This window comes from Mesorhizobium sp. M1217, assembly GCF_040318275.1.
Classification (GTDB): domain Bacteria; phylum Pseudomonadota; class Alphaproteobacteria; order Rhizobiales; family Rhizobiaceae; genus Mesorhizobium.
In genome coordinates this window covers 54,034-281,102 of sequence record NZ_JAMYMA010000001.1, presented here as the reverse complement: position 1 = coordinate 281,102, position 227,069 = coordinate 54,034, and the positions used below count along the sequence as shown (strand labels likewise).

Annotated in this window: 220 protein-coding genes, 2 tRNA genes and 5 pseudogenes (1 of these 227 running past the window's edge); 117 read left to right on the top strand and 110 right to left on the bottom strand. The window is 60.8% G+C overall.

Features of this window, described 5'->3' with window-relative positions:
• The 6 genes from NKH37_RS01480 to glyA all read left to right on the top strand — a co-directional run.
• On the top strand, positions 1–796 hold the 3' portion of the coding sequence (locus NKH37_RS01480; protein ID WP_353004430.1) for an ABC transporter permease. It extends 137 nt beyond the left edge of the window; only the last 796 of its 933 coding nucleotides appear in the window; its start codon lies off the left edge, out of view; the stop codon is at positions 794–796.
• Between the two features lie 66 nt (positions 797–862).
• Positions 863–2,116: an aminomethyl transferase family protein gene (locus NKH37_RS01475; protein ID WP_353004432.1), complete on the top strand. Its 1,254-nt coding sequence runs from the start codon at positions 863–865 to the stop codon at positions 2,114–2,116.
• Positions 2,117–2,218: 102 nt separating this feature from the next.
• Positions 2,219–3,121: a methylenetetrahydrofolate reductase gene (locus tag NKH37_RS01470; RefSeq protein ID WP_353004434.1), complete on the top strand. Its 903-nt coding sequence runs from the start codon at positions 2,219–2,221 to the stop codon at positions 3,119–3,121.
• Entirely contained in the window at positions 3,118–4,320 is a 1,203-nt protein-coding gene (locus NKH37_RS01465; protein ID WP_353004436.1) for an aminotransferase class V-fold PLP-dependent enzyme, read from the top strand. The genes NKH37_RS01470 and NKH37_RS01465 overlap by 4 nt, the downstream gene beginning before the upstream one ends.
• A gap of 10 nt (positions 4,321–4,330) precedes the next feature.
• On the top strand, positions 4,331–5,290 hold the full coding sequence (locus tag NKH37_RS01460) for a 2-hydroxyacid dehydrogenase (protein WP_353004437.1): 960 nt from the start codon (positions 4,331–4,333) through the stop codon (positions 5,288–5,290).
• A gap of 57 nt (positions 5,291–5,347) precedes the next feature.
• Positions 5,348–6,619 (top strand): serine hydroxymethyltransferase, encoded by a 1,272-nt coding sequence (gene glyA / locus NKH37_RS01455; RefSeq protein ID WP_353004438.1) that lies wholly within the window; start codon positions 5,348–5,350, stop codon positions 6,617–6,619.
• Between the two features lie 92 nt (positions 6,620–6,711).
• Here glyA and NKH37_RS01450 read toward each other — a convergent pair whose 3' ends face one another.
• From NKH37_RS01450 to NKH37_RS01430, 5 genes are all read right to left on the bottom strand, one after another.
• Positions 6,712–7,632 carry an ABC transporter permease gene (locus NKH37_RS01450; protein WP_353004659.1) on the bottom strand — a complete coding sequence of 307 codons (921 nt, stop codon included), beginning with the start codon at positions 7,630–7,632 and terminating at the stop codon, positions 6,712–6,714.
• Entirely contained in the window at positions 7,632–8,723 is a 1,092-nt protein-coding gene (locus NKH37_RS01445; protein ID WP_353004440.1) for an ABC transporter permease, read from the bottom strand. The genes NKH37_RS01450 and NKH37_RS01445 overlap by 1 nt, the downstream gene beginning before the upstream one ends.
• Positions 8,707–10,254 (bottom strand): ABC transporter ATP-binding protein, encoded by a 1,548-nt coding sequence (locus tag NKH37_RS01440; RefSeq protein ID WP_353004442.1) that lies wholly within the window; start codon positions 10,252–10,254, stop codon positions 8,707–8,709. The genes NKH37_RS01445 and NKH37_RS01440 overlap by 17 nt, the downstream gene beginning before the upstream one ends.
• 96 nt (positions 10,255–10,350) lie before the next feature.
• On the bottom strand, positions 10,351–11,436 hold the full coding sequence (locus NKH37_RS01435) for a BMP family ABC transporter substrate-binding protein (protein WP_353004443.1): 1,086 nt from the start codon (positions 11,434–11,436) through the stop codon (positions 10,351–10,353).
• Positions 11,437–11,498: 62 nt separating this feature from the next.
• A complete protein-coding gene (locus NKH37_RS01430) occupies positions 11,499–12,221 on the bottom strand; it encodes a GntR family transcriptional regulator (protein ID WP_502895861.1) in 723 nt (240 codons plus the stop codon).
• Positions 12,222–12,490: 269 nt separating this feature from the next.
• Here NKH37_RS01430 and NKH37_RS01425 point away from each other — a divergent pair, with 269 nt between their 5' ends.
• The 14 genes from NKH37_RS01425 (at position 12,491) to NKH37_RS01355 (ending at position 28,487) form a co-directional block, all read left to right on the top strand.
• Entirely contained in the window at positions 12,491–13,357 is an 867-nt protein-coding gene (locus tag NKH37_RS01425) for an aromatic ring-hydroxylating dioxygenase subunit alpha (protein WP_353004445.1), read from the top strand.
• Between the two features lie 27 nt (positions 13,358–13,384).
• Positions 13,385–14,281, top strand: coding sequence for an aromatic ring-hydroxylating dioxygenase subunit alpha (locus NKH37_RS01420; RefSeq protein WP_352860529.1), 897 nt, complete (start codon positions 13,385–13,387; stop codon positions 14,279–14,281).
• A gap of 21 nt (positions 14,282–14,302) precedes the next feature.
• A complete protein-coding gene (locus tag NKH37_RS01415; protein ID WP_353040754.1) occupies positions 14,303–16,069 on the top strand; it encodes a Rieske 2Fe-2S domain-containing protein in 1,767 nt (588 codons plus the stop codon).
• Positions 16,070–16,078: 9 nt separating this feature from the next.
• Positions 16,079–16,726 (top strand): glutathione S-transferase family protein, encoded by a 648-nt coding sequence (locus NKH37_RS01410; RefSeq protein WP_353004449.1) that lies wholly within the window; start codon positions 16,079–16,081, stop codon positions 16,724–16,726.
• A 55-nt stretch (positions 16,727–16,781) separates the two neighbouring features.
• Positions 16,782–17,909 carry an S-(hydroxymethyl)glutathione dehydrogenase/class III alcohol dehydrogenase gene (locus tag NKH37_RS01405; protein ID WP_353004451.1) on the top strand — a complete coding sequence of 376 codons (1,128 nt, stop codon included), beginning with the start codon at positions 16,782–16,784 and terminating at the stop codon, positions 17,907–17,909.
• A 198-nt stretch (positions 17,910–18,107) separates the two neighbouring features.
• On the top strand, positions 18,108–18,953 hold the full coding sequence (gene fghA, locus NKH37_RS01400; protein WP_353040752.1) for an S-formylglutathione hydrolase: 846 nt from the start codon (positions 18,108–18,110) through the stop codon (positions 18,951–18,953).
• Between the two features lie 980 nt (positions 18,954–19,933).
• Positions 19,934–21,004: an ABC transporter substrate-binding protein gene (locus NKH37_RS01390; protein ID WP_353040750.1), complete on the top strand. Its 1,071-nt coding sequence runs from the start codon at positions 19,934–19,936 to the stop codon at positions 21,002–21,004.
• A 5-nt stretch (positions 21,005–21,009) separates the two neighbouring features.
• Positions 21,010–21,792: an ABC transporter ATP-binding protein gene (locus NKH37_RS01385; protein WP_353004459.1), complete on the top strand. Its 783-nt coding sequence runs from the start codon at positions 21,010–21,012 to the stop codon at positions 21,790–21,792.
• Positions 21,789–22,538: an ABC transporter permease gene (locus tag NKH37_RS01380; protein ID WP_353004462.1), complete on the top strand. Its 750-nt coding sequence runs from the start codon at positions 21,789–21,791 to the stop codon at positions 22,536–22,538. The genes NKH37_RS01385 and NKH37_RS01380 overlap by 4 nt, the downstream gene beginning before the upstream one ends.
• Positions 22,539–22,569: 31 nt before the next feature.
• Positions 22,570–23,400 carry a nucleoside phosphorylase gene (locus NKH37_RS01375; protein ID WP_353004463.1) on the top strand — a complete coding sequence of 277 codons (831 nt, stop codon included), beginning with the start codon at positions 22,570–22,572 and terminating at the stop codon, positions 23,398–23,400.
• Positions 23,401–23,465: 65 nt separating this feature from the next.
• The gene (locus NKH37_RS01370; protein WP_353004466.1) at positions 23,466–24,500 is read left to right on the top strand and encodes a s-methyl-5-thioribose-1-phosphate isomerase; all 1,035 of its coding nucleotides are present in this window, start codon (positions 23,466–23,468) and stop codon (positions 24,498–24,500) included.
• Positions 24,500–26,017 (top strand): amidohydrolase family protein, encoded by a 1,518-nt coding sequence (locus NKH37_RS01365; RefSeq protein WP_353004468.1) that lies wholly within the window; start codon positions 24,500–24,502, stop codon positions 26,015–26,017. The genes NKH37_RS01370 and NKH37_RS01365 overlap by 1 nt, the downstream gene beginning before the upstream one ends.
• 82 nt (positions 26,018–26,099) lie before the next feature.
• Positions 26,100–26,732: a class II aldolase/adducin family protein gene (locus NKH37_RS01360; RefSeq protein ID WP_352850874.1), complete on the top strand. Its 633-nt coding sequence runs from the start codon at positions 26,100–26,102 to the stop codon at positions 26,730–26,732.
• A 45-nt stretch (positions 26,733–26,777) separates the two neighbouring features.
• The gene (locus NKH37_RS01355; protein ID WP_353004472.1) at positions 26,778–28,487 is read left to right on the top strand and encodes an IlvD/Edd family dehydratase; all 1,710 of its coding nucleotides are present in this window, start codon (positions 26,778–26,780) and stop codon (positions 28,485–28,487) included.
• Between the two features lie 62 nt (positions 28,488–28,549).
• On the opposite strand, the gene NKH37_RS01350 is transcribed toward NKH37_RS01355, so the two are convergent.
• The 4 genes from NKH37_RS01350 to mntR all read right to left on the bottom strand — a co-directional run bounded on the left by NKH37_RS01350 (position 28,550) and on the right by mntR (position 34,065).
• On the bottom strand, positions 28,550–30,031 hold the full coding sequence (locus NKH37_RS01350; protein ID WP_353004473.1) for an aminotransferase-like domain-containing protein: 1,482 nt from the start codon (positions 30,029–30,031) through the stop codon (positions 28,550–28,552).
• Positions 30,032–31,009: 978 nt separating this feature from the next.
• On the bottom strand, positions 31,010–32,197 hold the full coding sequence (locus NKH37_RS01345; RefSeq protein WP_353004474.1) for a ZIP family metal transporter: 1,188 nt from the start codon (positions 32,195–32,197) through the stop codon (positions 31,010–31,012).
• On the bottom strand, positions 32,194–33,327 hold the full coding sequence (locus NKH37_RS01340) for a multicopper oxidase domain-containing protein (RefSeq protein WP_353004475.1): 1,134 nt from the start codon (positions 33,325–33,327) through the stop codon (positions 32,194–32,196). The genes NKH37_RS01345 and NKH37_RS01340 overlap by 4 nt, the downstream gene beginning before the upstream one ends.
• A 207-nt stretch (positions 33,328–33,534) precedes the next feature.
• Entirely contained in the window at positions 33,535–34,065 is a 531-nt protein-coding gene (gene mntR / locus NKH37_RS01335; RefSeq protein ID WP_353004476.1) for a manganese-binding transcriptional regulator MntR, read from the bottom strand.
• Positions 34,066–34,273: 208 nt separating this feature from the next.
• Between mntR and NKH37_RS01330 the strand changes: the two are divergent.
• The 4 genes and pseudogenes from NKH37_RS01330 to NKH37_RS01315 form a co-directional block, all read left to right on the top strand.
• Positions 34,274–34,461, top strand: a pseudogene (locus NKH37_RS01330) (transcriptional regulator); the annotation flags it as partial.
• A 506-nt stretch (positions 34,462–34,967) separates the two neighbouring features.
• Positions 34,968–35,708 (top strand): cytochrome c biogenesis CcdA family protein, encoded by a 741-nt coding sequence (locus NKH37_RS01325; RefSeq protein ID WP_353004479.1) that lies wholly within the window; start codon positions 34,968–34,970, stop codon positions 35,706–35,708.
• Positions 35,705–36,136 (top strand): disulfide bond formation protein B, encoded by a 432-nt coding sequence (locus NKH37_RS01320; RefSeq protein WP_353004481.1) that lies wholly within the window; start codon positions 35,705–35,707, stop codon positions 36,134–36,136. Before NKH37_RS01325 ends, NKH37_RS01320 begins: the two co-directional genes overlap by 4 nt.
• Positions 36,133–36,789, top strand: a complete 657-nt coding sequence (locus NKH37_RS01315) for a DsbA family protein (protein WP_353004483.1) — start codon at positions 36,133–36,135, stop codon at positions 36,787–36,789. Before NKH37_RS01320 ends, NKH37_RS01315 begins: the two co-directional genes overlap by 4 nt.
• Before the next feature lie 4 nt (positions 36,790–36,793).
• On the opposite strand, the gene NKH37_RS01310 is transcribed toward NKH37_RS01315, so the two are convergent.
• The 5 genes from NKH37_RS01310 to NKH37_RS01290 form a co-directional block, all read right to left on the bottom strand.
• Positions 36,794–37,855: a flavin-containing monooxygenase gene (locus tag NKH37_RS01310; protein ID WP_353004484.1), complete on the bottom strand. Its 1,062-nt coding sequence runs from the start codon at positions 37,853–37,855 to the stop codon at positions 36,794–36,796.
• On the bottom strand, positions 37,848–38,459 hold the full coding sequence (locus tag NKH37_RS01305) for an SCO family protein (protein ID WP_353004485.1): 612 nt from the start codon (positions 38,457–38,459) through the stop codon (positions 37,848–37,850). Before NKH37_RS01305 ends, NKH37_RS01310 begins: the two co-directional genes overlap by 8 nt.
• Entirely contained in the window at positions 38,456–38,947 is a 492-nt protein-coding gene (locus tag NKH37_RS01300) for a copper chaperone PCu(A)C (RefSeq protein WP_353004487.1), read from the bottom strand. The genes NKH37_RS01305 and NKH37_RS01300 overlap by 4 nt, the downstream gene beginning before the upstream one ends.
• A 16-nt stretch (positions 38,948–38,963) precedes the next feature.
• Positions 38,964–41,093, bottom strand: coding sequence for a heavy metal translocating P-type ATPase (locus tag NKH37_RS01295; RefSeq protein ID WP_353004489.1), 2,130 nt, complete (start codon positions 41,091–41,093; stop codon positions 38,964–38,966).
• A gap of 66 nt (positions 41,094–41,159) precedes the next feature.
• On the bottom strand, positions 41,160–41,627 hold the full coding sequence (locus NKH37_RS01290; RefSeq protein ID WP_353004491.1) for a hypothetical protein: 468 nt from the start codon (positions 41,625–41,627) through the stop codon (positions 41,160–41,162).
• Between the two features lie 161 nt (positions 41,628–41,788).
• Here NKH37_RS01290 and NKH37_RS01285 point away from each other — a divergent pair, with 161 nt between their 5' ends.
• A complete protein-coding gene (locus NKH37_RS01285) occupies positions 41,789–42,193 on the top strand; it encodes a MerR family transcriptional regulator (protein WP_353004493.1) in 405 nt (134 codons plus the stop codon).
• A 163-nt stretch (positions 42,194–42,356) separates the two neighbouring features.
• Here NKH37_RS01285 and NKH37_RS01275 read toward each other — a convergent pair.
• Positions 42,357–42,640 (bottom strand): annotated as a pseudogene (locus NKH37_RS01275) (pyocin activator PrtN family protein).
• A 389-nt stretch (positions 42,641–43,029) separates the two neighbouring features.
• On the opposite strand from NKH37_RS01275, the gene NKH37_RS01270 reads away from it, so the two are divergent.
• Positions 43,030–43,167, top strand: coding sequence for a hypothetical protein (locus NKH37_RS01270; RefSeq protein WP_353004495.1), 138 nt, complete (start codon positions 43,030–43,032; stop codon positions 43,165–43,167).
• Between the two features lie 106 nt (positions 43,168–43,273).
• On the opposite strand, the gene NKH37_RS01265 is transcribed toward NKH37_RS01270, so the two are convergent.
• The 6 genes from NKH37_RS01265 to NKH37_RS01240 form a co-directional block, all read right to left on the bottom strand.
• Positions 43,274–44,239 (bottom strand): quinone oxidoreductase family protein, encoded by a 966-nt coding sequence (locus NKH37_RS01265; protein ID WP_353004497.1) that lies wholly within the window; start codon positions 44,237–44,239, stop codon positions 43,274–43,276.
• Positions 44,236–45,012: an alpha/beta fold hydrolase gene (locus NKH37_RS01260; protein WP_353004498.1), complete on the bottom strand. Its 777-nt coding sequence runs from the start codon at positions 45,010–45,012 to the stop codon at positions 44,236–44,238. The genes NKH37_RS01265 and NKH37_RS01260 overlap by 4 nt, the downstream gene beginning before the upstream one ends.
• A 112-nt stretch (positions 45,013–45,124) precedes the next feature.
• Entirely contained in the window at positions 45,125–45,577 is a 453-nt protein-coding gene (locus NKH37_RS01255; protein WP_353004662.1) for a cytochrome P460 family protein, read from the bottom strand.
• A gap of 82 nt (positions 45,578–45,659) precedes the next feature.
• Positions 45,660–46,718, bottom strand: a complete 1,059-nt coding sequence (locus NKH37_RS01250; protein WP_353004499.1) for an alpha/beta fold hydrolase — start codon at positions 46,716–46,718, stop codon at positions 45,660–45,662.
• Between the two features lie 59 nt (positions 46,719–46,777).
• Complete coding sequence (locus NKH37_RS01245) at positions 46,778–47,194, bottom strand: organic hydroperoxide resistance protein (protein WP_352860449.1); 417 nt, start codon at positions 47,192–47,194, stop codon at positions 46,778–46,780.
• Between the two features lie 32 nt (positions 47,195–47,226).
• A complete protein-coding gene (locus NKH37_RS01240) occupies positions 47,227–48,501 on the bottom strand; it encodes an epoxide hydrolase family protein (RefSeq protein WP_353004500.1) in 1,275 nt (424 codons plus the stop codon).
• A gap of 200 nt (positions 48,502–48,701) precedes the next feature.
• On the opposite strand from NKH37_RS01240, the gene NKH37_RS01235 reads away from it, so the two are divergent.
• From NKH37_RS01235 to NKH37_RS01220, 4 genes and pseudogenes are all read left to right on the top strand, one after another.
• Entirely contained in the window at positions 48,702–51,551 is a 2,850-nt protein-coding gene (locus NKH37_RS01235; protein ID WP_353004502.1) for an ATP-binding protein, read from the top strand.
• Positions 51,552–51,623: 72 nt separating this feature from the next.
• Complete coding sequence (locus NKH37_RS01230) at positions 51,624–53,060, top strand: MFS transporter (protein ID WP_353004503.1); 1,437 nt, start codon at positions 51,624–51,626, stop codon at positions 53,058–53,060.
• 285 nt (positions 53,061–53,345) lie between these two features.
• Complete coding sequence (locus tag NKH37_RS01225) at positions 53,346–56,159, top strand: ATP-binding protein (protein WP_353040748.1); 2,814 nt, start codon at positions 53,346–53,348, stop codon at positions 56,157–56,159.
• A gap of 229 nt (positions 56,160–56,388) precedes the next feature.
• Positions 56,389–56,715, top strand: a pseudogene (locus tag NKH37_RS01220) (hypothetical protein).
• 173 nt (positions 56,716–56,888) lie between these two features.
• Here the strand turns inward: NKH37_RS01220 and NKH37_RS01215 are convergent.
• Positions 56,889–57,845 (bottom strand): AEC family transporter, encoded by a 957-nt coding sequence (locus NKH37_RS01215; RefSeq protein WP_353004505.1) that lies wholly within the window; start codon positions 57,843–57,845, stop codon positions 56,889–56,891.
• Between the two features lie 671 nt (positions 57,846–58,516).
• On the opposite strand from NKH37_RS01215, the gene NKH37_RS01210 reads away from it, so the two are divergent.
• The 12 genes from NKH37_RS01210 (at position 58,517) to NKH37_RS01155 (ending at position 70,833) form a co-directional block, all read left to right on the top strand.
• Entirely contained in the window at positions 58,517–59,302 is a 786-nt protein-coding gene (locus NKH37_RS01210; RefSeq protein ID WP_352647728.1) for an alpha/beta hydrolase, read from the top strand.
• A 66-nt stretch (positions 59,303–59,368) separates the two neighbouring features.
• Positions 59,369–61,039 carry a malonate decarboxylase subunit alpha gene (gene mdcA / locus NKH37_RS01205; protein ID WP_353004507.1) on the top strand — a complete coding sequence of 557 codons (1,671 nt, stop codon included), beginning with the start codon at positions 59,369–59,371 and terminating at the stop codon, positions 61,037–61,039.
• A gap of 11 nt (positions 61,040–61,050) precedes the next feature.
• Entirely contained in the window at positions 61,051–61,368 is a 318-nt protein-coding gene (gene mdcC, locus NKH37_RS01200; protein ID WP_353004509.1) for a malonate decarboxylase acyl carrier protein, read from the top strand.
• Complete coding sequence (locus NKH37_RS01195) at positions 61,361–62,290, top strand: biotin-independent malonate decarboxylase subunit beta (RefSeq protein ID WP_353004512.1); 930 nt, start codon at positions 61,361–61,363, stop codon at positions 62,288–62,290. Before mdcC ends, NKH37_RS01195 begins: the two co-directional genes overlap by 8 nt.
• The gene (locus NKH37_RS01190; protein ID WP_353004514.1) at positions 62,277–63,008 is read left to right on the top strand and encodes a biotin-independent malonate decarboxylase subunit gamma; all 732 of its coding nucleotides are present in this window, start codon (positions 62,277–62,279) and stop codon (positions 63,006–63,008) included. Before NKH37_RS01195 ends, NKH37_RS01190 begins: the two co-directional genes overlap by 14 nt.
• Positions 62,992–63,678: a malonate decarboxylase holo-[acyl-carrier-protein] synthase gene (gene mdcG, locus NKH37_RS01185; RefSeq protein WP_353040746.1), complete on the top strand. Its 687-nt coding sequence runs from the start codon at positions 62,992–62,994 to the stop codon at positions 63,676–63,678. Before NKH37_RS01190 ends, mdcG begins: the two co-directional genes overlap by 17 nt.
• Complete coding sequence (mdcB, locus tag NKH37_RS01180; RefSeq protein WP_353004516.1) at positions 63,654–64,550, top strand: triphosphoribosyl-dephospho-CoA synthase MdcB; 897 nt, start codon at positions 63,654–63,656, stop codon at positions 64,548–64,550. The genes mdcG and mdcB overlap by 25 nt, the downstream gene beginning before the upstream one ends.
• A complete protein-coding gene (locus NKH37_RS01175; RefSeq protein ID WP_353004517.1) occupies positions 64,547–65,479 on the top strand; it encodes an acyltransferase domain-containing protein in 933 nt (310 codons plus the stop codon). The genes mdcB and NKH37_RS01175 overlap by 4 nt, the downstream gene beginning before the upstream one ends.
• 49 nt (positions 65,480–65,528) lie before the next feature.
• A complete protein-coding gene (locus NKH37_RS01170) occupies positions 65,529–65,954 on the top strand; it encodes an organic hydroperoxide resistance protein (protein WP_353004518.1) in 426 nt (141 codons plus the stop codon).
• A gap of 576 nt (positions 65,955–66,530) precedes the next feature.
• On the top strand, positions 66,531–66,824 hold the full coding sequence (locus tag NKH37_RS01165) for a hypothetical protein (RefSeq protein ID WP_353004520.1): 294 nt from the start codon (positions 66,531–66,533) through the stop codon (positions 66,822–66,824).
• Between the two features lie 264 nt (positions 66,825–67,088).
• On the top strand, positions 67,089–67,784 hold the full coding sequence (locus tag NKH37_RS01160; protein ID WP_353040744.1) for a helix-turn-helix transcriptional regulator: 696 nt from the start codon (positions 67,089–67,091) through the stop codon (positions 67,782–67,784).
• A 148-nt stretch (positions 67,785–67,932) separates the two neighbouring features.
• The gene (locus NKH37_RS01155) at positions 67,933–70,833 is read left to right on the top strand and encodes an ATP-binding protein (RefSeq protein WP_353004523.1); all 2,901 of its coding nucleotides are present in this window, start codon (positions 67,933–67,935) and stop codon (positions 70,831–70,833) included.
• Positions 70,834–70,973: 140 nt separating this feature from the next.
• On the opposite strand, the gene NKH37_RS01150 is transcribed toward NKH37_RS01155, so the two are convergent.
• Entirely contained in the window at positions 70,974–71,738 is a 765-nt protein-coding gene (locus tag NKH37_RS01150) for an SDR family NAD(P)-dependent oxidoreductase (RefSeq protein WP_502895857.1), read from the bottom strand.
• 234 nt (positions 71,739–71,972) lie between these two features.
• Here NKH37_RS01150 and NKH37_RS01145 point away from each other — a divergent pair, with 234 nt between their 5' ends.
• The gene (locus NKH37_RS01145; RefSeq protein WP_353004526.1) at positions 71,973–72,719 is read left to right on the top strand and encodes an SDR family oxidoreductase; all 747 of its coding nucleotides are present in this window, start codon (positions 71,973–71,975) and stop codon (positions 72,717–72,719) included.
• A gap of 225 nt (positions 72,720–72,944) precedes the next feature.
• Entirely contained in the window at positions 72,945–73,727 is a 783-nt protein-coding gene (locus NKH37_RS01140; RefSeq protein WP_353004528.1) for a helix-turn-helix domain-containing protein, read from the top strand.
• 65 nt (positions 73,728–73,792) lie between these two features.
• On the opposite strand, the gene NKH37_RS01135 is transcribed toward NKH37_RS01140, so the two are convergent.
• A complete protein-coding gene (locus NKH37_RS01135; protein ID WP_353004530.1) occupies positions 73,793–73,978 on the bottom strand; it encodes a hypothetical protein in 186 nt (61 codons plus the stop codon).
• Positions 73,979–74,411: 433 nt separating this feature from the next.
• Here NKH37_RS01135 and NKH37_RS01130 point away from each other — a divergent pair, with 433 nt between their 5' ends.
• Positions 74,412–74,687, top strand: a complete 276-nt coding sequence (locus NKH37_RS01130; RefSeq protein WP_353004532.1) for a hypothetical protein — start codon at positions 74,412–74,414, stop codon at positions 74,685–74,687.
• Positions 74,688–74,884: 197 nt separating this feature from the next.
• Here the strand turns inward: NKH37_RS01130 and NKH37_RS01125 are convergent, their stop codons facing one another.
• On the bottom strand, positions 74,885–75,403 hold the full coding sequence (locus NKH37_RS01125; RefSeq protein WP_353004534.1) for a Dps family protein: 519 nt from the start codon (positions 75,401–75,403) through the stop codon (positions 74,885–74,887).
• Positions 75,404–75,629: 226 nt separating this feature from the next.
• Between NKH37_RS01125 and NKH37_RS01120 the strand changes: the two genes are divergently transcribed.
• From NKH37_RS01120 to NKH37_RS01085, 8 genes are all read left to right on the top strand, one after another.
• Positions 75,630–76,379 (top strand): sensor histidine kinase, encoded by a 750-nt coding sequence (locus NKH37_RS01120; RefSeq protein ID WP_353004536.1) that lies wholly within the window; start codon positions 75,630–75,632, stop codon positions 76,377–76,379.
• Positions 76,380–76,661: 282 nt separating this feature from the next.
• Positions 76,662–78,446 (top strand): PAS domain-containing sensor histidine kinase, encoded by a 1,785-nt coding sequence (locus tag NKH37_RS01115; protein WP_353040742.1) that lies wholly within the window; start codon positions 76,662–76,664, stop codon positions 78,444–78,446.
• 23 nt (positions 78,447–78,469) lie between these two features.
• Positions 78,470–79,108, top strand: a complete 639-nt coding sequence (locus NKH37_RS01110; RefSeq protein WP_353004539.1) for a response regulator transcription factor — start codon at positions 78,470–78,472, stop codon at positions 79,106–79,108.
• A 106-nt stretch (positions 79,109–79,214) separates the two neighbouring features.
• The gene (locus NKH37_RS01105; RefSeq protein ID WP_353004540.1) at positions 79,215–79,580 is read left to right on the top strand and encodes a response regulator transcription factor; all 366 of its coding nucleotides are present in this window, start codon (positions 79,215–79,217) and stop codon (positions 79,578–79,580) included.
• Between the two features lie 323 nt (positions 79,581–79,903).
• The gene (locus NKH37_RS01100) at positions 79,904–80,779 is read left to right on the top strand and encodes an alpha/beta fold hydrolase (protein ID WP_502895862.1); all 876 of its coding nucleotides are present in this window, start codon (positions 79,904–79,906) and stop codon (positions 80,777–80,779) included.
• A 100-nt stretch (positions 80,780–80,879) separates the two neighbouring features.
• Positions 80,880–81,932: a cupin domain-containing protein gene (locus tag NKH37_RS01095; RefSeq protein WP_353004544.1), complete on the top strand. Its 1,053-nt coding sequence runs from the start codon at positions 80,880–80,882 to the stop codon at positions 81,930–81,932.
• An 82-nt stretch (positions 81,933–82,014) separates the two neighbouring features.
• On the top strand, positions 82,015–83,139 hold the full coding sequence (locus tag NKH37_RS01090; RefSeq protein WP_353040740.1) for an HlyD family secretion protein: 1,125 nt from the start codon (positions 82,015–82,017) through the stop codon (positions 83,137–83,139).
• A 12-nt stretch (positions 83,140–83,151) separates the two neighbouring features.
• On the top strand, positions 83,152–84,738 hold the full coding sequence (locus NKH37_RS01085; protein ID WP_502895858.1) for a DHA2 family efflux MFS transporter permease subunit: 1,587 nt from the start codon (positions 83,152–83,154) through the stop codon (positions 84,736–84,738).
• 1,617 nt (positions 84,739–86,355) lie between these two features.
• Here the strand turns inward: NKH37_RS01085 and NKH37_RS01080 are convergent.
• Positions 86,356–86,619: a pyocin activator PrtN family protein gene (locus tag NKH37_RS01080; RefSeq protein ID WP_352844032.1), complete on the bottom strand. Its 264-nt coding sequence runs from the start codon at positions 86,617–86,619 to the stop codon at positions 86,356–86,358.
• A 315-nt stretch (positions 86,620–86,934) separates the two neighbouring features.
• Here NKH37_RS01080 and NKH37_RS01075 point away from each other — a divergent pair.
• Positions 86,935–87,177 (top strand): annotated as a pseudogene (locus NKH37_RS01075) (integrase core domain-containing protein); the annotation flags it as partial.
• Between the two features lie 208 nt (positions 87,178–87,385).
• On the opposite strand, the gene NKH37_RS01070 reads toward NKH37_RS01075, so the two are convergent.
• The 9 genes from NKH37_RS01070 to NKH37_RS01030 all read right to left on the bottom strand — a co-directional run bounded on the left by NKH37_RS01070 (position 87,386) and on the right by NKH37_RS01030 (position 91,709).
• Complete coding sequence (locus tag NKH37_RS01070; RefSeq protein WP_353004547.1) at positions 87,386–88,057, bottom strand: hypothetical protein; 672 nt, start codon at positions 88,055–88,057, stop codon at positions 87,386–87,388.
• Between the two features lie 8 nt (positions 88,058–88,065).
• Complete coding sequence (locus NKH37_RS01065) at positions 88,066–88,812, bottom strand: CbtA family protein (protein WP_353004549.1); 747 nt, start codon at positions 88,810–88,812, stop codon at positions 88,066–88,068.
• A gap of 15 nt (positions 88,813–88,827) precedes the next feature.
• A complete protein-coding gene (locus NKH37_RS01060; protein WP_353004551.1) occupies positions 88,828–89,037 on the bottom strand; it encodes a CbtB domain-containing protein in 210 nt (69 codons plus the stop codon).
• Positions 89,038–89,128: 91 nt separating this feature from the next.
• The gene (locus tag NKH37_RS01055; RefSeq protein WP_352861943.1) at positions 89,129–89,584 is read right to left on the bottom strand and encodes a nitrile hydratase accessory protein; all 456 of its coding nucleotides are present in this window, start codon (positions 89,582–89,584) and stop codon (positions 89,129–89,131) included.
• 46 nt (positions 89,585–89,630) lie between these two features.
• On the bottom strand, positions 89,631–89,984 hold the full coding sequence (locus tag NKH37_RS01050; RefSeq protein ID WP_352815281.1) for an SH3-like domain-containing protein: 354 nt from the start codon (positions 89,982–89,984) through the stop codon (positions 89,631–89,633).
• Positions 89,981–90,295 (bottom strand): hypothetical protein, encoded by a 315-nt coding sequence (locus NKH37_RS01045; protein WP_352861940.1) that lies wholly within the window; start codon positions 90,293–90,295, stop codon positions 89,981–89,983. Before NKH37_RS01045 ends, NKH37_RS01050 begins: the two co-directional genes overlap by 4 nt.
• Positions 90,296–90,318: 23 nt before the next feature.
• Positions 90,319–90,933 carry a nitrile hydratase subunit alpha gene (gene nthA, locus NKH37_RS01040; RefSeq protein WP_353004668.1) on the bottom strand — a complete coding sequence of 205 codons (615 nt, stop codon included), beginning with the start codon at positions 90,931–90,933 and terminating at the stop codon, positions 90,319–90,321.
• A gap of 66 nt (positions 90,934–90,999) precedes the next feature.
• Positions 91,000–91,530, bottom strand: a complete 531-nt coding sequence (locus NKH37_RS01035; protein WP_353004552.1) for a DUF1097 domain-containing protein — start codon at positions 91,528–91,530, stop codon at positions 91,000–91,002.
• Positions 91,531–91,532: 2 nt separating this feature from the next.
• Positions 91,533–91,709, bottom strand: coding sequence for a hypothetical protein (locus tag NKH37_RS01030; RefSeq protein ID WP_352844020.1), 177 nt, complete (start codon positions 91,707–91,709; stop codon positions 91,533–91,535).
• A gap of 271 nt (positions 91,710–91,980) precedes the next feature.
• On the opposite strand from NKH37_RS01030, the gene NKH37_RS01025 reads away from it, so the two are divergent.
• The 4 genes from NKH37_RS01025 to NKH37_RS01010 all read left to right on the top strand — a co-directional run bounded on the left by NKH37_RS01025 (position 91,981) and on the right by NKH37_RS01010 (position 95,583).
• Entirely contained in the window at positions 91,981–93,180 is a 1,200-nt protein-coding gene (locus tag NKH37_RS01025) for a transporter substrate-binding domain-containing protein (protein ID WP_352615940.1), read from the top strand.
• Positions 93,177–93,791 carry an ANTAR domain-containing response regulator gene (locus NKH37_RS01020; protein ID WP_353004553.1) on the top strand — a complete coding sequence of 205 codons (615 nt, stop codon included), beginning with the start codon at positions 93,177–93,179 and terminating at the stop codon, positions 93,789–93,791. Before NKH37_RS01025 ends, NKH37_RS01020 begins: the two co-directional genes overlap by 4 nt.
• Positions 93,792–93,896: 105 nt before the next feature.
• Entirely contained in the window at positions 93,897–94,919 is a 1,023-nt protein-coding gene (locus NKH37_RS01015; RefSeq protein ID WP_353004554.1) for an acetamidase/formamidase family protein, read from the top strand.
• Positions 94,920–95,001: 82 nt separating this feature from the next.
• Positions 95,002–95,583 carry a histidine phosphatase family protein gene (locus NKH37_RS01010; protein WP_353004555.1) on the top strand — a complete coding sequence of 194 codons (582 nt, stop codon included), beginning with the start codon at positions 95,002–95,004 and terminating at the stop codon, positions 95,581–95,583.
• A 294-nt stretch (positions 95,584–95,877) separates the two neighbouring features.
• Here the strand turns inward: NKH37_RS01010 and NKH37_RS01005 are convergent, their stop codons facing one another.
• A complete protein-coding gene (locus tag NKH37_RS01005; RefSeq protein WP_353004557.1) occupies positions 95,878–96,771 on the bottom strand; it encodes an AraC family transcriptional regulator in 894 nt (297 codons plus the stop codon).
• A gap of 159 nt (positions 96,772–96,930) precedes the next feature.
• Between NKH37_RS01005 and NKH37_RS01000 the strand changes: the two genes are divergently transcribed.
• From NKH37_RS01000 to NKH37_RS00985, 4 genes are all read left to right on the top strand, one after another.
• The gene (locus NKH37_RS01000) at positions 96,931–97,470 is read left to right on the top strand and encodes an aldehyde dehydrogenase family protein (protein WP_353040738.1); all 540 of its coding nucleotides are present in this window, start codon (positions 96,931–96,933) and stop codon (positions 97,468–97,470) included.
• A gap of 108 nt (positions 97,471–97,578) precedes the next feature.
• On the top strand, positions 97,579–98,940 hold the full coding sequence (locus NKH37_RS00995) for a class-II fumarase/aspartase family protein (protein WP_353004561.1): 1,362 nt from the start codon (positions 97,579–97,581) through the stop codon (positions 98,938–98,940).
• Positions 98,941–99,410: 470 nt separating this feature from the next.
• Positions 99,411–100,166 carry an SDR family oxidoreductase gene (locus tag NKH37_RS00990; protein WP_353004563.1) on the top strand — a complete coding sequence of 252 codons (756 nt, stop codon included), beginning with the start codon at positions 99,411–99,413 and terminating at the stop codon, positions 100,164–100,166.
• A gap of 210 nt (positions 100,167–100,376) precedes the next feature.
• Positions 100,377–101,147, top strand: a complete 771-nt coding sequence (locus tag NKH37_RS00985; protein ID WP_353004565.1) for a type 1 glutamine amidotransferase domain-containing protein — start codon at positions 100,377–100,379, stop codon at positions 101,145–101,147.
• A gap of 445 nt (positions 101,148–101,592) precedes the next feature.
• Here NKH37_RS00985 and NKH37_RS00980 read toward each other — a convergent pair whose 3' ends face one another.
• Together NKH37_RS00980 and NKH37_RS00975 are read right to left on the bottom strand one after the other, a co-directional pair.
• Positions 101,593–103,017: an NAD-dependent succinate-semialdehyde dehydrogenase gene (locus NKH37_RS00980; protein WP_353004567.1), complete on the bottom strand. Its 1,425-nt coding sequence runs from the start codon at positions 103,015–103,017 to the stop codon at positions 101,593–101,595.
• Positions 103,018–103,031: 14 nt separating this feature from the next.
• Complete coding sequence (locus tag NKH37_RS00975) at positions 103,032–104,483, bottom strand: lyase family protein (protein WP_353004569.1); 1,452 nt, start codon at positions 104,481–104,483, stop codon at positions 103,032–103,034.
• Between the two features lie 68 nt (positions 104,484–104,551).
• Here NKH37_RS00975 and NKH37_RS00970 point away from each other — a divergent pair, with 68 nt between their 5' ends.
• The 8 genes from NKH37_RS00970 (at position 104,552) to NKH37_RS00935 (ending at position 113,488) form a co-directional block, all read left to right on the top strand.
• Entirely contained in the window at positions 104,552–105,352 is an 801-nt protein-coding gene (locus NKH37_RS00970; RefSeq protein ID WP_353040736.1) for a GntR family transcriptional regulator, read from the top strand.
• 358 nt (positions 105,353–105,710) lie between these two features.
• The gene (locus NKH37_RS00965) at positions 105,711–106,451 is read left to right on the top strand and encodes an ABC transporter ATP-binding protein (protein WP_353004571.1); all 741 of its coding nucleotides are present in this window, start codon (positions 105,711–105,713) and stop codon (positions 106,449–106,451) included.
• Positions 106,451–107,365 (top strand): branched-chain amino acid ABC transporter permease, encoded by a 915-nt coding sequence (locus NKH37_RS00960; protein WP_353004572.1) that lies wholly within the window; start codon positions 106,451–106,453, stop codon positions 107,363–107,365. The genes NKH37_RS00965 and NKH37_RS00960 overlap by 1 nt, the downstream gene beginning before the upstream one ends.
• 2 nt (positions 107,366–107,367) lie before the next feature.
• Complete coding sequence (locus NKH37_RS00955; protein ID WP_352615904.1) at positions 107,368–108,396, top strand: branched-chain amino acid ABC transporter permease; 1,029 nt, start codon at positions 107,368–107,370, stop codon at positions 108,394–108,396.
• 29 nt (positions 108,397–108,425) lie between these two features.
• The gene (locus NKH37_RS00950; RefSeq protein WP_353004574.1) at positions 108,426–109,592 is read left to right on the top strand and encodes an ABC transporter substrate-binding protein; all 1,167 of its coding nucleotides are present in this window, start codon (positions 108,426–108,428) and stop codon (positions 109,590–109,592) included.
• 19 nt (positions 109,593–109,611) lie between these two features.
• Positions 109,612–110,325: an ABC transporter ATP-binding protein gene (locus NKH37_RS00945; RefSeq protein WP_353004576.1), complete on the top strand. Its 714-nt coding sequence runs from the start codon at positions 109,612–109,614 to the stop codon at positions 110,323–110,325.
• A gap of 73 nt (positions 110,326–110,398) precedes the next feature.
• Positions 110,399–111,184, top strand: coding sequence for a glucose 1-dehydrogenase (locus NKH37_RS00940; RefSeq protein ID WP_353004578.1), 786 nt, complete (start codon positions 110,399–110,401; stop codon positions 111,182–111,184).
• 1,146 nt (positions 111,185–112,330) lie between these two features.
• Positions 112,331–113,488 (top strand): alpha-hydroxy acid oxidase, encoded by a 1,158-nt coding sequence (locus NKH37_RS00935; protein ID WP_353004579.1) that lies wholly within the window; start codon positions 112,331–112,333, stop codon positions 113,486–113,488.
• Positions 113,489–113,623: 135 nt separating this feature from the next.
• Here NKH37_RS00935 and NKH37_RS00930 read toward each other — a convergent pair whose 3' ends face one another.
• The 10 genes from NKH37_RS00930 to NKH37_RS00885 form a co-directional block, all read right to left on the bottom strand.
• Positions 113,624–114,997 (bottom strand): FAD-binding oxidoreductase, encoded by a 1,374-nt coding sequence (locus NKH37_RS00930; protein ID WP_353004580.1) that lies wholly within the window; start codon positions 114,995–114,997, stop codon positions 113,624–113,626.
• Positions 114,994–116,640 (bottom strand): 5-guanidino-2-oxopentanoate decarboxylase, encoded by a 1,647-nt coding sequence (locus NKH37_RS00925; protein ID WP_353004582.1) that lies wholly within the window; start codon positions 116,638–116,640, stop codon positions 114,994–114,996. Before NKH37_RS00925 ends, NKH37_RS00930 begins: the two co-directional genes overlap by 4 nt.
• A gap of 1 nt (position 116,641) precedes the next feature.
• Entirely contained in the window at positions 116,642–117,838 is a 1,197-nt protein-coding gene (locus NKH37_RS00920; protein ID WP_353004583.1) for a M20 family metallopeptidase, read from the bottom strand.
• 116 nt (positions 117,839–117,954) lie between these two features.
• On the bottom strand, positions 117,955–118,629 hold the full coding sequence (locus NKH37_RS00915; protein ID WP_353004585.1) for a GntR family transcriptional regulator: 675 nt from the start codon (positions 118,627–118,629) through the stop codon (positions 117,955–117,957).
• Positions 118,630–118,800: 171 nt separating this feature from the next.
• Positions 118,801–120,090, bottom strand: a complete 1,290-nt coding sequence (locus NKH37_RS00910; protein WP_353004586.1) for a class-III pyridoxal-phosphate-dependent aminotransferase — start codon at positions 120,088–120,090, stop codon at positions 118,801–118,803.
• A gap of 21 nt (positions 120,091–120,111) precedes the next feature.
• Positions 120,112–120,486 (bottom strand): nuclear transport factor 2 family protein, encoded by a 375-nt coding sequence (locus NKH37_RS00905; RefSeq protein ID WP_353004587.1) that lies wholly within the window; start codon positions 120,484–120,486, stop codon positions 120,112–120,114.
• A gap of 35 nt (positions 120,487–120,521) precedes the next feature.
• Positions 120,522–121,484: an agmatinase gene (locus NKH37_RS00900; RefSeq protein ID WP_353004589.1), complete on the bottom strand. Its 963-nt coding sequence runs from the start codon at positions 121,482–121,484 to the stop codon at positions 120,522–120,524.
• Between the two features lie 57 nt (positions 121,485–121,541).
• Entirely contained in the window at positions 121,542–122,297 is a 756-nt protein-coding gene (locus NKH37_RS00895) for an ABC transporter ATP-binding protein (protein ID WP_353004590.1), read from the bottom strand.
• An 8-nt stretch (positions 122,298–122,305) separates the two neighbouring features.
• Entirely contained in the window at positions 122,306–123,040 is a 735-nt protein-coding gene (locus NKH37_RS00890; protein WP_353004592.1) for an ABC transporter permease, read from the bottom strand.
• A 145-nt stretch (positions 123,041–123,185) separates the two neighbouring features.
• Positions 123,186–124,154, bottom strand: a complete 969-nt coding sequence (locus tag NKH37_RS00885) for an aliphatic sulfonate ABC transporter substrate-binding protein (protein WP_353004594.1) — start codon at positions 124,152–124,154, stop codon at positions 123,186–123,188.
• Positions 124,155–124,337: 183 nt separating this feature from the next.
• Here NKH37_RS00885 and NKH37_RS00880 point away from each other — a divergent pair, with 183 nt between their 5' ends.
• Positions 124,338–125,258 (top strand): LysR family transcriptional regulator, encoded by a 921-nt coding sequence (locus tag NKH37_RS00880; protein ID WP_353004595.1) that lies wholly within the window; start codon positions 124,338–124,340, stop codon positions 125,256–125,258.
• Between the two features lie 18 nt (positions 125,259–125,276).
• On the opposite strand, the gene argE is transcribed toward NKH37_RS00880, so the two are convergent.
• Positions 125,277–126,434, bottom strand: a complete 1,158-nt coding sequence (gene argE / locus NKH37_RS00875) for an acetylornithine deacetylase (RefSeq protein WP_353004596.1) — start codon at positions 126,432–126,434, stop codon at positions 125,277–125,279.
• A gap of 420 nt (positions 126,435–126,854) precedes the next feature.
• Between argE and NKH37_RS00870 the strand changes: the two genes are divergently transcribed.
• The 4 genes from NKH37_RS00870 (at position 126,855) to NKH37_RS00855 (ending at position 129,849) form a co-directional block, all read left to right on the top strand.
• Entirely contained in the window at positions 126,855–127,538 is a 684-nt protein-coding gene (locus NKH37_RS00870) for an ABC transporter permease (protein WP_353004599.1), read from the top strand.
• Complete coding sequence (locus NKH37_RS00865) at positions 127,535–128,221, top strand: ABC transporter permease (protein WP_353004600.1); 687 nt, start codon at positions 127,535–127,537, stop codon at positions 128,219–128,221. Before NKH37_RS00870 ends, NKH37_RS00865 begins: the two co-directional genes overlap by 4 nt.
• Before the next feature lie 69 nt (positions 128,222–128,290).
• Complete coding sequence (locus NKH37_RS00860; protein ID WP_353004602.1) at positions 128,291–129,073, top strand: transporter substrate-binding domain-containing protein; 783 nt, start codon at positions 128,291–128,293, stop codon at positions 129,071–129,073.
• A 17-nt stretch (positions 129,074–129,090) separates the two neighbouring features.
• Positions 129,091–129,849, top strand: a complete 759-nt coding sequence (locus NKH37_RS00855) for an amino acid ABC transporter ATP-binding protein (RefSeq protein ID WP_353004604.1) — start codon at positions 129,091–129,093, stop codon at positions 129,847–129,849.
• Positions 129,850–130,009: 160 nt separating this feature from the next.
• On the opposite strand, the gene NKH37_RS00850 is transcribed toward NKH37_RS00855, so the two are convergent.
• Entirely contained in the window at positions 130,010–130,237 is a 228-nt protein-coding gene (locus NKH37_RS00850) for a hypothetical protein (protein WP_353004672.1), read from the bottom strand.
• 10 nt (positions 130,238–130,247) lie between these two features.
• On the opposite strand from NKH37_RS00850, the gene NKH37_RS00845 reads away from it, so the two are divergent.
• The 4 genes from NKH37_RS00845 to dusA all read left to right on the top strand — a co-directional run bounded on the left by NKH37_RS00845 (position 130,248) and on the right by dusA (position 136,150).
• The gene (locus tag NKH37_RS00845; RefSeq protein ID WP_353004606.1) at positions 130,248–131,723 is read left to right on the top strand and encodes an NAD-dependent succinate-semialdehyde dehydrogenase; all 1,476 of its coding nucleotides are present in this window, start codon (positions 130,248–130,250) and stop codon (positions 131,721–131,723) included.
• A gap of 380 nt (positions 131,724–132,103) precedes the next feature.
• Positions 132,104–133,618, top strand: a complete 1,515-nt coding sequence (locus NKH37_RS00840; RefSeq protein WP_353004607.1) for an aldehyde dehydrogenase family protein — start codon at positions 132,104–132,106, stop codon at positions 133,616–133,618.
• Between the two features lie 39 nt (positions 133,619–133,657).
• Positions 133,658–134,872, top strand: coding sequence for a pyridoxal phosphate-dependent aminotransferase (locus NKH37_RS00835; protein WP_353004609.1), 1,215 nt, complete (start codon positions 133,658–133,660; stop codon positions 134,870–134,872).
• Positions 134,873–135,136: 264 nt separating this feature from the next.
• On the top strand, positions 135,137–136,150 hold the full coding sequence (gene dusA / locus NKH37_RS00830; RefSeq protein WP_353004610.1) for a tRNA dihydrouridine(20/20a) synthase DusA: 1,014 nt from the start codon (positions 135,137–135,139) through the stop codon (positions 136,148–136,150).
• A 9-nt stretch (positions 136,151–136,159) separates the two neighbouring features.
• On the opposite strand, the gene NKH37_RS00825 is transcribed toward dusA, so the two are convergent.
• Together NKH37_RS00825 and NKH37_RS00820 are read right to left on the bottom strand one after the other, a co-directional pair.
• Positions 136,160–136,864 carry a TIGR02281 family clan AA aspartic protease gene (locus NKH37_RS00825; RefSeq protein WP_353004612.1) on the bottom strand — a complete coding sequence of 235 codons (705 nt, stop codon included), beginning with the start codon at positions 136,862–136,864 and terminating at the stop codon, positions 136,160–136,162.
• A gap of 13 nt (positions 136,865–136,877) precedes the next feature.
• Complete coding sequence (locus tag NKH37_RS00820; protein ID WP_031193575.1) at positions 136,878–137,111, bottom strand: DUF1289 domain-containing protein; 234 nt, start codon at positions 137,109–137,111, stop codon at positions 136,878–136,880.
• 174 nt (positions 137,112–137,285) lie between these two features.
• Here NKH37_RS00820 and NKH37_RS00815 point away from each other — a divergent pair, with 174 nt between their 5' ends.
• Positions 137,286–138,284: a nicotinate-nucleotide--dimethylbenzimidazole phosphoribosyltransferase gene (locus NKH37_RS00815; protein ID WP_352482679.1), complete on the top strand. Its 999-nt coding sequence runs from the start codon at positions 137,286–137,288 to the stop codon at positions 138,282–138,284.
• A 4-nt stretch (positions 138,285–138,288) separates the two neighbouring features.
• Here NKH37_RS00815 and NKH37_RS00810 read toward each other — a convergent pair whose 3' ends face one another.
• On the bottom strand, positions 138,289–139,803 hold the full coding sequence (locus NKH37_RS00810) for a sensor histidine kinase (protein WP_353004614.1): 1,515 nt from the start codon (positions 139,801–139,803) through the stop codon (positions 138,289–138,291).
• A gap of 75 nt (positions 139,804–139,878) precedes the next feature.
• Between NKH37_RS00810 and NKH37_RS00805 the strand changes: the two genes are divergently transcribed.
• The 4 genes and pseudogenes from NKH37_RS00805 (at position 139,879) to NKH37_RS00790 (ending at position 142,480) form a co-directional block, all read left to right on the top strand.
• A complete protein-coding gene (locus NKH37_RS00805) occupies positions 139,879–140,502 on the top strand; it encodes a thermonuclease family protein (protein ID WP_353004616.1) in 624 nt (207 codons plus the stop codon).
• 40 nt (positions 140,503–140,542) lie between these two features.
• A complete protein-coding gene (locus NKH37_RS00800) occupies positions 140,543–141,154 on the top strand; it encodes a glutathione S-transferase (protein ID WP_353040733.1) in 612 nt (203 codons plus the stop codon).
• A pseudogene (locus NKH37_RS00795) lies at positions 141,094–141,785 on the top strand (uracil-DNA glycosylase family protein). The gene NKH37_RS00800 and the pseudogene NKH37_RS00795 overlap by 61 nt, the downstream one beginning before the upstream one ends.
• 203 nt (positions 141,786–141,988) lie before the next feature.
• Positions 141,989–142,480, top strand: a complete 492-nt coding sequence (locus NKH37_RS00790; protein ID WP_006333679.1) for an Lrp/AsnC family transcriptional regulator — start codon at positions 141,989–141,991, stop codon at positions 142,478–142,480.
• An 11-nt stretch (positions 142,481–142,491) separates the two neighbouring features.
• On the opposite strand, the gene NKH37_RS00785 is transcribed toward NKH37_RS00790, so the two are convergent.
• The 11 genes from NKH37_RS00785 to NKH37_RS00735 all read right to left on the bottom strand — a co-directional run bounded on the left by NKH37_RS00785 (position 142,492) and on the right by NKH37_RS00735 (position 150,563).
• Positions 142,492–143,064: a DUF3299 domain-containing protein gene (locus NKH37_RS00785; protein ID WP_352587239.1), complete on the bottom strand. Its 573-nt coding sequence runs from the start codon at positions 143,062–143,064 to the stop codon at positions 142,492–142,494.
• Between the two features lie 62 nt (positions 143,065–143,126).
• A complete protein-coding gene (locus tag NKH37_RS00780; protein ID WP_353004619.1) occupies positions 143,127–143,510 on the bottom strand; it encodes a GNAT family N-acetyltransferase in 384 nt (127 codons plus the stop codon).
• Positions 143,511–143,665: 155 nt separating this feature from the next.
• Entirely contained in the window at positions 143,666–144,370 is a 705-nt protein-coding gene (locus NKH37_RS00775) for a DNA alkylation repair protein (RefSeq protein WP_352494635.1), read from the bottom strand.
• Positions 144,371–144,379: 9 nt separating this feature from the next.
• Positions 144,380–145,249, bottom strand: coding sequence for an NAD(P)-dependent oxidoreductase (locus NKH37_RS00770; RefSeq protein ID WP_353004622.1), 870 nt, complete (start codon positions 145,247–145,249; stop codon positions 144,380–144,382).
• A gap of 64 nt (positions 145,250–145,313) precedes the next feature.
• Positions 145,314–146,141, bottom strand: a complete 828-nt coding sequence (locus tag NKH37_RS00765; RefSeq protein ID WP_023717639.1) for an ABC transporter permease — start codon at positions 146,139–146,141, stop codon at positions 145,314–145,316.
• Positions 146,138–146,851 carry an ABC transporter permease gene (locus tag NKH37_RS00760; protein ID WP_353004624.1) on the bottom strand — a complete coding sequence of 238 codons (714 nt, stop codon included), beginning with the start codon at positions 146,849–146,851 and terminating at the stop codon, positions 146,138–146,140. Before NKH37_RS00760 ends, NKH37_RS00765 begins: the two co-directional genes overlap by 4 nt.
• A 118-nt stretch (positions 146,852–146,969) precedes the next feature.
• Entirely contained in the window at positions 146,970–147,752 is a 783-nt protein-coding gene (locus NKH37_RS00755) for an ABC transporter substrate-binding protein (RefSeq protein WP_292653573.1), read from the bottom strand.
• Positions 147,753–147,964: 212 nt separating this feature from the next.
• Complete coding sequence (gene mobB / locus NKH37_RS00750; protein WP_353004627.1) at positions 147,965–148,474, bottom strand: molybdopterin-guanine dinucleotide biosynthesis protein B; 510 nt, start codon at positions 148,472–148,474, stop codon at positions 147,965–147,967.
• A complete protein-coding gene (mobA, locus tag NKH37_RS00745) occupies positions 148,471–149,100 on the bottom strand; it encodes a molybdenum cofactor guanylyltransferase MobA (RefSeq protein ID WP_023717635.1) in 630 nt (209 codons plus the stop codon). Before mobA ends, mobB begins: the two co-directional genes overlap by 4 nt.
• Positions 149,101–149,164: 64 nt before the next feature.
• Positions 149,165–150,085, bottom strand: a complete 921-nt coding sequence (locus NKH37_RS00740; protein ID WP_023717634.1) for a DMT family transporter — start codon at positions 150,083–150,085, stop codon at positions 149,165–149,167.
• Positions 150,086–150,206: 121 nt separating this feature from the next.
• On the bottom strand, positions 150,207–150,563 hold the full coding sequence (locus tag NKH37_RS00735) for a hypothetical protein (RefSeq protein WP_023717633.1): 357 nt from the start codon (positions 150,561–150,563) through the stop codon (positions 150,207–150,209).
• A gap of 260 nt (positions 150,564–150,823) precedes the next feature.
• On the opposite strand from NKH37_RS00735, the gene NKH37_RS00730 reads away from it, so the two are divergent.
• Positions 150,824–151,486 carry a DUF1579 family protein gene (locus NKH37_RS00730; RefSeq protein ID WP_031193573.1) on the top strand — a complete coding sequence of 221 codons (663 nt, stop codon included), beginning with the start codon at positions 150,824–150,826 and terminating at the stop codon, positions 151,484–151,486.
• Between the two features lie 51 nt (positions 151,487–151,537).
• Here the strand turns inward: NKH37_RS00730 and NKH37_RS00725 are convergent, their stop codons facing one another.
• Both NKH37_RS00725 and moaA read right to left on the bottom strand, forming a co-directional pair.
• Entirely contained in the window at positions 151,538–151,960 is a 423-nt protein-coding gene (locus tag NKH37_RS00725) for a hypothetical protein (protein ID WP_352547224.1), read from the bottom strand.
• A 109-nt stretch (positions 151,961–152,069) separates the two neighbouring features.
• On the bottom strand, positions 152,070–153,065 hold the full coding sequence (gene moaA / locus NKH37_RS00720) for a GTP 3',8-cyclase MoaA (RefSeq protein WP_352855971.1): 996 nt from the start codon (positions 153,063–153,065) through the stop codon (positions 152,070–152,072).
• Between the two features lie 198 nt (positions 153,066–153,263).
• Between moaA and NKH37_RS00715 the strand changes: the two genes are divergently transcribed.
• Positions 153,264–153,617, top strand: coding sequence for a gamma-butyrobetaine hydroxylase family protein (locus NKH37_RS00715; RefSeq protein ID WP_023717628.1), 354 nt, complete (start codon positions 153,264–153,266; stop codon positions 153,615–153,617).
• A gap of 22 nt (positions 153,618–153,639) precedes the next feature.
• Here the strand turns inward: NKH37_RS00715 and NKH37_RS00710 are convergent, their stop codons facing one another.
• Positions 153,640–154,068, bottom strand: a complete 429-nt coding sequence (locus tag NKH37_RS00710) for a nuclear transport factor 2 family protein (protein ID WP_031193571.1) — start codon at positions 154,066–154,068, stop codon at positions 153,640–153,642.
• 148 nt (positions 154,069–154,216) lie between these two features.
• On the opposite strand from NKH37_RS00710, the gene NKH37_RS00705 reads away from it, so the two are divergent.
• Positions 154,217–154,828: a pyridoxamine 5'-phosphate oxidase family protein gene (locus tag NKH37_RS00705; RefSeq protein ID WP_023717626.1), complete on the top strand. Its 612-nt coding sequence runs from the start codon at positions 154,217–154,219 to the stop codon at positions 154,826–154,828.
• A gap of 44 nt (positions 154,829–154,872) precedes the next feature.
• Here NKH37_RS00705 and NKH37_RS00700 read toward each other — a convergent pair whose 3' ends face one another.
• Complete coding sequence (locus tag NKH37_RS00700; RefSeq protein WP_023717625.1) at positions 154,873–155,325, bottom strand: MarR family winged helix-turn-helix transcriptional regulator; 453 nt, start codon at positions 155,323–155,325, stop codon at positions 154,873–154,875.
• Positions 155,326–155,372: 47 nt separating this feature from the next.
• On the opposite strand from NKH37_RS00700, the gene NKH37_RS00695 reads away from it, so the two are divergent.
• Positions 155,373–156,281 carry an alpha/beta hydrolase gene (locus NKH37_RS00695; protein ID WP_353004630.1) on the top strand — a complete coding sequence of 303 codons (909 nt, stop codon included), beginning with the start codon at positions 155,373–155,375 and terminating at the stop codon, positions 156,279–156,281.
• Between the two features lie 35 nt (positions 156,282–156,316).
• On the opposite strand, the gene NKH37_RS00690 is transcribed toward NKH37_RS00695, so the two are convergent.
• Positions 156,317–156,931 carry a TetR/AcrR family transcriptional regulator gene (locus tag NKH37_RS00690; RefSeq protein WP_352640837.1) on the bottom strand — a complete coding sequence of 205 codons (615 nt, stop codon included), beginning with the start codon at positions 156,929–156,931 and terminating at the stop codon, positions 156,317–156,319.
• Positions 156,932–157,029: 98 nt separating this feature from the next.
• Between NKH37_RS00690 and NKH37_RS00685 the strand changes: the two genes are divergently transcribed.
• Positions 157,030–157,776 carry a 3-oxoacyl-ACP reductase family protein gene (locus NKH37_RS00685; RefSeq protein WP_353004632.1) on the top strand — a complete coding sequence of 249 codons (747 nt, stop codon included), beginning with the start codon at positions 157,030–157,032 and terminating at the stop codon, positions 157,774–157,776.
• Between the two features lie 221 nt (positions 157,777–157,997).
• Positions 157,998–159,899 carry a L,D-transpeptidase family protein gene (locus NKH37_RS00680; protein ID WP_023717621.1) on the top strand — a complete coding sequence of 634 codons (1,902 nt, stop codon included), beginning with the start codon at positions 157,998–158,000 and terminating at the stop codon, positions 159,897–159,899.
• Positions 159,900–159,910: 11 nt separating this feature from the next.
• On the opposite strand, the gene NKH37_RS00675 is transcribed toward NKH37_RS00680, so the two are convergent.
• The gene (locus NKH37_RS00675) at positions 159,911–160,387 is read right to left on the bottom strand and encodes a hypothetical protein (RefSeq protein WP_353004670.1); all 477 of its coding nucleotides are present in this window, start codon (positions 160,385–160,387) and stop codon (positions 159,911–159,913) included.
• A 127-nt stretch (positions 160,388–160,514) separates the two neighbouring features.
• Positions 160,515–160,766, bottom strand: a complete 252-nt coding sequence (locus NKH37_RS00670; protein WP_023717619.1) for a PepSY domain-containing protein — start codon at positions 160,764–160,766, stop codon at positions 160,515–160,517.
• Positions 160,767–161,024: 258 nt separating this feature from the next.
• Here NKH37_RS00670 and NKH37_RS00665 point away from each other — a divergent pair, with 258 nt between their 5' ends.
• A complete protein-coding gene (locus NKH37_RS00665) occupies positions 161,025–161,237 on the top strand; it encodes a hypothetical protein (protein WP_023717618.1) in 213 nt (70 codons plus the stop codon).
• 92 nt (positions 161,238–161,329) lie between these two features.
• On the opposite strand, the gene NKH37_RS00660 is transcribed toward NKH37_RS00665, so the two are convergent.
• The 3 genes from NKH37_RS00660 to NKH37_RS00650 form a co-directional block, all read right to left on the bottom strand.
• Positions 161,330–161,755: a hypothetical protein gene (locus NKH37_RS00660; RefSeq protein WP_353004634.1), complete on the bottom strand. Its 426-nt coding sequence runs from the start codon at positions 161,753–161,755 to the stop codon at positions 161,330–161,332.
• Positions 161,756–161,859: 104 nt separating this feature from the next.
• Positions 161,860–161,934: transfer RNA gene (locus NKH37_RS00655), tRNA-Val, on the bottom strand.
• 102 nt (positions 161,935–162,036) lie between these two features.
• Complete coding sequence (locus NKH37_RS00650; RefSeq protein WP_352847916.1) at positions 162,037–162,720, bottom strand: phosphoglycolate phosphatase; 684 nt, start codon at positions 162,718–162,720, stop codon at positions 162,037–162,039.
• A gap of 144 nt (positions 162,721–162,864) precedes the next feature.
• Here NKH37_RS00650 and rpiA point away from each other — a divergent pair, with 144 nt between their 5' ends.
• From rpiA to gor, 3 genes are all read left to right on the top strand, one after another.
• Positions 162,865–163,596: a ribose-5-phosphate isomerase RpiA gene (gene rpiA, locus NKH37_RS00645; RefSeq protein WP_023717615.1), complete on the top strand. Its 732-nt coding sequence runs from the start codon at positions 162,865–162,867 to the stop codon at positions 163,594–163,596.
• Positions 163,583–164,161, top strand: coding sequence for a DUF2059 domain-containing protein (locus NKH37_RS00640; protein WP_352494650.1), 579 nt, complete (start codon positions 163,583–163,585; stop codon positions 164,159–164,161). The genes rpiA and NKH37_RS00640 overlap by 14 nt, the downstream gene beginning before the upstream one ends.
• Before the next feature lie 118 nt (positions 164,162–164,279).
• Positions 164,280–165,668, top strand: coding sequence for a glutathione-disulfide reductase (gene gor / locus NKH37_RS00635; protein ID WP_352790013.1), 1,389 nt, complete (start codon positions 164,280–164,282; stop codon positions 165,666–165,668).
• 57 nt (positions 165,669–165,725) lie between these two features.
• On the opposite strand, the gene mgtE is transcribed toward gor, so the two are convergent.
• Together mgtE and NKH37_RS00625 are read right to left on the bottom strand one after the other, a co-directional pair.
• Entirely contained in the window at positions 165,726–167,090 is a 1,365-nt protein-coding gene (gene mgtE / locus NKH37_RS00630; RefSeq protein WP_353004636.1) for a magnesium transporter, read from the bottom strand.
• Between the two features lie 272 nt (positions 167,091–167,362).
• Positions 167,363–169,252: an ABC transporter ATP-binding protein/permease gene (locus NKH37_RS00625; protein WP_023717611.1), complete on the bottom strand. Its 1,890-nt coding sequence runs from the start codon at positions 169,250–169,252 to the stop codon at positions 167,363–167,365.
• A gap of 634 nt (positions 169,253–169,886) precedes the next feature.
• On the opposite strand from NKH37_RS00625, the gene NKH37_RS00620 reads away from it, so the two are divergent.
• On the top strand, positions 169,887–170,321 hold the full coding sequence (locus NKH37_RS00620) for a hypothetical protein (RefSeq protein WP_353004638.1): 435 nt from the start codon (positions 169,887–169,889) through the stop codon (positions 170,319–170,321).
• A gap of 6 nt (positions 170,322–170,327) precedes the next feature.
• On the opposite strand, the gene NKH37_RS00615 is transcribed toward NKH37_RS00620, so the two are convergent.
• Positions 170,328–171,005: a DsbA family oxidoreductase gene (locus NKH37_RS00615; RefSeq protein ID WP_353004640.1), complete on the bottom strand. Its 678-nt coding sequence runs from the start codon at positions 171,003–171,005 to the stop codon at positions 170,328–170,330.
• Positions 171,006–171,028: 23 nt separating this feature from the next.
• Positions 171,029–172,849, bottom strand: a complete 1,821-nt coding sequence (locus NKH37_RS00610) for an extracellular solute-binding protein (RefSeq protein WP_353040731.1) — start codon at positions 172,847–172,849, stop codon at positions 171,029–171,031.
• 230 nt (positions 172,850–173,079) lie between these two features.
• Between NKH37_RS00610 and NKH37_RS00605 the strand changes: the two genes are divergently transcribed.
• On the top strand, positions 173,080–173,709 hold the full coding sequence (locus tag NKH37_RS00605) for an invasion associated locus B family protein (protein ID WP_023717607.1): 630 nt from the start codon (positions 173,080–173,082) through the stop codon (positions 173,707–173,709).
• Positions 173,710–173,840: 131 nt separating this feature from the next.
• On the opposite strand, the gene hspQ is transcribed toward NKH37_RS00605, so the two are convergent.
• Together hspQ and NKH37_RS00595 are read right to left on the bottom strand one after the other, a co-directional pair.
• On the bottom strand, positions 173,841–174,164 hold the full coding sequence (gene hspQ / locus NKH37_RS00600; protein WP_352482577.1) for a heat shock protein HspQ: 324 nt from the start codon (positions 174,162–174,164) through the stop codon (positions 173,841–173,843).
• Between the two features lie 220 nt (positions 174,165–174,384).
• The gene (locus NKH37_RS00595) at positions 174,385–175,596 is read right to left on the bottom strand and encodes a UbiH/UbiF family hydroxylase (RefSeq protein ID WP_352716667.1); all 1,212 of its coding nucleotides are present in this window, start codon (positions 175,594–175,596) and stop codon (positions 174,385–174,387) included.
• A 61-nt stretch (positions 175,597–175,657) separates the two neighbouring features.
• On the opposite strand from NKH37_RS00595, the gene NKH37_RS00590 reads away from it, so the two are divergent.
• The 8 genes from NKH37_RS00590 (at position 175,658) to NKH37_RS00555 (ending at position 183,921) form a co-directional block, all read left to right on the top strand.
• A complete protein-coding gene (locus NKH37_RS00590) occupies positions 175,658–176,596 on the top strand; it encodes a DUF2182 domain-containing protein (RefSeq protein ID WP_352587504.1) in 939 nt (312 codons plus the stop codon).
• Between the two features lie 13 nt (positions 176,597–176,609).
• Entirely contained in the window at positions 176,610–177,224 is a 615-nt protein-coding gene (locus tag NKH37_RS00585) for a DUF1326 domain-containing protein (protein ID WP_353040729.1), read from the top strand.
• Positions 177,221–178,036, top strand: coding sequence for a phosphatidylcholine synthase (gene pcsA / locus NKH37_RS00580; protein WP_023717602.1), 816 nt, complete (start codon positions 177,221–177,223; stop codon positions 178,034–178,036). The genes NKH37_RS00585 and pcsA overlap by 4 nt, the downstream gene beginning before the upstream one ends.
• An 18-nt stretch (positions 178,037–178,054) precedes the next feature.
• Complete coding sequence (locus NKH37_RS00575) at positions 178,055–179,032, top strand: quinone oxidoreductase family protein (protein WP_353040727.1); 978 nt, start codon at positions 178,055–178,057, stop codon at positions 179,030–179,032.
• 179 nt (positions 179,033–179,211) lie between these two features.
• The gene (locus NKH37_RS00570) at positions 179,212–180,777 is read left to right on the top strand and encodes an ABC transporter ATP-binding protein (RefSeq protein ID WP_352482570.1); all 1,566 of its coding nucleotides are present in this window, start codon (positions 179,212–179,214) and stop codon (positions 180,775–180,777) included.
• The gene (locus NKH37_RS00565) at positions 180,774–181,886 is read left to right on the top strand and encodes an ABC transporter permease (protein ID WP_353006122.1); all 1,113 of its coding nucleotides are present in this window, start codon (positions 180,774–180,776) and stop codon (positions 181,884–181,886) included. The genes NKH37_RS00570 and NKH37_RS00565 overlap by 4 nt, the downstream gene beginning before the upstream one ends.
• Positions 181,886–182,806, top strand: a complete 921-nt coding sequence (locus tag NKH37_RS00560; protein ID WP_031193566.1) for an ABC transporter permease — start codon at positions 181,886–181,888, stop codon at positions 182,804–182,806. The genes NKH37_RS00565 and NKH37_RS00560 overlap by 1 nt, the downstream gene beginning before the upstream one ends.
• Before the next feature lie 47 nt (positions 182,807–182,853).
• Positions 182,854–183,921: a BMP family ABC transporter substrate-binding protein gene (locus NKH37_RS00555; RefSeq protein ID WP_023717597.1), complete on the top strand. Its 1,068-nt coding sequence runs from the start codon at positions 182,854–182,856 to the stop codon at positions 183,919–183,921.
• 66 nt (positions 183,922–183,987) lie between these two features.
• Here NKH37_RS00555 and rimO read toward each other — a convergent pair whose 3' ends face one another.
• From rimO to NKH37_RS00535, 4 genes are all read right to left on the bottom strand, one after another.
• The gene (gene rimO, locus NKH37_RS00550) at positions 183,988–185,301 is read right to left on the bottom strand and encodes a 30S ribosomal protein S12 methylthiotransferase RimO (RefSeq protein WP_353006123.1); all 1,314 of its coding nucleotides are present in this window, start codon (positions 185,299–185,301) and stop codon (positions 183,988–183,990) included.
• 146 nt (positions 185,302–185,447) lie between these two features.
• On the bottom strand, positions 185,448–186,107 hold the full coding sequence (locus tag NKH37_RS00545) for a TerC family protein (RefSeq protein ID WP_023717595.1): 660 nt from the start codon (positions 186,105–186,107) through the stop codon (positions 185,448–185,450).
• A 193-nt stretch (positions 186,108–186,300) separates the two neighbouring features.
• Positions 186,301–186,708 (bottom strand): DUF930 domain-containing protein, encoded by a 408-nt coding sequence (locus NKH37_RS00540; RefSeq protein WP_352482561.1) that lies wholly within the window; start codon positions 186,706–186,708, stop codon positions 186,301–186,303.
• Between the two features lie 90 nt (positions 186,709–186,798).
• A tRNA-Ser gene (locus NKH37_RS00535) sits at positions 186,799–186,888 on the bottom strand.
• Positions 186,889–187,335: 447 nt separating this feature from the next.
• Between NKH37_RS00535 and NKH37_RS00530 the strand changes: the two genes are divergently transcribed.
• The 9 genes from NKH37_RS00530 (at position 187,336) to NKH37_RS00490 (ending at position 196,743) form a co-directional block, all read left to right on the top strand.
• Positions 187,336–188,082 carry a hypothetical protein gene (locus tag NKH37_RS00530; RefSeq protein ID WP_245278523.1) on the top strand — a complete coding sequence of 249 codons (747 nt, stop codon included), beginning with the start codon at positions 187,336–187,338 and terminating at the stop codon, positions 188,080–188,082.
• A gap of 275 nt (positions 188,083–188,357) precedes the next feature.
• Positions 188,358–189,575 (top strand): septal ring lytic transglycosylase RlpA family protein, encoded by a 1,218-nt coding sequence (locus NKH37_RS00525; protein WP_353040725.1) that lies wholly within the window; start codon positions 188,358–188,360, stop codon positions 189,573–189,575.
• Positions 189,576–189,707: 132 nt separating this feature from the next.
• Positions 189,708–190,838, top strand: coding sequence for a D-alanyl-D-alanine carboxypeptidase family protein (locus tag NKH37_RS00520; protein ID WP_036244342.1), 1,131 nt, complete (start codon positions 189,708–189,710; stop codon positions 190,836–190,838).
• Between the two features lie 64 nt (positions 190,839–190,902).
• Positions 190,903–191,577 carry a dTMP kinase gene (tmk, locus tag NKH37_RS00515; RefSeq protein ID WP_352482558.1) on the top strand — a complete coding sequence of 225 codons (675 nt, stop codon included), beginning with the start codon at positions 190,903–190,905 and terminating at the stop codon, positions 191,575–191,577.
• Positions 191,574–192,629, top strand: coding sequence for a DNA polymerase III subunit delta' (locus NKH37_RS00510; protein ID WP_352547214.1), 1,056 nt, complete (start codon positions 191,574–191,576; stop codon positions 192,627–192,629). The genes tmk and NKH37_RS00510 overlap by 4 nt, the downstream gene beginning before the upstream one ends.
• A gap of 120 nt (positions 192,630–192,749) precedes the next feature.
• Entirely contained in the window at positions 192,750–194,336 is a 1,587-nt protein-coding gene (gene metG / locus NKH37_RS00505; protein WP_352482677.1) for a methionine--tRNA ligase, read from the top strand.
• Positions 194,336–195,130: a TatD family hydrolase gene (locus tag NKH37_RS00500; protein WP_352789984.1), complete on the top strand. Its 795-nt coding sequence runs from the start codon at positions 194,336–194,338 to the stop codon at positions 195,128–195,130. The genes metG and NKH37_RS00500 overlap by 1 nt, the downstream gene beginning before the upstream one ends.
• Before the next feature lie 3 nt (positions 195,131–195,133).
• Positions 195,134–195,952 (top strand): MBL fold metallo-hydrolase, encoded by an 819-nt coding sequence (locus tag NKH37_RS00495; protein WP_023717587.1) that lies wholly within the window; start codon positions 195,134–195,136, stop codon positions 195,950–195,952.
• 206 nt (positions 195,953–196,158) lie between these two features.
• The gene (locus NKH37_RS00490) at positions 196,159–196,743 is read left to right on the top strand and encodes a hypothetical protein (protein ID WP_352587524.1); all 585 of its coding nucleotides are present in this window, start codon (positions 196,159–196,161) and stop codon (positions 196,741–196,743) included.
• 90 nt (positions 196,744–196,833) lie between these two features.
• On the opposite strand, the gene NKH37_RS00485 is transcribed toward NKH37_RS00490, so the two are convergent.
• The 4 genes from NKH37_RS00485 to NKH37_RS00470 are packed head-to-tail and all read right to left on the bottom strand — an operon-like array spanning position 196,834 to position 199,458.
• Positions 196,834–197,388: a DUF2076 domain-containing protein gene (locus tag NKH37_RS00485; RefSeq protein WP_352789979.1), complete on the bottom strand. Its 555-nt coding sequence runs from the start codon at positions 197,386–197,388 to the stop codon at positions 196,834–196,836.
• A gap of 31 nt (positions 197,389–197,419) precedes the next feature.
• Positions 197,420–198,127, bottom strand: a complete 708-nt coding sequence (locus NKH37_RS00480) for a Bax inhibitor-1/YccA family protein (protein ID WP_023717585.1) — start codon at positions 198,125–198,127, stop codon at positions 197,420–197,422.
• A 27-nt stretch (positions 198,128–198,154) separates the two neighbouring features.
• Positions 198,155–198,928 (bottom strand): anti-sigma factor family protein, encoded by a 774-nt coding sequence (locus NKH37_RS00475; protein WP_023717584.1) that lies wholly within the window; start codon positions 198,926–198,928, stop codon positions 198,155–198,157.
• Complete coding sequence (locus NKH37_RS00470) at positions 198,925–199,458, bottom strand: sigma-70 family RNA polymerase sigma factor (protein ID WP_023717583.1); 534 nt, start codon at positions 199,456–199,458, stop codon at positions 198,925–198,927. Before NKH37_RS00470 ends, NKH37_RS00475 begins: the two co-directional genes overlap by 4 nt.
• A gap of 215 nt (positions 199,459–199,673) precedes the next feature.
• Between NKH37_RS00470 and NKH37_RS00465 the strand changes: the two genes are divergently transcribed.
• A complete protein-coding gene (locus tag NKH37_RS00465) occupies positions 199,674–200,858 on the top strand; it encodes an amino acid aminotransferase (protein WP_353006124.1) in 1,185 nt (394 codons plus the stop codon).
• Positions 200,859–200,993: 135 nt separating this feature from the next.
• Positions 200,994–201,818, top strand: a complete 825-nt coding sequence (mazG, locus tag NKH37_RS00460; protein ID WP_352496547.1) for a nucleoside triphosphate pyrophosphohydrolase — start codon at positions 200,994–200,996, stop codon at positions 201,816–201,818.
• A gap of 5 nt (positions 201,819–201,823) precedes the next feature.
• Here the strand turns inward: mazG and hflX are convergent, their stop codons facing one another.
• From hflX to dusB, 8 genes are all read right to left on the bottom strand, one after another.
• Entirely contained in the window at positions 201,824–203,215 is a 1,392-nt protein-coding gene (gene hflX / locus NKH37_RS00455) for a GTPase HflX (protein WP_353006125.1), read from the bottom strand.
• A complete protein-coding gene (gene hfq, locus NKH37_RS00450; protein ID WP_006202172.1) occupies positions 203,216–203,461 on the bottom strand; it encodes an RNA chaperone Hfq in 246 nt (81 codons plus the stop codon).
• Positions 203,462–203,606: 145 nt separating this feature from the next.
• Positions 203,607–204,470: a D-amino-acid transaminase gene (locus tag NKH37_RS00445; RefSeq protein ID WP_023717579.1), complete on the bottom strand. Its 864-nt coding sequence runs from the start codon at positions 204,468–204,470 to the stop codon at positions 203,607–203,609.
• A gap of 188 nt (positions 204,471–204,658) precedes the next feature.
• On the bottom strand, positions 204,659–206,020 hold the full coding sequence (gene ntrX / locus NKH37_RS00440; RefSeq protein ID WP_352482545.1) for a nitrogen assimilation response regulator NtrX: 1,362 nt from the start codon (positions 206,018–206,020) through the stop codon (positions 204,659–204,661).
• On the bottom strand, positions 206,010–208,295 hold the full coding sequence (locus tag NKH37_RS00435) for a sensor histidine kinase NtrY-like (RefSeq protein ID WP_353040723.1): 2,286 nt from the start codon (positions 208,293–208,295) through the stop codon (positions 206,010–206,012). The genes ntrX and NKH37_RS00435 overlap by 11 nt, the downstream gene beginning before the upstream one ends.
• A 127-nt stretch (positions 208,296–208,422) precedes the next feature.
• On the bottom strand, positions 208,423–209,883 hold the full coding sequence (ntrC, locus tag NKH37_RS00430) for a nitrogen regulation protein NR(I) (protein WP_023717576.1): 1,461 nt from the start codon (positions 209,881–209,883) through the stop codon (positions 208,423–208,425).
• Complete coding sequence (locus NKH37_RS00425) at positions 209,880–211,019, bottom strand: two-component system sensor histidine kinase NtrB (protein ID WP_352587536.1); 1,140 nt, start codon at positions 211,017–211,019, stop codon at positions 209,880–209,882. The genes ntrC and NKH37_RS00425 overlap by 4 nt, the downstream gene beginning before the upstream one ends.
• Positions 211,016–212,041, bottom strand: a complete 1,026-nt coding sequence (dusB, locus tag NKH37_RS00420; protein WP_353006127.1) for a tRNA dihydrouridine synthase DusB — start codon at positions 212,039–212,041, stop codon at positions 211,016–211,018. The genes NKH37_RS00425 and dusB overlap by 4 nt, the downstream gene beginning before the upstream one ends.
• A gap of 181 nt (positions 212,042–212,222) precedes the next feature.
• Here dusB and NKH37_RS00415 point away from each other — a divergent pair, with 181 nt between their 5' ends.
• Both NKH37_RS00415 and NKH37_RS00410 read left to right on the top strand, forming a co-directional pair.
• Positions 212,223–213,443, top strand: coding sequence for a bifunctional 2-C-methyl-D-erythritol 4-phosphate cytidylyltransferase/2-C-methyl-D-erythritol 2,4-cyclodiphosphate synthase (locus tag NKH37_RS00415; protein WP_023717573.1), 1,221 nt, complete (start codon positions 212,223–212,225; stop codon positions 213,441–213,443).
• Positions 213,440–213,949, top strand: coding sequence for a CinA family protein (locus NKH37_RS00410; protein WP_352496543.1), 510 nt, complete (start codon positions 213,440–213,442; stop codon positions 213,947–213,949). The genes NKH37_RS00415 and NKH37_RS00410 overlap by 4 nt, the downstream gene beginning before the upstream one ends.
• Here NKH37_RS00410 and NKH37_RS00405 read toward each other — a convergent pair.
• The 14 genes from NKH37_RS00405 to NKH37_RS00340 all read right to left on the bottom strand — a co-directional run bounded on the left by NKH37_RS00405 (position 213,925) and on the right by NKH37_RS00340 (position 226,832).
• A complete protein-coding gene (locus NKH37_RS00405; RefSeq protein ID WP_023717571.1) occupies positions 213,925–214,386 on the bottom strand; it encodes a type II toxin-antitoxin system RatA family toxin in 462 nt (153 codons plus the stop codon). The two genes, NKH37_RS00410 and NKH37_RS00405, sit on opposite strands and share 25 nt — an antisense overlap.
• 12 nt (positions 214,387–214,398) lie before the next feature.
• Positions 214,399–215,364: a lipoyl synthase gene (gene lipA, locus NKH37_RS00400; protein WP_023717570.1), complete on the bottom strand. Its 966-nt coding sequence runs from the start codon at positions 215,362–215,364 to the stop codon at positions 214,399–214,401.
• 134 nt (positions 215,365–215,498) lie between these two features.
• A complete protein-coding gene (locus NKH37_RS00395) occupies positions 215,499–215,756 on the bottom strand; it encodes a GlsB/YeaQ/YmgE family stress response membrane protein (RefSeq protein WP_023717568.1) in 258 nt (85 codons plus the stop codon).
• Positions 215,757–215,851: 95 nt separating this feature from the next.
• Positions 215,852–217,297 carry a dihydrolipoyl dehydrogenase gene (lpdA, locus tag NKH37_RS00390; protein WP_352496542.1) on the bottom strand — a complete coding sequence of 482 codons (1,446 nt, stop codon included), beginning with the start codon at positions 217,295–217,297 and terminating at the stop codon, positions 215,852–215,854.
• Between the two features lie 12 nt (positions 217,298–217,309).
• Positions 217,310–217,948, bottom strand: coding sequence for an SGNH/GDSL hydrolase family protein (locus NKH37_RS00385; RefSeq protein WP_352858553.1), 639 nt, complete (start codon positions 217,946–217,948; stop codon positions 217,310–217,312).
• On the bottom strand, positions 217,945–218,364 hold the full coding sequence (locus NKH37_RS00380; RefSeq protein ID WP_023717565.1) for a hypothetical protein: 420 nt from the start codon (positions 218,362–218,364) through the stop codon (positions 217,945–217,947). The genes NKH37_RS00385 and NKH37_RS00380 overlap by 4 nt, the downstream gene beginning before the upstream one ends.
• A 17-nt stretch (positions 218,365–218,381) precedes the next feature.
• Positions 218,382–219,797 carry a pyruvate dehydrogenase complex dihydrolipoamide acetyltransferase gene (locus NKH37_RS00375; protein ID WP_023717564.1) on the bottom strand — a complete coding sequence of 472 codons (1,416 nt, stop codon included), beginning with the start codon at positions 219,795–219,797 and terminating at the stop codon, positions 218,382–218,384.
• An 18-nt stretch (positions 219,798–219,815) separates the two neighbouring features.
• The gene (locus NKH37_RS00370) at positions 219,816–221,255 is read right to left on the bottom strand and encodes a pyruvate dehydrogenase complex E1 component subunit beta (RefSeq protein ID WP_353006128.1); all 1,440 of its coding nucleotides are present in this window, start codon (positions 221,253–221,255) and stop codon (positions 219,816–219,818) included.
• Positions 221,256–221,270: 15 nt separating this feature from the next.
• Positions 221,271–222,311 carry a pyruvate dehydrogenase (acetyl-transferring) E1 component subunit alpha gene (pdhA, locus tag NKH37_RS00365; protein WP_502895946.1) on the bottom strand — a complete coding sequence of 347 codons (1,041 nt, stop codon included), beginning with the start codon at positions 222,309–222,311 and terminating at the stop codon, positions 221,271–221,273.
• A 171-nt stretch (positions 222,312–222,482) separates the two neighbouring features.
• Positions 222,483–222,803, bottom strand: a complete 321-nt coding sequence (locus tag NKH37_RS00360; RefSeq protein ID WP_023717561.1) for an FtsB family cell division protein — start codon at positions 222,801–222,803, stop codon at positions 222,483–222,485.
• A 134-nt stretch (positions 222,804–222,937) separates the two neighbouring features.
• Positions 222,938–224,212 carry a phosphopyruvate hydratase gene (eno, locus tag NKH37_RS00355; protein ID WP_023717560.1) on the bottom strand — a complete coding sequence of 425 codons (1,275 nt, stop codon included), beginning with the start codon at positions 224,210–224,212 and terminating at the stop codon, positions 222,938–222,940.
• A 399-nt stretch (positions 224,213–224,611) separates the two neighbouring features.
• On the bottom strand, positions 224,612–224,977 hold the full coding sequence (locus NKH37_RS00350) for a PRC-barrel domain-containing protein (protein WP_023717559.1): 366 nt from the start codon (positions 224,975–224,977) through the stop codon (positions 224,612–224,614).
• A gap of 122 nt (positions 224,978–225,099) precedes the next feature.
• Positions 225,100–225,951 (bottom strand): 3-deoxy-8-phosphooctulonate synthase, encoded by an 852-nt coding sequence (kdsA, locus tag NKH37_RS00345; protein ID WP_352587543.1) that lies wholly within the window; start codon positions 225,949–225,951, stop codon positions 225,100–225,102.
• Entirely contained in the window at positions 225,948–226,832 is an 885-nt protein-coding gene (locus NKH37_RS00340; RefSeq protein WP_023717557.1) for a VOC family protein, read from the bottom strand. Before NKH37_RS00340 ends, kdsA begins: the two co-directional genes overlap by 4 nt.
• Between the last annotated feature and the right edge of the window lie 237 nt (positions 226,833–227,069).

Sequence of the window (227,069 nt, the reverse complement as noted above, 5' to 3'; positions counted from 1 at the left end):
CACGATGTTGATGGGGGCGTTCACCGCCTACATCGCGGCGACGTGGACGGGGTCGCTCTGGCTTGCGGTCCTTGCCGCAATCTTCGCCGGCGCCCTTATGGGCCTGATCATCGCCTTCATGACCGCGACTTTGCGTGTAGACCATTTCATCGCGGGCCTCGGATTGAACCTCCTTGCCAGCGGTCTGACCCTCTATTGGTTTCAGAGCTACGTCCAGGGACGGGCGCAGCCCAAGTTTGCAAGCTTTCAGGATATCGCAGTCCCCTTTCTCTCCGACATCCCCTTTCTAGGGCCAATATTGTTTTCACAGCGCTTGCTGACCTATGTCGCGTTCCTCGCCGTGCCCACGGTTTGGTTCCTACTCTACCGCAGTCGTTATGGGCTGGAACTGCGCTGCCTGGGCGAAAACCCCAAGGCCCTCGACGTCAAGGGTCTCAGTGTGACTGCCCGCCAGTTCGCGGCCGTGATGGCCGGCAGCGCCATGACGGGGCTTGGCGGCGGCTTCCTTATGCTCGGTCTTTCCGACCGCTTCGTTGCTGATTTCACGGCCGGCCGAGGTTGGATCATCGTGGTGGCGCTGATTGCCGGCAATTGGAAACCGAAGGGTGTGCTGATTGCGGTCACGGCTTTCGCCTTCCTGGATTCGCTTGCCATGCACCTGCAGGTGCTTGGCACACCAGTCCCGCGTCAGTTGTTGCTAGCGCTGCCATACCTCGCATCGGTCGTGCTTCTGATGGGCGTACGCTTCCGTAGTAGCCAGCCAGCCCAACTCGGCGTGCCATACAAAAGAAGCTAGCTCAACAATTTTGAATTCTGATTTCCCACCCCCCAAAAACATGGGCCAAGAACGAGGGACCAGACGATGCTGAACATTGCCGAGACTACAGAAGCTCGAGCTGACGAAACCGCCGCTCGCGGGACACCGTTCCATGCGGCGACCAGCAGCGAGATGAGAACGCCCTGGTGGTTTGCCTGGGACAAATACATCGTTCCTGATGTCTACACGAGCATGCCTCGCGAGCTCGCCGCCATCCGCAACGCGGTCGCCATGATAGACATGTCGCCTATTGCGAAAATGGAGGTGCGTGGACCCGACGCCCATGAGCTGATCGACCGGTTGATGACCCGCGATATGCGCCGGCTTGAAGTCAATCAAGTCATGTACACTCCGTGGTGCAATCACGATGGTCTCATCGTCGGCGACGGTCTTGTCTTTAGACTGGCGGCCGACAGGTTCATGATATCGGGCGGAAGCAGCCACGCATGGTTCGCCAGCAACGCCGACGGACTGCAGGTCGAGATTCGCAGTGCTTCGGACGACTACGGCATTCTTTCGTTGCAGGGGCCAAAATCGTTTGACCTTATGGGGGCCGCGACCGGCCAGGATTGGTCCGGTCTGAAATTCTCGCAGATCGGTCGAGCCAATGTGGCCGGTGTTGATGTCTTCGTCGCGCGGCAAGGTTTCACCGGTGAGCGTGGCTTCGAACTCTGGGTTCCAAAAAATGGCGGGGTGGCGGTCTGGCGGCATTTGCAAACCGCCGGTCAGCTACTCGGCGTCGTTTGCGCGGGCGAATACGCAGTCGAAGTGGCACGGATCGAAGCAGGCCTGATCTTGATATCGTCCGACTACGATGCCGCAGATGTCGACCAGGCCACGGCGCGCGTCGATGCCGCAGACGACCGCCACATCACGCCATTCGAGGCTGGTCTCGGGCGTCTGGTCAATCTTGACAGTGACTTCGTCGGTCGTGACGCATTAAAGGCGGCGAATGCCTCGGACGAGCCAAAGCGGTGCTTTGTCGGCCTTCGCTACGATGCGGGAGAACTGTTGAGGATTGCCGCCGAAAAGAGTGCCTGCGGGACAGCTTTGTCGCGCGTCTTTTGGGGCTCGATGCGAGCATTCAAGGACGGCGAGCTGGTCGGCCGCGCATCGAGCCTTGCCTATAGCGCGACACTTCGGCAGGCGATCAGCTTCGGTTTCGTTCCAGAACGGCTTTCATCGGCCGGCTCGACCATTGAGGTCGAGCTGACAGACGATGAGGGAGCCGTGCTCGACATGGTGAGGGCCACGATCGTTCCCCTTCCTTTCGTGGAAATCAAACGATCCAAGGCCTGAAGGCGGTTCGCACCTGCAAGCCGCAGGCATTCGCCCCGACAATAGAAGCATTTTCAATTTCGCCGGCCGCACGGCTGCCGCATAGGAATCAAGGAGTCCAAAGTGCCTGAACGCAAACTCTGCGCGGCGCCTGAGCCGGCAGCCTCAGCCGGCTTAGTCCGACGAGATATCTCGATAGAACTTGCTCCCGCGCAGGTGGCCGGGTTCAGGCCCATTGCCTCCTCTTTTCCGTACGGGTCGAGAGTTTTTCTCACGCATCTCGAAGGCAAGCCTATAGCCCTGCAGGTCGAGGCTGCTAAGCAGTTGCTGGAGGCCGGCTTCATCCCGGTGCCGCATATCGGTGCAAGGCATTTCGCCACCGAGCGGGATTTCCGGGACCTCGTTTTGGCACATAGCCGCAATGGGGTCAGCGAAGCGCTCCTTGTCGGCGGCAATCCGCTTCTCGCGAGAGGGCCGCTCGACAATGCTGCCGCACTACTTTCCCATCCGGTGCTTGCCGACAGCACGATCCGGACCGCTTTCATCGGCGGATACCCGGAAGGCCATCCGGTGATCCCCGCAAATGCGTTGACCGCCGCGCTGGCACAGAAGATCGCGATTTGCGGGGAACGTGGTTTACGGCCGCGGCTGGTTTCGCAATTCGCCTTCGATGGCGGTGCGATCGGCATTTGGACAGCAGAAATCCAGCGCAATTATCCGGACCTGCCGATCCATATCGGACTTGCTGGCGTCACCTCGCTCGCCAAGCTCATCAAATTCGGCATGCTGTGCGGGGTCGGACCTTCGCTCGCAATGTTGCGGCGCTCCGCTGCGGGCCTTTTCAACATACTAGCCGACAAGAATCCGGGCGATGTTATCCACGCCATCGAGGCGCATCGACCCTCGGGATCGTTCCACCTGCATTTCTATCCCTTCGGCGGCTGGGAAAAGACGCTTGCCTGGGTTGCGGAACATCAGATGAGCACAGCCGTGCACCCCACCCACCACATAGGAGAAAGTCGATGAGAAACGGAAACGCACATCTGTTCGTGCCAGGCCCCACCAACATTCCCGACGCCGTCCGTCGCGCGATGAACGTGCCGATGCAGGATATGCGGGCCCCCGACTTTCCGGAGCTGACGCTTCCCCTGATCGCGGATTTGAAGAAAGTCTTCAAAACCGCAAGCGCGTCGATCTTCATGTTCCCGGGTTCGGGCACCGGCGCCTGGGAGGCTGCGATCACCAACACCCTGAATGCCGGTGACAAGGTTCTGATGTCGCGCTTCGGACAATTCTCGCATCTCTGGGTCGACATGGCTCAACGCCTCGGCCTCGACCTCGAAGTCATCGATGTCGAATGGGGCGAGGGCGCCCCAATTGACGCGTACGCCGCTCACTTGGAGCGTGACAAGCACGGCGCGATCAAGGCGGTCTTCGTAACGCACAACGAAACCGCGACCGGGGTGACTTCGGATGTGGCGGGCGTGCGCCGTGCCCTTGACGCTGCCGGCCACCATGCGCTGCTCTTCGTCGACGGTGTTAGCTCGATAGCTTCGATCGATTTCCGCATGGACGAATGGGGCATCGATCTCGCCGTCACCGGATCGCAGAAAGGCCTAATGCTGCCTGCCGGTCTCGGCATCCTGGCGGTCAGCGCCAAGGCCATGGAAGCGCATAAGGGCTCGCGCATGCCGCGCTGCTATTTCAGCTTCGAGGACATGGGCGCAGCCAGCAAGACGGGTTATTTTCCTTATACACCGCCGACCCAGCTGCTTCTCGGCATGCGCGCCTCGCTCGACCTGTTGTTTGCCGAGGGCCTGGAGAACGTCTTCACGCGCCATACGCGCCTGGCTGAAGGCGTCAGGCGTGGTGTTCGCGCGTGGGGGCTGAATTTATGTGCTGCCGAAGAAAAGTGGTGGTCGGATACAGTCTCGGCAATCGTGGTTCCGGCCGACGTCGACGCCAGAGCTGTGATCGCCAACGGCTATTCCAGATATCGCACGTCATTTGGTACTGGCCTTAGCCGGCTGGCGGGAAAGGTTTTCCGCATCGGGCATCTCGGCGACCTCAACGAAGTGATGTGTCTGGCTGCTCTGGCCTCCGCGGAAATGTCGTTGCGCGATGCCGGGGCAAAGATCGAGAGCGGCTCGGGTGTCGCGGCGGCACAGGAATGGTATCGCCAGCAGGTCGCTTCCTCCCCAGCGACCGCCACCCGAGCCGCATAGGGGAAAACCGATGAGCAAGCCAAAAGTGATCCTCACCCGCCGCTGGCCGCGCGAGGTGGAAGCAAAGCTGGCAAGCCGGTTCGACGCGACGTTCAACGAAAGCGACCGGCCTCTCAACCGAAATGGGTTGAGGCTCGCGTTGGAGCAGGCGGACGCTGTTCTGCCAACGGTTTCCGACCGGCTCGACGCCGACCTGTTTGCCGGCGGATCGAGAGCGAAGATTCTCGGCAATTTCGGTGTCGGCTTCAATCACATCGACATCGAAGCGGCGAAAGCCGCGGGGATTGCCGTCACCAACACGCCCGGCGTTTTGACCGACGCGACCGCCGACCTTGCACTTACCCTGCTTTTGATGTGTGCCCGCCGCGCCGGTGAGGGCGAGCGCGAATTGCGTGCCGGCAAATGGTCCGGATGGCGGCCCACGCATCTGTGTGGCACGCATGTCACCGGCAAGACCATAGGCATTATCGGCATGGGCCGCATTGGCCAGGCCGTGGCGCGGCGTTGTCACTTCGGCTTCGGCATGAAGGTGATCTACCACGACGATTTCGCGGGCGATGTGCAGGATTTTCCGGCGCTCCGCATATCCAAGGTCGATCAGGTTTTTGAAGAGGCGGATTTCGTTTCGCTGCACTGCCCAGGCGGCGGCCAAAACATTCACCTGGTCAATGAGCGTCGTCTCGGCCTGATGATGAGATCGGCCATCCTGATCAACACCGCGCGCGGCGACGTGGTTGATGAGGCCGCGCTCATAGCCGCGCTTGAAGACGGACAGATTGCTGGAGCTGGTCTGGATGTGTTCGAGCATGAGCCGAACGTGCCGCGAGCGCTGCGCGAACGGGAGAACGTCGTGTTGCTGCCGCATCTCGGCAGCGCCACTTCGGAAACCCGCGTGGCGATGGGCATGAAGGTGATCGAGAACCTGACCGCCTTTTTCGAGGGACGCCGTCCACCCGACCTAGTTTCCTGACGCAACGCCCGAACGCAAAACTGAGATCGTCGTCCGAGCGGCGGCAGAGGAGATACCATGTCTGATTTTTTCGAAAGAAGCCTCGAGGGCGACCAGCAGATCCTAAAGGCCATTCGTCTTGAACAGCACCGACAGCAATCCGAGATCGAGCTGATCGCGTCGGAGAACATCGTTTCGCCGGCCGTGCTTGCGGCGCAAGGATCGGTGATGACCAACAAATATGCTGAAGGTTACCCGGGCCGCCGCTACTATGGCGGCTGCGAGTACGTGGATCTGGTGGAAGCGGCGGCGATCGAGCGCGCGATGCAGCTCTTCGGTGCCGGCTATGCGAATGTGCAACCTCACTCCGGGGCACAGGCCAATGGTGCCGTTATGATGGCGGTGCTGAAGCCCGGCGACACCTTGATGGGTTTGTCGCTGTCGGCAGGCGGGCATCTGACCCATGGCGCTAAGCCCACGCTCTCCGGCAAATGGTTCGACGCGGTCCAGTACGGCGTCAGGCAGGAGACCAGCCTGATCGACTACGATGAGGTCCAGGCAAAGGCGCTCGAGCACCGGCCGAAGCTGATTATTGCGGGCGGCTCGGCCTATCCGCGCACGATCGATTTTACCCGATTCCGTGAAATCGCGGATTCAGTCGGCGCGCTGCTGATGGTCGATATGGCGCATTTTGCCGGCTTGGTCGCCGGCGGTGTTCATCCCAATCCGGTAGAGCTTGCCGATGTCGTAACCACGACGACGCACAAGACGCTGCGTGGCCCACGCGGCGGCATGATCCTGACCAACAATCCGGATCTTGCCAAGAAGCTGAATTCGGCGGTGTTCCCCGGCCTGCAGGGCGGTCCGTTGATGCATGTTATTGCTGCCAAGGCCGTCGCCTTGGGTGAAGCCTTGGAGGACGGGTTCAAGACCTATGCTCGGCAGATGGTGGCGAATGCCAGAATGCTGGCCGCAACGCTGGGCGAGCGCGGGTTCGACATTGTCTCCGGCGGAACCGATACGCATTTGCTGCTGGTCGACCTGCGCGGCAAGGGCCTGTCCGGCAAGGACGCGGAGGAGGCGTTGGGCAGGGCAGGACTGACCTGCAATAAGAACGGCATTCCCTTCGATCCGGCGCCGCCTGCCGTCACCTCCGGCATCCGTCTCGGCACGCCGGCCGCCACGACGCGAGGTTTCGGAGAAGGCGAGTTCGCCCGTGTCGGCAATCTCATAGCCGATGTCCTTGACTCGGTCGGAACGCAATCGGGCGCCGAACAGGAGAAGGCAGCTCGGCAGTCGGTCGAGGAGCTTTGCGAGGCATTCCCGATCTACGAGGCCAAGCATCGTTGACCCATCTTTGCTCTGCTCGGACGTTGCCGGCCTGCGCTCGCGCACCCATCCTGTGGCGCTCGGCATTCCCTACAACAAGGAATACTTCCCGGTCAGCTGGCCGGGCGGAAGGGCTTTGCCAGCGATGCCGGGAAATGCAGCGCCAGCATCTGCCGGTTTCGCGAGATCAGCACCAGCACGATGATGGTGGCCAGATAGGGCAGGGCAGAGAGGAGCTCGGACGGCAACTCCAGTCCGAGCGCCTGCCCCTGCAGCTGTAGGATCGTCATGCCGCCGAACAGCCAGGCGCCAAGCAGGATGCGCAGCGGCCGCCAGGTGGCGAACACGACCAGCGCCAGCGCGATCCAGCCCTTGCCGGCGGTCATGTTCTCGACCCAGAGCGGCGTGTAGGCGACCGACAAATAGGCGCCCGCCAGGCCGGCCATCGCCCCGCCGAACAGCACGGCCATGTATCTGATCCTGATCACCGGATAGCCGATCGCATGCGACGTCTGCGGTGACTCCCCGATCGTGCGCAGAACCAGGCCAGCCTTGGTGCGGTAGAGAAACCAGCTAATGGCTGCGAACATCGCAAGAGCCAGATAGACCATCGGGTCGAAGCGGAAGAGCAGCGGACCGATCAGCGGCAGTTCAGACAGGATGGGGATGTTGACGCCATGCAGCGCCTCGATCGGTTCGCTCCCGAAGCCGCGCCCGAGGAAGGCGGACACGCCGGAACCGAAGATCGCCAGCGCCAGTCCGGCCGCATACTGATTGGTGAGGAAGGTCAGCGCAAGAACCCCGAACAGGAGCGAGGCGGCGGCTCCCGCCAGCGCGCCGGCAAGGATAGCGACAGGCATCGAATAGCCCGCTGTGACGGCGCCAAAAGCCAATGCCGCACCCATCAGCATCATGCCTTCAATACCAAGGTTGAGAACGCCGGACTTCTCGACCACGAGCTCGCCGAGGGCCGCGAATATCAGCGGCGTGGCGGCGATGATAGTGCCGGTAAAGATAGCGATGAACAGATCCATCATGCAGTCTCCAGCGCATGCGTGTCTCGGGCCGGCCGTACCAGACGAACGCGATAGAAAATGAAGAAGTCGGCGGCGAGCAGGAAGAACAGAAGGATGCCCTGGAAGATGCGCGTCAGTGCCGAGGGCAGGCCCAGCGTCATCTGCACGCCTTCGCCGCCGAGGAAAAGCAGCGACATCAACAACCCGCCGAGAACGATGCCAAACGCATGCAACCGTCCGATGAAGGCGACGATGATGGCCGCGAATCCGTAGCCGGGCGAAATCTGCGGCGAGAGCTGGCCGAGCGGCCCGGCGGCCTCCGCCATGCCGGCGATGCCGGCAGCCGCACCTCCCGCCAGCAGTCCGATCCAGACGGCGGCGGATTCTCGAAAGCCGGCATAGCGGGCGGCAAGCGGTGCTGCGCCACTCACCGACATCTTGTAGCCAAGGAAGCTGCGGTCGGTGAACAGCCACATCACGAGCACGGCAACGACGGTGATAAAGATCGAAGGGTTGAGCCGGTAGGCGGGGTCGAAGGATTCGAACAGGGCGGCTGTCGGCAGAAGCGCTGTCTGCGGATAATTGAAACCGGCCGGATCACGCCACGGCCCATGCACGAGATAGGACAGGAACAGAGTGGCGATATAGGTCATCATCAGCGTGACCAGGATCTCGTTGGTGTTCATGCGGGCGCGCAGGAAGGCTGGAATTGCGCCCCACGCCATGCCGGCGCCCATGCCGGCAACGAACATCAACGGCAACAGCAGCAGGCTGTCGGGGTTCGGCCAGAAGAGGCCGACGCCACTCGCCGCAATCGCGCCCATGGTGAATTGGCCCTCGGCGCCGATGTTCCAGACATTGGCGCGGAAGCCGACCGCTAGCCCGCAGGCGATGAGGATTAGTGGTGACGCCTTCAGCAGCCATTCCGACAGCCCGTTCATTGAACTGAGGGGCTCGACGAAGAAGGCGTAGAGCGTCGGCAGCGGATCGTGTCCGAGCGAGGCAAAGAAGATCGAGCCGACGACCAGCGTCAATGCCGACGCCAGAATCGGTGCCGCGACACGCATCGCAGCCGAAGGCTCCGGCCGTTGTTCAATCCTGAAGCGCAACGTCGCCCCTCCCACTTGCCATTTCGTCCTTGCTCATCGTTCGGCCGGTCATCAGCAGTCCGATCTCCTCGCGATCGGTCGTCTTGCGTATGAGCGGTGGTGACACCCGGCCTTTGCAGATCACCAGAAGCCGGTCGCAAATCTCGAACAGTTCGTCGAGTTCTTCGGAGACCACGAGCACCGCCGCACCGGCGCGGCTGAGATCGACGATAGTCTGGCGGATGAAGGCGCTGGCACCGACGTCGACGCCCCAGGTCGGCTGGGAAACAAGCAGCAGCTTCGGCTCGAGCGCGATTTCGCGTCCGACGATGAATTTCTGCAAATTGCCGCCCGACAGGCTCTGTGCCGTCGAACCCGGACCGTTGGCTTTGACCTTGAATCTGTCGATGATGGCGGCTGCGAAAGCGCTGGCCCTGCGCCGGTCGACCAGGCCTTTACGGACGGTGCCGCACCGATGGGCGGTCAACACCGTGTTTTCCCACAGTGTATGCGAGGGTACGGCGCCACGCCCGAGCCGTTCCTCGGGAACGAAGGCGAGACCGAGCTTGCGGCGCTCGTCGGCACGAAGGCGAGCCGCAGGAGTACCGCAAATCACGATCGCGTCATTGTTGTGATGGGTGCGCTCGCCGCTGAGCAGGGCGATAAGCTCCGCCTGGCCGTTTCCGGACACTCCCGCCAGGCCGACGATTTCCCCGCCATGAACCTTGAAGGAAACATCCTTCAGATCCACGCCGAAATGATCTCTTGCCTTGACCGAAAGGTTATTTACCTCGAGCACTGGCTTCTGGCTTGGGGTCGGCGGGCTGACATGCATTTCGGGCAGCTTCGAGCCGACCATCATGCGGGCGAGCTCGAGCGACGTCGTCTCCTTCGGCCGAGCGGTGCCAGTGACCTTGCCGTTGCGCAGCACGGTTGCGGTGTCGCAGAGCTCCTGCACCTCGTCGAGCTTGTGGCTGATATAGACGATGCTGCAGCCCTCGGCGGCGAGCTGCCGCAGCGTCTCGAACAGCTTGACCACGGCCTGTGGCGTCAAAACCGATGTCGGCTCGTCGAGGATCAGAAGCTTGGGCGCCTGCAGCAGGCAGCGCACGATCTCCACGCGCTGGCGCTCGCCGACCGAGAGGTCATGCACCTGGCGATGGGGATCGATCGGCATGCCGTATCGAAGCGAAAGCTCGCGGATCTTCTCGGCGAGGGAGGGCAAGTGGAAGGCGCTGCTTGCCGAAAGCGCGATGTTTTCGACGACCGAAACGGATTCGAACAGCGCGAAATGCTGGTAGACCATCTCAATGCCGAGCGCGCGCGACGTCGCCGGATTATGCGCGGCGATAAGCTTGCCGTCGCAATAGATCTCGCCGGAATCGGCCTGCGCGGCGCCGTAGATGATCTTCATCAGCGTCGACTTGCCGGCGCCGTTCTCGCCTAGCACGGCATGGATCTCGCCGGGCTGGATCGAAAGCGAGACGTCGTCATTGGCGACGACGCCGGGATAGCGCTTCGAGACGTTGCGCAATTCTAATCGCGGATGCATGGCGGTCCTGCCGTGGCGTGAAGCGAGGTTGGACGGGAATCAGGCAGGGAGGCGCCGAAGCGGCGGCTTCGGCACCTTCCTGGGTCTTGCAGAGGATCAGCTCAACCTGCCGATCATTCCCTTGACGAACCAGTTAATGCCGCGAATGCCGTCGTCGGCGAGAACCGAACCGGCGGCAACCTTGACGTTGCCGTCCTGGTCTTTCAGTTCGCCGGCATAGGGGTGCACCTTGCCGCTGCCGACATCGGCTTCGAGCTGCTTGAGCTTGGCCTTCGTATCGGCCGGCATGCCGTCATTGTAGGGCGCCATCTTCACCACACCGGCGGCCAGTCCATCCCAGCGCACTTCAGGTTTCCAGGTGCCGGCGGCGACAGCCTTGGCCGCGCCGACATAGTCGCTGGTCCAGTCGAGGACAAACGAAGTCAGCTGTTTGCCCGACGCGAACTTCGCCATATCGCTGGCATAGCCGATCGACCAAGCGCCGCCTTCGCCAGCGACCTGCACGCCGGTCGCTGTTCCGGTTGTCGAGCATATTACGTCACAACCTTGTGAAAGCAGCGTCTTGGCGGCTTCCTTTTCCTTGCCGGGATCGAACCAGGAATTGAGGAAGATGGCGTTGCAGGTGGCATTGGCGTTAACGCTCTGCGCGCCGAGCAGCAGCGCGTTGGCCATGCCAACTACGTCCGGGATAGGAAAGCCGCCAATAAAACCGATCCTGCCTGCCTTCGACATATAGCCGGCGGCAGCTCCCGCCACGAAGGTGCCTTCGTGATATTTGGCTTCGAATGTGCCGAGATTGGCTAAGTGCATGATGCCGGAACAATGTTCGAATGCCACCTGGGGGAAGCGGGGCGCCACTTTTTGCATCGGCGTTCCATGCGAAAAACTTGTACCGAAGATCAGCTTGTTGCCGGCGCTGGCGAGCTCTCGGAAGATACGCTCGGCGTCCTGCGGCATGAAGATGTTGTCTATCACCGTTAGGGCGACCATGTCGCCAAACTGAGCCTTTAGCGCATCGACGGCGAGCGAATGTTGCTTTGTCCAGCCAATTTCAGCTTCGGTATCTACGTAGACGACTCCAATCTTCAACGGCTCGTTCGCAAAAGAAATTTTGGCAAAAGTACTAACGCCTAGTGCGGCGCCGGTGTATTTCAGAACCTGCCTCCTGTCTATTTCAAACATTTCAGCGCTTCCCCTTGTTTTGGCTTGCTAGTCGATCGTTGCTTGCTCTGGTCTCACCGAAGTCATTTGCGCGTGTGAACGTGCTGCCGCAATTGTGTGACCACAATATTTCTGTCAGGCGTTGAGTCAGAAAGCTTGGCGGTTGCCTCGCCCTCTCTCGCAAGATAGGGTCGGAGAGCTTCTGGCAGACTCAATTCAGGAAACACCTGCCGGTCCATAACGTAGCCCCGAATCACAGCCCTATAGTGCGCATCGGTCAATTCCATGGCCTGCTTGAGGCGTCCCTTTTCCAGCAAGTCGACCAAACGCGAGTGATCGTCCAACAGATTGCAATAGTCCCAGTCAGCTGTGACCAACGAACGTATCAACGTCGTTCGCCGCACAAGTTGGGCGTGCATCTCCTGCATGACTCTGTTTCTACTCAGGCGGAGAACCAGCGTATGAAATTCCTGACCTAGTACGTCTGCCAAGGCATGATTGCCATCGACTGTCGCTTGACGCTGCCGCTCGATCTGTTGGCGAAGCTCCGCCCAGCCGGCGGGCCCAAGGCGCTCGCTCAGCTGGGCAGCCACACCCTGTTCGATCAAACTTAGGGCATCGTAGATCTCTAGTGCGTCCTGCATTGACGGGCGGGCGACGAAGGCACCCCGGTTACGCTCCATATGGACGAGGTCATCGTCGCTCAGCCTGATCAATGCCTGCCGTACAACAATGCGGCTGCACTGGAAGATTTCTGCAAGTTCACGCTCACCAAGCTTACATCCCGGTACCAGACGATGGTCCATAATCGCTCGGATCAAAATGTCCGCAATCTTGTGTGACTGGCTTGGCACGTCAGCCTCTCCTGTATGTCATGCACTTTGTGTGCGGATACTTGCCAGAAACCAACAGCCGCACTTCATTTCCACGCGAAGGAGTCGACGGTTCCATGGCAATCTGGCTACAAACTTTAGTATGACTGGCAAAAAAAAAAATTCAATATGGGTTGCAAAAAAAAGAAATTGGTATCCAATGTTGTGAGAGTTGGTTGTCGATACGCTCTGAAGTGGGACTGATGGAGGTGGTCGTCATGGTCGGTGATTTTGGACTTCGCAACGACTGGCACGTGGTGGCAGACCAGGCAAACCTGCTTGGCGTAGACCAGTTCGATACGCGCCTTTTAGGCGCGGACATCACCGTGCGTCGGCAAGCGCGAGACGGCTTTGAGGTGGTCCGCAACGATACCGGCGAACCGGTGCACTCCACGCAGCGGTACGGCTACATATGGGCGTGCCTCGGAACACCGGAGCGAGAGATCCTGTTCATCCCAGAGGCGACTGAACCAGATCGACATCTCGTTACTGCGGGCTCGATCGCTGTGAGGGTATCAGGACTACGCGCGGTCGAAAATTTTCTGGACATGGCCCATTTTCCATTTTTGCATACCGGATGGTTGGGGGAAGAGCCCCACACCGAAGTAACACCCTATAAAGTCGAACTTACGGCAGAAGATGAACTAGTCGCGACGGAATGCAAATTCTTTCAGCCTGTGTCTTTCCCAACCGCTAAAGGTGGATTCATTGTCGAATACACCTACAAAGTATTCCGCCCTTACACGGTGGCGCTTTATAAAACTAATTCGGTAGTCACGCATCGTCGCGACGTTATTGTTCTTTTTGTTCAACCGGTAGATGAAGAGAACTGCGTCGCCCATCCCTTCCTCTGCTACGTCAAGGAAGGTGTCGACGTGGCTACCGTCCGAGCCTTCACACAGCTGATTTTCGGGCAGGATAAGCCGATCCTTGAAAATCAGGTTCCCAAGCGCCTGCCTCTCGATCCCCGCGCCGAGACGCCGATCCGTGCCGATGCCGTGTCGGTTTCATACCGCCGGTGGCTTCGCGACCGGTCGATTACATACGGCGCCATTCCCGCGAACGCCTAACGGCGCATTTCATACAGGAAGATGAGAATGTCCTTATCAAGATGTTCAGATCGGGCGATCCTCGATCTCTGGCACCCTATCGGCGCCATCGCCGAATTTTTGCCTGGGGGTGTTCAGGACACTGTATTGCTCGAGGAGCGTCTGAAGTTCGAGGTCGGGTCCGACGGTCAAGCGGTGGTCTGGCGTTTTCGGCCTGATCTGCTACGTGCCAACCAGGTTTCGCCTGCCGATAGGCTTCCTGCGAGAAGTGCCTATGGCTATGTCTGGACTTCGCTCGGATCTCCGCCTCCGAACCTATTCTCCATCCCAGAATATGCTGAGCCTGACCGGCGCAATATGAACGCTGCAACAGTTGGCGTTCATGTCTCGGCGCCTCGCGCAATCGAGAACTTTTTGGATATGGGGCACTTTCCGTATGTCCACACCGACATCCTCGGCGCGGAACCCCACACCGAGGTCAAAGAATATGACGTGGAGGTCTCGATTGAGCGCGACGAGATCCTTGCTACGCGTTGTCGCTTTTACCAGCCTATGGCCTCTACTGCTTCCTCTGGTGGCGCGGATGTCGAATATATTTATCGCGTGCCGCATCCTTATTGCTCAGTTCTGTATAAATCGAGCCCAATCGACATGAGCCGGCTAGATGTGATTGCGGTTTTCATGCAAGCGACGGATCAGGAGCATGTACGTGCACACATGCTCATGAGCGTCCTCGACAACAACAATGAGGACAAAATCATCAAGCGGTTCCAGCAGACGATATTCGGCCAGGACAAGCCGATCCTCGAGAACCAGGTGCCAAAGCGCCTGCCGCTGGACCCGCGCGCTGAAACACCGATCCGGGCCGACAAGTCGGCCATCGCCTATCGGCGTTGGCTTAGCCAAAAGGGCGTGACCTACGGCGTCATCCCGGTCGCGGCCTGACAAGATTTTTGGAGACGACGAATGTTGCAAGAAGCCAGGAACCGGTGGCATCCGATTGCCGCTGCCCATGATTTGCCCCACCGCCACGTTTTCCATGGCCAGTTGCTTGGCCGGGAATTTGCTGTCTGGCGCGCCGATGACGGGTACGTCAACATCTGGGAGAACCGCTGCCTGCACCGCGGCGTAAGGCTGTCGATCGGTGTCAATGACGGGCGTGAACTGAAGTGCCAGTACCATGGCTGGCGCTATTCGAACCGCACCGCCGGCTGTACCTATATTCCGGCGCATCCCGCCGATGCACCGGCCCGCACCATCACCAACCGCACCTTTCCGGCCGTGGAGCGTTATGGGCTTGTCTGGTCCTCGGAGGAGCCGCAAGGGGAAGTTCCAGATGTAACTTGGCTGTCGGAGGAACAGTTGCTTGCCTTGCGCGGCATTCCGGTCAATGCGCCTGCCGACAAGGTCGTGGAAACGCTGAAGGCCTATCGTTTCCAACCCAGTGGGGCCGTCGAGGGTGACAGTGCCGAGATCGTCGTGGAAGCCGTGCAGGATTTTGCCGTGGCGCTGCGCTCCCGTGACGGTAGCGAGGAAACGCATGGCGTCTTCTTCGTTCAACCCGTCGATTCCAACCGCTCGGTCATTCGCGGCGTGCTCGACGGGGAAATCAAGGGAGCGACGCGCATCGCCATTCTGCGCCATCACAACGAGCGGCTTGCCAAGTTGCGCGATGCGGTGGAGCGCGAGGCGGCAAAGTCGATCGCGCCTGCGCCGCTCGAGCCCATCTACGAACGAGTGTCGGCCGAACTCGCCGAGATGCCGGAGTTGACGTCGCATGGTCGCAAGGCGGCGCTGCGCGTCACCGTGGCACGGAAATGGCAGACCGCCGATGGGATCGCCGGATTCGAACTTCGCCCGATCAAGGGCATCCTGCCGACGTTCCAGCCTGGGGCGCATATCGACGTTCACATGCCCAATGGCGAGGTCCGGCAATATTCGATCACCAACGGTCCCGGCGAAACCGATGGTTTCACCATCGGCGTCAAACTTGAAAGGGATTCGAAGGGCGGCTCGAAATGCATGCACGAGACCGTGCGTGAAGGCGATGTGCTGGCGATTTCAGAGCCACGCAACAACTTCCCGCTGCGCCGCGATGCGATCAAGACGCTGTTCGTTGCCGGCGGCATCGGCATCACACCGCTGCTGGCCATGGCGCAGGCGCTGAAGAACCAGGATTTGACGCATGAGCTTCACTACTTCGCGCAAGGGCAAGAGCATCTTGCTTTCGCCGATCGGCTGAAGCGGCTCGGCGATGCGCTGAAGCCGCATCTCGGGCTCTCACCCGATCAGACGGGCGCCGAGCTTCGCCAGATCCTCACTGGCTACCGGGACGGCATGCATCTCTACATCTGCGGTCCCGGTCCGATGCTGGAGGCCGCGCGCAAGATCGCGGCGGAGCAGGGTTGGCTCGACAGTGCTGTGCATTTCGAGTATTTCAAGAACACCAACAAGATCGACGACAGTTCGAGCTTCGAGGTGGCGCTGGCGCGGTCCTGTGTCACTCTCCATGTGCCGGCCGGAAAGACCATCCTGCAGGTCATGCGCGAGAGCGGTATCGACGTGCCATCCTCCTGCGAGCAAGGCGCCTGCGGCACGTGCATTGCCACCGTGATTGAAGGTGAGCCGGACCATCAGGACGTTTATCTCAACGACGACGAGCGCAAGTCCGGCACGAAGATAATGACCTGCGTCTCGCGCGCCAAGTCGGCGCGCCTCGTTCTGGATATCTAGGAGCCGCCAATGATCTCGCTTTATGACTACGAACTGTCTGGCAACTGCTACAAATTGCGGCTCCTGATGAGCTTCCTCGGCGTCGACTACAAGACGGTGCCGATCGACTTCTATCCCGGCCGCGAGCACAAGTCAGAGGCGTTCCTGAAGCTCAACCCGCTCGGCCAGTTGCCGGTCATCGACGACGACGGGATGATCCTGCGCGATGCCCAGGCCATCCTCGTCTATCTCGCGTCGAAATACGATCCGTCGGGCAAATGGTATCCGAGGGACAACCCGGCGCTTCTCGGCGAGATCAGCCAGTGGTTGGCTTTCGCCGACGGCATCACCTCGACGGCGTCCGCCGCCCGCCTGCACGATGCGCTGTTCTACGACTTCGACATCGACGCCGCCCGCGCAGGCGCGCACAGGCTGTTCCGCATACTCGACGAGCATCTCTGGTTCGGCGAACAGGAAGGCCGCGAGTGGATCTGCTCAGGCGCGCATCCGACGATCGCCGATATCGCGTGCTTTCCCTATATCATGCTGTCGGAGGACGGGGGCATTCCGCGTCAGGATTATCCCGCGATCCGTCGCTGGTGCGATCGCGTAAAGCGCATCAAAGGTTTCACCGTGATGTCGGGCGTGTTCCCTGCCGGACCGGCCAAGGCAGCCTGAGCCCTTCAAGATAATCCAGCCGGGTGTGGACCGGCGAGACATTGGGAGTGAACGAATGAAAACGCGTGCAGCGGTTGCTGTTGGTGCGGGAAAGCCGCTCGAGATCATGGAGGTGGACCTCGAGGGTCCGCGCGAGGGAGAGGTGCTGGTCGAGATCAAGGCGACCGGCATCTGCCACACCGACGAATTCACGCTGTCCGGCGCCGATCCCGAGGGCCTGTTTCCGGCGATCCTCGGCCATGAGGGCGCCGGCGTCGTCGTCGATATCGGCAAGGGTGTCACCTCGCTCAAGAAGGGCGACCACGTCATCCCGCTCTATACGCCGGAATGCCGGCAGTGCCCGTCCTGCCTGTCGCGCAAGACCAACCTGTGCACGGCGATCCGCGCCACGCAGGGCCAGGGCCTGATGCCGGACGGCACCTCGCGCTTCTCGATCGGCAAGGACAAGATCTTCCACTATATGGGCTGCTCGACCTTCTCGAACTTCACCGTGCTGCCGGAGATCGCGCTGGCCAAGGTCAATCCCGACGCGCCCTTCGACAAGATATGCTACATCGGCTGCGGCGTCACCACCGGCATTGGTGCTGTCATCAACACCGCCAAGGTCGAGCAAGGCGCGACCGCCGTCGTCTTTGGCCTCGGCGGCATCGGCCTCAACGTCATCCAGGGCTTGAAGCTTGCCGGCGCCGATATGATCATCGGTGTCGACCTCAACAACGACAAGAAGGAATGGGGCGAGAAATTCGGCATGACGCATTTCGTCAATCCAAAGGAGATCGACGGCGATGTCGTGCCCCACCTCGTCAACATGACCAAGCGTGGTGCCGACCAGATCGGCGGCGCCGACTACACGTTCGACTGCACCGGCAGCACCAAGGTGATGCGCCAGGCGCTCGAAGCCTCGCATCGTGGCTGGGGCAAGTCGGTCGTCATCGGCGTCGCCGGCGCTGGCCAGGAGATCTCGACGCGGCCGTTCCAGTTGGTCACCGGCCGCACTTGGATGGGCACCGCCTTCGGTGGTGCGCGCGGCCGCACCGATGTGCCAAAAATCGTCGACTGGTACATGGACGGCAAGATCCAGATCGATCCGATGATCACCCACACGCTGAAGCTCGAGGACATCAACAAGGGCTTTGATCTGATGCATGAGGGCAAGTCGATCAGGAGTGTGGTGGTTTACTGATCGCTTGTAGCCATACGCCGTGCTGAAGGCCTGTGTTCCCAAAATACTCTGCCTCCTCAGCATTGGCGTAAGACCGGCGGCGCAACTAGGCATTCCGGAATGCTCGCGTCGCCGGTCGATCAAATCTGGGTTGCATGGGATGCCCGATGCCTTGGACACCGGCCGTGCTGCCGTGTTGCAGTGCCGGAGAGGAGGTACATGTCACAGTCTTTGAAAATCATCTCCACTGCTAAGTCATATGGCGGCATCCAGGGCGTCTATTCCCACGTATCCGAGGTCTGCGCCTGCGACATGACCTTCGCCGTCTTCGTGCCGCCCCAGGCCAAGGACGGCCGAGTGCCGGTTCTGTGGTACCTGTCGGGATTGACCTGCACGCATGCCAACGTCATGGACAAGGGCGAGTATCGCCGTCTGGCCGCCGAGCTCGGTCTGGCCATCGTTTGCCCCGACACCAGCCCGCGCGGCGCGGATGTTCCCGACGAGAAGGACAATTGGCAGTTCGGCTACGGCGCTGGCTTCTATGTCGACGCGACCGAGCAGCCCTATGCGAAGAACTATCGGATGTATTCCTACGTCGTCCACGAATTGCCGGCACTTGTCGCTGCCAATTTTCCGGTCGATATGTCTTGCCAGTCGATCTTCGGCCATTCGATGGGCGGCCATGGCGCGCTGACGATCGCGCTAAAGAACCCCGACCGGTTCAAGAGCTGTTCGGCATTCGCGCCGATCGTGCAACCCACGACGGCCGGCTGGTCGCGTCTGGCCTTCGAGAACTATCTCGGACCTGACGAGAAAAACTGGCGCGCCTATGACGCGACGCTTCTGATCGAGGACGATAAGCGCTTCCGGGAGTTCCTCGTCGACCAGGGCAGTGCTGACGAGTTCCTACAAGATGGTCTTTGTCCGTGGTTGCTAGAAGAAGCCTGCAAGAAGGCGGGCATCTCGCTCACATTGCGCATGCGCGAGGGCTACGACCATTCCTACAATTTCATCTCCACCTTCATGGACGATCATCTGAGGTGGCATGCCAAACGGTGTTCATGAAGACCAGAGGTCAGGATGACACAACCAGGATCCTGCGCCAGCGAATGTCAGGCACGGCTATGGTGCGTGGCGCTACTTACAGACAATCAGAATCGTATCCTGTTGACCCGGCGGGGAAAGGGCGCCGATACGGCTCGCTGGGGTCTCCCAAGTGGGCCAGTCGGGCGGATGGAGCCGGCCGTTCTGGCCATTGTCAGGGTACTTCATCAAACGCTTGGCCTATTGGTCTGGCCACACCGTATAGTGGCGGTTTCAGACGAAATAGATCAAGTCACCAACGTGAGCAGGTTTTCCGTTGTCTATTCTGCGACGATTGTCTCCGGAAAGCCGAAGATAATCGACGCAAGGGTAATGTGCGAATTTGGTTGGTTCAGCCGATCGGCCCTACCGACGCCGCTCACAGCGGCAACCGTCGACGCCTTAGAAAGCAGGAACTGTATCCAAACCGACGCTTTATCTCGCACTGAAGATGGTGATCAGTAGTGACACATTGTGTGGCCATCGCCGTTGAGCGCATAGGCTATTCAGGCGGCAAAGTTGGCCACGGATAGAATGCCGTTTCGAGCTATCTTGAGTTCCTCACTGCAAATCCTATGCGCTTTGATTGGCCGCAATGTCAAAGCTGACATTCCCCTCTCGGCCCATTTTCAGTCGTCGCGATCGCAGGAAGGCGTGAAATCGGCGTCGCATTGGGGGGGAAGGGAAGGGCGCATTTCTTCCGCCATAACGCCCCCGGAGGACAACTCGCTACTTTTGCTTTCTATCAACCGTCGCGCCCCTTGGGGTTCCTGTGAGGGGCGGGCCGGCATCGCCACGGCCGATCAACTCGCGATGCGCTCGCGCAGAGACCGGGACTTCCAGCCTTCGTATAATGCCTTCAGATTCAGGGCCGTCTGATTGCTTGCTGGTTCCGAACTGATTCAGAACTGGTTCTTATCGAAGGCCGAGCGGGCGCGTAACAGCATGTGCAACGAAAAAACTTGCCAAAAGGGGAACTGGTAATGACAACAGATTATCAAGCGCCATTTGCAGCATTTAAACTGGACAGACGCACCTTCTTGAAGGCGGCGGCGTTGACTGCCGGTGGGGGCGCGGTGGTTTCGTTTGGCCCTGCCCATGCGGATGACGTCACTCCTCTCAGGATTCAATACGACTGGCTGATTGGAAACGGCCAGCTTGGCGACATCGTCGCGCAGCAGAAGGGCTTCTTCAGGGATGAGGGGCTGGAGGTTACCTTCGGCCCGGGAGGGCCCAATGCCCAGACCGTCCCGCCGGTTCTTGCCGGACAGGCGCAGCTCGGCCAGCTTTCGTCCACCGCCCAGTTCTTTACGGCTTTCGAGGCCGGTCGGCCGCTGATGCTTTTCGCCTGCGGCTTCCGCTACTCGCCCTATGCCTACGTCTCTCTCCCGGCCAAGCCGATCAGGACGCCGCAGGATTTCATCGGCAAGACGGTCGCGATCAATCCGAACGGCCGTTACCTGCTCGATCTGATCATGGCCAAGAACGGCCTCGACCGTTCCAAGGTCAACGTCGTGACCATGGGCGCGGACATGACGCCGCTTGTCGCCGGTCAGGTCGACGCGGTCACGGGCTTCCTCACCAACACCAAGGCACTGTCGATTCTTGGGCCTGACATCGTGACGCTGCTACCGGCCAAGACGGGTGTGCCGAACTACGCGAATGCGTATTTCACCGCTGCCGATGCATTTGAACCCCAGAAGCAGAACCTGGCAAAGTTCCTGCGCGCCGTCGCAAGAGGCTGGGGCTGGGCGTTCGAGAACCGCCGCGCCGCGGTGGACATCTTGTGCGACGCGTATCCGGCGATCGATCGGGAGATCGAGTACAAGACCGTCGACCTGATCATGTCGCTCGCCTTTGACGAAATGACAAAGGAGAAAGGCTGGGGTTGGCATGAGCGCGAAAAGCTCTCGACCCAGATCGATCTATTCAAGGAGATCGGGAAGTTCCCTGGCAAAGTCCCCGTCGTCGATGACTGCGTCACATGGGAAATCCTCGAGATGACGGCGGACATCCGTCCCAAGCTGGGTTGATCTTTATGAGCTCTCAGCTTGCCATCAAGGTCGCCGACCTCTCCATGTCCTTTGGAGCGGTCGTCGCCTTCGAGAACATCGAGCTCGATATCGCGACAGGGCGATTCGTGGTCCTTATCGGACCGTCCGGTTGTGGCAAGTCGACCCTGCTGCGCAACATCGCCGATTTGTTGGAAAGCAGCTCGGGCGACATCGAGGTGTTCGGTTCAAGCCCGGGCGCATCCCGTCGCCATCGGCGCTTCTCCTTCGTCTTTCAGGAGGCGACTCTGCTGCCCTGGCGTACCGCGCTGCAGAATGTCGCGCTGCCATTGCAGGTGGGCGGATGGCCGCGCCTCAATCGGGAAAGCCGCGACCCCATGCAATTGCTGGAACTCGTCGGCTTGAAGGGACGTGAGGATGCTTATCCCTGGCAATTGTCGGGCGGACAGAAACAACGTGTCGCCATCGCCAGAGCCCTGGTCACGCAGCCGGACATTCTGCTGATGGATGAGCCGTTCGGTGCACTCGACGAGATCACCCGGGACACTTTGAACGACGAACTGCTGAAGATATGGCATCAGACGGGAACTACGATCATCTTTGTCACCCACAGCCTCTCCGAGGCCGCTTTCCTCGGCCAAACAATCGTCGTGATGGGCGCCCACCCCGGGCGGATCGTGAAGGAGATCAGGCTCGACGCGAAGAAGCCGGCCAATTCGATCGATCGCAAATCCTCCGCTTTTTTCGAGATCACCGCAGACCTGCGGACCGTTCTGGAACAGGCTCATGGGCACGGAGAGCGGCCATGAGGAACGGTTTAGTGTGGCTTTGGCCACTGATCGGGTTCGCGTCGCTGATCGCGTTGTGGCAGGCCGTCATCCTCGGCTTTGGGGTTCGTCCGTTCATAGCGCCGGACCCTCTCACCGTCGGGAGGGCGATCTGGAACTACCGATGGCTGCTGTGGGACAATCTCCGGCCGACGGCGGCTGAAGCCATCGGCGGCTTTTGCATCGGCAACAGCATCGGCTTCCTGCTCGCGACCTTGTTCGTTCACAGCCAGCGGATCAGGAGCATCTATTTCCCGATTGTCGTCCTGTTCAACACCATTCCGATCATCGCCCTGTCACCGGTGCTGATCCTGATCTTCGGCCTGACGATGACTTCTAAGATCGCCATCGCAGCAATCATCTGCATGTTCCCTACACTGGTGAACACGCTGAGGGGGCTGGAGTCCGTGTCGCATTCGGAAATGGAGCTGATGAAGATCCTGTCAGCCACTCGGCGTGAAGTCTTCCTTAGGCTTCGCCTGCCGCGGTCGATGCCGTTTGTTTTCACAGCGCTCAAGATCGCCGCAACCAGCAGCGTGATCGGTGCAATTGTCAGTGAATGGGTCGGCGCCGAACGAGGCATCGGCATGCTCATCATCCAGTCGACTTTCGATTACAGGACCGAACTTCTCTACGCGTCGATCGCCGCTTCATCGGCTCTCGCCCTGTCGATGTTCGGCCTGGTCACATTGCTTGAGCGCTACATCGTCAGATGGCGCGCCAACTAAAACAACAGATGTCGCCGAAAGGTATTGGAAAATGACCGACGAGAATGTGAAGACAGCAACCGCCAACAGCGGCGACCGGCGACGCATCAACGCGCTCAGCGAGATCGATCTGCCGCGCTATGTGCTGTTGCCCGGCGACCCGGACCGGGTGGACCTGATGGCCGGGCAGTGGGACGAGGCGAGGTTGATCGACCTGCCGCGGGGATATCGGGCCGCCTCCGGCACCTACAAGGGCGCGCGCATTGGCGCCGTCTCGACCATGGTGGGCGCGCCGTCGCTCGACTCCATCTTCGCTGACCTGGCACAACTGGGGGTCGATACATTCATCCGCGTCGGCACCTGCGGCACGCTGAAGGAGGATATCGCGACCGGCTCGCTGATCATCAATGATGCGTCGGTGCGGCTTGACGGCACGTCGCATTTCTACGTGCGCAACGAGTTTCCGGCTGCAGCTTCCTTCGAAGTCACCTTCTCGCTCGTCGACGCGGCCGTTGCCAACGGCGAGCCTTATCGAGTCGGAACCGGTTGCACGAGCGGCTCCTTTTTCGCCGGACAGGGCCGTCCTGCATTCAACGGTTACATCTCGCTCGAAGGCGAGCGTATCTTCGAGGAGATGAAGCGCGCCGGCATTCTGAATTTCGAGATGGAGACGGCGGCGCTGCTGACGTTGTCGCGGCTGTACGGCTTCCGGGCCGGCTCGGTCTGCTCCGTCATCGCAAACCGCATCACGGGCGTCTGGGGCGAGAGCGGCGGAGTGGCGCGGGCCTGCCAGGTCGCGGCGGATGCCGTCAAACGGTTGACGGAGTGGGATCGCAAGGCGAGACAGGCCGGACACGCGAACATAACGTCACTCGACTTCTAGTGCGATAATCCGCTCGGCGGATCCGCCGGGCAAGCACCTAAAACAATGATGGATGGGAGATGGTGATGGTTGATCCAGTCACTATGCCGACGCTTATTGCTAAAAGCATTCTGCTTGAGGAGGGAATGGTGCGCATCCTCGACCGACGCATCTTTCCGTTGAAGACGGAATATGTCGATTGCCGCGACTTCGAAGACGTCGCCGTCGCTATCGAGCAGATGGTCACCCAAAGCAGCGGACCGTTCTTTGCCGCGAGCGCCGGCTTCGTGCTTGCGGCCCGGCGGGCGGAAGTGCTCCTCACGGTGAACGAGCGTTTGGAACTGCTCTCGCGCGCTGCCGAACGTTTGCTGAGGACGCGACCCACGAACAACAACATCAGAGATGTGATCACGTCTCTCCTGGCGGAAGCACGCGCGGTTGCCGGGGAGGAAAAGCTTGGCGAACGCGTCGAGGCGATGGCCCGGCAGGCTTGGGCGAGGCAGCACGAACACAGCCGCAACCTTGGCGAAAATGCCGCAAAACTGATCGAGGACGGAGACACGATCCTGACGCACTGCTGGGGTGAATCGGGGATCATCGACGCGCTGGCGTCAGCCGTTCGCGCCGGCAAGCGGATCAAGGTGATCTGCACCGAGACCCGCCCCTACTTGCAGGGATCACGGCTGACCGCCCACAGCGTGGCGGAAATGGGCATCGAGGCAACGGTGATAACCGACAGCATGGCCGCCCATGCGATGGACCGCGGTATGGTCAACAAGTTGATGACTGCCGCCGATCGCGTCACCCTTTCGGGCCATGTGATCAACAAGGTCGGCACGCTCCAGCTCGCGATCGCCGCCAACAATTTTGACATCCCTTTCGTGGCGATGGTTCGGTTCCCGGACGCCAAGGCGTCCACGCCGAACGACGTTCGAATGGAGGAACGCGACGGGGAAGAGGTCCTGCACTGCCTGGGCATGCGCACGGCGACGCCGCTGGCCAGGGGCTGGTATCCGGCATTCGACGTGACCCCGCCCAGGCTGGTTTCGGCAATCGCGACTGCCGCAGGCGTTTTCGCCCCGACGATGATCCGCAACCATTTTGCAGAACCGGCGGCCTAATGGCAGGCGATCGGACAATTTGCCTGAAGGGCGGGCATGTGTGGCCGGGCGGTCACGCAGGCCTGGCGGAAGGCGGTATTCTGATCCGCGGACGCCGGATCATCTCTGTCCTGTCGCCGGCGGAAGCGGAAGCAGCCGCGATCGGTGCCGACGAGGTTATTGACGTATCCGGCATGGTGCTAATGCCGCCGTTTTTCGATTGCCATGTGCATTCGAACTCGACGCTCCTCAGAGGCACCGAGAACTCGCTGCCGCTGGAACTGTGGTCCTACTACGCGATCAACTATGGCCGGGAATTCACCGACGAAGCGGTACGCGTCGCGGCTCAACTGACCAATGTCGAAATGATCCGCAACGGCATCGGCGGCTACATCGACCACTTTCCGCAAACGCACCGGGCGGAATCGGCCCTGTCGGCGCATATCGAGTCCGGCCTGCGCATCGGGTTCGCGCCATTCTTCGCCGATATGTGGGATGAAGATATTCTCGACATACCGTTCGACCGGAAAGTTGTCGAGAAGATCGCGCCGCTAGCACCGAAGCGGCTCGAAGACATCTGGGCCGCCTATGTAGGGCTTGACGCCGAAATACGGCTCAAGGGTGACGGACGCGTGACGCTGCTTGCGGGCCCGAACTCCCCGCAGCGTTGCTCGCCGGCGCTCTGGACCTTGTGGCGAGACCTTCAGGACAGACTTGGGCTGGGTAGCCATACGCATCTGCTGGAAACCTTCCCCCAGGCGCAGGCCGCGCGAAAGCGTTGGCCGCAGGGTTTGATCCGGGCGTTGGCGGATGCCGGACTGCTTCACAGCAGGCTATCCGTCGGGCACGCCATCTGGCTCGAACCCGGCGAGTGCGAATTCCTCGCCTCGGCCGGGGTGACGGTTTCCTACAACCCGCTCAGCAACGGCATGCTTGGCTCCGGACGGAAGCGTGTCCGGGAGGATCTGGACGCAGGTCTAAACCTAGCGCTAGGCACGGATTGCTCCAACACCGGTGGCAGGCACGACCTCTTCGAGGTCATGCGCCACATGCTGATCTCGTCACGCGATCCGGGCACGGACTTCGACCGATGGCTTGCCCCGGTCGACGTCTTCAATGCCGCCACCACAGCCGGGGCGCGGGCGCTTGGCGGCTCGCAACCCACAGGTCTGCTTACTGCGAATTCCGCTGCCGACATTCTGGTGCTCGATCTGGAGGCCGCCGGAATGGCGGCCTCGTCGAAGAGCCTGAACTCCATTGTCGTCCACGCCGACCCACGCAACGTCCATTCACTCATGGTCGACGGCCGCTGGTTGCTGCGCAACGGGAAGATCACGACTCTCAATGAGAGTTCGGTGCTCGCTGACGCAAGGCGGCTGGCCGAGGACCTGCGCTCAGCTGCGGCAGAGCGCCGCGACGAGATTGCGAGCCTGCATGCCCCGTACGCCGCATGGCAACGAGGGGCATTCCCCGACCATCGATGTCCGGCATGCGGTCGAGGATCGGGGACCGACGCTTATCGATGCGGCTCGTCCTAGCCCATCCTGATCGCGAATTCATTCCAGCGGCATGGCGACGTCCGAGAGGTCGCCAGACGCCAACAACGAGCAGGAGCCGAAAATGTCCACTGAAGCTGCGAAGCGCGAAGAACTCGCCCGGGTCTATCGCGAGATGGATAGCGTCGGACTTATCTTTCTGGCAGCGGGCAATATTAGCGTCAGGTATCATGATTCTATGATCATCTCGCCGACCGGAGCCTCGGCAGCCTCGATCACGCCGGAGGCGTTTGTGCTTTCGGGCTTTGATGGACATTGCGCGGCCGGCATGCGCCCTTCCAGCGAATGGTCGATGCATGCCGCGATCTACAAAGCCTATCCGGAGGCGGACGCGGTGGTGCACACCCATTCGGACCATTGCGTTGCAATGGCGTGCACCGGGCAGGCGCTTCCGCCGTTCCACTACATGATCGCCGCTTTTGGCGGCAACGATGTGCGGTGCACACCCTATGTCACCTACGGGTCGCCGCAACTGGGCGAGGCGGCCGTGGAGGCCCTGGAACGCAGGACCGCATGTCTGCTCGGTAACCATGGCATGATCAGCCACGGCACATCGCTTCGGAAAGCGTTCAACGCCGCGCTGCGCCTGGAAATTCTTTGCCGCCAGTTCATCCAGACCCGGCAGGCGGGCAACGTGGTGATGCTGGGCCAAAGCGAACTCGACATCGCGATCGAACGGTACAAGAGCTATGGATGACGAGGGCGCGCCGCCCGATTAATCCAGTTGGAGGAATGCAGTCTCATGGCTGAGAAGCCGATCGGCATGAAGCGCGGGCTGGCTCACTACGGCGACGCGGGGTTCTCTCTCTTTCTGCGCAAGGCGTTCATCAAGGCGATGGGCTATTCCGACAGCGCGCTCGAGCGTCCGATCATCGGGATCACCAACACGTTTTCCGGCTACAACGCCTGCCACCGCTCGGTGCCGGACATGATCGAGGCGATCAAGCGCGGCGTCATGCTGGCTGGCGGTCTGCCGATCGAGTTTCCGATCGTGTCGATGCATGAGGCGTTTTCGCATCCGACCAGCATGTTCCTGCGCAATCTGATGGCGATGGACGCGGAGGAAATGATCCGCGCGCAGCCGATGGACGCCGTCGTGTTGATCGGCGGTTGCGACAAGACCGTTCCCGCACTCCTCATGGGCGCGGCAAGCGCCGATGTGCCAGCCATCCTGACCGTCACTGGCCCGATGATCACCGCCAGCCACAAGGGCGAGCGGCTTGGCGCCTGCACAGACTGCCGGCGCTTCTGGGGCCAGCACCGCGCCGGCGTGATCGATGCGAGCGAAATCGAGGAGATCGGCGACAAGCTGGCTCCCGGCCCCGGCACATGCATGGTCATGGGCACCGCCAGCACGATGGCGCTTGTCGCCGAGGCGCTCGGCATGATGCTGCCAGGCGGCGCTGCCATTCCCGCCGTCCATGCGGACCGGCTGCGCCACGCAGAGAGCACGGGCGAACGCGCTGTCGCGCTCGCGTCCGAACGGCTGCTGCCGTCTCAGATCATGACCCGACGGTCGATGACGAACGCCCTGCGCGTGCTGCAGGCGGTGGGCGGATCGACGAATGGCGTGATTCATCTGGCGGCTATCGCGGGACGGCTTGGCTTCGATCTCGACCTTGCCGAACTGGATCGGCTTGGCGTTGAAACGCCCGTTCTGGTGGACCTGAAGCCATCGGGCCAGCACTACATGGAGGATCTGTTCAAGGCAGGGGGACTGACTGCGATCCTGCGTGAAATCGAGCTTCTGATCGACAAGGAGTGCCTCACGGTCACGGGTCGAAGCCTCGGTGAGAACCTTGCCGCTCAACCCCAAGGCTGGCCGAATGACATCGTGCGTCCGATGAGAAACCCGATCCACAACGGGGGCGGGATACGTGTCCTGCGCGGCAACCTTGCACCCAACGGAGCGATTATAAAACAGGCGGCCGCGAGCCCGGCCCTGCTGAAACATTCGGGCCGGGCCGTGGTTTTCACCTCGCTCGAGGACATGGCCGCCCGAATCGATTCTGCCGATCTCGACGTCAAGGCGGACGATGTTCTCGTGTTGCAGAACGCCGGCCCAAAGGGCGCTCCCGGCATGCCGGAAGCCGGCTACATTCCCATTCCGCGCAAACTGGCCTCGTGCGGCGTGAAGGACATGGTGCGGATTTCGGACGCGCGCATGAGCGGCACCGCGTTCGGCGCCATCGTCCTGCACGTCTCGCCGGAAGCGGCGGTGGGAGGCCCTCTGGCGCTGGTGCGGGACGGCGACAATATCGAACTCGATGTCGAGCGCGGGGTCTTGGCCTTGCTCGTCGACGACGAACTGCTCCGGCAGCGCCGCGCCGAGTGGAACCCGCCAGCACACGTGGCTTCACGGCGAGGTTATGCAAGACTGTATTTCGAGCAGGTTCTTCAAGCCGAGGACGGTTGTGATTTCAATTTCCTGCGAGCGAAGCCGAAATTCTGAACGCAGGGCAGGGGCGTTCGTCGGTCACGCCGGCACATCACCTATTGCAGAATGCGTGACGGTCAGATCGCTTGCGCTATCTTGGCGATCCCGGAATCGATCTTGTTCTCCGGGACTTGCGACACTGCCATTCGCAGATAGTTGTTCCTTGGCCCATCCAGAAAGAACCGCGCGCCGGACTCGATCAGAATTCCACGCGCCGCCATCTCCCGGCAAAGTTCTCCGGCGTCTACCGAGGATGGGAACTCGGCCCAGAAAGACGCCGCCCCCTCATGATGTCGCAGGGTCACATAAGGAAGGTGGCGCTTCACCGACGCGAAAAAGATACTCGTTCGGCTTGCCAGCGTTTGCGACACGCGCCGAATATAAGAATGGTAGTAGCCACGGTCGATGAACATCGCGAGCGCTCTCTGAATGTTTCCGGGCGGATGGCGATGAACAAGCCGACGAATCGACCGAAGCTCCCTGATCACGACCGGCGCGGCGACGACGAAGCCAAGGCGAAGACCGGGAGCGACTGCTTTCGAGAGGCTGCCAATGTGAATAACCCGCCCCTCTCTATCGAGACTTTTGAGCGAGGGTGTCATCTTGCCGTAGCTGAGGAGTTCGGTCTCGTAGGTATCCTCTACGATGATCATGTCCCGTCGTTTCGCCAGATTGATTACTTTTTCCCGGCGTTCCAATGACATGACCGCTGTGGTCGGGCACTGATGCCCGGGCATCATGAAAGCCACATCACATTGCTTCAGTTCTGGCGAGAGACACACCCCTTCCTCATCGACCGGCAGACACACGCGGCCCGCTGAGGTTGCCGACACCATCTCGCTGACGTCCGGCAGTCCTGGGTTTTCAACGCCGATTGTAACACCCGGCTTGCTGAGGAGCTGAGCGACAAGATAGCGTCCTTCCTGTCCCCCCAATGTTACCAATATATCTTCCGGTTCGGCCCATATGCCGTGGTTGGGTAAAACGTGCCTTCTTAGGCTTTCTACGAGTTCGGCATCATCGCGATCGAACATGTCCCGGCCCCACTGCGCTATTTCTGACAGGCCCGATGCGCTGCGCTCGCACTGACGCCAGTGGAACGTGGGAAATGTGCTGAGATCGAATTGGCCATACTTGAAATTATGGGTGACCAGGGTTTTCGGAGCTTCCTCCGAACCACCGTTCGGATCGGGACGGCAAAGGCCGAGCCGCGCATTCCAGTCGAACGCATCCGACCCAGCCCCTGCCGGCACTGGGGCCGACTTCAGCGTGATCGTCGGGGCGACGAATACGCCGGAGCGATCCTTCGAAATGAGGTAACCTTGCTCGATGAGGGTAGTGATGGCGGAAATTGCCGTATTGCGACCGACGCCAAGATGCTCTGCGATTGCGCGGCTTGAGGGAACGCGAACCCCCTCCGGAATCTGTTTGCTATCTATCGCGTCGATAAACGACGCGACAAGTTGCATAGCCAGCGAACCCTTTGATCGCCTTGGTTGCGTGAGGAGATGTTCCCACACAAGCGTCGGGTCGCTTTTTCGCACGCTGTTGATGCCCAAGTGCGGCCTCGCTGATTTGCGACACTGGTTCCGTATTCAATAAAACTTGGTTCTTAGACGAAACGGGAGTGCCGGTCTATCTGTTCAGGATTGAAGTGGAGTCGCGCGTGATTGGATTAGTCGGACCATGCGGGCCATAGCGAACGTGACACCGCGCCTTCGTGTGACCGATTGCAACGATTTCGAGCGTCGCCCTCCAGAGGCGGACGCCAGGTTTCGAATCGCGGCGGGCACCGACACTCTTTAAGGCGCGCCTAGTATTGTGTCATGGGCAGAAAAGGGGTGTTGAGTGACATTGAATGGTTACGCTTTAAAAAATAGAATGAAATGGGGCACATATCATAGAGGCCGGCAATGTCAGTTTGTCCAATCTCGGTGTGGTTTAAAAACTGTATATAAATGATTGAAAAATATATGAATTTTGCCATTGCACCTATGATGGACTGGACGGACGTAGCGAAAGCAGCGTATATTCAAAAACTTAGCGGAATCAATTCCCCTAAGTTGTACTGTCGTTGTACTCGGATGGGGTAGCATCCTGTCGGTCATCTAGGGATTGCGGAACTCCAAGCGCAACGAAGCCACGGGAGCGCTGGCTACTTTGGAAGGCGCGTACTTCAGACAGTGCGATTTCGCGCCGCTGGAGGTAGGAAGCGAAGTCCTGGAGATGAACGCCTTTCCGAGCGCCCGGTGATCTTGCTTATGCAAATTGCAAGCCGGCCTCCGTGACGGGCTTACCTCCTGTCATACCGGTCTGGTCGACGCCGGACGCGATCGGCCTGGTCGTGCCCAATATGCCTTACGGCTCGCCGGCATGGCGAAGCTGGCCCGAATGCAGACCCCTATGATGTGCTACTGCTTCTGCGTAATGGCACGACGTCCGTTTACGCCAGCTATCCTGAATTTCATTCATGTAGGCATTGCGGTGATGTCATGCGATTGGCGCTCCGTTTGCGCCGCGCAGCGCCTACGCTGCGGTCAGACCTTCACCAGAGCGGCCGTCGCGTACATGAAGGCGACACCAGCCGCCAGGCCGCCCATGACCGGCGGCGTGAAGAAGGCATCGAGGCCCTTCTGGTTGCTGCGCATCAGATAGGCGCCGACCTCGACGATGACCTGCAGGATCGCGCCGGCGCCGATGGCGAGCGCAAGCGCCGACCATTGCGGCGCATAGGCGAGGCTGCCGAGCCACATGCCGAGAACGGCTGGCCCGCCGGCGAGCAAGGTCAGGCCGACGAACGTCCACAGCGGCGGCCGCTCCTTCAAGATCGGCGCGGCAATGCCAATGCCTTCGGTGACGTTGTGCAAGGTGAAGCCGAGCACCAGGAAAGTCCCGAGGCTTGCCGAGCCGGCGGCGAAGGCGGCGCCGATGGCAAGACCTTCGCCAAGATTGTGAAGGCCGATGCCGAGCGCGATATAGGTGGCCAACGCCAGCCCTGTCGGCGTGCCGCGCCGCCGGCCGATCGCCATCAGAACAAGAAAGCTGGCCAGGCCCGCCAGCACCACCATGACCGGTCCCTGGAATACAGCGGCTGCGGTTCCGACAAGGTCGAAGGATTCTTCGATCGTATCGACCAGCAGAAAGGCGAGAAGTCCGATGGTGAGCGCCAGCAGGAAGTTCATACCGCTTCGCCCGACACCGCGCAGCGCCGGGTAGAACAAGAGGCCAATTGCGACGGGCAGCATGCCGACGATGACGCCGACCAAACCCTGCAGCTTGAGCTGCCCCGCAGTGACGGTCGGCGTCGGAACGGCAACCGCGATCTCATGTTCGAAGGTCACCCCCGTATTGGTTACGACGTTGACTCTGTGTGTTTCGCCCAGAATCCACGGGAAAGGCAGGTTGATCCACGCCGTGGAGGCGCGCACGATCTCCCCCGGCGGGTCTTGGGTGAATTGCCAGTAGGCGCCGTCGACCTGAACTTGGGCGATTTTCATTGGTTCGGAACCGCCGGCCCGCACAAGCAGGTGAAGACCGGACGTGTCGAGCACGGTACGCTCGAACGTCAGCTTCTCGACAGGCGGCGCGCCATTTGAAAATCCTTGCATCGGATTGACGGCGATGATCCATGCCACCGCAATGGCGAGCGCTGCAAGAGGCAGGCCGATCCATAGCCAATGGGTGCGCGACCTTGCCGGCGAACCGGCTGCAACGATCTTGCTCATGCCAGCGCCTCGATGACGTCGAACATGCCCATCCAGCCGAGCTCGGTGAACTCGCTTTGATGCGCGTGGAACATGTAGAGGCCCGGTTCGTGCTCGGCGTAGGTGAATTCCAGGATGCCGCGCTGGCCCTGGCACTGCATGATGAGATCGACCGTTTTCAAGGTCGGCGTCAGCGTCGTGCCCTGATCGAAATAGTCGAAGAAATTTCCGTGCAGATGAAACGAGTTGATGAGATCAAATTCCAACACATTGACCAGATAGATGCGCACCGGCTTGCCTCGCACGATGCGGATCGGCGTCTTCGCATAGGCATGGGCGATGGTGTTGGCGGCGTAGAATTCGTTCTCCTCGTCGAAATTGGTGTCGAACCCGTTCATGACCATCACCAGTTCCTGCCAGCCAGCATTCTCGGGCGTATCGAGAAGCCGTGACCTGGCGACCTCCGCATGGTCCGGATGGCGATCCGGGTCCGGATCGATGACAAAGGCACCGTACATGCCTTTGTGGATGTGCCTTTTCAGCGGCAAGGCATGACAATGATAGAGATGGCAGCCAAACGGCCTGGCGTCGAATTCGTAGACGAACGCGCCACCCGGATCGACCAGCCCGGCGCCGGGAATTCCATCCATGCGGGCGGCATGGATGCCGTGGAAATGCATGGAGTGCGGATGCGAGCCGTCGTTCTGGAAGACGACGCGAATGCGCTCGCCTTCCTTGGCGCGTAGCGCCGGACCAGGCACGCGGCCGTTATATGTCCACGCCGGGAAGGTCACGCCGGGCGCAATCTCGATCGTCTTGTCCTCGGCCGTTATCTCGAACGTTCGCAGCGTCCGCCCGTCGGGCAGAACCGAGACCGTTCCCCGCTCCCAGTCCGTCAGCATCGCCGTCGGGTCAAAACCGTTGGCGGCGTTGTCCACCTCGCCGACGGTGACCATCGCGCCATGCGCATTCATGTGTTGTGGTGCAGCGTCGGCGGGGACCATCGCCGCCATGTCGTGACCAGCATGCGGGGCGGATTGGCCAAGCGCGCTCCGGGCCGCGATCGCCGTGCCGCCTACAGCGGCAAGACCTCCCGTAAGGATGGAACGTCGGCTTATTCGATCGCGCAACCATACACCGACATCGACCATCCCAAATTGTCCCGTAAATGCCGCTCGTTCGCCCAAGAATAGCGTTAGCTGTTAAATATAGCAACGGCTTAGTTTGTCAGGAACGTTGGGCTTTTGTGGCATGCTCCGAAGGGTGCCGGCTCAAGCCCGCGCATCCTTCACGATGCCGGCATCCGCGCTAAGCGTTTGCACGCAGATGTGTTCGATGTGGTGTAGCTGTCGATGTTATCAATTGCCGTCGCATGCGTTTCCTCCACTCTTAGGTGCAAGTGCGATCTGGAGCGGTCGCCGGCACGCGGCCGCTCCAACTATGAACGCCCGAAATGCCTCGAGCGTCTCAGCGCTGACGTGATGTTCGATTCCTTCAGCGTCAACCCGCGCCGTATTTGGACTTATCCCAAGGGCGCAAAGGAAGGCTTCGACAACCTGGTGACGTTCACGGCTCAATCGCGCCATTTTAATGCCTTCGTCCGTCAAGAACACGCCTCGGTAGCGTCGCTGCTGTATAAGCCCGTTGCAGGCCAGCCTTTTGAGCATCCCAGCCACAGTAGGTTGGGCGACGCCTAGCCTTCTCGCGATCTCGACCTGACGCGCTTCGCCATCAAGATCGATAAGATCCGCGATCAATTCGACATAGTCCTGCATGAGTTCGGTTCGCCGATTGTTGCGTACCTGGCGAAACCTCTCGACCTGAGCGTCGGCGTCCCTGACAACGTCCGAACGATTGTCCTCGTTTGGTCGCTCGGGGGTCGGGATCATTTCTTCTCCGATAAGGTCTCGGAATGTAACGAAAATATTATAGGCCTAGCGATGGGTTATGTCTCTGTTTGGGCCCTCGTGGAACTCTTGTCGACAGTTGCAGCAAGTTTGCCGCGGTAGACATGTAACCCTCGCTAGGCTGGACTGCCGTAGACAAGCTGGCTCACCATGGGCATCGTGCCGTCGCTGCTGGGCGATGGCGATGGCCACCTATGTGCAGTTGGCCGCTGCGCTTGCCAAACTCGACGGCTGGAGGAAGCGAGGGCTGCCGCTGCACGGGTGCTCGAACTTCATCCAACCTTTCGCTACAACCGGCAGTTTGGGCGCGTGAACTGCGCCCCAGCGCTCGCGGAAGCTCTTGGCTATGCGCTGCGGGCTGCTGGGCTGCCAGAGTAGCGCGACGCTGTCTTTCGGCACTGATCGAAAAGTGGACCTGCAAACACCCCCGCGAACTGTACACGACGTGTTCGGCTTAGCTGACGATGCTTTTTGTCCGTAATGGGCCGGTGTCGGCTACTGGGATCAGACAGCCGTTTGCTGAGAGTCAGCGCTGACCACTCACTAAGGGCCATCCGAGCTTATGACCCTACGGCGGATATGCTGAAGCGTGATTGCCGGTCATCGCCAGGATGATGACGAAGGTCGTCATTGGCGGACAACGTCATCGCGCTGATGCTGGGGCTACGGCACGGCACGCATGATCGCCCACGAGCCGCTCTATCACGCGCTGTCGCGGGTCTTCCGTGGCCACAACCTTGCAATTAGCGCGCCCTTTCTCGACGAGACAAGGGCCCCGTTCGTCTGCTCGAAAGTGAAAACGCGATCGACTACCGGGGCGAATGACGTTCCGACTCGATTTGGGTTGACCCTGCAGTGGGTTCAGGGTGCACATTGTTTGCCGCATGGACTTCGATATTTCGAACATCGGCATAGTGACGGCGGTCGCGGCGGGGGCGGTTTCGTTCCTGTCGCCCTGCGTGCTGCCGCTTGTGCCGGGCTATGTCTCCTTCATCGCAGGCAACTCGAGCGGCGCACGCGACGGGACCACCTCTGTCGATAAGCTCGGTGTGGCGTTGCTCAGCCTCTGCTTTATCCTCGGCTTCTCGACGGTGTTTGTAGCGCTCGGCGCCAGCGCCACAGCGCTGAGCCGGCTACTTCGCGCCTACAGCTATGAAGCGGGCATCGTCGGCGGAGTGGTGGTCATCCTGTTCGGCGTGTTCACGACCGGACTGCTGCGGCTTCCCTGGCTGGAGCGTGATGTCCGCTATCATGGCGGCATGTCTGGCGGCGGACCGTTGGGCGCTTATCTGCTGGGCCTCGCCTTCGCCTTCGGCTGGACGCCCTGCATCGGGCCGATCCTCGGCGCGATCCTGACGGTAAGCGCGGTGTCGGCAACCGCGACCGACGGCATAGTGCTGCTTTCGCTCTACTCGCTCGGGCTTGGCATCCCGTTTCTCCTGGCAGCGATCTTCACCAAGGCGCTGATGGGAAGCCTGCCGCGCATGCGCCGCGCCGGCCGAGTGCTACAGATTGCGGCGGGAGCCATCATGATCCTGATGGGTGTGGCGATGGCGACCGGCCAGATGACGTGGTTCGCCTTCTGGCTGCTCGAACGGTTTCCTGCCTTCGGGAGCATAGGATGATCGACAAGCCCGATGATCGCTCATGGCCAATGCTGTTGGCGGCCTTCGCGGTCGCGCTCGCGGCGAGCCTTACGGTGCTCTTTGTCGGCGAGGTGATGGGCCAGGTCCCGTGCAATCTCTGCTGGTTCCAGCGGGCATTCATGTTCCCGCTGGCGATCATCCTGGCGATCGCGTCCTACCGATCTGACGCCGGTGCATGGGTCTATGCAACGCCGCTCGCCGTCGGCGGATGGCTGGTCGCCGGCTTCCACACGCTGCTCTATGCCGGAATCATTCCGGAGGCGATCGAACCCTGCGGTGTCGGGCCGTCTTGTTCGAGCGCCGACATGACCATCCTCGGAGGGTGGCCCCTCCCGGCTTTGTCGGTTCTCGCATTCACCGCCATCATCGCCTGCCTGCTTCTCGCACGACGGAGATCCACATCATGAACCGCCGCGTCATCATTATCGGGACCGTCGCCCTCGCTGCCGCGGCATTTGCCGCCGCCGCGGCCTACTATCCGAGGAACACGGACGGGACAGCGCCGCAGGACGAGAGCAATCTCGTCCGCACCCATTCGCCCGTGATCGGCCCGGCCGACGCTCCGGTAACGATCGTCGAGTTCCTCGATCCCTCCTGCGAGGCGTGTCGGGCGTTCTATCCCATCGTGAAGCAGATCATGGGCGCCTTCCCAAACGAAACAAAACTTGTGATCCGCTATGCGTCGCTGCACGAAGGCTCGGACGAAGCCATTCGTATCCTCGAAGCCGCGCGCCTGCAGGACAAGTTCGAGCCGGTGCTGGAGAAGCTGTTCTTTGAACAGCCGCAATGGGCGGTCCATGGCGCCCCGGACCTGGAGAAGGCATGGACCTTCGCCGGCGAAGCCGGTCTTGATGTCGCCAAGGCGCGCGAGGATGCGAAAGCGCCGGCGATAACGGCCGTGCTTGGACAGGACATGGCCGACATGAAGGCGATCAATTTGCAGGGCACGCCGACTTTCTTCGTCAACGGCAAGCCGCTTCCCTCCTTTGGGCCTCAGCAGCTCAACGATCTCGTGGCGGCGGAAGTGACGGCCGCGCGGGTAGCTGCGCCGAGCCAGTGAACGGTTAGGACGACCTTGTTAGGGATATACGCTGCACGATTGCTGCTGCATCGTCGCCGGCTCCCATGACGAGTGCCGAAGCACGACTGCGCTGCCACGAGCGACCGACGAAGAACAAGCCCGACACCGGCGAGACGCCGTCCGCGTACAGGATCTTATTATCGGCATCCTTCGCCTCCGGAACTCGAAGCCAGTTGAAGTCGTCGCGGTAGCCGATCGCCCAGACGACCGCATCGACCTCGATGCGGGTTCCATCGGCGAGCGCCGCGATTCGTCCTTCCGCCCCGACCAGACGAGGTACGATGCAGACACTCGCCGCTCGAAGTGCGGGCAGGCTTCGGCCGCGATCCGGAAAAGGATCGGCGCGGCGCATGATGCGACCCGGCAAGCTGCCGGATCGCGCCCGCATCAGCCCCAGCTTCTTGAGCCACCACCAGACGCTTCGGCCGAGTATGCGCTCGGGAAAAAGCCGGCGCGGCTTGCCCACCGCAAGAAAGGTGTCGTTTGTCGCGGCAAGCTCCGCGGAAATGTCACGGCCCGACGCGCCGTCGCCGACGACCAGAACGCGGCCAGGCGGAGTACTTTGCGGATTCCGATAGCTCTCGGGATCGAACTGGACGACCGACGCGTCGAACCCGGCCGCGATCGCCGGGCGCGTGGGATTTTGGAAGCCCCCCGTGGCAACGACGACCGAACGGGATCGTGCCGTGCTGCCGTCGGACAGCATCGCAAGGAAGTCACCGCCGTCCCTGGTCAACTCGACCACGCGCACGCTGGTGGCGACCGGGAGCCGCCATCGGGCAGCATAGTCTTGCAGGTAGTCGGCGAATTCCTCGCGCGACGGATAACCATCCGGATCGTCGGCGAGCGGCAAGCCGGGAAGCGCGCTGAAGGCGCGAGGCGTGAACAGCGTCAAGGATTCGTATCGCTTGCGCCAACTGTCGCCGACCCGTGTCGACTGCTCGATGATGTAGAAATCCAGACTCCTGCGTTTTAGGTGATAGCCGGTTGCGAGGCCCGCCTGGCCGGCGCCGATCACAAGAACGTCGAGCCGGCCATCAGCCACCGACCAGCCTCTTCAGTTTCGCCAGCACCGTCTCGCGCGGCTCGTGCATGTCGAGCGTGCCCGCGAAACGCCCCTCGGCGTTCATCAGGATCACGCCCGCTGTGTGGTCCATCGTGTAGCCGCCACCGTCGGTCGGCACCTTGCGGTAGTAGGCGGCGAACGCCTTCACCGTGGCATCGGTTTCTGCCTGGTCGCCGCGAAGCGCGATGATGCGTGGGTCGAAGGCGGTCATGTATTCGGCAAGCACTGCCTGCGTATCGCGTTCCGGATCGACGGTAATGAACAGAGGCGTGAAGCGGTCGGCCGCCCGACCGAGTGCCGCCATCAGGTCGGTGAGCTCATAGAGCGTCGTGGGGCAGATGTCCGGGCAGTGGGTGAAGCCAAAGAAGACGAGATAAGGCTTGCCCGCCAGCTTCGCATTGTCGACCGACTCACCCTTGTGCGAGGTAAGGCTGAAGGGATCGCCGACGCGAGCGCTTCCCGTCGCGGTGCCCTCAGGCGCAGAACCAGTGTCCGGCAAAAGACCGCTGAATGCGATCAGTACGCCAGCCAGCACGGCGACCGCGGCCCAGGTGGCGATCCTGAACATCTTCACGCCGCTCACTTGGTATTGCCGTGTCCGGAATGGTCCTCGGTCGCGGCCACGCCCGTTTTCCTCTGGACAACGAAATCGACCTCGATCGCCCCGGCGTTTTCGAAGACGAGCGTGGCCGGGAATTTTTCACCGTCCTTCAACTGCCTGTCCGGCCCGATGAACATAATGTGCAGTTTCTCGACTTCGAAATCGACGGTCGCGCCTGGTTCGACCGCCAGCCCACCCTCAATGGGACGCATGCTGGCAACGCCGTTCTCGACGAGTGAACGATGGATTTCGGCGCGCTCGGCGATGGGCGACATCACCCGAACGAGACGGTCGGCCTCGGAACCACTGTTGGTCAGCGTCATATAACCGCTGGCCACGGGTGCGGAGGGCGGCGTCGGCCGCGACCACAGATGATTGATCTCGATCGGGCCGACCATGAAGTCGTGCGCCGAAGCCGCCCCGATAAGGGTGATGAATGCGGCGAGCGCCGCGGCAAGTCTCGTATGCAATGCTACTTCCCTCCGGTTATTTCGACGGCCGGTAAGCCAACAGGCGAAGCGCGTTCGCAGTGACGAGCACGGTCGCCCCCGTGTCGGCGAGGATGGCCATCCAGAGTGTGGTCACGCCGAACAGCGTGGTTGCGAGGAAAACGGCCTTGAGCGCGAGCGCGAGGGCGATGTTCTGCCAGATGTTGCCTAGCGTCGCCTGCGAGAGCTCCACGAGATCGGCAACGCCTTCCACCCGGTCGCGCAGCAGCGCAGCGTCGGCGGTTTCCAGCGCGACGTCCGTTCCACCTCCCATGGCGATGCCGACCGAGGCGGCGGCGAGCGCGGGCGCGTCGTTTATGCCGTCGCCAACCATGGCGATCGGGCCTGCCTCCTTTAGCCTGCCGATTTCGGCAAGCTTGGCGTCGGGCAGAAGTTCGCCCCTGGCTTCAAGGCCGAGGCCGGCGGCGATGGCGTTCGCCGTGCGCTGGTTGTCACCCGATAGCATCAGGACGTTCACGCCGCGTTCTTTCAGCCGACGCACGCCTTCCGCCGCATCGTCCCGCGGTTCGTCGCGCAGCGCGATCAGTCCTTCGATCTTCTTGCCGGCCATCAAGACGACGACTGTTTTGCCTTCGCTCTCAAGCGCGAGAATTCGGTCGCGCACGTCAGCGGGAATTTCGGTCTCTTCCGCTGCATGGCGCGGCGAGCCGACCGAGGCGAAGCCGGATTTGAGCCGCGCGGTGACTGCCTTGCCCGGCACGGCGATACCGCCGCCGAAGGCAGCAGGAAGCTCCAACGCGCGTTCCTTCGCCGCTTCGACGATCGCTATGCCGAGCGGATGGCTGACATTCCGCTCAACAGCGGCGGCCCTGGCGAGCACATCGTCCTCGGAGCCCAACAGTGCGACCACGTCGGTCACCTTCGGATGGCCGCGTGTCAGCGTGCCCGTCTTGTCGAAGGCGACGGTGACGACCTTGCCGAGCGTTTCGAGTGCTGCGCCGCCTTTTATGAGCAGGCCCTGACGTGCCCCCGCGGCAAGACCCGACGCAATCGCTGCCGGAGTCGAAATAACGAGGGCGCATGGGCAGGCGATGAGCAACGTCGCGAGGCCGCGGTAAATCCATGTCATCCAGTCGCCGCCGAAGGCGAGCGGCGGCACGACGATGATTAGCGCCGCGACGGCCATGGTGCCCGGCGTGTACCAGCGCGAGAAGCGGTCGATCATCCGCGCGGTCGGTGCCTTCGATTCCTGCGCCTCCTCGACCATGTGGATGATGCGCGCGATGGTATTGTCTGCGGCGACGTGGGTGATCCTGACGCGCAGTTCGCCATTTGCGTTGATCGATCCGGCAAAGACCTTGGCGCCGGCTTCCTTGAGGACCGGCACGGACTCGCCCGTGACGGGTGCTTCGTTTACTTCCGAGGAGCCGTCCTCGACGACGCCGTCGGAGGGAATCTTGTCGCCGGGACGGACGAGGACCCGGTCGTCTATGGCGAGCGCCTCGACGGAAACGCTTTCTGTCTGCCCGTTGCCGGTCACCCTGAGTGCCATTCGCGGCACGAGGTCGATCAGGGCCTCGATGCCAGCGCGCGCGCGCCCGGCCGCGACGGTTTCCAGAAGCTCGCCGACGGCAAACAGGAAGATGACGACGGCGGCCTCTTCAGCCTCCGCGATCGCCACCGCCCCGAGAGCGGCGACTGACATTAGCGTTTCGATGGTGAAGGGCGAGCCCGCCAGCGCTCCGGCAACGGCGCGGCGCGCGAAGGGCACGATGCTGATGAGCGCCGCGGTCGCGTAGAGCGATGTATCCCATTCGGGCAGGAAGAAGCTCGCGACGAAGGCCGCAGCGAACAGCGCCCCGGTCATGAACACCAGCCGGGCCTTCGTTCCCCGCCACCATGGCTCCCGGACGCGCTTTGTGGGCAGCGCTGTCCTGGCTTCCGGCGCGGAGCCGGCGGGCTGGTAGCCCAGCGCCCTGATCTTCTCCTCGATCGTGCGCTGCGAGGTCCTGTCCGGATCGACGTTCAGCGCAAGCGTTCCCGCCGAATAGCTGACATTGATGTCGTTAACGCCCGGCAGGCGCTTCATCGCGGTCTCGATCTTCAGCGCGCAGGCCGCGCAGTCCATGCCTTCGATCTGCAGTTTGAGCGGGCTTGCAGCAGCCATCGTGTCACCTCGATTCTTCGCTGTGACATCATACCTAGTCCCTGTAGTCACTATAGGGTCAAGGGCTCATTTCGCCGGCTTGATCGCAGCGGCAAATGTCATCCGATAAAGACCCCAACAGGCGGCAGGGGCGAGCGGCACGACACTTACCGTGCCTGGGAAGTAGCCGTAGAGTCGACTCACGAACAGCGGGAATAGGAAATGCGCCAGCTCGATTTCGCCCATAGAGGTGAAGAAGGTCCAGGCGAGATAGTAACCGAACGAGTAGCGTCGCGGCATCAACAGCGGGACCTGGAGCCACCCGGCGGCGAGCGTAGAGCAGTACGGCGAGCTGGCTTCTGGAACAGGAACGCCAGTGAGCTGCGACAGAGCCGGGAAGAAGTCGATTTCGCGCTCTTCGATCTTGTGCAGCACGAAGAAGCCGAGCGTGATGAAATAGGGTACGCGGATGTCGGCAAAGGCCGACCGCTGCGGCATCGCCAGCCAGATGAAGAGGCCGCCCACGAAGCCAAGAGTGAACAGTCCCGCTGCCACTACACCGAGCAGGACATATCCGAGACGACGATCGCGACGGTGTAGAGGGTCGCGAAGGCGATCATGTGATTGCGCTTGCGCATCGCATTCCTGTCTCGACAGCCATGCCTTTGCGGCTTAGAGGCAAGGATTACTGTCTGTAGCGACTACAGGGTCAAATCATGAATGCGCGCGCACTGACCATCGGCCACTTGGCCCGCGAGACCGGCACCAAGGTGGAAACGGTTCGCTTCTACGAGAAGTCCGGGCTTCTGCCAGCCCCGGCGCGAACCGAGGGTAACTATCGGTCCTATGACAGAGCGCATCTTAACCGCCTGAGCTTCATCCGACGAGCACGCGACCTTGGGTTCTCCCTGGACCAGATCCGCGCCCTGCTGACACTCTCCGACGACCGGCACCAATCCTGCGCGGCAGTCGACGCGATCGCCAAGGAGCATCGCGCTGAGGTCGAGCGCAAGGTTCGCGACTTGGCGGCGCTCAAACTAGAGCTTGACCGCATGATTGACCAGTGCGGCTGCGGCGTGGTGGCCGATTGCCGGATTATCGAGTCCTTGTCGCCGGGGTAGAGATAACGGGGGTAGAGATCATCGTCGCCGCAGTAAAATCTGGCCTGATCGCGGGAACGGCACACCCGTTCGACAAAGCCGAGACCAGAGCCTTCATCGAGCACGACTTCGAGTCCTCGGCGGCTATCTCAGCGCCACCAACTACAGCCGTCAAGGCTGCACGCTACATCTGCATTTTCCAACCGCCCATCTGGGAAAACTCTCTTTGGGCCACCTGTCTGCGCCTATCAATGTAGTCTGCCAAATCCTGCAAAAGATGGACACCCTTGGCATATTTCTGACTTGTTTCTATTCGCATGAGCGGCAGGGCAATGTCGCCTGAACTGAGCTTGCGAAGATATTTCAGGAGCGTTAGTGCGAAAAGTAATCGCGACGAACCTCATCCAGCGGAATGACGGCCTTACCATCGTATTGTGCCATGAGCAGAAAAGCGGTGTTGAGTGACATTGATGGTTACGCTTTGAAAAATAGAATGAAATGAGTAACATATCATAGAGGCCGGCAATGTCAGTCTGTCCAATCTCAACGTGGTTTAAAAACTGTCTATAAATGATTGAAAAATATAGGAAATTCGCCATTGCACCTATGATGGATTGGACGGATGTCGCGAAAAGCAACGTCTATTCAAAAACTTGAGGGGCGTCACCTCCTCGAAGTTGTACTGCTGTCGTACTCGTCAACAGCGCTTGGGCACAAATGGGTCGCGTTTCAGAGTGCGTGACTATCAGGATTTGAACCTGTGAACTTCAGGGGGTGAGTTTTCGAGCCGGAATGCTGGTGCACTGGCGCCTAAGTATCTCCCGTTTCCGCTTACGCTTACGCCTACAGGGTCTTCCGTGCCTACTTGCGCGGAGAACCTGGGGGACGGGTTGATCGCCGTCTTCGAGCTCACCAATCATCCCGAAATCGACTGTGTCGAGACCATAGAGGCGGTCCTGACGGCCTATGACGCGCTGATTGCTGGTCAGCCATGACGAGACGTTTCCTTGCGAATGTCGGCGCGCCAACCGGCGGAATGATCTCGGAAACTTTGCCTATTGACGCCTCGCGAAAACCGTATCGTGAGGAAGACCGGATGGCTCAGGGAATGAGCAGAAGCTTTCCCGTGGTGCCACGGCTTTCCATATCGGCATGTGCGCATGCTGCTTCGGCGAGCGGGTAAACGCCGCCGATCCGGATCTTCAGATCGCCGCTGGCGATCCAGTCGAATAGTTGTCCGGTGCGGGCGCGAAGCAGTGCCGGCGTGTGGATATGATCGAAGAACCTTGCGTAGCCGATCTTGATGCTTTTCGGCAGGCTCATGATGTCCAGCGGTCCGGGACCGCCCAGCACCGGGCCGTACCAGCAGAAGGTGCCGGAGCGACGCAGGGAGTCGAGCGAAGCCTGAAAGGTCTTCGGGCCGGAACCGTCGAAGACGACGTGGACGCCTTCACCGGACATTCGAACGACTTCCTCGGCGAATCGCCCCTCAGTGTCCACGATCACATGGTCTGCTCCGGCCTCTCTTGCCACGGCGGTTTTGTTTGCGGACGAGACGCGGCCGATCACGTGCCCGCCCCTCAGCTTTATGATCTGGGTGAGCAGCAATCCGACGCCGCCCGCCGCCGCATGGACCAGCGCCACGTCGCCGGGCTGGACGGGATAGAAGTCGGTGGCGAAGTGGCTGGCAGTCAGCCCCTGCATCATCACGGACGCGGCCGTGCGATCATCGATCCCGTCCGGAATCGGCACGAGCGCATCCGCCGGTACCATCGCCCGATCTGTGTAGCTTCCAGGCGCGTACACCCAGGCAACCCGTTGTCCGGGCCGGAAATGCTCGACTCCATCGCCGACGGCGAGTACCCGCCCGGCACCCTCTACGCCCAGAACCTTGGGATTGGGCGTTTCCGTCCAGGCCATGCCCTGGCGGACGCCGATGTCCATGAAGTTCACGCCCGCCGCGGCGACCTCGACCAGAACTTGTCCGCTCGCGGGCGCAGTTTCGGGGCGCTCGACGATTTCGAGCGCATCAGGTCCCCCGGTGCGGTTCATGACGACGGCTTTCATCGCGATATCTCCCTGGCGGCATTCTCGATCAGCCGCGCTACGGGCCCAGGATTCGACACCATCACCACATGCGAAGCACCCTTAATCGCGATCGTTTCGCGGGCGTGAGCCCGTCCAGCCATGTAGGCAGATGCTCGCGGCGGGATGTTCTTGTCCGCGTCGCCGTAGATGAACCAGCTTGGAATGCTCTTCCAAGCAGCCTTGGCCTGGGCTTCGTTGAGGGCGGCTTCCGCGATTGGCCGCTGCGTTGCGGCCATCAGTCTGGCTTGCGCTTCGGGAGCGTCGGCGGCAAACTGATCGTGGAACTTGTCCTGCTGAATGTAGAGATCCTTTCCACCGCCTGACAGCGCGACAGGAGGAGCGAGTGTCGGACCCAGCGTGCTGCCTGGAAACTTTCCTGCAAGTTGCGCAGCGGTTTCACCCGCCTCCGGCGCAAATGCGGCGACATAGACCAGCGCCTTCACATTGGCATGACCATCGGCAGCGTCGCTGATCACCGACCCGCCATAGGAATGGCCGACGAGAACGACCGGGCTTTTTATCGAGGAAAGCACGCCGGCGACATAGTCTCCGTCGCTTCTGACGCCTCGCAGCGGATTGGCTGCCGCCACGACGGAAAAGCCGTCCTTTTCAAGAATCTCAACGACACCGTTCCAACTCGAAGAGTCGGCGAAGGCACCGTGAACCAGGACGATGGTGGGTTTGTCAGGCTGCGCTTGGGCGTTACCGAGCGTGGCCGCGATAATTGCGAGGCCTGCGAGCAAGATTTTCATTGGAACATCCTTTCGTTGTGGGGTGCGGTCTTCACCGCGTCGAGCGCAGGTGAGGGGCGGGGATGCCGCCAACTCGCCCTCGTGCCCTGCGTTTCTCTGCGTGGGAACCGAGTTACGGCGCGTAGCGGGTAAAGACGTAGTCGTGTCCCTGGACACGCGCCTCGTGGCAGGCGAAGCATGTTTCGTCCTGCGCTTCGTCGACTGGCTTGCCATTAATGAACCGGCCAAAACCCCAGCCGCCGCTCGACGCGTATTTCTTCGAATCCTTGACCATGACCTGCACCGTTGTGGCCGCGCCAGGAACCGAAGCGGGTTCGAACTCGGCCGACTGCATGCGCTTCCAAGCGAGCTTGACCAGGACGGAACCGTCCGGGAACGGCAGCGTGCTATTTCGATAGGCATCCATTGCGACTGTATTTCCCACGACAGCGCGAAGCTCGTTCAGCGGATCGCCTTCCAGGGCTGGCGCGATGAGCTCCCACCTGCGGTAACCGTCCGGGATCGTCACGCCATAGATCGGCGAGGCTTCTGTGTTGTTCTGAGCTCGAACGATGTCGATCTCCATGCAGCCGATAGCGAGAGCGATCGACACGGTGATGACGGCTGCAATTACAAGATTGCGTCTCATGCGCTCGCTCCGTCCGCACTCAGAACTTGTCGACGTCGATGACGGCCTTTGCGAACGCCTCGGGCGCTTCCTGCGGCAGGTCGTGCCCGATGCCGCCCGTGATCAGCCGATGCTCGTATTTGCCGGAGAATTTTTTCGCATAGGCCGTGGGAACGGGATGTGGGGCGCCGTTCGCGTCGCCCTCCAGCGTGATCGTTGGCACATCGATCACCGGGCCTTTGGCGAGCTTTTCCTCTAGCTCGTCATAGCGGCGCTCGCCTTCTGCAAGGCCGAGCCGCCAACGGTAGTTGTGGATAACGATATCGACGTGGTCGGGATTCCGGAACGCGGCGGCGCTTCTGGCGAAGGTCGCGTCGTCGAAGTTCCAGTGCGGCGAGGCGAGTTTCCAGATCAGCCTGGCGAAGTCATCCGTGTATTTCGCATAGCCGGCGCGGCCGCGGTCTGTCGAGAAGTAGAATTGATACCACCATTGCAGTTCGGCCTGCGGCGGCAACGGCGCCTTGTTGGCCGTCTGGCTGCCGATCAGATAGCCGCTGACCGACACCATGGCCGTGCAGCGCTCGGGCCAGAGCGCGGCAAGGATATTTGCCGTCCGTGCGCCCCAGTCGTAGCCGGCGACGATCGCCTTTTCGACGCCCAGGGCATCCATTAGGTCGATGATATCGACCGCCAGCGCGGCCTGCTGCCCGTTGCGAAGCGTGGCATCCGACAGGAACCGCGTCGTTCCGTGGCCGCGCAGATAAGGGATGATTACCCGATAGCCGGCTCCCGCAAGCAGTGGCGCGACATCGACATAACTGTAGATGTCGTATGGCCAGCCATGCAGCAGTATGACGGGAGGCCCATCCGCTGGGCCATCCTCGGCATATCCGACGTTCAGCAGACCAGCATGGATCTGCTTTAGCGGCGCGAACGCGGTGCGCGATCCGGTTGCGCTGACTACAGCGGTCTGCTCTCCGTCCTGAGCATTCGAGCTTCGGACCGCCCCTAGCTGAGCTAGAGCGACGGTAGCCGCAGCGATGCCGAACAGGCGCCGGCGGTGATGGTCTATGACTTCCGGAAACTTGATTGCGTTCATGGGAGTATTGCCTTTGCTTACGGGGCAGTCTCGGCAGCGCGATTGCCAAGACCGAGGGACTAGATCAGGTTCATTTCGACTTCGATGTTGCCGCGCGTGGCCTTCGAGTAGGGACAGGTCTGATTAGCGGCATCGACGACCGCCCGGGCGTCGTTGCGATCCATCCCTGGCAGGCTCACATTGAGCCGGGCGCTGAGAAAGAAGGCGCCGTCGTTGCTGTTGAGATCGACCTCCGCATCGATCGCAAGATCCGCAGGCAACACGATGTTCATCTTGCGCGCGGCGATCGCCATCGCGCCCTCGAAACATGCCGACCAACCGGCAGCAAAAAGCTGCTCGGGATTGGTGCCGCTGCCCGCGCCGCCGGGCGTCGAGAGCCTGATGTCCAGCCTGCCGTCGGAACTGCGCGAGCCACCCTCCCGGCCGCCCGTTGTGCGCACCTTCGCTGTGTAGAGTCGTTTTGCTTGTTTAGTCATCGCATGCATCCTGTATGAAATTGGATCTACGATCAGCGCAGCGATCTGAAAGCTGCACGGACCTCCTTTGTGAAGATCTCCGGCTGTTCCCAGGCCGCGAAATGCCCGCCGCTCTTGGCCTCATGGAAATAGATGAGGTTGTGGTAGCAGCGCTCGGCCCAGCTTCGCGGCGCGCAGTAGATTTCGCCGGGGAAAACCGTCACGGCGACCGGAAGATTGGCGATTTCCACGGCATTGAAATTGTTGGAATGGTCTTCCCAGTAGATCCGCGCCGCGGAGGTTCCGGAGGTGGTGAGCCAGTAAAGCGAGATGTCGTCGAGCATCTCGTCCTTGGTCAGAACCCGCTCGGGCTCCCCGCCGCTATAGGTCCACTGCGCGAGCTTTTCGTAGATCCATGCGGCCAGGCCGACCGGCGAATCCACTAGGGAGTAGCCGATGGTCTGCGGCCGCGTGACCATCATGGCGGCATAGCCGGAACTGTCCTTGTAGAAGGTGTCGAGCGCATCGAACGCCGCTCTTTCCGTCTCGGTGAGATGGCCGGGGGCTGGTCCGCCGGCTGTGAGGATCGCCGCGATCTCTTTCGGAACGGTGCCTGGCATGTTGACGTGTATGCCAATGAGCGCAGGCACCTTCTGCAGCGCCATGCGATGAGAAATGACGGAACCGCAGTCGCCGCCCTGTGAGACGTAGCGGTCGTAACCCAGCCGCCCCATCAGCACGCCCCAGGCACGGCCGATATGGTCTGAGCCCCAGCCGGTCTCCGTCGGCTTCCCGGAAAAGCCGAAGCCGGGGATTGACGGCACGATGAGATGGAAGGCGTCCCCGGCAGCGCCGCCATGGGCTGTGGGATCGGTCAGCGGCCCGATGACCTTCATGAATTCTAGGATCGAGCCGGGCCAACCATGCGTCATGATCATCGGCATCGCATTCTCATGGCGGGACCGGACGTGGATGAAGTGGATAGCAACGCCGTCGATTTCGGTGACGAACATAGGCAGAGCGTTGAGCTTCGCCTCGACCTTCCGCCAGTCGTAATCGGTCGTCCAATAGTGAAGGAGATTCTGGAGCTTTGCGAGTTGCACGCCCTGCGACTGATCCGTGACGGTTTCCCGCAGGGGCCAGCGCGTCGTTGCCAGACGTCGATGAAGATCGACGATTGCCTCTTCCGGAATGTCGACGCGAAAGGGATGGACAGCTTCGCTGTCTACGCTCGCGCGCGCCATTGCTGGAAGCAGGCTCAAGGCGCCTGTGGCCGCTGATGCGGCAAGCAGGCTTCGCCGCGTGAGCGATGGCGATGATGCGGGCATGGTGGTTCTCCTTGTCCTGTCGGCAGAAAGGTTCTTGCTGCTTTCGACACATAGAAGGAGATCGCCCGAGGTGCCCGTTATGCATTATGATGCAACGTTAGCGCTCGTCGGCGAATGCAGGCTTGCAGCGAAGCCCCCAATTTTGTTCTTCTCATGGGTGGAGTGGTCGCCTGCATGAGCCGGGCCGCGAAGGGAGTCTCATGATAGGGCCTGCAAGCGACACGATATCGTTTGGTCCGTTTACGCTTACCGTCCGCGAACGGCTGCTCTTGCGGCAAGGCACCACCGTCGATCTGGGCGGGCGCGCTTTCGATATCCTGGCGACGTTGGCTGCCCGCGCCAACGAGGTGATCAGCAAGAAGGATTTGTTGGCGCACGTCTGGCCCGACGTCACCGTCGAGGAGGGCAGTCTGCGGTTTCACATGGCCAATCTCAGAAAGGCGTTGGGCGACGGCAAAGACGGCGCGCGCTACATCGCTACCTTGAAGGGCCGGGGCTATTGCTTCGTGGCGCCGGTCTCGCGATCGGCCGGGCGGGACGATGCGCGAAGCGAGGCCGCCGCCAGCTACCCGCAGGCCAACCTCCCGAGCCGACTGGCCCGCATGGTTGGGCGAACCGACGACACGGCCGCGCTCTCCGCGGCTTTGGCTGCCGCGCGCTTCGTCACGATCGTCGGCACGGGTGGGGTCGGCAAGACCACCGTTGCGGTGGCGGCCGGGCATCTCCTGGTCGATGCGTTCGCTGGCGCCGTGCATTTCGTCGATCTTGGCGCGCTGAATGATCCCAAGCTGGTTGCGCCGACCGTAGCCTCGATGCTGGGGCTGTCACTTCAGTCCGACGACGCCACGTCCGCTCTCATCACATACCTGGCTGACAAGAGAACCCTCCTGATCCTGGACACCTGCGAGCATGTCATCGACGCGGCGGCAGACCTGGCCGCCCGCATATTCGCTTCCGCGGGGAAGGCCCACATCCTGGCGACGAGCCGGGAGGCTCTCCAGGTCGAAGGCGAGCACGTCTATAAGCTCGCGTCGCTTGCTTGCCCGCCGAACGATTTGGAACCCACCGCGGCAGTTGCGCAGGCGTTCCCTGCGACCGAGCTGTTCTTGGAGCGCGCAGCGGCGAGCGGTGCTCGTCTTGACCTCGACGATTCGGATGCCGGGGTCGTGGCGCACATCTGTCGGAAGCTCGATGGCGTGCCGCTCGCCATCGAACTGGCAGCAGGACGGGTTGGGAGCTATGGCCTGCAGAAGACTGCGATGCTTCTCGACGAGCGCCTGGCCCTCATGTGGCCGGGTCAACGTACTGCACCGCCGCGTCAGAAAAACCTTCAGGCTACTTTGGACTGGAGCTTCGGGCTGCTGTCGGAGTTCGAGCGCCTGGTGCTTCGCCGGCTTGCCGTGTTCGTTGGGCATTTTTCGATTGAGGCGGCGTTGGCAATAGTGACGAGCCCCACCGTCGACGAGGCGCTGGTATTTGGCGCCATCGACAGTCTCGTGGCGAAGTCGATGGTCGCAGCAAGGCCGGCTGGGGCTACAATGCGCTACCGGCTGCTCGATACGACGCGGGCGCATGTCCTCCAGTTCGATTCTCAGGATGCCGAACTCACGGATTTGGCCTCCCGGCACGCGACTTATTGTCTGCGATGGCTGGAGGAGACGGGGGCTGAGTGGCCAACCTTGTCAAGCGCAGCGCAACGGTCACTTCACCTTGCCGGCCTAGCCAATGTGCGTGCGGCTCTGGAATGGTGCTTCGGACCCAACGGGGATGCTCGGCTTGGCATTCGCCTTGCCGCCGCCGCCGCTCCTGTCTTCCTGTCGATGTCCTTGCTCACCGAATGCCATCGGTGGACGGCTCAAGCGGTTCTTGCGCTCGACGACACCACACGCGGAGGACGAGACGAGATGCTCCTTCAGGCAGCCCTCGGTGTCTCTCTGATGTTCACGCGCGGGGGAAGGGACGCAGCGCATATGGCGCTGAACAGAAGCTTCTCCATTGCCGAGGAGCGTGGCGATGCGCTCGATCAGATTCAGGTTCTCGGGCCATTGCAGATGTTCCATTTGCGTACAGGTGATTTCAGGACGGCTCTCACCTACGCGGAACGCTGTTTCGCCGTTGCCGACGCGCTGGAGGATTCCGTCTCCACGTCATTGGCGCATTCGTTGATGGGAATTTCGCTACACCTCAATGGAGAATTCGGGCGCGCACAGACCGCGCTCCAAGCCGCATTGCGATACGGGCCGCGCTCTGGCCGGACTACGACCAACTATCTCGGCTTCGACGGGAGAGTCCTCGCCGGCGCGATCCTGGCAAGGACGCTTTGGCTGCAAGGCCATCCGGATCGGGCCGTGGAACGCGCGCTGCTTACAATCAAGGACGCAGAGATCCTGAACCATCCGCTGACGCTGTCGATCGCTCTTGTCTGGGCCGTTTCCGTGTTCCTTTGGGTCGGCGATCTCGACCGCGCTGACGAGCATATAGACCGTCTCTTCTTGCGTGCGGAACCCCACTCTCTCGGACCGTATCTGGCGCTAGGACGAGGCTTTAAGGGAGAACTGGCCATTCGTCGAGGCGATGCGGAGAGGGGAATCCAGAGCCTGCAACGCAGTCTCGCGGAGCTCCACGTAGCACCCTACGAACTGCTCACCACCCCGCTCAACGTCGCGCTCGTTCAAGGCCTTGCCGCCACGGGCCGGCTTACAGAGGCCCTCGCACTGCTCGACGACACGATCCTGTCGGTCGAGGCAAACGGAGATCTCTGCTATATGCCGGAATTGCTGCGCGTGAAGGGCAGCCTTGTTTTGGCGTCAGTGCAGTCTGGCACCAACGAGGCTGAGACCTACTTTAGGCGGTCACTCGAAATGAGCCAAGGTCAGGGCGCGTGGGGGTGGGAGCTGCGCGCCGCGATCGACCTGGCTACCCTTCTGATCGATCGCAGAGAACACGAAACCGCCCGAGCGCATCTCCGGCCGCGGTTCGAGCGCTTCGTTGAGGGTTTGGATACTGCTGATCTGAAGTCAGCTGCACGTCTGCTCGCAACGCAGAGTTAGTTTGGTTCCGCAATATGCGACAACGGCAAAAGCCCGTGCCGGGCCGCGACGTCATCTTACACCGAGCAGCTCGTGACCGTCGAGTACGCAGCGCGTCTGACTGCCGACCTGCCCGAACACCTCGATACCTCGGCTTGCGATTCATTTGCCACAGGTTGCTTTTTGCGCGAGGGTTTAAGGATGGGCGAGGGTGCCGTGGGGAACACTCTATTGGACGATGACAGGCCTAATACGGTGCAGAATATTTCTACGGCTGCCAGTTGGTACACGGTCATCGTTCTGTGCCTTGCCTTGCTGATTTCCTTCACCGACCGACTTGTAATCAATCTCGTGGTCGATCCTATCCGAGCAGATCTGATTTTGACGGACTTTGAGGTCAGTCTGCTGCAGGGCGCCGGATTTGCCGTGATCTTCGCGCTGGCAGGTTTACCGTGCGGCCGGCTCGCCGATTGGGCTAACCGCCGCAATGTAATCATGACCGGCATTGCGCTCTGGTGTGTAGCGACGTTTGCCTGCGGGTTGGCTGGCGACTTCTGGAGCTTTTTTGCCGCGAGGGTCGCGGTGGGACTCGGCGAGGCGGCGCTGGTCCCGGCAGCTTCGGCGCTGATCTTCGATAGCTTTTCTTCCCGTCGGCGGGGCATTGCGCTCGGTATATTTTCGCTCGGCGCCACGTTCGGCACAGGCGTCGCGATGTTCGTTGGGGGTGTAGTGCTGGCTTTCGCCTCGCTTGAGCCGATTGCGTTGATCGGGCCGCTGGCGCCGTGGCGGCAGATGTTCGTGCTGGTTGGGATGCCGGGTCTGTTGCTGCTGCCGCTGCTTCTGCTCATCCGCGAGCCGCAGCGGCGGCACCTCTCGGGTCTGCTGCCACTCGGGGGGGTGCTCCGCCAACTGGGTGCCGACAACGGCGCAGTGCTCAGGTTGTGTCTGAGCAAAGGGGCGCTCGGGATTGGCAACTACGCTTTCCTCTCCTGGTTGCCGACACTCCTGCAGCGCACGCATGGTATGACCCCACTTGAGGCGGGCGGCCTTATCGCGTTGTCGATCACGACCAGCGGGGTCGTTGCATCGCTTGCCGGCGGCGCGCTCTCGGACTGGATCGTGCGGCGCTGGGGCCTGGCAGCCCGCATCGTCCCGCTTCTTGGATGCTGCACCTTGGCGATCGCAGGAGCCTCAACGACGTTTTTCGCCGCTACTGAGCAGCAGATGACGCTCTCCTTCGCCATCTGGGCCTTTGGTTCGATAAGCGGCTATGTGATTGGGCACGTCGTCATGCAGGAAAACGTGCCGAACGAGATGCGCGCCACAACGATTGCGCTTTCTCTCACCATTACGGCGCTGCTCGGCATCGGGCTCGGGCCGACGCTCGTGCCATTGGTGGCCGAACATGTCTTCGGCGGCGAGGCGAACATGCAACCGGCCATGGCGACGGTGAGCCTGGGCGCGGCGCTGCTTTCCTTTGTCGTGATCTGGCCTTCGGTACGCAAAGGGTTGAGAGCGATGGGTGGGTAGGCCAGCGCCGGTTTGTGGAATTGCAGATCATTCTGCCGCCTCCGATTTCATGAGCGCGCGAGCCCGCAGGAGGCTGCCGGTCCAGAACCCCCTCCAGCAGCTTGCGGCGGTGTTCAGTCCATTCGGAGCCTCATTGAGTCCGGCTGCTTTCCATGGCATCGTTTATTGGATTTCGGCTAACCCGTTTATTCAACATAGCCAGGGAGGGACGCTTCCGGCGGCCTATGCTAAACGATCTTGCCAAGCTTTAACCGCGCGTCTGGTTCGCGTTCATCGGGCGCCATTGTGTCGTTCGGCAGCTTCCGCTTGGATATTGCCCGCCGGCTGCTGTTGCGGAATGGCGAGCCGGTGCGGATCGGATCCCGTGCGCTGGATCTCTTGATCGCCCTGGTAGAGCGTGCCGGCGACATTGTCAGCCGGCACGAGTTGCTTGATCTCGTATGGCAAGGCGTAGTCGTCGATGAAGCGGGCGTCAGGGTCCACATGGCAGCGCTGCGCCGGGCCCTTGAGGACGGCCAGGACGGAGCGCGATATATCGTCAATGTCGCGGGCCGCGGCTACAGCTTTGTCGCCCCGATTGTGCGAGACGACATGGATGCGGCGCCCCCGGCGGTACCGGCTCAAGCGCCCAGGTCGCTTGGTCATGCGCCGCCTCCGCCCCGTTCGCTCATTGGCCGCGAGGCCGTTATCGACAGCTTGAGCGAACTCCTTCTGGAGCGCCGTTTTGTCAGCATTGTCGGATCGGCAGGCATTGGCAAAACGACGGTAGCGGCCGCGATCGCGTTGCGAATGCAATCAGAATTCGCAGATGACAACATTGCCTTTGTCGACCTTGGAGCGGTCTCGGAAACCGGCGTGGTGCCAGGAGCCGTCATCTCGGCGTTGGGGTGTAAACTCGAAGGCACCGACCTTGTCGAAGAGCTTCTATCCTACGTCCGCGACAAGCGCATGCTGGTTGTCTTCGACAACTGCGAGCACCTGATCGATGCGACGGCTTTCCTGGCGGAGCAGCTCGTTCGTGGTGCCCCAGGTCTGCATCTGCTGGCGACCTCTCGGGAATCGTTGCGTGCCGAGGGAGAGACCGTTCACCTGCTGAGCCCCCTTCCGGTTCCCGACAACGAGTTTCCGACCGCAGCGGAGGCGTTGTCGACGGCAGCGGTGCAGGTCTTCATGGATCGGGCGATCGCGAGTGGATTTGAAGGCGGACTGAACGACATCGACGCGCCGGTGGTAGGCGAGATATGTCGGCGGACCGATGGCATTGCGCTGGCGATTGAGATGGCTGGCAGCCGCGTCGGCGCCTATGGCATCCGCGGCGTGGCAGACTTGCTTGCGAGTAATGTGGAACTGCATTTGCCTGGCCGGCGAAACGCCGCTCCCCGGCATCAAACGCTCGAAACGATGCTCGACTGGAGCTTCAATCTGCTCACCGAGAACGAGCAGATCGTCCTGGCCCGCCTTTCCGCTTTTGTAGGCTTTTTTACGATGGACGCCGCGCGTTCAATTTCGGGTGACCACGACAGGGCGGCGGTGGCGCCGACGGTGGGGAGCCTGGTTGATAAAAGCCTGGTTTGGGTGCATCCGGTAGACAATGCTGTCTTTTACCGTCTTCCTCACACGACGCGTGCCTATGCGGCCAACAAGCTCAGGGAAATCGGAGACCCTGAGCAGATTTCCCGGCGCCACGCCCGCTATTTCGCGGATCTGTTCAAGGCGGTTGCGCTCAAGCCAGGCTTATACGCCAACATAGAGCGTCATGCGCTGCATATCGGCAATGTGCGCAAGGCGCTGGAATGGAGTTTTTCCGACAAGGAATCTTATGCGATCGGCATCGAACTTGCCGCGGATTCATCTCCGTTGTTTATTGGTCTCTGGCTGCTCGCCGAATGCCGCCATTGGTCCCATCTGGCGCTGGGCATAATTGAAGGTCACAGCCGCGGATCCCAGCAGGAGGTGCGCCTGCAAGAAGCCCTGGCGATCTCATCAATGCATACACAAGGCAATCCGCAAGAAGTTCGTAACGCCATCGAACGCGGACTGGATCTTTCCCAGGCGGATGAAAGTGGGGTGCCGCAGATTCGTCTACTAGCCGGTCTCAGCGTCTTCTTGAGCAGGCTCGGTGATTTCGACGGTGGTTTGGACGCAGCCAGACGATGCATGGTTCTTGCAACGCGCAATGGATCGCTTGCGGAAAAAGTAATTTCTGAGTGGATGGTCGGCACCGCCTACCATCTCGCCGGCGACCAGGCAGCGGCCGTTGAGCACTGTCGACGCGGTTTCAAGCTCGAAGCCACTGTTGGGCGTGTCGACGTCAATATCTTCGGATATGATCATCATCTGCGCGCCGAAATCGCGCTGGCACGCTGCCTATGGCTCCGGGGCTTCCCCAAGACCGCCAACGGGATGGCGCTCAGGCTCATGGACGAAGCAGAGGGGTCTAGTCTCCCGGGTAATTACAGCATTGCCGCCGTTGCCTCTATTCCTATCCTGCTTTGGGGTGGCGATACGCAGAATTCACGAGAGCACATCGAGCGGGTGATTGCTCATACTGAGAAACATTCTTTGAGGAGCACCGCGGCTGCGGCATGGGCGCTGAAAGGAGAATGGCTCCTGATGACGGGAGAGGCTGCGGCTGCCGTAGACGTGCTGCGACAAGCCCTCCGCATACTTCACCTAGACCCATTTCGCCTGGTCATTCCCCCAGCGTCCCGCGCCTTGGCGGCGGCACTCGTCCATTGTGGCGAACATGACGAAGCTCGTGCATCCATCGCCGAGGCGATTTCTTCGGCCGAAGAAATGGGCCAAAGGCTGTGGGTACCTTCTCTTTACCGGACGCAAGCCGAGATTGCCATCAAAGCGCCTTGCCCGGATATCGATGCAGCGGAAACGGCCTTGCGAAGATCCATCAAGCTTGCGACAGCTCAGGCTGCCATCGGTTGGCAATTGAAAGCCGCCGTTCCATTGGCCCGGCTGTTGATAGACAGCGAACGCAGCGCGGAGGCATTCGGCATTCTGCAACCGATCTTCGAGGAATTTTCGGAGAGAACCGGCACAAGGGATCTCGTGGATGCCGAACGCATTCTGGCATCTCTGAAATAGTTGAAAATTACCCCAGTTCGACGGCTTGCAAATCGGTCTCGAGGTCAAGGTGGCGCGACAAATCGCCTGAAGACCCCAGCCCAAGCCGGCGATCGTTTACACCGAGCTTTGAGCAGGGATTAGAGGGGTGGTGGTGCGCAGTGACTTGGGCCGCCCAGGAGTCTAGGCTGGCACGACTTCTGCCAGCAGGAAGACCGCCGCATGCCCCCGCTATCTTGCCGTCTACACCATGAAGCCCGAAGACCTTGCTCGCTTTCGGACCTGCCTAAGCCAGAGCAGGATGCGATTGATGCCGTCGGCTTGCAACAGTGGGCGGACTGGGAGGAGAGAAATGCCGCGTTCTTCCCTGATCGCGGCGGTATGGTCGGCAGGACGACGCGCGTTACAAAGGACGGCATCGCCGACGCCGTGAACCCTTTCTGCGGCTACATTGTCATCGAGGCCGATACCATCAAGGCTGCCGCGCGCCTGTTCGAGAACCACCCGCATTTCTCCATCTTTCCCGGGAGACGGCGTAGATATCATGCCCTTCCTCACCGACCCCGCGCCGACTTGAACATCCGCTAATCGCGTGCTGGTGCCAGAAGCCATCTGACAGCTATCGGCAGCTGACCGTCGCGCTGTCGGGCGGCGGACCGTCGCAAGGATGAAAATAGCCGCCTGCAGACAGCGCAGGATCGAACATTTGACCGCAGGCGCGATGGTAGGGCGAAGAGAGATGCAGATCGCCTAAAGCGGAAAAAGCAATGCTATGACTGTTGTCAGCGTGACGATGCTGAAAAGAGTGCTCGCTATGACCATCGAGCCGGTTGCCGCTGAGTCTAGGCGATAGTCCACGGCAAAGAGAATGCCGAAGAAACCCGACGGCATAGCGGAAATCAGAATGGCTATCTTCGCCGTCTCGGTCGATATCGGCAACGTAAACACGACCACGGCAGTCAAGATGGGTCGGCCGATATCGCCAAGCCCTGTTGCAGCAACGACGCTCCAATTCAAGCGAAACGGTTGCGACGAGAGAATGAGACCTGTCAGGAACAGCGCCACACCTGGGGCGGCAACTCCGACGAGCATAAGGCTCGCCTTGGCGAGGGAAGGTAGCTCCAATCCGGCGAGGGAATACAGAATGCCGACTGCGGGAGCCAGAACGACGGGTTTCGTCACTGAGCGGAGGAATGCCTTCCGAACCCGTCTTGCGGGGCCAGTCGCGATTTCTTCCTTCGGTTTCCTGGAATTCAGTTCGACGAAAATCAAAGACATGGGGCTGACGATGATCGAGCCAGCGGCAAGCGCGACAGCGATGGGGACTGTGCCATCTGGTCCTATAACGGCAGCCGCTATGGGAAGGCCAACGCCGGCCAAATTCGGGAAAGATACAGTCAGGGCCTGAAGGGCCGCGTCCGCCTTCGAAACGTCCGAGGAAGCACGGACAAAAAAATACCATGCAAGATGAATGAGCAGCATCACGAAGCCGAGTGTCAGGAAAAGTGGCACTTGCTCGAGCATCTCGCTTCGCGGTGCGGATGCGGTCGCCACGAACAGCGAGGCAGGCAGCGCAAAGTTCATCACGAGAGCATTGAGGCCGTCTACATGATGGTTTTCAACGATGCGGAGCCTACCGGCGCCGTATCCAACAAGAATCACGAAAAAGATCGGGACGAGTGCCGGAAGGATTGTATTGGCCGTCATGTCGGAGGCTTCCTGCAGATACAATTCGCCTCGTGGGTATCGCCCAGGATGCTCCACACGCGTTTTGCACTTTTTATGATGTGTCGGACCGACAGATCCAGCTCAGCCTCAGCCGAGCTTGCAACCGCATTTCCCAACCGGATTGCTTCGGCTTGGAAAAGGATGGCAGTGAGGGCATCCGCTATCTGTGATCGCGCGCAGTGTGGGGCGGCCTGCGCGCCACAGTGCCAGTCGTGGGTTCCGCCGTTTGGCCCGGATCCGCGACTGACACTGTCGACATTAAGTAAAGCGCTGTTCGGCGACCGCATTTGGGTGAGTCCTCAGCGTCACGGCGATATCGGTTCGTCATCAGAAGCTCAGGCTTGCACAGGCTCGCGCTTGCCGCGCGTAAATTGTTGGAAAGTGTTGTTGAGGGCCGATGGCAGAGCGCTTGGCCAATGCGTCTCTCGGTGCCGGGCGGAGACGGATTAGATCGTCGGCGAGCCTCGACGATTCTGATAGGTGAACCGACGATCCAAAGGGCGCAGTTTCTGCTGTGGAGTGCTGAGCGAGCCTTCCGATTGTTGGCTTGCGATTATTTACCCATCTTAACGCGCGCTCCGTTCATATGCATGCCAGCATCTGGCCGTTCACGATTTTCTGAACGTCAACCCAACCGCCGAGGTGCTGCCATGCCATTTCGCCGTATCTGTTCCGCCGCCTTACTTGCGTCTTCTCTTGCCCTGATCGCCCCCGCTGCGGCGATGGCCGAGCCCATCAAGAACATTGTCCTGGTGCATGGTGCCTGGGTCGATGGGTCCGGCTGGAAATCGATCTATGACATTCTGGTGAAGAAGGGTTTCCGTGTATCGATGGTCCAAGAGCCCGAAACGTCGTTCCAGGATGACGTCGCCGCCGCAAAGCGCGTGCTCGACATGCAGGAAGGTTCGGCCATCCTCGTCGGCCACTCCTACGGTGGCTCGATCGTCACCGAGGCGGGTGTTCATCCGAAGGTGGCCGGCCTCGTCTATGTTGCCGCCCACGCACCAGACGTCGGCGAGGACGAGGGCGAACTCGGCAAGAAGATGCCGAGCGTGCTGGCCAAGACCGAAGGGGCGATCAAAGCGACACCGGACGGCTATACCTATCTGGAGCCGGAACTGTTCCCGAAGCTGTTCGCCCCTGACCTCCCTCGTGAACAAGCCGAGTTCGCTGCCCGCTCGCAGGTGCTGGCCAAGGCCGAGGTGTTCAACACGCCGCTGACTGCGGCTGCCTGGAAGACCAAGCCGAGTTGGGGCATCGTCGCCGGCAACGACCAGATCATCAATCCCGACCTCGAACGCTTCTACTATGAACGCGCGAAGGCGCCTTTCATCGTCATCGAAGGCGCCAGCCATTCGGTCTACGAATCCCATCCAGAGCGCGTTGCCGATGTGATCGTCGAGGCCGCTCGGAAAGTCGGAGAGAAGACGAACTGAACGCAGACACAAGCCGTCGCACAGCGCCAGCATGCGACGGCTTCTTTCAGTGCACGAGGTCCGTCCATGACTGTCCTTTCGAACATCTCGTCGACCAGAATCTGGGACGCATCACGTCGGTCACGCGAGCAGCGCATTGCCGCGGCCAGCGCCTATGCCCGTGGCAAGCAGGTCGCACCCGGGGATACGACGAAGCTGCTGGAGGCGGTGATACGGCCGGGCGACCGGGTGTGCCTCGAGGGCGACAATCAGAAGCAGGCGGACTTCCTTGCCGCCCGGCTCGCGGAAGTCGACCCCTCGGTGGTGAAGGACCTGCACATCGTGCAGTCCGGCGTGGTGCTGGCCGAGCATCTCGACCTGTTCGAGGCCGGCATCGCGAAGCGGCTCGACTTCTCCTATTCCGGCCCGCAGGGCACGGCGATCGCAAGAGCGCTCAAGGCCGGGAAGATCGAACTCGGCGCCGTTCACACCTATCTCGAGCTGTTCTCGCGCTATTTCATCGATCTCACCCCGCATGTCGCGCTCACCGTGGCGCGCTGCGCGGATCGCGACGGCAATCTCTATATGGGCCCGAACACCGAGGACTCGCCCGTTGTCATTGAGGCGACCGCCTTCAAGCAGGGAATCGTCATCGCGCAGGTGAACCAGCTGGTCGACAAGGTGCCGCGCGTCGACGTGCCGGGCGACCGGGTCGATTTCGTGGTGGTGACGCCCGAGGCCTTCTATGTCGAGCCGCTGTTCACCCGCGACCCGGCACAGATCACCGAAACGCAAATCCTCGGCGCCATGCTGGCGATCAAGGGCATCTACGCGCCCTATGGCGTGAAGCGGCTGAACCATGGCATCGGCTTCAACACCGCCGCTATCGAGCTGATCCTGCCAACCTATGCCGAGCGGCTTGGGCTTAAAGGCAAGATCGCCACGCACTTCGCCCTCAACCCGCACCCCACCCTCATCCCCGCCATAGAGTCGGGCTGGGTCGAACAGGTGCACAGCTTCGGCTCGGAAGTCGGCATGGACGACTATATGAAGGCGCGGCCGGACATCTTCTTCATTGGCCGCGATGGTTCGATGGCGTCCAACCGCATGTACTGCCAGTCGGCCGGGCTTTACGCGACCGACTTGTTCATCGGCTCAACTCTGCAGATCGATCTTCAGGGCAACTCCTCGACCTTCACCCGCGACCGCATCGCCGGCTTCGGCGGAGCGCCCAACATGGGCTCGGACCCGCATGGACGGCGCCATGCCAGCGAGGCCTGGTTGAAGGCGGGCCGTGAAGCAGTCGGGGAGGCGACGAGCCTGCCGCGCGGGCGAAAGCTGGTGGTGCAGATCGTCGAGACCTTCGGCGAAAAGCTCGACCCCACCTTCGTTGAGAGCCTCGACAGTGTCGAACTGGCCAAGTCGCTCGATCTCGCGCTTCCACCGGTGATGATCTATGGCGATGACGTCAGCCACATCGTTACGGAGGAGGGCATCGCCAACCTTCTGCTCTGCCGCACAGCATATGAGCGCGAGCAGGCGATCCGCGGCGTCGCCGGCTATACCGATGTCGGCCGTGCCCGCGACCGCAAGGCCGTGGAGGATCTGCGGACCCGCAAGGTGATCCAGCGGCCGGAAGACCTTGGCATCGATCCGCTCGAGGCCAACAAGAGCCTACTCGCCGCGCGCTCTATCAAGGAGCTCATGCACTGGTCGGGCAATCTCTACGATCCGCCGGCCAAGTTCCGCAATTGGTGAGGAGGCGGCACATGGAAATCCTCAAAGTCCACCACAGAACCCGCAGTCCAGCCGCTGGCACCATCGGCAGCGCTCTCGTCGGCGTCGTCGCCTCCGGCAATCTCGAAGTGCTGCTGGAACGCACGCTTGCCGATACTGAATGCACCGTCGAAATCGCCACCCCGGTGCGCGGCTATGACGATGTCTGGAAGGCCGTCGTCGCCGACTTTGTCGAGCGCGCCTCGCCGGGCGGCCTGCGCATCTCCATCAATGACAGCGGCGCCCGGCCCGACACGGTGATGCTGCGGCTGTTGCAGGGCGTGCGGACCATGGAGGCTGGCCATGACTGACTCGAGGCATCCCTCTGCCGATACCGCAAGCTGGTTCCTCTCGACCGCGCGCGAGCGTCTCGCGGGGCTGCTCGATCCGGGCAGCTTCACGGAGTTCCTGCCGCCGACGGAGCGCGCGCAGAGCCCCCATCTCGCCTTGTTCGACCTGCCCGCCGCCTTCGATGACGGCATGGTTGTCGGGCGCGGCCGGCTCGGGAGACGTGCGGTTCTTGTCGCGGCACAGGAAGGCCAGTTCATGGGCGGCACCTTCGCCGAGGTGAGCGGGGCCAAACTCGTCGGCCTGCTACGCGCCGCACGAGACGATGCGAAGCTGCCGCGCATCGTCCTCTTGCTGCTCGACAGCGGCGGAGTGCGATTACAGGAAGCCAATGCCGGCGAGCTAGCAGTGGCGGAGGTGATGCGCGCCATCCTCGAGGCGCGCGGCTCCGGCGTGACTGTCATCGCCCTCGTCGGCGGGAGAGCGGGCGCCTTCGGCGGCGCGGGCCTCACCGCCGCCACCTGCTCGCGGATCGCCATTTCGGAACAGGGGCGCACCGGCGTGTCTGGCCCGGAGGTCATCGAAACCAACAAAGGCGTCGAGGAATTCGACTCGCAGGACAAAGCGCTGGTTTGGAGCGTGACCGGAGGACGCAATCGCCGCCTGCTCGGGGGCGCCGACGCCTATGCCGGGGACACTGTGGCGGGCTTCCGCGACGCCGTGCTCGCGTCGATCGACCGAGCGCCGCCTTTCGATCTCGCGACCCTGCGCGCCGAGCAACGACGGCTCGCCGACCGGATAGAGCGCCTTGCCGCGTGCAACTCCGCGGTCGAGATGTGGGTAGCGCTCGGCATTGCCGAACCGCAATCCATCCGGAACTTGGATGACGCGGCCTTCGCGGAGATCGTCAAAGGCCTGAGAGGAGTTGCTCATGACGCTCGATGAGATCCTCTCAAGTCTCTTCCCCAAGGGCCACGACATCGATCCCCGGTCCGATCATCTGATTCTCGGCACGGGAAAGCGGGCCAATGGTGGCACGGTCGCGGTGGTCGGCATCGCCGACGGCGAGGCATTGGGAATCGAGGGTGTGCTGCCGCTGGCCCGACGCGTGCTCGACATTGTCGCGACCGGCGGCAAGGCACCGATCCTCGTCATCGTCGACACACAGGGCCAACTCATGTCCCGCCGCGACGAGATGCTCGGCCTCAACGAGTATCTCGCCCACCTGGCGAAATGCCTGCTGCTGGCGAGCCGGAGCGGCCATGCCACCGTCGGGCTGAATTACGGTAAGGCCGTCGCCGGCGCGTTCCTCGCTACTGCGCTAGCCACCGACATCCTTGTCGCGCTGCCAGACGCCGAGCCGGCGGTGATGGACCTGCCCTCCATGGTGCGCGTGACCAAGCTGCCGGAGGACAAGCTGAAAGAGCTGTCGCAAACCACCCCGGTTTTCGCACCCGGCCTTGCCTTTATGAGCGCCGTCGGCGCAGTGGCACAGGTTTGGGATCCCGCGAAGCCGCTCGCCGATCAGTTCGAGGCGACGCTAGCGGCTGTCTCCGCGTGCGATAAGCGAGACGTGCTCGGCGCCGAACGTGGAGGGCGCGCTGTCGCCGCGCAGATCGCGCGGCGCGTGGCACACCAAGCGTCCGATGACGACTATGTCTAGCCATGCCTATCGCCGCCACGATCTGCTGCTCGTAGAGCCAGGGGCGTGGAGGGAGATGCTCCTCGCTGCCGGCAGCCTCGACCGTCTGGCCGATGAGCCCCGGCTGTTGGTCGAAGGCTGGGCCGAACGCGGCTTGCCGGTGATCGTGCGGCGGGGCGCCGCGGGTGACGACGAGAGCGCGATCGCCATCGGCCTCCCGCTGCCCCCCACACTCGGCAAGCTGAGGCTGGGCTTTTTCATCCCTCCCAAGCACATAGCGGCAAGTGTCGCGGCGCACTCCGTGGCCGAGGCAGCGCGGTCGGCCCCCGCGCACCTGTGCCCACAGCTGGAAGCTGCGGCGGCTCTCGCGATGCGGCTGGGGTTGCAGCCGGTCGTCTTCGGCGCGCTGCTTTGGCAGCATCTGACAGGGCTCGCCTATCTGCGGGCCGGCTCGGACATCGACCTCATCTGGCCGGTATCTCGCCGAGAAGACCTGGACGAGCTGCTCGACGGTCTCGCCGCGCTCGACGACGCCGGCCCGGCCCGACTCGACGGCGAGATCGTCGTCAGCACGGGCGAAGGCGCGAATTGGCGCGAACTGCGCAACGCACTCACGCGCCCCGGCGGCACAGTCCTGGTCAAATCGATGCACGGAGCGGAGCTCAGATGCGCACGACATCTCTTCGTGTGACCGCGAGTTTCCCGAAGCGCGTGCCGGCGCACGGGCGGGCATCGCTCGCACCTGTCGACGCCGAACGGTTCGGCGGTATGGCGGCAGACGCGCTGCTCGCCGAACTCGACACCTGGCCGAAGCCCGGCCTCGTCAGCCCGCTCGACAACGGCAGCCATGACGACATGGACTATGGCACCTTCCTGAGCAGCATAAACGTCATTCGCCCCTTCTATGCCGAGCTTGCCGCAGCCGGCGGGGCGGACGCCGATATGGCGGAGTTGCGGCGAATAGGTGCGCTCGCAGAAGACGCCATGCTCGCTGCCACCGGAGGGGTGAACACCCATCGCGGCGCAATCTTCGCGCTGGGCCTGCTCTGCGCGGCAGCCGGTGCGGCATGCGCCGAGCGACTCCGTCTTTCGGCAAAGCGGCTGACGCGGATAGTCGGAGAGCGCTGGGGTCGAGAAATCACGCGCGGCCCGATCCCGCTGAACAGCCACGGCAGCGGCGCGCTGCGGCGCTTTGGCGCCGGCGGTGCGCGCGCGGAGGCGGCTGCCGGCTTTCCGCACGCGCGGACCATCGGCCTTCCGGCGCTGCTGGCCGGACGAGTGCTTACTGGCGACGAAGGGACGGCGCGGGTGCATGCCTTTTTTGCATTGCTAGCGGCGATGGAGGACACCAACCTGCTCCACCGCGGCGGCACGGAAGGGCTGCGGGACGCACGTCGCGCGGCATGCGATTTCCTTTTTGCCGGAGGCGTCGGCCGGACGGACTGGCTTGCCCATGCCATGGCCGTGCACCGGGCATTTGTGGCCCGGCGCCTCAGCCCGGGCGGATCGGCCGATCTGCTGGCCGTAACGATCTTCCTCGATCATGTCGAGAATACGCCGTGAGCGGCATCGCGATATTGTGCTCGGGACAGGGTAAACAGAGCGCGGCCATGTTCGATCTCGTCGCCTCTGAGCCGGCGGCGGCGCCCGTCTTCGCGCTCGCCGCCGGGGCGCTTGGCGGCCGCGATCCGCGCGACCTCGCCCACCACGGCGGCGACATCATTCACCGCAACGACGTTGCGCAGGTGCTTTGCTGCGCGGCGGCGCTCGCCGTATGGGCGGCGGTCGGCTCGTCAGCTCCACGCCCGCTCACAATCGCCGGCTACAGTGCCGGCGAAGTGCCGGCCTGGTCGGTCGCCGGCGTGATGGACGCATCGAGCGCCTTCGACGTCGTGGCGTGCCGCGCCGCCCTCATGGACGAGGCTACGCACGAGCCTTCCGGACTTGCCGCCATTATCGGCTTGCCGCGCGATGTGGTCGACGGAATTTGTCGCGCCCATGGGCTCGACGTCGCCATCGTCAACGGTCCGCTGCACCTCATCGTCGGCGGACGCGCGGCGGGCCTCCGGCTGGCGCTCGCGGACGCCACGGCGCGTGGCGCCACCCGCGCGACGGTGCTGCCGATCCACGTCGCATCCCACACACCGGCTCTCAAAGCCGTGAGCGAGCGGCTCGGCAGGCTGGTGAGCGAAACCGTCACGGACGTCCGTTTGCCGAGCGATGTCCGACTGGTCAGCGGTATCGACGGGGTGCCTGTTCGCAGCGTCGCCGATGGTCTCGTCAAGCTCGCGGCTCAGGTCTCGACAGCCATCGATTGGACGGCCTGCATGGATGCTTGTCGCGCCTCCCGTCCCGCCCGCGTGCTCGAACTCGGACCTGGCAACGCGCTGTCGCGGATGATGACCGAGTTCGAGCCCGACATACCAGCGCGCAGCGCCGCCGATTTCCGCTCCGTAGCTGGCCTGCGCCGGTGGATGGAAGTGGCGTCCTAAACATCCGGCACAAATGCGGGACCGAACCACTCATGAAGGGAGATAACGCATGACTATTCTCTACTCGACCAAGGTAACCGCAACGGGCGGCCGCAAGGGAACGATCCGCAGCGAGGACGGCATTCTCAATCTCAAGCTTGCCATCCCCAAGGAACTGGGTGGCATGGACGGCGCCACCAATCCCGAACAGCTCTTTGCCGGCGGTTATGCGGCGTGTTTTGAAAACGCGCTGTTGCGCGTTGCTCGGCAGTCGGGGCATCGCTTCGCCGACGGCGACGTGATCGTCGTCGCTGAAATCGGCCTCAGCCGCAACGAAGCCGATGCCTTCGTGCTGCACGCTTCTCTCGCCGTCACCGTCTCCGGCGTCGATCAAACGACAGCCGAGGAGCTGGTGAGAAATGCCGACGCCATTTGCCCCTATTCCAATGCTGTGCGAGGAAACGTCGATGTCGCGAAGGCAGTGGTTGCTATATGACGGTCGGCCAGGAACAATGATGATGGCGTTCGGCATGTTGCAGGTCAGACCGACTTTCGGAATTTCTCCGGGCCCGAATGTCAGTTGCTTTTACCGCAAGCCAAATGGCCTAAACCCTATACGAGGGGTGCTGGCGAATGAGGATCTGCGGGGTGGGACGACCGCCAATCATATGGTCGGAGGCTTTGTGAACGACGCCGCGGTGGAGTTGCCGCGCGGGCATCTGGATTCGCCGGCGGCACCGATGCGGTTGGATTGGCCTTAATCCAAGTTGGTAAGCGGTTCTACACGTCGCCGTTGCACGAACTTGATAAGGCCGCTTCTAGATGGCATCGTTTCTCGTAGTCTTGGTTTGTGCAATTCGTGGTGTCCCAATAGGCAAGACATTCTCACCGGAAATCAGACGAGCAGAGGCCCCGCCTACGGCGCGCATCTGGCCGAATGCTTTGGCTTGCCAGCGGTACCCGCTCATGTTCATCACACGCTGCAGCGCGGCATGCTGGCAGTCTCTGAGTTGAAATCCCGAGTGCCCCCGGCGGACCCAAACCCGTCTCTCGGCTATAAGAAGCCTATCAGGTGATCATGCAGTTCAAGAATATCCGGCGGGAGCTCTGGCTAAACAGCCCGTTCACCTCGAGCGATGCCCTCCGTGCCGGGGAAACCTACGGCCGGGCCTTCAAGAGCTCCACGGGCGTTGCGCCGCATCAGTGGCAACTCGGTCGTCGCATGAAGCGGGCGCAGGCGCTGCTGACCGGCTCGTCGCTTTCGATCGCGGAAAGTCGCTCTCGAATGTGGGTTTTCGAGCCAGCCATTTCGCCACCGCCTTTAAGGAAAATATCGGCGCAAGCCCTGGGCGTTGGCGTCAGTTAGACCTTGGGGGACGGAGTTCGAAAATTGACTCAGACAACTAGAGGCCGCGCCTACGGTTCGCAATTAGGCGAACGCCTCGGTTTGCCGGAGCCTCTCAGTCACGTCTATCACACGTTGAATCGAGGTACGCTCGCTATCACGGAATTGCAATCCCGAGCGCCACCGCAGGATCCAACCCCGTCTTTCGGCTATGACGACGCCTATCAGGTAATCGTTAACCTCAAGCATATGCGGCTGGATCTTTGGTTGAACGATAGGTCCCCCTTGAGTGAGACCATGCATGCGGGAAAAACCTACCTTACCGATCTAAGACGGGAGCCGCGGGTCCTTATACAGGATCCTTTCCACACCGTGAATTTCTACGTGCCGATTACGACCCTGAAGGCGTATGCCGAGCAGAACGACATGCCGATCTTCACAGAGTTTCCTCAATCTCCCACTGCTGGTCAGGACGATCCGGTGATGCGTCAACTTGCCGAGGCGGCGGCGGCAGCATTTGCCCATCGCCACCAGGCGAGCGGACTCTTGCTCGACTCGATCCTCGATGCCGTCTGCGCCAATGTGCTCGGACGGTATGGTACCTCGAATAGCACGGCATCAGTCCGGTTCCATGGTCTGGCACCTTGGCAGGAGCGCCGCGCGAAGGAACTCATGGACGAGCGCCTGGACGTGTCAATGACGGAACTGGCCGAGGAATGCGGTCTTTCCACCGCCCATTTCGGTCGGGCCTTCAAGCGCTCCACCGGTATTGCGCCGCATCAGTGGCAACTCGGCCGTCGTATGAAGCGGGCGCAGGCGCTGCTGACGGGCTCATCGCTTCCGATCGCGGAAATCGCTCTCAAGTGCGGATTTTCGAGCCAAAGCCATTTCGCCACCGCCTTCAAAGAGAATATCGGCGTCAGCGCCGGGCACTGGCGCCGGTCGACAGCTACCGGGATTAGCGGCCTGGATACTGACTGAACGGCCAACTCGGCCAATGACGATCCCTTCGAAGCCCTCCGGCACGAGAAGGCGTCATACTTTCGCAAACTGCATCAAGTTATCGGAAGACAGGTCTGCCGTTCCGTCCAACATGCTCGTCAAACTGTAGGCGCAGAAGCGGGGAGCGATGACAGGTCAAGCGATCGCCCGGACGGACAAGGTCTTGCTTGTCCCGCCGCATGTCGAAGTTAGCGCGCACGCTCCGATATCGTTCGGCAGCTTTCGCCTGGATCGGGCGCAGCGGCTACTCCTGCAGGATGGCGAGCCTGTTCGGATCGGCTCGCGCGCCCTTGATTTGCTGATTGCCCTTATTGACCGTGCCGGCGACATCGTCAGCAGGCATGAGTTGCTGGAACTCGTATGGCGAAACGTTGTCGTCGACGAGGCGGGGGTGAGGGTCCACATGGCTTCGCTTCGCCGGGCTCTAGGTGACGGGCGAGATGGGGCACGATACATCGTGAATATCGCCGGCAGGGGCTATAGTTTTGTCGCTCCAATAGCACCCGACGAACCGGATCCGCAGCCGCCTCCACCGGCGGCGTCTTTGGCACCCCGATCCACAGGCCGTGTGCCACCGCCACCTCGTTCGCTGATCGGCCGGGAAGCCGTCATCACCAGCCTGAGCGAACTCCTTTTGGCGCGCCGTTTCATCAGCATCGTCGGATCGGGAGGCATCGGCAAGACGACAGTGGCTGCGGCCATTGTCCAGAGGCTGCAAAGTGCATTCGACGACACGAACGTGATATTTGTCGATTTCGGCGCCATGACCGAGGGCCGCCTGGTTCCCGGGGCCGTTATCGCGGCGGTCGGCTGTGCAATTGGAGGCGCGGATCCAGTCACCGAACTGGTGACCTTCCTCGCGGACAAACGCGTGCTGATCATCTTCGACAGTTGCGAACATTTGGTCGATCCGACGTCGCTCTTGGCCGGCGAGCTCTTTCAGCGCTCGCCAGGCGTGCATCTGCTGGTAACTTCCCGTGAATCGCTGCGTGTCGATGGAGAGACCGTCCATCTCTTGAGCCCTCTGGCCTATCCGGCCGACGAGTTTCCGACAGCGCCCGAGGCGCTGGCGACACCGGCGGTGCAACTCTTCATGGATCGGGCAGCGTACAGCGGGTTCCACGGAGAGTTAACTGACAGCGATGCGCCCGTCGTCGGTGAGATCTGCCGCCGCACCGATGGCATCGCGCTTGCAATCGAATTGGCAGCCAGTCGAGTCGGAACTTACGGCATCCGCGGCGTCGCCAATCTTCTGGCCGGCAATGCGAAATTGCGCTTGGCCGGCCGGCGCAATGTCGTTCCACGACACCAGACGCTCGAAGCGATGCTCGACTGGAGCTTCGAGCTGCTTGCAGAACTCGAGCAGCGGGTCCTCTCCCGCCTCTCCGTCTTCGTCGGACTCTTCTCGATAGAAGCGGCGTGCTCCGTTGCTGGCTCGGCCGGGGATGACGGTAAGGCGACAATGGTGTCGATAGCAAGCCTCGTCGACAAATCCATGGTCTGGGTCCAGCCGGTAGGTAAGGTCGTTTTCTATCGCCTTGCCGATGTGACCCGCGCATATGCAGCGACGAAATTGCAGGAGGTCGAAGAGCTTGAACCTATTTCCCGGCGCCACGCTCGTTACTTCGCCAGCCTGCTCAAGGGGGTTGCGCTCGAACATGGCGCCTATGCCGATATGCGACCATATGCACCACACATCAGCAATGTCCGAAAGGCACTCGAGTGGAGCTTTTCAGACCCGGAATCGCATGCTGTAGCGGTCGAACTGGCAGCCGATGCTGTACCTCTGTTTCTCGGGCTTTGGCTACTTTCCGAAGGTCGGCATTGGTCGCGTTTCGCATTGAGCGCGAGCGATGAAATCAAAGAACTCCCTCGGCGCGAATTGCGACTGCCGGAGGCACCGGCAGATTCTGCCCAGAACACACAAAACGATGCGCAGGAATTTCCTGACGCTATCGAGCCGGGACCGAATCTATTAGAGGCTGACGGCGGCGAAATGACGCGATTTCGTCTTTTGGCTGGTCTTAATAGCTTCCTGACGACGCTCGGTGACTTCGAAGGTGGGTTGGCTGCTGCAAAGAGGTGCGGCATCATCGCAGAGCGGATCGGAGCGCTCAGCGACCGAGTCATTGCCGAGTGGATGCTCGCCGCAGCCTACCACCTCGGAGGCGACCAGGCCGCCGCCATGACACATTGCGAGCGCGGCTTCGCGCTTGAGGCCGAGATCGGCCACCCGGAGTTCCGTCTATTCGGCTACGATCATCATTTGCGTGCCGAACTTGCTTTGTCCCGCATCCTTTGGCTCAGGGGATATCCCGCGCGTGCTTGCAGGCTGGTCCTGGAAGCCATGGAGGGCGCCGCGCTGTCGTCCCTGCACAGTAACTACAGCATGGCCGCTGCTAACGGCGTCGCGGTTCTGCTCTGGAGCGGCAATAGCCGGGAGTCGGGCACCCACATCGACCGCTTGATAGCGCATGTAGAGACACATCCCTTCAAGTTAAACGCAGCTGCTGCCTTGGCGTTGAAAGGAGAATGGCTCGTGATGGTTGGAGAACCTCTGGCAGGCATCGCCGCACTGCAAGAAGCGCTCAAGATGCTTAACCGGGAGCAGTTTCAAATGGTTGTGCCAGGCGCAGCCAGGGCTTTGGCCGACGGGCTCGCTCAAAGCGGCCAGTATCGCGAGGCGCAAACGATGATCGATGAGGTTACTTCTTCCGCGGAACGAATGGGGCAAAAATTCTGGCTGCCCGATCTGTATCGGACAAAAGGTGAGATCAACCTGAAAGCACCTTCCCCTGATGTCGAGGCGGCCGAGCAGGCTTTCCTCGTGTCTATCAAGCTTGCGGGAGAACAGGGAGCCATCGGCTGGGAACTAAAAGCTGCGATTCCGTTGGCGCGCCTATTAATAGGCCGGGAACGCGCCGCCGACGCAATCGCGCTACTCACCCCGATCTATGAGGCGCATTCGGAGAGAACCGGCACCACTGATCTCGCGGATGCCAAGAGCCTACTGGAATCTTTGCGATGATCGTCCCCGATCCGGCGCGGCGCACAAGGCCGGATCGAGAAGCGGAAGTTAAGGACGCCGGCTCCTAATGCCGGTCGACTGACAGTAGAGAAGCATTTCAAACGATGGTAAGGCGTGGCGCCCGCCATCGATGACGGCGGCTAGATCGCCAAACCGCCGGATACCTCGATGACCTGCGCGGTGACCCAGCGATTGTCGTCGGAGAGCAGCGAAGCGATCATCGGCCCGACATCGTCGGGAACTCCTGCTCGGCCGAATGCTGTCATTCCGGCGACCTGCTTGTTGAGTTCCGGGTTGTCACGAACCATGCCTCCGCTGAAATCCGTCTGGATCGACCCCGGCGCTACTGCGTTCACGGCGATACGGCGCGAACCGAGTTCCTTGGCCTGATAGCGGGTGAGAACCTCGATGGCTCCCTTGAGCGCACCATATGGGGCGCTGCCGGGAATGATGATGCGTGCGAGGCCGCTCGAAAGGTTCACGATCCGCCCACCATCGTTAATCAGCGGCAACAGTTTTTGGGTGAGAAAGAACACACCTTTGAAGTTCACCCGATAGAGCGTGTCCAGTTCGTCCTCGGTCGTCTTCGCCACTGAATTGTGATGCGAAATGCCGGCGTTGTTGACGAGATAGTCAAAGCGTTGGGCGTCAAGCCTCACCAGCGTGTCGCGAACTTTCTCTGCGAAGGCATCGAAGGTCGACGCTTGTCCGACGTCGAGCTGCAAGGCGATGGCCTTGCGTCCGATCGCGGCAACCTCTGCCGCTACAGCTTCCGCTTCAGCCCGGGCCGAATTGTAGGTGAAGATGCTGTCAACACCGCGGTGCGCGAGGCTGACCACTGTGTTGCGGCCAAGACCGCGGCTTCCTCCTGTTACAAGCGCAATTTTGTTTTCAGGTTGCATCATTCGCCTCCACAATCGAGAGCCGGATCCGTTCCAGCGTTTTGCCCTGCGAGCCTAATTTCGATGGTTATGGCGGCGCCAGTAAATATTTGAAAAAAATGGCAAAGAAGAGAGTGATTTGCCAAATAATCAACCTTTATAACGACGAAGAGATTTCAGTATTTTTCAATATATACATTTTGGATTGATACAAAAACTGTACATATATTCGCATTTGGCAGCAACGGGAGAAACACCATGAGCCTGCAGGAAAAAGTCGCGCTGGTAACCGGCTCGGGTCGCGGCATCGGTCGCGCAATTGCGGAACGCTACGCCGCGCGCGGCGCAAGAGTTGTGGTAAATTACGCGAACAACAGCGCACTGGCCGAGGACGCCGTCGCAAAAATTGTGAGCTCGGGAGGCAAGGCCATTGCCGTCCAGGCGGATGTCGCCCGCGTCGATGACATTAAACACCTGTTCGATACAGTGCTGGACACCTATGGGCGGCTCGACATCGTCGTCGCCAACGCGGGTATCGAGCTGGTCGCCCAATCCGTCATCGACTTCACCGAGGCAGACTTCGATCGGCTATTCGCGGTAAACGCCAAAGGCGCTTTCTTTACGCTTCAGCAGGCTGCGCGCCACGTCGCCGACAACGGCAGGATCATCTACATAGGCACGAGCAATACAGCGTTCCCCCTGCCTGGCCGCGCACTGTACGGTGGGAGTAAGATCGCAGCTCAGTTTCTCGTCCAGGTGCTGGCCAAGGAGCTCGGCCACCGCGGCGTCGCGGTTAACTCGATCTTGCCGACCGCCATCGAGGGAGCCGGCGTTTTCACAGACGGCGTGCGTTCTGAAGTCCGTGAGTTCGTGAAGTCATTCCGGCCGATGCAACGGATGGGTACCGTCGAGGACGTCGCAGACGCTGCCGAATACCTGGCCGGTGATTTGTCGGGTTTCGTCAGCGGTCAACATCTAATGGTTAGCGGCGGCGGACCGGCGTGAACTGAGAATCTGCAGTTGGCGTCTGAGTGGTCGATTAAGCTCGGGTTGTCCGCGATCTTATGAGCCACCGCAAGGTGGCGCAGCGACTCCGATATACCGCTCGTTGAATCCAGCATTCGCAAAACGCGCTTTACAGCCTTTTGCAACGTTAAACTGGCGCCTTGATCGATACGGGTCGATGCTGAGGCCTGAATACAGATAGCAACAACTCCGCAGAAAGTGTGGATGATGTACAGGCTAGGCGAAACTGCGCGATATTTCGAGCACGAGTTAAGGCAGCCGCTTGTTTCGGCACCGCCCGCTCCGGCCAGCCTCCTTGCAACCGATCAAAAGGCATCCGGCCTGGCAAGTCATTTTGCGCACATCCGGGCGAGCAGGAGTGTTGGCGTGCACGTTGGCGATTCTGCGGTGAGAATAAAGCTGCCCTTCATGGACGTCGTGCTCTCACTATCCGCATGTGCCTCCAATGGGGCAATGGACGTCCAAGAGTTCGCCATGCCCGCGACCTCGGATGCCATTTCGGCCGACCCGGTTTTGCAGCAGCTACTCGAGCAGTTCCGCCGCTCCGAGAGCGACGATGAGGATGGGCTTTATTCTGATGCCATCCGGCTTGCTCTCGCCGCCCGATGGCTTCGTCTGCGTTCGAACGGGCAGAACCAGCCTGTCGATGGACTGCAGCAGTGGCGGTTACAGCGCGTGACGGCCTACATCGACCAGCACATTAACGAGGCCATCTCGCTTGCCGACTTGGCTCAAACCGCTGGCCTTAGCCGAATGTACTTTGCCGCGCAGTTTCGTGCAGCGACGGGCCTGCGTCCTCACGACTATATCTTGCGGCGGCGAATCGAGCGAGCCAAGGAACTGCTTCTACAAAACGAAAAGTCCCTGGTCGACGTCGCTCTAGACGTTGGGTTTCAAACGCAAGCCCATTTCACGACTGTCTTCAAGCGCCTGGAGGGAACGACGCCGGGCCGTTGGCGGGTTGCAAACTATCAGCCCGTTCAATAGGCGCGTAGTATCCGCAGGATAATTGGGCTCCGATTTGGAAACACCAGGAGCAGAGAAACTGACGATCAGGTTGCGCACTTGAGGCTCAGCCAGGCGCGATCAAGCTGCCCGACAACCGAACTATTTGAGATCGGCGATGTCAGCATGCGATCAGGCGCGCGCAAGCGTCCTTCGTGCTCTTCCAGGAAGAACTTCGTCGTCGCGATGCAGCTCGCGTGCTTTCCAGATGGTTCATTGAACCGAAATTCCATGCAGTTCACACCATTCGGCCAAGCGTCCCGCAATGGCTCTCATTGGTGAGCGAGGGGTTGCGGATCCTTACAACGACTATTAGCGGAGAACTCGCGCCGTTGAATCTGGCGCAGTCCTTCGGGCGATGCCTCGATGATCGGGACGGCGCCGTGAGGACGCCCCCGGTTGATTTCGGGCGACTGCGCATGGCGCTGGATTCTTATCGTCCCCAGGGCCAGCGCACATGTCAGCCGGGTCAGTCGTTGAGATTAATCCGATGATGCCGCAATAGGCCTCGTGTGATCGCTGGACGCAACGAGGATTCGACAGTCATCCAGACAGACAAAAACCGATGCCTACAGGAAATACGTTGGCCTGATCGATGTATATTTTAAAGGTGTGCCAACGTGGTTGTCGTTGGGGATATCACTTAACTCAGAAGGAAAATGTCCAATGAACATCAAAGCTATCTGTCTCGGCGTAACATTTGCTCTTTCCATTTCTAGTGGTCAGGCGTCGGCCGGCGCACTGGATGAGCCGGACACCATGGAACCATTCTTCACCGATTCCAGCATGAAAACGATGAAGCCCATGGAGGAATTCAAGGCCGTCTTCTTTGCCATGCCGGCTGAAAAGCAGGCGCAAATGAAGGATGAATGCGCACGTCAAGTTCAGCAGCCGTACACGGACTTCTGCGCGAATGTAAACACGCTCGGAGGTCACAACTAAGACAGCGTTCGAGCCACCGGAATAAGGCTGCGGCGTAGAAAATCGGTAAAAATCGCCGTACAGCGAACAAATGCAACGAGATGGGGAGCCATCTCGTTGCTAACTGAGGTTGAAGACGGCGACTGTTTCGATGATCCTTTGGGGGTCGCTGGCGGCTGGAGGGCGGGTTACGTCCCGCATACGGGAAGGTGTCGCGCTTACGGCGCGGTCCGCGTCGTCTCGTAAAGAAACCAGCTTCGGCGTTCGGTCTCGTCGATCCAGACTTCTAGGAGGCTCGTCGAGGCGACGTCGTTAAAGGTTTCGCATACGGCATGCGCTGCCCGGAGGAACCCAGTCAGCCTGCGGTTGTCGTCGGCAAGCTCTGCCAGCATGTCCTGCGGCGTCACATAGTCGGCGTCGTTGTCGAGCAGCCGCTGGATGCGGGCAATGTGTCCGATCGACCGCAATGTCGTGCCGCCGACCTTGCGGGCGCGCTCGGCCAGGGCGTCAGTCATTGCGAAGATCTGATCGCTCTGCTCGTCAAGCATGATGTGATAGTCGCGAAAATGTGGCCCCGACAGGTGCCAATGGAAATTCTTGGTCTTGAGGTAGAGCGCAAACGTATCTGCGAGCACGCCGGTCAGTGCGGCGGCGATAGCGGTCGTTGCCTGTGCCCCGAGATCGGTGGGCGAATGCAATGCGGCTGCGTTGCGGGTTTGGAGCAGAATGTCCTGCATGGGTCTCTCCTTACATTGCGTACAGGGCCGGCGCCGCCGGCTTCCGTATCGACGTGATGCAGTAAATAATACTAGCCACCTGCAGCCACAGATATCGGTACAGGGTTTATGTGGTTCATACTTGAGGATGACAGTCTCGGCCGTCACCAACCCAACGTATGATTTTCGTAGCAGTCATCTCGACATAGCGTGCCTTGCCAAATGCAGGACAGGGCGGAGGAACGGTGTGTCTAAGGCAGGTGCAGACGATGCAACAGCGCTGGCCAACATGTCGCTTCTCGCGATGTCCAGGATCATGGCGGTTGCAGGCCATGACCTGAAGCAACCCCTCCACGTGGCCATGCTGTCGATGGCGCGTGCAGTCGATGAAGGTGTGCCGGCAGCTGCCGCCTATCGGCTGCGCGTTGCACTCGACGCGATGATGCGTCTGAACAGCGAACTCAGCGACATAGCCCGGCTGTCGCAGATGGACGGCGCATTGCAGCCAAACCACAGGGTGGTGCGGGTGGCTGATATTCTGTCACGAGTCGATCGAGACTGGCGGTTTTACGCGGAGGCGTGCGGGATCGATCTGCAGGTGTGCTCGTCCGATCTCCTCGTGGAAACCGATCCGGACATGCTGCACACCGTAATGCGGAACTTTATCGGCAACGCATTGAAATACAGCGGGCCAGGTGGCCATGTCCGCGTAGACTGCCGGCTCCAGCACGATCGGCTCAACATTGATGTGGAGGACGACGGCTGTGGCATTTCGGCTTCGCGGTTCGAAAGCATCTTCAACGCGTTTGACCGGGGCGACCAAGCCGGCCGAACCGAAGGTCTCGGCCTTGGCCTGACGATCGTGCGTCAGACCGCAGACTTGCTGCGTCACCAAGTCACTGTGCGGTCGGTCGAGAATAAGGGCTCGATCTTTTCGATCGAGCTGCCCCGTCACCTTCCGGACACCTGCGAGCTCGACCGTACGGAAACGATCTAAGGAGATGCGGACCCTACTCTTCATTCGCGATCGCATTCTTCAACAGGCAGAATCCATGCGTAATCCTCACTGGATATTTCGTCTGGTTTCCGGCAATGCCATTGACTTGGGGTGCACAAGTGCATGGCGTTTTTCTTGCGCTCCGGTTCACTGTATGGCTCCGGCAAATCAGCGCTCCCGAGGCGACACATGAGCACCACCGCGTACCGCCTGGCCGCCGCCTTGCTGGCGCTGTGCATCTTCCTGTTCGACGTGCTGTCGCCGCTCGAAGGAGCGGTCGCGGTGCTTTACGTGCTGGTGGTGCTCATTGCGGCCCGAACCTCGTGGCGAAAAGATCTGTTCGCCGCTGCCGCCGGCGCCATCGTTCTGACGCTTGTTGCCTATGCCATTTCCCATGGCTTAGAGAATTACGGATCTCCGGCGCTGCGTGCGATCGTCAGCATCGCGGCAATTGCCATCGCCACGATGCTCGCCTTGCAGAACCAGTCCGCCACGGCGACCTTGGCAGCGCAAGCCCGATTGCTGAACCTGTCGCACGACATGATCTTCGTGCGTGACATTGAGGGCGTGATCGACTTCTGGAACGATGCCGCCGAGCAGGTATACGGCTGGTCGGCCGCAGAAGCCTTCGGCCGCGTCGCAGACGAGCTGCTTCGCACAAAATATCCGGCGGAACGCGCGACGGTTGAGGCCGAGCTCTTCCAGAACGGGCGATGGGAAGGGGTGCTCGAGCAGGAGACGCGATCCGGCGCTCGCCTCGTCCTGGACAGTCGTTGGGCGGTGCAGCGGGGCCGGTTCGGGAAGCCCATGGGCGTGCTCGAAATCCATACTGACATAACGGAGCGCCAGGCTGCCCATGCCGCGCTGGTCAAGAGCGAGCGCCGCTATCGCCGTATGTTCGATTCAAGCCGGATCGGTGTCCTCGAGGAAGATTGGAGCGCGGTCAGAAGGGAACTTGCAAGCATCCAGGAGAAAGGGATTCCGGTTTCCGACTATCTCGCGGGCAATCCGGATTTCGTCGCCCGAGCCCGGCGGCTCATCAGGATCGTCGACGTCAATCCAACTCTCTTGTCCATGGTTTTCGTGGAAGATCCCAAGCAGTTTCTGACCACTGTGGACGATGTCCTGAGCATTACCGACAGGACCTTCGTCGGTGCGCTGGCTGCCTTCGCGCGCGACGATGCGTTCTACGAGGGCGAGACTGAGATGGTCGGCAGCGATGGTGAGTTCATACCCGTGCTTTTTGCCATAACCTTTCCAGCCTCGGCGGACGACGGCGACAATGTTCTCATATACGTGGTGGACATCACCGAGCGCAGACACGCGCAGGATGCGATCCAGCAGGCGCAGGCGGAACTCGCGCATGCCGCCCGGGTCGCCACCCTTGGCGAATTGACCGCATCGATCGCGCATGAGGTCAGCCAGCCGCTGATGGCAATTGTTACGAACGGCGAGGCGGGGATGCGCTGGCTCCGGCGCGATCCGCCTAACCTCGAGGAAGTCGAAACGGCCCTCGGACGCACGGTCGCGGAGGGACGCAGGGCAAGCGGCATCGTCAAGCGCATCAGTGCCTTCCTGAAGAAGGCGCCGTCACACCGTGGCGAACTCGTCCTTTCGGCGCTGGTCGAGGACGCTACGGCGCTTGTCCAGCGTGAGCTTGCGAGAGCCAATGTTCAGCTGCAGGTCGATATTCAGGCCGGCATTCCGAATGTGCGCGGCGACCGCATTCAACTGCAGCAGGTCCTGGTAAATCTCATGATCAACGCCGCGCACGCAATGTCTGCGCAGACGAGACCGCGGCTGCTTTTCATCGGTGTTGTGCAGAACTCCTCGAAGAGCATTGAGATTACTGTACGGGATACCGGACCAGGGGTATCGGAGGAGCATCTGCAACGGGTCTTCGAACCATTCTTCTCGACCAAGCAAGATGGCATGGGCATGGGTCTTGCGATATGCAGGACGACGGTCGAGGCCCATGGCGGACAGCTGGCGATCGAAACCCAGCACGGCGTGGGCGCGACCTTTCGAGCGACGCTTCCGGTGACTGAAGGACGCGCGGCAGGATAACCGGTACGATCAGGGCGATTTGGATGAAAGCTGGTTCGACCCCCGCAGAACTTCCGCCGTTCGTCGCCATCGTGGACGACGACCCGGGCGTGCGCGACGCGCTCGACAGCCTGTTCCGCTCGGTGGGAATGACGACCCGTACGTTCGGCAGCGCGGCGGAAATGCTTCAGGCCGATCTGCCGCAATCGTCAGGCTGCCTGATCCTGGATGTCCGGCTGCCCGGACTGAGTGGACTGGACTTCCAGGTGCAACTCGCGAGGCATGGTATCGATCTCCCCGTCGTGTTCATGACTGGACACGGCGATATTCCCATGACCGTGCGCGCCATGAAGGCGGGCGCGATCGACTTTTTGTCGAAGCCGTTCCGCGACCAGGACATGCTCGACGCCGTTACCAGCGCGGTCGAGCGCGATCGCCTGAGACGGATTGAGCGCGCCGCGGCGGACGGCCTGCGTGCCGACTATGACACGCTCACCCAGCGCGAGCGCGAGGTGATGGGCCATGTCGTTGCTGGGCTGATGAACAAGCAGGTTGCGGGTGTGATCGGCCTGTCGGAGATCACGGTCAAGATCCACCGAGGCAATGTCATGCGCAAGATGGGCGTCCGAACGCTTGCCGATCTCGTTCGCAAGGCCGAGGCGTTGGGCATCTCCGGGCGTTGACGGCGGCAAACCTCCGTATGATTTCCTTTCGGCACAATCTCCCCCATTTAGACGTGGAGCCTCGCATTGGAGATATCCTGCCGTGAGCAGACCGGCACCTTTCACCATGTCCAAGATACCCGCGATTGCGATCGTCGATGACGACGAGGGAGTCCGAAGCGCTCTCACCAGCCTGCTCAGGTCCCTGGGCTACGAAGTCCTCAGCTATGCCTCGGCGCTGGAATTCCTCGACGACGACGGGGCCGGCGATCCTGGCTGTATGATAACCGACATTCAAATGCCCGGCATGACCGGCGACGAACTCCAAGCGGAACTGATCGCACGAGGCCGGGTGTTTCCGATGATCTTCATGACCGCTTTCCCGACCGAGGCGACGCGCGCCCGCGTAATGGCAGCTGGCGCTCTCGCCTATCTGGACAAGCCGGCCGATGGCGATGCAATCGCGCGCTTCACCGAACGCGCCTTCTCATAATTCGTCTCGGACTAGGCGGCGGCGCGAGCCGCCGCTTAGGCAAGCCTTGGACTGGCAGGATCCCGCAAGGCAGGTCGCATTGCGGCCTGAGATATACGCCAGGGATGCTGTTTCAAACCTTGGTATAAGCCGCCGAACCAAGCGTACGATTTTCCCGCGCCGCGCCTCTCCTTAGCTTCCCTCCTAAACAAGCACACCAACTGGAAGCAGCTACGAACGCAGGCATGCTCGAACCAGCGTTTCGGCTGAACCGTCGCGAACTGGTCGCGGGGGCCGCATGGATGACAATCGCGGCACTGCTTCCGGCCGTCGCATCGGCACAAATGACACCTCGGCTTTCGAAAGGAGAATTCGACATGGGCAGCGGTTACATCGCCACCAAGGACGGCCCTCGGATTTTCTACAAGGACTGGGGTGACAAGGGTGCCCAGCCCATCGTGTTCCATCACGGCTGGCCGCTCAGCTCCGACGACTGGCATGCGCAGATGCTGTTCTTCCTTGCGAACGGTTATCGCGTCGTCGCGCACGATCGTCGCGGCCACGGCCGATCGACTCAGGTCGATACCGGAAACGACATGGACCACTACGCCGCCGATGCCTCGGCCGTCGCCGAGCATCTCGACCTCAGGAACGCGGTCCATATCGGCCATTCAACCGGCGGCGGCGAGGTGGCGCGCTATGTCGCCAAATTCGGCGAACCGCAGGGACGCGTCGCCAAGGCGGTGCTCGTCAGCTCCGTTCCTCCGCTCATGCTCAAGACCAAGGACAACCCCAGCGGTACGCCGATCGAGGTCTTCGACGGCTTTCGCAAGGCGCTCGCAGCCAACCGGGCGCAGTTCTATGTCGACGTGGCGTCAGGTCCCTTCTACGGCTTCAATCGGCCGGGCGCTAAGGTTTCACAGGGCATCATCGACAACTGGTGGCGTCAGGGCATGATCGGTGGTGCGCTGGCGCATTACGAAGGCATCAAGGCCTTCTCCGAAACCGACCAGGCAGACGACTTGAAGGCGATCACCGTGCCGACCCTCATCCTGCAGGGCGACGATGACCAGGTCGTGCCGTACAAGGACGCCTCGCTGCTCCAAGCCAAGCTGATCAAGAACAGCACGTTAAAGATCTATCCCGGCTTCCCGCACGGAATGTTGACCACCCATGCCGACGTGATCAACGCGGACCTGCTCGCCTTCATCAGAAGCTGAGTCGAGGGCGGGACGGATGCAATCATCCAAGCGTCCGTCCCGCGACAACGCGTTGCGCCGCTTCCGTTACACAGCAACACGGCGATCGGGGGAACCAACCATGAGTACTGCCAAGCAGAAATCCCAACATGTCGCATCTCTCGCGCAGCAGACGCCGCGTTTCGAAAGTCCCGAGGGCTCTGTCAGCCACGTGGATTCCAGCGATCTGCCGGTCCTGCGCCGGCTTTCGATCCGACGTCTGCTTCTCGGCGTGCAAGGGGTGCGCGAGCCCCATTGGCATGCCAATGCCCATGAACTCGGATACTGCCTGCACGGCGAGGCGCTTGTCACAATCGCCGGCAGTCATGCGCAGCGCGAAAGCTTCATCGTCGCCGCCGGCGAGATGTTCTTCGTCCCCTCCGGCGCCATGCACAGCATCGAGAACATCGGCGAGCACGCCGTGGAATTCATTTTGGCCTTTTCACATGAAAAACCCGAGGACTTCGGCATGAAAGCCGCCTTCGGTGTGATGTCAGATGCGGTGCTCGGCAATACCTACGATCTGGCTTCTGCCGCGTTTTCCAGCTTCGGCCGATCTGTGAGAGCTAGCGAAATCCTCAGCATTCCCCGTGAGGCAAGCGTCGAGGACCAGGACCGCCACCTAAACGCCTATAAATACAGCATTGAGGCGACGCCGCCGCAGATCGATTTTCCGGCCGGCACTGTACGCACCGCCAAGGCTGCCCTCTGGCCGATCCTGCGCGACATCGCGATGTATTCGGTGACCATCACCCAAGAGGGAATGCGCGAACCCCACTGGCATCCGGAAACGGCCGAGTTGGGCTACATCGCATCGGGCACGGCTCGCATGACCGTCCTCGATCCCGACGGAAGCACCGACACCTATATCATCAGGCCTGGCGATACCTATTTCGTCCCGCGCGCCTATCCCCATCACATCGAGAATGTCGGCGAGGAGACGGTTCATCTCCTTATCTTCTTCGACCAGGCTTCGCCTGCCGACGTCGGCTACAGATCGCTGATCAACGTGTTTCCCAGGAGCCAGATCGCCGCGGATTTCGGAATGAAGAGATCTGAGTTGCCGGACTTTCCCTTCACCGAGATCGACCCGCTGCTGGTGCCCCGCTGCAATCCAATAGATCCGGTGCCTTGAAATTTTAACGCGCCCGCAGGCGAGCTTGGAGATTGCCTTGGAGAACAGGAACCATCGGGCAAGAAACCCTACGGAGGGATCAATGAATGTCGTCATTCATCCCGCAAGCTTGAAAGCAGATGCTTCGAGCCCCGCCACTTTGCCGTCGGAAAAGCCGAGCATGTCGCCCGTGCGTCTCGTGTTGTTCGGCGTCGCCGTGGTCGCGGCGCTCGGCGTTGGGGCAGGGCTCGGCTGGGAATACTGGACCGTCTGGAGCTTCGAGGAAACGACAGACGACGCCTATGTTCAGGCTGACATCGTCGCCATCGCGCCACAGGTTGCAGGATATCTTGCGAGCGTCGCTGTTTCCGATAACCAGCATGTCAAAGCTGGCGATATCCTGGCGACGATTGATCCTCGCGACTATCAGGCAGCCGTCGACCAGGCCAAGGCCAACGTTGCCGGAGCCGAAGCCACCATCGAGAGCATTGAGGCGCAACTCGGAGAACAGCAGGCCCTGATCGAGGAGGCGAGTGCCACGCTCGATGCCGACCGGGCGACCGAGACCTATGCCGGGCAGAACAACAAGCGCTTCGGTACGCTCGCTGGCACCGGATATGGCTCGGTGCAGAATGCCGAGCAGGCGGCCTCCCAGATAGCTACGGCCTCGGCGGTGGTCGCCAAGGACAAGGCAGCGCTCGACGCCGCGCATGCTCAGGTCGGCACGCTCACTGCGCAGCTCGCAGGCGCCAGAGCCACGTTGCAACACAGCAAGGCCGTGCAGGCACAGGCCGAATTGAACCTTGGTTATACAGTGTTGCGGGCGCCTGCCGACGGGGTGGTCGGAATGCGTGAGCTGAGGGTGGGCCTTTACGTGCAACCTGGAACGCAGCTGCTCGCGGTCGTGCCGCTCGCAAACATCTATATTGTCGCCAACTACGAGGAGACACAGCTTGCCAACGTGAAGCCGGGCCAGCCCGTAAGGGTCGACGTCGATACATTCGCGGGCACTCCGGTGCGCGGCACCGTCGACAGCATTGCGCCAGCGAGCGGACAGGAATTCGCGCTGCTGCCACCCGACAACGCGACAGGCAATTTCACCAAGATCGTGCAGCGCATCCCGGTGCGGATTGCGATCGACCGGACCGATCCGCTGGCTGGACGCCTCCTGCCCGGCATGTCGGTCACCACCACGATCGATGTTCGACAGACCCAGCGGGCGAAATAACCGGAGGATGGTATGGCTGGGTCGGATCAGGCAGACGCGTTACGAGTGGTGATGCCGAAAGAGCGTGACGCCAGCTTCCGCGAATGGGTATCCGTTTTTGGTTGCATGGTCGGCGCGCTGATAGCCGTCCTCGACATCCAGATTACCAACTCGTCGCTGCCCGAGATCGAAGGTGGCATCGGCACCGGTTCCGACAACGGAACCTGGATATCGACCGCCTATCTGATCGGCGAGATCATCATGATCCCGCTGACCGACTATTTCAGTCGCGTCTTCACCGTTCGCCGCTTCCTGCTGACGAGCGTATGGCTTTTCCTCGCCTTTTCCGTCGCCTGCGCCTTCGCGACGAACCTGCCGCAGATGATCGTCCTGCGCGGCATGCAGGGGTTCTGGGGCGGCGTGATGATCCCCATGGCGTTCGCGCGCGTCCTTACGACGTTGCCGAAGCGCCAGCAGCCGGTCGGCCTTGCCGCGTTTGCGCTGACGGCGACATTCGGACCATCGATCGGGCCGACCATCGGCGGCTACCTGACTGACAACTACGGCTGGCAGTACATCTTCTTCATCAACCTTGTTCCAGGCGCCTTGATGCTGGCGCTGCTCTATCCGACGCTCGAGAACCAAAAGATGAGTCTCGGCCTGCTGAAGCACGGCGACTGGTGGGGTATAGCCTTCATGAGCGTCGGCCTTGCCTGCCTGCAGACCGTCCTCGACGAAGGCAACCAGGAAGGCTGGTTCGGCTCCCCATTCATCGTCAGGCTGTCGATCATCGCCGCGGTGGCGCTTGCGATCTTCGTCGCAATTGAGCTGAAAGGCCGTAATCCCGCAGTCCAGCTAAGGCTCCTCGCGCACCGCAATTTCGCACTTGGCACGCTTGCCAATATCGGGCTCGGTATTGCGCTGTTTGGTTCGGTCTATGTGCTTCCCGCCTATTTGCAACAGGTGCAGGGCTACAACGCCGAGCAGGTCGGCTTCGTGCTCGCCTGGGCAGGCCTGCCGCAGCTTCTGATCATCCCTTTCGTTCCTCGGCTGCAGAAGCATTTCGACGCGCGCGCGATTGTCTGCACCGGGCTCGTGATCTTCTCAGTCAGTTGCATCATGAATGCCCATCTCAGCGCGGACAGCGGTGCGGATCAGTTCATGTCGTCCAACATAGTTCGCTCGCTTGGCCAGGCGATCGTGCTTGCCCCGCTAGCGGGCATTGCTGTGATCGGCATCCCGAAGGAGATGTCAGGCGCGGCGTCGGGCGTCTTCAACATGATGCGGAGTTTGGGCGGTGCGATCGGCACTGCGGCGCTCGCTACAGTCATCACCAAACGCGAACAATATCATTCAAACATCATCGGCCAGTCCGTCACGGCTTATGACGCTACCGTTGAGCAATTCCTCGCAGCAGCGCAACATAGGTTCCTGCAGCAAGGAACGGGCGATCCTGCCCTTGCCCGTCATCAGGCCGAGGCTCTGCTGGGCAGCCTGGTCGAGCAGCAATCGCTTGTCATGGCCTTTTCGGACACATTTCTCGTGCTGGGCTGCATTTTGCTCGCAGCGGCGGTAGCGGTGGTCTTCACGCGCACCCGCGAAACACTCAACTCAACCTGACGATCGTGCAACTCCGAATATTCCCGACGCGTGAAGCAGGCGGGGCGGATACGGGCCTTGTCGACACCTTCGGCAATTGGGCGTCCATGCACGTACCGCGTTTGCCGCATGCCTTTGGCGCGCTTGTGGCGACCTACCGGCTTAGCTCATGCACCGCCACCTCGTTGAGCAATTGCGCCTGCGTCCGCAGTGCCATGAACGGGCCGCGTGAACATGAATTCCCAATGGGGCGAGGGGCTCTGGTCTTTGAGCTGCACGAGTCGAGCGATCTTGGGATCGTCGATCAGGGCGATCCGCCCTAGCGTTGCGATCAGATCAACGATCTGGGCGAGATTGGCATCGTGACATTGCGTCGAGAGTACGAAACCCGGCGCGCCGAGGTCCAGGACTTCGATCGGTGGTGGTCGATGACGTGATGCGCGAGCCGCGTCATCATTCGAGTGTCTCGGGACGCGAAACCGTCGCTGTCGCAGTGTCTATGGCCGGCGCAATGTCCTGTTCATGAACACCGAAGAGTTAGAAAAGCGAGGCTTCCAGGCCGATGATTGCGTCGATCCCGTGTCCGTCTCCGGTGAGGGCTTGAACCGCGTGATGCGTCAACTGCCGGCTGGTGCCTTATGGATCTCCCTGCAGGTAGCTGCGCAGCCTACTACCCGAGGTCAATCCGCTTGTGCCTCTCGATGCGCATGACCCGATGAGCTTCCCGCCGTCCAACAAAGGCATGCTAATCCGCATCATTCCTGCGCAGGCCGGCGCGAAAGCAGCCTGATCTTTGAAGCCGTCTCGTTGACGATTCCAGGCCGTCAGAGGTACCTCCTTATGCGCTTGCACCAGTGCTAAACGTGACGCCGTAATCTCACCCTGCAATATTGAAATGGCAGCGGTGTTCTCAAAAGACATGGGCGGCTCCTACGGCGAGTATCGCGGCAGCCCAGGCATCGGCATGGTCCACGCCGGAGAGCCCCAGCGCATTTGCCGTCCATCCCCAACGGCAAGAGCGATCCACGCAGGAGCGAATCGCATTCCCCTCCCAATGCGAGTCTCCATCCGACGTATGCGATCGGCCGATGCCTGAGCTACCGCTTCCTATAACGGGTTGCGGCCTTGCCTTGAAACCAGGCAAGCTAGCCCGAAAAGAGCGTCTTCCATGCAGCTGATCTCGCGTCAAATCTCCTCGCCCCAGGAACCGTCGGGCTCTCGCGCTTGAATCGGCGGCGCCGGCGGCCAGGTTCCGCAATCCCGGACGCGACGACCGAAGGCGCAATCAACGCAATTCAGGCCGCTCTAAGATCCAGGTCCCAAGAACCCCGGTTTCCGTCCTTTCACCCGGGCGCAGTCATGGAGAGTCTCGAACATGACGACATCGAGCGCGCTCGAGTTCCTTAAGGGGTCGTCCCGAATGTGGCGCTCATAATCCCGGCGCCGAAAACCAACATATATTCAACAACTAAGAGGTATCAATTCCTCTAAGTTGTACTGTTGTTGTACTCGTACCGGAGCGCTTGGGCGAAAAGCGGGCGCTTTTCGGGGAAGGGGCACGAATGGGCGACGGGAGGTAGCATCCTGTCGGTGATCTGGGGATTGCTGAGCTCCAAGCGCAAAGAGGCCACGGGCGCGCTAGCTACGTCGGAAGGCGCGCACTTCAGATAATGCGATTTCACGCCGCTTATCGAGGTATGAAGCTAGGTCTTGGAGATGAACGCCTTTGGCACTCTTCTGGCTTCTTTCTGCTCTGGTTAGCGGAAGCTCAATTTCTCCAATGCTCACTTTGCGTAAGAACTTGGTGAGCGTCAGGTGAGAAAAATAATCCTTGCACACGGTCTCAGCGGGGACAATCACGCGTCCCTCATATTGCGCCATGAGTAGGAAGAGGGTGTTCAATTTCTTCGCTCGCCGCCAGCCATCCGAGGATAGTCAACGGGGTTGCAGCGAAGTTCAATTGGAGCAATCGACGCCAAACGGATAGGGCGGCCGTCCAAAGCGTGTGCAAGGAAAGTACGGCGTGCAAGTTCGCAGTGAAAAATGTGATTTGTGCGGAGTGACGCCGCAGCATTCTGGTATGGATAACTCATAACCTGAAGGTTGTACGTTCTAAACCTAACCCCGCAAACAAAATCACGCCGCTAACTCAATGAGTTGCGGCATTTTGTTTCCTGAAGCGGTTATCCAGGTTCCTACCCCGACTTCCGCCGCGGCCCCTCCGTCGGCAGCGTCGGCGACAGCTACGACAACGCTCTCGCCGAGACGATCAACGGTCTCTACAAGCTGAGGTCATTCACCGCCGCGGACCGTGGCGCAGCTTCGAGGCCGTCGAGTTCGCGACGCTGACCTGGGTCGACTGGTTCAACAATCGCCGGCTGGCCCATCGGCAACATCCCGCCGGCAGAAGCCGAGGAACGCTACTACGCCATGCTAGAAGAGCCGGCCATGGCTGCATGACTCAAACCAAATAGCCTCCGGCAAACCCGGGGCGGTTCACCCGGTGGCGGTTGCTATCGTGGTGTATTTCACGTCTACGGGCACGGTCTTTCTCCTTTGGAAATGTTGCCATTTGGGTAATGGCGAGTGCGAAGCGGACAAGACTTCGCGTTGGCCGGCGGAGAGCCCTCGACCAGCGTCGTGTCATTCGTTCTTCAGGTTTCGGTGTTCAGACGTCCCCGGGAATGGGATTCCAGTCTGTTCCCCCAACCCGTCGCCTCAAGGTGCGCGTTGGGAACAGGACGGCAAGAAGGCCTGCCATCGTCGCTACAAAGGCAATTCCTACCGCAATCAGGCTGGGCAGGTGGAAGGGAATGTCCCGCCAGTCCGGAATGACCAGCGAGGCCGTATTGAAGGTCTCGCCGCTGAACTGACACATGACGAACGACGCGCGGTTCCGCACCATGTCTGCGTCGATCCGTGATATCAGCGCCTCGACGGCCGGTTTATCTGCCGACATCTCGCGCAGATGCGTCAGCGCTGCCTGCATCGCTGACAGATAGGCATGGCTGCATTCATTGAAGGGACTTGTCTCATCTCCAATGCTGCCGGGCATCAGCCCCCAAAGACAGGCGGCATACTGCAGGTTGGCGAAGTTCAACAGCCTGCGAAACGTTTCGTCCGTGCGGTTTTGTTTGGCTGCCAGGTCGAGAATTTCGCTGCGATGGTCCGCGATCACGGCCATCTGGCCGTGTGTCAATGCGGGTATTTGTAGACCGGAGCTGCTCAGGTCCGATTTCTGCCCATGCGCCTGCGCCGATCCCGCCATTATCGAGAGCAGCGAAAGACAGAACCACCATGACGCGGCGCGCGTAGACATCCGGATGCTGTGCGCCGTCATGGAATGGCCTAGCGAGCAGCTACGCTCTTCACAGGACGACTGTCGCGACGATCGACCATCCTGCGTTCAGCGACCGCCCCGAACAGCACGCCGATCGCAGTCCACAGAACCATCTGGATACCGAGTGAAGCAAGGCCGAAATTCCACAATACAGCCGCAGAAAACTGCTCGGGCACTTCGTTGATCGGCGGCAGCGCATATTCGGCAATCGCCATCACGACGAGATAGGCAGCTACCGCCGCTATCCAGGAAGTCCAAATCCCGTATTGCGACGCTAGGCGTTTGGCGAGACCGATCGAGGCGACCGCCGCCAACAACGACACCGTCAGCAGCACAAAGAAGAGCTGGGTGCGCGCCTGGATCGTTTCGGGATCACCCACCGCCGGTGGGTTGGCCGGATACTTGAACTGAGGCACCAGTATGATCGTGACGAATCCGGCCAGCGCGATCAGCGCCGCCGTGCCGCGCGGCCCAAAGCCGCTGACCCTTCCCTGGACATAGGAGAAGACCAGCGCGAAAAGGCCGCCAATGGACGCGCCATAGACGAGAATGCCGGTCAGCAGGCCTATGCCGGCCTGGGTGGAGCGACTGACGAGTTCGGGCTCCGGCGCCTCGCCCGCGGCCTGCGCCTGCTGTTCCTCGAAGGCGATCGCGTGATCCACCTGCGGCTCGCCGAACACACGGGCGAAAGCGAAGGCCAGCAGGCCGGCCATGATCCCGACCAGCATGCCGCGCAGCAAAAGACTGCCAACCATTATGTTGATCCTTTGTTAGTGGCAGGGAAAGCCGAGCAGATGGCGGCCGTCGTGGACGAATTCGTGGACATACATGCCACGCATCAGCGACGTCGCGCCTTCTTCGGCGCCGATGAAATAAATCGCCAGCAACAGCATCAGGCCGCCAAAGACGGCCCAGAGCAGAAGTTCGCGAAGCGGGATAGGCGCCGGAAGGGCAACCGGCCTAAGAGCGATTTCGGACATGGACGTTCTCCTTAAAAGTTTTCAATGGATCGACTTGGTGAAGATCTTCGCCGTCATTTTGCGATTGCGGCGCTATTCCCGGCTTGGTGGTTCACGCGAGCCGGGTCGCCGGCGCGCGACAACCGTGATCGTCGTCATGGGCATGGTCGTGATGATGATGGTGGTGGTGATGATGCGAATGACCATGACCATCCAGGCTAAGCGGTTCGCCAAAGCCGCGATGCTCGTCGGCATGACGCCATTGTTCCTTGCGCGCCATCAGCTCATCGAAGCTTGACAGCTTCTTGTCGGTCACCAATTTCTCAAGCGCGGCAAGCCATTGATGATAGTAGATCCCATTATGGTCTTCCGGATCGAGGCCATAGGTTTTGCCGAGTTCGATTTCCGCGCTGATGTAGTTCACCCACTCACGCCATTGGAAGTGGCCATTGTTGTGAAGTTGGAGCACGATCCCGAAGGCGGTGAGCTGCCAAGGCTCGGCAAACAGTGGTCCGGCTTCATTGCGCGGAAGACCGGGAAGCTGATCGAGACTGCTATTCTGGTTCATGGGAAAATCCTAACGAAGCCGAGGCGGTGAGCAGTTGGGCGGAGCGCTAGTCGGCGCCCTCGAGGTAGTCATCCCAGGCGTCGACATACATCCGGTCCCGCGGATGGCCGGCATCGCCCCACAACTCGCGAGCCGTGAACACCACCGTGTAGACGTGCTGCGGCTTGGGTCCCTGGCGGTGGGCGCTCGTATCGGGGAAAACGAACACGCCGTGATCGAAAGTGACGGTACCGACCTTGCCCCTGATGTAGGCCGGCAGGCGGTTGTGCGCGACCTGGTTCAGGTTGACGACCGTAACCTTGTCTCCGGCCTTGAACTTCGGTGCGACCTCGACATCGACGCGCGCTGGATCTCCGGTGGCCAAAACCGTAGGCACCATATCGGTGGTGAGCATGTTCATGCTGCTTTTCCTTTCATGAGCTGGGCGTGGCGGGCATCGACTTCCTCGCGGGTGACGATGCCTGCATCGATGCAGTTCTGTTCCACGGTGCAGAGCCACTTTTCGTAGTAGCTCGACATCAGGTAGTGGCGCGGATCCATCCGCTCGATCGGATGCCGGAACTGGTCGACGTTGTAGATGCCCGCCGCAAAGCAGGCGATCATCATCGACAGCATCCGCCCTTCCCATTCCTCATGGAAATACGGCTCGTCTTGTTCAACCAGCACCGGGCCGAAGCCGTGCTTGCCGCCGACATCATGAATTCCATTCATGGTCTTGATCCTTTTGCCAGAGGCTAGTGCGAGGGGGATTGTGCGACGCCGGTTCCGATCATGGAATCCCGGGTGACGAGAGCTGCCAGTTCCTGTTCGGCTAGGTTTTCAGTGCCGGAAGGGCGCATCGGAAGCACCAGATAGCGAAGCTCGGCGGTGCTGTCCCAAACACGCACCTCGACGTCGTCGGCGATTTCGAGGCCGAATTCCTTCAGGACACTTCGCGGTTCGATAACGACCCTGGCCCGGTAAGGCGCCGACTTGAACCAGATGGGAGGCAAACCAAGCGTCGGCCAAGGATAACAGGAGCAGAGCGTGCACACGACGACGTTGTGCACCGTGGGAGTGTTCTCCAGGGCGACCATGTTCTCGCCCTGCACTCCGATATAGCCGAGGCTTTTGATGGCGGCAGTGCCATCTTCCAGCAGCCAGCTCCTGTATTTGGGATCGGTCCAGGCCTTGGCGACGACTTTCGCGCCGTTCTTCGGACCCATCTGCGTCTCGAAGGTCTCGATGATCAAATCAAGCGCGGCGGGATCGATGGCCTTCTTCTCGGCCAGAAGCGACTCCAGCGCTTTTACACGCAGACCCACCTCGGGGATGAGTACGTTGGCGTGGGAATGGTTATCGGTTGTCATGACTTGCCTCATTGATGTTATCTGAAATAACTTGGAGCGCGGACGGCCGAACATACCGACCAGCGATCAGGCGACGGCCAGGGTCGGTTTGGTCAACGCACCGGCGAGCTTGGCCGAAGCGAACCCGAGCAGAGCGCCTGCCACCATCGAAACCGGGACAACGACCAGCGAGTTGTCGAAGGACGCCGAAAGCAGCTTCGGCAGGGCGAGCCGGTCGGGAGTCTGCAGCAGGAACGCAAACGTACAGGCATAGCCGAACGTTGTGCCCGGAACGGAGGCCAGGGCGGGAATCTGTGATGCGAGGATGTAGATCACGACCGTGATGAACACCACCGTGGCAGACCATATCTGAGGCCCAACCAGATCGCCGATGGGCAGGCCGAGGATCATGACCGCGCCGAGCCAGCCCATGAAACAGCCGAAGATGTTCGAGATGATCGTGCTCTTGAGCGCAGCATTATCGCCGCCTGATTGGAAGAAGCAGGCCCACGCGACGAATGCCGCCCAGACCAGGACCGTGCCGATCGAGAGAAATGCCCAAGTGCAGATTGCACCAAGGATGCCTACGCTTAGAGCTGTGGCGGTGACAGGTTTCATTGTCAGATTCCCCATTGTCTTTTTTCAGAACTAAAAAGGCCCGCCACCGTCGCCGGTGAGCGGGCCTCATCGCCATAAGCTCGCATTTTCACGAGCTTTATCTGATCATGCTGCGCCTCTTTTTGGGCGCTCGCTTTTTTGTTCCTATTTAGCGTCGCTGAGGAGTTTTCCTTTGTCAACCATTATTCATGAGAAACTCGTAAAATTTGCAAAATCAGCAAATAGCCTAATTTTTACGAAACAAACCAGACGCTTAACCTATCTGCGCAACGCCTCGACCAGTCAGGGGAAATAGAATTTGACATTCTTGCCGAGATGACGGACGATTTAATCGAACATGCCGGCTAGCCGGTTTGAACTGAAAATTGAGGGATCGGGACGATCCTTCGCGGCAACGAAGCCCTGACGCCTTCCAAGGCCTCAGGGCTTATTTTTTGGGACTGAGCTACCTTGGGTGAAAAAGCGAAAATCCCGATCGGCGTGCTTTTTTCCACGACAGGGCCCTACGCCACCGTGGGCGAGGCGATGCTCAATGGAACGCTGCTCGCTGTCGAGGAAGTCAACGGATCGCCGGACTTCGATTTCGAACTGGCACCACTTGTTCGAAACCCTGGAGGGGAAACGGCCGATTACGCTTCAATCTGCCGGGATCTGATCATCAATTCCGGTGTTGCGCACATCGTCGGCTGCTACACCTCTTCCAGCCGCAAGGCGATCGTGCCCGTCGTTGAGAAATATGACGCACTGCTTTGGTACCCATCGCACTACGAAGGCTTCGAAAGCAGCGACAATGTCGTCTATCTCGGCGCATCGCCGAACCAGCACATAGTACCTTTGGCCCAGTACATGGCCTCAAGGTTCGGCGCTCGCGTCTATTGTTGCGGGTCTGACTATATCTGGCCGTGGGAAAGCAACCGCGTCATGCGCGAAATCGTCGAGAATTTCGGCGGCGAGGTGCTCGCGGAGCGCTACCTGGCTGTCGGATCGATCGAGGTCACCGGGCTAGTAGAGGAAATCCGTCAGTTGCGGCCCGATTTCGTGTTCAACACGCTTATCGGCGAATCCAGCTACGCATTCCTGCGTGCTTTTCGCGAAGCGGGACTAGGCACCCAATCTCCAGGCGACGTCTCCATTCCTATTGCCAGTTGCACACTCTCCGAACCGGAACTTCGCACGATCGGCGATCCCGCAGCGCTCGGCCACATCACCTCGAGTGTCTATTTCCAGTCGCTAGACAATCCGCAAAATCACGCCTTTGTCGAAAATTACAGAACGCGTTTCGGCCAGCAAAAGGTGACCTCGGCAGACGCCGAAGCTTCGTACAATTCCGTTCACATGCTTGCACTCGCGCTCCGGTCTGCAGCCTCGACGAAAGCATCCGACATACTCGCCGTGCTCGGCGACTGTGTTTACGATGCACCGCAGGGACGGATCCGCATCGACACGGAAAACAACCATTGTTACCTGACGCCGCGCATCGGCGTATCGGGCGCCGGCGCGGAATTCACCATCATCGCGGCCGCGCAAAAGCCGATCAAGCCCGATCCGTTTCTCGCTTCCCTGAAAGGGGCGGCTTTCATGCTGGATTCTCGCGACCAGGATCAGCCACCAGGTGACCGACAGCAGCTGAGGCTGAGGGTCGTGTCGTGAGCAAGCAAGTGATCCCTAATTTCAGCAACAAACAGGCGCTGATCATCCACAGGGAGGATAACAACGTTGATGCCCTGCTGAGCCAGCTCCGCAGGTTCAACATCGAAGCGGTATGCCAATGGCCGCCGCGGGCCAAGGATTTTGGGCCCGTCGACATTGTGTTCTTCGACGTCGACAACGGGTTCGACGGCATGTTCCCGTGGTCCCAGGCTCCGATCCCGCTTATCGCGATCATAGGATCAGAGACACCCGGTCGCCTGGCTTGGGCTATAAGCCAGAATCCGAGCGCCTATCTCACTACGCCCATAGGTTCGAAAGGTGTGTTTCAGGCGCTTGTCACGGCCTTCCACAACCATACCGACCGTGCCGACCTTCAGCGCGAAGTCGCCGATCTGCGCGAGCGGCTGCGATGCCGACCGCTGGTGGTCCACACGATCCTGCGCGTCATGAGTGTGTTGGGCATCGATGACGACGCAGCATTTCACCTGATTAGGGATGAGAGTATGCGCCGGCGCATTTCGGTCGAAGCATGCTGCCAGGAACTCGAAGCACAAGCAGACAGCTTTTTGTCGACAATTCCGGAACTCAGCAGATCCGTCGCCCGCAAATAAGCGCTGCGGCTGAGCCTCGATATCGAAATTGAATACGCACAGCGCCGTGCGAACGCTAGCGAACGCTGCGCTCGCGCGGCCTTTTATTTTTTGGAGGAAACAAGTATGAACAAGTTCGATGTCGCAATCCCTTTCACGCATCGATGGGTCGCGGACTCGATCATGGCGACGCGCGGGGTTGGTCGTGGTTCGGCTCGCCAAACGCATCATCTGACAGAGGAACGACAAGGGACCTTCCACTATACAATGGGCCCCTACTCGGAGCCCGTCCTTAAGATTTCACCCGGCGACAGGATCGTCGTCGAAACCCGGGATGCATTCGAGGGCGCCATTCAGCACGAAACCGACAAGCCTTCGCAACTCCTGCGAATGCCGTTTCTCAATCCTCAGAACGGACCGATCATAGTCGAAGGGGCGGAGAAGGGCGACACCGTTGCGGTCTATATCGAGTCGATGGCCCCGCGCGGCCAGAACCCGCGCGGCACATGTTGCATGATCGAGGAATTCGGCGGACTGACCGGTACGACCTATACCGCCATGCTCAACGAGCCGCTGCCCGAGGTGGTTCGCAAGATCAACCTCGACGAAGAAAACGTCTACTGGAGCGACCGGGTCACGCTTCCTTACAAGCCGCATATCGGGACACTGAGCTGCTCGCCAGAGATCGATTCCATCAATTCGCTGACGCCTGACAACCATGGCGGCAACATGGACCTGCCGGACATGGGACCTGGCAGCGTGACCTACCTGCCCGTCCGCTCGCCCGGCGCGCGCGTGTTTATAGGTGATGCGCATGCCTGCCAGGGCGACGGCGAAGTTTGCGGTGTGGCGGTCGAGTATTCGGCGACCGTCACCATCCGTGTTGACTTGATCAAGGGCTGGACAATCGATTGGCCTCGGCTCGAGACCGCCGATCTCATTATGGCGATCGGCAGTGCCAGACCCCTTGAGGATGCAACACGCATCGCTTACCGCGAATTGATCCGCTGGATGGTCGCGGAGTTCGGTTTCGACAAGTGGGACGCATACATGCTGCTCAGCCAATGCGGCATAGTGCGACTGGGAAACTTCGTGGACCCGAAATATTCCGTCGCGGCGGCGGTGAGGAAGACGATCATTAACAGGTAGGCTGTCGCCGCAGGCTTTCACCGCGAGAGATAGGTAGCATCGAACCGAAAAGGCAGACTCTGACAGCATGAGAGCGACACGCTTGACGCTTGTTTGCAGCGGTATCACGCATCAAATGCGCAGCGCTGGATTTCCCCTCGACGAGCCACTGGAAAGGCGCTCGATCGAGCTGGCGCTCGCTCTTGGACAGCATCTTTCAAAGACAGATCGCGTGTTTGTGGCTCCATCGCTGCGCGCCCGGGAGACAGCCCAGCTACTAGGGCTTCGTGCAACGGTGATCGACAGCCTGCGAGACCAGAACTACGGCTTTTGGGAAGGCAAGACGTTAGAAAAGATTGAGGCAGAGCAGCCTGGGGCACTTGCCGCATTTCGAACTGATCCTGCCTATGTTCCTGGAGGCGGTGAATCACTGACTCAAGTTGCCAGCCGAACGGCAGGATTCCTGGATGCAATGCGGTCGGCAGGTGGACACCTGATAGCGGTCACCCACCCAGTGGTGGTGCGGACCGCCATGATCCATATATTGGCAGCGCCTCTGACGTCGTGCTGGCAAATCGACGTCCCTCCACTTTCTATGACTAGTTTCTATTCGGATGGCACGCGTTGGACTCTCCGCGCTTGTGGTGCGAAGCGACGTGCTGCTGGTAAAGATCCACCAGACTGAATGGCGGAAATTCGCACCAACTGCCACGCCGAGAGGCGACATTGCTCGCGCACCCGAGGAGGTGGTTGAGGAGAATCGCGAGCGCTTATCCATCGCCGAGGCGCTGTCAAAAACTCACTCTGAGTGAAGGTTGGTTGGCGTTGTAGATTTGCCATGGCAGTGCAAACTGGAAATAAAATCCTGAGCTTGTGGCCGCTTTGTCCCTCGGTGGCTGGATGTTGGGCATGTCGAGCCTCTACGCCATACGCTGGCGATCGCGGCGCCCATCGATCCAGCTGCCATGCGAGATGCGAACTATGCGGCATTTTGGATCCGCGCCTTAACAGCTTTGATGTCGCGAGCCGGCGGCAGTCCGAACATCCGGGCATACTCGCGCGTGAACTGAGGGATGCTTTCGTATCCCACCGCATAGGCGGCGTTACTAATCATCTCGCCATTCGCCAACATCATCCGGCGCGCCTCGATCAGCCTGACCTGTTTCTGGAATTGGAGCGGTGTGAGCGATGTGATGGCGCGGAAGTGCTCATGAAAAGACGACGCACTCATGCCCGCTGCTCCAGCAAGACATTCAACCCTGAGCGGCGTGGCGAAATTCGCACGAATAAGCCCGACGGCGCGCGCCACTCGCTGTGCATGGCTTCCCGCCACGCCGAGGCTGCGGATCGCTCCGCCATGCCGACCTGACAGCAGCCAGAAATGCAACTCTCGGATCAACTGGGTCTGCAGGACCGGCAGTGACGCCGGCCTGTCGAGAAGACGCACTAGACGCAGCGCAGCGTCTGCAACTTCGCTCTCCATAGGATCGATGCGGACGGGCGTGTTCGCGGCATAGGGGGCGGAGCCGATCTCGACGACCAGGCCTTCAATCACCGCGGGATCGAGATCGAAGACGAGCGAGAGGTAGGGCTTGCTGATGTTGGCGCGTGTGATCTGGCTGACAGTAGGCACGTCTGCGGTAATCAGGAGGGATTCTCCGGCGCCGAAATCGAATGTCCGGCTGCCCATAGTCACCCGCTTGCTGCCCTGCAGCACCAGGGCGACCAGCGGTTTGTAGATCGCGTAATGCAGGGCAGTCGGCGTGGTTTCGCGAATGAGGGTCAATCCCCGGACAGGCGTCTGGGCAATGCCGTTATTATCTGCATGTGCCTCAGTGTAGCGGCGGACGGTGTCGAGCAAGGTTTGGGTCATTTGGGAGTTTTAATTCACAATTTTCGGGGCCGCAACACCAGTGTAGGAATAGGCAAGAACTTACTAGTTTCGGGCAATGCCGCTGCCGTTTCAGCCGAATATGGAAACGACGCTAATTGGCGATTCGCCACGTCGCCATTAGAAACGAAGGTGTCTGCTATGAACCATGATTTTCAGCTTCTGATCAACGGGAGCAGCCGTGCTGGCTCGACTGGACAAAGCCAGCCTGTTGTGAACCCCGCAACGGGGGAGAGCATCGGCCGGGTTGCGGCCAATGCCCGTCGTCTCGAGGCCGTCGCGCGGCTCGTTGACGACGCGCGTGCGCGGGGCGCGGCGGTTCTCGTCGGTGGCCAGCGTATCGGCAACCAGGGATTCTTCTACGCACCGACCGTGATTGTTGATTTGGCGGACGATGCGGCGATGCTGCATGAAGAGCCTTTCGGTCCGCTCGCACCGATCATCGCGTTCAGCAACGAGAAGAGCATGTTGGAGAAGGCCAACGGTCTAGAGTTCGGCCTTGCGTCCTACATTGTTACGAATGATGTTCACCGGCAGCAACGGTTTGCCGATGCGCTGGAGTACGGCGTTGTCGGGGTGAACGGCCCCCCTGACGCACCGGCTCGAGGCCCCGTTGGGAGGCTGGAAGGAAAGCGGTATCGACACCGAAGGAGGGATCGAGATCCTAGATCCCTACCATAGAACCAAGCATGTCAGTCTTCACTGACGTAGTGAACGAGCGGCAGGTCAGGTCGCAGGGACTGGCGTGCCGTTGACCGGCATTTGCCCACACATTCGAGAGTTCCCACAATGAACCCCCTTTCCTTTGTCGATTCACCCTTCTCCGGTGCCGGCTTCGTGCCGGTTGACATGCGCGCGATCTTCGGGTCGGAGGCCTACCTCAGGCGTTGCGTCGAGGTCGAGGTCGCATTGGCCCTGGCCGAGGCGAGCCTTGGCATAATTCCTGATGCGGCGGCTAAGGGCATCGCGGCAACCGCGGAAACATATCGGTTCGATATGGACCGGCTGATCCGTGAGACTGACATCGTCGGCTATCCCATTCTTCCAATGGTCGAACAACTGGCGGATGCCGCCGGGGAGGCGGGGCGGCACCTGCACTGGGGTGCGACCACGCAGGACATCATGGATACGGCGACTGTGCTGCAGGTCCGGGATGCAATCGACGTGATCGAGCGACGCCTCGAAGAGACGATAGAGGCGCTGTGGGTTTTGGCGAAGCTCCACCGCGATACGCCGATGGCCGGGCGTACCCATCTCCAGCATGCCCTGCCGATAACGTTTGGATATAAGGCGGCGGTCTGGCTTTCGGCGCTTCAGCGTCATCGCGAGCGCATCGACCAGATGAAGCCGCGCATTCTAGTGGTCGAGTTTTCGGGTGCGTCTGGTACGTTGGCCTCGCTTGACGACAAGGGCCTGCAGGTGCAGGCGGCCGTTGCCACCGAACTCGGCCTCGGTGTGCCAACGATCACTTGGCATTCCTGCCGCGACGGACTCGCAGAAGCCGTCCAGATCCTCGCTTTGATAACCGGGAGTCTCGCCAAGATCGCCGTCGACGTTTCGATCATGATGACCACGGAGATAGGCGAGGTGGCGGAACCGTTCGTCCGTCATCGGGGTGCATCCAGCACCATGCCCCAGAAGCGGAATCCGATCTCTTGCGAGCTTATTATCGCGGCGGCCAAGATGGTGCGCCAGCACGCGGGACTGATGCTCGATGCTATGGCGCATGACTTCGAGCGCGCGACCGGGCCCTGGCATCTCGAATGGGCCGCAGTGCCGGAGAGTTTCGCTTTGACGGCCGGCGCCCTGGCGCAGGCTTCCTTCATGCTGACCGGGCTGGAGGTGCACCCTGACCGGATGCGCGAGAATCTCGCCGCATCGCGCGGATTGATCGTGGCGGAAGCGGTCATGATGGCGCTGGCGCCGATCACGGGCCGGCAAACCGCGCATGATTTAGTCTATGTCGGATGCCGGAAAGCCGCGGATACCGGCAAATCGCTGTTCGAAGTTCTCGCCACGGTTAAAGATGTTGCCACTCCGCTTGGATTGGAACGGCTGGAGGAATTGACCGATCCCAAGAACTATCTCGGCGTGGCGGGAAAGATGGTTGATCGGGTCCTTGCCGACCGACTAACGGCGGCACGACCTTGACGGATATTGGCGAAAGTCCGCGGCGATTTCTGAAAAAGATGCATTAGATCAGGCACGTGGCCTTCATTGCGTTTTACCCGACTGCTGCATCGGGGCACCTTTGACACGGGTCACCGAGTCGCGGTGAGGCGTCGGTATCTCAGCCTGCCGTCCACTGCCTCCATCCCCCTCCTTCTACTCGCGGCCTCGCCCAGATCCTACGCGGCATGTACCGGATAGGCAGGATCTACCTCAACCTTGCCACCTATGTGGCCCTCGCGCTCAGCTCTGGCGATTTCCGACCCCCAATAAAGAGCCGATCAGTGGTTCGACGTTGGTCTTAAACACGCCGTGAACTCTTGGCCAACGGGATGCTTCGGCCCAAGATAACTTGGAGGAATAGGCAAGAACGGCCGAGAATCCGGCAACACCGATGGGGAGCTGGCGACGATTGTGTGTTGAGCGAAGCGCTCGTTCCAAAGGAGTTACCGATGACCACCATCTCAATCGTCACCGGCGGCAGCCGCGGCCTTGGCCGCAATACCGCCATCAACATCGCCCGCCACGGCGGCGACGTTATCCTGACCTATAACAATGGCGCCGACCATGCGAACGCCGTCGTGGCTGAGATCGAGGCACTGGGCCGCAAGGCGGTCGCGCTGCGGCTAGACGTAAGCAATGTCTCGACCTTCCCGGCTTTCGTCGAGAGCGTGCGTGCGGCCCTGAAGTCGACCTGGGGCGGTGACAAGTTCGACCACCTGATCAACAACGCCGGTCACGGCGAAATGGCGGGCATCGCAGAGACGACCGAAGCGCAGTTCGACAAACTGTTCAATGTTCACGTCAAGGGCGTGTTCTTCCTGACACAGGGGCTGCTGCCTCTCCTGGCCGATGGCGGCCGCATTGTGAACTTTTCGACGGGTCTGACCCGCGTCTCCTATCCTGGCTTCTCGGCCTATTCCGCTGCCAAAGGCGCGGTCGAGATCCTCACGCTTTACATGGCCAAGGAACTGGGAGGCCGCGGCATTACCGCTAACACGATCGCGCCCGGCGCCATCGAGACTGATTTCCTGGGAGGCGCCGTGCGCGATACGCCGGCCTACAACGACGCATTCGCCGCTATGATCGCTCTCGGGCGCGTCGGCCTGCCTGATGACATCGGGCCGGCGGTCGCCAGCCTGCTCGGCCCGGATAACCGCTGGATTACGGCTCAGCGCATCGAGGTGTCCGGCGGTCAAAATATCTAATCGCTTACAGCCCTAACGGCGTGATGAGACTCTTGTCGCGGGAGGCCGCCGCGATTTTCAGCGGCGGCTCTCTATCATCCTGCATGAACCACTGCGTCAAGATCCCCGGTCACACATATCCGATGACGCTTTGACTGAGGGCAGGGGGGGTGACCACGCTGAGACAAGCAAGAATTTCTGAATTTCGCGCAACATCGGCAGGGCTTTCCGATGACGATCGAGTTTTATCGCAGTGGTAGTCCAGCATTTTTGCCGGCGACAGTGAACAAAAATAGGAGAGAATTGATGCCCAACGTTTTAATTGTTCTTTCTGCAGCGGACACATGGACTCGCGCGGACGGCACTGCTTACGAGAGCGGTGTGTGGGCGGAGGAGTTCGTGGTATTGGATGAGAAGTTCATTAAAGCCGGTTTCCACGTTGATATCGCTACGCCGGGCGGAGTCACGCCGACAATGGATGCGCGTAGTATGGACCCTGCTGTCGTCGGTCAGGATCATGTGGATCATTTCCGCAGCTATTTGAACAATAACGCAGACCGGGTGGAAGCGCCGCTGATTCTCGGTGATGTTGACGTAAGCCGTTATGACGCCATCGTCATCCCAGGCGGGCACGGCCCGGTCGAAGATCTCTACAAGGATCCCGACATGGGTCGCATACTGGTCGAGGCCAATCGTGCGTCGAAAATTATCGCGCCTGTTTGCCATGGTCAGGCGGCGTTGCTTGCTGCCAAGGACGAGAATGGTCAATGGCCATTCTCCGGACGCAAGATGACGTCCTTCAGCGACGAGGAAGAGATTGAATTCGGTACGGCTGCTAATGCGCCGTGGCTGCTTGCCGACACATTACGCAAGTCTGGGGCGCTGTACGAGAAGGGTCCGAATTGGGGCGCCTTCATTGTCAAGGACGGCAATCTCATGACCGGCCAGAACCCCGCCTCAACGGCGCCACTGGCGGATGCGGTCATAGCTGTGCTTGGTTGAAACAACATGCTCGGCCGGGTTCACTGATGTGAAACCGGCCAGGTCTTCAGAACCATCGGTCAGAGCCGAGGGTCACGACAAAGCAAGGCAACTCGTCTTCCGACACGGTTTCGGCCGATCTGGACCATCGCATCGACAGCAGCGACAATCGATGCGATCGCCGAGGAGTCCGGCATTTCGGGAATGCTCTGGTCGTTTCCCGATTTCGTGCAGGGGGTGCGCGATTTCGGCACGGAGATCATGCCGCGTCTTGCATGTGTCAACAAGGATCTGCGCGTCAAAGCCTAAGTCGTGCCGAACTCAAAAAGAGCAGAGACCTGGCTGATCTGATGCTATGAGCTACGGGACGGGTTCCTCTCCATGCTGGGAGATCCCGCCTATGCCGGTCAACGCCTAGGATAGCCCCAAGCATCAACGCGGCCAGTCAGTGGCATCAGAGCATCCGTCAGCGCTGGCTGACGAATTTGGTCTTCTGGTAAGGCTCCAGGATGGTCTGGCCGCCTTCCGTCCCGTATCCACTTTCCTTCCAGCCGCCCAGCGGCACTTCAGGGATATGGGTCGGAATGTCGTTTATGCCGATCGTGCCGACCTGCAGGCTGTCCGACAGACGCCGTTGGCGTTTCGCGTCGTTCGTGAACAGATATCCAGAAAGACCATATTCCAACCCGTTCGCCTGTCGCAGCATTTCGGCCTCGTCATCGAAGCGGATGATGGGAGCAAGCGGTCCGAAAGGTTCTTCCCGCAAGATCCTGGCGTCGGCGGGAACGTCCTTGAGGACAGTGGGTGCATAAAAGTTGCCGATGTTGCCGATGCGCTCTCCGCCGGTGAGAATCGCGGCGCCTCGCGCACGGGCATCTTCCACCAGGTCGGAGATTGCCTCCCGGCGCTTGGGGCTTGCCAACGGACCCATCTGCGTATCGTCAAGCGTGCCGTCGCCGACCCGAAGCTTTTTGGTGTTTTCGACGAAGCGGTCGACGAAGCGGTCGTGCACCTCGCTTTCGACGAAGAAACGCGTCGGGCAGATGCAGATCTGACCCGCGTTGAAGAATTTCTTCGGAACGAGATAGTCGGCCAGCGCCTCCGGATCCGTGTCCTTGCACACAATCACAGGGGCATGTCCGCCCAACTCCATCGTGACGGGCTTCATTGCTTTTCCGGCTGCCGCCGCGAGAAGCTTTCCAACCGGAATGGAGCCGGTGAAAGTGATCTTCGCAATCTCGGGCGCCGGAATAAGATAGGATGAGACTTCGGACGGTACGCCGAAGACGACGCCGACGGCAGCAGGCGTTACGCCGGCGTCCAGCAGCGCGCGCACTAGACCGAGCACGGAAGCCGGGGTTTCCTCCGAAGGCTTGCAGAGGATCGCGCACCCCGCTCCCAGTGCGCCGGCAAACTTCTTGGCGGCGAGGGCCATCGGAAAATTCCAAGGCGTGAACGCCGCAACGACACCGATCGGGTGCCGCTCGATGGTGATGCGGTTCGACGGGTCCCGACCGATCAGACCCTCGGCAATGACTCGACGGGCCTGTTCTCCAGCCCATTCCATGAAATCCGCCGAGCGGTCGACCTCGGCCATCGCCTCTCGGAGAGGCTTACCCTGTTCCTGAGTCATTGCCAGGCCCAGTTCGTCCTTGCGGGCTCTAAGAAGGTCGGCTGATTTTTTGAGGATCGCGCCCCGCTCCCATGGCGTCTTGGCGCTCCATTCGGAGAGGCCACGAACAGCCGTGCTGAGCGCAAGGTCGAGATCGGCAGTCGACGCATGTGCCACGGCGCCGATCACCTGTCCGGTCGCGGGATTGAATACGTCTTCACAAAGCCCGGTGCTGCCTTCTCTTTCTTGGCCGTCGATCAAGAGCCTGAAATTGGACATGTTGGCGAAGTCCTTCATTTTGCGTTGAACTGTGCGTGGGGCTTGGCGACTTCGGACGGGGGAGTCGACAATTGGCCAGCAGCCAGTGTGTCCGAAATCAGAACGCGTGCGAGATGCCGATCGAACTCGGAGACATCCATTTCACCGTCGCGTTCAAACACTTCACGGATCGGCAGGCCCGTGGCAACAGCCGACTGTATTAGCCGAGCCGCTACATCATAGCCTACCATCGGCGCGAGAACGGCACCTAGCACCGGGGAGTGGTCGAGAGCACGCCTGAGATTGTCGGGATCGGCTCTCAAGCCGGATATACATCCCGATGCCAGAACAAGCTGTGCGTCCGAAAGAAGCCTGATTGAGTTCAGGACCTCATGCAGAATAAGCGGCTTGCAGGTATTCAGTTGCAGCGTCCCAGATGCGTTGGCTGCAACGACGGCCGCCGAGCTGCCAAGCACCCTCATACAGACCTGGATGACAGCCTCGCAGACCGTGGCGTTGCGTTTGGACGGCATGATCGAGGACGACAACCCATCATCCGGCAGCGTCAGCGATGGCGTGCCGCTTAGGCTCGAAGTGAGAAGTCTTATATCGTTGCAGATCTTCAGTATGGCCGTGGCAAGAACGTTGAGCTCTCCGCAGATGGCCGCGAAGGAATCGTGAGCGGCCATGAATTGCGATGGGTGCGAGCTTGGGCGCAACGCTCTTCCTACAAAGGCGCTAAGCTCTTCGCAGACCAATCCGGCGAAACCCGGCGTGCCGTTGACGCCACTGCCGCTTGCGGTTCCTCCTTGCGGTAGTTCGCTAAGCCTTTCGGCATGCAACTCGATCCCAGCCCAAGCTGCATCGATCTGTCGTTCCCAGGTCCGAAACTCACTGCCCAAAGTAATAGGCAAAGCATCCTGCAGATGGGTCATGCCCAGCTTGATGTAGGCGTGAAACTCCTCGGCCCGCGCTGAGAGCGTTGATTTCAGTCCGTCCATCGCCGGCGCCAGCGATCCGAAAACCGCGCGCACCGTGCAAATATGCATAATCGTAGGGAACGTGTCGTTTGAAGACTGACCCAGATTGACGTGATCATTGGGGTGGACAGGGAAGCGCGCGCCAAGAGAATGTCCCAGCATTTCGTTCGCGCGATTGGCGATAACCTCATTGGCGTTCATGTTGGTTTGCGTGCCAGATCCGGTCTGCCAGAGCGAGATTGGGAACTGATCATCGAACAAGCCTTCCTGCATTTCCTGCGCAGATAGGATGATTACCTTGGCAAGGTCTTCAGGAAGCTTTCCAAGCTTTAGGTTCGCGCAAGCTGCCGCCGCCTTTTGCGCGCCAAAACACCGGACTACGTCTTTCGGTAGCCGTTCATCGCCAATCGCGAAGAGAATTCTTGAGCGCTCAGTTTGGGGTCCCCAATAGGCTCCATCAGGGATCGAAATTGCGCCATAGGCGTCCGTTTCGGTTCGAGTGCCCATAGAACCTCACCTTCCAATTTTCAATGAGTTATTGTACGATTGTTCGTACAAAGTCAAGATTGGTTAGCTTGCCTCTGGGACTCGCGAAAGCTAACGTCGAAATTCATTGGATGAAGGAATTATTGCAGGTGGCGCGCCATCAAAGTCAGCCCAAGTACCGAATCGTAGAGGACTATCTCAGGGGTCAATTGGCCGATGGCCATTTCCCGGTGGATGCGCTCCTTCCAACTGAGGAAGTCCTGCGCACCAGGTTCGGCGTCAGCAGAGCGACGGTGCGGGCGGCACTGAACAATCTGCAAGCCGATGGGATGATTGCAAGGACCCCTGCCATTGGTTCGCGCGTACTTGCACCAAAGCAACGCAGGGCGTTTCAAACGGGTTGGAACTCGGTAGAGGACTTGCTGCAGCACACAAAGGTTGTGCAACTTCACGTGCAGTCCATCGAGGAATTGGTTCTTGATCCGGCGCTTGCGGAAGAGATTGGCTTCGGCAGCGGACGCGGCGTCGTCAAAGTCCAGGGCGTACGGTGGAACAAGGACGACACAAATGCCCCTCTCTGTCTCGTCGAAATTTTCTTCGACGCACTTTATAGCGGGATTGTCGACCAGATTCGCTCGGCGAATAGGCCGATCGCAGATCTGATCGAGGATCGCTATCAAGTCAGGATAGAGCACATTCGCCAGGAAATATCGGCGGGAGAGTTGCCGCCGGACATTGCAGGTGCGTTGTCCGCTACCGAGAAGGGCCCTGCGCTGATCATTAAGCGCTGGTACTCGGACAGGGACAATCAGATGTTCCAAATGACGCGAAGCCAATATCCGGCCGAACGGTTTCGCTATGTGGTCGAATTCGGACGATCACACAACTAGCGCTACTGAACCCGGATAGGACAAAAATTCGGATGGTAATGCAATTTAGGCACGTTCGACGCACTCGCGTCGGCTGGTCATTCCTGACAATTCGACAATTTATTTTGTGAGATTCGCGCCAGCTCTGGCTCGCCGGCGCGGAAGCCTCGCGACCCAGACTCCGGCTGATCACTATGGTGCAGCGGTGTGGCGAGGACGCATGCCTGAGGCGCATTTTCAGGCCGACTTTTGTATTTTAAGAATACGCTTCATTTCGCAAACGGAAAGAATGCAATTGACTTTGTACGAACATTCATACGATTAAGCCTGCAGACAAAAGCGGGTTGGCCTATGGCAGACCCAGGAGAGGCTGGAGTTCATGCTGCAGGCGCGTGGCGTCACGATCCGGTTCGGCGGGGTTGTTGCCGTTAACCGCATGGATATCGATGTGCGTCCCGGCGAAATCGTCGGTCTGATCGGCCCCAATGGCGCCGGCAAGACCACATTCGTGAACGCCATCTCCGGCATGTACGCCCCGTCGGAAGGGACCATCAAATGGCGCGACGAGACAATCGGCGGCAATTCGCCGACCAAACTGGCGCGATTGGGAATTGGCCGAACGTTCCAGAACGTCGCGTCGCTTAGTGATCTGACTGTGCTGGACATCGTCAAGCTGGGGCACTCTGTTCGTTCGACCAAGAGTGGCTTGCGGGGTTTCTTCCGGACCGACCGGCGTGAAGATGATGTGCTCGTCGACGGGCTCCTTAAGCCGCTTGGGTTGGCGGAGCATAGCCAGCAGCCGTTGCAGACACTGTCCTATGGCCATCGCAAGGCCGTCGACATTGCCCGCGCACTGGCCGGCAATCCCGATCTTCTGCTCTTGGACGAACCCGTGGCCGGCGTGGCTCCTGTAGAGGCCGCCAGGCTGGCGGACTTCGTCAAGCAGATCAGGGACCGGCTGGGATGTGCCGTCGTCATGGTGGAGCACAAGATGGATATCGTCATGAGCACCTGCGACCGCATTGTCGTCATGGCCGGCGGCGCGAGGATATTCGACGGTTCCGGAGAGGCGGTTCGATCCGATCCAGAAGTTCGCCGCGTCTATCTTGGAGAAGCTTGATGGTCGCCCTGCAGCTCGCCATCGCAGGCGTCGCGGTTGGAAGCGTGTATGCGCTCATCGCGCTTGGCATCGTGCTTATCTACAAGTGCTCCGGCGTGGTGAATTTCGCACAGGGCGGATATGCCATGCTCGGCGCTTTCTTCACCTATGCGCTGGCGTCGGCCGGTCTCCATCCGATGCTCGCATTGCTGCTTTCCGTCATTCTGATGGGCGGCGTGGGTGCCTTGACGCAGATCCTGGTGCTGCGGCCGATGCTGAAAGCACCGGTGGTGGCTGTGATGATGGCCACCTTGGGCATCCTGATTGTCTTCCGCGCCGTCTGTTTGCTGATCTGGGGCCCCGATCAACTGGCGTTTCCGTCCGTCTTTCCGCCCGGCGTGATCCAGATGGGCGGGATATTCATGACGTACAATTACATAGCCGCCTTTTCGTTGTCGTTGATGCTCTGCGCGGCCTTTCTGGCCTTTTACCAGTATACGCCTCTTGGTCTCATGCAGCGATGCGCGGCTGACAACATGCGCGCCGCGCTGGCCATCGGAATTCACGTCGATCGGCAGGTGACGATCGCCTGGACGACCTCGGCAATGCTCGCTGGCCTCGGCGGATCATTGCTCGCATCCCTCAACGGGCTTTCTATAGGGTTGTCGAATATCGGGCTCGTGGCCTTTCCGGTCATCGTGCTTGGCGGGATGACGAGCCTGCCGGGCGCCATCGTTGGTGGACTGGCGCTCGGCGTCCTACAGGCGATGACCGACGGCCTGCTGACGCCACTGATCGAACGGGCGCTGCGGGAATACACCACCATCTATTCCATCGGCGCGCTGCAGCAAGTCATTCCCTATGCGTTGCTCGTCCTTGTCCTGCTGGTCCGTCCGCAGGGCATCTTCGGAAGCAAAGGCACGGAAAGGGTGTAATCATGAGCATTCGACAGATTGTTCTGCTGCTGGCCGCAGCTCTCGTGATGCTGCTGATCCTGCCGGTTCTCGGCCGGTATGGAGCCTATATCGTCTATGTGGTCGCCATCGCCTCCATCGGAGCGCTCGCACTGAATCTGCTGACCGGCTACTGCGGTCAGATTTCTTTTTGCCATGGCGCTTTGCTCGGTGTGGGCGCCTACACGGCCGGCAATCTCGGCAACGCGGGCCTCGATATGTCCATGGCTCTCGCCTGCGCCGCCATGATGACGGCGTCCGTAAGCGTGCTGGTCGGCCTGCCGGCGCTGCGTCTTCAAGGCCTTTATTTCGCGATGGCGACGTTGGCGGCCCAATTCATCCTCGAATATCTCTTCCGGCTTCTGGAGCCGCTGACACACGGTGTTTCCGGCCTCATGGTCCAGCCGGCGCACTTCCTCGGCATGGACCTGTCGAACGATCGTGGTTATGCCGCGATCGCAATCGGCCTGCTGGTGCTTTCCCTGATCGCGGTCTCGCGGATCCTGCGTACGGACGTCGGCCGCAGATTCATCCTGATAAGAGACAGCGAAATCGTTGCCCGCGGCATGGGCATCAACGTCGCACGCACCAAGCTATGGGCTTTTGCGTTCTCGGGCGCCCTGGCAGGCCTTGCCGGCGGACTCCTCGCCTTCACCACGCGCATTGCGGCGCCGGAGGCATTCGAGATCGCGCTGTCGGTAGACTATGTCGCGATGATCATCGTGGGCGGACTCGGTTCCCTGACCGGCTCGGTGATCGGAGCCTGCTTCGTCGTCCTGCTGCCGGAGATCGCCCAACGGCTTGGCGAGGCCCTGGGAGCCGAAGCGGAGACCGCCGCCATTCGCGAGATGGTGTTCGGACTGCTGGTGATCGTCTTCCTCATCTACGAGCCGCGCGGCCTGCATTCGCTGTTAGGCCGCGCCATCCGACGCCTTCGGCAGGGGGCGACGGGATGGCGGAGGGCTGGGGCCGATCCCGCAGCCTGGCAATCCACGGCCCAGCACAAGAACTGAAATCAACTGATCGGAAAAGGGAGGAATCTATGAAGAGATTAATCGTAAAACTGGCGCTTGCGGCGCTTTTTGCCGGCACCCCGGCAGCGCATGCCGCGGATATCACGGTGTGCATGTGGGGCACGATCACCGGTCCGGATGCGCTGCTCAACGGGATGACCTACGGCACGCGCGATCACTTCGAATATCTGAACCAGGCCGAAGGCGGGATCGAAGGAAACCACATCAAGACCATCGTGCTTGATGGCCGCTACAAGCTCGATGAAGAACAGAAGATCTATCGCCGCTGCGTTGGCGAGGAAAACGCCGTCTTCGTGAAAGGATGGTCGACGGGCGCCGTCAAATCTCTTCGCGACCAGATCCAGGCCGACGCAGTGCCGTTCATGACCGACTCCCATTCGAGCGAAGTGCATGATCCCCAGAAGCTGCCCTACATCTTCATTCCCGGTCCCACCTATGAACAGCAGATTCTGATCGGCCTGCGGTCCGCCGCGCAAGCAGGCGCCAAGCGGGTTGTCATCATGCACGCCAACAACGAATACGGCCGTGCCCCGGTCGAGGTTGTCCGCAAGTCGGGCGCCATCGAGAAGATGGGCCTCGAACTCGTCGACCAGGTCGAATTTCCGTTCGATGCGCAGGATCTGACCGGACAAGTTCTGCGGATCAAGAACGAGAGTCCCGACCTCGTTTTCGTGCAGGCCTCAACGCCGCAGATGCTCGTCATCCTGCGCGACGCCGCCAAGGTCGGCATGCCCGCGAGCCTGTTCATGGGCAATATGTACAACATAGCGTCGGCGATTCCCGAACAATTGGGCGAGGGCGCGGAAGGGTTCCGCACAATCCAGATCTACGCCGATTTCGGGGAGAAGATTCCGGCGATGGATACGATCAACAAATACGGGGAAAATAACAAGATCGAGAAGCGCGACACCTACTATCTGAAAGGCTGGTACGAAGGCGTCGTCATGGCTGCGGCCATCCGCAATGCGGTCAAGAAGGCGGGCGGCGCGCCCGACGACCTTGCAGCATTCAGGAAGTCGGTTCGCGACGAGATGGAAGCCCTGATGGGCGTGGACACCGGTGGAATTACGCCGCCGGTGGACTATGCCAACCACCAGGGCACGACGCAGGCGCGAATCTCCCAAATCAAACAGGGCAAATATGTCGCGATCAGCGACTGGATAAACGCCGAGTAGCGGCTGACGGGACATCCCCATGCTTGAAATCCAGAATCTGAGCGCACGCTACGACGCTGTCATCTCTGCCCTCGAGAAGCTCGATTTCGAGGTGCCGGCGGGCCGTATCGTGGCAGTGCTGGGACCAAACGGCGCCGGCAAGTCGACGTTGCTGAAGGCAGTGGCTGGAATGCTGCCCTTCGAGCAGGGAGAAATCTGCGAAGGCCGGGTGATTTTTGATGGGTTCTTGCTCAACGGAAAGCATCCCGCGACCATCACGCGCACGGGAATCGCCCTGGTCCAGGATGGGCGGCAATGTTTCCGGAACCTCACGGTGGGAGAAAACCTCAAGGCAGCATCGTTCCAGAGCCCGAAAGGCAATGCGGAACGGCTGAAGCTCGTGTTGTCCTATTTTCCCATCCTTGAAGAGTTCTTCGATCGCCCGGCGGGCCTCATGTCGGGGGGGCAGTTGCAGATGCTCGTCATCGGCATGGCTCTCATGCTGCAGCCAAAGCTTCTGATGTTGGATGAGCCGAGCCTCGGCTTATCTCCCGTAATGGTCCAGACGGTGTTCGAGGTCGTGGAGCGGCTGCACCGCGACCTCGGCATGTCCGTCGTCGTCGCGGAGCAGACCGTCCCGCGCCTGATGGAGATAGCGCATGACGTCTACGTCCTTTCGCGCGGCCGCCTGGCCCTCCACGCGCCGCCCCACGAGGTAAGCCCAGAGAGGTTGCACGCTCTCTATCTGAGCTGATCGGCCAAAGATCCACCACCCGGCCCAAATGGTCGAAAGCGTCCATGGGCAACAGAACAGGAGCACCAACAAGATGCAATTGAGCGAGCTGGACGCCAGCAAGGGCGCGGGACGTTTGGCCGGCAAGGTGGCGATCGTCACCGGGGGCGGCAGCGGCTTCGGCGAGGCGACCGCCAGACTGTTCACGAAACAGGGCGCCAAGGTAGTGATAGCCGACCTTCGCGCCGATGCCGGCGAGCGTGTCGCTTCGGATATCGGCGATGCCGCCCATGCCGTCTCGGGCGATGTCAGTTCGGCCAAGGATGTCGGATCAATCGTATCGGAGACGCTCAGGCACTTCGGCAAAGTGGATATCGTCGTCAACAATGCCGGTATCACCCATATCAATCAGCCGCTGCTGGAGACCGACGAGGCATCTTTCGATCGAGTGTTCCGGGTCAACGTCAAATCGGTGTACCTCTTCGTGCAGGCTGTGGTTCCGCACATGCGCGATGCCGGCGGCGGCGTCATCTTGAACATCGGCTCGACGGCCGGACTCCGTCCCCGTCCCGGACTGACCTGGTACAATGCCTCGAAGGGGGCGGTGAACCTAATGTCCAAGTCGCTCGCCGTCGAACTCGCGCCGTGGAAGATTCGGGTCAATGCGCTGTGTCCCGTGGCAGGCGACACGCCCCTGCTTGCCGACCTGATGGGTGTCCCGGATACGCCAGCCAACCGCCAGAAGTTCATCGACAGCATCCCGCTCGGTCGGCTGTGCAGGCCATCGGATGTCGCGGCTGCCGCTCTTTACCTCGCATCGGATGAAGCGGATTTCATCACGGGCGTGGAGTTCCCGATCGATGGCGGGCGAACGATCTAAACCTTTGCCGACAAAACAGGACGCAAAAGCCGCTTGCCCCTGCGGGTCGACCCTCCTGGCATCGGACGCCTCCGCCTGGTGACCGGCACGGCTCAAATGGTCGATGGCGGCTGGACGGCGGACTGGGCTAGCGGCTGTACTTGGGCTTGAATGGTAGTTGGGCGTCGCTAGTCCGAGCGAAGATACGACGCGAGGACGAAACCGCTCGGGCAAATAGCTTCTTGGCAACCTTGGATCCTCGTCTATTCCAACTTTTGAGGCGCTTGTAGCGTCTAGGGCGACTGGCCAGTTGTCGAAAGCCGTTAATCCTCAGGGCGGCTATGGGGAAACCGTGCATCGTCAAGAGAAGCTGGGTCCGGTCAAGCGGGAGCGGTTGAGCTCCCATCCAGCAAGCATATCCAAGTTTGATGCTGTCAAACCGTGGTTCTACTCAAATCACTTTAGCAAATTTAGGGCGAGCGTAGACAAGGTGCCGCATGTGCGTCCGCCGAATTATTGATTGCTGGACGACTTGAGACACATGGGGTGCGCGTTTTGAACGGACGATCCAGGCATTTTTTCGGGCTGCCCCGGTTAAGTTCGATGTGGAAGCTTTTCTTTGTGGTCGACATCATTGGCATGAGTTCCAGAATTCTGAAGCGTTTCAGCGAGACCGGTCCGACGATGATGGTCAACTCAACCGCAGCCAAGCTTCCACAACCAGGGTATCAGTAGGAAATATAAGCGTGGCTAATTCTCAGAGGTTTCCGGGCAACCTTTGGTATGTGGTCCTCGCGGGGTCTGTTTGTGCGGGGTTTGCATTGGTGTTGGTCCTCGTTTCATCAACGGAATCCCTGCCTCTGCACACGATCTATGTGAAATATGGATGCATTCCCGATGATCCTTCGAAGCGCGAATGGGACCAATATCTCGGCCTGTCGACCTGTAAATGAGCAGCGTGCCGATGCTAGCTCAGCCCAGGCTTGGTCCAGTTCTCTCCGCCCAGGCTCGATAAATCGGCCTTGCCCTGAAAGACGTCGCCGGGCGATGCGGGCGCCGCATCTGTCTGTTGATTAACCCGTCGCCTGGCAACGGTGGTGTCGAAGGCAGCAGCGACTGACTTGGCAAGATCCTCGCGGAACCTGATACGGAAATTGCGAGTGAAGCGTGACGGATCGAGCAGGTTTCCTTAATTTTGCAGAGGCGCGAAAAATCGCAAAACGCCGCCTGCCGCGAGGGATTTTCGAATACATTGACAGGGGAACCGAAGACGAGCGGGCGCTTGTTGGGAACAGAGCTGCCTTCGATCGGATCAAGATTACACCGTATGCCTTGCGAAGCAGTTCAACCAGATCGACGACGATTTCGCTCTTCGGTCACGAATACAGCGCGCCACTGGTGGTCACGCCGACGGCTTTCGCAGGATTGGTCTACTTCAATGGCGAGATGGAACTCGCCAAGGCTGCGGCGGAGTTCGGCATTCCGTTCACGGCTGCGACAGAGGCGATAACTTCAATAGGGGTCGTCGCGCGAGTGAGCCCAGAACCGATATGGTTTCAACTCTATTTGTGGGACAAAGAGGAAATCTCGTTCAACCTGACGGACAAAGCTTGGAGTTCAGGCGTCCGAACGATTGTCGTCACTGTAGATACTCCCGTTCTGCCGAATCGAGAGTTCAATGTTAGAAACGGTTTCGATGTTCCGCTGCGATTTTCGCCTCGCAATGTTTTTGATGTGGCCACGCATCCGCGCTGGGCCCTTGGCGTTTTAGGGCGCTATGTCGTTACGGAAGGGATGCCCACTTTCGCGAACTATCCGGACCAATACCGAAAGGATCTACTCAGGAGAAACCGGGGATACCCCCTGGACTTTATGCCAGACCTAAGTTGGGAGCACATGGCCAGAATTCGCGACCGTTGGAAAGGGACCATGGTGATCAAAGGCCTCCTTCGGCAAGGGGACGCGCTGGAGGCCAAACGCGTCGGCGCCGACGGCATCGTTGTATCGAACCATGGCGGACGTAATCTGGACAGCGCGATTGCGCCAATCGATGTACTCCGCGGAATAGTCGACTGCGTTGGTCCCGGCATGACAGTGCTGGCCGACAGCTCGGTTCAGCGCGGCAGCGATGACTTCAAGCTGCTGGCTAGTGGCGCGAAGGCGGTCCTGCTGGGACGTAGCATGCTGTACGGCACTGCGGCTGGTGGAAAGGCAGGAGCTATTTCAATGATGAGCATTCTTAGGGAAGAACTCGCACGGACCATGGACATGAGCGGCTGCCAAACGATCGCCGACGTCAATCAGGATTTGATCGCGGTGAGCTGAACATCAGGTAGACGCAGAACCAGAAATACTTGCTTTTACTCTTCCTGCCTACGTCCGACCTGGGAATGCCGCGCCCGCGGCTAGATTGGGCGGTGAATTCACGATCAACCGCTTCGTCACGATTCGCTGTGGGATTCAGGATGCCCGCGCACCAAGAGATTTGGGTTCGTACGATATATGCGGATTTAGAATTCCTGCAGGATCGAGAGCAGCGCGGATGCGGTTCATCGCAGCGATTTCAGCGGTTGACCGGGACCGCCACAGATGCGCGGCCTTCTCTCCGCCGATCCCATGTTCGGCAGAAATCGAAGACGGTTCGTAGGACGCCAAGGGGTCATAGACGCATTCCTCGATAACGCGTGTCGCGTCGGACGAATGCCCGTCGTGTCCGATCATGAAATGAATATTGCCGTCAGCGAGATGCCCGAAATAGTAGGCAGTGGCGTTTGATACCCGGGCCTTGAGGCGCGCTTCGACGTCTGCGATGTAAGCCGCATACTTATGTGGCCGCATGCTGACGTCAAAGGAAAGCACTTGTTTATGGGCTCTCTCGATGACATCGGACCCATCACGGATTGACCAGAGACGGCGCTCCTGGACCGGTGTGGTCGCCAGCGCGCTGTCGATAATGTCCTCGATCCCCTCCAAGGCCCCGACCAAACTTTCGACTGCCTGTTCGCCACTATCCATGCCCTCGACCTGCGCGAGCAAATAAATGGGATGGCCCGGTGGAAGCGGGGGCGTCTCTGCCGACAGTGCGGTGCTCACTTTCTCGAAATAGCCGTTCCACATGATTTCCAAGGCCAGCAAGGAATGGCCGCAGGCACGCTCTATTGCCTCCATCACCACGAGGGCGCTGTCCAGGTGGTTGAGTGCCAACAGAGCACTCGCCGTGCCGGCCGGGCGCGGGCTGAGCTTCAGCAAAGCCTTGGTCACGACACCCAGCGTTCCCTCGGAGCCGATGAATATCTGCTTCAGGTCGTAGCCGGCGTTGTTCTTGGGTAAGCCCCTTAGATCGGTAAGGATCGACCCGTCGGAAAGGACCACTTCAAGGCCGACAACATTGGATCGTGTCATGCCAAACCGGACGACGGAGTTCCCGCCCGCGTTCGTGGCGATGTTTCCACCGATGGTGCAACTGCCCCGGGCGCCTAGATCGACGCCATACCGCAGTTCGTGCTCCGCAGCGAAATCATGGACCGCCTCCAACTTCGTTCCCGCCCCCACCACAAGCAGGCGCGTGCTCGGGTCGAAGCTCTCGATCTTGTTCAGCCCCTCGGTGGAAATTCCGAAGTAGTGCGATGGCGTGTGGGTACCATGCACGAGCCCGGTGAGCCCCCCCAGCGTAACCACGGGAGCCTGTTGCCCGTGAAAGAGTTTCAGGCACTCCGCCACTGCCTCGGTGGTCCCGGGTCTGACGACAAGTGCCGGGCCATCTGGCGGCCCGGCAAGGACATTCGATCCGCCCACGAGCTGCCGAAGGCTAGCCTCAAGGGTCTCGCTGTTCATGACACGCCTGCGCCTGAAAACATTGCCGCGTCGTTGTCTATCTGGAGCAGGGTCGGCCTGTTTCTCTTGAAAGCTTCCTTGAGCTCACGGCTGAGTTGTTCGAGCGATTCAATTTGAACGGCCTGGCATCCGAAGCCCGTCGCAATCATCTGGAAGTCGGGCGTGTAGAGGTCCACGCCCACCGTGGGGATGTCGGACGCAATCATTGCATCTCGGATTTCGCCATATGCTCGGTTGTTCCAGAGAATAATTGGAAGGCTGACTTCATTCTCAACTGCCGAGGTGAGTTCCTCGATCGTGTAGAGGAAGCTGCCGTCGCCTACGATCGCGACCACCTGACGATCCGGGCAGCCGATCTTCGCTCCGATGGCGGCGGGGAGGGCGCTTCCAAGGGTGCCGTAGCCGTTCGGGAACAGCCAAGTGCCAGGCTCTTTCGAGGGGAAGAAGTGATTGCCTGTGTACGCAAGCTGGGTGGAGTCGGCGCAGATGACGGCATTCGGATCAAGCGCTGCCGCTATGGCTCCCAAGATCGGCTTGTGCTTGTGGGACTCCGCGGACCAACCTGCGTCTTTTTCCACTGCCGCCCTGATGCCGGCGACTCGTCGCTGAGCGATTTCACTCTGATCCGCGTCGGCACCGCCGCACCCTTCGATTATCGCCTGGAGCGCGACCTTGGCATCGGAGAGCATAGCGATGCGCGGGAGATAGTTCATAGTCAACTGTCGCGGATCGATGTCGATCCTGATCAACGCACCATTTATCCGGTAGCTCTTGCAGGTGTAGAGCAGGTCAGTCTCACTGAGTTCCGTTCCGACTGCCAGCACTACGTCGGCATCCTCGATCGCGCGGTGCATCGGAGGAAAAGGAAGACTTGAGCCAAGGGAAAGGGGATGGGTTTCCGGAAGGATTCCCTTACCAGTATTCGTCGTCACCACGGGAATGCCAAGTTGCTCCGCGAGCGCCAGGACTTCTCGGTTCGCGCTGCGAGCTCCTCCGCCGACGATCATGATGGGACGCTTGGCGCCCATTAGCATCGAGGAGACTCGGCTGATCACATCCGGGTGCGGCCCGGGTCTATACAATTGGAGCGCTTGCTCGCCGGGCACCGGCACCTTCGAACTGAGGAGGTCTCTTGGAACTTCGATCAGGGCCGGCCGCGGACGCGACACCTCCATTGACGACATGGCCTGGTGGAAAACCTCCTCGATGTTTGAAGGCTCGAGCAAGGTATGGGTGAAAGCAGCAATCTGCTCCTGGACAGCGGACTGCGACTTGGTCTCGTGCAAGGCGCCGCGGCCCACTCCGATTTCTCCGCGCAAGTTGTTCGCGGCGATCACGAACACCGGAATGGAGTCCGAATAGGCTTCGGCAATACCTGTGGCAGCATTGAGCACACCGGGTCCGGTGATGAGCATGCACGCGGCCGGTCGGCCAGTCGCGAAGGCATAGCCGTATGCCATGAACGCGCCACCCTGCTCGTGCCGAGGCGTCACGTGCCTGATCCGCCGTTCGGGAAGGGATTTATAGAAGTCGACGGTGTGCACACCGGGAATGGAGAAAATCGTGTCGATCCCATAGGATTCCATGAGACGAAGAATGGCGTCCGCCACCGTCGTCTGGCCGATTTGCTTTTTGTCGCTCATATCAGGCCTCCCCGCCTTTGGTCAGAACCATGACGGCCCTGGCAATCTTGCGCGCGGAATTGACGAGGTCGGCCGTCCCGACATGTTCCTCAGGGGTATGCGCCCACTTCTCGTCGCCGGGACCGAGGCCGATCGTGGGGATGCCGGCGGCGTTCATGAACGTGCCGTTCACGCCGAAACGCCAGGCGGAGATTGCCGGGGCGGTGTCGTCGACGTCGAGTGCGGCGACGATGGCAGCCTGAGCCACCAGGCTGGTTTGTGGGGTGAACATCAACGGGTAATGATTGGTGACTTCGGCGGTCCACTTGACCCCCTCGGTTTCTCCGTATGCGGACTTTAGGATTTGACGGATTTCCGACAGGCAGCTCTCTTCATCCTCTCCCCTGATGTAGCGACGGTCGACCCTCATCTTCACGAGGTCCGGTACGACGGCGGTGCCATTGTCCGGGAAGGAATGCATGCCGGTCACCACTACCGTGGCAGGGCCAAGGAGCTCGTCTTCCGGCAGCGTAGACGCGTATTGCTCCAAAGCACCGATGAACGCCGTCGAAAGATAGATCGCATTGACGCCGTTCGACGGCTCCGACGCATGGGAGGTTCGCCCATGGAAGCAGGCCTCGAACTCCAGCTTGCCGCGGTGACCGAGATAGACTTGCCCCCTCGTTGATTCCACGGAGATTCCATAGTCCGCGCGAATGCCTCCTTCGATAACCGACTTCACACCCTTGGGAGAGTCCGTCTCTTCCTCGACGTCGGCGACAACGATCACATCGCCGCCCGGCTTCAGGCCGCTGCGCTGCAGGGCACCCATCGCATAGACGGCCGAGATGACGTTGCACTTCATGTCACACGATCCACGGCCGAAAATGGCCTGACCGCTTTCGCCCCAACGGGCGGCGTCCACGAGTTCGCCGGAGAACGGATTCTGCATAGCGCCGACCGGGACGTGATCGATGTGGCCGTTGATCATGACGGATGGCCCGGTCCCGTCGCCGAAAACCGTCCCGATAACATTTCCGTTCGCATCGATTTTTACGTCGTCAAAGGAAAGCTCGATCATCTTTTCGGCGACGAATTTCGCGACATTCGCCTCTTGGCCGGTGAGGCTCTCGATGCGTACCACCTCCTGGCAAGCCGCGATAAGCGCAGGAGCGTCGATCGCTTCGTCAATGGCCGCACCAACTGAATTTCTGAGCATGATGAAGTACTCTTCTGTCTACTGTCGACATTTTTGACCTTTAGGAACGGCCTCATGTCGGGATTAATGGGAAATTTGGTGCTGAGCTCGCGATGCTGCCGTCCGGCCGCGTTGAGCTATTTCGTGGAAGCAAAGGCGTCCAGTGATGTCATTATGTGCTCAGCGAGCGCTGCGGCGGCCTTGTCTGGATCGCCGCTTTCTATCGCTTGCACGAGAGGCTCATGCTCCTGCGCAACGTCCATGAGATTCTTGTAACCGGCATTGTCGATCGTAAGCGCGAGGCGAAGATGGTCGAACAAAAGCCCGGCGACCTTTTCGATGTACGGGTTCTTGGCCATCCGCCAGAGAGCTTCGTGGAATTCAAGTTCTGCGTCGACCAAGCCAGGCAAATCGCCATTCTTCGCAAAATTCGACATCGTTTTGATGAGCTTGCGCAGCTTCTTGACGTCTTCGGAAGTGTGGCGCTCGGCCACCGCCCTGATCGCCAACGCCTCAATGGCATTCCTCACGACATACAACTCGCGAATTTTCTCCGCACTCATCTGGATAACCGAGGTCCCGTAATGGGTGCGGCTCTCAAGAAGTCCGGCTTCGGTCAGGCGGTTGACGGCTTCGCGGATTGGCGCGCGGCTGATGCCGAGAGATTTGGCGATGCTCGCTTCGACAATGCGCTCCCCCTGGGCAATCTGTCCTGAAAGAAGTTTGGCACGGAGGTCGAAGTACACCTGATCAGCCACCGAATTACGCTGGATCACCAAGCCGTTGGTTTCATCTTGTTTCACGACACCCATGGCGGGCCTTTCTTCATGGTTGGCGCAGCCTACCGAATTCGGTCCAGCATCAGCGCAGGCAACTTAGCGGAACTTGCGAAAAAAGAATACGAAACCGTGCAACGATACGGATCCGCTCCGTTTTCCAATGTGGAGAACCTCCCCGGCTTTTGGCCGGGGAGGTTGGGCGGATTACGCAGCGGGTTTCACAGATTTGCGCAGCAAGGAGGCGGCGCGGTCAAGAGCATCAACGATGGTATCGGCCTCCACTTCGGTTAGCACCAGCGGAGGAAAGAACTTCAGACCGGGCGGATCGATTTCCGCGACGCTGTGGCACAAAATACCATCGGCGAGGATATCTCTGTAGAGCTCACGCCCCACATTCCGGTTGGCAACTTGAACCGAGACGGCGAGCCCGAAGGATGTAACGCCCTTGAGGACGTCGGAGTGTTTTGAGCAGAGCGCTTGGAAGGCGTTATGAAGGTACGCTCCAACTTTGCGGACGTTCTCCAACAAAGCCGGACTGGAGGCGACGTCAAGCACCTTCGCCGCAACAATACAGCTGATCTCGTTGCCGCCGAGGCTGGAGATATACGCGAACCGATGCTGATTCATGCACTGCTCGTAGATTTCCGCCCGCATCAATACGGCACTCGCTGGATACAGGCCGCCCGACAAGCCCTTGCCGGTGATCATCATGTCCGGATCGATGTTATACTGCTCAGAAGCCCACAGTGTCCCTGTTCGACCCAGACCCGCGCGTGTTTCGTCCACGATGAACAGGACGCCACGCTCCTTGCAAAGGCGGGAAGCCTGGGTGAAGAAGTCGTTGGAAGCCGCCTCGAAGGTCTCGTAGTCCATCGGCTCGATGATGAAGGCCGCGATCTCGGAGGTAAGAAGACGGTCGAGTTCCTCGATATCGCCGAACCGCTCGAGAAAGTTCGAGTGCGAAGGAAGATTATAGTGGTCGATGATCCCTTCTTCGGGCGAGCCCGTGACGATGGCCGCGAATCCTGTGTGGCCGTGATATCCATGCCTGTAGGCAAGCATCTTCTGACGCTTGGTAACGCGGAACGCGAACATCGTGGCCAGATCGACCGAAAGAGTGGAGCAAAGAGTAATCACGCTCCGATTCAGATGGGCCTTGGGCGCGAGCGCCGCCAGCTTGTCCTGGAGTTCCAAATATTTGGCATTTGGTACCGACCAAAGCCCGGTGTCCCGGCCGTCGTCGAGCGCCTGCCGCAGCGCAGCCAAGATCTCCGGATGGCGATGTCCCAACGCGTGCACGCCGCCGCCGGTGCCGCAGTCGATCAGGCGCCGCTTGCCCTCGATGTCCCACATGTAAACGCCTTCGCGTTTGCCGATGACGAATTCAGCGCCTTTCGCCTTCTGCCGTTCAGCATTTGACCGCCAGGATCGCTCGATGAAGGCATCGAAAATTTCGGCACTTGTGTGAAGTGCCTTCTGGTTTTCGTTTGTCATTTTACGATTCCATTCTCGCAGTCACTGTGCATCCAAAGTGAAGTGCCAAACCTTCGAGACGATCTTCCATCCGTCGGCGGTTTTTACGCAGGTCAGTTCGTCCACGAAGTTCTTCGGAATGAAAACCTCCTTGACGCGAAGATGGGCTGTCGTGGGGCTGGCGATCTCGATCGCAACGACCTCATCTCTCCTCGGATCGTTGCGAGACGCCGGTGAAACACGGCCCCGCACGATCTCGAGGTACTTGTCGACGCCCATGATTACGGGTTCCGCTTCGGTGAAGCAGTAGAGCATCGCTGCGGGATGAAACACCTCAGCGAAGAGGTCCGCCTTCCCGAAATACAGCGCGTCGAAGTACTTGTTTGCGAGCTCGCGCAACGCGGCTTGGCCTGACATGATGTCCTCCCTTACGTTTGTTCTGTTCGGGCCGATCAAGGCTGTTTCGTCGTGCGGTTCTGGTGGGCTACCGCCGCCAGGCACGTGAGCTCGAACATCAGGTTCGCGGCGTTGATGCAGGTGATCCCCGTCGGATCGAGCGACGGCACGACTTCGCAGATGTCACCGCCGATCAAATCGATGCCATTGAGCGACCGCAGGATCATTTGGGCGTCCCGCATCACGATGCCGCCTGGTTCTGGGACACCCGTGCCGGGTGCGTCCTTCGGGTCCAGACCGTCGATGTCGATCGAGAAGTAAGTCCGGCCGGCGCCGATTACGCGTTTGATCTCCTCGATGACCGCTGCGCGGCCCATCGTCTCGTACTCGTCCATCGTGATCATTCGGATGCCGACCTGACCGCCATAGACAATGTCGTCGTCGCCGTAGCGGGTACCCCGCAAACCGATCTGGACGATCCGCTTGGGATCGAGAAGGCCTTCTTCCACCGCACGGCGCACGAAGGTGGCGTGGTTGTACTTCGTTCCCATGAATTCATCGAAGGTATCGGAATGCGAGTCGATCTGGATCAGACCGACCGGGCCGTCCTTGGCTATTGCCCTGAGAATTGGAAGCGGGACCGTGTGGTCCCCGCCCACAGAAATCGGGACGGCACCAGCTTCGTGGACACGCTGGAAGAACTGTTCAATGTGCTCGACGCTTTTCTCGACGCTGAGTGGATGGGTTGGCGCGTCGCCGATATCGGCGATATTCGCGATGCGGTATGGAGCGACGCCGGTTGTCGGATTGACCTGGCGGATCAAGCGAGAGGCCTCACGAACGCCCGCCGGTCCCTGTCGTGCACCGGATCGGTACGTCGCGCCCAGATCCAGGGGAACGCCGACCAGAGCGATGTCGATGGAAGGGGAAATCTCCGACCGGGCGGCGCGCATGAACGTTGCGATCTCGGCGTATCGCGGGGTTACGGATGAATTAACGGGATTGAATTCGTTCGACATTTCATTCCTTTCTTGTCGGCCATTGAGGCCAAGAGGCCGCAAATTTAGATCAGCGCGTCAATGCCTCAGCAGGTGGAGCATGTGTTTGCGGTAACGGGTGAATTCCTCGCTCGCGACGATGTCGGGGACGCGCGGCCTCGGCAGTTCAATTCTGAAGTCTTCGATGATCCTGCCGGGGCGCGCGCTCATGACCAGCACGCGGTCCGCAAGATAGACGGCTTCCTCGATATCATGGGTCACGAAGATCACGGTGGTCCGTTTGCGAGACCAGATATCGAGCAACAGTTCCTGCATCCGGGAACGTGTCTGTGCGTCGAGCGCCCCGAACGGCTCATCCATCAACAGAACGCTAGGCTCCATCGCCAGAGCGCGGGCGATCGCCACGCGTTGCTTCATGCCGCCCGAAAGGACTTTCGGAAACTGATCCGCGTATTCCTTGAGACCCACAATCTCAATGAGTTCATTGGCGATTTGAGAGACCTTGGCCTTCGGCCAGCGATTCAGTTTCGGGCCGAACTCGATGTTCTGCCTCACCGTAAGCCATGGATAGAGCGAATAGTTCTGGAAGACCATTCCGCGATCCGGGCCTGGTTGGGCAACGGATCGTCCATCGACCTTGATTGACCCGGTCGAAGCTTCCACCAGCCCGCCCACGACATTGAGCAAAGTCGATTTTCCGCATCCGGATGGCCCCAGAAGACAGACGAACTCACCTTGCTCGATTTCCAGATTGGTATTCGTCAGCGCTATCTGCGGTGCTTCCCGATGCCGGGCGAATTCCACGCTGACGTTGTCGACAAGAACGCGTGTCATGGTGGTCCTCAGTACATGTAGGGAAAAAACTTGCGGTGCGCATAGCGGAAGGCGAGGTCGGTCAAGACGCCCAGGATGCCGACGGCGACGATCCCGGCGATGACTTGGTCCGTCAGAAGGAAGCGCTGGGACTGCAGGATGGCGATACCCATTCCCTTGTCCGCTCCGACGAGTTCCGCGACGATGACATAGGTCCAGGCGATGCCCGCCGTAATGCGCAGCGCGTCCACGATTGCCGGAACGCAGGCGGGCAGCAGAACCTTGAAGAACACCTGTCGTGAGCTCGCTCCAAGCGAGTAGGCACTGTTCATAAGGTCGCTGGAAACGCCTTCCGAAATGCTCGCGATGAACAGGGCGAGCGGGAAGAACGTGCCCATGAAGACGATCGAGATTTTCTGAGATTCATTGATCCCGAGCCAGATGATCATCAGCGGCACGAAGGCGGTTGCAGGCAAATAGCGCGCGGTGCTGAGCAACGGTTCGAGAAGGGAACGGAAGAACGGGAAATTCCCGATGAGGATGCCGATCGGCACGGCCACTACCGCCGCGATAAAAAATCCGCCGAATACACGGTAAGAGCTCGCCCAAACATCCTCCAAATAGCCACCGCTTACGACCATGTTGGCCAGACGACTGGCGACGGCGATGGGGCTGGGAAGGAAGAAGGGTTGAATCCAACTGGCCTCGGTGACAAGCAGCCACAGCAGAAAAAAGCCCAGTACCCCGACGACGGAAATCGTCATCCGTTCGCCAGCAGGCAGGTTTGCCCTGGGCCTCAAATATGTCCGCACCTTGGTGAGGAGACCTGGGCGTCTTTCGGAGACGCCCGCGGTTTTGATTTCGCTGTTCATCGGAAGCGTTTGGAAAGTCCGCATCGTCCCTCCAGGCTCACTTTGCCAGCTCGCCAGCGATGCCGACGACCTTTGCGGCGTCCGGCGTCGAGCGCAGCACGCCGATTTTCTGATAGAACTCACCAGCTTGGGAGACGAGTGCAAAGGCCGGGCTGCGATCACCGGAGAAGAACGCCACGTTGTCCTGTTTGCTGAAGAAGCGAACATCCTTCAGCGTGCCCTCGAGTGTCTCGGTGCTCATCTTCAGATTACGAGCGATGATCTCATGCGCCTCCGCCGGGTTCTTCCCCATGAAAGCGATGCCTTCGAAGTAGGCGTCGACGAACGCCTTCATCTCCGTCTTATGCTGGTTGGCATAGTCTGACTTCGCGGCGAGCGCGTCGACGATTAGGCCTGGCATCGTGCTGGTGTCGGCCAGGATCTTGCCGAAGTCGGTAGCAGCGGCCTTTGAAAGCCACGGCTGCCACGTCACGGCGGCATCGACGCTGCCGGCAACGAAGGCTGCGCCGGCGTCACCCGACTTCATGTCGATGACATGGACGTCTTCAAGCTTCAATCCAGCCTTGTTGAGCGCCTGCGCGAGAAGGAACTGCGAGACCGAGCCCTTCTGAACACCGACTGATTTGCCTTTCAGGTCCGGGACGGTCGCTATCTCCTTCTTCGCGACAATTCCGTCGCCGCCGGCCGACTCGTCGAGCGCGGTCAGAACTTCTAGGTCAGCTCCGTTTCCGGTAAACAGTGCGAAGTTGTCCATCGTCGAGGCGACGATATTGATCTGGCCGCCCTGCATGGCGGCGATGGCGTCTGATGATGCCTCGATGATCTGCAGGCTTACATCCAGTCCTGCCTTTTCGAAGAAGCCCTTTTCCTTGGCGATGTAGAGCGCGCCGTAACCAATCCAGGTCGAGTGCGCGATCGAAATCTTTTCCGACGCTTTAGCGACGTTCCAGGTTGACATGGTCATAGCGATTGTGCCCGCAAGAGCGAGCTTTTCAAGGAGTTTCATTGACGTTCCCCATTATCTTGTTGGCGACTGTCCTCTGTCGACAATGTCTCGTCTCACATAAATCTGATGTAGTCAATGCGAAATGGTCCTCTCGCGATAACTGTGATTTATGGGCTGGCACCACCCCATGAAGTCGTGCGGGATTTATCCTGGAGCGGCGGATGCACGGTCGAAAGGCGGAATATGCGTTTAGAAATCCCACCCCTAGACAAGGTCGACATCCGGCTCCTTCGGGTCTTTAAGGCGGTGACCGAATGCAATGGTTTCGCGGCCGCCGAGGAAACGCTCGGCCTGGGCCGATCAACGATCTCAATCCACATATCCGACTTGGAGACGCGCTTCGGCTTGAAGCTTTGCGTTCGCGGTCCTAGTGGGTTCTCTCTGACGCCACAGGGACAGGTCGTGTATGAGGCCACCCTGCGGCTCTTTAGCGAGATCAACAGTTTCAGAACGACAGTCGCCGGGTCCAAGGGGCAGATCATGGGCGAACTGACGATATGGCAGATGGAAAACATTGCCAGCGATCCGCTGAACCCTCTGGTAGGCGCGCTTCAGCGATTTCGCGAGCGCTCGAATGGCGTTGAAATAACCATGAATGTGGTGCCATCCAACGACGTCGAGCGGGGGGTTTATGACGGTCGCTGCGATCTTGGTCTTACCGGAAGCCGGAGCCCACTGAATGGCTTGAAGTACGAGGAGGCCTACTCCGAAAGAATAACGCTTTACTGTGGTTCGAAGCATCCGCTTTTCGGCCGCTCCGAAAGCACGCTGAGCGATGACGACCTGCGTCAGGTGGATTTCGTCCGGCGAGGGTTTGTCACTCAGCAGCAGGAAATGGTCGAAACCAATTGGAACTCTACAGTTGTTTCGATGCACGTCGAGGCGACTCTCCAGTTCATCTTGACGGGTCTCCACATCGGCTATCTTCCTGATCAATACGCTGCCGCATGGGTTGACCTCGGCATACTGCGAAAAATCAATCCGGAACGATTCAGCGTGAATTGGCCGGTGTACGTCGTGTCTCGCGAGAGCAACGCCCCCTCCGTCCTCGTCTCGACGTTTCGAGATGATCTCCTCAGCGAGTCGCGACGCCTGGCAAGCTAGGAAACGAGTTGAGCCACGTCAGAAGAGGGTTTGAACAATCTGCGTCAGCACCCTTTCTCCCTCCTTGAATTGCGTTTTGTCGATAAACTCGTCGACCTGATGAGCCTGGGATATGCTCCCCGGCCCAAAGACAACTGTAGGAAGCCCCGCCGCCTGGAAGAAGCCGGCCTCAGTCGCATATGACACGGCTTTCACGTTCGGCGAGGGGCTGAAGCGGCTTACGAGCTGTTCAGCGGCACTGGAGGCTTCTCTGACAAATGGCGGAATGTCGAAACGCTCGGTGATCTTGATCTCGGAACCGGGGGCTGTCGCACACATTCTGGGAAGCACGACATCCCGTGCAAGATCTGAAATCCGTGCGAGGATAGTTGCAGCCTGCCCGGGCTCCATTGTTCGGGCCTCCATCTGGAAGCTGCACCGTGCGGGAATAACATTTCCAGCGGTGCCTCCTTCGATGACTCCGACTGTGACAGTGGGATGCGGCACGTCGTAGAGTTCGGCATTCGGCGATGGCTGTTCCTCGAACTGCCGGGCAATACGCTCCACCTCGCAAATCAGGCGAGCGGCCGCATGAATGGCGTTGGCGCCCAGGTGTGGAAGACTTGAGTGGGCCGCTTTGCCGAAAATTTCGATCGTCCAATCGAGCGCGCCTTTGTGCGCGCCCACGACCTGCATTTCCGTGGGTTCGCCCACGATGACGGTGAGAGGCTTCGGGACGGACTTCTCGATGTGGCGGACGATCGGTTTCACACCTTCGCAGGAGATCTCTTCGTCATAAGAAAACGCAAGGTGGAGCGGCTTCGTGAGCTCGGCGATGGGAACGGTCGCGGCAAGCGAGAGGGCAAGGGCGAGGAAACCCTTCATGTCCACCGCCCCACGCCCATAGAGGCGCCCATCCGCCTCTCGCAACGCGAATGGGTCGGAAGTCCAGGACTGGTTCCCCGCGGGAACGACGTCCATATGGCCCGACAGGACAATGCCGCCCGGAACCATTGGTCCCAAAGTCATGAGCAGGCTGGTTCGGGTGCCATCGGGCGAGGGGAACCTTTGGATGGTTGCCCCCAAGGATTTGGCGAACGTTTCGACATAATCCGCGATGTCGTGGTTGGATTGGCCTGATAGGGACTTAAATCCCACTAGCTTGGACAGGATTTCGATAGCATCTATAGAGGGCATCCTTCATTCGACCTTTGGTTCCTGGCTGCGACGGCGGTCCAGCCCGAGGGATGAAGCCGCCGTCGCCGTCCGCCGGCAAATGGGAGGATGCCGTTCGTCGCCATGCCAATACTGTGAGTTCGCCGAGTATGAGAGGGCAGGGCTCTGCTGAGCCGTTATCCGGTTCAATACCTCCGAACTACCGAAGACGATCTGGTCCAGTAGAATCTGCGATCGCTTTCATCGAGAACGTTTCCAGTCTCGGGCTCCTCATAGCCGCCATTGGGATGGCGGATGATGTCAAACCTTCAAACGATGGTTTGGGGCTCTTACGTGCGCCGGGAATGCGTAGCGTTCGCCGAGGTAAACTGAAAAATAGTTGTCGACAGTGGACAATTGATTTGTCATGCTCGACCTTGTCAAGGCAGATGAGGTTGCAGATTGGACTGGGCTGGGCAGATCGCGTCGGGAACGATTCTAACCGTCGGACTGGCGCTTGCGACACTTCCGATCGGCCTGTTGTTTGGATTGGCGCTGGCCTTGGCATCGAGGTCGCAAAATCTTTACGTGCGGGTCGCTGCAGCGGTCTACTCGACAGTGTTCCGCGGCTTACCGGAGCTTCTGACGCTGATCGTGATCTATTACGGAGCGCAGGAACTGCTCAATCAGTTCGCTGACGAAATCGGGATCGACGGATTTGGCGAGATCAGCCCGTTTGCAGCCGGCGTATTCTCCTTGGCTCTCGTTTTCGGGGCCTTCTCTGCGGAAGTCTTCCGGTCGGCGCTAAACTCCATTGCGAGCGGCCAGGCCGAGGCCGCTCAGGTGATCGGTCTTACTCGCTTTCAGACGTTCAAGGATGTCATCGCGCCTCAGATGCTGCGAGCGGCGATGCCAGGCCTGTCGAATACGTGGATTGTATTGTTGAAAGATACATCGTTGGTCTCGATCATCGCGCTCAACGACCTCATGCGGACGACCAGCCTCGCGGTATCGAGCACCAAGCAACCGTTCGAGTTCTACGGGACTGCCTGCATAATTTATCTCCTGTTGACCACGGTCTCCGAACGCACCGCGGGCGTTCTCGAGGCACGGCTCTCGCGCGGGTATGCCAGGAGCGCGTCTTGAATTTGTTCCTGCCCGACTTTGCTCCTCAACTTCTTGCCGGTTTTGCCGTCACCTTGAAGATCGTGGCAATATCCGCCTTGCTGGGATTCCTTGCGGCAATTCCGCTGACGCTGGCGCTTCTCAGTGGTCGTGCATCCATTCGTTTCATAGCCAGTTCATACCTGCTCTTTTTCCGCGGTACGCCGCTGCTCGCGCAGCTTTTCCTTGTCTACTACGGAAGCGGTCAGTTCCGCGCAGCTCTAGAGGGTGTCGGCCTCTGGTGGCTATTCGCGGACCCTTTCTTTTGCACGGTCTTGACGTTTTCACTGAACACCGCAGCCTATCAGGCCCAGATTTACCGGGGCGCCATAAACTTGGTAGCGCGCGGACAAACCGAGGCGGCACAGACCCTCGGTTTGTCCCGCTACAACACGTTTATCGACATCTTGATTCCGCAGGCGATGGTCGTCGCAGTGAGACCGCTCGGCAATGAGCTTGTCCTTCTTGTAAAGGCGAGCGCGGTCGCTTCCATCGTCGCCGTCTATGATCTGATGGGCGCCGCCAGATTGGTCTATGCGAGGAGTTTCGAACTAAGCCCATACCTTTGGGCAGGGCTTATCTACATCTGCTGCGTCGAGGTGCTCAGGTTGAGCTGGAATGTCCTTGACCGTCGGTTTCGGCGGCATCTGCCGAACAGCCATTGACAGATGTCTGCGCATCGATAAGTTGGCGACTGTCGACAATAAAACGTGTCGATCCCCCAGGAGGAACAAATGAATTTGAAACGTCTTATGACGGCAGCCGTCTTTGCGGCTGTCTGTTCGGTCAACTCAGCTTACGCACAGCAGGCACTGAAAATAGGAACGGAGGGTGCCTTTCCTCCCTTCAATTTTGTCGACGCGAATGGCGAGCCGCAAGGATTCGAAGTCGATCTCGGTTATGCGATCTGCAAGGCGGCCAAGCTGACTTGCACATTTACCGCCATTGCGTTCGACGGTCTGATTCCTGCACTCAAGGCAAAGAAGATCGATGCGATCATCGCCTCGATGAACATCACCGACGAGCGCAAGAAAGTCATCTCGTTCGTGGGGCCGTATTACGTCGATCCGCCGCGCTTCGTTGGCAAATCTGGATCGCCTGCCGATGTCACCCCGGCGGGGCTTAAGGGCAGAACCATCGGTGTAGCGTCGGGAACGATTAGCGAGAGTTACGTTCGCGACGTTGCCGGGACAACAGCAAAAATCACGAGCTATCCGAGCCTGGACAATGCCCTTCTTGACTTGTCGGCCGACCGCGTCGAACTCGTCCTTGACAACGCAATCGCCCTCTCCGAGGGATTTTTGAAGAAGCCTGAAGGAAAAGGGTTTGAGTTTATCGGACCCGCGCTGTCGGACACCAAGCATTTCGGCATCGGCCCAGGCATTGGAATTCGCCAGAACGATAAGGCTACGGCATCCGCGCTTGCTTCAGGTCTGAAGGCGGTCCAGGACTCCGGCGAGTTCAAAACATTGAGCCAGAAGTATTTTGGCATGGATATCTCTCCGAAGAAGCCATGAGCATTCGGAGCAAGAGCATGGATTCTGAGCGACACACGACCACTCCGGCGATCGATGTCGCCGGAGTGTCCAAGCGATTTGGCCTACACCCGGTTTTGACGGCAATCACCTTGCAGATGCCTGTCGGAAAACGGTTCGTCGTCTGCGGTCCGTCGGGGTCGGGCAAGTCGACCCTTGTACGCTGCATCGTCGGTCTTGAGCGAAGATCCGCGGGCTCAATCAGGGTGGCGGGTCATGATCTCGATCCAGATTGTGCGAACGCAAGACAACTCGCCGGCGACGTTGGAATGGTTTTCCAGCAATTCAATCTTTTCCCGCATCTTACCGTCATGGAAAACCTCATCCTGGCGCCGCGGCGCGTGAAGAAGATGACACCGGCTGCTGCGGAGGAAGTTGCCATGATGCAGCTGAGCAAGGTGCGCGTGGAGCAACTGAAGGATAAGTATCCGTCTCAATTATCAGGAGGTCAGCAGCAACGCGTGGCAATCGCCCGCGCTTTGACGATGCAGCCTGCCGTGATGCTCTTCGACGAGCCAACCTCGGCGCTCGATCCCGAACTGGTGAACGAAGTGCTCGACGTCATGCTGGGTCTTGCCGACGAAGGGATGTCGATGATGATCGTCACGCATGAGATGCGGTTTGCGAGGCAGATCGCCGACCAGATCGTCTTTATGGATCAGGGGGAGATCGTCGAGGTTACGCCGCCCGACTGCTTCTTCAACGCGTCCCAAAATTCCAGAGTGCGTTCTTTTGTGGAAGCCACGACAAGGGGATAGGTGTGTCAGTCGCTAGGCCTTGATGGTTGGAAATACGAAAGCAAATAGAACTCGTGACTGACGTTGCCTGGCAGCATTATTTGATACGCATCCAGAGCTTCTCTACGATATTCCCAAGACAGCGGGTTCCGTCGCGCGCCATCTCCGTCTTTTGGCATCACTAGATCGCAACTGGGATCGGTGGAACTGGTCGTTGCGATCTGGCGGCGAAGCCGATCGACGAACCGAAGGCGATCTGGATCAGCCGGCGGAAACGGCCCGAGGCGTCGCCAAAGGCGAGCGTCAAACTGGCGACCACGTGGGGGTTCGACAGCGAATGGCGCCGCGCGCTCAGGAGCGAGCTCGGCCAAAACCAGGACCAGTCCCCAAGCAAAACCACCGGCACCATGAGGAGTTACATGACCAGTTCCGACCTTGCATCCAAATTGAAAGATGGCACTCTCTTAGTCGACAAAGCCCTGGTGGGCGGGCGCTGGGTGGGAGCCAGCGAAGGATCCATCTTCGCCGTGACCGACCCCGCCACCGGCGAACATATCCTATCAGTCCCAGATCTCGGCGAACTGGAGCTCCAGGAGGCGATCGATATTGCTCACAAAGCACAGAAGAAGTGGGCGAAGCTGACTGGAAAGGAACGAGCATCATACCTTCGAAAGCTGTATGACCTCGTCGTTCAAAATGTCGAAGACCTTGCGGTCATTCTGACAGCAGAAATGGGTAAGCCCCTCCAAGAAGCCCGGACCGAAATTCTCTACGGGGCGTCCTACATTGAGTGGTTCGCCGAGGAAGCAAAACGGATTTACGGCGATGTCATTCCCGGCCATCAGGCTGACAAGCGCATTTTCGTGCTGAAGAGTCCGGTTGGTGTGGTTGGCGCAATTACGCCCTGGAACTTCCCGAGCGCGATGCTCGCGCGGAAACTTTCGCCCGCTTTGGCGGTGGGGTGTTCGGTGGTCGCCAAGCCGGCCGCGCAGACACCATTGTCGGCGCTCGCCCTTGGGGTACTTGCGGAGAGGGCCGGTATCCCGGCGGGCGTGCTGAACATCGTCACATCCACCAACGCAGCAATGGTTGGTTCGGTGCTCTGCGCAAGCGACAAAATTCGAAAGATCTCGTTCACAGGCTCGACGAATGTTGGACGGATCCTCATGAGGCAAGGTGCGGACCAGATCAAGAAGCTCAGCCTTGAGCTTGGCGGCAATGCACCGTTCATCGTTTTCAACGACGCTGATATCGACGCGGCCGTCGAAGGGGCGGTCGTTGCCAAATTCCGCAATGCGGGCCAGACCTGCGTCTGCGCAAACCGCATCTATGTGCAGTCGGGAGTCTACGAGGAGTTTGCGTCGAAACTCGCAGGCCGGGTGCGCAACCTGAAGGTCGGCAATGGCTTTGCCGAAGGGGCGCAAATCGGCCCTCTGATCGATGAAAATGCAGTCAACAAGGTCAATGAGCATCTGCAGGATGCGCTGTCGCATGGCGCGCATATAGCGACAGGCGGGACAAGCGGTGAACAGGGCAAACAGTATTTCTCGCCGACGGTACTGCTCGGTGTCACCTCCAAGATGAAGGTAGCGACGGAGGAAACCTTTGGTCCCCTTGCTCCCCTGTTCTCCTTCGAGACAGAGGAGGAGGTCGTGGCGATGGCAAACAAGACCGAGTTCGGTCTTGCCGGCTATTTCTATTCGCGAGATGTCGCTCGCATATTCCGCGTTGCCGAGGATCTTGAAACTGGGATGGTGGGTATCAACACAGGTTTGATCTCGACCGAGGTCGCTCCGTTTGGCGGCGTGAAGCAATCGGGGATGGGACGGGAAGGCTCGAAATACGGGGCCGACGACTACATCAACATCAAATACATCTGCTTGAGTATTTCGTAGCCGACGATCGAGGCTTGGTAAGCGTGGCGGAATGGGTGCCGCTTGCGGGAATGCCCTCAATCCGGCTCTCGTCGCGGCAATGGCCATGGTGAAGGCTTTGACGTTGGCAATCATCAAACTTTGGTTTGGTGCAACATAATTTCGAATTTCCTCCGGTGATCTAAACAGGGCCAGGTGAGTCTCGGCCTCTCCCGCGCAGCGATGCGGCGAAGCCGGGCTTCCCGTAGACCAAAAGCTCAGAACGGGACGAGGGGGTGCTGAGATCGGCTTCCAGCCTCACCGCCACCATGGGTGATTTCGACGCGCCGGATCTTTTGAGGATCATCATCACCGGCAGGCGCTCTTCGATGCGTCACCGATGGAGGTAAGAAAGCAGAAGCATGAACCAGGACATTGGCAGCTACTTCAATCGGTTCTCCGTCCCGTCCGAGGTCATTTCCTTCGTCTGCCGTCCGATAGGCCATTTCATCGACGGCAAGGAAGTTGATTCAGCCGCCGAAGTCATCGATGTCATCGAACCGTTCACCCGTCAAAGACTGACGGGAATGGCAAGCGGAAATGCAGAAGTTGTCGATCGCGCGGTGCGTTCGTCCCGCAAGGCTCTCAACGGCCGTTGGGGCAGAATGCCGGCGCTGGAACGACAGAAGCTTATCCTGCGATTGGCTGACGCGATCGACGCCGATGCAGATTTCCTGGCCCATCTGGAAACCATCGACGTTGGGAAAGCGATTTCCGACGCAAGGTCCATCGACGTTTTCGGCTCGATCGTAAATTTCGAGTATTTTGCAGGCTGGACGAGCAAGCTGGATGGCAGGACCGCAACCGCAGTCTCCCTACCGGGCGAGACGCTAACCTACACCATCAAAGAGCCGGTCGGGGTGGTCGCGGCAATCATCCCGTGGAATTTCCCGCTCCAGATTCTCTCTTGGAAACTTGCGGCCGCGCTTGCTTGCGGATGCACGGTCGTCTGCAAACCGTCGGAGCTCACGCCTCTCTCGGCAATGAGGGTCGCCCAACTCGCGACCATGGTTGGTTTTCCTGCCGGCGTTATCAACGTCGTCAACGGTTTTGGCCATATCATCGGCCAGGCGTTGGCCGCCCACCCGGGTATCGACAAGCTATCGTTTACTGGTTCGACAGCGGTGGGAACGGCGGTTGGGAAAACCGCACTCGATACGATGAAGCGTCTGACGCTTGAGCTCGGAGGCAAATCGCCTGTTATCGTGACGAGCAAGGCGAACCTGGATAACGCAGCGAACGCTATTTTATCAGGGATATTCATGAATTCCGGCCAGGTCTGCGACGCGGGATCGCGCGTCTACGCCCATGCCAGCGTCCACGACGAATTGGTCGAGAAGCTGAAGGACGGTGCAGAGAGTTTGACAATCGGTCCTGGTTTGGATCCGAACTCCAGGATCACCCCACTCGTCTCGGCGGCGCATCGGGGCCGCGTCCTGGAGCATATCAAGAGCGCGCATTTGGAAGGCGCATTACTCGTTACAGGCGAAGGGCTAGGCGGAACGGGTCGCGAGGACGGCATTCTTCGTCCGACGATCTTCGCTGAATGCTCCGAAGGAATGGGAATTTTCCGCGATGAAATATTCGGCGCCGTTCTGGGCGTTGCACGATTTGAGACCCTTGATGAGGCGGTGGAAAGGGCCAATGCGAGCATCTATGGCCTGGCTGCCGCTGTCTATTCCGACAATGTCGACGAAACAGTGCAGCTCTCCCGGCGGCTCAAAGCCGGGAACATCTACATCAATGCACATGGGCTCCTGGATCCGACCATGCCATTCGGTGGCGTGGGAGCTTCGGGCTTTGGCAAGGACATGGGACCGGAACAACTCGACGGATTCCTGACAACAAAAAGCATCTACCTTCAACTCGGAAAGTGATGCGCAACTACTTCACACAGCGCTTCGGGAGGAGGCAACATGGAAACATTGCGGCGAACTAACACTGATCAGGAGCTGCCACGGTTTTCGGAGCACACTCGGGCCATCGCCAGTGAAGGAGCGGCAGGCTGGGCGACCGCGGACGCGGCGGCGGATGCTGTAGATCGAGGCGAAGACGTTGTCAGCCTCTGCCTTGGGGATACCTCGTTCGACACGCCGACGAGGATATCTGAAGCTGCCATTCAAAGCATCCGAGGCGGTCGGACGCACTACGCTCCGGTTCCGGGCACGCCCGGCCTTCGTCGCAGCATTGCTGCCGCGCAAAAGCGGTTCGATGGGCGTGATTGGAGTGCAGCACAAGCCATTGTATTCGGTGGAGCACAAAATGCTCTTTTCGCCGCCCTGATGACCGTTGCCGGAGCTGGCGACGAGGTGCTCTGCCTCGAGCCTTGGTATGCCACATACGAAGCGGCAATACGCGCCGGTGGAGCAGTGGCCCGGCCCGTCAAACTATCGCTGCAAAATGCATGGCAGAAGATATCCGAGGATATTCTCCGTGCAGCGGTAGGAGATCGAACGCGGGCGATCTTGCTGAACTCCCCAAACAATCCCGGCGGATATGTGTTCGGCAAGCAGGATCTGGAAACCGTTGCGACATTTGCTGAGCGGCACAATCTATGGATCATCAGCGACGAGGTTTACCGCAGCGCAGTCTTTGACGGCGAGTTCCTCTCAGTAACGTCCATTCCCGGCATGACGGAGCGGACCATAATTGTGAACAGCCTGTCCAAGTCTCATGCAATGACTGGCTGGAGGCTAGGATGGACGCTTGGGCCGGTCTCGGCATCAGTTCATTTGGAAAATCTTGCGCAATGCATGCTCTTCGGATCGCCGACCTTTATTCAGGATGCCGCAGCGGTGGCTCTCGATGAGGCGGGTGACGAAGAGATGCGGTTTTTCGCAAGCGAACTCAAGCGCAGACGCGATCTGATGTGCGCTAGGCTCTCCGAGATTCCCCAGCTGAAATTCGCGAGGCCGGGTGGCGGCATGTTCTGTTTCGTCGACGTCAGTGCAACGGGTTTACCCGGCACTGAGTTTGTCGAGCGTCTGTACTCCACGGAACGACTGGCAATCGTGCCGGGCGTCGCGTTTGGGCCGGATATGAAAAACTTCATACGCATCTCTTTCTCGGGCGCTGACTCCGTGATTGAGAGCGGCATGGCACGGCTGAAACGTTTTTGCGCGAAATCGTAGCAACAACGTTCGCGGGATCTGATTTGAGAATACGTCGACATCCGGCGTGTCGAAGTTGGTAACTGCTCGTGGGCGAGCCGCCCGACTATTGATACTGGGCAAGCCATCAGTCTGGGCAAAAGGGGTCTTGAGCGCACAGGTCAATCTGTGCGAGCCATGCTACATCCCCTTCGGCGGTACAACATTTGTTGTACCTTTCGGGAGAAACGGTACAGAATCGGACGAAACGAGACAACCGCAAAAGTGATTTAGAAGGTGTAAGTAGTGGAAAACGAAAGGAAATCGCAGATTGGCGTATCTCGGCGTTTCGCCATCGCACCCATGATGGACTGGACGGACCGGCACTGCCGGTTCTTCCATCACCAATTGACGCGCGAGGCGCTGCTCTACACCGAGATGGTGGTGGCAGATGCGGTCATCCACGGCGCACGCGAGCGGCTGCTCGGCTTCGACGACAGCGAACATCCGGTGGCGCTGCAGCTCGGCGGCGCCGATCCGGGAAAGCTGGCCGAGGCGGGGCGCATCGGCGAAGCCTTCGGCTATGATGAAATCAACCTCAATGTCGGCTGTCCGTCCGACCGCGTCCAGTCGGGCACGTTCGGCGCCTGCCTGATGAAGACGCCGGTGCTCGTCGCGGATTGCGTCGCTGCGATGAAGGCGGCGGTGAAAATACCGGTTACCGTCAAGTGCCGCATCGGCGTCGACGAGCAGGATCCGGAACCGGCACTCGATGCCTTGGCCGACGGTGTTTTCGCGGCCGGCGCCGACGCGCTGTGGGTGCACGCCCGCAAGGCCTGGCTGGAAGGTCTGAGCCCAAAAGAAAATCGCGACGTCCCACCGCTCGACTATGGCCGCGTCTATCGGCTGAAAGCCAGAAAACAAAACAAATTCATCGGCATCAATGGCGGCATTCAATCTCTTGCAGAGGCGCTGAGGCATCTCGACCATGTCGATGGCGCTATGCTCGGCCGCGCCGCCTATCACACGCCCGGGATACTGACCGGCATCGATGCCGCGTTTTACGGCGGCACGGCTGAGCCGTTCGATTTTGCCGCGCTGATCGATGCCATGGCGGATTACGCGGCACGCCATATCGAGCAGGGTGGACGCCTCGGGCATGTCACCCGGCACATGGTCGGGCTGTTTCACGGCCTGCCCGGTGCACGCCGCTATCGGCAGATCCTTTCCACCGAGGCGACAAAGCCGGGTGCCGGACCGCAGGTGCTCAAGGCGGCTTTCGCAGAAGTCGATTTCGGCAGGACCGCAGAGGCGGCCTGAGGAAAGAAGTTAATCCCGCAAAATCATGCGATCGCCACGGACGTCGAAGCCCGATAGCGAGCCGATGAAATTCATGCCGAGCAGGCTCTGGCCGAGCGTGCCGGGTGCGGCGATCATGATGGGCATGTCCTTGCGCACGATGCCGCCGATCGACAGCTCATCGGTTTTTACGGCGGCGGCGCGTGTCATGCCGTTGGCGGTAGAGATCGGTATGGTGAAGCGGAGAGCCGCCGAATTGAACCCGACCGCCAGTGCGTCCTCGGCGGTCAGCACGGTGCTGGTCGCGCCGGTATCGACAACCGTCAGGATCGGCGTCCCGTTGATCGTGACACGCGCTTCGAAATGGCCGTTGCCGGCCTTGTCCAGGGTGACGGTGGCATGGCCTTCGTCCACGCCCAGTGCCAGCGGACTGCCGGGAACAAAGCCGGCGGTGACGCGGCTGGCGAAATCCTGCAACTCATAGCGGTACTGATAGCCGGCGATCAGCGCCAGCACGATGGCACCCCAGGCGCCGAGGCTGCGGGCCATGGTGCCTAACGGCCTGCCCGATCTGAGCAGGCCGGCGCCGACGAGCGCCGCTAAAGCGCCAAGCCAGATCAGCTGGCTGAAATCGTAATTCTCAATGCCAAACGTGCTGCCGGCGGAATTGTTGAGCATGAGCAGGAGCACACCCGCCCCGATCGCGACGATCAGAATCCACAACAGTCGGTTCATCTCTGCGGCCGGTTCACGAGAGGGCGTCGCGTTCGCGTGCCATGCGGCTGCGACGGGTTTCCCGGCGGGGGCGTCGCTCGACTGTTTCCAGCCTTGCCGGCAGCTCGGCCATGACGCTGCGGCGGGTTTGCGGGGTCATGTCGATCCAGGCGGCGATTTCCTCGCGCGTGCGCCCGCAACCGAAACAGAAACCGGTTTTCATGTCGATCGAGCAGACCAGGATGCACGGGGATTCAATGGCCGTCATGAGGATTTCCTTGGCTAGCCTCCACATGGTGCAACGACAAAGTCAATGCAAGCCCTCCGGGGTGCGCCGCCAACAAGTGCTTTCGCGTCAATACCGCCAAGTTACGCCGAGGTTGTGCCGGCTGGCCAAGGCGGCTATGCCGCTCACCAATTCACAGGGACGATCGCCATCGACATGACCAGCGCGCTGCCTTTCGACGATTTTCGCGACCTTCTGGTGAGCCTGCCGCCGGCAGATATGGCGGCCAACGCCCGCGTGCGCCAGTTGTTTGCCAAGGCAGACAAGCCCAAAGGCTCGCTCGGCCGCATCGAGGACGTCGCCGCCTGGCTCGCCGGCTGGAGCGGCCGCGCGCCACCGGCGGTGACGCGGCCATTGGTGGCGCTCTTTGCCGGCAATCATGGCGTCACCCGCCACGGCATTTCGCCGCGCCCCGCCGCCGCCACGGCAAATGCGGTCGAGCTCTGCGCCGCCGGCGGTGCAGCGATCAACCAGATCTGCATCGCCAACGATCTCGGCTTGAAGGTGTTCGATCTGGCTCTGCACATTCCAACAGCCGACATCACCGAGGACGCGGCACTGGACGAGCGCGGTTGCGCCGCCACCATGGCCTTCGGCATGGAAGCGATTGCCGGCGGCACCGACCTGCTTTGCCTTGGCGACCTCGGCGTCGGCAATTCGACTGTCGCCGCGGCTCTTTGCGCGGCGCTGTTCGGCGGCACCGGTGCCGACTGGGTCGGCCCTGGATCGGGGGCCAACGCAGCGATGCAGAGGCGCAAGGCGGAGGTGGTCGATGCCGCGATGGCGTTTCACGGCGCGAGCCTCAAGGATCCGCTGGAAGCGCTTCGCCGGGTCGGTGGACGGGAATTCGCAGCGATCTGCGGCGCCATTCTGGCGGCGCGGATGCAGAAGATCCCGGTGCTGCTCGATGGGTTTGCGGTGACCGCGGCCGCTGCCGCCCTATATGCCGCCAACCCCGCCGCGCTCGATCATTGTCTCCTCGCAAGCCTATCGCCGGAGCCGGGCCATGCCAAGGCCGCCGAGCGCCTCGGCCTTCGCGCGCTGCTCGATCTGGGCGTCAGCCAGGGCGAGGGGGTAGGGGCGGCTCTTGCCGCTGGACTGGTCAAGGCGGCCGCGCTGACCAGCTCCGGCATGGCAGCCGCGGTCCGCGGTTAAGCATTCAGCGCCGGCGCGAAGCAACCGCCCTGGTCGGCAGCGCCGGCAGTTCCTCCATCACCCGGCTCAGCGGGAAGATGGCGATCGCCTCGGTGCCTTCGCGTAGCCTGGAATGGAGCTGGAATTCGCCGCCATGCATGGCCAGCAGGCCCTGCACGATCGGCAGGCCAAGCCCGGTGCCCTGTTCGGCGCTCTTGATGGCGATCGAGCCCTGGCCGAAGGCCGAGAGTACGATCGGGATCTCGTCTTCCGGTATGCCCGGCCCATTGTCCTTGACGGAGAGATATTGCCCGCCGCCCGCCGTCCAGCCGACGCGCACGCGGATTTCGCCGCCGGTCGCGGTGAACTTGATGGCATTGGACAAGAGGTTGAGCGCAATCTGCCGCACCGCGCGTTCGTCGGCGAACAGGCGCGGCAAGGCGTTTTCGAAATCCTGGACGATGCGGATGTCCTTGTTGCGGGCCTTCAGCTCCATCATGTGGCAGCAATCCTCGACGACGGAGAGCAGCATCATCGGCTCCTCATTGAGCTGGTAGCGACCCGCTTCGATGCGCGACAAGTCGAGGATTTCGTTGATCAGGTCGAGCAGATGCTGTCCGGAGTCATGCACGTCGCGGGCATAGTCGCGATAGGTCGGGTTGCTCATCGGGCCGAGCACCTCGTTGGCCATCACTTCGGAAAAGCCGAGAATGGCGTTGAGCGGCGTGCGCAGTTCGTGACTCATCGAGGCCAGGAAACGTGATTTCGCCAGATTTGCGTCTTCCGCCCGCCGCCGTGCCTCGTCCGACATCGATTTCGCCGTCTCCAGTTCGGCGATCAGCGCATCCTTTTCGGAGCGGAACGACAGCAGCATCAGCGAGGAACGGTTGAGCTGGCGCGCCACATAGGCGAAGAAAGGCAGCGAAGCGATCAGCAAACCTGCCATGATCACTTCGACGGGCAGCCATAGTTTCGCACTGGCATAGGCATAGATGGCGACCGGGAGGGCGAAGGTCGCCAACAGCGCACCGCGCAGGGACGATGCCAGGATCGCGGTTGCCGACATGGCGAGCAGCAGCACCACCGCCTTGGCGACCTGGAACTGATCGATTTGGCAAGTTTCGCAGCCGAGCCATGCGAACCAGGCCCAGCCAAGCCCGCAAAGAAAATGGCCGATCAGGAAATCCCTATGCGTTTCCAGCGGGTTGAGCTCGGACGTTTGCGTGACGCGTCTCGCCATGAACGCAACGATGGTATAGCAGATGAATGTGAACAGCGCCCAGACGCCGATCTCCTTGCCGATGCCCGCGAGCAAGCCTGCGGCGGCCGTTGCCAGAACGAGCAGCGGGATGACGATCACGCCGCCGGTCATCGACAGCGCGTGGAGCTTCAACAGCTCGCGGTCGAAGTCGGGATTTCCGGCTTGCTGCGAAAGACGGTCGCGCGTCTTGCGCACCGCGCGCGCGACATCGCTGTTGCGATGGCGTTTCCTGCGGTCCACAATAAACTTGTCCGCCGTGGTCGAGCGTTGCAGGGGCATGAAGTCTTCAATTTACGCGGGCAGCAATTTCAAATCGTTAAGCTACGTTCGAATGATTAACCAACGGTTTGCCATATGAGCCGTTCGTGGTCGCGATGGCCGCGCGAGCGATACTATGCGCCGCGTCCGCGAAGCCTGTGGCGCAGGCTGATGGACTATGGGCTGACGCTCATCGTGCTTGGCCTGCTGATCCTCCTGGCGGCGCGCCTCGACCGGGTGGAGACGCGCAAGACGGAGGGCGCGGCGATTGTCAATGACGGCGATAGCATCACCCTCGGCAGCGAGCGTGTCCGCATGCGTGGCATCGATGCGCCGGAATATTCGCAGATCTGCCGCAAGGACGGTGCCGACTATCCCTGCGGCAAGCTCGCGCGGCAGTCCCTGGTGCGGTTGATTGCCGGCAAAGCGGTTTCCTGCAGCGGCTGGCAGCGCGACCGCTACGGCAGGCTGCTCGGCGATTGCAAGGTCGGCGGCAAGGATCTCAACCGCGCTCAGGTCGAGGCCGGCTGGGCGGTCGCCTTTGGCGACTTCGAGACCGAGGAAGCCGCTGCGCGCGCAGGCAAGGCCGGCATCTGGGCCGGAACTTTCGACGAGCCGAAGAACTGGCGCGAGAGCCACGGGCACGAGCTGGTCGAAAGAAAACACGGGACCTTGGCGTCGATCGGCGACGCCCTGCGGGAGATTTTTCGCTTCTGGTGAGCTGCGCCTATAATTCGTCGTACGGACGAGGAGGATAGAGATGAAGCTGTTCGACGGCGGGCGCGCGCCCAATCCACGTCGGGTTCGGATTTTCCTGGCTGAAAAGGGAGTTGAAGTTCCGCTGGTGCCGGTCGACATGGGTGCGCTGGAGCACAAAGAGCAGCCGGTCAGCTCGCGCAATCCGCTGAAGCGTCTGCCGGTGCTCGAACTCGACGATGGCACCATCATCGCCGAGTCCGTCGCAATCTGCCGTTACTTCGAGGAACTGCACCCCGAGCCGGCTTTGTTCGGGCGTGGTGCGCTGGGCAAGGCAATCGTCGAGATGTGGCAAAGGCGCGTGGAGTTCAATCTGTTCGGCTGCGTCTCCGCGGCGTTCCGGCATATCCATCCCGCAATGAGGGAATGGGAGATCCCGCAAATCCCCGAATGGGGCGAGACCAACAAGCCGAAGGCGATCGAATTCCTGAAATTTCTGGACACTGAGCTCGCCGGCAGGGAATTCGTCGCCGGCGATACCTATTCGATCGCCGACATCACCGGGCTGGTCGCCATCGACTTCATGAAGCCGGCTCGCATCAAGGTACCCGAAGAGTGCACCAACGTGCTGCGCTGGTATCGGGCAATCTCAAGCCGGCCGAGTGCCGCCGCCTGACAATGAGTTCCGAATGAGCGAAGAGTTGGAAGCCTTGGCAGCGAGGGTACGCGCCTGCCGCATCTGCGTCGATAAGCCGGCCGGCAGGCCATTGCCGCACCAGCCGCGTCCGGTGCTCAGGCCATCTTCGAGCGCCCGCATCCTGATCGCCAGCCAGGCGCCGGGTACCAAGGTCCACGTGTCAGGCATGCCGTTCACCGACGCCTCCGGCGACCGGCTGCGAAGCTGGCTCGGCGTCGGCAGCGAGGAATTCTATGACACGGACAAGTTTGCCGTTGTGCCGATGGGCTTTTGCTTTCCGGGTCAGGACGCCAAGGGCGCCGACCTGCCGCCGCGCCGCGAATGTGCGCCGGCCTGGCGCGTATCGCTGATGGCGCTGATGCCGCAAGTCGATCTGGTGCTGACGATCGGCATCTACGCGCAAAGCTGGCATATGGGCGCGGCGCGCCGTCCCTCGCTGACAGAAACAGTCTTGGACTGGCGCGCCATCTGGGCGGCACCGACTGACCCGAAAGTCCTGCCGCTGCCGCACCCGTCCTGGCGCAACACCGGCTGGCTGAAGCGCAATCCATGGTTTGAAATGGATTTGCTGCCATTTCTAAGATCGGAAATCCGCTATCGCATCGGCTAGGCATTCAGCAAGAAATCACTCGCTTTCGTGCTATCCAACAGAATTTCTTTCTTGTAAAAGGCCATGACAAGAGGGAATATGGTAATCTATTCCTCGAAGCGCGTAGCGCATGAGGGGACGCGCTTTAAATTCTTGTTTTTATGCATATCGTTGTGCCAAAGCCGCTGCGCACTTTGGACGACTTGCATCAGGGGGAGCACCCAATGGACCGCCTCGATAGAAAAATCCTCCGCCTCCTGCAGGAGGATGCGACGCTTGCGGTCGCCGACGTCGCCAAGAAGGTCGGCCTGTCGACGACGCCGTGCTGGCGGCGCATCCAGAAGCTCGAGGAAGAGGGCGTCATCAAGCGGCGCGTCGCCATCCTCGACCATGAAAAGGTCAATGTGCGGGTCACGGTGTTTGTGTCGATCCGCACCAATTCGCACAGCCATGAATGGCTGCGGCGCTTTTCGGAGGTCATCCAGGAATTTCCCGAAGTGGTCGAATTCTACCGCATGAGCGGCGATGTCGACTATCTCTTGCGCGTCGTGGTGCCCGACATCGCCGCCTACGACGCCTTCTACAAGCGGCTGATCGCCAAGATCGAGATCCGCGACGTGTCGTCTTCCTTCGCCATGGAGCAGATCAAATACACCACCGAGATGCCGCTGGATTACATGGTGCTCGACAAGGAGTCCGGCGCCAACGCCGCTTGAGATTCTTCTGCTTAGTTCTTCTTTTTGTTGAGGAAAGTCCAGGGCGAGTTGACCGGCAGCGTGATCGTGTCCGGCACGGTGTCGACGTTGACCACCTCGGCCTTGCGCACAGTGTAGCCCGACTGGATGACACTGACGCCATCAAGGATGAAAAGCTGGCTCTTCTCCATGCCTGGCTCTAGTGCGCCAGTTATCGAAACCGGCTGGTAGGCCTCGGACATCCGGTAGGGTTGCGCAGGCGTAACGAGGACGATCTGGTTGGGCGGCGGCGTCGGCATATGGCTGCAGGCCCCTGTCCAGGGCACCAGCAGGAATTGATAGACGAGATCACCGTCGCGATCGACCGGCAGTGCGTAGCCCGCGAGCTGCACGGTCTGGTCCTGCAAATCGTGAGAGAGCGTTTCGCCATGATCCGGCATTTTGGCCGCGATCATTGGCAGTCCGACGCTTTCGGCGGCTGCCTGGGTCGCCGGGCGCAGATCCTTCCAGAAAATATGCATGGTTCCGGCGGAAGCGCTTGCCGCGATCGCGGACGCCAACAAGGCAGTTGCCATGATCGTGCCTGATTTAAAACGGTTGCTCATCGCTGCTCCGCCGTTGAGCCTTGATCTGCGGACATCAAGTAAAGCTGCCGCTGCCTCACAGGTCAACGCTCAAGCCGCATCACATGCCGGCGCGAGCCGGTCATGCCGATCTCGCGAAAGCCGCGGGCGGCGAACGTGTCCCGAAAACCCATAAAGCTGTAGCTCGGCGACGCCTGGTCGACCGGATAGGCTTCGATCGTCCTGGCGCCTTTGGCAAAGGCGTGATCGATGGCCGCGTCGAGCAATGCGCTTGCCAGCCCGCCACCGCGCAGCGCTCTCGGTACATAGAAGCAGACGATCGACCAGATGCCCATCTCGCTATCGTCCTGCTGCCGCGACAGCCTGCGGTAGGTCTCGCGCGGCGCGACCGAGCACCAGCCGACGGTCCGGCCATTGATCTGGGCGACAATGCCGACCGGCGTGCCAGCCTCGATCAGCGCCATCATCGCGCGTTTCTTCTCGTCGTTCTCGACATGCTCGCGGCGGTCGAGGTCGCCAGGCCATGCACCAGCAATATTTCGGCCCGCCTGGTTGCTCGAACAGGTTTTCGAAATCAGCGCGCGTCGATTGCGTCACCTCCGTGAAGCGCACTTTGCTCAGGTCAAGCTTTTCTGGCGGCGAGCCGTTCGAGCGTCTTGGCATCGGAAAGTTCCTTCACGGCGTCCTTGCCGATCCAGCGCGCAGTCCTGTCTGTCGAGGCCGCTAGTTTTTGCGCCAGGGCAAGGGCAGGGCCGTGCAAATTCATCGATCGTTTGCCGATCGAACGAAGCGCCCAGTTCACCGCCTTCTTCACAAAATTGCGGCCGTCGGTCGCATGCGCTTCGATGATCGACAGGAATTCGAGGAAGGTCGCCTCGGGTTCCTTCTTCCGGTGGACCACCGACCAAGCCATCATCGCAAACGCCGTGCGCCGAACGAATTCCCGTTCGTCGACCGCGAATTCGGCGATCAATTCCCTCCAGCAATCCGTATCGACAAAGAGATCGGAGACCCCGTCGACGATATCCCACGAGTCGAAAGTCGCCGCCCATCGTCTTGCATCCGCAGCGGAGAACCGCTCCGGATCGGCTGTCACGGAAGCGATGAACTGCGCCTCCATGATGCCTGTCTGCCAAAGCTCGAAGGCACGCTCATGGTTGCGCTTGATTTTCTTGGCAATCTGCCGCTGCACGCCATGCGAGATACCGAGCGCACGTTCGATCTTGATGCCGTAGCGCAGCATGCCAAGTCGATTTTCCTCCGAGGCGATCGAGCGCAGATGAGCGACGATTTCGTCGGCGCTGGATTGAGGCGAAAGCTCGGCCACGGTGAAATCCTATTTCTCCAGCCGCGTCAGCAGCGAGGACGTGTCCCAGCGCTTGCCGCCAATCGCCTGCACGTCCTTGTAAAACTGGTCGACAAGTGCCGTCACCGGCAGTTTGGCGCCGTTGCGGTCGGCCTCGGCGAGGCAGATGCCAAGATCCTTGCGCATCCAGTCGACGGCGAAGCCGAAATCATATTTGCCGGCATTCATCGTCTTGTGGCGGTTCTCCATCTGCCAGGAACCGGCCGCGCCCTTGGAAATCACCTCGATCACCTTTTCGATGTCGAGCCCGGCCTGCTTGCCGAAATGGATACCTTCGGCCAGTCCCTGAACGAGGCCGGCGATGCAGATCTGGTTGATCATCTTGGTGAGCTGGCCAGCCCCAGCCGGTCCCATCAACCCGACCATGCGGGCATAAGCATCTATGACCGGCTTGGCCCTGTCGAAGGCGTCTGGCTCGCCGCCGACCATCACGGTCAGCACGCCGTTCTCAGCGCCTGCCTGACCGCCGGAGACCGGAGCGTCGAGGGACGAAAACCCGAGCGCTTGCGCCTGCTGCGCCAGTTCGCGCGCGACCTCGGCCGATGCCGTGGTGTTGTCGACGAAGATGGCGCCCTTCTTCACTGAATTGAAGGCGCCTCCGGCGCCGGTCGTCACCGAGCGCAGATCGTCGTCATTGCCGACGCAGGAAAAAACGAAGTCCTTGCCCTCGGCCGCCTCTGCCGGCGTCACGGCGAAGCTGCCGCCATGCTGGGCAACCCACTGCTCGGCCTTGGCCCTGGTGCGGTTGTAGACAGTGACGTCGTGACCGCCCTTGTTCTTGAGATGCCCGGCCATCGGATAACCCATGACGCCAAGACCGAGAAATGCCACCGAAGCCATGTTTTCGAATCCCTTAGAAACCTGCTTTGCGGCCTTCTTATCGGATCAGGCAAGGGGATGGGAGTCAGCGGTGCAGATGGATGGTGATACGCCGTTCGATCCACTCGACGCCGTGGCGCAATGTTTCGACGATGACCAGATAGATGATCGCCGCCCAGATATACGACTGAAAGTCGAAGGTGCGCGCATAAGTGAGCCGGGTGATGCCCATCAAATCGTAGACCGTGATGATGGCGACGATTGCCGAGCCCTTGATCATCAGGATGATCTCGTTGCCATAAGGGCGCAGCGCCACAATCAGCGCCTGCGGCAGGATGATTTTCCACATCGTCTGCAGTTTGTGCAGGCCGAGCGAGGCGGCACCTTCCCATTGGCCCCTTGGCACGCTCTCGATCGCGCCACGCAAAATCTCGGCCTGGTAGGCGGCCGTATTCAGCGAAAAGGCGAAGATCGCGCAGTTGAACGCTTCGCGGAAGAAGCCCCACAGGCCGACCATCTCGAGCTCCGGTCGGAAGGAGCCGACCCCGTAGTAGACCAGGAAGGTCTGCGCCAACAGCGGCGTGCCGCGAAAGAAATAGACATAGGCATAGGCGAACCCCGAAAGGATCGGATTGTTCGACATACGTGCATAGGCGATCGGCACCGACAGGATCGCACCAAGCACAATCGAGATGGCAACCAGCAGCAGGGTGATGCCAAGGCCGGATATGTAGCCGGGTGCATATTTCTGGAAGAACTCCGGGTTCCACGCAGTGACCAGGTAGACGACCACGCCAATGCCGAGAGCGATCCACAGGCCGACCAGGACATGGCCGAGGATGCGTTGGCGCGACCAGCCGCGTGCGGGCGGCGGCGGCCGGTCAACCTTCAGCGTGTCGGTGGCCAGGCTCATCTCTTGACCTCGCTGCCGCCAACCGCTCGTTCGATCGCATTGATGCCGAAGGAGGAGACGATCGCTAGCAGGAGATAGATCAGGCCGGCAAAACCGTAAAACAGGAAGGCGTGCTTGGTGACGCGAGCGGCAACCCCGCTCTGCCGGAGGATCTCGTTGAGGCCGACGGCCGAGACGAGCGCGGTGTCCTTGAGCAGGATCAGCCAAAGATTGGCAAGTCCGGGCAATGCGATGCGGATCAACTGCGGCAGTACGATCAGCCGCATCGTCTGGCCGCTGGACAGGCCAACCGAATAGCCTCCCTCATATTGCCCTTTTGGAATCGCGCGGAAGGCGGATAAAAACACCTCGCTGGAATAAGAAGAGAAAATGAAGCACAGCGCGATCATCCCGGCGACGAAGCTGTTGACGTCGGCCGATGTCCCGGGGCTCACCAGCCGGACAATGTATTGCAGGATCAATGGGATGCCGAAGAAGATCAGAAACAGCGTGAGCAGCTCGGGTATTCCGCGAAAGATCGTGGTGTAGATGTTCCCGGCCAGTCTCAGCGACGGCTCTTGCGACTGTTTGGCCAGCGCCACGAAAAAGCCGAGCGTCAGCCCGAAGGGCAGCGTGGCCAGCGCAAGACATACTGTGACAAACACACCCGCGGCGATGTCGTCGAGCCAGCCTTCGGGTCCCCAACTGAGAAGCGTCAGTGCGCTCTGCATCCGCCTGCCTGTTCTCCTTAAGGCTCTTTGCGGCCCGAACCGCGTCACCCCTCGTGCGCGGCATCCTTATAAGAACGGCGGGAATCTCCCGCCGTTCACATCGTCCTATGTCGGTCGATCAGGACTCGCCGCCATAGACGTCGAATTTGAAGTACTTGTCGTTGATTTCCTTGTACTTTCCGTTCGCGCGGATGGCGTCGATCGCCGCATTGAACTGGTTGACCAGATCGGTCTCGCCCTTGCGCACGGCAATGCCGGCGCCCGGACCGTGGATTTCGATAACCGGCTGGATTGTGCCGACCAGCTTACAGCAGGCGCCGTCCGGCGAATCCAGCCATTGCTGCAGCACGACGACGTCGTCATTGGCGGCATCGAGCCTGCCATTGGCCAGATCGAGCTGGTATTCCTGCGCGGTCGGATACGGCTTGACGGTGCTGTCGGTATAAGTCTTGGTCGAATAGTTGAAATGCGTGGTGGACGCCTGCACGCCGATCGTCTTGCCGGCCAAATCTTCCTTGGTGACACCCTTGATATCAGTGTCCTTAGGCGCGGCGATTGCCGGCGGCGTATTGTAATATTTGTGGGTGAAGTCGACCTTCTCGGCGCGTTCCGGGGTGATCGACATAGACGCGACAATGGCGTCGAACTTGCCTGCCTGAAGGGCTGGAATGATGCCGTCCCAGTCCTGCGCGACAAAAGTGCACTTCACCTTCATCTCGTCGCACAGTGCCTTGGCGATATCGATATCGAAGCCCACGAGCTGGCCGTCGGCGGTGAGGTTGTTGAATGGCGGATACGCTCCTTCGGTGCCGATCCTCAAGGTTTTTTCCTGGGCCTGGGCAACGCCAAGCGTCAGCAGCGCAGCCGATGCGGCGAGCGCGATACGCAGTGCAATACGCATAATGGTCCTCTCTGTTGGTCCCGGCCGTCGTTCCCGAACGGCTCTGTGGGCGGTGCTTTTGACCGCCCGCTGGCGCGATACTCCCATTCTTTCCCAAGAAAAAGCAACTGCAAAACCGCCGCTTGAGGGAAGGTCATGTTCAGAAAACGGTGACGCTGGGTCAAACGCCTAAATGGAGAGAAAGTGGCGGGAAGCTCCCCGCGGCCGCGATCTCAGCGCGTCAGGCCGGTGGCGCGCTCGATGAAGTCGGCTATCGAATTCGCATCGTCGAGATCAAAGACCGGCAGGTCTTCCCCCACAATGGCGAAATCGGAGGCGATGGCGATAATGTGTGGATCGCCTGCCGAGAGCGGTGTCCGGTCCTTGGCCTCGAGCCGTCGCGTCTCGATTTTCTTGTGGGCCTCGCGCTTGTAGCCCTCGACCAGCACGATGTCGGAGGGTGCCAGCCGTGACAGGATCGCCTCCAGCGTCGGCTCGTCCTCGCCACGCAATTCGTGCATCAGCGCCCAGCGCCTGCCCGACACGATCGCCACCTCCATCGCTCCCGCCTGGCGATGGCGAAAGCTATCCGCTCCAGGTTTGTCGATGTCGAAATCATGATGGGCGTGTTTTACAGTCGACACTTTCCAGCTGCGCCGGACGAGTTCGGCTACCAGCTTTTCGGTCAATGTCGTCTTGCCGGAGTTCTTCCAGCCAGTGATGCCGAAGATACGTCTGTTCATGGCTCGATGCTCTGCAACAGATGCGCGGCCCGGGCAAGGTCGTCGGGAGTGTTGATGTTGAAGAAGGGATCGATCTCGGCCCCTCTGGATTTCAGGATGGGAAAATCCACTTCGACAAAACCGTGCCGGTCGATGAACGCCGAAACGCGCCGGTTGTCTTCCTCGACGAGAAATTGGCGCAAGGCCTGGTCGAGCCCCAGCGGCCAGAGCGCAAACGTCGGATGCCGTTTGCCGCCGGAACAGGCAACGGCGATCGAGCCCGGGCGTGCATAGGCTGCCGCGAGCAGCCGCTCGACCATATCCTTGGGCAGGAAAGGCGTATCGCCTGCAGCCGTGACCAGCGCCTGGCAAGTGGTGTCGGAAGCCCATTCGAGGCCGGTCAGGATCCCGGCAAGCGGCCCGGCATAACCCTTGACGGTGTCGGCAAGCACGGGAAGCCCCGTCGCGGCAAACCGTGCCGGATCGCCATTGGCGTTGAGCGCCAGCGGGCCGACCTGCGGGCCAAGGCGCGAAACGACACGGTCGAGCAGGGTCCAATCGCCAAGCGCAAGCAGCGTCTTGTCGCCGCCGCCCATCCGGCTCGACCGGCCGCCGGCCAGAATGATCCCTGCGATATCTCGGCCCATCGTTTGCTGCTAGACCCTATGACCAAATCAAGTTTTCAAATCAGACGGTCGTCAACGGTCGCGCCTATATGCCGTCCGGCGCCATGTCCGGTCCAGCGCTTTCGGCAGCTGTCTTTCGCCGGCCGACGATCCGTTCGCGGTAGAGCGCATAGAGGCCTGAGGCGATGATGATCGTGGCACCGACGATCATCGGCAGATCGGGGACATCGCCGAAGATCGTGAAGCCAAGCAGGATCGACCAGAGCAGGGCGGTGTAGCGGAACGGCGCGATGAAGGAGATATCGCCCACCCGCATCGCCATGATGATGAACTGGTAGCCAATGAGCACGAGCACCGCCGCCAGCGCCAGGAATGCCGTGCTTTTTCCCGTCATCGGCGTCCAACCGCCCATCGGCGAAAGCAATGCTGCGCCCAGAACGGTCATGGCAAGAGCGGTGGCGGTCGACACCAGCAATGTCGGAATTGCCTGCGGAATCCGCTTGGTGGCGAGGTCGCGCACCGCGCAGCATGCCACGCTAGCCAGTGCCAGCAGAGAAAACATGCTGAACCCTTCGAAGCCCGGCCGCACAATGATCAGCACGCCGGCAAAACCGACGGCAATGGCCAGCCAGCGCCGCCAGCCGACGCCCTCGTTGAACACAAGCGCGGCGCCCATCGTCACAGCCAGCGGCAGCGCCTGCAGCACGGCGGACACATTGGCGATCGGAAGATGTGCCAGAGCAACCAGGAACGACACCGTGGCGCCGGCCTCGCTGGCGACGCGCAGCGCAACTGTCGGCTGCAGCATCGAGCCAGGCCGGGCAAGCGCGCCGCGTTGCCACGCAAGCAGGGCAACGAAAAGCGAAGCGAAGGCGCCGCGGATCAGCATGACCTGCGCCATGTTCATCGATTCCGACGAGAATTTGGTGATTGCATCGTTGAGGGTGAAACCAATCATGGCCACCATCATGAACAACGCGCCGCGCAGATTTGGCGAAAGAGGCAAGGCGATTACCGGGTGAGTCCTGCAGCAAGCGTCTAGCAGGCACCCGCAAAACAGCAACGTCAAAGGGCTGGGCCACAGCCTTTCTGTGGCCCGTGACATCTACCTCGCAAGAGCGGCAGGCTTATTTGCGCGTCAGCACCTCGGTGCCGTTGCCTTCCTTGCCGGCAATCGTCCACAGGCCATGCAGCGAGCCGTCTTCCTGCACCTTGTAGACGACAAGGCCAACCGCCTTGCCCATGACATAGCCGGCGGAGAAGGCATCGTCGTTGCGCATGCAGATGCCGTCCGAGGACGAGCCGCCTGTCTCCCAATGGATCGTGCAGGTAGTCTCGCTGGTCAGCGTAATCGTCGCGTCGCCACCATAGGACGATCCATCGAAGTTGGTGCCGGCCACGGCATAGGTGCCGCCGATCGACTGGGCCGCCGCGGGCAGGGCCGCGAAGCTGAGCAATGCAACAGAAAGAATGAGTTTGTGCATATCGTATTCCCCCACTGGGCGAAGAACCGCTCCAGAGCAGAGGCTAGGCCCGAACGGGCTTGCGGTAAATCCGGTAACCGTTTGCGGACAAGACCTTTTCTGGGTGTGATCCCGAAATGTGCCGTTCCAAAGGATGGGTTCGGAGGGCAAATCGATCACACTGCGGCTCGAGGAAAATTTTTCGACGAGATCAAATTTGCTCGGCAAGATTCACCAAATTGGTCATTGTAGGCTTCTGATCTTGTCTGGGGAGGTGGTCCATGATGAATGCACGAGGCAATGCGGACATGCTTGGCACAGGCAGCAGGCGGCACGTTTCGTCGGCTTCCCGGTTCTCTTCTGCACTGGCGGTTATCCTCATGGCGATGGCGCCTGCCTTCGCCGAGAACGGCGCTTCGGCGTCGGCAGTCGAACGGATGTCCACGCCGGGTCACGAAGCGGATGAACTCGCTCGCCGCGTCGGGAAATGGTCCGTCGTCAACACGATCTGGCCAACGCCCGGCGCCCAGCCGATTGTGATGACCGGGCTGGTGGCCGAGCGTACGATGATCGGCCCCTTCATGCAGGAGGTGATGCGACCGGCGCCCGGGTCGAAAATCCCAGACTTCCAGCGGATAGCCTATTTGAGCTATGACCGGGTGGAGGGCCGCTGGAAGTATGTCTCGATGGATACCCGTTTCCCGGCAGGGATCATGCCCGCCTGGAGTTTTGGTGGCGAGGAGGACGGCAAGATTTCGCTGCTTTTCGAGCCGCTTGGTTTCGTCGGCTTCGGGCCTGAGGTCGAAGGGCGATTCACTGCCTCCGATTTCGTCATTTCCAGGGACGGCGACAATCACGAAGTGGCCGAGCAGCATTTCCTCCAGGCCAATGGCAGCGGCAAGAAATGGCTTGCCGTACGATACGACTACACGCGTCAACCGTGACTCGTTAGCAAAAACAACGGGTTGCGAATATGTTCCGAGGTCGCCGGATGCTCACGGTCCCCTGAGGCTGCCGGCGATCGCTCCGATAAGCGGGTCGTATTTCGATTTCAAGGCTGGCGGATAGTCGATCCAGACCGTACGGATGACACCGTCTTTTCCGAACAGGCGGCGTTCGTAGAAGATGTTCTCGCCTTTGATGCCCGACAGCACCGCCCAGTCCTTGCCGGTCTTGCTGTAGGTAATCTTGTAGCCAGGTTCCTTGCTGCCCCTCTGGGCGGAGACGAAGGCTGTCGGAGTTTCATCATCGATATTGAGGATGCCTGAACAGATCAGGCTGGCGCCATCAGCGGTGAGCCATTGTTGTCCATCGCCATTGTCCGGCTCAGGCTGGCGAAGAGTGAAGATCTCATCCGGAAAGGTGCAGACGGTACCGAAGCGCTCGTTCGTATAGGTGAGTGGCGCGGCAACTGCCATGGTCCCCGCCATCACTCCGAAAAACGTCGGGATTGCAAAAAGCCGCTGCATGAGCCTTGCCTCGAAGCCGATGCCAAGGCGATTATTCTTGCACGAAATCGGTGAAAAATCAGCCGCCGGTGACGCTCATATGCCGCGACACCGATGGGCGGTTGGTGCGGCGATCAATGATGAAGTCGTGGCCTTTCGGCTTGCGGCCGATTGCTTCGTCGATGGCGTCGGCGACCAGCTCGTTGCCTTCGGACGCACGCAGTGGTGCGCGCAGGTCGGCTGCATCTTCCTGGCCGAGGCACATGTAAAGCGTGCCGGTGCAGGTCAGCCGGACCCGGTTGCAGCTTTCGCAGAAATTATGCGTCATCGGCGTGATGAAGCCGAGCCGCCCGCCGGTCTCGGCGACGTGGACATAGCGGGCCGGGCCACCGGTCTTATAGGGAATATCGCTCAGCGTGAACTGGCGCTCGAGTGCTGCGCGCAGCAGCGACAGCGGCAAATACTGGTCGGTGCGGTCGGCGTCGATCTCGCCCATCGGCATTGTTTCGATGACCGTCAGATCCATGCCGCGGCCATGCGCCCAGCGCAGCATTTCCGGCAATTCGGCATCATTGAAGTCCTTCAAGGCCACCGCATTGAGTTTTACCTTCAGCCCCGCCGCCTGCGCCGCGTCGATGCCGTCCATGACCTTATCCAGATTGCCCCAGCGGGTGATCTGGCGGAATTTGTCGGCATCGAGGGTGTCGAGCGAGACGTTGATGCGTTTGACGCCGCAGTCGGCGAGCTCGGTGGCAAAGCGTGAAAGCTGCGATCCGTTGGTGGTCAGCGTCAGCTCTTCCAGCGCACCGCTCTCGAGATGCCGCGAAAGCTGGCGCACCAGATGCATGATGTTCTTGCGCACCAGCGGCTCACCGCCGGTGAGGCGGAGCTTGCGCACGCCCTTTTCGATGAAGACCGTGCAAAGCCGGTCGAGCTCTTCCAGCGACAGCAGGTCCTTCTTGGGCAGGAACGTCATGTCCTCGGCCATGCAATAGGTGCAGCGGAAATCGCAGCGGTCGGTGACCGACACGCGCAGGTAGGTGATCGTGCGACCGAAAGGATCGATCATATCCATGCTTATGCGCTTCCCGTGGCCGTGAACGGCTTCGTTATATATGGCTATGTGATGCGAGCCAACTTGCCATTCAAGATAGAAGCTCGCGATCTGCGGTAACATCCCGACGCCGACAGATCATGTCGGAAGTTCTGAAACGGCCTTTTCCCTCAACGCGAAGCGGCGTAGGGAAGGCTGTCTTCCGCAGGATCCACCAGCATGACAGCGCCAAAGGAACTCAGGGTCTCGAAGGACCGCAAGCTGCTTTCCGTCACCTTTCCGGGCCATCAGCCGTTCGAATTGCCAGCCGAGCTGCTGCGCGTCGCCTCGCCGTCGGCCGAGGTGCAGGGCCATTCGCCCGAACAGCGCGTCACCGTTCCCGGCAAGCGCAATGTAGCGATCCTTAAGATCGAGCCGGTCGGCAATTATGCCGTGCGCATCACCTTCGACGATTTCCACGACACCGGCATCTTCACCTGGAATTACCTGCATACGCTGGGTCATGAGAAGGATGCACGCTGGGCCGCCTATCTCGCCGAGCTGGAAGAGAAGGGGCTGAGCCGCGACCGCTGACTGATTTCGCGGGACGCTTCGGTCAACGCAGCATCGCCAGTATCTCGCTGGTGTCGTGATAAAACGGCGTGCCTTCGATCAGCCGGTCATCCTTGAAGCGCAAGACTTCGGCAAACGGCTGCTTGATGGTTGCACCATTGGCCCGCGATGTCCGCGAAAGCGTGCAGCTCATGAACACCATGTCATCGTTTTGGGCGACCCGGAGGTCCTCCACCGCCACGTCGCTCCAGATTTCCCGCATCTTGCGGAAAAGGGCGCCAACGCCGTCGAGGCCGTTCCAGTCACCGGCATAGGGCAGGGAGCGAGGCTCATGCACGACAATCTCGACATGAAATGCGCTGGCAAGCGTATCGAGGCTCTCCGAGCCTGATTGTAGGAAACGCATTTCAACATTGAACATGTTTTCAATAAGTTCCATGGCGGTGCGTCGCCGGCCGAGCGGTTTCTCCATTTTTGACCTCCGTTTCTGTCAGCACGAAAGCGGTTTGCGCTTGTTCGCGGTCCCTCGACACCCGTTTCCTGATGACCGACAAACGGGCATCGTGTCGTGAAAATGTCATGCGTCTGGAGTAGCGCCGGCAAAGGTTGGAGACGAAAACATGTCCATGATCACCAGCGTCGAACAGCTCGAAGCGCTCTATGGCCTGCCCGGCGAGGCGTCGGTGGTCAAGGAACTCGACCAGCTGATTCCTGAATACGCTGCTTTCATCGAAGCTTCGCCGTTTGCTGCGCTCGCAACCTGCGGGCCTGAAGGGCTGGACTGCTCGCCGCGCGGCGATCTCGCCGGCTTCGTCCGCATCCACGATCCGAAAACGCTGATGATGCCGGACCGGCGCGGTAACAACCGTGCCGATTCGCTAAGGAACATCCTTCGCGATCCGCGCGTCGCGCTTCTGTTCCTGGTGCCGGGTTCCGGCACGACGCTGCGCGTCAATGGACGCGCCCACATCACCACCGATCCCGCGCTCTGCGCCTCGTTCGCAGTCGAGGGCAAGCCGGCGCGCTCGGTGACGGTCGTCGAGGTCGATGCGGTCTATTTCCAGTGCGCCCGCGCCATCCACCGGTCGGATCTGTGGAATCCGGCAAGGCATGTCGACCCGAAATCGCTGCCGACCGCCGGCCAAATCCTGGAAATCACCAGCCGCAAGAACATCGACGGCGAGGTCTACGACAGGGAATGGCCGGAGCGCGCGCAAAAATCGATGTGGTGAAGAAATTTGGTGGTGAGGGAATTTGGTGGTGAAGCACTGGGCCGTCAGGCGGTCTTCAACACCTCGGCAATCTTGCGCATCTGTTCGCCGATCATGTCGCATTGTTCCGGCGTCGACTGGCTCATCGCCTTTTCGATCAGCGTCATGTGGACCTTTAGGGCCCGCATCAGCAGTGCCTCGCCTGCCTCAGTCAACGTCAGCCGCAGCACGCGCTTGTCCTTCTCGTCGCTCTCGCGGCGCAGCAGGTCGCGGGTCTCCAGCTGCGGCAAAAGCATGGTGATGTTGGAGCGACCGACCAGCAGGCGGCGAGCGAGGTCGTGCTGCGACATGCCGGGATGGCGGTAGAGGTTCATCAGCACGTCGAGCTGCGCCGGCTTCAGGTCGAGCGGCGCCAGCTTCACCGCCAAGGTGCGTTCCACCACGTGGCAGGCGCGCGCCACCGCAACCCAGTTGCGAAAACGCGGGTTGTCCCAGGGCAGGTCTTGCTTAATGTTCATGTTTGAACTATTATGTTCATGCTTGAACCAATGGATGGATCGCCACTATGGCATCATTTGGACTGAAGGTCATCCGCGGCACGTTCGGCGTGGCCGAGCATGTGGCGCCGCGACTCACCGGGCGCGCTGCATTCGAGCTGTTCTGCCGCACGCCGCACGAAAAGAGCTTGAGCCATGGTGAGCGCCGCGCAATCGATCGCGCCGCCGATTTCATGACCGAAGCGCGCCATCACCGGCTAAAGACCAGAACCGGCTGCGTCATGGTGCATGAATTCCGGCCCGAGCCGGGCAGGGCGGCTGCAGGCACCGTGCTCGTCATCCATGGCTGGCGTTCGCGTACCGAATACATGCGCACATTGATCGAAGCCTATCGCGATGCCGGCTACAAGGTGGTCTCGCTCGATTTGCCGGGCCACGGCCAGTCGCAGGGCCGCCGGCTGACCCTTGTCAGTGCCGTCGATGCAGCACGGGTTGCCGGCGAATGGTTCGGCCCATTTGCCGCCATCGCCGGCCATTCCTTTGGTGGTGCCGTCGCCGCCAATGCCGTCGCCGGTTCAATCAGACATATCCCGCCGTTGACGGCCGGGCGGCTGGTGCTAATCGCTGCGCCGAGCTCGCTTCCTGCGATCTTTGCCGATTTCAGCCGCATGCTGAATGTCGGCTCGCGCTCGCAGGTCGCCATGGCCGACCGGGTCGAGCGCATCGCCGGCCGGCCGCTGCACGAATTCACCGGTGACCGCCAACTGGCAAGCGCGCCGCTGCCGACGCTGGTGATCCACGCGCCGGACGACCGCGAAGTGTCCGCCGATCATGCAAGGCTCTACGCGCGTGCCGGCGACCATGTGCGGCTGTACTGGGCCGACGGGCTCGGCCACCGCCGCATTCTCGCGGACAAGGGTGTGGTGGAGCGCGCCGTTGGCTTCGTTGCCGGCAGGCTGGAGCCGTCTCTGCAGTGACCTGAATGTCTGTTCTTGTCTGCCGGGTTCGACCGTCACGCCGCCCCGGTGCTGGCCATCGCTATCCAAGCCGCCATTGCCCCGGCCACCGTCTCCAGAAGAGCCGAGCGCGACGCGCCGTCGCGCGCCTGGATCGACATGCCGTGCTGTACGGTCGCATAGAAGGTCGCGGCCGTACCGCAGTCGAAATCGGCCGGCAACTCCCCCTCGGCCACGCCACGCTCGAGGCGTCTCAGCAAGGCTTCGCGGTTTTCGGCACGGCGACGGCGCAGATCATCGCAGATGGCGCCGCGGCTCGAGTCCTGGTGCAATGCGCCGAGCGCGATAAGGCAGCCTTGTGGACGGCCGGTCTGCGAATAGGCCCTGGCCGTCTGCCGCAGGAACCGCTCGACCGCCTGGCGAGCGGTCGGCGCCTTTTCCAGCGCAGACCAGATCTCGGTGCCTTCCACCTGCGTGTAAAGCTCGGTCGCCTCGAGAAACAGCGCTTCCTTGCTGCCGAAGGCTGCGTAGAGGCTGGGTGAGTTGATGCCCATTGCAGCCGTCAGGTCGCTTATCGACGCGCCCGCATAACCCTTGGCCCAAAACACCTCCATTGCCCGCCGCAAGGCGGCGGTTCGATCGAAGGTGCGGGGGCGGCCTCGTTCCGGCATGGTGCGCTTTCTGTGTTGATCGATACATAATTCAGTTGACGCGGTTCAGCAAGGCTGGCAGATATTTATGTATCAATCACTACAAAATGGAGAAGCAAATGTCATCCAGGAGCTTGCACGGCAAGGCCGCCCTCGTCACCGGCGGCAGCCGCGGCATCGGTGCGGCGATCGCACGAAGGCTCGCGGCCGACGGCGCGGGCGTGGCGATCACCTATGTGAATGGCGAGGAACGGGCGCGTTCGGTGGTCGGGGCAATCGAGGCGGCCGGCGGTCGGGCCTTCGCCATCAAGGCCGACAATCGCGATGCTGCCGCGATCGAGGCGGCAGTCGGTGAGGCGGTAAAAGCCTTCGGACGGCTCGACATCCTCGTCAACAGTGCCGGCATCTGGCGCGCTGCGCCGATCCATGCCCTGTCGCTTGCCGACTTCGATGAGACAATGGAGGTCAACCTCAGAGCCCCGTTCGTCGCCGCCAAGGCGGCAGCAGCGCATATGGGCGAGGGTGGCCGGATCATCTCGATCGGCAGCAACCTGGCCGAGCGTGCCACCGATGCCGGCCTGAGCGCCTATTCGGCCAGCAAGGCTGCCTTGGTTGGCCTGACCAAGGCCTTTGCACGCGATCTCGGTCCGCGCGGCATCACCGCCAATGTCGTCCATCCGGGGTCGACGGATACCGACATGAATCCAGCAGGCGGCCCGCACGCCGAGCATCAGCGCCAGAAGATGGCGACGCCTCGCTTCGGCACGGCCGACGAGATCGCCGGCATGGTCGCCTGGCTTGCCGGCCCCGAAGGGCGCTTCGTGACAGGCGCGGCATTGACCATCGACGGCGGCGCCAACGCTTGAGGCTTGGCTCGCGGGCACTACCATTGGTCGGGGGCGAAGGCGGATTGGCTTGACCCGTCACGATGTTGTGAAACCGTTCTGCAACAGACGTTCCGAAATTTATCGAAGCTTAACGAAATCAGTATGAATCAGTATAGTCACGCCTTACATCCGCCATGCGGTGGGCGAGACCGTGAAAGCGGTGCGGAACGGGATCCGGGTTCAACCGGAGCGGGTGATCCATGAAACTCCTTGGAAACAAAGCCACCGTGCTGCCGTTTGCGGTGGCCGTGGCAATGCTGGCCTTCGGCGCGCCGCAGGCTGAAGCACAAGGGTTCTTCGACATGCTTTTCGGCGGCGGCGTCAAACACGCACCGCCGAAAGGTAACTTTCCCCCGCCACCGTCAAAATACAAGCCGAGGCCCAAGGCGCCGGCCGCTTCCGGTGGTGGCGGTGGTGGTGCGCAAATCAGCAGCCCGTCCTATTACACCTACAAGAGCGATCCGCTGGTGCGCGTCGATTTTTCGGCACTGTCGGCAGCGCCTGAACCGGCAACGCCGCAGGATGCTGCGTTCGAGCCGGCGGCCACCGGGGCTGCATTCCGCGAAGCCATTGCCGGGCTCGACGGCTATGACCTCTATGCCGAGAAGGACATCGCCAAGGCGCTGATCGCCTACTACTCAGCCAATCCGGATTTCATCTGGGTGACGGGAACCAGTCCCAGCAGCCGTGCGCAGGATGCGGTGCGGGTGCTGGGCGAAGCCGCGAGCTACGGCCTGACGCCCGCCGACTACACCGTCGAAATTCCGGCAGCAGGCACATCGGCGGGCGATGCCGATGAACGCCTGAAAGAGCTGGTCCGCTTCGAGATGGCGCTGTCGGCACGCGTCCTGCGCTACGCCCGTGACGCACAAAGCGGCCGCGTCGATCCCAACCGCATGACCGGCTACTACGATTTTCCGCCGAAGCCGCTCGACATGGAAGGGGTGCTGAAGACGCTGGCCCATACCCAGCAAGCTCGCACCTACCTCGAATCGCGGCACCCACAGAACGCCGAGTATCAGGCGCTGCGCGTCGAACTGGAAGCGCTCCAGGCCAGCGCCGAAGACGAAATCACCATCGATCCCAATCTGCTGCTGAAGCCGGGGCAGACCAGCCCTGAACTGCCGAAGCTTTTGACAAAGATCGCGCGCAATCTCGATGACGAGATGGGCGGCGCCTATGGCGAGGTCCTGGCGAGGCTCGCCACCAGCGAGGTCTACGATCCGGAGCTGGTGCCGGTGATCAAGGCGGTGCAGAAACGGGCCGGCATGAAAGGCGACGGCGTCATCGGCCCACGTACCGTTGCATCGTTGGCCGGAACGTCCAAGGCCGACAAGGTTCAGAAGGTTCGGGTCGCGCTCGAAGAGTTGCGCTGGCTGCCTTCCGACCTCGGCAGCCCGCGTGTCTTCATCAACCAGCCGGCTTTCACCGCGAGCTATATCGACGATGGCGAGGAGAAGCTGAAGACCCGCGCCGTCGTCGGCAGGCCCACCAACCAGACTGCTTTCTTCTATGACCAGATCGAGCAGGTCGACTTCCACCCCTATTGGGGCGTGCCGCAGTCGATCCTGGTCAATGAGATGCTGCCGCGGCTGCGCCGGGATCCGGGCTATCTCGACCGCGCGGGCTATGAGGTGGTCAATGCGCGCGGTAAGCGCATTCCCTCCTCCTCGGTCAATTGGGGCGCCTATGGCGCGAAGATACCCTACGGCGTGCGCCAGCTGCCGAGCGAGGCCAATGCGCTGGGCGAGTTGAAGATATTGTTCCCCAACAAGCACGCCATCTACATGCATGACACGCCGCAGAAGTCGTTTTTCCAGCGCGACATGCGCGCGCTCAGCCATGGCTGCGTGCGCTTGCAGGATCCGCGCGGTATGGCGGCTGCCGTGCTCGGCACCTCGGTCGACTACATCGAGGACAGACTGAAGCTCGGACATTCGACCGAAGACGTGACACGCAAGATCCCGGTCTATGTCGCCTATTTCACCGCATGGCCGGACCTGTCCGGCAATGTCGAATATTTCAACGACGTCTACGGCCGCGACACAAGGCTGCAGCAGGCGCTCGACAGCACGGAAGCGGTGCGTTCGCCGGCAAGCTGAGGAATGCGGGTCTAGCGCTGAAAGAGCGGACGCCGGAAGCCGGCCTCGCGCCCGGCGATCAGCCAATACACCAGGCCAGCGACAACGCCTGCTGCGGCAATGATACCGATATCGGCCCAGCGCTCCGGGTTCGTGTCGTCTGGTACACTGGGCCAGATCAGGGCGAAGCCGCCAACCGCAGCCGCGGCGCCGAAGATCATATGCAGCCAAAAACTGCGCAGCGAGAAAAACTCGGCAATCAGTGCGAAGATCAGCGTCTGCAAGGCAGTCAGCACGATCGTCAGAAAATAGATGAACATGCCGAGCGGCGGCAACAGCAGCACCGCAACGGGGCTGACACCCATGACGTCGAAATAATTCGGCGCATTTGGCAGCGAGCTCAGCCCGCCATAGATCGCCGCCACCGCGATCAGCCCAACCAGTACCGCTATGAAATAACCCGCGAGCATCATCAGAAAGCGTTTCAATACGTGCTTTACCGTCGCCATGCCCACCCCCGCGCGCAATGATAGCACCCAGTCAGCCATCAAAGTCGTATCTGCGCAAGGGTGTGCCGAAGGCCCGGGACCTTCGAGGCGCGCCATTTTTTAGAATCTGGACCGTTGGCGGACAGCTTCATTTCGGCGCGGCTGTCACCGGATCATAGGTGATTTCGACTTTGGCCTTGTCGTTCGTGTAATAAATGACGGTGTAGGCGCCGCTGTCCCAATCGATTTCCTTGATGTAGCGGAAGTCGTCGCGCTGCTCGACTTTGGCAATGATTTCCGACAGCTTCTTGGCATTCTGCGCCGGCACCGGATTTTCGTCAGCCGCAAAGGCCGATCCGCCGACAAGCAGCACGGCGGCCGCCAAAACAAGTCTGGACATGGCTTTCCCTCACATCTCGATCAGCAGAAACTCGTTTCCATACAGGTTTGTTCCGGGATCGCGGAGCGTTGCGCTACAACGAGACGCCGTCCGTACCTGATCTATGGCCGCCGAAAGAACAAGGCGACTGCCTAAAATCATGATGCGTCGCCTCAACATCGCGGCCATAACAGTGCCGACGGTCACTCGGGGGTCTACATGCAAATGCGTCATGCCATCATATTTGTACTTTCCATACTTTCCATCCCGTCCGTTTCGATGCCTGTGCAGAAAGCCGAGGCGCTGGAACCTGAACGCTATACGGTCTATTGCGCCGACGACCGTATCGAAGTTTCGTTCTGGGATATCGAGCAGATGAAGGTGCGGGCCGGCTCCAACGTTTGCCAGTTCCAGAGCTATACGAGCTACAGCAGCGCCTTGAATTTCGCCCAAAAGAATTTTGGCGGCGAGGGGGCGACCTGCAGCTGCTAGCCGCTCTGGCTTGAAGGTGTTGCGTTAGCACGAAGCCTTCTGCGCTCACTTCACATTCCCTACGCAGATCCGCAAGCGTGGTTTTCTGAGGGCTAGAGCTTCCCAGACATGCGCAAGCATAGAGAGACCTCGCCTTTCCAGCCGTACATCGACATTGGTGAGAAGGTCAGTCCGTACCTTCCTGCCTGCGAAACCTGTGTGACCTGCCACTTCTGGTCGTACTCGGTGAAGTCGTGCTTTTCATCGTCTGGTAGATCAGCCACGCGCCAGAAGACAGGCTCCCGGTATTCCCAATTCTTGCTGTCTTCTTCGGTGCTTGCGTTAGTGGCGCCGCGCATTGCCAGAAACACGAAGGTTCCGGGCTTTGCGATTTTGATTCTGAACTCGTGATCTTTCGAAATCGATGTCCAGCACCCGGTTTCCTTGTCGACCGTGATGGAGATCGGCGATTTCGCCTGCGCCGCAACACTGGCGACAAGAACCCCGAGCAACACGCCTTTCGACAGTAGCCTCTTCATCAAACGCCCCGTTTTGGTCCGCGCGCCGGCCGCTATATTCTGCTTTGAAATATGAGAAGTCGCCCATAGAGGCTGGAAAGGAGAGGACGGCTAAGCAATGCAAATGGTGGGCGATGCAGGGATTGAACCTGCGACCCCACCCGTGTGAAGGGTGTGCTCTCCCGCTGAGCTAATCGCCCGCTCATTGCCCGAAGGCCAAGCGCGCCGCGATATAAGGGAGGCCGGCCCGCGAAGTCAACCACTTGTCGGTCGGCATCTGGCGGTCTGGACTATGGCCGGCTTCAGCCCTCTGCCGCGGCCATCAGCCCTTGTACCAGATCGAGCGTCAGCGAATCGAAATGCGAGATCACCGCCGACGGTTCGAACTCCCGCACATGACGGTCGGTGTAGCCGAAATCGACTGCCACCACCGGAATGCCGGCGGCCTTTGCCGTGTCGATGTCGGTCTGCGAATCACCGACCATCAGTGCACGGTGCGGGTCGCCGCCGGCACGCGCGATGGTCTGCGTGAGATGGCGCGGGTCTGGCTTGCGGAACGGAAAACTGTCCTGGCCGCAGATCGCCGCGAAATGCCTGGTCATGCCGAGCGCTTCGATCAGTGCCACCGAATTGGCCTCGTATTTGTTGGTACAGATGGCCAGCAGGTAGCCGGCCGCCTCGAACCGCGCGATCGCCTCCGGGACGCCCGGGTAAGGGCGCGATTTGCCGGGAATGTTAACGGTGTAATGGTCCAGAAACAGCTTTAGCAGGCGGTCGTGCTCCTCCACTGCCAGCGACCTGTGCTGCGCTGCATGGGCGCGCTCTATCATCACCCGGCCGCCATGGCCGACGAAGCGCTTGAAGCCGGCTTCGTCGACGGCCGTGAGCTGGCTGGCGGCAAGGCTGTGGTTGAGGCTGTCGAGCAGATCCGGCGCCGTGTCGATCAGCGTCCCGTCGAGGTCGAACACGATGATCGGTCGGGTCATGGCCTGTCCTGTGACGATTTGATTGCCGGCAGGCGATAACCGCTGCGGCCCGTTCAGGCAAGCCGGCTTATGCACCGCAGGCAAGGTCCTTTGACCAGCCCGGCAAAAATGCTACCAGCGCCGAAACAAATCTTAGGACCCGGCATGGATGCGAGGCAATTGAAGGTTGAGGCCGCTCGGGCAGCGCTTGCCCACGTCACGGACGGCATGCGGCTCGGCATCGGCACCGGCACGACAGCGGATGAGTTCGTGCGGCTGCTCGCCGACAAGGTCGCCACCGGCCTGACTGTCATCGGCGTGCCGACCTCGGAGCGCACCGCCGTCCTTTGCACCGAGCTTGGTGTGCCGCTGTCGACCCTCGAGGAAACGCCCGAGCTCGACCTCACCATCGACGGCGCCGACGAGATCGATCCGGCGCTGACACTGGTCAAGGGCGGCGGCGGCGCGCTGCTGCGCGAAAAGATCGTCGCGGCGGCCTCCGCCCGCATGATCGTCATCGCCGACAGCTCCAAGATGGTCGAGATGATCGGCCGTTTTCCGCTGCCCATCGAAGTCAACCGATTTGGCCTGCGCGCCACCGAAATTGCAGTTGGCGCAGTGGCTGCAAACCTTGGCCTTTCCGGCCCTGTTACACTGAGGATGACGGGGAGCCAGCCATTTGTTACAGACGGCGGCCATTTTATCCTCGATGCATCTTTTGGCCGCATTCCGGATACAAGAGCGCTTTCGAATGCTCTCCACGCCATTCCGGGCGTGGTCGAGCATGGTCTTTTCATCGGGCTGGCATCAACGGCCATCATAGCCGGCGGCGACGGCATCCAAACCGTCCATGCCGCCCGAAAACCAGGGAGTTTTACCGATCATGATGTTGCATAACCGGGTTGGCCGCTTTTTTGCCATTCTGGCGGCCTCGGCCGTTTTCGCGTTTTCGTCGCCGGCGTTTTCGCAGGATGTCACTGATGCGCATTTGAAGGCGGCGCGCGCCGCGGTCGCGGCGATCCATGCGACGGATACGTTCGACAACATCCTGCCGCAAGCTGCCGCGGCGCTCGAGCAGCAGCTGATCCAGAAGAACCCGGACATGCAGGAACTGATCGCCAAGACGATCAACGAGAAGGCGATGGCCCTGGCATCGCGCCGCGCCGACCTGGAAAAGGAAGCAGCGCTTGCCTATGCAAAAGTGTTCTCGGAAAAGGAGCTCACTGAAATCGCCGCCTTCTACAACTCCGATACCGGCAAGAAGCTGCTCGACAACGGCTCGATCGTGACGCGCGAGCTGGTGAAGGCTGCCGACATCTGGCAGAACGGCCTGGCTCGCGATCTCGCCCAACAGGTAGGCGAGACCCTGGGTGCAGCGGCGAATGCCAAGGCGCCGGCCGCACCTGCCGACGGTGCCGCCCCGGCCGATGGCGCTGCTCCTGCGGACGCGACACCGAATTGATCGCGAACTTCCGAGCGGCCTGACCGCCACTGGACCAGAAAGCCCGGCAAGTCCGGGCTTTTCTTTTGATGGTCGGCAGCCTACCTGTCTCGGTGTTTGAGGGGCAAGGAGTTCAGCCATGGCCGGTTACGACTACGATCTTTTCGTCATCGGCGGCGGCTCCGGCGGGGTGAGGGCGGCGCGCGTCGCGGCAGCACTCGGCAAGCGCGTCGGCATCGCCGAGGAATACCGCTATGGCGGCACCTGTGTGATCCGCGGCTGTGTGCCGAAAAAGCTCTATGTCTATGCCTCGCAATTCCCCGAGCATTTCGCCGACGCCGCCGGCTATGGCTGGACGGTGCCTGAGGCGCGTTTCGACTGGCAGACGCTGGTCGCCAACAAGGATCGCGAAATCAGCCGGCTGGAGGCCATCTACCAGAACAACGTGCAGGGCGCCGGCGGCGAAGTCTTTCACTCACGCGCCGTGCTGGTCGATCCGCATGTGGTGCATCTTCTCGGTGAGGATCGCACCGTTACCGCCGACCAGATCCTGATCGCTACCGGCGGGCGTCCGGCACCGCACCCGGCATTGCCCGGCCATGAGCACTGCATCTTCTCCAACGAGGCCTTCGACCTCAAGGAGCTGCCGAAGGCAATCATGATCGAGGGCGGCGGCTATATCGCCGTCGAATTCGCCAACATCTTTCACGGGCTTGGCGTCGACACGACGCTTGTCTACCGCGGCAAGGAAATCCTCAGCCGTTTCGACATGGACCTCAGACGCATGCTGCACGAGACGATGGAAAAGAAGGGGATAAGAATCCTCTGCCACGCCGTGTCAGAGTGGGTCAGGAAGCGGCCTGACGGCCGGCTCGACGCGCTTGTCACCGGCGGCACGGTGCTGACGGTCGATCAGGTCATGCTCGCCATCGGCCGCATTCCCAATACCGAGAACATGGGCCTGGAAGGCGTCGGCATCGAGATGACCAAGACCGGGGCAATCCAGGTCGACGGATACTCCCGCACCAATATCGACAACATCTGGGCGATCGGTGACGTCACCCACCGCGTGCAATTGACGCCGGTGGCGATCCACGAGGCGATGTGCTTCGTCGAGACCGCCTTCAAGGACAAGCCGACGGCGCCCGACCACGACACGATCGCGACCGCGGTCTTTTCCCAGCCCGAGATCGGCACGGTCGGCCTGTCGGAGGATGAGGCGGCAAAACGCTTTTCGGATCTCGAAATCTACCGCGCCACCTTCCGGCCAATGCGGCACACGCTTTCCGGCCGCGATGAAAAGATGCTGATGAAGCTGGTCGTCGACGGCGCCTCGAAAAGAGTCCTCGGCGCCCACATCCTCGGGCCGGATGCCGGCGAAATGGCGCAGCTTCTCGGCATACCGCTGAAGGCCGGGCTGACCAAGGATGATTTCGATCGTACCATGGCGGTGCATCCGACCGCGGCGGAAGAACTCGTCACCATGTACAAGCCGACTTACCGGGTGAGAGATGGTGAGCGCGTCTGACGCGACAAGAACCCATCGCGGCAACGGGATTGCCGCGATGGAAGTGCGTGAGTTTTTTTACAGCAGCGTTCCGCGCAGGATCACCAGCGCCACAGAAAAATAAATCACCAACCCGGTGACGTCGACCAGCGTGGCGACGAACGGAGCCGATGCGCTGGCCGGATCGAAGCCGATGCGCTTCAGGGCGAACGGCAGCATCGATCCAGACAGCGAGCCGAAGGTGACGATGCCAACCAGCGTGGCGCCGATCGTCATTGCGATCAGCGGCCAGTGGGGGCCGTAGTCGTAGAAGCCGAGATACTGCCAGAGCGCGATGCGGCAAACGCCGACTACGCCAAGGATCGAGCCAAGCACCAGACCAGTCGGCAGCTCGCGCAGGGCCACCCGCCACCAGTCGCCAAGGCCGATCTCGCGCAGCGCCAGCGCCCGGATGACCAGCGAGGTCGCCTGCGAGCCGGAATTGCCGCCGGAGCTCATGATCAATGGAATGAATAGCGTCAGCACGATCGCTTTTTCCAGCTCGCCCTCGTAGCTCTGCATCGCGTTGGCGGTCAGCATCTCGCTGACGAACAGCGCGCATAGCCAGCCGGCCCGCTTCTGGATCATCGCCAGAAAGCTCATCTTCATATAGGGCTCGTCCAGAGCTTCCAGGCCGCCGAAGCGATGCACGTCCTCGGTCGTTTCCTCGATCATCGTGTCGATGATGTCGTCGATGGTGACGATGCCGAGGAGTTTGCCGTTGTCCACGACCGGGACGGCGAGCAGATCATATTTCGAGATCAGCTGTGCGACCTTCCCGCTGTCGGTCAGCGGCGAAACGGTGACAGGCGCGCGATCCGGCGCAACCGCCATGATCAGCTCATCCGGCTCACCGGCGATCAGACGGCGCAAGCTGGTCGAGCGCAGCAGGACATGCGTTTGCGGATCGACGATGTAGATCGCGTAGACGGTTTCGCGTGTCCGCTCCACCTTGCGGATGTAATCCAGCGTGCGGGCCACGCTCCAGTCCGGCGGCACGCTGACATATTCGGTCGTCATGAGCGAGGCGGCGCTGCCCTCGGGGTAGCCTAGAATGGCAAGCAGCGTCGCGCGCAGCGGCGGCGCCAGGCCGCCGAGCAGTTCGGAACGAGCCGGTTCGTTCAGATCGCGCAGTATGTCGGCGGCGCGGTCGACCGACATGGCCGCAAGCAGCCTGCCTGCCCTGCTGCGGGGCAGCGCCTCGACCAGTTCGGACGCGCCGTCGAGTTCAGGCTGGTCGAAGATCTCGACCAGCCGCTCGAACGGCACTTCGCAGAGCAGATCCGATGCTGTCTCGCGGGGCTCCTGATTCAAGGCCTCGACGATATCGGCGATGTGTTCGTTGGCAAGCACGCGGGCGATGGCGATAGCATCGCCGCCCGCGACAGGGGAAAACTCGTTCATGGCTCACTCCTTGCCGTCCGGCAGGACGTGAGCCGGTCAGGTCACGTCAAGCGGACGGCGGTTGCGTTCGACTGTGACTGTCGCCAGGCATGGCGCGGTGACCTTTCTGCTCGCGGGTTCGGGTTGGGATCTCTGCGAGCCGGCGCAACATAGGAGCGCGCCTTGCCGAGTCAATCGCGAGAGCGGGTCAAAACGGCGGCAAACCGACTGGATCGCGAGACTGTGATCGGGCTGCGTGGCAGGCTGGCTGGATGCCGGCAGTGGTGCCGCGGCTATCTCTGCTTCAGCCGGCGGGGAAAGCGCAGCCATTTGTCCTCGGCCGGCCGCGTCGGCTGCGTGAGGATGGTGGTGAGCTCGACCGGCAAGCTCGGAACCAGCGGCTTCTTGGTCGCGACGCCGTCGGCGATCGCAACCACGCTGTGGTAGAATTCGGTTCCCGCGACCGATCTCGGCGGCGTCGCCTCATGCATGATCGAGATCACCGTTGCGTCGGGGCAATTGTCCTTGATCGCCTGATGGAAGGCAATTCGTCCTTCAGGATCGAGCGCGCCGGTGGCTTCATCGAGGAACAGCAGTCCGGGCTGCTGCAGCACGATGCGGGCGACGACCAGCTTCTGTTTCTGCCCACCCGAAAGAACCTGATCCCAGATCTTTCCTTCACGGCTCTCATCGGCCAGATGCTCGATGAAGTCGCCGAGGCCGGCCTTGTGCAGGGCGGATGCGACCTGCCGGTCGGCGTAATCATGCTCGGAACCGGGCAGGCAGACAAGCTGCTTCAGCGAGACCTGCTGCAGCTTCACCTCCTGGGCGGCGTAGAAACTCCTGACCCCTTCAGGGAAGACAATGGTGCCGCGGCCATAAGGCCACAGGCCGTTGATCGCCTTGATCAGCGAGGTTTTGCCGCATCCGGATTCGCCCTTCAGGAACGTCCACTCGCCACGCCGGAAGCGCAAGTTTGCAGCGCTCAGGAACGGGGTGGCGTCCTCGCCCTGATGCGCCAATTCGAGCTTCTGGATGGTCAGGCCGAACACCGGGTTCTGGCGGTCGTAACGAAAATCGGAGCGGCCGGTCAGCCCGTAGAATTCCTGCGGGTGCTGGACGTTTTCGATCGCATTTGCGAGTTCGGTGACTCGCTGGCTGTTGGCCCGCACCGCGGCGATGGCAGGCATGACGTGGATGAACCATGAACACTGGCTGATCAGTGAATTGACCATTTCAGAGCCAGTTATGTAACCCTTGAGATCGAACCCGTTGTGGATGAACGGCACTAGCCCAGGCCCGTAGGCCACAATGCGGGCGCCGATGAAATTGTAGATCAGCTCGAACGAATTGTAGCCTGTGTTGACGATGTTCAGCCGCGCCCAGGTGCGGTCGATGTCGACATAGCGCTGGCTGTGCACCGTCTTCTGCACATTCTCGCCTTGCGATGCGGCGACATGAAAACTGCGGCGTAGGAACGTGATCAGCTCGCCGCGATAGCTGCCTTCGGCCTGCTGCATTCTGACATTGAGCCGTTCCAGCAGCCTGCCCAGCTTGACCGCGATCCAGGTGTTCAACGGCACGTAGGTGGCGACTGCCAGAAACGCGAGGACGGCGCTGCCATAGCTGCCGAGGAACTCCAACCCTTTGACCTCCGCCGAGTGTGCAAGCAGTTGCTGGCCGACGAAATACAATGAAGTAGCAACGGCCAGGACCCCCATGGCGAGGCCGATGGCTCCGCCCGTCATATCCTTGATCGATTCCTGGATGCGTTGGTCGATATTGTCGGGAGCGGCGGCGCCTGACGAACCATGCTGAGCGTGGAAATGCGTGTGATTGGAATCAAGCAGGGCTTCGTTGAACTGGCTGTCGAGCCAGCCTCGCCATTTGCGATGCAACGTTGCGGATACCAGGCTGCGGATACCGGTAAAACCCGCATCTTTGAGCACGACCAGGAGGACAAGTATCCCGGCATTGGTCAGCAATGTCTGAAGCGGCGTGGTGTTTGCGGCATCGTGGAAAAAGGCGATCGAGTTGACCAGCTCTCCGGATGCTACGGCAAACCATACGCCTGCCTTGCTGGAGAGCGCGGTGAGCAGGGCGATCACCAGTGTCAGCGTCCAGGCTTCCACCCAACGGTCTGAGAACCAGTAGGCCCGCATCAGTCCCCAGAAGCTGCGCATCGACGATACGGGCGTCAGGGGCGACTGCCTTGCGGCACCGCGGAGCCATTTTTCCGATATTGAATGTCGCGTTGGTCTATCGACCCGAATCACTAATCCCGCCCAAACGGTTTTCTTTTGTTACGGACAGTAACACCAATTGATCATTTTCCATTAGCTTTTCTCCAACCGCAGGTGGATTGGCTGGCCGGCCGTTGCAGTGGAGCAACAGAATGAATGCTCACGGCGCTAAGCTGTCACGTTTCGAGGGGCGGAATATCAACGCAATTTCAAACAGTTACTTGCCCGCCCCAGAGCAGGTAGACACCTTCCCCTAGGGAAGGTCTTCACACAGCTTTGTGAACATAGAAGCGCCGTCCGGCAGTCGATTTTCACAAGCTGAACCGATCTTCAGCCCGCCTTTACGGTCAGGTCCGACCTCGTCGGTGGCCAGAACGTGACCGTATGATTCGTGGTTGAAGCCGCCTTGTCACGAATCAGCCAAGCAATGACTTTGCCATTACAGTCCAGGATGCGGACCAACATCCATTAGACCATGCTTTTTTAGAGCGCGAACAAAACTGCGTTTGACAATGATGCGCTACGGATCGAACCTGCCGGGGCGCATCCACGTTTGAACCGGGGGGAGTTCTTCATGCTTGCACGGACTTTTTTTGCCGCGATGCTCGCAACATTTGCCTGGCTGCCGCAAACATATGCCGGCAGTCAGACCGTTCCTGCAAACGCCGAGGGGCAGGTCGAGTTCAACACTCCGTCCGGCAATATCGGCTGCATCTATACGCCGAAGGGCGGCACCAGCACCTACGAGCCGCAGGATGGCGGACCGGAGCTGAGCTGTTCGCGTGTCGAGCCCAGCTACGTCACCATCATCCTCGGGCCGAAAGGCCCGGCGACGCTGATCAAGTATCCGGGCGAGCAAGGCTGCTGCGGCGACGTCACCAAGCTGGCCTACGGCAATAGCTGGAGCAAGGGGCCGTTTTCCTGCCAGTCATCCACCGAGGGATTGACCTGCACCGGCAAGCATGGCCATGGCTTTTTCGTCAGCAAGGCCAAGGTGACGGTGAAATAGTCCGGCTCAGTTGGCCGTTTCCAGCTCGCCGCGCGCCTTGGCCGCTGCAACCTGGCGGATCGCATCGGCAAGCGTATCGGCGTCCTGGGCTCCCATTACGGCATATTTGCCCTCAAGCAGAAAGCACGGCACGCCCGATATGCCCATGCGCGAAGCGGTGGCGATTTCGGTGCGCACCGCCTCGACATCAGCGTCGGTCGGCAGCAGCGTTTCGACCACGGAGGCATCCATGCCGGCCTCGCGGGCGGCTTCGATCAGCACGGCATGATCGCCGAGATTGGCGCCTTCCTCGAAATTCAGCTGGAACAGCCGGCGCACCAGCCGGTTCTGAACGGCCTCGCCGGCAGTCCCGGCCCAGCGAATGAGCCGGTGCGCATCCAGCGTATTGGGCGCGACCTTGATGGCGTCGAAGGCGAAGGAAATCCCTTCAGCCTCGCCCAGCGGCTCGATCCGGGCATGGATTTCGCGGATGCGTTGCTCGCTGCCGAATTTCGCCACCATGTAGTCGCGGCGGTTCTTGCCTTCGGGCGGGATCGTCGGGTCGAGCTGGAAGGGCCGCCAGCGTATGTGAACGTCGATATCGACGGCGGCAATCGCCTTGTCGAGCCGCTTCTGGCCGATGAAGCACCAGGGGCACACGACGTCGGAGACCACATCGACGGTAATCGAGCTCTCGTCGTTCATCTTGATCTCCTGTTCTGAAGAGGTCACTTCGGTTTGCGCCACCAGGTCGGCCACTGATAGCCGTATATGGGCGTCTTTTGCGGATGTTCCAGATAGTTCCAATAAGCAAGCCATTGCCGGTTGTTGTGCTGCGTCGGCACCATGTAGTTACCGGAGATCAACAGCCGGTCGAGGACGCGGACGGCGGCGACATGGTCCTCCTTCGAGCGAGCTCTCAACATCGCCTCGATCGCCGCGTCCACCGCCGGATCGGCGACGCCGGCGAGGTTGAACGAGCCTTCGGCCTTGGCGGCAGCGGATCCCCAGCGCCCGGTTTGCTCGATACCGGGCGACAGCGAGTTGTTGAAACCGGTCGAGCCAACCAGCACCTCGAAATCGAAACGCTGCTTGCGCGACTGGATCTGATCACCGTCGAGGCTGCGGATACCGACATCGATGCCGAGCTTCTCAAGCGTGCGCTGATAGATAGCGGCAAGTCGCTCTTCGTCCTGCGAGGCGGTCAGGATCTCGAAACCGAACGGCTTTCCCTCGGGATCGAGCATCGCGCCGTCCTGCACCGCATAGCCTGCGCTCTTCAGCAGCTCGAATGCGGCCTTCAGCACCTTGCGGTCCTGGCCAGAGCCGTCGGTGACAGACGGCCTGTAGGTGCCGTCCATGACATCTGCAGGCACGCGGCCGGGGTAGGGAGCCAGCAGGGCCTTTTCCTTTTCGCTGGCCGGGTGGCCGAGCGCGGAGAGTTCGGAATTCTGCCAAAAGCTCATCGTTCGCGTGTATTTGCCGCCGAATAGATTCTTGTTGGCCCATTCGAAATCGTAGAGCATGCCGAGCGCACGCCGCACGACCGGATTGGAAAATTTCGGCAGCCGCGTGTTGAACAGAAAACCGTTGACCACCGGCGGAATGCCGGTGTCGAAAGTTTCAGCGATGACCTCGCCCCGGTGGAAGGCCGGAAAGTCGAGATCGCGCTCGCGTTTGACCGGGTCGCTGTCGTCGTCGATGGCGCAGATGCCTTTCTTGAACGCTTCCTGCTTGGCGTTGGCGTTGAGGAAATATTCGATGGTGATCTGGGCATAGTTGTCGAAGCCACGCTTGGACGGCACGTCCTTGCCCCAATAGTCCGGATTGCGCTTGAACACGATGCGCTGGCCGGGCACGACTTGCGCCACCGTGTAAGGGCCGCTGCCGACCACCGGCTTCAGCGTGGTCCTGTCGAATGTGTCCTTGTTGAAAGCGTGTTTCGGGATGATCGGCGTCAGCGCAACGATCAGCGGAAATTCGCGGTCGGCCTTGTCGTTGAAGGTGAAGCGCACGCTGCGGTCGCCGGTCTTTTCGAGCTTGGCAATCGCTTTCATCCGCTGGCTGTAAGGTGGCCGGCCCTTCTCGGTGAAGACGTCATAGGTGAACAACACGTCTTCCGGCGTCACCGGCTCGCCGTCCGACCATTTGGCCCTGGGATCGAGATGGAATTCGATGCTCTTGCGCTCGGGATCCATGTCGGCGGTATCGGCGAGCAGGCCGTAGAGACTGAAGGCCTCGTCGTAGTTGCGCTGCATCAACGGCTCGAAGACGAGATTGCCAAAGGCTTGATCCATCATGCCGCGCGCCGTGGTGCGCAGGCTTTTCAGGATGAACGGATTCAGATTGTCGAATCTGCCGACGACGCAATAGGTAATGCTGCCGCCTTTCGGCGCGTCGGGGTTGACGTAGTTGAAATGCTTATAGTCGGACGGAAGCGCCGGCTCGCCCTGCATGGCAAGCGCGTGCTTCGGTTCCGACAGGGTCGGTTGCAGGGAAAGGCCGACAAACAACATTGTGGCGATCAGCCAAATGACAACGCGGCCCATGACCGTCTCCTTCCCGATTCGATGCGCAGCATACATGAGCCGGTCGTGCACCGGCCAACCCCCTGAGCCAATCCTTCGGCCAAGATTCGCGAGGCTCGGGCTGGATTCGGCATCGCTTGCAGTGTAACACGCCGTCCGAAGTCATTCTGTTGCCTCATTTCGGCAACAGGTAGCTGGACCACACGGCGCGAAAAAGCCGGTTCCGGGATCATTTGAGAGGAATGCACGACATGACCAGCCTGAACAGCAACGCGTACCGCCTGTCGGTCATGGCCGCTGGCGTGGTCGGCATTCTCGGCGCCGGGATTCCCGCTGCTTCCGCGCAGCAGCAACAGCAGATTCCGCAAGGCTGGTTCAAGGCCTGCACCAAGCAGGAAGACGTCGACATCTGCAATGTCCAGAACATCACCACCGCCGGCAACGGCCAGCTCATCACCGGCGTCAGCCTGATCGAATTGAAGGGCAAGGTGAACCGCAAGGTGTTCCAGGTGACGGTTCCGACCGGCCGGCTGGTTCCTCCCGGCATCGGCCTCCAGATCGACGGCGGCAAGGCGCAGAAGCTCGACTATGTGATCTGCTTCCCGGACCGCTGCGTGGCGGAAGTGCCGCTGACCGATCAGCTCGTCGCATCCTTCAAGAAGGGATCGGCGCTGACACTGACCTCGATCAATTTCCAGAACCAGCCGAATCCGATCAAGATTGCGCTGACCGGCTTCAGCGGCGCCTTCGACGGCCCGCCGCTGCAGCAGTCGGACATCGAGGACCGGCAGAAGAAGCTCCAGGAGTTCGTCGCCAAGAACAACCAGGATTTTGCCAAGAAGCTCAAGGAAGAGCAGGAAAAGGCGAAGGCCGCCAACTGATCGACTGCCGCCAACTGATCGACGGGTTTTCGAACAAACAAAAAGCGGGGTTCATGCCTCGCTTTTTTTGCTGAACCGGCTGATTGTCGGGTCCAGCCATGTCTCAAGCCGGCCAAGTCCTAGCTAAGTCATCAATGTCTCGATTGGTGCTTCGGTTCGTAGCGCCCGTCCGGCCTCTTCTCGAACATCTCACCTATCTGTGGATGCCGGACCGGTTCGCCCGACCGGTCCTCGAGCAAATTCTGCTCGGACACGTAGGCGATGTATTCCGTTTCCGAATTCTCGGCGAGCAGATGATAAAAGGGCTGGTCCTTGCGCGGCCGCACGTCAGCGGGGATCGCCTCGTACCATTCGTCGGTGTTGGCGAATTGCGGGTCGACATCGAAAATGACACCACGGAACGGAAACAGCCGGTGGCGAACCACCTGTCCGATCGAGAATTTGGCTGTCTTCATCGCACTCACCACTTGAACTTCTTGGACGCTACGCATCCTGGAACACGCAAGGAACGCTCCAAGACTTTAGACTCTAACGCATCGGTCCGGCAAAGATTGGTCCAGACCTTGCCGTCGACATGTTCGTTATTTGGCGCAGACTCTGCGTCAATTCAATCCCGAAGCGCGTGACGCCGGGTTGAGTTCGCAAGATGCGGAGCAAGGGCGGTACCCAAGATCGCTAGCGCTCAGCCGGTTTTCGCAATCCACCAAAAAATGCCGCAAAACCGCTGCCGGGTCGCAGACCCTCGCGCATAAAAAACGCCCGCAACGGCGCAAACCCTTCAAGCACGCCAAGACCAGCGCTGCGCGCCAACTGGGCCGGCAGCATGTCGGAAAGCAACGACATGTTGAGCAGGTTGACCGCGCTACTGCGCGCCAGGATGTCCGGCCGCCGCTTGAAATCATAGGTCGCAAGCGCCTTGGCGGCGCCCGGGTCCGAGCGATTTCTGCTTGCGGTACCAATCAGGTCGTCGATGTCCCTGATGCCGAGATTAAGGCCTTGCGCGCCGATTGGGGGAAACACATGGGCGGCTTCGCCGACAAGCGCCACGCGGTGCTGCGCAAACCGCCACGGGCTCACCGCTGAAAGGGGGTAGACCTGTCGGCCGGGCTCAACCGACACGCGGCCCAGCATCGATTGCATCCGCTGTTCGACCCGCGTCGAAAGCTCGGCGTCGTCAAGTGCTGCAAGGTCCCTGGCGGTATCGGGCTCGAGCACCCAGACAAGGCTGGACCGGTTGCCGGGCAGGGGAACCTGTGTGAACGGACCGGTCTCGGTGTGGAATTCGGTCGAAGTAAAGGCATGGTCGCTGCGGTGACCGAAATTGAGCACCAGCGCCGCCTGCGGATAGGATCGGACCGATGTCCGGATGCCGGCTGCCTCGCGGGCCGGCGACTGACGGCCATCGGCGGCAACCGCCAACGACGCCTCAATCTCGCTGCCGTCGGCGAGAACGGCATGGGCATGGTCGGCATCGAGGCGCCATGCCTCCACCATCGACTTTCGCCACTCGATGCCCGCATGCGCGCCGACAGCCTCGGCTAGCGCGCGGTTAAGAACGCTGTTGGGCACGTTCAGTCCGAATTGCTCTTCGTCGATCTCGCTGGCGCGAAAGGTCACTGTCGGGCCGCGGATCAGCCGGCTTGTTGCATCGACGATGCGCATCACCTTGAGCGGCGCTGCGTGCGGCCTGATTCTATCCAGGATCCCGAGCCGTTCTAACATCTTCAGGGCAGGGTTCATCAAGGCTGTCGTCCGGGCATCGGGGCCGGCTGCCTCGGGTCCGACGAGCGTCACCGGAAAGCCGGTCTCGGCAAAGCCAAGCGCCGCGATCAGCCCTGCGGGGCCGCTGCCGGCAACGAGTATCCGTGCTGTTTCCCGATGATCCAAATTCGGCTTTCCGATTGCGAGGTGAGGCCTATCCGACCTGCCGGTCCATATAGGTCAGGTGATGTCGCTTGATCAACGCGGCGATTCGGCCCATTCGGTTGCCATGACCGGCCAACAAGACGATTTCAGCCACCTGGACGGTATCGGCCGTGCGATGGCGAGCGTTGCGCGCAGCCCTCGACTGACGGTGAGCGTTGTTGCTGGCATGGGCATCGCCCTTGCATGGCTCCTTCTCGGCGCAATTGCAGTTCGTGGTGCCGTAAGCCGGCTCCCGGGCACCGATGCACCCGGTGACACTATGCTGAGATATCTGCCGCAACTGCCGCTGCCGGATTTCCTTGCGCGTTTCTTCGCCCTCTGCCTTGCGCCGGCGCCGCTTCACGCAAGCCTAGGCGCGCAAGGCGGGGCACTCACCGCGATGTGGCTGTTGATGGCCATCGCGACCATGCTGCCCTCCGCGGCGCCGATGATCCGGACCTATTGCGAGATCGCAGATACCGCCAGGATCAAGAGGGAGCCGGTCGCCCATCCGTTGGTCCTCGTCGCTGGATATTTAAGCGTCTGGCTTGCCGCCTCGGCAATGTTCGCAGCCCTGACGCTAGCAGTCGATGCATTCGCGTCACCCGGGCAGATGCTCGATCCGGCGGTTGGAATTGCCGGAGCAGCCGCGCTGTCGATCGCTGGTCTCTATCAGTTCAGCTGGCTGAAGGAAGCCTGTCTGGAGAAGTGCAGAAATCCGTTCTCGGTCCTGTTCGCCAACTGGAGCGCCAGGCCCATTCGCATTTTCCGGCTCGGCATGGAGCAGGGCCTGTGGTGCCTTGGATGCTGCTGGGCGCTGATGCTGGTAATGTTTGCCGTCGGCGTGATGAACGTGTTCTGGATGGCGCTCATCGGCCTGTTTAGCCTGGTCGAAAAACAGGCGGCAGGCAATCTGCCGACGCGGCTGGCCGGCGCGATACTGCTTGTCTGGGCAGCCACGCTGCTAGTAGTCTCGACATGAGGGGGAGAATTCGATGACAGACCAAAACTGGGCAATGAAGGGAGAGCTCGTCCTCTCCTGCAATTGCACGGTTTTTTGCCCTTGCGTGCTGTCGCTCGGCAATCATCCGCCGACGGAAGGCTATTGCCAGACCTGGGCCGGATTCCGCATCGATGCCGGCCATTTCGGCGAGGTCGACCGGTCTGGTCTCAATCTTGGGCTGATCATGGAAATCCCCGGCTATATGAGCCGCGGCAACTGGACTGCCGGCCTGTTCATCGACAAGCGCGCCTCGGTCTACGCTGTGAAGGCACTGACGAAGATATTCACCGGCAAGGCCGGCGGAACCACATCGCTGCTCTCGATCCTGGTCGGACAGTTCCTCGGCGCCGAGCAGGTGCCGATCACCTACGAGACGCGTGAGAAAACGCGCATCTTTCAGATACCGAAGATCATCGATGGCGCGGTGACGCCGATCACCGGCAAGGATCGCGACAAGGATACGGTCATCACCAATTCGGAATACTGGATCGCGCCGGAGATCATCGTCGCCAAATCCGACAGGAGCAAAATGCGGGCCTTTGGCCGCAACTGGAACTTTGCCGGCCGCTCGGCCGAAATCTGCAAGCTGGACTGGCGGGGACCGTGAGCAAGAAGACGACGGCCAGGAAAATCGCCGACCGGATTCCGCGGCCGAAGAAGAAAGTCACATGGCCGCAGGCGCGGGCGTTCTCGGTCCATCTCTTGACCGCGTCGGGCTCATTCCTGGCGTTTCTGTCGCTGGTCGCAGCAAGCGAGCAGCGCTGGACGGCGATGTTCTGGTGGCTAGGGCTGGCGCTGTTCGTCGACGGCATCGACGGGCCGATCGCCAGGAAGCTCGACGTCAAGGAAATCCTACCGACATGGTCGGGCGAACTCCTCGACAACATCATCGACTACGTGACCTACGTGCTGATTCCGGCCTTCGCGCTCTATCAGCGCGGCTTCATGGGCGAGCGCCTGTCGTTCCTGTCGGCGGCGATCATCGTGGTGTCGAGCGCAATCTACTATGCCGATACCGGCATGAAGACGAAGGAGAATTTCTTCAAGGGCTTTCCAGTCGTCTGGAACATGGTGGTGTTCACGCTGTTCGTCATCGAACCCGGACAATGGGTTTCCTTCGCCGTGGTCGTGGTGGCCGGCATTCTCACCTTCGTGCCGATCCATTTCATCCATCCGGTGCGGGTGAAGCGGCTGCGGCCAGTCAATCTCGGCATGACGCTGCTTTGGTGTGCTTTCGGCGCGCTGGCGCTGGCGCAGGCCGCGCTTGCCTCCTTCTATGACCAGATCGGCGTGCTGGGCGAGCAGGTCAGCGATTTCATCAAGATCGGAATTACGGTCACCGGGCTTTACCTCGCTTGCATCGGCGCTATCATGCAGTTCTTTCCAAATCTCGGCGCCAAGCCGGACAAGAAAGCCTGATCCCAAGAGAGCCGGAAAATGTCCAAAGCGATCCGCATCCACGCCAATGGCGGTCCGGAGGTCCTGACCTATGAGGATACCGATCCCGGGCGGCCGGGCTCGGGGCAGATTCTGGTCAGGCACACCGCGATCGGTCTCAATTTCATCGACGTCTATTACCGCTCGGGCCTTTATCCGCCGCAGGGCGGATTTCCGCTGATCCCCGGCGGTGAGGCGGCCGGCGTGGTTTTGGAGGTCGGCACAGATGTCGACTGGCTGACGCCCGGGGATCGCGTCGCCTATGCGGTGACCACCGGCGCCTATGCCGGGCAGCGCGTGATCGCCGCCGACCGCGTGGTGAAGGTGCCTGACGGCATCAGCGACGAACAGGCTGCGGCTATGATGCTGAAGGGCATGACCGCCGAGTACCTGTTGCGCCGTACGTTCAAAGTGAAGGCGGGCGATACGATCCTGTTTCACGCGGCGGCCGGCGGTGTCGGGCTGATCCTCGGCCAATGGGCCAAGCATCTCGGCGCGACGGTGATCGGCACCGCAATTTCGACCGACAAGATCGAGCTCGCCAAGGCGCACGGCTTCGACCACGTGATCAACTATCGCGAGCAGGATTTCGTCGCCGGTGTTGCCGCCATCACCGGTGGCAAGAAATGCGACGTTGTCTACGATTCGGTCGGCAACGATACGTTCCCGGCCTCGCTCGATTGCCTGCGGCCGCTCGGCACGTTCGTCAGCTTCGGTCAATCGTCTGGGCCGATCCCGCCCTTCAGCATCTCATTGCTGGCGCAGAAGGGCTCGTTGTTCGCAACGCGGCCGACGCTGTTCGTCTATAATGCCAAGCGCGAGGACCTCGAGGCTTCCGCCGCCGCCTTGTTCGATGTCGTGCTCAGCGGTGCCGTCAAGATCAAGATCAATCAGCGTTACGCGCTCAGCGATGCCGGCAAGGCGCATTCCGATCTCGAAGGGCGCAGGACGACCGGGACAACGATACTTATCCCCTGAGCGCCCGCAGTTTCGGCCCGCCGACGCCGCGGTTCTTGCGAACTGCGCTTTACCGCTTGAGTTTCCGCTGAAATTCTTGAAGCTCTTTCAAGTCGTGAGGCGCTTACCGTCGAGAGCAGGGCGCGCATACGATGTTTGCGGGAACACAGAACATATCTGGCAAACCAGATGGAGGCACTGTGAGTGCAGATCAAGACGGCGCAAACCTGCTGGAGGTTCGCGGCCTCACCAAGATATTCGGCACGCTGACGGCGTGCGACCATGTCGATCTCAACATCGCCAAGGGCGAGATCCACGCGTTGCTTGGCGAGAACGGCGCCGGCAAGTCGACGCTGGTGAAAATGCTGTTCGGATCGCTGGAACCGAATTCAGGTGAGATTTTCTGGAATGGCCAGGCGGTCAGGATCACCAGCCCCGGCGCCGCAAAAAAGCTCGGCATCGGCATGGTTTTCCAGCATTTTTCGCTGTTTGAAGCGCTGACGGCAGCGGAGAACATCGCGCTGTCGCTGGATGACGGCTCGCCGATCAGCACGATCGCGGCCAAGGCGAGGGCGCTCTCCTACAGTTATGGCCTGCCTCTCGATCCGCTATCGCTGGTCGGTGATCTGTCGGTCGGCGAGCGTCAGCGTATCGAAATCATCCGCTGCCTGCTGCAGACGCCGCAACTCATCATCCTGGACGAGCCGACTTCGGTGCTGACGCCGCAGGAAGCCGATAAGCTGTTCGAGACGCTCGAGCGGCTGCGTTCGGAAGGAAAATCCATCCTCTACATTTCGCACCGGCTGGAAGAGGTCAAACGCATTTGCGACCGCGCCACCGTGCTGCGTCACGGCAAGGTGGTCGGCCATTGCAATCCGCGCCAGGAAACCGCGTCTTCGTTGGCGCGGATGATGGTGGGCAACGAGGTTCAGGCTGTGGTGCGGGCGCCGGCCGAAGATATCGAGACCGCGCCGGTGCTGCTTCAAATCCGCGAACTCACCCGCAAGCCAGCGACCCCGTTCTCGATCCCGCTCAGGAACATCAATCTCGAGGTCCGCGCCGGCGAGGTGATCGGCATTGCCGGTGTGGCCGGCAACGGCCAGGGCGAATTCTTCGAATCCGTTTCCGGCGAGGTGCTGCAGCAGGATGCCGGCTCGGTCCGCATCCGTGGCAAGGATGCCGGAGGCCTCACCATCACCGGCAGGCGCCTGATGGGCGCTGCCTTCGTCCCGGAAGAGCGGCTCGGCCATGGCGCAGCACCGCGCATGAAGCTTTCGGAGAACCTGCTTCTGTCGCGCCACGCCACCGATGGCAAGATGTTTGTCGGCGCCGGTGGAACGGTCAAGAGCGATGCAATCTATTCCGCTGCCCAGCGCATCATAAAGGCGATGGACGTGCGCAAGAGCGCGCCGGATCCGGAGGCTGCGGCTCTTTCGGGCGGCAATCTGCAGAAATTCATCGTCGGCCGCGAACTCGACCGCCGGCCAAGCGTCCTGGTGGTCAATCAGCCGACCTGGGGGGTCGACGCGGGTGCGGCGGCCCGCATCCGCCAGGCGCTGATCGAGCTAGCGCGCAGCGGCTCGGCGGTGCTGGTGATCAGCCAGGACCTCGACGAGCTGTTCGAGATTTCCGATGCGATCACGGTCATGCACAATGGCGAACTGTCGAGGCCGCTGCCGATAGCTGAAGCGACATTCGAGAAGATCGGGCTGCTGATGGGCGGCTCAGAACCCGGGCATGCCGAACATACGTTGGAGACGGCTTGATGCGCCTCGAACTTGTAAAACGCCCGCAGCGCTCGATGCTGTTTTCGGCACTCTCGCCGTTCATCGCTTTCGTTTTGACGATCATTGCTGGTGCTATCATGTTCGCGCTGCTCGGCGTCAACCCGTTGACGGCGTTCCGCATCTACTTCATTGAACCGATCAGCCAAGTCTGGCAGTTGCATGAACTGGCGATCAAGGCCGCCCCCCTGATCCTGATCGCGGTCGGGCTGTCGGTCTGCTACAAGGCAAACATCTGGAACATCGGCGCCGAAGGCCAGTTCATCCTGGGCGGCATTGTCGGCTCGATCATTCCCGTGCTGTTTCCGCAGTTCGAAGGCCCATTGGTGCTGCCGTTGATGCTTCTTTTTGGCATGATCGGTGGGGCCGCCTATGCCGCAATCCCGGCACTGCTGAAGACGCGCTTCAACACCAACGAGATCCTGACCAGCCTGATGCTGGTCTATGTCGCCCAGCTCTTCCTCGATTGGCTGGTGCGCGGGCCGTGGCGCGATCCGCAGGGTCATGGTTTCCCGCAGACCATCCAGTTCAACGACTCGGCTATCCTTCCGGAACTCCTCCCGGAATCCGGCAGGGCGAACTGGGGATTTGTCTTCGCGCTGATCGCGGCAGTACTGATCTGGATCCTGATGAGCCGGATGCTGAAAGGCTTTGAGGTCCGCGTGCTCGGCTCGAGCCCGAGGGCAGGGCGCTTCGCCGGTTTCGGCCTGAGCCGCATGGTTTTCTTTGCCTTTCTGCTGTCGGGCGCGCTGGCCGGACTTGCCGGCATTTCGGAGGTCTCTGGCGCCATCGGCCAGCTGCAGCCGGTGATCTCGCCCGGCTACGGATTTACCGCCATCATCGTGGCATTCCTCGGCCGGCTCAATCCGCTGGGCATCGTTGCCGCCGGCCTTGTGCTGGCGCTGACCTATCTCGGCGGCGAGGCGGTGCAAAGCGCGCTCGGCATCTCCGACAAGGTGGCGCGCGTGTTCCAGGGGATGCTTTTGTTCTTCGTGCTCGGCTGCGACACGCTCATTCACTATCGCATCCGCCTGACCGGCCTTTCCGCGCCGAAACTCGAGGCAGCACCGAAGCTGGAGGAAGCCCGCTGATGGACATCACCGTCAACATCCTCTTGACCATCGCGACGGCGGCGACGCCGCTGCTGATAGCGGCGATCGGCGAACTGGTGGTCGAACGTTCCGGCGTGCTCAATCTCGGCGTCGAAGGCATGATGATCATGGGCGCGGTCGGCGGTTTCGGCGCCGGCTATCTGACCGGCTCGCCGTGGATAGGGCTATTGGCGGCAATTGCCATGGGGGCAGTGTTCTCGCTTCTGTTCGCGGTCATGACCCTGTCGCTGGCCACCAATCAAGTGGCCACCGGCCTGTCGCTGACGCTGCTTGGCCTCGGTCTTTCCGGCATGATGGGGACGAATTTTGTCGGCCAGCCCGGCGAGAGGTTGCCTAACCTCGATATTCCCGGCCTGACCGCAATCCCCATCGTCGGCAGGCTGCTGTTCGGTCAGGATCCGATCTTCTACATCTCGATCGCGCTGACCGCCGCCGTCATGTGGTTCCTGTTCAAGACCCGCACCGGGCTCACTCTGCGTTCGATCGGCGACAGCCATGCATCCGCCCATGCGCTTGGCATCCACGTCATCCGCTACCGCTATCTTTCGGTGATTTTCGGCGGCGCTTGTGCAGGCCTTGCCGGCGGCCACCTGTCGCTGGTCTATACACCGCAATGGGTGGAGAACATGACCGCCGGCCGCGGGTGGATCGCGCTGGCTCTGGTCGTCTTCGCCTCCTGGCGGCCATGGCGGGTGTTAGCCGGCGCCTATATTTTCGGCGCGGTCTGGATCGGCCAGCTTCATGCACAGGCATTTGGCATTCCGGTCCCCTCGCAACTGCTTTCTTCGCTGCCCTATCTGGCAACCGTCGTGGTTCTCGTTCTAATCTCGCGTAACAAGCGTCTGACGATGATGAACACGCCGGCTTCCCTGGGCCAGCCCTTCGTTCCGGATCGTTGACAACAAAAAGACGGAAGCTCCAAGGCTTAACTCAGAGAGGTAACACAATGAAAAAACTGCTTATTGCCCTGATGGCGACGACGGCCGCATTGTCACTGGCGGCGTCAGCCGAGGCGGCGGACAAGTTGAAGGCGTGCTGGGTCTATACCGGCCCGATAGGCGATTTCGGTTACTCCTACCAGCACGACCAAGGCCGCCTGGAGGTGGAAAAGGCACTCGGCGACAAGGTCGAGACCGCCTATCTCGAGAACGTCTCCGAAGGCCCCGACGCCGATCGCGCCTTCGAACGCCTGGCACGCGAAGGTTGCAAGATCATTTTCGGCACGTCCTTCGGTTTCATGGACCCGGAAGTGAAGATCGCCAAGAAATTCCCCAAGGTGATGTTCGAGCACGCCACCGGCTACAAGACGGCCGAAAATCTCGGCATCTACAATGCGCGTTTCTATGAAGGCCGCTACGTGCTTGGCCAGATCGCCGCCAAGCAATCGAAGTCGGGCGTCGCCGGCTACATCGTTTCCTTCCCGATCCCGGAAGTGGTGATGGGCATAAATTCCTTCATGCTCGGCGCGCAGTCGATCAACCCGAACTTCAAGGCGAAGATCGTCTGGGTGAACTCCTGGTTCGATCCGGGCAAGGAAGCCGACGCAGCCAAGGCATTGTTCGACCAAGGCGCCGACATCATCGTCCAGCACACCGACTCGACCGCTGCTTTGCAGGTGGCGGAGGAGCGCAAGCTGCACGGCTTCGGCCAGTCCTCCGACATGATCAAGTTCGCGCCGCACGCGCAGCTGACCTCGCTGACCGACGAGTGGGGCCCGTACTACATCAGCCGGGTCCAGGCGGCGCTCGACGGCACCTGGAAGCCCGACAATGTCTGGCTCGGCATCAAGGACGGCGCCGTCAAGCTGGCGCCGTTCACCAATATGCCCGACGACGTCAAGGTGATGGCCGAGGCCACCACCAAGAAGATAGCCGACGGCTGGAATCCCTTCACCGGGCCGATCGTCAAGCAGGACGGCACACCATGGCTGAAGGACGGCGAGGTCGCTGACGACGGCACGCTGCTTGGGATGAATTTCTATGTGAAGGGCGTCGACGACAAGCTGCCACAGTAAGCAACCGGAAACACATCGAACGAAAGGGCGCCACGCGGCGCCCTTTTTGTTTTGGATTGAACGATATCAGACCGCCGAGCCGTGGAGGTCGTAAGCGTCGGCACGATCGATCTTGACCGTGACGATGTCGCCGGCGCGCAACGGCCGCCGCGACTGGATATGCACCGAACCGTCGATTTCGGGCGCATCGTATTTGGTCCGGCCCTTGGCCGAATTGCCATGTGCTTCGTCGATCAGGACCGGCAAGCGCTTGCCGATTTTCTTGGTGAGTTGCGTTGCCGAGATCTTCTGCTGGCGCTGCATGAAGCGGTGCCAGCGGGCTTCCTTGACCTCCTGCGGCACTTGCTCGAGGCCGAGCTCGTTGGCACGGGCGCCTCTGACCGGCTCGTATTTGAAGCAGCCGGCACGATCGATCCTGGCCTCGTCCAGCCAGTCGAGCAGCATCTCGAAATCGTCGTCCGTCTCGCCGGGGAAACCGACGATGAAGGTGGAGCGGATGGCGAGATCCGGACAAACCTCGCGCCAGCCGCGAATGCGCTCGAGCGTCTTTTCGCCATGGGCGGGCCGGCGCATGTTCTTCAGCACCTGCGGCGAGGCGTGCTGGAACGGGATGTCGAGATAGGGAAGGATAGTGCCTTCGGCCATCAGCGGGATGACGTCGGCGACATGCGGATAGGGATAGACATAGTGCATGCGCACCCAGACACCGAGCTTACCCAGCTCTTCCGACAGATCGAGGAATTTCGCCCGCACTTCGCGATCGCCGAACATGCTGGTCTGGTATTTGATGTCGATGCCGTAGGCGCTGGTGTCCTGCGAGATGACGAGGATCTCCTTGACCCCGGCCTTGGCCAGCTTCTCGGCTTCGCGCAACACGTCGGCGGCCGGCCGCGATACGAGATCGCCGCGCAGCGCCGGGATGATGCAGAAGGTGCAGCGGTTGTTGCAGCCTTCCGAAATCTTGAGATAGGCATAGTGGCGCGGCGTGAGCTTGACGCCCTGCGGCGGCAAAAGGTCGATATAGGGATCGTGGCTCGGGGGAGCGGCCTCATGCACTGCCGCCATCACGCTTTCATAAGCTTGCGGGCCGGTGATGGCGAGGACGTTGGGATGTCTTTCACGGATGACGTCCGGTTCGGCGCCGAGGCAGCCGGTGACGATGACCTTGCCATTCTCCGAAAGTGCCGAGCCGATGGCGTTGAGCGATTCGTCGCGGGCCGAATCGAGGAAGCCACAGGTGTTGACGACGACCAGGTCGGCGCCGTCGTGCTTGCGGGCGATCTCGTAGCCTTCGGCGCGCAGGCGCGTGATGATGCGTTCCGAATCCACAAGGGCTTTCGGGCATCCAAGACTGACGAAGCTGACACGAGGGGCGGACATCAAAGCTTTTCCGGATTTTCAGGATTGGCGGCGCAGTACCACAGTTGTTGCCGCATTGGTATGGGCAGCGGCTGCAGCGAAACGCAAGCACCCCCGAAGGCTGGCCGAAGTCGAAGTGCCGGCCGATGCGAATTCGAGTCGATGCGTCAGCTCACCGCACTGCTGACATGCGGCAAGACTTCCACCGCGCCTCGATAGATCATATCGAGTGCGACATAGAAGATGATCAAAAGGCCGATATAGGCGATCCAGCGATGGCGGTGCAGCAGCTTGGCGATGAAGCTCGCGGCAAGGCCCATCAGCGCGATCGACAGGACCAGGCCGATCACCAGCACCTGGAAGTGATCGCGCGCTGCGCCGGCGACTGCCAGTACGTTGTCGAGCGACATAGAGACGTCGGCGATGACGATCTGCAATGCAGCCTGACCCAGCGTCTTCTTACGCGCCTTCCCGGCCACCATATTATCGCTGTTGATATCGGAATTGGACAACGCCTCGGTCGCCTCCACTTCGTCGGCATGGGAGGTGCGCAGTTCGCGATACATCTTCCAGCACACCCACAGCAGCAGGATGCCGCCGGCCAGCAGCAGGCCGACAATCTGGAGCAGAGTGACAGTGATAGCTGCAAAACCGATGCGCAGCACCGTCGCCGCCACCACGCCGATAAGGATCGCTCTCTTGCGCTGCTCGACCGGCAGGCCGGCAGCGGCAAGGCCGATGACAATGGCGTTATCGCCTGCAAGCACGAGATCGATGGCGATGACCTGGAGCAGGGCAGAGAAGCCCGCGGCGGTGAAAATTTCCATCGACTGGGAGTTCCCTTGCTGGTTGGCCGGCCGTTCGGGTTGAATGCCTGGAGGCCCTAACGTGTATGGTTCCCGCGCGTCAAGGGACTGGTTGGAACAAGGTCGGCAAACCGCCCGTCACGGCGGCAACATACAGAGTTTGCGACGATCGGCCCGAAACACCGGCGAAAATGCGGCCAGAGGTCGCGAATGCTTAGTTGTAGAGATTGTATTTGGGCCAGTCGCTTTCGGGAATTTCGTCGCCGATCCGGTAGCGGAGTTGCAGGACTTCCATATGGTCCGGCGCTGTCTCGCATTTGAATTTCAGCCGGTACCATTGTCCCTTGCTGCGAAAGGCAGCGCCCGGGCTCCTGATCGCATCGGCGCCCATTTCGGGCGTCGCAAAGGCGTAAGCGACGACGCGATCGGCTCTGTATTTGTGGTCGTCGCGGGTAATCCGGTCGAGAATTTCGGCGTCGCATCTCTGCTCCAGCCGGGTTTGCGGATCGAGTTTCAGCAGGCCGGCGCGCAATGCGCTGTCCATGGCGGTGGCCGGCCAAGCCACTATCGTCCATGCGAAAACCGCAGAAAATAGTTTATTCATAGGCGGGAGAAGCATCATATTCGGACGGAGAAATCAACCCGATCGGGGGTCACTTCCCGGTCATCTCGACGCAAGCCCAGGAGATTGCTTTCGGGACAAGGCTTCAAATGGCGGAGGGAGTGGGATTCGAACCCACGGTGGGCTTGCACCCACGCCGGTTTTCAAGACCGGTGCCTTAAACCGCTCGGCCATCCCTCCAAGGTGATTTTTCAATCACTTAGGATATCGCGAGAGGGCGGGTTCGAGCAGTCGGTACCGGATTGGCACCAGGACGTTCCCCGACCGGTTCGCGCTTCATTCCTGTAAAGCCGCATTCAACACCAAGTCAACCATGGCGACCGCACCTTTGGGCGCGATTCAGGACGGTGAGCAGCCCGGCATGGCGACCTGTGTTTTGTGCTGAGTGTGGAAAATCGTTTTTAAAACCCGCACAGACTATTAATCGTTGTGCGCCGATATGTTGGGCGCATTAAACACATGTAAGTAAATCGTATTCCGGAGTTGATTTTGGCCGTACTTGGCGCTCTCCCGCCCGGTCTTCGCTGTAGACCAATTCGAGAAACCGACTGGGAGGGAGTGGTCGACTGTCTGTGCAGGGGCTTTCCGGCGCGTAACCGGAGTTACTGGATACAGGCTCTGACCCGTTTGTCGCAGCGGCCCGCAGTTGCCGAGTTCCCACAATATGGCTTTGTTTTGGAGCATGCCGGTCGGATCGTCGGCGTTGTGCTCACCCTTTATGCTCGCTACCAGGGGTCGGAGGGCGACGAAATCCGCTGCAATCTTTCAAGCTGGTCAGTCGACGCAGAATTCCGTCCCTACGGCGCCATGTTGGTTGCGGCGGTTCTCAAGCGAAGGGATGTGACCTACACGAACATTTCGCCGGCACAAGCGACATTGAAAGCCAACCGGGCGCTCGGCTTTCGGCTCTTCTCCAGCGGACAATTTACCTTCGTGCCGGCTTTAAGTTCGGCGCAGCGGTCATGTCGCGTGCTCGAAGCGCGTCCCGATCTTCCGGAATTGGCGATGCTGTCCGAGAGTGAGAGATACATACTCTCTGAACACTCCACGCTGGGCTGCCTGTCGTTGATCTGCATTTGCGACGGAGCAGCGTTTCCCTTGGTGTTGATGCCGCGCCGAATGTTGCACGGTCTTATCCGATGCCATCAGATCATCTATTGCCGCTCGCTCGCGGATTTAAGCCGGTGCGCCGGTGCCGTGGGGCGCTTTCTCTTGCGAAGGGGAATCCTGGTTTGCTTTGTCGACGCCAAAGAGCCGATTCCAGGTTTGTTGGGGTGGTACCGCGCCAACAAGGGGCTGAAATACTTCAAGGGTCCCAGACCACCCGCACTTGGAGATCTGACGTTCACCGAGCTTGTGATATTCGGTCCCTGAATCTGCGCTCGCAGACATGCCAACGCCGGGCAGCAAAGCGTGCGGGCACGAATGGCGCTGGTGATCGATAAGCGATGATTTTCATGCCGATCGGCGAGACGGTCGTGCCACAATCTCGCCCGGTTCCGACCACAATCGGTTAATACGGTGATAAACAATTCCTGCGCACAAAAGGATTGGGGTTGGGAGTCGCCGGCGTTTCTGGAGTGGGTGCTTTGGCACCGCCAACGTTAAAGCTGCGGTGCCTTCGTCGAGACTGTAGGGGACAATCGAAAATGCAGACTACGGCGCGCCCGCGTCTTCGTCGCGCTTCCGCTTTCGCGCTGTTTGCCTTGTCGGCAGCCTTTCTTGCGGCATGTGCCGGGCCGCAGCAAAAGGCGATGGTCAACAAGAAACCACGCTCCAAGGAATATTTTTCCGAAGCCGAATACGGTGTGAAAGCCAGCCCGCGCGTGATGTTCAAGACGTCTCGCGGACGCGATCAGCTCGGCAGACCCTATCAGGTGCGCGGCAAGTGGTACTATCCAAAGGAAGACAAGCGTTACGCCAAGATTGGCCTCGCATCCTGGTATGGTGAGGCCTTCCACGGCCGGTTGACCGCCAACGGCGAAGTCTACGACATGGCAGATCTGACGGCGGCGCATCCGACCATGCCGCTGCCGAGCTATGCGCGGGTAACCAACATGAAGACCGGCAGTTCGGTGATCGTGCGCGTCAACGATCGCGGACCCTATCATGATGGACGCATCATCGATGTGTCTAAGCGCGCTGCTGAAATGCTCGATTATGCCAATATCGGTACGGCGGAGGTGAAGGTCGAATATGTCGGCCGTGCGCCGCTCGAAGGCAATGACGGTCAATATCTGATGGCCTCGTACCATCCCGGCAACAGGGCACCGGATCCATCGGACGGTCTGCCCAGCGGTGTCATGGTCGCCATGAATGGGCCGTCGCCGAGCCTGCCGGTAAGCGCCGCGGTGGTGCCGTTCCCCGGTCAGCTGACGAATTCCGGGCAGGCATCGGAAGCTGTCGTTGCGACGCAGGCACCGGCCTCCGGCGATGTGACGCTGCCCGAATTTGGACCGATCGTGCCGGAGCGTCCGGAAATCAACCTGCCGGCGCAATCGCCATTCACTGTGGCGTCGCTGTCCTATGCCAATGAGCGCGTGCAGCGCGCCTCCAACGCCTTCGCCGCGCTGGATGGCGTCGGCATGTCGCCCGCCGAGATTCTTCAATCCTGGAAACGGCAAGCTCCTCCAGCCGGGTCGCCCACGGACTATGTCGCGGCGGGTTCGTTCGAGGATGCCGCCGAAGCCGAGCGGGTGGCGGCCAAACTTTCCAGCTTCGGCAAGACCGAGATCCAGCGCTCCGAACTCGACGGCAAAGGCTGGTACTCGGTCAACCTCTATGCCGACGGCCATGGCAGCCTGGACGAGATGCTGCAGGCCGCGTGGTCGCATGGTGCGCCGGATGCGCTTGCCGTACGCAACTGATGGCGGGTCGCCTGGCTTTCTCGTGCGCGATTGATCCGCCGTGGAAAAGCCTGCTAGCTTCGGCCAACTTGCAAAAGAGCGCCGGCTGACTGGTCGAACCCGATGAAATTTTTCCGTCCTTCCACCGGGCTCATGACGCTCGGCCTGCTGCTGCTCTCGCTTGTGCCGGTCTCAGCACAGCTTTTCGAGACCAAGGCCGCGCAGGCCTTCATGATCGACGCCGAAACCGGCACCGTGCTGTTTTCCAAGGATGCGGACAGGTTGATCCCGCCGGCCTCGCTGGCCAAGCTGATGACGATGGAAGTGGTCTTCGACGCCATCAAATCAGGGCGCATGACGCTCGACGACACTTTCGTGGTCAGCGAGAACGCCTGGCGCAAGGGCGGCGCTCCTTCGGGGACATCGACCATGTTCGCGAAACTCAAGTCGACGATCCGGCTGGAGGACCTGATCCAGGGCGTGACCGTGCAGGCGGCCAATGACGGCTGTATCGTCATCGCTGAAGGAATGGCCGGGTCCGAAGCGAATTTCGCGGCGCAGATGACCGAGCGCGCCCGCCAGATCGGCTTGCAGAAATCGACCTTCGTCAATTCCACCGGTCTGCCGGCCGACGGGCAGCAAACGAGCGTTCGCGAGCTTGCGCTTCTGGCCCTGCATATCTGGCGCAACTACCCGGATCTCTACCGCTATTATGGCCAGAAGGATTTTAGCTGGAACAAGATTTCCCAGAGGAACCGCAACCCGTTGCTGGCCATGGATATAGGCGCCGACGGCCTTGCAGTCGGCGCCAGCGAGCAATCCGGATTCGGCATAGTCGGCTCGGTCAGCCACAATGGAACAAGGATGATTGCGGCAATGAGCGGACTGGCAAACGACCGCGAGCGCGCCGAGGAAGCGCGAAAGCTGCTCGACTGGGGCGTTCGCTCGTTCGAGAAGACGGAGATATTCGCCAAGGACGAAGTGGTTGGCGAAGCCCAGGTCTTTGGCGGCTCCAAATCCGGCGTCGCGTTAAAGGCTAATGGACCCGTGGAGATCTTCCTACCGATCGCCAACCGCGACAAGCTCACCGCCAGGATTGTCTATGACGGACCGGTGGCAGCGCCGGTGGAGGAGGGGCAGCCGGTGGGTACGCTGCGCGTCTGGATCGGCGATACGCTGAGCCAGGAGACGCCGCTTTTTGCCGCCGAGTCGATCGGTGTCGGTTCGTTGCCGCAACGCGCGCTCGATGCCGCCAAGGAACTGGCCGTCGGCTGGCTGCGTTAGCACCGTCGCGGTGGACCTTTTTTCCCGCCGGGACTATACGGTCCCCGAAGTATGGACAAAGGCTTTGGCGCGCGGATTTTTCATCACTTTTGAAGGCGGCGAAGGAGCAGGCAAGTCGACGCAGATCGGGCGGCTGGCAAAGAAGATGCGCGCCAAGAAATACGATGTACTGGTGACGCGTGAGCCGGGTGGCTCGCCGGGCGCGGAGGCGGTCAGGCATGTCCTGCTTTCAGGCGCAGCCGAGCCGTTCGGCCCCAAGATGGAAGCGCTGCTTTTCGCCGCCGCGCGTTCCGACCATGTCGAACAGGTCATCCGGCCGGCAGTCGAGCGCGGCTCGGTCGTGCTTTGCGACCGCTTCATGGATTCCTCTCGCGTCTACCAGGGCGTCACCGGAGGCCTCGACCCGGCATTCATGGACGCGTTGGAGAAGGTCGCCATCAACGGCATGGTGCCGGACATGACGCTGATCTTCGACATCGACCCCGCCGAGGGACTGAGGCGCGCTACCGCCCGACGGGGCAGCAGTGACGGCCCGGACCGCTTCGAGAAGGAAACATTGGCCATCCACCAGCGCCGCCGCGAGGCGTTTCTGACCATCGCCGCGGCTGAACCCGAACGCTGCGTCGTCGTCGATGCATCAGCAGACCCGGACACGGTGGAGGATGTCGTTACCGCCACCGTCTTCGCGGCTCTCGAGAAGATGATGCCGGCGCAAAGCAGACAGGCGGCGCCGGCATGATTTTCGAACGCATCGCACCCGAACAGCACGATACGCTGGACGGGGTGCCGGAGCCATCCGAGACGCCGCGTCTCGTCGGACATCTTCAGGCCGCCGATATGCTTGCCGCCGCCTATCGCTCGGGAAAGCTGCCGCACGCGCTGATCTTTGCCGGGCCGGTCGGCATCGGCAAGGCGACGCTGGCCTTTCACCTGGCGCATCACCTGTTGAAGCACGCGGCCTTCGGGCAGGCGCCGGAAAGCCTTGCCGTTCCCGATCCGGCATCGTCGCTGTTTCGTCAGATCGCCACCGGCGCGCATCCTTCGGTGCTGCATCTTACGCGCCCCGCAAACGACAAGACCAAGAGCTTCAAGACCGTGGTCACCGTCGACGAGATCCGCAAGGTCAGCCGCTTTCTGTCGCTGACCTCGCATGACGGCAGCTACCGGGTGGTTATCGTCGATCCCGCCGACGACATGAACACCAATGCTGCCAATGCCTTGCTGAAGAATCTTGAAGAACCACCGGCGCGCACCTTGTTCATCCTCATCGTCCATGCGCCGGGCAGCCTGCTGCCGACGATCCGGTCGCGCTGCCAGATGGTGCGGTTGGCGCCGCTCGATGCCGAGAGCTTGATGACGGTTCTGGAGGGCATCGAGCCACCGCCACCGGAGGATCCTGCGGCGCGCGCGGCGCTGGCGGAACGGGCAGGGGGCAGCGCCCGCACTGCGATCCTGTTGACGCAATATGGCGGGCTGGAAATCGCCGCCACCCTCGACGCCCTGGTGATGGCCAAAAAGACAGATGTCGCCGGCGCCTACCGTCTTGCCGAGGCGGTCGCCGGCCGCGACCAGGCGATCCCGTTCGAGATATTCAATCGCCGCGCACTTGATCTTCTGTCGGCCGGCGCCAGCCAGGCCGCGCTGGCCGGCGATTTGGCGCGGGCCAAAACGCTGTCGGATACTTGGCACGAGGCTTTGAACGCTATATCTGAAACCGAGACCTACAATCTCGACAAGAAGCAGCACGCCCTGACCATGATCGACCGCCTGAATTCTGCAATGCGAATGTGACGGCCGCTGGCGTGGCTTTGAAGCCCCTGAGTTTTGATCCCAATCAATCGCAGGAACTTCGAAGCCACCACATTGGCGTCGGATGGCAATTGCCGTTTCGATGCGATATCTCACCGCGACATCTTTCATTCAGACATTCATGACGGCTCATCCATGGCACGCGAAAAATACTACGTCACGACGCCGATTTTCTATCCGAACGGCAAGCCGCATATCGGCCATGCCTACAATGTCATCGCCAGCGACACGCTGGCCCGCTTCCAGCGGCTCGACGGCAAGGACGTCTTCTTCGTCTCGGGAACCGACGAGCACGGTTTGAAGATGCAGCAGACGGCGGACGCCGAAGGCTTAGCGCCGAAAGCGCTTGCCGATCGCAACTCGGCGATCTTCCGCTCGATGCTCGAAGCGACCGGTTGCTCGAACGACGTTTTCATCCGCACCACCGAGGAGCGTCATTACAAGGCCTGCCAGGCGATCTGGACGCGCATGGCTGAGAATGGCGACATCTACCTCGACCGCTACAGCGGCTGGTATTCGGTGCGGCAGGAAGCCTATTTCGACGAGGCCGAAACCAAGGTCGGTGACGACGGCGTGCGCCGCGAACCACTCGGCTCGCCCGTCGAATGGACCGAGGAAGAGAGCTATTTCTTCCGCCTTTCCGCCTATCAGGACAGACTGCTCGCGCTCTACGAGAACAGCCCCGAATTCGTCGGACCGGCGGAGCGGCGCAACGAAATCATCAGCTTTGTCAAATCCGGCCTGAAGGATCTGTCGATCTCGCGCACCACATTCAAATGGGGCGTGCCGGTGCCCGGCGATGAGAAGCATGTGATGTATGTCTGGGTCGATGCACTAACCAACTACATCACCGCCGCCGGCTATCCGGATCCGGCCAATGAGAGATGGTCTTTCTGGCCGGCAAACGCCCACGTCATCGGCAAGGACATCATCCGCTTCCACGCGGTCTACTGGCCGGCATTCCTGATGTCGGCTGGCATCGAATTGCCGAAGCGCGTGTTCGCGCATGGTTTTCTGTTCAACCGTGGCGAGAAAATGTCGAAGTCGGTCGGCAATGTCGTCGATCCGTTCGCGATGATCGAGCACTACGGCCTTGACCAGGTGCGCTATTTCTTCATGCGCGAAGTGCCGTTTGGCCAGGACGGCAGCTACAGTCACGATGCCATCGTCAACCGCACCAATGCCGATCTTGCCAACGATCTCGGCAATCTGGCGCAGCGCTCGCTGTCGATGATCGCCAAGAACTGCGGCGGCGTGGTGCCTAAGCGCGGCGAATTGAGCAATGCCGACAAGGCGATCCTCGATCAGGCCAATGCCGCCCTTGTCACGGCGCGCAGGACGATGGCCGACCAGGGCATCCATCTGGCGCTGGCGGCGATCTTTGGCGTGGTGGCGGAAGCCAACCGCTATTTCGCCGGCCAGGAGCCATGGGCGCTGAAGAAGACCGATCCGGCACGCATGGAAACGGTGCTGTGGACGACGGCTGAAGTGATCCGGCGTGTCGGGCTGCTGTGCCAGCCCTTCATTCCGGAGTCGGCGGCAAAGCTGCTCGACCTTTTGGCGGTGCCGGCGGACAGCCGCGATTTCGCGAATGTCGCCGAGGCTCACGCGCTGGTATCCGGCACGGCACTGCCGGCGCCGGAACCGGTATTTCCACGCTATGTCGAGCAAACGGATACAAGCGCCTGATGCTGGTCGACAGTCACTGCCATCTCGACTTTCCGGATTTCGCCGAGGAGCGGGCGGCCATCGTCGCCCGCGCCCTTGCGGCCGGTGTCGGCCGCATGGTGACGATCTCGACGCGGGTGAAGCGGTTTCAACAAGTGCTTGAGATTGCGGAGACTTTCGATGAGGTCTATTGCTCGGTCGGTACCCATCCGCACAATGCGGCCGAAGAGCTTGATGTGACTGTCGAGGATCTGGTGCGGCTGTCCGATCATCACAAGGTGGTGGCGATCGGCGAGGCCGGGCTCGATTATTTCTACGATCATGCGCCGCGCGATGCACAGGCGCAGGGCTTTCGCACCCACATCGCCGCGGCTCGTGAGACCGGTCTGCCGCTGGTCATCCATTCACGCGACGCCGACGACAACATGGCTGATATCCTCGAAGAAGAAACAGGGAAGGGCGCCTTCCCCTTCATCTTGCACTGTTTTTCATCGGGGCGCCGGCTGGCCGAGATCGGCGTGGCGCTCGGCGGCTACGTTTCGTTTTCCGGCATCCTGACTTTCAAGAACTCCGCCGAGCTGCGCGCCGTCGCCGCCGATGTGCCGCGCGACCGTCTGCTGGTCGAAACCGACGCGCCATACCTTGCGCCGATCCCGTTTCGCGGCAAGCGCAACGAGCCTGCCTATGTCGCGCATGCAGCCAAGGTGCTGGCCGACACGATCGGCGTCAGCGAGGCCGAGATCGCTGCTATCACCACCGACAATTTCTTCCGGTTGTTCAGGAAAATGCCGCGCCCGAGCGCGCCGGGCGCCTGACGCATGAGCGATCGGTTGCGTCTTACCGTCCTCGGCTGCGGCTCATCGCCGGGCACGCCACGCATCACCGGCGACTGGGGCAATTGTGATCCGACCAACCCAAAGAACCGGCGCATGCGCACCGCAGCGCTCGTCGAGCGGATCGCGGCGAATGGCGCCAGGACCACGGTCGTCATCGACACCGGCCCGGATTTTCGCGAGCAGATGCTGCTGGCATCGGTCAGGCGCATCGATGCGGTCGTCTATACGCATCCGCATGCCGACCACATCCACGGCATCGACGATTTGCGCGGCTTCGTGCTCGAGCAGCGCCACCGGATCGACATCCATGCCGATCAGGTTACCATGCTGCGGCTGAGGGAAGCGTTCCGCTACTGTTTCGAAACACCGAAAGGCAGTTCGTATCCGCCGATCGTCAACGCCCATATCATCGACCACAACAGGCCGGTGGTGATCGAAGGCGAGGGCGGCGCCCTCACCATCGAACCGCTGCCGCAAATCCACGGCGACATCATCTCGCTGGGTTTTCGTATCGGCAATCTCGCTTATTGCCCTGACATCAGCGACTTTCCGGGAGCGACAGCCGAGCGTATGCGCGGGCTGGACATGCTGGTCATCGACGCGCTGCAATACACCTTCCATCCGAGCCATCTGTCGCTTGGCCAGGCGCTCGGCTGGATCGAAAGACTGGCGCCGAAGAACGCGGTGCTGACGCATATGCATGTGCCGCTCGACTACGCCACGGTAATGGCCGAGACGCCGGCCAACGTCGAGCCTGCCTATGACGGCATGACGATCGAAATCCCTTACAAATCAGCGTAAAGGACCAAGGTTTTCATAGCTGGGTTACAGAGTTCGCTCCAAACCGCCCAGCGGCTCGCTTATGCTATCTTCGCCACGTCCTATCGGCCATGTCAGTTCCATAATCTATCTTATGCGACTGAAGCCTGTAGCGTCCACTGAAGCCTGTAGCGTCCGTTGGCAGCGAGACAGCATTTGTGGGGCAACGGCGTGCTAGGTTGCGAATCATGAACACACTGCTTGCAAGTCTTGCCCTCACCCTCGCCTGCGCATTCACTGACGCGCGAGCGCAGGACTTTGATCGTGCGCCAGGCGAGAATGACCTGGCTTTCGCGAAACGTGTGGTTGGGTTCGCGGACAACGCTGATCCGCACACCACAGCCGTGACCTGGAACGGCCTCCAGACACTGTTCGTCGATTACCAGACCACTGAGGAATATCCGGAACGCCCACTCGTCGCACTACAGCAGCAACCCGACGGGTACCGTACAATCCAGGTCACGCTTGGCGAACACGAAGGCGGCACGCCAGAGATTACAGCGCTCGGCCTCGTCAACGCCGATCACGATCCGGCAAAGGAACTGACTGTCATACTTGCCTGGCCTGTTTCGCACTACGACGTTTCGGGGACGCTCTACGAAGTTCGCATCTTCGACGCCCCCAAACCGGGCCAGAAGGCGCTGACGCAATTGAAAGTGAGCCAAAAGTTCGACGCCACCTGCGACTGCGGATGGCGCGACGGCACGACGAAGCGTTTCCGTTTCAAGACGATCAGGGCGGTCAAGGCTGAATTGAAGCGCTTGGGCGATTAGCCGCCGGCGAGGGCTCGCTTGCCGGATGCTGCCTCCGCCTACCCGGTGACCGGCAATCGTCACGAGCGCCGGCACAGGCTGGGTCGCTCGTCAGAATTCCATATCCCCGAAGTCACCGCCATTATCGGAGCTGGCATCGTCTGCCTGGTCGGCTTCGTCCGGCTGCGGTGCCGGCCGTTCGGCTGCCTGCGCTTCGCTGCCGCCAAACATGCCGGCGATCGCATTGCCGAGCAGCACGCCGCCTGCCACCCCCATCGCGGTCTGCGCGGCGCCGGCAAGGAACCCGCCGCCGGCCCGCTGTGACTGGTCTTGTGGCTCCTCCGCGGCAGCAGAGGCGGTGCGCCCTACCCGCGGAACCGAGCCTGAGCGCCTGCCGCCGCTGCGGCCGAAGAAGCCACTGAGCGGTCCACCGCCGGCAGGCTGCCGCGCCTGCTCCTCCAGCTCTTCGATGCGCGCCTGCGCTGCGTTCAGGGCCCGCTCCTGCACCACGATCGTCTGTGCCATGTAGTATGGCGCCCCAGGCTGCTGGGTGATCTGGTCCTGGATCAAGCGTTCCGCTTCGGCATCGCGCGGCGGCGCCTGGCGCTCGACATTTGCGAGCTTCTCGAAGAGCTGTCCGATCGCCTGCTGGTCGTTTCTGTCCATGATGTACTATTCCGGTCTCGGTCCGACGCGGCTATTCGCGCTCGCCGGTGAAGTTCAGCAACAGCTGGAAGATGTTGACGAAGTTCAGATAGAGCGAGAATGCACCAAAAACGGCGAGCTTTTGCTGTGTTTCGGCGCCGAAGTTTTCGGCGTACTGCTCCTTGATCGTCTGCGTGTCCCAGGCCGTGAGCCCGACGAAGACGGCGATTCCGATCACCGAGATCGCAAACTGCAGCGCTGTCGAACCCAGGAAGATATTGACGATGCTGGCGATCACCACGCCGATCAGGCCCATGATCAGGAAGGACGAGAACTGCGTCAGGTCGCGACTGGTCGTATAGCCATAAAGGCTGGTGGCGCCGAACATGGTGGCGGCGATGAAGAAGGTGCGGGCGATGCTGGTGCCGGTAAAGACCAGGAACACGGAAGCCAGCGAGAGACCCATGACCGCGCAGAACGCCCAGAACATTGCCTGGGCCCCGGCCGCCGACATCGTCTGCATACGGAACGAGAACAGCAGCACAAAGGCCAGCGGCGCCAGCATCACCACCCATTTCAGCGGGGTGGAGAAGATCGGCACGTAAAGGGCGGGCGTGGAGGCCACCACGAGGGCGATCACGCCCGTAACGACGAGGCCAAGGCCCATGTAGTTATAGACGCGCAGCATGTGCCGGCGCAGGCCTTCGTCGTAGACGGCTCCGGCTCGGGCTCTGGTCCCAATGTATCCCAGATTGTTCATTTGGTTCTCCTTCTTAGAGGTAGTCGATCAGTAGAGTGTTTTGGCGAGCGCTTCGGCCGTGCGATCGAGGCCGCGGACATCGCTACGTGCGACGACTGCGTAGGCGACCTCGCCGATCTGGAAATAGGCCGAGGAAACCTCGCCCGACGGAACGACAGTCGGCTTGACGACGTCGAATGTTCCGGGCCGGATGGCGAACAGCGAGAGCAGCCCCATCTCTTTTGTCTCGACAGCCATCTCGACGCTCGGGCCGAACTGCGATGGGTAGATCTGCACGTCACGGACCGTCCAGTCCGTTGGCAGCGATGGCATGACGATCGCCGTGGCGGCGCGGATTTCGTCGGCATTGTAGCCGGGCGCCTCGAGTTGTGACGACATCGCCTCGCGCACGAGCGTCGTCCGATGCGCCCGGACTGCGTCCTCCACATAGGCGGGCGGATGGGTCGAAGCGACGACTTCCGTCACCGATATCGGTCCGATGAGCCCGTTCGCAAGCCAGCCGGCGGCGACGAAAACAGCGACAGCCGCCGCGCGCTGCAAAGCACCAAGGACACGGCCGCGCGCTAACCCCCGCTCCAGCCGCCGTGCCGCATCAGCCGTCGCCGGCCGCGCCATGCCTTTCGATCCGGCAAGCGCCACGCGCAGCTCGTCACGCGTCCTCAGATCAGTCATCACCCGCGCGGCCGCTTCCGGGCGAGCCGAAAGGAACGCCTCGACCTCGATGCGACGAGCAACGTCCAGCTGATCGTCGACATAGGCGTCGAGATCGGTGTCGGTGACGGGATCGCGCAGTTGGTTCATGATCCACCTCCGACGATCTTCAGATGGCTTTTCGTGCGTGCCGGTGCCGCGTCCTCCATCTCGCGGAGTGCCGCACGCGCCCTGCCGATGCGCGACATCAGCGTGCCAAGCGGCACGCCGCTAACCTCGGCCGCCTCGCTGTAGCTAAGCCCCTCGATGGCGACGAGATGCAGCGCGCAACGTTGCTCTTCCGGCAATGTGAAAAAAGCGTCGCGCACCTGTGCCAGCCGGACGGAATGTTCCTGCGGAGCCTGGACGCTGGCCTCGGTGAGATGGCCGGCCTGTTCGATGCGCACCGCTTCGGATTTGCGGGATCGCAAGCCGTCGATGAACGCATTGTGGACGATTGACAGCAGCCATACGCGAAGATTTCCGCCTGAGCGGAAGCTGCCGCGTCGCTCATAGGCACGCACCAGCGCATCATGCACCAGATCCTCTGCATCGGCGCTGTCGCGCGTCAGCGAGCGTGCGTAGCGGCGCAGCGAACCGAGCTGTCCCAGAATATCGAAGCGTGGCATCGGCCGTTTCATGTCCTGTTTACGGAGCAGGTCGGGGTTTTAATCCCGCTCTCCCCGAATTTTTTCGGCTCGCCGCGCTCTCGTCCTGGGAGATCTCGGGCCTGCCCTCGCCCGGCAGATAGTATCGGCCGCCCTCGAGGCAAACCGGCGCCGAGTTGGCGCATATGAAACCGCTGGCAAAGCACGGCCGGTTTGCGTATCACTCCGCCGCCAACGGAACCTTATCGATGTTCGAAAATCTCCAGCCCGCGCCCGCCGACAAGATCCTTGCCTTGATCGGGCTCTATCGCGCCGACCCGCGTCCCGACAAGGTCGATCTTGGGGTCGGCGTCTATAAGGATCGCGACGGCAAGACGCCGGTGATGCGCGCGGTGCGCGAAGCCGAAAAGCGGCTGCTGCGAGGCCAGGACACCAAGACCTATCTCGGCCTTGCCGGCGATACCGCCTTCAACGCGGCAATGGCTAGGTTGGTGTTCGGCCCAACCGCCGACATGACGCGCATTCGTGCGGCACAGGCGCCCGGCGGCTCCGGCGCGCTGCGGCTGGTGGCAGAGCTGCTGAAAAGGACCCGCGCCGACGCGACGGTCTGGCTATCGGATCCGACATGGCCGAACCACATGCCGGTGATGCGCGCCGCTGGCCTGCAGATACGCGAGTACCCCTATTTCGACGTTGCTTCTGGTGCGGTTCGCTTCGACGACATGCTGGATGCGTTGAGAACCGCGAATCCCAGCGACGTCGTGCTGTTGCATGGCTGTTGCCATAACCCGACGGGCGCCAATCTAGACATCTCGCAATGGGCTGCCGTTGCCGATCTCGTCGTTGAGCGTGGTCTGCTGCCCTTTGTCGACATCGCCTATCAAGGCTTTGGCGAGGGGCTTGATGCGGATGCCGCCGGCTTGCGCCTGCTGGCGGCGAAAGTTCCGGAAATGGTCGTTGCCTCGAGCTGCTCGAAGAACTTTGCCGTCTATCGCGACCGCGTTGGTGCAGCGCTGATCATGGCGAAAGACGGTGCGCAGGCGGATATGGCGATGGGCCAGATGCTGTCGGCGGCGCGCGCCATGTATTCGATGCCGCCGGACCATGGCGCGGCTGCGGTGCGCATGGTGCTCGAGGACGCTACGCTGCGGGCCGACTGGGAAGCAGAGCTTGAAGAGATGCGCCTGCGCATGCTGCGGCTGCGCGTCCAGTTCGCCGAAGCGCTGCGGCGGCAGTCCAACTCCGACCGTTTCGATTTCGTCGCCAGCCATCGCGGCATGTTTTCCCGGCTTGGCCTGTCGGAAGCGCAAGTCGAGCGGCTGCGCGCCGAGCATGGCATCTACATGGTCGGCGACAGCCGCATCAACGTTGCCGGCCTGCCCGAGGACGGCATGGACGCGCTCGCCAAGGCGATTGTCTCCGTGCTCGACTGATACTTTTTGCTTGACCATGATCTTTTCCGAAAACCGGCTTCCACGATCATAGTCTGGCCGCCGATCTGTGGACAAGGCGCCCTCACCGGCTGAAGCCGTTGGCCGCACAGCCGTGTACAGGATAGCGTTTCCCAGATGAAACCCTCGAAAGACATTTCCCGGCTGATCGAGATCATGGCAGCGCTGCGGGCGCCGGAAACCGGCTGCCCGTGGGATATCGAGCAGGACTTTTCGACAATCGCGCCATACACGGTAGAGGAAGCCTACGAAGTGGCGGACGCCATCGCGCGGGGCGACCTGGACGATCTGCGCGATGAACTCGGCGATCTCCTGTTGCAAGTGGTCTACCACGCGCAAATGGCCGAGGAGGCCGGCGAATTCTCATTCGGCGATGTGGTCGAGGCCATCACCACAAAAATGATCCGCCGCCACCCGCATGTTTTCGGCGACGAAAAGGCGCGCAGCGCCGGCATGGCGAAGGGCATGTGGGAAAAGATCAAAGCGGAGGAAAAAGCGGAGAAGCGCAGCGCCCGCCTCGTCCGAGGGCTCGACCCCGAGGACCATGGCAAGGGCTTTCTCGACAGCGTGCCGGTCGCCCTGCCCGCGCTGACCCGGGCCCTCAAACTGCAGGAAAAGGCCGCCCGCGTCGGCTTCGACTGGAGCGAGGCGGCACCGATCCTCGAAAAGATCGAGGAGGAGATCGGCGAATTACGCGAAGCGCTGGCCAAAGGCGACAGCGCACCGATCAAGGACGAGTTCGGCGACATGCTGTTTGCGATCGTCAATCTCGGCCGGCACCTCAAAATCGATTCCGAAGCGGCACTCAGCGGCACCAACGAAAAATTCCGGTCGCGCTTCCACCATGTCGAGCAGGCGCTGCAAGCGTCGGGAAACAGCCTCGAAGAGGCGACGCTGGACGAGATGGAAGCGCTCTGGCAGCAGGCAAAAAGCGCGAAATAAACGCCCTACCCATTGTTTTGACGTCGCAATCGGCTTTCTATCTCTTGTCGAGCACTGTGTGTGGCCTTGAGCGCGATGGTCACGCTGCCATCCTCATTGTCATCACGCGAGACGATGTCGCCGTTGCGGTAAAGCCAGTCGACGACGCCGAGTTGGTCGGCCTTGAGCGTGACGGTGAACGTCTCCAGTTCGCCCGACATCATCGTCTCGATGATCGCCTTCAGCGCATCGATGCCTTCGCCGGTAACCGCCGATATGGCGATAGGCGGCGCCTTCCTGCCGTCAGCACCATCGGCAAGCAGCCGCGCGCGGTTGCCCTCGTCGAGCCGGTCGATCTTGTTCCACACTTCGATGACGCGCTTGCTATCGCGGGCATCAACGCCGAGATCGGCAAGGATGCGCTCGACATCTTCGGCCTGTGCGGCCGTATCGGGGTCGGAGATATCGCGCAGATGAATGACGAGGTCTGCCTCGACCACTTCCTCCAGTGTCGCCCTGAAGGCCGCGACCAGATGCGTTGGCAGGTCGGAAATGAAGCCGACCGTATCGGAAAGGATGACCGGCGTTCCGTGCGGCAGGCGCACGCGGCGCAGCGTCGGGTCGAGCGTGGCAAACAGCATGTCTTCCGCCAGCACCCCTGCTCCGGTCAGCCGGTTGAACAGCGTCGACTTGCCGGCATTGGTGTAGCCGACGATCGCCACCACCGGAAACGGCACCTTCTTGCGCTTGGCGCGGTGCAGGTCGCGGGTGCGGCGCACCGTTTCGAGCTCATGCTTCAGCTTGGTGATCTTGTCCTGCAACACACGCCGATCCGACTCGATCTGCGTCTCGCCAGGGCCGCCGAGAAAGCCGGCGCCGCCGCGCTGGCGCTCAAGGTGGGTCCAGCTCCGCACAAGGCGGCCCTTCTGGTAGTTGAGATGGGCAAGGTCGACCTGCAGCGTGCCTTCCTTGGTGCGGGCGCGCTCGCCGAAAATCTCCAGGATCAGCCCGGTGCGGTCGAGCACCTTGGCGTTCAACTCTTTTTCGAGATTGCGCTGCTGTACCGGTGTCAGCGGATGATCGACAATGACCACTTCCGCGTGCCCCTCTTTGACGATCTCGGCGAACTCCGCGACCTTGCCGCTGCCGAGCAAGGTCGCCGGGCGTGGATCGTTGACGGTCACCACTGCCGTGTGGACCAGGTCAAGGTCGATGGCGCTGGCGAGGCCGACCGCCTCGTCGCGACGGGCCTCGGCGGAACGGGTCAGGCGCGGACGATTGGTGTCGTCGTTGCCACGCGGCTGCCGGGTAAGCACCGGCACGATGACCACCGCCCGGGTCGGACCGTTGGCCTCTGTCCCGGTCTGATGTGCTGGTTTTCCGCGAACGCTGCGGTCCGCGTCTTTCTCACGTGCCAATCAGGCGCCCTGGCTTTCCTCACCATCGAACATCTGAACCGGCTGGCTCGGCATGATCGTGGAAATGGCGTGCTTGTAGACGAGCTGGGAATGGCCGTCGCGACGCAGCAGAACGCAGAAATTGTCGAACGAAGTGACCACGCCGGTCAGCTTCACGCCGTTGATGAGAAAGATGGTGAGTGGGTTTTTGCTCTTGCGAACTGAATTCAGGAACAGGTCCTGAAGATTTTGCGATCGTTCCGCCATTGTTCTTGTCTTTCGCCGATCCCCTTCGGTTTGCAAGCCAATGCGCCAAATTAGCTGGCACATGTCAAGCACGCAAACACCATCTTGCCGTCAGTAACGACAAGCAGAACGAGATATATTGATGTTCATTCCATCTGTGCGGTTATCAGGCTGGACTTTTTTCCGCAACGTCAAAAAAGGCCCGCCGTAGTGAAACTGTTATCGAGCCCGGGTGGCCGTTGGCGACGGGAGCGCCATCGATTGCCACCACCGGCATGGCGATCGTGGTCGCGGAGCTGATGAAAACCTCGCGCGCGGCCTTGGCCTCGGCAACCGAAAAGCCGCGCTCCTCGATCTTCAGGCCGAGCTTGGCGGCGACATCGAACAGTGTCGTGCGGGTGATACCGCGCAGGATGCCATGCTCGGCCGGCCGCGTCACCAGCACGCCGTCCCTGGTGATGATCCAGGCGTTCGACGATCCACCTTCCTTGACGGTGCCGTCAACATCGACGAACCACGCCTCCTGGGCGCCTGCTTCCTTGGCTTTCTGTTTGGCCAGCACGTTCGGCAACAGGCCGACCGACTTGATATCGACCCGATCCCACCGGTTCTCCGGCACCGTGATAACCCGGATCCCGCTCTCGGCCCGCTTCGCGGCAGCTGCAGGATCGGCTTTTTTGGCAGTCACCACCAGCGACGGCTTCGTGCCCGCCGGCGGGAAGAAAAACTCACGGCTGGCGACACCGCGTGTCACCTGGACATAGACCAGGCCGTCGACGACATGGTTGCGGCGCACCACCTCGCCCATGACGAGCGGCAGCACGCCGCGCGTGATCGGCCAGTCGATCGAGAGTTCGGTGAGCGAGCGGTTCAATCGGGCGAGATGGCGCGGCATGTCGACGATGAAGCCCCGCGCCACCTCGCAGACCTCGTAGACGCCGTCGGCGAATTGATAGCCACGGTCCTCGATGTGCACGGAAGCTTCGGCGTGAGCGACATAGCGTCCGTTCACATAGGCAATGCGCGGCATGGATAACCCCTGGAGAAGTCAGCGCATGAGCCCGAAAATCGGAATCGATTTCGGAAAGGATCATGCGCAAAAATCAAAATGCTACACCCTCCTTTATGCGTCCCAAAGACGCGCGGCGCTGCAGTGCTCTTATGCGATTCCACGACCGCCGTAACCGGTAATTGCGTGGGCCACGGCTGGTTTGGCTCTCAGACGCCCAGCGACTTCAGCTTGCGGTGCAGTGCAGAGCGTTCCATGCCGATAAACTCTGCCGTCTTCGAGATGTTGCCGCCAAAACGGTTGATCTGGGCGATCAGATAGTCCTTCTCGAATTGTTCGCGTGCTTCACGCAGCGGCAGTGCCATTATGTGCTGATCGGACTTGGTTGGGGTGCGCGGCATGACGTCGCCGATCTCGGCTGGCAGGAGGTCGGCGGTGATCGGCGCATCGACATCGTCGCCGCGCGCCAGGATCATCAGGCGCTCGACATTGTTGCGCAACTGCCGAACGTTGCCCGGCCAGTTGTGCGCCTGCAGCACCGCCAGCGCGTCGTCGCCGATGCGGCGCGGCTTGATGCCGGCCTGGCGAGCGATCTGCTTCATGAAATTGTCGACCAGATAAGGAATGTCCTCGCGACGCTCGGCCAGTCCCGGCACCATGACCGGAACCACGGCCAGGCGATGATAAAGGTCCTCACGGAAACGGCCGTCGGCGATCATGGCTTCCAGGTTCTGCGAGGTCGACGAGATGATGCGTACGTCGACCTTGACCCGCTTGGTGCCCCCTACCCGCTCGAACTGCTGTTCGACCAGCACGCGCAGGATCTTGTTTTGCGTCTCACGCGGCATGTCGGCCACTTCATCGATGTAGAGAATGCCGCGATGGGCCTCCTCCAGCGCACCGACCTTGCGTTCGACGCCGTTCGATTCGGTGCCGAACAACTCGATCTCCATACGCTCAGGCGTGATGTTGGCGGCACTCAGCGTCACAAACGGTGCACTCTTGCGCGCCGACAGTGCGTGGATGGCGCGCGCCGCCAGTTCCTTGCCCGAGCCGGAGGGGCCGATAATCATGACGCGGCTGTTGGTCGGCGCGACGCGCTCGATGGTCTGGCGCAATTGGCTCATTGCCGACGACATGCCGATGAGGTCGAAAGTCTCGCCGCTGCGCAGCTTGAGATCCGAAACCTCGCGTCTCAATTTGGACGTTTCAAGCGCCCGTTCGGCAATAAGGATCAGCCTGTCGGCCTTGAACGGCTTTTCGATAAAATCATAGGCGCCGCGGCGGATGGCCGAGACTGCCGTTTCGATATTGCCGTGGCCCGAGATCATCACCACCGGCAGGTTCGGGTGCATCGTCTTGATCTCGTCCAGCAAAGCGAGGCCATCGAGCCGCGAACCCTGCAGCCAGATGTCGAGGAAGATCAGCCTGGGTGCCCGGTCGGCAACCACCGCCAGCGCGCTGTCGGCGTCAAACGCCGTGCGGGTTTCGTGACCTTCGTCGCTCAGGATACCGGCGACGAGTTCGCGGATGTCTTCCTCGTCGTCGACGATGAGAATATCAGACGCCATTACCGACCTTTTCAGTTTCTTTTTCGTGTTCCGTCTTGCTTTCGCCGCGTATCGGAACGGTGGCGGCAACCGGCAGGATGATGCTGATCATCGCACCCCGCCCATCGTGGAATTCCGCTGGTGCATCGTGCAATTCGAGTCGCCCGCCATGGTCCTCCACGATCTTCTTGACGATAGCGAGGCCAAGCCCGGTGCCTTTCTCGCGTGTCGTCATGTAAGGCTCGAGCAAGCGCTGCCGGTTTTCGCGCGGCAAGCCCCTGCCGTTGTCGATGACGTCGATTCGAATCGCGCCATTCTGACGCCCGGCTTGAATCCGGATTATGCCGTGCGGACGATCCTCTGCATCAAGTCCTTCGATAGCTTCGGCAGCATTCTTGATGACGTTGCCGAAAGCCTGCGCCATCAGGCGGCTGTCGAACGTGCCTTTGAGCGGCTCATTGCCGAAGACGCGCTCGAAGGTGATGTCGGCGCGGCTCACTTCGACCAGGAACGAGGCCTCGCGCAACGAATCGCGCAGATCGATGGCCTTCATTTCTGGTTTCGGCATGCGGGCGAACGCTGAGAACTCGTCGACCATGCGGCCGATGTCCTCCACTTGCCGGATGATGGTGTCGGTGCATTGATCGAAAACCTCACGGTCCTCGGTGATGACCTTGCCGTAACGGCGCTTGATACGCTCGGCCGAAAGCTGGATCGGCGTCAGCGGGTTCTTGATCTCGTGGGCGATGCGCCGCGCCACGTCGGCCCATGCAGAGGAACGCTGTGCCTGGACCAGATCGGTAATGTCGTCGACTGTCACGACGTAGGATTTATCCTCCGAACCGTCGTCGCGGGCTTCAATCGTGATCTGCACGTTGAAGGTCCGTTCGGTGCCGGCACGATAGAAGGTGACCTGTTCGCGATAGACCGGCTTGCCCGACTTGCGGCCGATCTCAAAGACGCGGCCGACATGCGGTAGCACGGCGGAAAGGTTCTGCCCAAGCGCCGCGGTGGCGGATATGGCCAGCATCGTTTCGGCCGAACGATTGACGATGGTGACGATGCCATATGGATCGACGCCGATGACCCCGGCGGTGACGCCGGCAAGCACAGCCTCCGAAAAGCGCCGCCGCTCGTCGATCAGATCCTTGGCCGACAGGATCTCGTTGCGCTGCGATTTCAGCTCCATCAGCATCTTGTTGAAGGTGTCGCCGAGCGAGGCGACGTCGCCATCGGAGGGGCGGACTGGCACGGCCACATCGAGATTGCCGGTAGCGACCTCGTCGGCCGCGCCGATGAGCTGACGAATCGGCCGCACCAGGCGGTCGGCCACCGCAATGCCGGTCCAGATGGCGGACAGGATGATGATCAGCGTCAGCGACAGATAGGGAAGCGCGAAAGCCACTTGCGAGGTGCGGCGATTGTCTTCGAGACCGCGATATTCTGCGGTGTTGGATTTGACGATCTGCCGTGCCTTGATCACCTCGGGATCGACGAGGCGAATGGTGTAGAGATAGAGCCCGTCGATCTCGCGCAGCTTGACGATGGCCCCCATGATGTTACGGGTGCGCGGCTCGATCAGCACCGGCTTGCCGTTGGCCGCGCTTGCCACAGCGCCCTCCGGCGGCTCCGGCATGGCAAAGTCCGCGTCGGTCTTGGCGCTCATGACGAAGGAACCATCGGGCTTGATGAGTGCTGCGTGTGCCAGGGAGCGTCCAACCGCCTCCTTGTTCATGAGGTCAAGGAAGCCGGTCCGATCGAGGCCGTAAAGCGTGCGCGAAGCGTCGAGGTCGTAAGCCATCGACAACGTCGTGCCCTGAAGATTTCGTGCGTTTTCCTGCACATAGGCGTCGGCGATCGACAACGACGAATTGACGATCGTCTTGGTGCGGATCTCGAACCAGCGGTCGAGGCCGATGTCGAGCGTGATCGACGCGATGATCGCCACCATGATCGCGGGGATGGCGGCGACCAGCGCAAACATCGCCACGATGCGCACATGCAGGCGCGACGCAGCCTTGCCGTGCCGGCGTGCCATCAGGATGCGATGCACTTCGCGGCCGACCAGCAAGATCAGAAACAGGACGAACGCGGCGTTAAGCGCGATCAGCGCCAGCGTCGTCCGCGCGTCGGGCGTGATCGGCGTGGCGCCAACCAGAATGGCGAAGGAGATCGCCGCCGTCACCAGCGCACCGGCAATGGCGACCACGCCGGGCAGCGCAAGCAGCCGGCGACCGTCTCGCGCGCCGGTAGTGCTGAAATGCGGTTTGCTCAGTGTCGGTGCGTGCAGAGCCATGTCGCCGTCTAGAGCCAGTGATTGCGTCGGATGTATGCAACGCATTGTGGCGATTATGCAACAAGTGTGGCCGAGACGGAAATCTTTCGGCGATCGATCCCCTGGAAAGCGCTCGTAAGGGGTTCGTCTAGACCTGCCTGGAGGACTTGTAGACGTTGACGCCGAGTTCGCGAATCTTCTTGCGCAGCGTGTTGCGGTTGAGTCCTAGCAATTCGGCGGCCTTGATCTGGTTACCGCGCGTTGCGGTCATCGAGGCGAGGACCAGTGGATACTCGACCTCGGAGAGGATTCGCTGATAGAGGCCGGCCGGCGGCAAGTCGCCGGCAAACGAGGCAAAATAGCGCTGCAGGAAATGCTCCACCGCCTGGCCGATGGAAAGGTCGTCGGGAATGAGGTTGCCGCCACCTGGAACGACAGGCCTTTCGCCAGTCTTCAACTCCGCCTCGATGATCTCGGCGGATATCTCGTCCTGCGAATACAGTGCAGCCAGCCTGCGGATGAGGTTTTCGAGTTCGCGCACGTTGCCAGGCCATGGGTAGCGCTTCATCAGCTCGATGCCGCCGGTGGAAATGCGCTTGGTCTGCAGGCCTTCACTGGCGCCGAGCTTGAAGAAGTGCCGGACGAGGTCCGGAATGTCCTCCGATCGCTCGCGCAGCGCCGGCAGCCTGAGCGGCACAACGTTCAAGCGGTAGAACAGGTCCTCGCGGAAAAGCCCCTGATTGATCAGCGTGCGCAGGTCCTTGTTGGTGGCAGCGACGATGCGCACGTCGGTCTTGATCGGCGTGCGGCCGCCGACCGTGGTGTATTCGCCCTGCTGCAACACACGCAGAAGCCGCGTCTGCGCTTCCATCGGCATATCGCCGATCTCGTCGAGGAACAGCGTGCCGCCTTCGGCCTGCTCGAAACGGCCAGTGGAGCGGCTCTGTGCGCCGGTAAAGGCGCCCTTCTCGTGCCCGAATAGTTCCGATTCGATCAGGTCGCGCGGGATCGCCGCCATGTTGATGGCGACGAAAGGACCGCCTCGGCGGCGGCCATATTCATGCAGCGCGCGCGCCACCAGTTCCTTGCCGGTACCCGATTCGCCTGAGATCATCACCGTCAGGTCGGTCTGCATCATCCGCGCCAGCATGCGGTAGATGTCCTGCATGGCCGCCGAGCGGCCGACCAGCGGCATCGTTTCAGGCGGCTCGTCGGCACGCGTATCGATCTTGGGCCGCCGCGGCTCGGAAAGCGCCCGATTGACGATGTTGAGCAGCTCCGTCAGGTCGAACGGTTTTGGCAGATATTCATAGGCTCCGGTTTCGGAGGCCCGGATCGCCGTCATGAACGTGTTCTGCGCACTCATGACGATGACCGGCAGTTCCGGTCGCGCCTTCTTGATGCGCGGCAGCATGTCGAAGGCGTTCTCGTCAGGCATGACAACGTCGGTGATGACCAGATCCCCCTCGCCCGCGGCCACCCAGCGCCACAGCGTCGAGGCATTGGAGGTGACGCGCACGTCGTGACCGACGCGCGAAAGCGCCTGGTTGAGGACAGTGCGGATGGCCGCATCGTCGTCGGCGACGAGAATATTGCCGCGAATGGTCATTTGCGGTCTCCTTCACCGTCGTCGTCGGCAAACTGGGTTTCTTTCCACGCCGGCATCAGGATGCGGAAGGTGGTCCCGCGCGGCGTCGATTCGCATTCAATGATGCCGCCATGCTCGCCGACGATCTTTGCGACCAGCGCCAGACCGAGACCGGAGCCGTTCGGCTTGGTGGTGATGAAGGGATCGAAGAGGATCGGCAGGATATCCTCGGAGACACCCGAACCGTTGTCGCGCACGCAGAATTCCAATGGCAGCGACACCCGGTCCTGCGTTCCAGGCACGGAAACACGGATGCCCGGGCGGAAGGCAGTCGACAGCGTGATCTCGCCCTGCGGATCGCTGCCGATCGCCTCGGCGGCATTTTTTACCAGATTGAGGAACACCTGGATGAGCTGGTCGCGATTGGCAAAAACCGGAGGCAATGATGGATCATAGTCCTCTAATATCTTGATCCGCTTGGCAAAACCGTTCTTGGCGATTGCTTTGACATGGTCGAGCACGACATGGATGTTGACGGGGTAGCGGTCGATCGGCCGCTCGTCCGAAAACACCTCCATGCGGTCGACCAGCGAGACAATGCGGTCGGTCTCGTCGGTGATCAAACGCGTCAGCGCGCGATCCTCGTCGGACGCCGACAGCTCAAGCAGCTGCGCGGCGCCACGAATGCCGGACAGCGGGTTCTTGATCTCATGGGCAAGCATGGCGGCAAGGCCGGTGACCGAGCGCGCCGCACCGCGATGCGTCATCTGCCGGTCGATCTTGTCGGCCATTGAGCGTTCCTGGAACATCACCACGACGGAGCCTGGAAATTCCGTCACCGGCGCGACGTAGAGGTCGACCACCTTCTCGATGCCGAGACGCGGCGACGACACGTCGACCCGGTATTCGTTGACCGGCGCCCGGCGCTCGCGCACCTGGTCGACAAGCGTCAGCAGCGGACTGCCGAAAGGAATGAGCTTGTGCAGCGTGTTGCGGGCGAGCATCGTGGCGCTCGAGCGGAAAAAGTCCTCGGCATCGGCATTGGCGAAGGTGATGAAGCCTTGCGGATCGACCATGATCACCGGCCGACGAATGGTGTTGAGCACAATATGCGCGGCGTCCGCCATGTCCGTGCTCTGTGTGACGGTGGCGTTCATGCCGCACTCCGCAGGTTCGGCGCTTCGGGAGCGCTTGAAAACATGTCGCGCAGCAAGGCAATGACCCGCCCAGGCTCGAAAGACGTGAGGATGGCCTTGCGCCGGTCATCGCTTGTGGCGACATGGCGGTCGAGATACCAGCCGAGATGCTTGCGCGCTTGGCGCAATCCGCTTTCGACGCCATAGAGCGTCAGCATGTCTTCGTAATGGGCAATGACGTAGTCGGTCAGCGCTTGCGGGCTGTCCGGCATGCCGGATATTGGCTCGGCCAGCGCCGCCGCTACAATGCTGCCGGCAATCCACGGCGCGCCGTAGTGCGCACGGCCGATCATCACCGCGTCGGCGCCGGACTGGTCGAGGATCATCGCTGCCTCTGCCGGCGAGCCGACATCGCCATTGGCAACGACAGGAATGGAGACGGCCTGCTTGACGCGTGCGATGGCACGCCAGTCGGCCTTGCCCTGATAGAACTGGCAACGTGTTCGGCCGTGCACCGTCACCATCCTGACGCCAGCCTGCTCGGCGCGTCGCGCCAGCATCGGCGCGTTGAGCGCGCTCTCGTCCCAGCCAAGCCGCATCTTGACCGTGACCGGCACGTCGACCGCGCCGACTACCGCTTCGATCAGCGACAGCGCGTGGTCGAGGTCTCGCATCAGTGCCGAACCGGCATAGCCGCCCGTCACCTTCTTGGCCGGACAGCCCATGTTGATGTCGATGATGTCGGCGCCTTCGCCGGCTGCGATTCGTGCGCCCTCGGCCATGTGCACCGCGTCGCGGCCGGCAAGCTGGACCATGTGGACAGGCAGCCCGGAATGACGGATGCGCAGGCCCGAGCCAGCCCTGCCCTTTGCAAGCTCGCCGCTCGCCACCATTTCCGATACAACCAGCCCGGCGCCATGCGCATGGGCGCGCTGCCGGAACGGTTCGTCGGTAATGCCCGACATCGGCGCGAGAAACACGCGGTTGCGGATTCTCACGCCACCCACCTCCAGCGGCGAAGCCAATTTGGTCACATCAGGCATGCACAAAAACCAAGCACCTTCGATTGCTGCACATTCTCTAGCCAGAACGACGGCAATGTGCAACGCGCAATGTCGTGACATTAAGGCGCATTTGGGAAAAATATGGATCGCCGGACGGCATCAATCCTAGGTCTTGTGAAAGCGATACCACTTTTCAGGATCATGCGCTAAGCGTCTCGGCATGAGACATGTCAGCGAAAAGCCAGCTGCCGACGACAAGGTCGCCGTGGTCATCGTTGCTGCCGGGCGCGGCGCGCGCGCGGGGCAGGCCAATGGGCCGAAGCAGTACCAGCAGATTGGCGGCGGCGCCGTTATCGCACGCACGCTCGACGCCTTTCTGACGCATCCGAAAATTGGACCTGTCGTCGTTGCTATCCATGCCGAAGACGGCGCGCTTTTCCGCCGCGCCGCCGGCGCGAACGCCGACCGTGTCGTCGCTGTGATCGGCGGTACGTCACGGCAGGAGTCCGTCCGGCTTGGACTGCTGGCGTTGAGAAGCCATGCGCCGGGCCGGGTCCTGATCCATGATGCGGCTCGGCCGTTTGTCGATGCGGAACTGATAGATCGCACGATCGCCGCCATTGAAGAGCGCCAGGGAGCGCTGCCTGCTTTGCCCGTTGCCGATACGCTGAAGCGCGAAACGGCCGAAGGCATGAGCGGCGAAACAGTGTCCAGGGCCGGGCTCCATGCCGCACAGACACCACAAGGCTTTCCGTTCTGGCCGATCCTGGCCGCGCACGAAAAGGCTCATCAATTGGGCAAGGCGGATTTCACCGACGATGCGGCAATCGCCGAATGGGCGCATATTCCGGTGAAGATCGTTCCCGGCTCGCCGGACAATGTCAAACTGACCTGGGCACGGGATATTGCGATGGCGGATCAGCGGCTTTCCAGCGCCTCACGTTTTCCGGACATCCGAACCGGCAACGGCTACGACGTCCATGCCTTCGAGCCCGGCGACCATGTCACCCTGTGCGGTGTCGCTATTCCGCACGACAGGAAATTGTCCGGCCATTCGGATGCCGATGTCGGCCTGCATGCGTTGACCGACGCGCTGCTCGCCACCTGCGGCGCCGGTGACATCGGCACGCATTTCCCGCCCTCCGACCCGCAGTGGAAAGGGGCCGCTTCACGCATCTTCGTCGAACACGCAGCGAAGCTGGTGCGCGAGCGCGGCGGGCGCATCGCCAACGCCGACATCACATTGGTTTGCGAGGCGCCGCGCGTCGGCCCGCATCGCGAGGCCATGACCGAAACGCTTTCCGCAATGTTGCGAATTTCGCGCGACCGCATCTCGATCAAGGCGACAACCAATGAGAAGCTCGGCTTCGTCGGCCGTGAGGAAGGCATAGCGGCCATCGCGACCGCCAGCGTTGTGTTTCCAGGGGATGTCCCCGAATGAGCAATAGCGATCTCGCAGATGCCCTGCTTCAGGCCTGCCAGCAGCGCGGCATCATGCTGGCGACGGCGGAGAGCTGCACCGGCGGCATGATCATCGCCACGCTGACCGACATTGCCGGCTCTTCCACTGTGGTCGATCGCGGCTTCATCACCTATTCCAACCAGGCCAAGACCGAGATGCTCGGCGTCTCGGCCGTTACACTCGAGGCGAACGGGGCGGTCTCGCGCGAGACTGCGGTGGAGATGGCGGCCGGCGCCTTGGCCCATTCGCCCGCCGGGCTTGCGCTCGCGGTGACCGGCATCGCCGGTCCGGGCGGTGGCTCAGCGGAAAAACCTGTCGGCCTGGTCTGGTTCGGCGTTGCCGTGGCTGGCCGGCCGGTGGTCAGCGAATGCCAGCTGTTCGCCGACAAGGGCCGTGATTTCATCCGCCGGGAAACGGTCCGGCATGCGCTTGAACTGGGTCTGCGCGCGCTCGCTGCGGATCAGGCCGCCGATGGCGTGCCGTAGATGATTTCGGCGCGTTTCTCGAACGCCTCGGAGAACATGCGGAAGGCGCGGTCGAACATGGTTCCCATGAGCGCACCCAAAATGCGGCTCTTGAACTCATAGTCGATAAAGAAGCAGACGTTGCAACCACCGCCGTCCGCCGGGTCGAAGCGCCAGACATTGCTCAGATATTTGAACGGGCCGTCGATATATTTGACGTCGATGGCGTTCTCGTCAGGCTTCAGCAGCACCTGCGTGGTGAAAGTCTCGCGGATCGCCTTGTAGCCAATGCTCATGTCGGCGATGAGCAGCGTGCGTCCGTCGCGTTCCTTGCGCGAACGAACCGTAAGTGCCTCGCAAAGCGGCAGGAATTGCGGATAGGATTCGATATCCGCGACCAGAGCGAACATCTGTTCAGGCGTATGCGCGACGCGGCGATGGGCTTCGAATTGTGGCATGAAACCAGTTTGTTAGGCGGACTTCCTAAGAAACGCTTCGCGCGCCGCGCGCAACCTGGCGAAATCGTCGCCGGCATGGTGCGACGAGCGCGTCAGCGGGCTCGACGCCACCAGCAGGAAGCCCTTGGTCCGGCCGATCGTCTCGAAGGACTTGAACTCCTCCGGTGTGACAAAGCGGATCACCGGATGGTGCTTCTTCGACGGCTGAAGATATTGGCCGATGGTCATGAAGTCGACATTGGCCGAACGCAGATCGTCCATCAGCTGCAGGATTTCGTTCCGCTCCTCGCCAAGGCCAACCATGATGCCGGACTTGGTGAAGATCGACGGGTCGAGTTCCTTGACCCGCTGCAAGAGCCTGATCGAGTGGAAGTAGCGCGCACCCGGCCGAACCGTCAGATAGTTCGACGGCACGGTCTCGAGATTATGGTTGAAAACGTCGGGCTTGGCCGCCACGACAATCTCCAGCGCGCCGTCCTTGCGCAGGAAGTCGGGCGTCAGGATTTCGATCGTCGTCAGGGGCGTTGCCGCCCTGATGGCGCGGATGACCTCGGCAAAGTGCTGAGCTCCGCCATCGGCGAGATCGTCGCGGTCGACTGAGGTGATGACGACATGGCTTAGGCCCATTTGCTTGACGGCGTGTGCGACGCGCGCCGGCTCATCGGGATCAAGCGCAGTCGGTATACCGGTAGCCACGTTGCAGAAGGCGCAGGCGCGCGTGCAGATCTCGCCCATGATCATGAAGGTGGCGTGCTTCTTTTCCCAGCACTCGCCGATATTGGGGCAACCGGCCTCTTCGCACACCGTCACCAGCTTATGCGACTTCACGATCTCGCGCGTCTCGGCATAGCCTTTCGACATCGGCGCCTTGACGCGGATCCAGTCGGGCTTGCGCAGCACGTCCTGATCGGGCTTGTGCGCCTTTTCAGGATGCCGCAGGCGCGGCGCATTGGCGATCGTGTCAAGGACGGTGACCATATGAAATCCGGTTCATTCGCGATCGCCTGTCCGACGTTCGCTTTCCCAAGTCATCTAGGACTTTTCGCTGCAAAGAAAAAGGCCGCGGCGGCGCATGCCGCCACAGCCGTTTTCGCATGGCATGAGTTCAGCAATTAACGGCGCACCATGCGTCCTACCCAGATCAGCAGGCAGGCACCAATGAAACCGGTGATCAGATAGGCGATCCAGCCGGCGCCGAAGGCGCCGATGTTGAGCGCCTGCAGGATGGCATTCAGCACGATCGCGCCGACGATGCCAAGAATGATGTTCATCAAGATGCCGGTGTTGCTCTTCATGAACATCTCGGCAAACCAGCCTGCCAAACCGCCGATGATGATGGCTGCTACCCAGCCCACACCGTTCACGTCCATATGCCCTCTCCTGTGGTGATGAATGCATCCGGAAACGAATTACCTTGCCGTCGAGTTCCTTGACATACATGTGTGAGTCTCGCGCAGCCAATTTATCATGCGTTCAGCGCACGGCCATAGGCGTCGAGAACACTCTCCTTCATCATCTCCGACAGCGTCGGGTGCGGGAAGATTGTGTGCATCAGCTCTTCCTCGGTGGTTTCCAGGTTCATAGCCACGACGAAGCCCTGGATCAGTTCGGTTACTTCTGCGCCAACCATGTGGGCACCCAGCAACTGGCCGGTCTTCTTGTCGAAAATGGTCTTGACGAAGCCTTGGTCTTCGCCCAGCGCAATCGCCTTGCCGTTTGCGGCGAACTGGAAGCGGCCGACGCGGATGTCCTTGCCATCGGCTTTCGCTTTGGCTTCCGTCAGTCCGACCGAGGCGACTTGCGGATTGCAATAGGTGCAGCCCGGGATCTTCAGCTTGTCGATGGCATGCACGCCGGCGAAATTGGCAATCTTTTCCACACACACCACGCCCTCATGCTCGGCCTTGTGGGCGAGCATCGGCGGTCCGGCGACATCGCCGATGGCATAGATGCCGGGCACGTTGGTCTTGCCGTAGCCGTCGACGACGATGCAACCGCGTTCGGTCTTCACGCCGAGCGCCTCGAGGCCGAGATTTTCGATATTGCCCTGTACCCCGACGGCTGAAATCATGCGGTCGGCGGTGATCTTCTCGACCTTGCCGTCCTTCATCTCGACATGCGCGGTGACCGAATTGGCGCCCTTCTCGACCTTGGTCACCTTGGCATCGAGGATGATCTTCATGCCCTGCTTCTCGAACTGCTTTTGCGCAAACTTCGACACTTCGGCGTCCTCGACCGGCATCACAGCCGGCAGCAATTCAACCACCGTCACCTCTGCGCCCATAGTGCGGTAAAACGAGGCGAACTCGATGCCGATGGCGCCCGAGCCCATCACCAGCAGCGACTTCGGCATCTCTTTCGGCACCATCGCCTCGAAATAGGTCCAGATCAACTTGCCGTCCGGCTCGATGCCGGGCAATGCGCGCGGCCTGGCTCCGGTCGCCAGGATGATGTGCTTGGCGGTGTAGGTGCCCTCGCCTTTGACGCCCTTGGGCGCCGGCGGCTGCGGCTCCATCGGCTTCTTCGACGATTTCGACACGACGATCTCGCCGGGTTTCGTCAGTTTGGCTTCGCCCCAGATGACGTCGACCTTGTTCTTCTTCATCAGGAAGCCGACGCCGCCGTTGAGCCGCAGCGAGACCTTTCGCGAGCGATCGACGACGGCGGCGGTGTCGACGCTGACCTTGCCGTCGATCTTCAGGCCGTAATCCTTCAGATGATCCGAATAGTGCATGATCTCGGCCGAGCGCAGCAGCGCTTTGGTCGGAATGCAGCCCCAGTTGAGGCAGATGCCGCCCAAGTGCTCGCGCTCGACAATCGCCGTCTTGAAGCCAAGCTGCGCCGAACGCACTGCAGTGACATAGCCGCCGGGGCCGGAGCCGATGATGATAACGTCGTAGTTCTCAGCCACGGCTTTTCTCCTTCACAATTCCAGCATGACGCGCACGAGCGGCGCCAGCGCTTGCCCGATGCTCCGCGTGTTTTCCGCGTCAAGGTGGACGCCGTCCAGCGGCGTCGTTTCGGCCACCGTGCCCGCATTGAAGAAGCCGCAGCCGGCCTCGTCGGCAAGGGCGGAATATTGCGGCGCCAGCCGCTTTGACGCGTCATCTCCGCCGGCGAACATTTCTTTGAACTCGGCGTTTTCCGTGCGGCTGACTACGGGCGGCGCGACGATCAGGATCTGCGGCGCCGGCCAATCGAACGGGTAATCATGACCGCGCACAATATCGATCAGGCGTTGCACGCCTTGTTTGGCCGCGACCGGATTGCCGTGAATCCACGGCTTCATATCGTTGGCGCCGAGCATGATGACGATCAAATCGATCGGCGCATGAGTCGTCAGGATCGTTGGCAACAGCCTTGCGCCATTGCGGTCCGCTCCGGCCAAGTGATCGTCGAAGGCGGTGGTTCGGCCATTCAGGCCTTCGGCGATGACCTCGACGCCGCTGCCCAATGCCGCCTGCAGCACGCTCGGCCAGCGATCTTCCAGCGGATGTCGGCCGAGGTTTGCCGCGTCATAGCCCCAAGTAAGCGAATCGCCGTAGCAGAGGACCGTCTTCATGTGCCTGCCCCGCCGAAACCTGGTTGCGAGCGCGCCAATCGCCAGCGCACGAAAAGCCACTGGACCAGCACCGTAGCGATGCCCGGCAGGACGAGACCCGCGACTATGGGAAGATCGCCCGACCATTGGCTCTTGCCTGGGGGCTGGGAGAAAGTCCAGCCGATCAGGGAAACTCCAACGAGCACAAAAAACGCTACCCCTATGGTCGCCGTCAGCTTTGTTGCCCGTCGTGGGTCCGACATGAATTGTGCGATGAAGAACGCGACCGTCACGAGGACGGTGACGAGAGCCGAAATCATAAACACAAGGATGTACTCTACGTCGGCATTGGTTGCGACGGCGAGCCACTGCGCCACCAATCCGCCGGCCAAACCGGAAAGAAAGAAGGCAAAAAGGCTGGTGAAGAATTTCCGCACCGCCCTGTTCCCTTCTCTTAGACCAGCATGCCCATCGGGTTTTCGACCATGCGTTTGAAGGCGACGAGCAGCTCGGCGCCGAGCGCACCGTCGACGGCGCGGTGATCGGTCGACAACGTCACCGACATGATCGTGGCGATCTTGATCTCGCCGTTCTTGACCACCGCGCGTTGCTCTCCGGCGCCGACCGCCAGGATCGTCGCATGCGGTGGGTTGATGACGGCAGAAAAATCCTTGATGCCGAACATGCCGAGATTGGACACTGCCGTGGTGCCGCCCTGATATTCTTCCGGCTTCAGCTTGCGGCTGCGGGCGCGGCCGGCAAGATCCTTCATCTCGTTGGAGATAACGGACAGCGTCTTTTCGTCGGCACGCCGGATGATTGGCGTGATCAAGCCGCCGGGGATCGACACTGCAACACCGACATCGGCATGCTTGTGCTTGACCATGGCGTTTTCTGTCCACGACGCATTGGCATCCGGCACCGCCATCAGCGCCATGGCCAGAGCCTTGATGACCATGTCATTGACGGAAAGCTTATAGGCCGGCGTTTCCCCCTTCTCGGTCTTCTTCACCGGGGCGGCCGCATTGATCTGCGTGCGCAGGGCCAGAAGTGCGTCGAGCTCGCAGTCGAGCGTCAGATAGAAATGCGGGATGGTGGTCTTGGCCTCGACCAGCCGCCGCGCAATTGTCTTGCGCATATTGTCGTGGGGGACCAGCTCGTAGGAGCCTTCGGCAAACAGTTTGAGCACCTGCTCGTCGGACATTGGCTTGGGTGCTGCTGCCGCAGGTGCCGGAGCACCGGCGGCCGCTGCTTTTGCTGCTGGTGCCGCCTTGGCGCCGCCACTGGAAATTGCGGCCTCGACATCGGCCCTGACCACGCGACCATGCGGGCCGGAGCCCGTCACCGCCGACACATCGACACCGGCTTCCTTGGCGATGCGGCGGGCCAGCGGCGAGGCGAAGATGCGGCCGTTCGCGGATTGGCTGATCTCCCCCCGTGTGGGGGAGATGGCCGGCAGGCCAGAGGGGGGCGCCTCGCTCCCTGCGGCAGGAGGGACAGCGCCCCCCTCTGTCGACTTCGTCGACATCTCCCCCACGGGTGGGGAGATTGGCGCTTTTTCCTGCTTCGCCTCAGCCTTTGCCGGCGCAGCGCCATCACCGCTTTTGGCGGCAGAAGCAGCATCCTCGCCCTCGGCCGCCAGCACCGCGATCAGCGCATTGACCTTGACGCCTTCAGTGCCGGCCGGAACCACCAGCTTGGCAACCGTGCCTTCGTCGACGGCTTCGACTTCCATCGTTGCCTTGTCGGTCTCGATTTCGGCAATCACGTCGCCCGGCGAAACCTTGTCGCCTTCCTTGACCAACCACTTGGAAAGATTGCCCTCTTCCATCGTGGGCGACAGCGCCGGCATGGTGATGTTGATCGGCATTTTGTCCTCCCGCCCTGCTCAGCGATACGTGACGGCTTTGACCGCCTCGACGACCTCGCCGACATTGGGCAGCGCCAGCTTTTCGAGGTTCGCCGCATAGGGCATCGGCACGTCCTTGCCGGCAATGGTAATGACCGGTGCGTCGAGGAAATCGAAGGCGCGCTGTGAGACCTGATTGGCGATATGGTCGCCGACCGAGTTCTGCGGAAAGCCTTCCTCGACCACCACCAGGCGATTGGTCTTTTTGACCGAGGCGATGATCGTGTCGAAGTCGAGCGGGCGGATAGTGCGCAAGTCGATGATCTCGGCATCGATGCCCATGCCGCGCAACTCCGCCTCCGCCTTGATCGCGTAGGTCATGCCGATGCCGAACGAGACGATGGTCACGTCCTTGCCGGATTTGTGAATGCGCGCCTTGCCGATCGGCAACACGAAATCGTCCATCGTCGGCACGTCGAAGGAGTGGCCGTAAAGGATTTCGTTTTCGAGGAAGATGACCGGGTTCGGATCGCGGATCGCCGCCTTGAGCAGACCCTTGGCGTCGGCGGCGGTATAAGGCATCACCACCTTCAATCCAGGAATATGGCTGTACCAGGCGGCATAGCACTGCGAATGCTGCGCGGCGACGCGGGCAGCAGCGCCGTTCGGGCCGCGAAAGACGATCGGGGCGCCCATCTGGCCGCCGGACATGTAGAGCGTCTTGGCGGCTGAATTGATGATCTGGTCGATCGCCTGCATGGCGAAGTTGAAGGTCATGAATTCGACGATCGGCTTCAGGCCGGCCATCGCCGCGCCAACACCAACGCCGGCAAAGCCGTGCTCGGTGATCGGCGTGTCGACCACGCGTCTCGGACCGAATTCCTGCAACAGGCCTTGTGTGATCTTGTAGGCGCCCTGGTACTCGGCGACTTCCTCGCCCATGACGAAGACGTCGCCGTCGCGGCGCATTTCCTCCGCCATTGCGTCGCGCAACGCTTCACGCACCGTGGTCGAGACCATTTCGGTGCCGGCCGGGATGTCCGGATCGGCGGCAATTTCCAGCTTGGGCGCGGCGGCAACAGGTGTTGCCGCTTCGCTCTTGGCCGGAGCAGCAGCGGGGGCCGGAGCAGCAGCGGGGGCCGGAGCAGCCGCGGGGGCCGGAGCAGCCGCGGGCGCTGCCGCTTGCGACTCGACAGCCTCCTCGCCAATGCCTTCGCCCGCCTCGTCGATGTCTTCGCCATCGAGGGCCAGCACAGCGATCAGCGTGTTGACCTTGACGCCTTCGGTGCCGGCAGGAACCACGATCTTGGCAAGTGTGCCTTCATCGACGGCTTCGACTTCCATCGTTGCCTTGTCGGTTTCGATCTCGGCAATGGCGTCACCGGCTGCGACTTTGTCGCCTTCTTTCTTCAACCACTTGGAAACATTACCCTCTTCCATGGTCGGCGAGAGGGCGGGCATGAGAATTTCGATCGGCATGTCCTTGCCCTCTCGTTAAAGTACGATATCGGTCCAGAGCTCGGACGGATCCGGCTCCGCGTCGTTCTGGGCAAATTCTGCAGCGTCGGCGACAACGTCGCGGACTTCCTTGTCGATGGCCTTGAGCTCGTCCTCGCTTGCCCATTTCTTGTCGAGCAACCGTGCCTTGACCTGTTCGATCGGGTCACGTTCGGAGCGCATTTTCTGCACTTCTTCCTTGGAGCGGTATTTTGCTGGATCCGACATCGAATGGCCGCGGTAGCGGTAGGTCTGCATTTCGAGAATGAGCGGCCCGTTGCCGGCGCGGCACCATTCGGCGGCGAGGTCGCCGGCGGCCTTGACGGCGCGCACATCCATGCCGTCGACCTGGATGCCTGGAATCTTGAAGGAGGCGCCGCGATGCGAAAAATCCGTCTCGGCCGACGAGCGCGAGACCGAGGTGCCCATGGCGTAGCGGTTGTTCTCGATGATGTAGACCACCGGAAGCTTCCATAGCGAGGCCATATTGAAGCTTTCGTAGACCTGGCCCTGATTCGCGGCGCCATCGCCGAAATAGGTCAGCGTCATATTGTTGTTGCCGCGATAGCGGTTGGCGAAGGCAATGCCGGTGCCGAGCGACACTTGCGCGCCGACGATGCCGTGGCCGCCGTAAAAATGCTTCTCCTTGGAGAACATGTGCATGGAGCCGCCCTTGCCTCTCGACAGGCCGCTACGGCGCCCGGTCAGTTCGGCCATGACGCCGCGCGGCGACAACTCCATGGCCAGCATATGGCCATGGTCGCGATAGGCGGTGATCATCTGGTCGCCATCGATCAGCGCCATCTTCATGCCGGTAACGACCGCCTCCTGGCCGATGTAGAGATGGCAGAAACCGCCGATGAAGCCCATGCCGTAAAGCTGGCCGGCCTTTTCCTCGAAGCGGCGGATGAGCAGCATGTGCCGGTAGGCGGCAAGCTCCTGGTCTTTGGTGAATTCAACCGGCTTTGGGGTGGAAAGGCCCATCGTTTTGCCGTCGGATTTGGATTTGGCAGGCGCTTTTCTGGCGGCGGTGGCCATGCATCACTCCCTGTTGGCGTCTCTTGGCGGACAGCGAGGGAGATCAGTTCTCCCACCGATTTGAGGCAGGCTAACATGCAGGGAAGGCTTTCGCCATGCCGAAAACGCATGGCTGTCATGCATCTAAGCGCCTAAAATCATTGCAAATATCGCCGATTAACTGAAATTGCGTTATCTTGCGACCGGCAGCATGATGGTGATCTCGTCGGCATGGGACAGATTGAGCGCCTTGCGCGCCTGCTCGTCCAGCATGTCCTTCTCGAGCGTGCCCTCATGCATCAGCTGGACGCGGCGCTCCAGGTCGATCCGGCGTGCCTTGACGGCATCAAGCCTGCCCTGCAATTCGACAGTCTCGGCTTCGAGCCGATACTTGGAATAGATGCCGAACTCGCCATGATAGGCATGGAAGCCGAAATAGGTCAGGAACACCACGCAGAGCGAGGGGATGATCAGCCGGCCGGTGTTTCTTTGCTTGTGCTGGCGTGTCCACATGGTCCGAATCCTCTGCGCCGCCTTTGTCGCCCGATTGTGCTTAATGGACGGTTACGGATTGCTGGATTCGGAGCCCTGAAAGCAAAAGGGCGGGAATGTCCCCGCCCTCGCTCGCTCGGATTTTCTGTCGAAAATCAGCTTTTAACGATCGACTTGCCGGCATACCGCGCCTGCTTGCCGAGCTCCTCTTCGATGCGGATGAGCTGGTTGTACTTGGCCATGCGGTCCGAGCGTGACAGCGAGCCAGTCTTGATCTGCCCGCAATTGGTGGCAACGGCGAGGTCGGCGATGGTCGAATCCTCGGTCTCGCCCGAGCGGTGCGACATCACCGCGGTATAGCCGGCCTTGTGCGCGGTCTCGACGGCGTCGAGCGTTTCGGTAAGCGAGCCGATCTGGTTGACCTTGACCAGGATCGAATTGGCGACACCCATGCGGATGCCGTCGCGCAACCGCGCCGTGTTGGTGACGAACAGATCGTCGCCAACCAGCTGCGTTTGCTTGCCGATGAGGTCGGTCAGCATTTTCCAGCCGTCCCAGTCGTCCTCGGCCAGGCCGTCCTCGATGGTGATGATCGGGTAGTCGGCAGCGAGCTTGGCCAGATATTTGGCTTGCGCCTTCGGGTCGCGGGTCTTCTTCTCGCCTTCATAGACGTAGTTGCCGTCCTTGAAGAACTCGGTCGCCGCGCAGTCGAGTCCGAGTGCGACCTCCTCGCCTGGCCTGAAGCCGGCCTTCTCGATCGATTCCATGATGAAGTCGAGCGCGGCCGGCGCGCTTTTCAGGTTGGGGGCAAAGCCGCCCTCGTCGCCGACATTGGTGTTATGGCCGGCATCCTTCAGCCTCTTCCGCAGCGTGTGGAATATCTCCGAGCCCCAGCGCACGCCATCGCGCAGCGTCGGCGCGCCGATCGGCAGAATCATGAATTCCTGGAAATCGATCGGGTTGTCGGCATGCGCACCGCCGTTGATGATGTTCATCATCGGCACCGGCAGCACATGCGCCTTGGTGCCGCCGACATAACGGTAGAGCGGCAGGCCGGCCGCTTCGGCCGCGGCCTTGGCCACGGCCAGCGACACACCGAGAATGGCATTGGCGCCGAGCCGGCTCTTGTTAGGCGTACCATCGAGCTCGATCATGGTTTGGTCGATGTGGATCTGATTCTCGGCCTCCATGCCGCCGATCGCCTCGAACAGCTCGCCGTTCACTGCCTCAACCGCCCTGAGCACGCCCTTGCCGAGATAGCGGGGGCCGCCGTCGCGCAGTTCGACCGCCTCATGCGCGCCGGTCGATGCGCCGGACGGCACCGCGGCGCGGCCCATTGAGCCGTCTTCGAGCACGACGTCGACCTCGACGGTCGGATTTCCGCGGCTGTCCAGGATTTCACGCCCGACAATGTCGATGATGGCCGTCATTGCGATGTCCCCGATTGATCGATTGAAGCGTCGCGCACCTCTTAGCCAAAGCGCTGCAAAACGCAATCGGGGCACTTGCAAATATTGCCCGTGCGCCCATTGCCGCTCTTGGGATTCACGAAGCACAAAGCGCTGTCATCATTTGTCATGCGCGGCATGCCGGTTTCTGGTTTATGGCTGTTGTCGCGCGGGGCGAAACAGGAGGAGTTTCGCCATGTCCCAGTTGAGCGGTATTGTGAGTTTGTTCCTGATTGCGGCTGCGTTCCTGACGTCGTGCGACAATCAGCAACCCCCGCAGGGATCGTCGCCTTTGCCGGCCCTGCAAATTGCGCAGTAGCATCCCGCCACATCGAAAGGCCCCCGATTTCCCGGGGGCCTTTTTGATTCCAGGAGACTTAGTCAGTGCCAGTAAGGCTCGACCTTGTAGTAGTTGTATGAGGCGTCACGTGCTGCCTCGCCGTCGGCGCCGGTCAGCTCGTTGATCGAGTAGGAAGGAGCGGCCATCAGCTGGTCTTTGGTGAACGGCACGACATAGCCACCCCTGTTCTCATCATAATCAAGGCTCGCCCACGGAATGGCGTGGTATTTCTCGCCAATGCCGAGAAATCCGCCAAAACCGATCACGGCGAACATGATTCCGTTCGACAATTTGTCGAGCATGACGTCCTCAATGTCGCCGATATGAGTGCCTTCCGTGTTGTAGACCGATGTGCCGATAACCCGCGAAGCGGCAATGGCTTCGGTGTGTCCCGTCTGGGTCGTCATGGTGTGCTCCTCGTCGTCGTTGACATTAGATTTTGACAATGAGGGCCGCGGGCTAAGGTTCCAGACAGGTTCGAAATTCTTCAAAGTTTTCTTGGCGACGCTGCTGTGGCGCAACTGCTGGTTCAACCCACGCTCTTGGCGATGCGATCGAACGCCATCAGCCGTTCAAGCAATGCGGGAAGATCCTTTAGCGGCACCATGTTGGGGCCGTCGGAAGGCGCGTTGTCGGGGTCCTGGTGCGTCTCGATGAAGACGCCGGCGACGCCAACCGCGACAGCCGCGCGCGCCAGCGTCTCGACAAAGCGCCGGTCGCCCCCAGACGAACCGCCCTGCCCGCCCGGCTGCTGCACCGAATGAGTGGCATCGAAAATGACCGGCGCGCCGATCTCGGCCATGATCGGCAGCGCCCTCATGTCGGACACCAAGGTGTTGTAACCAAAGGATGCGCCGCGCTCGGTCACCAAGACATTGGCGTTGCCGGAGCCGGTGATCTTGGCGACGACGTTCTTCATGTCCCATGGCGCGAGGAATTGGCCCTTCTTTACATTGACCACCTTGCCGGTTCTTGCCGCAGCAATTAGCAAATCGGTCTGCCGGCTGAGGAAGGCAGGAATCTGCAGAATGTCGACATTCGGCGCGACGATCGCGCATTGTTCCTCAGTGTGGACGTCGGTCAGGATCGGCAGCGAAAAATTCTTGCGCAAATCGTCGAAGATCGGCATTGCCGCTTCAAGTCCCGCACCGCGCGTGCCGCCAAGCGAGGTGCGATTGGCCTTGTCGTAGCTGGTCTTGTAGACGAGCCCGATGCCGAGCCGTTCGGTCAATTCCTTCAGCGCACCGGCCATGTCGAAAGCGTGCTGCCGCGATTCCAGCTGGCATGGACCGGCGATCAGCGATAGGGGCGCGCTGTTGCCGAAAATGACCTTTCCGATCGCAACGGAAGAATTTGGCATCAGAGGATTGAGCTTGTTCATGCGATCTCCCGGAAAATGAAGGCCGCGCCCTGCCCTGGCGCCGGCGACACGATGATATCACCGCCGCGTATGTCGTGTTCGACGGAATTGGCTGCAAGCAGCTTTGCGACGGTGTCGCAGTGCCTAATCGAAAAGACGATCCCAGCAAAGCGGAGTTCAGACGGCGCGCCGGCGGGAATGCCGAAGCGTGCCGCAAAGGCTGCAGGATCCAGAACGGTCACAGCGGCATTCGGCAGCTTATAGACAGTGCCGCTCTGCGCCTCCATCCCGGCTGCGATCGAAATCACATGGCCTTGTTCGGAAGGTTCGCGGCTGACTGCCACGACTTCGACAATGCCGGTTGCGCCATTAGCGTGGGCCTGCAAAGCGGTGCGGTCGACCTTCGGCGCATTGATCCGTTCGCAGGCGAAGAGAAAAGCGTCCGTTGCCTTGCCTAGAGCCGCGAAGGCAAGCTTGAATGATGCGGTGTCGCTCTTTCCTGTCGCATCAGCGAAGGCGCGCGAAAAGCTGAGCATGTCTCCCGCCGACAGTCCGGCTTCGATGAAGCGCGCGTGGTCCGCGGCGGCGCTTTCGGTGCCCAGCACCACGGCAGAAAATCCTTCATCACCGTTTCTTTCGCGATAGGTGTGATCCCGCGCGACAAAGACATTGCGGTTCGCGATCGCCGTTGCCACGGCCTGTCGGTCGGCGACCGCGAGCGGCTCGAGATAGGTACCGTCGGTGAGGAAGACACAACAGTTTTCCGTTCCGAAGGGATGGATACCCGTCGGCGCAACGGTAAAGCCGAGCAAGGTCAAGCGCGCCCGCGCAACATCGAGGCTCGCGGTTGGCAACACCAGGTGATCGAGCGGATGAGGGCTTGCGGGGGTGTTCTCGGTCATGTCCCGCGCGGTGTGCCTCATTCCTGAAAATGGTTCAAGGGCTTAGCCGGCACCTCGGCGGCGATCGCAGTGCCCGGCCGCGAGGAGCCGACTTGCCGCCGTCAAAAATCATCCTAGCTCATTGCCAGGGGAAGAGACCTTTTCATTGCCCTGGCCGTTATTGCGATAGCAGTTATCGCCGTGCTGATCTGGAACGCGCCAAAGCGGCCGGGCGTCGATCCGACCGAGACCTCCGCG

What these genes read in the sequence shown, in the direction of transcription:
- NKH37_RS00785 (WP_352587239.1), bottom strand. Translation starts at nt 143,064, where the DNA reads ATGAGCAACCGTTTTAAATCAGGCACGATCATGGCAACTGCCTTGTTG.
- NKH37_RS00370 (WP_353006128.1), bottom strand. Translation starts at nt 221,255, where the DNA reads ATGCCGATCGAAATTCTCATGCCCGCCCTCTCGCCGACCATGGAAGAG.
- NKH37_RS00825 (WP_353004612.1), bottom strand. Translation starts at nt 136,864, where the DNA reads ATGAACCGACTGTTGTGGATTCTGATCGTCGCGATCGGGGCGGGTGTG.
- NKH37_RS01055 (WP_352861943.1), bottom strand. Translation starts at nt 89,584, where the DNA reads ATGAACCAGAATAGCAGTCTCGATCAGCTTCCCGGTCTTCCGCGCAAT.
- NKH37_RS00930 (WP_353004580.1), bottom strand. Translation starts at nt 114,997, where the DNA reads ATGAACAGCGAGACCCTTGAGGCTAGCCTTCGGCAGCTCGTGGGCGGA.
- NKH37_RS00950 (WP_353004574.1), top strand. Translation starts at nt 108,426, where the DNA reads ATGAAGAGATTAATCGTAAAACTGGCGCTTGCGGCGCTTTTTGCCGGC.
- NKH37_RS00500 (WP_352789984.1), top strand. Translation starts at nt 194,336, where the DNA reads ATGCTGGTCGACAGTCACTGCCATCTCGACTTTCCGGATTTCGCCGAG.
- NKH37_RS00650 (WP_352847916.1), bottom strand. Translation starts at nt 162,720, where the DNA reads ATGACCCGACCGATCATCGTGTTCGACCTCGACGGGACGCTGATCGAC.
- ntrC (WP_023717576.1), bottom strand. Translation starts at nt 209,883, where the DNA reads ATGACCATTCGCGGCAATATTCTCGTCGCCGACGACGATGCGGCCATC.
- NKH37_RS00625 (WP_023717611.1), bottom strand. Translation starts at nt 169,252, where the DNA reads ATGCGCAGCTTCTGGGGACTGATGCGGGCCTACTGGTTCTCAGACCGT.
- NKH37_RS00710 (WP_031193571.1), bottom strand. Translation starts at nt 154,068, where the DNA reads ATGGAGAAACCGCTCGGCCGGCGACGCACCGCCATGGAACTTATTGAA.
- NKH37_RS00790 (WP_006333679.1), top strand. Translation starts at nt 141,989, where the DNA reads ATGGACCGCCTCGATAGAAAAATCCTCCGCCTCCTGCAGGAGGATGCG.
- NKH37_RS01375 (WP_353004463.1), top strand. Translation starts at nt 22,570, where the DNA reads ATGACCGACGAGAATGTGAAGACAGCAACCGCCAACAGCGGCGACCGG.
- NKH37_RS00845 (WP_353004606.1), top strand. Translation starts at nt 130,248, where the DNA reads ATGACCAGTTCCGACCTTGCATCCAAATTGAAAGATGGCACTCTCTTA.
- NKH37_RS00560 (WP_031193566.1), top strand. Translation starts at nt 181,886, where the DNA reads ATGGACATCACCGTCAACATCCTCTTGACCATCGCGACGGCGGCGACG.
- NKH37_RS00545 (WP_023717595.1), bottom strand. Translation starts at nt 186,107, where the DNA reads ATGGAAATTTTCACCGCCGCGGGCTTCTCTGCCCTGCTCCAGGTCATC.
- NKH37_RS00360 (WP_023717561.1), bottom strand. Translation starts at nt 222,803, where the DNA reads ATGTGGACACGCCAGCACAAGCAAAGAAACACCGGCCGGCTGATCATC.
- NKH37_RS00475 (WP_023717584.1), bottom strand. Translation starts at nt 198,928, where the DNA reads ATGAACCAACTGCGCGATCCCGTCACCGACACCGATCTCGACGCCTAT.
- NKH37_RS01440 (WP_353004442.1), bottom strand. Translation starts at nt 10,254, where the DNA reads ATGCATCCGCGATTAGAATTGCGCAACGTCTCGAAGCGCTATCCCGGC.
- NKH37_RS01245 (WP_352860449.1), bottom strand. Translation starts at nt 47,194, where the DNA reads ATGACTAAACAAGCAAAACGACTCTACACAGCGAAGGTGCGCACAACG.
- NKH37_RS01320 (WP_353004481.1), top strand. Translation starts at nt 35,705, where the DNA reads ATGATCGACAAGCCCGATGATCGCTCATGGCCAATGCTGTTGGCGGCC.
- NKH37_RS00690 (WP_352640837.1), bottom strand. Translation starts at nt 156,931, where the DNA reads ATGCCGGAACGAGGCCGCCCCCGCACCTTCGATCGAACCGCCGCCTTG.
- NKH37_RS00525 (WP_353040725.1), top strand. Translation starts at nt 188,358, where the DNA reads ATGCAGACTACGGCGCGCCCGCGTCTTCGTCGCGCTTCCGCTTTCGCG.
- lipA (WP_023717570.1), bottom strand. Translation starts at nt 215,364, where the DNA reads ATGGTCACCGTCCTTGACACGATCGCCAATGCGCCGCGCCTGCGGCAT.
- NKH37_RS01450 (WP_353004659.1), bottom strand. Translation starts at nt 7,632, where the DNA reads ATGGATCTGTTCATCGCTATCTTTACCGGCACTATCATCGCCGCCACG.
- mdcG (WP_353040746.1), top strand. Translation starts at nt 62,992, where the DNA reads ATGACGACTATGTCTAGCCATGCCTATCGCCGCCACGATCTGCTGCTC.
- NKH37_RS00585 (WP_353040729.1), top strand. Translation starts at nt 176,610, where the DNA reads ATGACAGACCAAAACTGGGCAATGAAGGGAGAGCTCGTCCTCTCCTGC.
- NKH37_RS01145 (WP_353004526.1), top strand. Translation starts at nt 71,973, where the DNA reads ATGAGCCTGCAGGAAAAAGTCGCGCTGGTAACCGGCTCGGGTCGCGGC.
- ntrX (WP_352482545.1), bottom strand. Translation starts at nt 206,020, where the DNA reads ATGGCGTCTGATATTCTCATCGTCGACGACGAGGAAGACATCCGCGAA.
- NKH37_RS01240 (WP_353004500.1), bottom strand. Translation starts at nt 48,501, where the DNA reads ATGCCCGCATCATCGCCATCGCTCACGCGGCGAAGCCTGCTTGCCGCA.
- NKH37_RS00700 (WP_023717625.1), bottom strand. Translation starts at nt 155,325, where the DNA reads ATGAACATTAAGCAAGACCTGCCCTGGGACAACCCGCGTTTTCGCAAC.
- NKH37_RS00920 (WP_353004583.1), bottom strand. Translation starts at nt 117,838, where the DNA reads ATGCTCAGAAATTCAGTTGGTGCGGCCATTGACGAAGCGATCGACGCT.
- NKH37_RS00670 (WP_023717619.1), bottom strand. Translation starts at nt 160,766, where the DNA reads ATGTCCAGACTTGTTTTGGCGGCCGCCGTGCTGCTTGTCGGCGGATCG.
- mdcB (WP_353004516.1), top strand. Translation starts at nt 63,654, where the DNA reads ATGCGCACGACATCTCTTCGTGTGACCGCGAGTTTCCCGAAGCGCGTG.
- NKH37_RS01170 (WP_353004518.1), top strand. Translation starts at nt 65,529, where the DNA reads ATGACTATTCTCTACTCGACCAAGGTAACCGCAACGGGCGGCCGCAAG.
- NKH37_RS00835 (WP_353004609.1), top strand. Translation starts at nt 133,658, where the DNA reads ATGGAAACATTGCGGCGAACTAACACTGATCAGGAGCTGCCACGGTTT.
- NKH37_RS01295 (WP_353004489.1), bottom strand. Translation starts at nt 41,093, where the DNA reads ATGGCTGCTGCAAGCCCGCTCAAACTGCAGATCGAAGGCATGGACTGC.
- NKH37_RS00960 (WP_353004572.1), top strand. Translation starts at nt 106,451, where the DNA reads ATGGTCGCCCTGCAGCTCGCCATCGCAGGCGTCGCGGTTGGAAGCGTG.
- NKH37_RS00490 (WP_352587524.1), top strand. Translation starts at nt 196,159, where the DNA reads ATGAACACACTGCTTGCAAGTCTTGCCCTCACCCTCGCCTGCGCATTC.
- mntR (WP_353004476.1), bottom strand. Translation starts at nt 34,065, where the DNA reads ATGATCCCGACCCCCGAGCGACCAAACGAGGACAATCGTTCGGACGTT.
- NKH37_RS00610 (WP_353040731.1), bottom strand. Translation starts at nt 172,849, where the DNA reads ATGGGCCGCGTTGTCATTTGGCTGATCGCCACAATGTTGTTTGTCGGC.
- NKH37_RS00780 (WP_353004619.1), bottom strand. Translation starts at nt 143,510, where the DNA reads ATGATGGCGCTGATCGAGGCTGGCACGCCGGTCGGCATTGTCGCCCAG.
- NKH37_RS00730 (WP_031193573.1), top strand. Translation starts at nt 150,824, where the DNA reads ATGATGAATGCACGAGGCAATGCGGACATGCTTGGCACAGGCAGCAGG.
- NKH37_RS01210 (WP_352647728.1), top strand. Translation starts at nt 58,517, where the DNA reads ATGCCATTTCGCCGTATCTGTTCCGCCGCCTTACTTGCGTCTTCTCTT.
- argE (WP_353004596.1), bottom strand. Translation starts at nt 126,434, where the DNA reads ATGCCCTCTATAGATGCTATCGAAATCCTGTCCAAGCTAGTGGGATTT.
- NKH37_RS01155 (WP_353004523.1), top strand. Translation starts at nt 67,933, where the DNA reads ATGACAGGTCAAGCGATCGCCCGGACGGACAAGGTCTTGCTTGTCCCG.
- NKH37_RS00975 (WP_353004569.1), bottom strand. Translation starts at nt 104,483, where the DNA reads ATGGGCACTCGAACCGAAACGGACGCCTATGGCGCAATTTCGATCCCT.
- NKH37_RS00735 (WP_023717633.1), bottom strand. Translation starts at nt 150,563, where the DNA reads ATGCACAAACTCATTCTTTCTGTTGCATTGCTCAGCTTCGCGGCCCTG.
- NKH37_RS01315 (WP_353004483.1), top strand. Translation starts at nt 36,133, where the DNA reads ATGAACCGCCGCGTCATCATTATCGGGACCGTCGCCCTCGCTGCCGCG.
- NKH37_RS01345 (WP_353004474.1), bottom strand. Translation starts at nt 32,197, where the DNA reads ATGAGCAAGATCGTTGCAGCCGGTTCGCCGGCAAGGTCGCGCACCCAT.
- NKH37_RS00860 (WP_353004602.1), top strand. Translation starts at nt 128,291, where the DNA reads ATGAATTTGAAACGTCTTATGACGGCAGCCGTCTTTGCGGCTGTCTGT.
- NKH37_RS01110 (WP_353004539.1), top strand. Translation starts at nt 78,470, where the DNA reads ATGAAAGCTGGTTCGACCCCCGCAGAACTTCCGCCGTTCGTCGCCATC.
- NKH37_RS00755 (WP_292653573.1), bottom strand. Translation starts at nt 147,752, where the DNA reads ATGCGTATTGCACTGCGTATCGCGCTCGCCGCATCGGCTGCGCTGCTG.
- NKH37_RS00510 (WP_352547214.1), top strand. Translation starts at nt 191,574, where the DNA reads ATGATTTTCGAACGCATCGCACCCGAACAGCACGATACGCTGGACGGG.
- NKH37_RS01355 (WP_353004472.1), top strand. Translation starts at nt 26,778, where the DNA reads ATGGCTGAGAAGCCGATCGGCATGAAGCGCGGGCTGGCTCACTACGGC.
- NKH37_RS01235 (WP_353004502.1), top strand. Translation starts at nt 48,702, where the DNA reads ATGATAGGGCCTGCAAGCGACACGATATCGTTTGGTCCGTTTACGCTT.
- NKH37_RS01105 (WP_353004540.1), top strand. Translation starts at nt 79,215, where the DNA reads ATGTCCAAGATACCCGCGATTGCGATCGTCGATGACGACGAGGGAGTC.
- NKH37_RS01365 (WP_353004468.1), top strand. Translation starts at nt 24,500, where the DNA reads ATGGCAGGCGATCGGACAATTTGCCTGAAGGGCGGGCATGTGTGGCCG.
- NKH37_RS00480 (WP_023717585.1), bottom strand. Translation starts at nt 198,127, where the DNA reads ATGAACAATCTGGGATACATTGGGACCAGAGCCCGAGCCGGAGCCGTC.
- gor (WP_352790013.1), top strand. Translation starts at nt 164,280, where the DNA reads ATGGCCGGTTACGACTACGATCTTTTCGTCATCGGCGGCGGCTCCGGC.
- NKH37_RS00435 (WP_353040723.1), bottom strand. Translation starts at nt 208,295, where the DNA reads ATGGCTCTGCACGCACCGACACTGAGCAAACCGCATTTCAGCACTACC.
- NKH37_RS01260 (WP_353004498.1), bottom strand. Translation starts at nt 45,012, where the DNA reads ATGAAAATCTTGCTCGCAGGCCTCGCAATTATCGCGGCCACGCTCGGT.
- mobB (WP_353004627.1), bottom strand. Translation starts at nt 148,474, where the DNA reads ATGAACAGACGTATCTTCGGCATCACTGGCTGGAAGAACTCCGGCAAG.
- NKH37_RS01050 (WP_352815281.1), bottom strand. Translation starts at nt 89,984, where the DNA reads ATGAACATGCTCACCACCGATATGGTGCCTACGGTTTTGGCCACCGGA.
- NKH37_RS00885 (WP_353004594.1), bottom strand. Translation starts at nt 124,154, where the DNA reads ATGAAACTCCTTGAAAAGCTCGCTCTTGCGGGCACAATCGCTATGACC.
- NKH37_RS00840 (WP_353004607.1), top strand. Translation starts at nt 132,104, where the DNA reads ATGAACCAGGACATTGGCAGCTACTTCAATCGGTTCTCCGTCCCGTCC.
- NKH37_RS00770 (WP_353004622.1), bottom strand. Translation starts at nt 145,249, where the DNA reads ATGGCTTCGGTGGCATTTCTCGGTCTTGGCGTCATGGGTTATCCGATG.
- NKH37_RS01065 (WP_353004549.1), bottom strand. Translation starts at nt 88,812, where the DNA reads ATGGTTGGCAGTCTTTTGCTGCGCGGCATGCTGGTCGGGATCATGGCC.
- NKH37_RS00680 (WP_023717621.1), top strand. Translation starts at nt 157,998, where the DNA reads ATGAAACTCCTTGGAAACAAAGCCACCGTGCTGCCGTTTGCGGTGGCC.
- NKH37_RS00340 (WP_023717557.1), bottom strand. Translation starts at nt 226,832, where the DNA reads ATGACCGAGAACACCCCCGCAAGCCCTCATCCGCTCGATCACCTGGTG.
- NKH37_RS00485 (WP_352789979.1), bottom strand. Translation starts at nt 197,388, where the DNA reads ATGGACAGAAACGACCAGCAGGCGATCGGACAGCTCTTCGAGAAGCTC.
- NKH37_RS00895 (WP_353004590.1), bottom strand. Translation starts at nt 122,297, where the DNA reads ATGACACGCGTTCTTGTCGACAACGTCAGCGTGGAATTCGCCCGGCAT.
- NKH37_RS00555 (WP_023717597.1), top strand. Translation starts at nt 182,854, where the DNA reads ATGAAAAAACTGCTTATTGCCCTGATGGCGACGACGGCCGCATTGTCA.
- NKH37_RS00675 (WP_353004670.1), bottom strand. Translation starts at nt 160,387, where the DNA reads ATGGCGACGGTAAAGCACGTATTGAAACGCTTTCTGATGATGCTCGCG.
- mdcA (WP_353004507.1), top strand. Translation starts at nt 59,369, where the DNA reads ATGACTGTCCTTTCGAACATCTCGTCGACCAGAATCTGGGACGCATCA.
- NKH37_RS01060 (WP_353004551.1), bottom strand. Translation starts at nt 89,037, where the DNA reads ATGTCCGAAATCGCTCTTAGGCCGGTTGCCCTTCCGGCGCCTATCCCG.
- NKH37_RS00900 (WP_353004589.1), bottom strand. Translation starts at nt 121,484, where the DNA reads ATGTCGAACGAATTCAATCCCGTTAATTCATCCGTAACCCCGCGATAC.
- NKH37_RS00995 (WP_353004561.1), top strand. Translation starts at nt 97,579, where the DNA reads ATGAACCCCCTTTCCTTTGTCGATTCACCCTTCTCCGGTGCCGGCTTC.
- nthA (WP_353004668.1), bottom strand. Translation starts at nt 90,933, where the DNA reads ATGACAACCGATAACCATTCCCACGCCAACGTACTCATCCCCGAGGTG.
- NKH37_RS00540 (WP_352482561.1), bottom strand. Translation starts at nt 186,708, where the DNA reads ATGATGCTTCTCCCGCCTATGAATAAACTATTTTCTGCGGTTTTCGCA.
- NKH37_RS00765 (WP_023717639.1), bottom strand. Translation starts at nt 146,141, where the DNA reads ATGAGCCTGGCCACCGACACGCTGAAGGTTGACCGGCCGCCGCCGCCC.
- NKH37_RS01415 (WP_353040754.1), top strand. Translation starts at nt 14,303, where the DNA reads ATGTTGCAAGAAGCCAGGAACCGGTGGCATCCGATTGCCGCTGCCCAT.
- NKH37_RS00350 (WP_023717559.1), bottom strand. Translation starts at nt 224,977, where the DNA reads ATGACGACCCAGACGGGACACACCGAAGCCATTGCCGCTTCGCGGGTT.
- NKH37_RS01265 (WP_353004497.1), bottom strand. Translation starts at nt 44,239, where the DNA reads ATGAAAGCCGTCGTCATGAACCGCACCGGGGGACCTGATGCGCTCGAA.
- NKH37_RS00605 (WP_023717607.1), top strand. Translation starts at nt 173,080, where the DNA reads ATGACCAGCCTGAACAGCAACGCGTACCGCCTGTCGGTCATGGCCGCT.
- NKH37_RS00915 (WP_353004585.1), bottom strand. Translation starts at nt 118,629, where the DNA reads ATGGGTGTCGTGAAACAAGATGAAACCAACGGCTTGGTGATCCAGCGT.
- glyA (WP_353004438.1), top strand. Translation starts at nt 5,348, where the DNA reads ATGTCTGATTTTTTCGAAAGAAGCCTCGAGGGCGACCAGCAGATCCTA.
- NKH37_RS00880 (WP_353004595.1), top strand. Translation starts at nt 124,338, where the DNA reads ATGCGTTTAGAAATCCCACCCCTAGACAAGGTCGACATCCGGCTCCTT.
- NKH37_RS01255 (WP_353004662.1), bottom strand. Translation starts at nt 45,577, where the DNA reads ATGGAGATCGACATCGTTCGAGCTCAGAACAACACAGAAGCCTCGCCG.
- NKH37_RS01095 (WP_353004544.1), top strand. Translation starts at nt 80,880, where the DNA reads ATGAGTACTGCCAAGCAGAAATCCCAACATGTCGCATCTCTCGCGCAG.
- NKH37_RS00905 (WP_353004587.1), bottom strand. Translation starts at nt 120,486, where the DNA reads ATGTCAGGCCAAGCCGCGTTGCGCGAGCTCGCAAACAAGTACTTCGAC.
- NKH37_RS01070 (WP_353004547.1), bottom strand. Translation starts at nt 88,057, where the DNA reads ATGACGGCGCACAGCATCCGGATGTCTACGCGCGCCGCGTCATGGTGG.
- NKH37_RS01340 (WP_353004475.1), bottom strand. Translation starts at nt 33,327, where the DNA reads ATGGTCGATGTCGGTGTATGGTTGCGCGATCGAATAAGCCGACGTTCC.
- NKH37_RS00705 (WP_023717626.1), top strand. Translation starts at nt 154,217, where the DNA reads ATGTCCATGATCACCAGCGTCGAACAGCTCGAAGCGCTCTATGGCCTG.
- NKH37_RS01370 (WP_353004466.1), top strand. Translation starts at nt 23,466, where the DNA reads ATGGTTGATCCAGTCACTATGCCGACGCTTATTGCTAAAAGCATTCTG.
- NKH37_RS00805 (WP_353004616.1), top strand. Translation starts at nt 139,879, where the DNA reads ATGAGCCGTTCGTGGTCGCGATGGCCGCGCGAGCGATACTATGCGCCG.
- NKH37_RS01150 (WP_502895857.1), bottom strand. Translation starts at nt 71,738, where the DNA reads ATGATGCAACCTGAAAACAAAATTGCGCTTGTAACAGGAGGAAGCCGC.
- rpiA (WP_023717615.1), top strand. Translation starts at nt 162,865, where the DNA reads ATGGATGCGAGGCAATTGAAGGTTGAGGCCGCTCGGGCAGCGCTTGCC.
- NKH37_RS00385 (WP_352858553.1), bottom strand. Translation starts at nt 217,948, where the DNA reads ATGAAGACGGTCCTCTGCTACGGCGATTCGCTTACTTGGGGCTATGAC.
- NKH37_RS01015 (WP_353004554.1), top strand. Translation starts at nt 93,897, where the DNA reads ATGAACAAGTTCGATGTCGCAATCCCTTTCACGCATCGATGGGTCGCG.
- NKH37_RS01425 (WP_353004445.1), top strand. Translation starts at nt 12,491, where the DNA reads ATGGAGGTGGTCGTCATGGTCGGTGATTTTGGACTTCGCAACGACTGG.
- fghA (WP_353040752.1), top strand. Translation starts at nt 18,108, where the DNA reads ATGTCACAGTCTTTGAAAATCATCTCCACTGCTAAGTCATATGGCGGC.
- kdsA (WP_352587543.1), bottom strand. Translation starts at nt 225,951, where the DNA reads ATGAACAAGCTCAATCCTCTGATGCCAAATTCTTCCGTTGCGATCGGA.
- NKH37_RS01475 (WP_353004432.1), top strand. Translation starts at nt 863, where the DNA reads ATGCTGAACATTGCCGAGACTACAGAAGCTCGAGCTGACGAAACCGCC.
- NKH37_RS01000 (WP_353040738.1), top strand. Translation starts at nt 96,931, where the DNA reads ATGAACCATGATTTTCAGCTTCTGATCAACGGGAGCAGCCGTGCTGGC.
- NKH37_RS00980 (WP_353004567.1), bottom strand. Translation starts at nt 103,017, where the DNA reads ATGTCCAATTTCAGGCTCTTGATCGACGGCCAAGAAAGAGAAGGCAGC.
- NKH37_RS00810 (WP_353004614.1), bottom strand. Translation starts at nt 139,803, where the DNA reads ATGCCCCTGCAACGCTCGACCACGGCGGACAAGTTTATTGTGGACCGC.
- NKH37_RS00685 (WP_353004632.1), top strand. Translation starts at nt 157,030, where the DNA reads ATGTCATCCAGGAGCTTGCACGGCAAGGCCGCCCTCGTCACCGGCGGC.
- NKH37_RS01090 (WP_353040740.1), top strand. Translation starts at nt 82,015, where the DNA reads ATGAATGTCGTCATTCATCCCGCAAGCTTGAAAGCAGATGCTTCGAGC.
- NKH37_RS01325 (WP_353004479.1), top strand. Translation starts at nt 34,968, where the DNA reads ATGGACTTCGATATTTCGAACATCGGCATAGTGACGGCGGTCGCGGCG.
- NKH37_RS00945 (WP_353004576.1), top strand. Translation starts at nt 109,612, where the DNA reads ATGCTTGAAATCCAGAATCTGAGCGCACGCTACGACGCTGTCATCTCT.
- NKH37_RS00985 (WP_353004565.1), top strand. Translation starts at nt 100,377, where the DNA reads ATGACGATCGAGTTTTATCGCAGTGGTAGTCCAGCATTTTTGCCGGCG.
- NKH37_RS00820 (WP_031193575.1), bottom strand. Translation starts at nt 137,111, where the DNA reads ATGACGGCCATTGAATCCCCGTGCATCCTGGTCTGCTCGATCGACATG.
- NKH37_RS01085 (WP_502895858.1), top strand. Translation starts at nt 83,152, where the DNA reads ATGGCTGGGTCGGATCAGGCAGACGCGTTACGAGTGGTGATGCCGAAA.
- NKH37_RS01420 (WP_352860529.1), top strand. Translation starts at nt 13,385, where the DNA reads ATGTCCTTATCAAGATGTTCAGATCGGGCGATCCTCGATCTCTGGCAC.
- NKH37_RS00590 (WP_352587504.1), top strand. Translation starts at nt 175,658, where the DNA reads ATGTCGCTTGATCAACGCGGCGATTCGGCCCATTCGGTTGCCATGACC.
- NKH37_RS01135 (WP_353004530.1), bottom strand. Translation starts at nt 73,978, where the DNA reads ATGGAATTTCGGTTCAATGAACCATCTGGAAAGCACGCGAGCTGCATC.
- eno (WP_023717560.1), bottom strand. Translation starts at nt 224,212, where the DNA reads ATGACGGCCATCATCGACATTGTCGGGCGTGAAATCCTGGACAGCCGC.
- NKH37_RS00445 (WP_023717579.1), bottom strand. Translation starts at nt 204,470, where the DNA reads ATGCCGCGCATTGCCTATGTGAACGGACGCTATGTCGCTCACGCCGAA.
- NKH37_RS01380 (WP_353004462.1), top strand. Translation starts at nt 21,789, where the DNA reads ATGAGGAACGGTTTAGTGTGGCTTTGGCCACTGATCGGGTTCGCGTCG.
- NKH37_RS01435 (WP_353004443.1), bottom strand. Translation starts at nt 11,436, where the DNA reads ATGTTTGAAATAGACAGGAGGCAGGTTCTGAAATACACCGGCGCCGCA.
- NKH37_RS00615 (WP_353004640.1), bottom strand. Translation starts at nt 171,005, where the DNA reads ATGAACGACGAGAGCTCGATTACCGTCGATGTGGTCTCCGACGTCGTG.
- NKH37_RS01125 (WP_353004534.1), bottom strand. Translation starts at nt 75,403, where the DNA reads ATGCAGGACATTCTGCTCCAAACCCGCAACGCAGCCGCATTGCATTCG.
- NKH37_RS01045 (WP_352861940.1), bottom strand. Translation starts at nt 90,295, where the DNA reads ATGAATGGAATTCATGATGTCGGCGGCAAGCACGGCTTCGGCCCGGTG.
- hfq (WP_006202172.1), bottom strand. Translation starts at nt 203,461, where the DNA reads ATGGCGGAACGATCGCAAAATCTTCAGGACCTGTTCCTGAATTCAGTT.
- NKH37_RS01385 (WP_353004459.1), top strand. Translation starts at nt 21,010, where the DNA reads ATGAGCTCTCAGCTTGCCATCAAGGTCGCCGACCTCTCCATGTCCTTT.
- mobA (WP_023717635.1), bottom strand. Translation starts at nt 149,100, where the DNA reads ATGGGCCGAGATATCGCAGGGATCATTCTGGCCGGCGGCCGGTCGAGC.
- pdhA (WP_502895946.1), bottom strand. Translation starts at nt 222,311, where the DNA reads ATGGCCACCGCCGCCAGAAAAGCGCCTGCCAAATCCAAATCCGACGGC.
- moaA (WP_352855971.1), bottom strand. Translation starts at nt 153,065, where the DNA reads ATGGATATGATCGATCCTTTCGGTCGCACGATCACCTACCTGCGCGTG.
- NKH37_RS01360 (WP_352850874.1), top strand. Translation starts at nt 26,100, where the DNA reads ATGTCCACTGAAGCTGCGAAGCGCGAAGAACTCGCCCGGGTCTATCGC.
- NKH37_RS00695 (WP_353004630.1), top strand. Translation starts at nt 155,373, where the DNA reads ATGGCATCATTTGGACTGAAGGTCATCCGCGGCACGTTCGGCGTGGCC.
- NKH37_RS00725 (WP_352547224.1), bottom strand. Translation starts at nt 151,960, where the DNA reads ATGGCAGTTGCCGCGCCACTCACCTATACGAACGAGCGCTTCGGTACC.
- NKH37_RS00940 (WP_353004578.1), top strand. Translation starts at nt 110,399, where the DNA reads ATGCAATTGAGCGAGCTGGACGCCAGCAAGGGCGCGGGACGTTTGGCC.
- NKH37_RS01410 (WP_353004449.1), top strand. Translation starts at nt 16,079, where the DNA reads ATGATCTCGCTTTATGACTACGAACTGTCTGGCAACTGCTACAAATTG.
- mgtE (WP_353004636.1), bottom strand. Translation starts at nt 167,090, where the DNA reads ATGAACGAGTTTTCCCCTGTCGCGGGCGGCGATGCTATCGCCATCGCC.
- NKH37_RS00410 (WP_352496543.1), top strand. Translation starts at nt 213,440, where the DNA reads ATGAGCAATAGCGATCTCGCAGATGCCCTGCTTCAGGCCTGCCAGCAG.
- NKH37_RS00800 (WP_353040733.1), top strand. Translation starts at nt 140,543, where the DNA reads ATGAAGCTGTTCGACGGCGGGCGCGCGCCCAATCCACGTCGGGTTCGG.
- NKH37_RS00890 (WP_353004592.1), bottom strand. Translation starts at nt 123,040, where the DNA reads ATGACGATTTCCGTCGTCGGGGTACTGGGCTTTTTTCTGCTGTGGCTG.
- NKH37_RS00990 (WP_353004563.1), top strand. Translation starts at nt 99,411, where the DNA reads ATGACCACCATCTCAATCGTCACCGGCGGCAGCCGCGGCCTTGGCCGC.
- NKH37_RS00850 (WP_353004672.1), bottom strand. Translation starts at nt 130,237, where the DNA reads ATGGTGCCGGTGGTTTTGCTTGGGGACTGGTCCTGGTTTTGGCCGAGC.
- NKH37_RS00425 (WP_352587536.1), bottom strand. Translation starts at nt 211,019, where the DNA reads ATGAACGCCACCGTCACACAGAGCACGGACATGGCGGACGCCGCGCAT.
- NKH37_RS01430 (WP_502895861.1), bottom strand. Translation starts at nt 12,221, where the DNA reads ATGGACCATCGTCTGGTACCGGGATGTAAGCTTGGTGAGCGTGAACTT.
- rimO (WP_353006123.1), bottom strand. Translation starts at nt 185,301, where the DNA reads ATGTCCGCCCCTCGTGTCAGCTTCGTCAGTCTTGGATGCCCGAAAGCC.
- NKH37_RS00640 (WP_352494650.1), top strand. Translation starts at nt 163,583, where the DNA reads ATGATGTTGCATAACCGGGTTGGCCGCTTTTTTGCCATTCTGGCGGCC.
- NKH37_RS01005 (WP_353004557.1), bottom strand. Translation starts at nt 96,771, where the DNA reads ATGACCCAAACCTTGCTCGACACCGTCCGCCGCTACACTGAGGCACAT.
- NKH37_RS00395 (WP_023717568.1), bottom strand. Translation starts at nt 215,756, where the DNA reads ATGGACGTGAACGGTGTGGGCTGGGTAGCAGCCATCATCATCGGCGGT.
- mdcC (WP_353004509.1), top strand. Translation starts at nt 61,051, where the DNA reads ATGGAAATCCTCAAAGTCCACCACAGAACCCGCAGTCCAGCCGCTGGC.
- NKH37_RS00760 (WP_353004624.1), bottom strand. Translation starts at nt 146,851, where the DNA reads ATGCAGAGCGCACTGACGCTTCTCAGTTGGGGACCCGAAGGCTGGCTC.
- NKH37_RS01465 (WP_353004436.1), top strand. Translation starts at nt 3,118, where the DNA reads ATGAGAAACGGAAACGCACATCTGTTCGTGCCAGGCCCCACCAACATT.
- NKH37_RS00415 (WP_023717573.1), top strand. Translation starts at nt 212,223, where the DNA reads ATGAGACATGTCAGCGAAAAGCCAGCTGCCGACGACAAGGTCGCCGTG.
- NKH37_RS01035 (WP_353004552.1), bottom strand. Translation starts at nt 91,530, where the DNA reads ATGAAACCTGTCACCGCCACAGCTCTAAGCGTAGGCATCCTTGGTGCA.
- NKH37_RS01195 (WP_353004512.1), top strand. Translation starts at nt 61,361, where the DNA reads ATGACTGACTCGAGGCATCCCTCTGCCGATACCGCAAGCTGGTTCCTC.
- NKH37_RS00665 (WP_023717618.1), top strand. Translation starts at nt 161,025, where the DNA reads ATGCCTGTGCAGAAAGCCGAGGCGCTGGAACCTGAACGCTATACGGTC.
- NKH37_RS01100 (WP_502895862.1), top strand. Translation starts at nt 79,904, where the DNA reads ATGACACCTCGGCTTTCGAAAGGAGAATTCGACATGGGCAGCGGTTAC.
- NKH37_RS00620 (WP_353004638.1), top strand. Translation starts at nt 169,887, where the DNA reads ATGCTTGCACGGACTTTTTTTGCCGCGATGCTCGCAACATTTGCCTGG.
- NKH37_RS01460 (WP_353004437.1), top strand. Translation starts at nt 4,331, where the DNA reads ATGAGCAAGCCAAAAGTGATCCTCACCCGCCGCTGGCCGCGCGAGGTG.
- NKH37_RS00520 (WP_036244342.1), top strand. Translation starts at nt 189,708, where the DNA reads ATGACGCTCGGCCTGCTGCTGCTCTCGCTTGTGCCGGTCTCAGCACAG.
- NKH37_RS01190 (WP_353004514.1), top strand. Translation starts at nt 62,277, where the DNA reads ATGACGCTCGATGAGATCCTCTCAAGTCTCTTCCCCAAGGGCCACGAC.
- NKH37_RS00465 (WP_353006124.1), top strand. Translation starts at nt 199,674, where the DNA reads ATGTTCGAAAATCTCCAGCCCGCGCCCGCCGACAAGATCCTTGCCTTG.
- NKH37_RS00405 (WP_023717571.1), bottom strand. Translation starts at nt 214,386, where the DNA reads ATGCCACAATTCGAAGCCCATCGCCGCGTCGCGCATACGCCTGAACAG.
- NKH37_RS00470 (WP_023717583.1), bottom strand. Translation starts at nt 199,458, where the DNA reads ATGAAACGGCCGATGCCACGCTTCGATATTCTGGGACAGCTCGGTTCG.
- mazG (WP_352496547.1), top strand. Translation starts at nt 200,994, where the DNA reads ATGAAACCCTCGAAAGACATTTCCCGGCTGATCGAGATCATGGCAGCG.
- NKH37_RS01130 (WP_353004532.1), top strand. Translation starts at nt 74,412, where the DNA reads ATGAACATCAAAGCTATCTGTCTCGGCGTAACATTTGCTCTTTCCATT.
- NKH37_RS00910 (WP_353004586.1), bottom strand. Translation starts at nt 120,090, where the DNA reads ATGACAAACGAAAACCAGAAGGCACTTCACACAAGTGCCGAAATTTTC.
- NKH37_RS00660 (WP_353004634.1), bottom strand. Translation starts at nt 161,755, where the DNA reads ATGAAGAGGCTACTGTCGAAAGGCGTGTTGCTCGGGGTTCTTGTCGCC.
- dusB (WP_353006127.1), bottom strand. Translation starts at nt 212,041, where the DNA reads ATGCCTGATGTGACCAAATTGGCTTCGCCGCTGGAGGTGGGTGGCGTG.
- NKH37_RS01215 (WP_353004505.1), bottom strand. Translation starts at nt 57,845, where the DNA reads ATGACGGCCAATACAATCCTTCCGGCACTCGTCCCGATCTTTTTCGTG.
- NKH37_RS00955 (WP_352615904.1), top strand. Translation starts at nt 107,368, where the DNA reads ATGAGCATTCGACAGATTGTTCTGCTGCTGGCCGCAGCTCTCGTGATG.
- NKH37_RS00715 (WP_023717628.1), top strand. Translation starts at nt 153,264, where the DNA reads ATGACAGCGCCAAAGGAACTCAGGGTCTCGAAGGACCGCAAGCTGCTT.
- NKH37_RS01140 (WP_353004528.1), top strand. Translation starts at nt 72,945, where the DNA reads ATGATGTACAGGCTAGGCGAAACTGCGCGATATTTCGAGCACGAGTTA.
- hspQ (WP_352482577.1), bottom strand. Translation starts at nt 174,164, where the DNA reads ATGAAGACAGCCAAATTCTCGATCGGACAGGTGGTTCGCCACCGGCTG.
- NKH37_RS01285 (WP_353004493.1), top strand. Translation starts at nt 41,789, where the DNA reads ATGAATGCGCGCGCACTGACCATCGGCCACTTGGCCCGCGAGACCGGC.
- NKH37_RS00815 (WP_352482679.1), top strand. Translation starts at nt 137,286, where the DNA reads ATGACCAGCGCGCTGCCTTTCGACGATTTTCGCGACCTTCTGGTGAGC.
- NKH37_RS00375 (WP_023717564.1), bottom strand. Translation starts at nt 219,797, where the DNA reads ATGCCGATCAACATCACCATGCCGGCGCTGTCGCCCACGATGGAAGAG.
- NKH37_RS00575 (WP_353040727.1), top strand. Translation starts at nt 178,055, where the DNA reads ATGTCCAAAGCGATCCGCATCCACGCCAATGGCGGTCCGGAGGTCCTG.
- NKH37_RS01250 (WP_353004499.1), bottom strand. Translation starts at nt 46,718, where the DNA reads ATGAACGCAATCAAGTTTCCGGAAGTCATAGACCATCACCGCCGGCGC.
- NKH37_RS00965 (WP_353004571.1), top strand. Translation starts at nt 105,711, where the DNA reads ATGCTGCAGGCGCGTGGCGTCACGATCCGGTTCGGCGGGGTTGTTGCC.
- NKH37_RS01405 (WP_353004451.1), top strand. Translation starts at nt 16,782, where the DNA reads ATGAAAACGCGTGCAGCGGTTGCTGTTGGTGCGGGAAAGCCGCTCGAG.
- NKH37_RS00495 (WP_023717587.1), top strand. Translation starts at nt 195,134, where the DNA reads ATGAGCGATCGGTTGCGTCTTACCGTCCTCGGCTGCGGCTCATCGCCG.
- NKH37_RS00855 (WP_353004604.1), top strand. Translation starts at nt 129,091, where the DNA reads ATGGATTCTGAGCGACACACGACCACTCCGGCGATCGATGTCGCCGGA.
- NKH37_RS00925 (WP_353004582.1), bottom strand. Translation starts at nt 116,640, where the DNA reads ATGAGCGACAAAAAGCAAATCGGCCAGACGACGGTGGCGGACGCCATT.